The following is a 230,686-nucleotide window of genomic DNA, read 5'->3' as shown; positions in this document are numbered from 1 at the left end:
GAATAAGGGTACAAGGCAGCATTTTTTAGGCTCGATGTTCTACCTAATAAAAGGACGAGAGGGCATAAAAGGAAAAAGGACACCTATCTTTCTCAGACAGGCATCCTTAGTCTATTTTAATTAAAGCAATATTAGTCGTTTAACTTTGCCATGATGAACTCACGGTTTAGACGAGCGATATTGGCAATAGATTCGTTCTTTGGACACTCTGCTTCACATGCTTGAGTGTTTGTACAGTTACCGAATCCGAGTTCTTCCATCTTCAACATCATTGCCTTTGCACGACGTGCTGCTTCTGGTTTACCTTGTGGAAGAAGTGCAAGTTGACTTACCTTAGAACTTACAAACAACATTGCAGAACCATTTTTACATGCTGCAACGCAAGCACCACAACCGATACATGTTGCGCAATCCATTGCTTCGTCGGCATCTTGCTTTGGAATGAGGATGCTGTTTGCATCTTGTGGTTGGCCTGTGCGTACTGTTACGTATCCACCTGCTTGTATAATCTTATCGAAAGCACCACGATCTACCATACAATCCTTAATTACTGGGAATGCAGCAGAACGCCATGGCTCTACGGTTATTACGTCTCCATCATTGAAACGGCGCATATATAATTGGCAAGTTGTTGCTCCTGTAGCTGGTCCGTGTGGGTGTCCATTGATGTAAAGTGAACACATACCGCAGATACCTTCTCTACAATCGTGGTCGAACACAAATGGTTCTTTACCTTCTTCGATGAGTTGCTCGTTCAAGATGTCGAGCATTTCGAGGAATGAAGTATCTGTAGGGATGTCCTTCATTTCGAATGAATCGAAGTGTCCTTTTGCCTTAGGACCATTTTGACGCCATACTTTTAGCGTGAAACTTATATTTTTCTCCATATGGGTTTTATAGCTTATTCGTTTAGAGTTGTTATGTCGACTTGAGTGAAAACTGCCCTTTTAGGTGGCTGTTACATTACTGCTGTGCTCGATTATTTGTGAGCTGTCGACATAAGATGCACTCGTTAACTTAATTACGACTTATAGTTACGTGTTTGAACTTTAATTGCTTCATACTCTAATGGCTCTTTGATAAGCTCTGGTTCTGCTGTATCGCTGCCATTATATTTCCAGCATCCTACATAGAAATAGTTCTCGTCATCACGCTTAGCTTCTCCTTCTTCGGTCTGATATTCTTCACGGAAGTGTCCACCACAGCTTTCATTACGAGAGAGAGCGTCGTATGCTTCAAGTTCTCCCATGATGATAAAGTCACGAAGGTGAATGGCTTTGTCTAGCTCTACGTTAAGTCCTTCTTTGCTTCCAGGTATGAATAGGTTGGTATCGAACTCTTTTCTTAGTTCTTTCATCTTTGCAATACCTTCACGAAGTCCTTCTGCTGTACGGCCCATTCCTACGTGTTCCCACATGATATGACCAAGTTCTTTATGGATTGAGTCTACTGAACGCTTTCCTTGAATGCCCATTAGGCGATCGATTTCTGCTTGAACTCCACGCTCAGCTTCTTCGAATTCAGGAAGATCTGTAGATAAACGAGGCCAAATTGCTTGATCTGCAAGATAGTTTTGAATGGTGTATGGAAGTACGAAGTAACCATCTGCAAGACCTTGCATCAACGCTGAAGCACCTAAGCGGTTTGCTCCGTGGTCTGAGAAGTTACATTCTCCAATTGCGAACAAGCCTTCGATTGAAGTCATTAGCTCGTAATCAACCCAGATTCCACCCATTGTATAGTGGATTGCAGGATAGATCATCATTGGATTATAATACTTAACACCGTTTATTTCGTTTGCTAGTTCGCCTGGATTAACGTCTGTAATTTCTTCGTACATATCGAATAGGTTACCATAACGTTGTAGAATGGCATCTACTCCCAAGCGTTCAATACTTTCAGAGAAGTCGAGGAACACAGCAAGTCCTGTATTATTTACACCGAATCCCTTATCACAACGCTCTTTAGCAGCACGAGAAGCTACGTCACGAGGAACCAAGTTTCCGAATGCTGGATAGCGACGTTCAAGATAATAGTCACGGTCTTCTTCTGGAATGTCAGAGCCTTTCTTTGTACCTGCTTGCAAAGCTTTAGCGTCTTCGATCTTCTTTGGAACCCAAATACGTCCGTCATTACGCAAAGATTCAGACATCAAGGTAAGCTTTGATTGCTTATCGCCGTGTACTGGAATACATGTTGGGTGAATTTGAACGTATGATGGATTTGCAAAGTAAGCTCCCTTACGATAGCATTGGATTGCTGCTGTACAGTTACAACCCATCGCATTGGTAGAAAGGAAATAAGCATTACCATATCCTCCTGTTGCTATTACTACGGCATTTGCAGAGAAACGCTCTAGTTTACCTGTAACTAAGTTCTTTGCAATGATACCTCTTGCACGGCCATCTACAAGAACTACGTCTTCCATCTCATAACGAGTGTAGAGCTTTACCTTTCCTGCATTCACCTGACAGCTAAGCGCTGAGTAAGCACCAAGCAACAATTGCTGTCCAGTTTGTCCTTTTGCGTAGAATGTTCTACTTACTTGAGCTCCACCAAAAGAACGGTTTGCTAACATACCACCATACTCACGAGCAAAAGGAACACCTTGAGCTACGCACTGATCGATGATACTATTTGACACTTCTGCTAAACGATAAACGTTTGCTTCACGTGCTCTATAATCGCCACCTTTAACTGTATCGTAGAAAAGACGATAAACTGAGTCACCATCATTCTGATAGTTTTTAGCGGCATTGATACCTCCTTGCGCTGCAATAGAGTGCGCACGACGAGGTGAATCTTGTATACAAAAGTTAAGAACATTAAAGCCCATCTCGCCAAGAGATGCAGCTGCACTAGCTCCAGCCAATCCTGTTCCTACGACAATCACATCTAACTTTAATTTATTCTTTGGGTTAACCAAACGTTGATGTGCTTTATAATTGGTCCATTTCTCTGCTATAGGTCCTTCTGGAATCTTTGAATTTATCTGATTAGTCATAATCTTTAAATCTTAAAAGAAAGTAATTAAATTCTTACACACTGAATTAATGGCAGCATAAGCTAGGCGCACAGCCGAACGCAAACGCAAGAACTACAACGAGGAATCCTAACATTAAGATGGTAGAATATACCAAGCCGATAGCTTGCCAACGCTTAAACCAAACCTTACCATTAATACCTAAGGTGTGCATTGCACTCCAGAATCCATGAGAAAGGTGCAACCAGATTGCCACTATCCAAATAACATACAACACAACGTAAACTGGATTTGCGAATGTGTCTCTAATGTATGCGAAACCATCTGATGGAGAATGAGCAAATTCAACACCAATAATTTCTGCAAACATCATGTTATACCAGAAGTTAAACAAGTGTAGTAATAGGCCAAGAAGAATAATAATACCTAAAACTAACATGTTTTGAGAAGCCCACTCCACTTTCTTTGGTTTGTCAACAACAGCATAACGCTCGCTGCCTCGTGCTCTTCTGTTTTGTGCTGTCAAGATAAAAGCATACACAATGTGCAACATTGCAAGACCTGCAAGACCCATTGTAGCCACAACAGCATACCAGTTAGCACCAAGGAAATGACAAATCATGTTGTAACCTGCTTCTGAAAACAAAGCAACAACATTCATCGACATGTGGAATGTCAAAAATAGAATAAGCGCAATGCCTGTTACAGACATTATCACTTTTCTACCAATAGAGGATTTAAATAACCACATAATTGACTGAAAATTAATTATTTAATTGTTAGAATATATTCTTCTTGAAGCTTAAACCTGATGTTTAAGTTACAATTCTACGCTTCACAGCACCCCCATTTGTAGGTATATGAATCGTAAAACCGCTTGCAAAAATACTATATTTTGATGATAAATCAAAGCTTTTGACTAAAAATCCAATTTTATTCTGTACTTTTGTGTTCGAATGTTTTTAAGCTTCTATAAGAAGATGTTTTATTTATTACATAACACAAGGATATTGCTTATAAAACAATAGATTAAAAACTGTAGGAGAGGTTGGTTTCTTTTACATTTGAAAAGAACGTTGAAAGACTCACACCTATTTATATATTATACGAGAACATATTTAAGGATAAAACCAAAATAACAAGAATGAACTTCAAATATGATGTGATTGTTGTGGGCGGAGGACATGCTGGTAACGAAGCAGCAACCGCTGCTTCCAACATGGGAGCTAAGACTTGTCTAATCACTATCGACATGAATAAGATTGGACAAATGAGCTGTAACCCCGCTATTGGTGGCATTGCGAAAGGCCAAATAGTTAGAGAAGTCGACGCATTAGGCGGACAAATGGGTCTAATTACCGACGCAACGGCTATTCAATTCAGAATGTTGAACCGTGGAAAGGGCCCCGCTGTGTGGAGTCCACGTGCACAATGCGACCGAGAAAAGTTTATAACTAAATGGAAAGAGACTTTAGATAAAACGGAGAACCTCGATATTTGGCAAGACCAAGTAGATGAGTTGATCGTTAAAAACAATGAGATTGTTGGCGTAAGAACCGTTTGGGGAGTTGAATTCACCGCAAAATGTGTCATTATCACTGCGGGAACCTTCCTCAATGGATTAATGCACATCGGACGAAGAACCTTCCCTGGAGGTAGATGTGCAGAGCCTGCTGTACCCCATCTCACCGAATGTATCAACCAATTGGGTATCCGTTCTGACCGAATGAAAACAGGAACACCTGTAAGAATCGATAAACGTTCGGTGCATTTCGATGAAATGGAGAAACAAGATGGCGACTTCGATTTCCATCAGTTCAGCTATATGAATCTTCATAAGCCTCTCAAACAATTGCCTTGTTGGACTTTTTACACTACCCCCGAAGCGCACATGGAGCTCAACAAGGGTATTGCCGACTCGCCATTGTTTAACGGACAGATTCAAAGTACAGGTCCAAGATACTGCCCTTCTATTGAAACCAAACTCGTAACTTTCCCCGATAAAGACAAACATCCTTTATTCTTAGAGCCCGAAGGCACCGACACCAACGAGATGTATCTCAATGGTTTCTCTTCAAGTATGCCTTTCGAGGTGCAGTTAAACGCACTTCACAAGATCCCTGCGCTAAGAGATGCGAAGATTTATCGCCCAGGTTACGCCATCGAATACGATTATTTCGACCCCACTCAGCTTAAACATACTCTTGAAAGTAAAGTGGTAAAAGGACTTTACTTCGCTGGACAAGTAAACGGAACTACTGGCTATGAAGAGGCAGCAGGTCAAGGTTTAGTTGCAGGTATCAATGCAGCTCTAAAATGTTTCTACGACGATAAGGAGTTTGTTATGAAACGAGACGAGAGCTATATTGGCGTTCTCATCGACGATTTAACCACTAAAGGTGTCGATGAACCTTATCGAATGTTTACTTCAAGAGCAGAATACAGAATCTTGTTGCGCCAAGATGATGCCGACTACAGATTAACTTCTAAGGCGTTTGAATTGGGTATTGCTACTAAAGAGCGTTACGATTGGTGGAAACAGAAAGAAGATTCTATTTCTAAAATCATACAATTCTGCGATGAAACCAGCATAAAACCCAAAGATATCAATGCAAGTTTAGAACGTTTGGGCACCACTCCTATCCACTCATCTATCAAGATTTCAGATTTAATTGCTCGTCCTCAACTTACAATGAGCAACCTTGCTGAAGTTATTCCCCATTTGAACGAGATTTTAAAAGACGTTCCTAACAGAGAGGAAGAAATCACCGAAGCAGCAGAAATCAGAATTAAATACAGAGGATATATCGAAAGAGAGCGAATCATTGCCGATAAAATGAGACGTTTAGAAGATATCAAGATCAAGGGAAGATTTAATTATGCACAACTTCACGAGATATCTACTGAAGGCAGACAGAAGCTCGAAAAGATTCAACCTGAAACGTTAGCAGAGGCAAGTAGAATTCCTGGTGTATCTCCAAGCGATATCAACGTGCTCCTTATCTTATTAGGAAGATAATCTAAAAACAGAAAATATTCGAATGTATCGAGAACTTTCTTCGATGCATTCACAAGATAAGAAAGAAACAAGCGTGAAACTATCGCAAGACAAATGTAAGTTTCACGTGAAACAAAAGAATAAGAAACAACAATATAATTATTTGATAATGAACAACAAACTATTATTAGACAATCTGCGTTCAATTCCAGATTGGCCTATAAAGGGTGTCAACTTCAGAGATGTTACCACCCTATTTAAAAACGCAGAGTGCTTAAAGACAATTGCCGATGAAATGTATGATCTTTATAAAGACAAGGGCATTACTAAGGTAGTTGGCATCGAAAGCCGTGGTTTTGTTATGAGTTCTGCTCTTGCCATCAAACTAAACGCTGGTATTGCGCTATGTAGAAAGCCTGGAAAGCTACCCTGTGAAACTGTACAAGAAAGCTATGAGAAGGAATATGGCATCGATACTATCGAGATACATAAAGACGCAATAGAAGAAGGCGACGTGGTTTTACTTCACGATGACTTGCTTGCTACTGGCGGAACGATGAAAGCTGCATGCGATCTTGTTAGAAAATTCAAACCTAAAAAGATTTATTGCAACTTCATCATCGAACTCTTAGACGAAGGACTTAACGGTAGAGAGGTATTCGATAAAGACATCGAAATTACCACATTACTAAAACTTTAAGATACGAAAGGATTGAATCGGTTTGCCGAACTTACATAAGGCACCATTCAATCCTTTTATTATTCCCCACCCCTTTCTCGTCTTTCACAAGAAAGAAACAAACCTTTCATCGACAAGATGAACAACATGTGAAACTTTACCACACAATATTTATTACATATAAAAGTTTCACGTGAAACACAAAAGTATAGAAATACTGATTCTAAAGGCATTATAGTGCATGACAAAGGATAAAAAAGAAGAGCGCATTAGCAAATTAAAAGGCATCGTACAAAGCATGCCTGAGAAGCCTGGTAGTTACCAATTCTACGATGAAAACAACGTTATTATATACGTAGGAAAGGCAAAACGCCTCAAAAGTCGTGTATCTTCGTATTTCCACAAAGAAGTAGATAGATTTAAAACAAAGGTACTTGTAAGTAAAATTCACAACATTTCATATACCGTTGTCAACACTGAAGAAGACGCACTACTACTCGAAAACAGCCTAATTAAGAAATACACGCCACGCTATAACGTTCTACTTAAAGACGGAAAGACCTACCCCAGCATTTGTGTTACGCACGAATACTTTCCTCGCATATTCAAAACCCGCACCATTAATCACAAAACAGGCAGCTATTTTGGTCCTTTCACCAACGTAACCGCTCTTAAATCACTTTTAGAACTCATTACAAAGATCTACAAACCCCGTAGTTGTCAGCTTCCACTTACACCGCAAGGCATCGCCAATAACAAGTTCAAATCATGTTTAGAGTATCACATTCACAATTGCTTAGGCCCCTGTATTGGCAAGCAGACTATGGAAGATTATAACGAAAAGATTGCCCAAGCCAAAGAAATACTCAAAGGAAACGTGCGCAAAACCAGTGCTACTCTCTACGAAAAGATGATGCAGTTGGCTCAAGAAATGCGTTTTGAAGAAGCCCAAGAGCTTAAAAAGCAATACGAATTAATTGCCTCGTTCGTTGCCAAAAGCGAGGTCGTTAGTCACACCATACGCAATGTAGACGTGTTTAGTATCACGCATCACGACAACGAAAAAACGGCTTTTATCAACTACATTCACGTTAAAAATGGCACGATTAATCAGAGTTTCACCTACGAATACAAGCAAAAGGTGAACGAAACAAACGAAGAACTTTTGGTAAGTGCAATCCTCGAAATTCGCAATCGTTTTGCCAGTGAGGCGCAAGAGATCATCGTTCCATTTGAAATAGATTGGCAATTGACCAACGCCTACTTCACTGTGCCACAAAGAGGCGACAAAAAGAAGCTTTTAGAGCTGTCGGAAATGAACGGAAAGCAGTATAAGTTCGACCGCATGAAGCAAGCCGACAAGCTCAATCCTGAGCAAAAATACACCCGAATAATGAAAGAATTGCAAAACCATTTGCAGCTTTCTAAACTACCCTATCACATCGAATGCTTCGACAACTCGAACATCAGCGGAACAAATGCAGTGGCAGGCTGTGTGGTTTTCAAAGGAATGAAACCCTCAAAGAGCGACTATCGCAAGTATAACATCAAAACTGTGGTTGGACCTGATGATTATGCGTCGATGCAAGAGGTTGTTTATAGACGTTATAAGCGCATGATTGACGAGGGAAAGCCGCTACCCGACCTCATCATTACCGATGGCGGTAAGGGTCAAATGAGCGTTGTTCGAGAGGTGATTGAGGGTCAGTTACATCTCCAAATTCCCATTGCTGGATTGGCAAAAGACAACCATCACCGCACCAACGAATTACTCTTTGGAAACCCTCCCATTGTTATTGGATTGAAGAACAATAGCGAATTGTTTTTGGCACTTATGCGCATTCAAGACGAGGTGCACCGCTATGCCATTTCGTTCCATAGAGACAAGCGTTCTAAAACCGCTCTACATTCTGAGTTAGACAACATTAAAGGCGTTGGAGCGAAGACTAAAGAGGCTCTTATTGCGCAGTTTAAGAGCGTGAAGAAGATTAAAGATGCTAACTTAGAGCAACTTACAGAGGTGCTCGGAGCAAGCAAAGCCGCTACTGTGTTCAATTACTTTCATCAAGAAGAGCAAAACAGCGACAATTAAGTTGTAACCCCTTTACAATCAATATATTAAAGATTTTAAAGCGAGTAAACATCTCGTTTTAGAATCTTTTTTATTGCTTTCTACCCCACAAACGCCCTTTCCTTGCTTCACACAGCACCTTTTTTCATTTCATCCTTAACCACTTTCCACCCCAAGTCCTATCTTTTCCCACCGCTGTCACAAGCCTTCGCCTCTACACTTTCAATCCTTTTCTATCTCTCTCCTCGTCTTCCTTCATCATCCATTCCAATCCCTTTTCCCACTTGTTCTATTCTTTTCTATCACCTTCTCTACCCTTTCACCTCAATCTCTCAACCCCTTTCTATTTCTGCACCTTTTTGCACACTTTGTAATTGCAGTGCAATTATCTTAAAAAAGCATTGAGTTTGCCCCCTAAAAGCAATACTATTGCAAGCTAAAAGCAAGCCTTTTATTTCCCCATAGCGCACCCACCATTTCCACAGGACACCGCACACGCACAGCAAAGCCACTTCACATCGCTTTTAATTGCGTTCTAAGATCGTTTTATTTCTTTTCCACTGCAATACCCACCTCATGCTCAACAAGGGCGCAAATCGACAAAATAAGCCTAAAAGATGATGCACAATAAAAATAAAAGTGTGCATTTTGCACAAGTGCAACGCAACTACTTGAAAATAACGACTGCCGTATGCGCTTTTTTTTGTAATTTTGTAACATGAGAATAGTTATTCAAAGGGTTTTAAACGCCAGCGTTTCGATTAACAACGAGGTACACTCTGCCATTTCAAAAGGCTTTCTTTTGTTAGTGGGAGTTACCCAAACCGACACGCAAGAAGATGTAGAATGGCTTGCCAACAAGGTGTGTTCGCTTCGTGTTTTCGACGACGAAGAGGGCGTGATGAACAAGAGTATTCAAGATATTGATGGCGAAATCCTCGCTGTTAGTCAGTTCACTCTCATGGCATCTTATAAAAAAGGTAACCGACCTTCATACATTCGAGCTTCAAGTCCCGACCATTCTCTCCCACTCTACAACAGCTTTGTGGATAAACTAAAGCAACTCTTAAACAAAGATATCGCCACAGGTGTGTTTGGAGCGGATATGAAAGTGAGTCTAACCAACGATGGACCTGTTACCATCTGCATGGATTCTAAGAACAAAGAATAGGGCAAAAACGAGCCGTAGATCCTTTATTTCAACTCGCAAGATATGGACAATCAATCGCAAAAGATAAACGCTTGCAACGCAAGCAATGAGCCCACAGAGCCTAAGAGCATGCAAGACATGCAACAAGAGGTTGACAAGTGGATTAAAACTTATGGCGTTCGCTATTTCTCGGAGCTTACTAATATGGCGTGTTTAACCGAAGAAGTGGGCGAATTGGCAAGGGTTATGGCTCGCACCTATGGCGACCAGAGCTTTAAAAAGAACGAGAATCACAACCTATCTGAAGAGATGGCGGACGTGCTTTGGGTGCTTATCTGCCTCGCAAATCAAACGGGTGTAGACCTCACTAAGGCGTTTAACGACTCGATGAAAAAGAAGACTGAACGAGACGCCACACGCCATTTGAACAACGATAAATTGAAATAACAAAATAAACAATACAAACATGAATTCAGAAACAAACCAATGCAACCACGAGCATCACGATTGCTGTGGTCATCATCACGAAGAAACGAATAAATATCTCGATATGTTGGCACTCTACAACACTAAGTTGAACGACGCTGAAGTGAGCGAAGCAGTGCGCAAAATTATCGCCGAAAAGGTACACGAAAACGATAACGACGATGTAAAGCGTTTCCTCTTTGGAAGTATCGAGCTAACATCTCTTAAAACAACTGATAGCGACGAGAGCATACTTGCATTCACCGAGCGTGTTAATCAGTTCGACTCTGCCTATCCAGACATGCCTCATGTGGCTACAATATGCACCTATCCCTGCTATGCTTCTATCGTAAGTCAAACCCTAGAGGTTGAGGGTGTTGAGGTAACTTGTGTGTCTGCGGGCTTCCCTTCATCACAAATGCTTCCTGAAATAAAGGTTGCTGAAACTGCTCTTGCTGTGAAAGACGGTGCTACTGAGATTGATATTGTGATGTCGGTAGGTAAATTCTTGAGCGGAGACTATGAGGGAATGTGCGACGAAATCAGCGAAATTAAGAGCGTTTGTGGCGACGATGTGCCCTTGAAAGTGATTCTTGAGACTGGCGATATTAAGACTGCTGAGAACATTAAAAAGGCGTCTTTACTTGCAATGTATGCTGGTGCCGACTACATCAAGACTTCAACTGGTAAAGAACCAATATCTGCTACTCCTGAAGCTGCATACGTAATGTGTCAAGCTATCAAAGAATATCACGAGAAAACAGGTATCAAAATCGGTTTTAAACCAGCGGGTGGAATCAACACTGTGATGGATGCTATCATCTATTACACCATCGTTAAAGAGGTATTGGGTAAGGAATGGCTCACCAATAAATATCTTCGTTTGGGTACAAGTCGCCTCACTAACTTGCTTCTTAGCGAACTAACTGGCGAAGAAACTAAGTTCTTCTAAATAGAAAAGCATCATTGATGCTTATAAAAAGAAAAGGTCTCATAAGATTTAAATGGTGTTTTCTATTCCATTTTCTTATGAGACCTTATTGTATCTATATGCTCTGCTCTACCCTATTTCAAGGGTTTTTACTGGCATTATAGCTTTCGTTCTATCACATAGTCTAAGTAAGCGTTGAGTGCTTGCTTAATGTCTGCGTCTTGAATCTTCTCTTCTATAAATCCGATAGCTTTGTTTTTAAACTCTCGCATCTTAGCTTCTGCATATTCAATACCGCCATTTTCTTTTGTGAAAGCAACCAACTGAGCCACTTCTTCGGGTGTAACTTCGCCCTTTCTCACCTTCAATGCCAAGTCTTTCATTGCGCCATTGTCGGCGGATAGCACTGCATGTATCACAGGAAGGGTTAGCTTTCCTTCTGCCATATCATTGCCTGTGGGCTTTCCTATGTCGTTCGATTCGTAATAATCAAATATATCATCACGTATTTGGAACGCCATTCCGAGGTGCAAACCGAATAGTCTTGCCTGCTCAACATCGTCTTTTGATGCTCCAACAGATAAGGCTCCGATCTCTGTACACGCCTCAAATAGAGCCGCAGTCTTACGCTTTATCACTTCATAATAAGCCTCTTCAGATATCGTTTGATTGCTTATATTTTCTAATTGCAATATCTCTCCGTCTGAAAGGGTGCGTCCTAACTCTGCTAAGCCAGACACAATGCGGTCGGAAGAGGTGTAACTAACATGTAAGAGGGCTGTAGATAGTATATAATCGCCAACAAGTACTGCCACTTTATTATCATAAAAGGCATTAACAGACGCTTGTCCACGTCGCTCTCCACTTTCATCTACAACGTCATCATGCACTAATGAGGCTGTATGTAACAGCTCTAAACCTATTGCGGCATGCTGAGTTACCTCGCTAACACATCCAAATGCCTTTGCAATAAGCAACATTAACATAGGTCGCATGCGCTTTCCTGAGCGTTGCTTTATAAACATTAGCACTTGAGATAACAATCCATCTTGATGCTCAAGCGATGTATTAAAAAGATCGATGAAATGGTTTAATTCTTCAGTTATTGGCTTTTTTATTACCGATAAGTAATCCATATTCATTCAAATTTCTTACAAAAATAAACAAATAATCGGTAAGTATCGCTCTTTTTTCGTAATTTTACGCATCAAAATACATATTTATGAATAAACTTTTTCTTTTAGATGCCTACGCATTAATTTATCGTTCTTATTACGCTTTCATTAAGAATCCCCGCATAAACTCTAAAGGTTTCAACACAAGTGCAATACTTGGATTTGTGAATACCCTACATGAAGTAATCCAAAAAGAACAACCTTCGCACCTAGGAGTGGCGTTCGACCCCAGCGGTCCCACCTTTCGTGATGAGGCATTTGCCGACTATAAGGCTCAAAGAGAAAAGACTCCTGAAGACATTAAGCTGTCTGTTCCCATCATAAAGCAGATTCTTGAGGCCATGAATATCCCTATTCTTGAGGTAAAGGGATACGAAGCCGACGATGTTATCGGTACTCTTGCCACCCAAGCAAGCCACTTTGACATGGAAACCTATATGCTTACGCCCGATAAAGACTATGGTCAATTGGTGAAAGATAATGTTTTTATCTATCGACCAAGACACGGCGGAGGATATGAAATACTTGGAGTTGAGCAGATAAAAGAAAAGTATCAAATCGAAAGTCCATCGCAAGTAATCGACATTCTTGCCTTAATGGGCGACTCTGCCGATAACTTTCCAGGCTGTCCAGGCGTTGGTGAGAAGACAGCTATTAAGCTAATCAACGACTTTAAGTCGATTAATAACTTGTTAGAGAATACCAACCAGCTCAAAGGAAAGTTGAAAGAGAAGGTCGAAGGCGCAGTGGATGATATTAAGATGTCGAACTTTTTGGCAACCATCAAAACCGATGTGCCCATCGAACTCAATTTAACCGATTTGCAACTCACCCCTCCTAACGAAGAAAAGTTACGTGCTTTGTTCGACGAACTCGAGTTTAGAACCCTCGCAAATAAATTCTTTAAAAAGACTGAAAATATACAAACGAAAGACAATTCGCAGTTAAATCTCTTTGAAGAATTCACGTCCAACGATGCAGTTGAGCCTAAATTTGAGAATTATAAGACACTTTTTGATACCAAATATAATTATAAACTCGTTGAAAAAGAAGAGGATATAAATAAATTATGTGATTTATTACTGACAAAAAGAATTGTAAGTTTAGACACAGAGACCACTTCTTTGAATCCATTAGAGGCAGAATTGGTGGGTTTGAGCTTTTCTGTTAGTCCTCAAGAAGCATTTTATGTGCCCATTCCTAACGAACAACAAAAAGCGCAAAAAATTGTAAATGCATTTCAACCGCTATACGAAAACGAAGAAATTGAGAAGGTAGGACAAAATATTAAGTACGACATCGAGGTACTAAGAAATTATGGTATCACGATGAAAGGTCCCCTCTTCGATACTATGATCGCTCATTATCTTCTCCAACCAGAGCTTCGTCACAACATGGATGATATGGCAGAGACCTATCTTCACTATAAAACTATCCACATAGATCAGCTCATTGGTGCCAAAGGAAAAGACCAATTAAGTATGCGTTCGCTTGCTCCCGAGCAGATAGTAGACTATGCTTGCGAAGATGCCGACATCACCTTGCAACTTAAAAACATATTCGAACCCAAGCTAAAAGAAGAAGGTTTATACCCATTATTTAAGGAAGTGGAAATGCCTTTGATTTATGTTTTGGCAGAGATGGAATGCAATGGCGTTAAACTTGATGTGCAAGCACTTTCTGAAGTGAGCAAAACCTTCAACGAGCAACTCAGTCAATACGAGCAAAAGATATACGAACTGGCAGGCGAAACCTTTAACATCTCGTCGCCAAAGCAGGTAGGAAGCATTCTATTCGAAAAGCTAAAGATATCTGAAAAGCCCAAGAAAACCAAGACAGGGCAATATGTTACGAGCGAAGAAGAATTGCAGAAGCTCATCAACAAACACCCTATTATCGACGAGATATTGAAATATCGTGGACTAAAGAAGCTCCTTAGCACTTATGTAGACGCCCTTCCTAAGCTTATAAACCCCAAAACTGGCAACATTCACACCAGCTTTAACCAAGCCACAACAGCCACAGGACGATTGAGTTCGAGCGATCCTAACTTGCAAAATATCCCTGTTCGAGGCGAAGATGGAAAAGAAATTCGCAAGTGTTTCATTCCTAACGACGGCTGTTTGTTCTTCAGTGCCGATTATAGTCAAATCGAGTTGCGCATCATGGCGCATCTAAGTGGCGACGAAAACATGATCGAAGCCTTTATAGAAGGGCACGACATTCATGCTGCCACCGCTGCAAAAATCTATAAAAAGCCTATCGACGAGGTGACAAGAGACGAGCGCACCAAGGCCAAACGTGCCAACTTTGGTATTATATATGGCATCACTGTTTTTGGATTGGCAGAGCGTTTGAACATCGAACGCAGCGAAGCCAAACAGCTCATCGACGGCTATTTCAGCACCTTCCCACAGGTTCAGGCCTATATGGAGCAGTGTAAAGAAACCGCAAGACAAAACGGTTATGTAGAAACCTTTATGCATCGTCGTCGCTATCTTGCCGACATCAATAGTCAAAATGCCACCGTTCGTGGTTATGCAGAGCGCAATGCCATCAACGCACCCATACAAGGTAGTGCGGCAGACATCATCAAGTTGGCAATGGTTCGTATCTATGAGCGATTCAAAAAAGAAGAAATAAAGAGCAAGATGATTCTTCAAGTGCACGACGAATTGAACTTTAGCGTGGTTCCTAACGAGAAAGAACAAGTGGAAAAGATAGTGCTCGAAGAGATGCAGAATGCCTTTAAGCTAAAAGTGCCATTGATTGCCGACGCTGGTTGGGGTGCAAACTGGCTCGAAGCACATTGATACACCCTCCCAAAACAAAGGGAAAAGAGGCAAAAGTGAGGTGCTTTTTAAACAGAAAAGTGTGCTACCAAGAGAAAGATGCAATGCCTCAACAAGAAAAAGGCGCACCATTCAAAGTAGAACAAGATGCTTGATAGAAGAGAACCATCTCTCCAACGCAAAAGAAATACTATTTTATCGGCTTGAAAAAGCAGTGTTTTTGGCTCGCAATTTCAATGCTATTACACCCTAAAAGAAGTGGAATTACAAAGCAAGTGCAATGCTTTTTGTAGTTCCACTTTTTCTCTTTAACACTCAAAGAGTTACAACTCCTTATAAATAAGCTACAAAATACTTGCAAAATAAGTTAAAACTAACTAACTTTGCCCCGCATTAACCAAAACAATAACACAGACAAATATGAAAAATTGGATCTTACTCTTGGTCTTATTAGCTGCATTCTGTGCACCTATCAAAGCGCAATTGCCTCAAATAACACTTAAAAGTATCGATGGAAAGAGCGTTCGTCTCGACACCATTTCTAACAACGACAAACCCATTATCGTGTCTTTCTTTGCCACATGGTGCAAGCCTTGCAACAGAGAATTGAGCGCAATTAACGAGGTTTACGACGAATGGCAAAAAGAAACAGGCGTTAAACTCATCGCTATCTCTATCGACCAAGCTCAAAACGTCAACAAAGTGAAGCCTTTGGTAGATGCTAATGGTTGGAAATACGAGGTTCTTCTCGATCCAAATGGAGAGGTTCGTCGTGCCGTTGGCGCACAAATGATTCCTTTTGTGTTGGTGTTAGACAAGAATAAAAACATCGTTTACAAGCATAGTGGCTATGCTGACGGAAGCGAAAACGAACTATACGAAAAGGTGAAGGAAGTCTGCAAAAAATGAAACTAAGCTATTTTTGCATCGCAACAACGCTTCTCCTCTCTCCCACTCTCTCTGCTTTTGCACAGGAAGAGGGCGACAAAGTGCGCCTATCGGGAAGCATTCAGACCGACTTTCTACTACCTCAAAAAGACACAAAGCTGGGCATTAACAACATCGAACACAAGGTGTTGAACAACACTTATGTTGACGTTAACGCCTCGTATAAGAACTTTGACGCTGGAGTTAGAATGGAATATATGCAACATCCCTTACCAGGTTTTGAACAAGACTTTAAGGGTTGGGGCGTACCTCATTTCTATTTAAAAGGTCGATTCAATAAAGTTGAGCTTACATTGGGACATTTCTACGAGCAATTCGGAGCTGGATTTGCCCTCAGAAGCTATGAAGAACGCAGCTTGGGAATAGACAACTCTATTCTTGGAGCACGCATTGTGGCTACTCCTTTCGATGGTGTTCGCCTCAAAGCACTGGCTGGAAAGCAACGAAGATATTGGAAACTCAACCCTTCTTTCATCTCGGGTGCCGACCTCGAACTGAACTTAGAGCAATGGATTAAGCCTCTTCAACAAAGCGAAACCTACCTTTCTGTGGGCGCATCGCTGGTGAATAAGAACGAGAAAGACGAGGATATTCTTGTGGGTTCTACACATCGTTTAAACCTTCCACGCAACGTTTCGGTGGTAGATGCAAGGGTTCAACTGCAACACAAGGGCGTAAATATCTTGGCAGAGTGTGCTTTTAAAGGACAAGACCCAACGCTTAACAACAACTACATCTATCGAAAAGGATATGTAACAATGCTCTCTTGCTCTTATTCTAAAAGCGGATTGGGAGCTATTGTGCAAGCCAAAAGAAGTGTAAACATGGGCTTTAGAGGCGTGAGAAGTATGGACGGATTATCGTCTTTCATCAATCACATGCCCCCATTCACCATGGAACACACCTACACTCTTGCGGCTTTATACCCCTATTCTACTCACCCCGATGGCGAATGGGCCTACCAATGCTCGTTGAACTATACCTTTAAAAAGGGCAGTTCGTTAGGTGGAGCATACGGAACGAAGGTGAAATTCAATGCAAGTCATGTGCACGCCATTCAAAACAACGGCCTCAACATGCCTGGAAAAGACGGCTATGGCTCGGCATTTTGGAAGTGGGGAGATGCCACTTACTATCAAGATATCAACTTACAGGTAGAGAAAAAGCTCTCTAAAAGCACCCAAATAGGCTTGATGTATATGAATCAAAGATACAACGAAACGGCTATTAAGGGCGAAGGGGGTATGTTGCGCAACAACATTTTCATTGCCGAACTAAAACAAAAGCTATCGCACAAAACCACACTTCGTGCCGAAGCGCAGTATTTAAGCTCTGCCGATGGCGATAAAGACTGGCTCTTTGCATTGGCTGAAGTGTCGTTCTCGCCTCATTGGATGGTGTCGGTTTCCGACCTTTTCAACAGCGGTAGCACCAAACAGCACTACTATCAGTCGTTTGTTGGCTACTATAACGGAGCACATCGCATTCAGTTGGGCTATCAACGAACACGTGCTGGCTATAATTGTGCAGGCGGAGTGTGTCGCTATGTGCCTGCAAGTAAGGGCTTAAGCCTATCTTATAATTATAATTTTTAATGTAAATGAAGAAACAATATTATATACTTTTCCTTTGCATGGCTATGCTATTGGGCTGTAACAACATCGATAGTAACAACCGATTGATTGAGATTCCAGTTGCAACAGTAGAGCGCAATGTGTTGGTTGAGGAGTTTACTGGGCAGAAATGTCTTAACTGTCCTGCCGCAGGTGTTGCCTTAAAGGATATTCAAAGCAAATATAACGAGGGCAATGTGGTGGTAGTTGGCATTCATGGAGGGCCTCTTGCACTCAAATCAAGCGGCAATATTGTGGGCTTAAGAACCGACCTTTCCGACCAATATTATAAGCTATGGAAGGTGAGTGGCGTGCCTTGTGCCGTGATAAACCGCAACAGTGGCGTGATTAAAAGAAACGCTTGGGCGGCTAAGATATACGAGGATTTGCAACAAACAAGTAGCATCAAAATCGTAACAAAGGCTCAACGTGTTGCCAACAGCAACGACATCACCATCTCTACCACCACCAACAACACTGGAGAAGCGGTGAAAGGACATCTGCAATTGTGGCTCGTTGAAAACAATATCACTGCCATTCAGCAGCTACCTAACAACGATGTTCAACACAACTACGTGCATAACCATGTGTTGAGAGACGCTATTAACGGAGCAATGGGCGAAGAGGTGAGCCTCAACAGCAACACTCCTCAAACCTTTGAGCACCGCTATTCGGCTAAAGATTACATCAACTTAAACAACTGCCACATCGTTGCTTTCGTGTATAACGATAGCGGAGTGTTGCAAGTGGTGCAACAAGCTGTTTCTAATGAGTAGAATACTACGATAGGAAATGGTTTCTGAAGGATAAAAAGAAGATAACAAATAAACAATAACAAATAATTAAAAACAATACAATTATGAAAAAATTCTACTCAATTAGTTTACTTTTCCTCTTGTGTTTCATGCTTCAAGCTAAGGCACAAACAGCGAATCCCGATTTCAAGTTTGTAACAACAGGCGGACAAGAGATTGAAAATGGTGCTACAATTAAAAGCAATAACGCTATCGATAACCCTTATGGTGAAGGCGGAAAGCTAATCAAAGAAAGCTTTGTTATCGACAATTTGCGCAAACAAGACTATATTGTTTACGTTCAATACACTATCAACAAGCTTGAAGGAACTAACGTTGGCGTTTGCTTTAACGGCGATTGTACAGCAGAAGAAGCGGTAGGAACATATCAAATGGACCAACAACAGCTTCTTTCTACCGATGAAACTAAGCAAGTGGTAGACGTTGATTTCGCTTTTGAAACAAAGGGTAAGGCAAGCATCACAGTGCAACTTTTCTACCAAAGTATATTTAGTTCTGAGGGAGATCCATTCACAGCAGGTCCTAAAGTGACTTATGAATTCACCTCAGAGACTACTGGAATCAATGCAACAAAGGCTGCAAACATTGCTTACTACAATGTATTCAACCTTCAAGGAATTCAAGTTTTAAACAAAGCAGCAAGTCTTTCAGGTCTTCAAGCAGGTACTTATATCGTGCAAGCATACGACAATAAAGGCTTAGTTAACACAACAAAGCAAATCATTCGCTAAGTTATAGCACAGTAATCTAACATGAAACAATTCGTTCTAAGCGCATTTATTTTCGTTTTAAGCACTTTATTCAACATCAATGAGTGCTGGGCAGGCGACCTAAGTCTTGCGCCCGCAGCGGCAAGAAAAACGTATATTGCACGTTCATCAAGCACTGCTAAGGCCTTTATTAGCGTCACAAGCTTTGGCAGAGACGTTGTAAACTCGTTTGAATATACCATAACAAGCGACAAAGGAACAGTGGTTGAAGGTACTTATACCTTTAAAGAAGCATTCAGAATATATGACACTTCAACATGTGAAATAGAGTTTCCTGTAAACAAAACCACTGATATCACAAGTCTAACATTCAGCATCAATAAGGTAAATAACGAACGCAACGGGGCTACTTTAGGCTCTTGTAACATTCCTTTTACCTTTATTTCAAAGTTTGCAACACGCAAAGTGGTGGTCGAAGACTTCACAGGCATGTGGTGTGGATGGTGCCCTCGTGGTATTGCAGCAATGGAATACATGCAAAAACACTATCCAGAAAGCTTCATTGGTATTGCTGCTCACGATGGAGATGTATTGAGTACGCCAGACTATGCCTATGTATTGGCAAAGTATAGAGGTCGCCCATACGTTCTAATGAACCGCACAACAAGAGTGAACAGCTTTGTTCCTAAAAGCGAATTAGAAAGAGAAAGGGATGCAGGAGCAGACATGGACGTTGACATTTCTGCTGTTTGGGACGAAGGAAAGAAGAAGATTAGCATCACATCTACCACTACTTTCAGACTAGATGCAAGCGAAGGGAACTATGCTTTGGCTTATGTTTTGACCGAAGACGGCATAAAAACCACAAGAGCACAAAACAATAACTTCGCAGGAGACATGACTTTAAAGGGCGTTTCGGAAGAAGCTGAGTTCTTTATGAATAGTGGTCAGGCTATTTATGACATGACTAACAACCATGTTGCCATTGCTGCAAAGAACATTACAAATGGACTTGAGGGCATTGTAAAGGCTCCATTCGTTGCCGATAAGCCTATTGTTCACGAAACATCGTTCGACAATATGGCTCAATATAGAAAGATACAGAACAAAGATAACTTATCTGTTTGCGTGCTATTGATCGACACGAGCAATGGAAAAATTGTGAATGCTAATAAATGTAAGATTCAAACTGCCAACGCAACAGGCATCGAAAGCACCACAATTGACAACAAAGAAAAGCACGTTGTGGCTAGATATACTATCAATGGAGAGTTTATTTCGGCTCCTGTTAAGGGCATTAACATCGTGAAATACAGCGACGGCACAACGAAAAAAGAGGTGGTTCAATAACCTCCTACTTCGTTTATGCGTGCTAAATAAAGACGAATTGCATCGTCACACAAAACAAAAAGCACATAAAACAAAAGATGAATGTGGGTAAAAGCGCAACAAACGCCACCGACATTCATCTTTTTTGTTTTCTCATGTCGTTACACATTCATCACCTTTATTATTCCCTTGTGTTTCAATAACATCACAACAATGTTTCACGAGAAACATTATTACACTCCTCTCCCACTCCATTTGCCTTGCAATATGGGGTTATCAGTTAGCAATATGCCCCCTTTTCCGCCCCCAAAAGCACATCAATATACAAAAAAGAGTATAGATTTTGCTATATCACACTTAATCTCTACCTTTGCATTAAGCACCTAACAAGGTATGAACAACACACTTAGCGAGCCTCAAACAAGGTGCAACGAGTTAAGAAAACAGCTCTACTGAATATTTCACTAACACCATAAAGCGAATGAAACCTGTACGAATTGAAGAGTTAGACTATTTAAAAGGCATATTGATTACGCTCGTAGTGCTCTTTCATTTAACCTATTTTTCAACCGAATACACCCTTGCAAAGCAGTTTGTTTACACCTTTCACATGCCCGCTTTCTTAGTTATTTCGGGCTGGTTGATGAACATTGAAGCGCCATTACCCCACTTTGGGCGAATGATTTCGAAGATACTCCTACCCTATATCGTGTTCGAATCGGGCTATATCGTTATCTCTGCACTGAAAATGGCGGCAGTTCCCATAGCCGAACTCAATGTAAGCACGTTCTTATATCACTTCTTTGCATCGCCAGTTGGGCCCTATTGGTTCCTACATACGCTAATTATTTGCGCTGTGGTGTATAAGCTTTGGCACACCATTTTCGCCTCCTCTACAAGCAAACAAGCCATTGCAATGGTGCTCACAATATGGGTTTTGGCTCAATATGTTCACATTATTTCGTTTGCTTCGGGCTGTTTTTTCATTGCAGGAGCTACTCTTCGACGTTCTAACATACACATAACCAGCGTTTTAAGCCCTAATATCTTGGCGTTGATTGCATTAGTTGTGTTGTGCACTAATCCTGCTTTCTTTGTAGAAGAGAGCCTTTCGGGCATCGCAATTGTGTATGTGATGATGAGCGTTATGCTACTTGTTTACAACCTTAGTCCCCACTTTTTGCGCTCAAAAGTGTGCTATCTCGGTCAAAGAACCCTCCCTATTTACCTCTATTCTCCTTTATTCACCTTCCTATTCAAGGCCTTCAAGCTCTATTTTAGCTTCGACCCTACCCGCTTTGTCTTTGCCTTTGTGGCCACAACTTGTTGCATCATAGGCTCGTTATGTGCCGACAAAGTGGTAAAAACAATCATTAATGGAGCACAAAAAGTAGTAAAAAGATAGCTAAAAAGACCGAAAAACTTTTTGCGCAATAATATTTTTGTATCTTTGTTCCATACAATATAATAACAATTTAAACAGAAAGGATAATATGAATTACGTAGAATTGAATAACGGAGTGAAGATGCCTCAGCTTGGATATGGTGTTTTTCAGGTAGAACCAGCAGAGGCAGAGCGTTGCGTTTTAGATGCAATTAGCGTGGGATATAGACTAATTGACACCGCACAAATCTATAAAAACGAAGAAGGTGTGGGCAATGCCATTGCCAAATGCGGTGTTCCTCGCTCAGAACTATTCATCGTTACAAAGGTATGGCCAGCTAATGCAGGCGAAGAAAAGGCCTATGCGTCGATCTTAGAGAGCCTTAAAAAGCTAAAAAGTGATTATATCGACCTGCTTCTTGTGCACCAACCATACGGCGACTATTATGGAACTTATCGTGCAATGGAGCGTGCTTATCGTGAAGGAAAGGTGCGTGCAATTGGCGTAAGCAACTTTTATCCCGACCGATTGATCGACCTTCATCACCATGTAGATATCAAACCTGCCGTGAACCAGGTAGAAACTCATGTGTTTAATCAACAGCTTGAGGAGCAAAAATACATGGAAAAATACAATTGTCAGATCATGTCTTGGGGTCCATTTGCAGAGGGAAAGAACGATTTTTTCAACAATGAGACTTTAATCGAGATAGGAAACAAACACAATAAAACGGTGGCTCAGGTGGCTCTTCGCTATCTATTGCAACGTGGCGTGGTTGTTATTCCTAAATCAACTCACAAAGATCGCATGGAACAAAACATGGATATCTTTAACTTCTTACTTACCGATGAGGACATGAAGACCATCGAAAAGTTGGATACTAAGCACACTTTGTTTGCTTCTCACAGAGATCCTCAATTCGTTGAGTTGATTCTTTCGTTGAAATAAGCATAGCTTTTGGTTCACAATAGCATCGCTATTACACTGCAATGGCATTGACTTTAGCGTGCAATTACATTGATATTAGAACAACAACAAATTCTTTTAGCTCTTACAGGCAATGCAACAGGTGTGCAAGGTGCTTGTAAGAGCTTTTATTTTGCCTACATGTTGTCTACTTTTTTTGCACTAAAAGTATCAAAATGGGAGAGTGGCTGGTGTCTTTTTCTTATATAATAAGGTAGCAAAAATAGTCTTTCTCTTTTATTCTCAATACTTTAAACTATTTAACTAAGAATGAAAGCTGCGCAGAGATGATTTACAAAAATCTTTCCATATATTTGCATTTACAGTTGACTTAAATCACTAAACACGCTTTAAACCTCTGTATTGAAGAGACAATAAACCTTTTTTGATAAACATAAATATGAAAAGATTAACCTACAAGACGCAACAGATGAGCTTCAATCATCTATTGCGAAGCACCACCTTAGTGTGTGGAATGCTACTCCTTCCCGCTGTTTCGGTAGGAGCATCTAACACTATCACTCAACAAACACGGCCTGCAGAGCAAATCAAAGGCTCGGTTCTTAGTAACACAGGAGAGCCTCTTATTGGTGTAACTGTACGTGCAACGGGTAGTTCTGCAGGAACTGTTACCGACTTAGATGGTAACTTCTCTATTAATGTTGCACCCGGAACGCAGCTCACTTTCTCGTACACGGGCTTTAAATCGCACAGTGCTAAAGCTCAAAACGGCATGCGCATCACCCTACAAAGCGACGTTAACGACCTAAATGAGGTGGTTGTTGTGGGTTATGGCACACAAAAGAAAGCCAACTTAACTGGTGCTGTGGCTTCAGTTAGCGGTAGTGTGCTCGAGAATAGACCTATTAGTAACCTCGGACAAGGCCTCCAAGGTGTTGTACCTAACCTCAATGTATCGATGGGTAAGGGTGGAGCTCCTGGCGCAGGAGCATCGTTTAACGTTCGTGGTACAACGTCTCTCAACGGAGGAGGACCGCTTGTGTTGGTGGATAACGTACAAATGGACGCCAACTTAGTGAACCCCGACGATATAGAATCTATCTCTGTGCTTAAAGATGCGGCTTCTGCTGCTATCTATGGAGCACGTGCTGCGTATGGAGTTATCCTCATTACCACTAAGAAAGGTAAGCTAAATTCTCGCCCAACAGTGCAGTTCTCGGCTTCAGGATACTGGCAAAAGCCCGCTGTTGAAATGCATAATGTCAACTCATTAGACTATCTTAAGATGATAGACATCGCTTATCAAAACAGCGGTGGTAGTGGACATTACTTCAATCCATTGGTTTATTCGTATACAGAAAAATACATGAACGGCACTTATGATCAGCCTGTTTTCTTCGATAAGAGCTATAGTACATTCAAATATGGCTATAATGGTAACACAGACTGGTGGAAAGAGCTTTATAAAACATCGTTCTCGCAAATTTATAACGCAAGTATTAGCGGCGGAAGTCAAAAACTCGCTACTATGTTTCGCTCGGCGCAAACAATCAAGGCGGTATTTTAAAGGCAACAAACGAGAAATACAACAAGTATAACGCTAACATTAACATCACATCTGAATTAACTCCATGGATGGAAGTGTCGGCTAAGATCGCTCATACCTATACAACTGAAATGCATCCAACAGGTGGAACAACTGCAATGAACTCGACTGCATACTCTGGTATCTCTGCTTATAGCGGTATGATGAAATCAGACTTGAGTCCATTAATGCCTGTTAAGCACCCCGATGGCCATTATGCTGGACAAGGAAACTTCACTAACCCTGTTGCAATTCAGGCTCAAGGCGGTAACGCAAGCTCTCGTCAAAACGACCTTTGGATGACTGCTGGCGTGAAACTTACTCCGCTTAAAGGTCTTGTTATCAATGCCGACTACACATGGAACTACTATGGTTGGGCTTCAACTCAGCACGTTCGTAACTTCTACGACTACACTGCTGTACCAGGAACTGAAAACTATTATCCTTGGACTAACCCAAGTAGTGTAACCAAAGTGAGCAATAACGACTACTATTCTTCATTCAATGCGTTTGCAGAATATGCTCTCTCTTTAGACCAAAAAGCGCATAACTTTAAGTTTATGTTGGGTTATAACCAAGAGAAAAAACGCACCGATTACTACTTTGGAGGTAGAAAAGACTTGATAGATTCTAACAATCCAGCTGTCAATCAGGCAACAGGAGATATGAATATCGATGGAAATATGGGTCAATGGTCGGTTAATGGCGCCTTTGCTCGTATCAACTACGACTATAAAGGACGTTACCTTGTTGAATTAAACGGCCGCTACGACGGTTCATCTAAATTCAAAAAAGGATATCGTTATCAGTTCTTCCCATCTGTTTCTGTGGCTTGGCGTGCATCAGAAGAAAAGTTCTTTGAAAGCATGAAGGACTGGTGTGACAACTTAAAGCTACGTGCTTCGTACGGATCTTTGGGTAATCAGGTGGTAGATGGTAACTTCCCATATCTTGCTACCTATGGAATTAATAGCAAATATGGCGCAATCCTTGGCGGAACACGCCCTGTTGCCATCACAGCACCAGGTCTTGTGAGCTCTTCTTTCACATGGGAAACAGTGAATCAGATTGACTTAGGTATCGATGCAACATTCCTTCGCAATCGTCTTAACTTCTCTTTCGACTGGTATCGTCGTAATACTAAAGACATGCTTGTCAATGGTGAGGTGCTTCCTTCAGTGTTAGGAGCAGGCGTTCCACGCCAAAATGCAGCTAACTTAAAGACTGTTGGTTGGGAAGTTTCATTGGAATGGAACGACCGTTTAGCATGCGGTTTGTCTTATCATGTTAAGGGTGTGCTATCTGATTATCAATCAACTATCACCAAGTTCAATAACCCTACAGGCCTAATTAGCCAATATTACGAAGGACGTAAGATGAATGAAATCTGGGGATTTGTATCTAATGGACTCTTCCAAAGCGACCAAGAGGCTACAGATCACGTTAACCAATCTTACCTATATGGTGGTAAATGGGGAGCAGGTGACGTTCGTTTCGAGAACTTAAACAACGATAACAAGATCGATATAGGCGACAACACATTGGCAAACCCTGGTGATAGAAAGATAATTGGTAACTCAACACCTCGCTTTGCTTATGGTATTACAGCTGGACTCGAGTATAAAGGATTCGACTTCGAAATGTTCTGGCAAGGAATTGGTAAGCGTGATTGGTTCCCAGGCTCTGGTACTGCAGCGTTTTGGGGCTTCACTGACGAGTGGCAAACACCGCTTACAACATCTCTCGACTATTGGACTACAGAGAACACAGGTGCATACTTCCCTAAATTAGGATGGGCAAACAGAGGTAACCGTACTGTTAGTACACGCTATTTGCAAAATGCAAGCTACTGTAGACTTAAGAATGTAACCTTAGGATACACCCTTCCTAAATCTATTGTTAGCAAGATTGGTGTTTCACGTCTTAGAGTTTACATCACAGGTGAAAACCTATTCACCTTCACTTCGCTCATAAAGGCGTTTGATCCTGAGACTTTAAGCAACATGACCTACCCAATTAACAAGAAAATTGCTGTAGGTTTGAATCTAACATTCTAATGTGTCACCTTCTAAAAACAATTTTATTATGAAATTTAAAAATTATATCGCACTATCATTACTTGCAGGAATGGCAGCTGCGTGTGATTATACAGACTTGTCTCCGCTTGACTCTTTCACAGATCAAACATACTGGAACACAACCAAAGACTTAAAACTTTATGCCAACGGACTATACGGAGCATTGAGCAGTCCATCGGCTTCGCTCGACAATGTGAGTGATAACTTCGTTACAACTAACTATAGTTCTTATCTATTTGATGAGATGACTGTACCCACAGAGGCATCTGCAGGAAACGGATGGTATTGGGACGACATCAGAAATTGCAACTACTTTATGAAACGTTACAATAAAGTTCAAGGCAGTCAAGATGAAATTAACAAGTATGTTGCAGAGGTTCGCTTCTTCCGTGGCTTGCATTATTTCAACAAATTGAAGATGTTTGGCGACGTGCCTTACTATGATTCAGACCTTCAAACCGATGATAAAGAGCAACTATATAAAGGCCGTGACCCTCAAGACGAAGTGCTTAAGCATGTTATCGAGGACTTTAAATTTGCTATAAGATGGCTTCCTGAGAAGTCATTATCAGAGTCTGGACGCCTCAACAAAGAAGCTGCACGTACCCAATTGGCACGCATCTATCTTCACTTTGGTACTTATAAGAAATACCACAACCAAACAGGTACAGGCGACTTAGCGGCTAATGCGCTATTAAAAGAAGCGGTGGCACAAACCGATACATTGATGGACAGTGGCAAATTCGACATCGTGAAGGGTACAGATACAGGTTGCGACCAACTTCCTTACGCTAATTATCCACTCTACTATTCAAACCAATTCACCCAAGAAGACCTTTCAACCAACAAAGAATGTATTCTTGCTCGTTTCTATGAAACAGGTGTTTTGACTCACGAATTAGGTAGACAAGCACAAAATGGCGGTATGGGTTTATCTAAAGACTTTATCGAATCGTTCTTAATGAAAGACGGAACACCTATCTACAACAGTGGTTCTGGCTATGCAGGCGACGACGATTTAGAACAAGAAATAACCAATCGTGACCCCCGTTTGTATCAAATTGTAGACAATAGTCACAAACCATACTATGTACGCAACGGCGAACGCATTGCTAACGAGCCTGCAAATAGAGTAGGATCGAGCAAAGCTGTAACGGGTTACGACTGCGTTAAGTTCCATCATGCAAACACTGTGCAACAAGAAGCACGTAACTCTACATTCGACTGGTTCGTTTATCGTTATGCAGAAGTGTTGTTAATCAATGCCGAAGCGAATGCAGAATTGAACACTTGCACACAAGCTGTGCTTGATAAGACCATCAACAAGTTGCGTGACCGTGTGGGAATGCCTCACTTAACCACATCTCCTGTTACCGATGCGAAGCCTATTGATTATGGTTATACACTCTCTAATCTTCTTTATGAGATTAGACGTGAACGCCGAATTGAGCTTATTGCTGAAGGATTCCGCCTTGATGACCTCAAACGTTGGAACGCAATGAAGCTAATGTCTAATCCAAAAACAATGTTTGGTATTAAGATTACACCACAATCTATCAGCGGATTCCCTGCAGGCACATTCGATAGCCAAACAGGTCGCCCAACAATAGAATACAATGGCGCAACATATCTATACCAATACAAGGCTGCTAAGAAGCTTGATGATGCAGGAAGACAATGGAAAACCAACGATCGTCGTTTCTTATATCCTATTCCTAAACAAGAATTGGTGCTTAACAAGCAACTAACACAAAACCCTGGTTGGGAATAATTATCGGTGAAATAGATTATATTTAACGATACAAAACGAGCGGGACACTATGTTATGGGTGTCTCGCTCGTTGCTTTTTGTCGCCTCATTGCCGTTTTCTTTGCCTCTAACTGCTTCTATTTGCTTTCGCAACACAATGCTCACATCGAACTATATTAATCGATTGTAGCGCATTTAAAATGCTTTATTTAACGGCTTTCTGCCTTTATGTATCTAATTGCTATGCTTTTTGCTCATAATAGCACTGCTTTTATCTACCAATTACATTGCAATTGGGGCGCAATATCACCGCTTTTTCTGCATCCGCAAATATCTTCTTGGAAGGAATGTCTATCTCACTGCTTTTAAATATGTTATGATGAGTGGGAGAGAAGGGGCAAAAGGGAGGGGAAAGGGTGGGAGAGAACACGAAAAAGGGAGAGCAGCTCTGTGGCTATTCTCCCTTCTTTTATCACATTAAAACATCTCGTTGATGTGCTATTGCTTATATTTTGCTCGTAAAAGGTCTACACTATAGATATTATCGGGCGTTGTATTCACCGCAATAGTGGTAGCTTGTAGGGGCACTTCTACGCCATCTACGGTCAGCTTTCCAGTAGTAACGATCGCAAAAAGATCCTTAGAAAACTTGTAATCATAATATCCCCACGACCAAGGAGCTGCCACATCATAGTTTTGAACCACTGTGTGTTGCTTGCCTCCGTATGTCACTTTGAAGGTTTGAGGCTGTATTTTTGTTATAAGAAAACAAATAGGAGCATCGTCGTAGAAGTTGATTTTACAAACAAGTGGTTGTGCTTCTACTTGATTTAAGGCTGCTTTCAAATTGCTGTCTTTTATAAAGTCGGTCAAAGCTCGCATGGGAATAGAAGCGATGGTGAGCGTTGTGTCGTTAGCCACTCTGCACTTTATGTTGCGAACGGTGTCTACTTTGTTATACTTCGAGCCTGGTTTAGAAAGCTGATTAAGCACAAAGGTCATGCCTGTTGTATATTCTCCAACGGTAAGACTCAAAGCTCTTGCTTTCTCTTCTTTGGTCAACACTCGAACATCGCCGTTGTTTTCACTATCACAAGACGACATCAAACCGATGCAAAACACGGCTAAGACGAATAAAATAAATGATCGTTGTTTCATAATTCGTATGCGTTTCAATTGATTATACTACTTTTTATGAATACTGATACAATGTAAGGGGTTCCTCGTTTCATGTAGATTGGTACAGTCAAAATGCGAAATCTCTTTGTTGGGTCAGCTTCGTTTTCTTCCTACAAATATACTGCTTTTTTGGGGAAAGCAATGCAAAAAACTCCATCTTTTTATGATTTGAGGGGAGGAAGGGAAGAAAGATGGAGGGCGAAAGGGTGGGTGAAAGAATGGAAATAAGCAATTTTATAAGAAATCGATGGGTGTCTTTAGAGTAGTTTTCACGCCACAAAAGAGTACATATTGTTGTAAGTTTATACCTGGCTTATACCTGAGAAGAAACTGAAAGCGATTGATAACAATGATGATTCAAATTGAAATTTGCAAAGAGTTAGCAGAAACTTGAAAATAAATAACTTGAGAAAACAAATATTATTACCTTTACATCAAATTAAAATACGATGCTATCAGATGAATATTATAAGCTCCAAGAGAAATTACAGCACCTTATTGTAGTTTTAAATGCAAATGGGAGACACGACAAATCGGATGCGATATATACTATACTTCATGAGTTAGGTATGGAGTTTGAAAATACACCAGTACTAATTATATATATTCAACAAAGTGATCCATCGTATCTTTGGTTATTAGTTTGGGCTTGATACTGAACTCATAAACGAGATATTGCTCTTCAAAAAATCCTTAAATCGATTCAAGGCAATCTTCATCATTTGTAGGTCTTTCTTAGAGTTAGTATCTATGTAAGCCTGGTAGTAATCCAAGAAGTTGATGTTTCTATCTTTCTTCAAGCGGTAACCGAGCATACTTTCCTTAAATTCCTGTTCTGCTCTGCACAAATCTTGGTTACTAACACAAGTATTTAAAAGAGAAGATTGCATTTATAATCTTAGCGATTACATATTTAAAAACTCTGCATACGACTGTGGTGTCTGATAAGGAAGAATATCATTTATCAGGCGCTCTATGTTTCCAGCTATACCATTAGCCTCCTCTTCAGTCCAATCATAAGCTATAATCTCTTTATATAACTCTTTACTAAACTGCTCAGTTTCTTCTCTTGCAATATGCTTTCTATTCATTTTAGCCTATTTATCTTGTAACGTTATAGTTTTTTATCTGAATAATGCTATCCTTTTATTCTTTATTTTTTTATAAACTCCTCATAACCTTTCATGCGGTGGCTGTCTAATTTTATAGCCATCTCTACATAAGGCTTCATCTTGGATATATATTTAATTAAAGGTGTAATAAAATTGCACCTGTACTAGTAATAAACTAACGGAAAAACAAAGATACTATCAGCTCTTTAGACCTAAAAAATAATATCAAGAATAAAGTCACTTTCTCAAATTGTTCCATTTCCAGACGGGGGAGTACGGGATAAAACGTATTCTTTTTTAAAATTCGTACATAATGATGTTTCAATGTGGTTTAATTATTATAATGAAGGTTATAAATATAATCTTTCACTTTCATCCTGTATGTCTAAGTATAAAAAAAATAGGATGCAATATATAATTCAAGCTATAATATTTTCAGTCGCATTATATAATGGTAAAATACAAAGATATTAAAAGCAATAATGATATCTGTAGCTTATTCTCTACTTATATGCAGGCAACCTTTGATACAGTTTACATAGAATTATAGAGGATCATAAATAAAACTAAAAATTACCATAGTTCTCTTTTTTTTTATTACCTTTGTACCATATTTATATATGACTTTATGAAGAATTCAATGAACATTACACATCAAGAAAGAGAAATTTTTAACAAAACGTTTCTCTATAGTGTGACAATACTCTGCTCATTTGAAAAAGAAATTTTAAGTACTTCACATAAGAAAGTTATTATTATTTTAAAAAATGGCGGTTGGAGAGTTAAAGATATCAACGATGTGGGATTGACTTTTGAAAAAGGCTCTTCGTTTTTGTTTGTTGGAAAAAATAGTATTTTCCTATCTATTCCAAAAGTAGATTATCAATCTTTTGAAGATCAAAGCGATACTATAGACCTCATTTGTCAAGTACAAAATAAACTAAAGAATATAATAACGACTACTTCTATTATTAAAACTAATAAATATAACATTAAACATGAGAGTAGTAAGGGTGAAAGTTGGATGAAACAAGTATTGTTCTCAAAAGATTTTAATTCTATTATCAATGAAAATGAAACCCATACTCAATCTATAGATGATTTTTTAATAATAACAAAAGTTCATTTTTCTTGTAAAGATGGTGTTGATACTATAGAGTATACAATTATAACATCCACAAAGACTGATGCATCTCATCCTTTTAAGGATAAAGTAAGCAAACTAAATCAAAGAGTATTTGATGTGTGGAGATGGTCTATGTCTGAGAATGTTATTAAATTAATGAGAAAAAAAGAAATGTAATATGGAAATGGATGCGTTTTTTGCAGATGATAGTAAAGATATAATTCCACAAAACGAGATTAATCTTTTTACATTTTTAGAGCCAATCTTTGATGTAGGAACTTTTCTTTTTATTTTCTTTTTATTTTCAAATGCTACTTGTACAGAAGCCCATAATTTTTCAGTACCCCTAATAGAGGTTCAAAGAAATTCTAAGTTAGGTGCAGCAGGGCGCGAGAAAGTTCAAGCCATGTGGCAAAGAGTAGATGATTTGGCTTGTTTGCAGGAAGGTTGGGATGGTTTCAAGAGTCAAAGCATTAATTCTGAGGTTATTACTGAGTTTAAAAAGGTTCTAAATATTTGTACAGATAGTGATATTGAAAATATTTCAGTGTTTCCACAAGCTAATGGTAATTTATATTTAGACTATACCAAAAATAAGAATATAGCAGGAATAACTTTGTCTAAGGATGAAGTTATCTACTTCAAAGGAACTATTGATAAACTTTCTGAAAAAGGTAACTTTAAATTTACACCAAACGAATTATATAATTTTATCTCTAAGCTAAGTACAAATGACTAAGCGAAACCACAGACCTAAATGCGTACCAATAGAGGACGATGAAAATGTTGCAAGAATAATATATTCTCCTTCCTATATTGAGAATGGTAAGGTGGCTCCTACCGCATTTCGTTGGGAGTATATGCCGTCTGGGAAAGCTGAGGACTATATCTCAGTATTGAGAGATAATGAGGGGTATGATTTGGAGGAACAAAGCAGATGCATGCGTGCACGGAATCCTAATGATACTCGCTATGGGTACGCTTTATTAAAAGCAGGAGATATTAGAGAGTTAAATAACAAGATAAAACAAACTATTTGTTTAGAACCTAAACCATCTAAAAAACATAAGAATCATGCAGGGATATCTGTATATCTCAATGATGATAATAAGGTAACAGCAGATACCCCATCTACTACTCCTGAACTTATGTTTATACAAAAACAGTTAGCCATCCTATGTACTAATATAATAATGTTTAAACAATAATACAAACTTTATTCTCTTCATGGTAAAGAAATATATGTATGTTTTAGTCTATAATAATACCCAAAGTTCGCATATTAAGAAAGAAAACCTTAAAGAAATGCAACTGTAAATGCAACTGTCTAATAATCTCATTTTTTATGCGATAATATTTAGAACATCTATCGGCAAAATCCACATTAGCACATATTTCCAGGATACCAATGCTCTATCTCTTGTTTAAAGTTTCTCAACTCCTCTTTAGCTAAATCTACTTTATCTTTCTCCGTTTGAATAAGAATTTTATTTGCACAAATTGTCTTTTTGAATGAGAGAAAGTACTTGAAGATGCTCAAAGGAATTCTGCAGTGTGATTGGCTTGGCTGCAGGCAAACTGGAAGGAACGTAGCTTAGTGTATTACACTCAATCTAACGAATGATATAAGATACATCAGAGGAATTGTAGCTAGCTCTACAAGGGCGATAATATTACCACCCCTGCAATAACCGAAATCATACCATCTCAATCATTTGTGGCGCATTTAAATCGCTTTATTTTAAATTTTAAGATATTCTTTCTCAAGCATTGATACTCCTGTTAGGAAATCATCATTTTCATTTTGCAACGCTTTTAGATTTGAACGGTATTGTTCAGGATAACAATTAAATTCTCTTGCCATTCTTTTTATACCTTCAGTACAACAATAGGCGGGTGTGTTTCTACCTTTGATACCTAATGAAGGAATTGACTCGTCAAACAGAGGTTCATCAATATCTCTACCAAACATAGACTTAACTACATTATTACTTAATTGGATAAAATAAGGAATCCTTACAACTTTATAACCAAGTTCTTCATAAAATCTTTGGTTTTCATAATCTCTCCTTATTCGATCTGGCTTCTGATAATGCTGAACACCATCAAACTCAATAATAAGTTTAAGACTTTCACATCTGTAGTCTGGTCTACTTCTGCGATTACTGCCCTCAATTGTCTTATCATGAATCCATTCTTTAGTAGGAATTTCTGGAAAGATTACTTTGAGATAGTCTTCCATTCCAGTTCTATGAAGACCCGTATCTTTGTCTATTCCAGCCTTCTCTGCCATGCTCTTAGTTTCTCTAAGGAAACCCCACTTTTGCTTTTTTACATCCATATTAATTACTTTTTGATAGTTTTTAAAGATAAAAATAGTTCAAGGAATTCAATAATCAATAGTTGATTCTTAAAATAAGAAAAGGCTAAGTATTTGATAATTCAAAACTTAGCCTTTTACTTTGTACCCAGACTCGGTACAATGTCGTGAAAACAAGAGAAACCAAAAGAATATATTATATTGATAATCAGCTATTTGAAATTTTCTTATATTTAGTTATTTTGCCCTTTTTTGCCTATTTTTTGTTAGATAGTACACTTTTTGTACACTTTGATGTTCGGAACTTTTTAGTATCTTTGCAAAATAAGAAAACATCTGAAAATAAACAAGTTAATGATTTTACTCGGTTTGATACACATTTAGGTACATAACTATCAACTATGGCAAAATTAGAAAATAAAGCAAAGGAGAACCCGAAATTGGAGCAAAATACGCTTTCTGATGGTCGGATAAGTCTTTATCTGGAATATTATCTCGGTAGAGAAGAAAAACCTGTGTTGGACGAAAACGGCAATACAGTTTTGTATGAAACAGGAAAGATGGCAGGCAAACCCAAAGTACACATCAAGCATAACAGAAGAAAAGAGAACTTGCAATTATACTTGATAGCCAAGCCTCGCACCCCTGTGGAGCGACAACAAAACAAGGAAACGCTTGAACTGGCTACCAAAATCCGTGCGGAGCGTGAACAACAGTTTAAGGAGAGTATGCTTGGTTATCGCCTGAAGAAAGACAGAAATGTCAACTTCTTAGACTATTATCAGGCGTACATAGACAGTTATACGAAGAAAGACCTACGAATGATAAAGATAGCCTTGAATCGTTTTAAGGATTTTCTGAAAGAGCAATATCCAGTTTATGAGTTTAGCATTAAGCCCGACTTAATAACCAAGGATATGATGGAACAATTTGTTGAATACCTACAATCGAGAAGTGTCGGCGAAGGAGCAAAGAGTATCTATCAGCGTTTCAAGAAAGTTGTTCGTTATGCCATCGATCACGAAGTGATGTTGAAAGACCCTTGTAAGGGAGTAGTGTGCAAGGTGGATGAGCAGATTTTACGCAAAGATGTGTTGTCAATGGATGAGATTCAATCACTGATTCAATGCCATTATGATAATGAAAATCCCAATGTCAGGCGAGCCTTTATCCTTTGTCTGTATTGTGGTCTGCGCTTCTGCGATGTGAAAGACTTGACTTATAAAAATATAGATTACACCAATCGCCTATTGAAGTTTGAGCAGAATAAGACAAAAGGACATTCGGCGCATAGTGGTGTAGTTATTCCTCTGAACGATGGATTGCTATCATTGATAGGCGAAGCTCCAGACGATTTGGATTCTTCTATATTCAATCTTCCCTCGTATGAGAGCTGCTGTAAATCTGTGAAACGATGGGTAAAACGTGCAGGAATCAACAAACACATCAGTTGGCATTGCGCTCGCCATAGCTTTGCCGTGAACATCCTCAACAACGGAGCCAACATCAAGACCGTTGCCAGCCTATTGGGGCATAGCGGATTGAAGCACACGGAGAAATATACTCGTGCCGTGGATAAATTAAAGTCGGAAGCAATCAATAGTTTGCCAGAATTGAAAATTTAAGATGAAAAATGAATTGAAAAACATTTTTTTGATTAGAAACAACCATCTTTTTACTCAAAAGAGATATATTCTGAGAAATAATGAGTAATTTTATGGCGTAATCAAGTTACATAAGTATGGAGCGCAAGAAAATAAACCGTTTAAAGGTGGTTCTCGCCGAGAAAGGAATGACCAATAAACAACTGGCAAAGATTTTGGATAAAGACCCTGCTGTTATATCGAAGTGGGTAACGAATGTTGCCCAGCCAAATGTTGAAATGTTCATTCAGTTGGCAAAGATATTGGGCGTGAGGGTTGATGATTTGTTGTGGACAGAATAATATAAGGGAATCTTATGACTGAAGGATATTTATTAGAACTGGTTCAATGTGCATTATCAAATGCGAATACGCAGAATTATCTAACTAACAATTTGCTTAAACAAGCTCAACGCATAGCTACCCACCGCAAAGATTTTATAAATCTATGGTGGATATTACAAGAATTGCAGGGTAATCCACAAGGGACATTTCGAAGAATTGATGACACAATGAAGGCTAAGTTCGTTAAAGAAGACTATGAATTATATGGGAAAAAGTATTTAATGAAATGGTTAGAAGAAAGGAGTATTAACGAACTAAATCCAACAGGGGATATAAAGAAAAGCGACCAAGTCTTCCCATATAGTATTTATGATATAGAAGATAGGATCCAGACAATCGAAAACCACAGAAAATCCTTGGTTAATACCAAAGGTATGCATACTTTGGATGTATATTATACGGAGCAGAATAATGCTGCGAATCGAATGTTCCTTAATCTTCAGTATGAGCAATTTCAGAATATAGTAAAAAGGATTAGAGACAGAGTAATAGACTATCTCATAGAAACGGAAATGCAATTAATGCAGGGTAATACCTTATCAAGATACTTTGAAAATAATAAAGAATGGGTCGTAAATAAGTTGGAAAACATAGACACTAATTTTAATGATTATATTAAAGCGATAGATTCTCATATGATAAAGGGGACGCCTATTGATTATGAGGAGGCATTACTTGATATAAGAAAAGTATTGATGCTTTATGCAAATGCGATTTGCCCTCCCCAAGCAGACCCTGTTACCTGTTCCGATGGCAAACGGAGAGTTTTAACAGAGGACAAATACCTAAATAGAATATCATTTGTGTTATTTGAAAAAGCAGGTAAGCATACTCATACAGAATTGCTAAACCAAAGTGTTGAAGATTTGGTGAAAAGAATAGAGAAAGTAAATGAGCTCTCTAACAAGGGTATACATAATAAAGTGACGGAACAAGAAGCTAATCAATGTGTAATAATAATGTATATAGTGCTTGGTGATTTAATTCGGATTGGAGACGAAGAAGTCTTGCCTTTATCTTGAAATATGTTATTTAGATGATTGATTTATTTGAGAAAATCATTTCTTTAACTTCCGATAATATGCACTTATAAGAATCATAGAAGATATGAAACCAGAAGAAAAAGCGCGAGTTATCATAGACAGAATGTTTGAAGAAGCAGGCTGGAAAGTCGTTGATAGAGATAAGTATGCTCCAAATATGACGGCTGTGGCTATCAAGGAAGGATTGATGGTTGGCAATAGGGAAGCTGATTATTTATTGTTTCTCAATGGAAAAGCAGTTGGGGTATTGGAAGCTAAGCGCATTGAAACAGATATAAATTCTGATATTGTGCAAGAACAAGCTCGCTTATATACACGTAGTTGTCCTAAGTGGTGCCAAGCATGGTTTCCTAATATACCTTTACCCCTTGCCTATGTTGCTAATAGTAGAGACTTGATGTTTTATGATACTCGAAAGAGTAATTCTGAATTTGAGTATTGTAAGAAAATCCATACTCCCAAAGAGGTTAAAAAGTTATTAAGCTTGGAAGATGATTATGTTGGCTTGCCCACATTGAGCCCCAAAGGATTGCGTGCGTGCCAATATGAGGCAATCACTCAATTAGAACAATCGTTTCGTAATGGTGAAAATCGTGCTTTGATGGTTTTAGCAACGGGTGCCGGGAAGACTTATACTGCTTGTTTGGCAGCCTATCGCATGTTAGCTTTCACGCCAACGAAGCGCATCTTGTTTTTGGTGGATAGGAATAATTTGGGTAAGCAGGCTGAAACTGAATTTGGTACATTCCGTTTGACAGAGAATGGCGATCCATTCAATACTATTTTTACGGTTAATCGCTTGAAGTCTTCAAGTGTACTAACAGATAGCAATGTGGTAATATCCACTATACAACGACTTTTCTCATTGTTAAAGGGTGACGAAATTACCGATAATGATGAGGACGATGAAGAAATTGAAGATAAGGAAATAATGCTCCCAGAGAATCCTAATCTTCTTTCAGATTTCTTTGATATGATAATTATTGATGAGTGCCACCGTTCTATTTATGGTAATTGGCAGAAAGTCCTCAATTATTTCTCAAAAGCAAAGTTGATAGGATTAACAGCAACACCTATTCCTGAGACGAAGGCTTTCTTCAATGGCAATATCATCGTAAACTATACGTTGGAGAAGTCTATCGTTGATGGCGTAAATGTTGATTGTCGTGTTTATCGTATCAAAACGCAGGCAACAGAGAACGGCGGTGCTATTCTCGAAGGTGATAAAGTAAAGAGAGAAACATGCTATACGGGGCAAGTTCAGACTATTAACAACCAAGAAACAAAAAATTATACTCGTGAGGAACTTAACCGCAGCATCATCAATCCTGCACAGATTAAGTTGATATTGGAGACCTACCGTGATGCCGTATATACCGAGTTGTTTACCGACCCGCAGCGAGAACCTAATATGGACTATCTGCCCAAGACACTTATCTTTGCACTCAATGAAAATCATGCAACTAATATCGTGCAAATAGCAAAAGAAGTGTTTGGACACAATGATAATTGTTTCGTACAAAAAATCACTTATTCGGCAGGTGATAGCAATGAGCTGATACGACAGTTCCGCAACGATAAGGATTTCCGCATCGCCGTAACTTGCACATTGGTGGCAACAGGTACAGACATTAAACCCCTTGAAGTGGTAATGTTTATGCGTGATGTGGCATCAGAACCGTTATATATTCAGATGAAAGGACGAGGTGTGCGTACCATAGGAGACGAGCAACTACGAAATGTAACGCCCAATGCTTACAGTAAGGATTGTTTCTTTTTAGTAGATGCCGTAGGTGTTACAGAGCATGAAAAGTCTATTACTTCTCCCTCAGACAGTGCAACCACCAAACTAATCTCCTTGAAAGAACTTTTGGAGAAAATAACGCATGGTAACGTAAGTGATGATTATCTGCGTTTATTAGCAAGTCGCTTATCTCGTATCAGTCATAAATGTGAAGAAAAGGACCGTGAGAAGTTTATCAGTCTTGCACATATAAGTATGATGGATATTGCATCCAATATCTTTGATGCGCTTGAGCAAGGATCCTTACCAGAATACGTCAATGTGAATGAGTCAAATACAATCCGCAAGGCTTTGGTGCACAACATTGCGAATGAGCCAGATGCACGTGAGTTTTTATTGATACTTAATGCAGGTTTTATTGAGACCTTGATGCCCGGAGAAGATATGCTTATTTCAAAAGGCTTTTCACAGGAAGAAGCGCAGGCGACCACTTCGGCTTTTGAAGCCTATTGTGAGGAGCATAAGGATGAAATAGAAGCATTGCGCATCATCTACAATAATCAAGGCGAGCCTCTTACTTATGCGATACTAAAAGATTTGGAGAATAAATTGAAATTTGCAAATAGTAAGTTTAATACTTCATTACTTTGGAACTCTTATGCCATAATCAATCCCCCAATGGTAAAACATAGTTCTACAAAAGAGGAAAAAGAAGCTCTTACAAACATTATCCAGTTAGTGCGTTATGCTTTTCACCAGATAGGAAGGCTCGAAAGCTTGTATCCATCTGCCAACCAACGTTTTAATCTGTGGTGTGGACAAAATCAACGACCTCTTACAGAAGAGCAGATTGGAGTGATGCAACAAGTATTTAGCTACATTGCATCGAATGGTTATTGTACAATTACAGAGATTAAAGACAATGACAAGACACAGGCGGCACAACTTATCCGTGCCTTTGGTGGAAAAAATATAGCAAATGAAGCTTTGTCTTCATTATCACAATTTATCATTTACAGAAAAATAGCTTAACAAATGGCAACAAATATATCAACAGAGCAAGCACTTACCAAAAAGGTTTGGAATTTAGCGACCACGCTATCAGGACAGGGTATTGGATACACCGACTATGTTACTCAACTTACCTATCTCCTCTTTCTCAAAATGGATGCGGAGAATGAGGAATTGTTTGAGGAAACATCTTCTATCCCTGAAGGCTATCGCTGGAGTAATCTGATAGAGCTTGATGGCTTAGACTTGATAGAGCAATACGAGAAGACGCTGAAAATACTCAGTGAGCAAGACAATCTTATCGGTACTATTTTCACAAAGGCACAGAACAAGATTGATAAACCTGTTTATCTTAAGAAGGTTATTTCAATGATAGACGAAGAGCAGTGGCTCGTAATGGATGGCGACGTGAAAGGTGCTATTTACGAGGGTATCTTGGAAAAGAACGGTCAAGATAAAAAGAGTGGTGCAGGACAATATTTCACTCCTCGTCCTCTTATTCAAGCAATCGTTGATTGTGTGCAACCTAAGATTGGCGAAACGGTGTGTGACCCAGCTTGTGGTACAGGCGGATTCCTGCTGGCCGCATACGATTGTATGAAACAACAATCACAAGATAAGGACAAACGTGACTTCTTGAATAACAAGGCATTGCATGGTGTCGACAACACTCCGTTAGTTGTTACCTTGGCTTCAATGAACCTGTATTTACATGGCATTGGTACCGACCGTAGTCCTATTGCGTGCGAAGATAGTTTGGAGAAAGAGCCTGACACCTTGGTACATGTAATTCTTGCCAATCCTCCATTTGGAACTCGTCCTGCAGGCTCAGTGGATATCAATCGTCCCGATTTTTATGTAGAAACTAAAAATAACCAGCTTAATTTCTTGCAACACATAATGCTGATGCTGAAAGCTGGTGGGCGGGCAGCCGTAGTACTTCCTGATAATGTTCTGTTTGAGGGCGGTGCAGGCGAAACTATCCGTAAGAAGCTATTGAGCGACTTCAACCTGCACACCATCTTGCGTTTGCCCACTGGTATTTTCTATGCGCAAGGCGTTAAAGCCAATGTGTTGTTTTTTGTAAAGGGGCAACCAACAAAGGATATTTGGTTCTATGATTATCGCACGGATGTAAAGCATACATTGGCAACTAATAAGTTGCAGCGTCATCATCTTGATGATTTTGTAGCCTGCTATACTGCTAATCCTCGTGTCGAAACCTATAATAAAGATACAGCTCGTGATGGTAGATGGCGCAAATATGCGATAGAGGACATTATAGCTCGCGACAAAACAAGTCTTGATATCACATGGATTAAGGCAGGTGGAGAGGAAGAACAATTTACATTAGATGAGTTAATGACAAATATCACAACTCAAGCCAGTAACATCAGTAAGGCAGTAGCTGAATTGCAGAAGTTAATGGATGGAATTAAAGAGTAAACGGAATGGATAGTAATGTGATATTGAGTCAAGAGCAGCAGTTTGATGAGGTAATCAACATCATTTTGCAGCATCAGGGTCGTGCTTCAAGGGCAGTGAATGAAGAAACACTGCTTATGGCTTGGAATGTGGGTGGTTATGTTTCCAATAAGTTAAAAACAGAAGAATGGGGTAGCAAAGTTGTTACTCAACTTTCTGAATATATCCGTACCAAACAACCAAAGTTGAAAGGATATAGCAGAAGAAGTGTATATAATATGGTGCAGTTCTACGAAGAGTATTCTTCCGAAAACTTCTTATCTATAGCATCACAATACCTATCTAAAGAATTTGTGCAGCCAAAAATTGCACAAACTAATGATAAGCCTTTGATACAAGATTATCCAGGAATTGACACTCTTCCTATGCAAGTTATCCAGCCAAGAATTGGACAATTCCCAAAGTTGCTTACACTGACCACATTAACAAACCATATAGAGATATTATGTCGTTGTAAAAGCAGCGAAGAACGACTATTCTATATTTTGTATGCTCATAAAGAACATTTGGTAAAAAGAGAGCTTCAGCGTAGCATTACCAACCAGACCTACACAACATTGTTAGGCGATAAAAAGAATATGTCGAAAGGCTTATTACAGAATTATCCTAATGCTCCTGTTGTATTTAAGGACACTTTGTTTGTTGATTTCCTTGGGTTACCTCAAAAACATAGTGAAGCAAAGCTCAAGAAAGGATTGATAGAACACATGAAGCAATTTATTCTTGAGTTGGGTAAAGATTTTATCTTTATGGAACAAGAGTATAACCTCAATGTGGGTGCATCAACTTTCAAAGCCGACTTATTGTTCTTCCATCGTGGGTTACAAGCACTTGTTGCGGTAGAACTGAAAAAGACAAAGTTTCATCCTCGTGATCTCGGGCAGTTGGAATTTTATCTCGAAGCCCTTGATCGTGATGTAAAGCGAAGCAACGAAAACCCTTCTATTGGTATTCTATTATGTTCTGATGTTGATAAAATGGTGGTAGAATACGCTATGAGTCGCAGTATGAGCCCAACTTTGATAACAGAATACAAACGTATTCTTATTCCGCAAGAGCGTATGCAAGAACAACTCAATGAATATTGCAACCTTTTTCTGGAAGAGCAAAACAATACAAATGATTAATTTGGTAGATAATGGACACAAAGAAGTTAAGACAAAAGATATTAGACCTTGCTATTCATGGCAAACTTGTACCTCAAGACCCAAACGATGAGCCTGCATCTGTTTTGCTTGAGCGCATCCGTACAGAAAAAGAACGCTTAATCTCAGAAGGGAAAATAAAACGTAGTCGAAAGTCTGCTAAAACTACCGATACGCCCCATTATCCGCAGGACGTGCCGTTTGAAGTACCCGAGGGGTGGGAGTGGTGCAAATTAGACGACTTGGCTTTTTATAAGAAGGGGCCATTTGGTAGCAGTCTCACGAAATCCATGTTCGTACCGGACTCACCAGATGCTTATAAAGTTTATGAACAAAAAAATGCCATAAGCAAAGATGCTACGTTAGGGCACTATTTTATTGACAAAGACAAGTATGAAGAACTCAAGTGTTTTACTGTTCAATCAGAAGACATAATTGTCAGTTGTGCAGGGACAATAGGAGAAACCTATGTATTACCACTAAATCTGAGGGAGGGTATTATTAACCAAGCTCTTATGCTCATTAGACTTTTTGATAAGTCCATTTCTGATTTTTATTTACTCTACTTTGATTTCATGCTTAAAAGTGAAGCAGCAAAAGAGAGTAAGGGGACTGCCATCAAGAATATTCCACCTTTCGATATTCTAAAGAATTTCTACATTCCCCTCCCCCCTTTTGCAGAACAACAACGCATTGTAGCTGAAATTGAACGATGGTTTACTTTAATTGATACGGTTGAGCAAGGAAAGTCGGACTTACAAATAGCCATCAAGCAGACAAAGAGCAAGATACTTGACCTTGCCATTCACGGCAAGCTCGTGCCACAAGACACTAATGACGAGCCAGCATCGGAACTGCTCAAGCGCATCAATCCCAAGGCTGAAATTACTTGTGATAACGAGCATTATCCGAAGTTGCCTAAGGGATGGAGCATTACTTCTATGCAGGAAGTGTGTGGTTTGTTTGATGGAGAAAGGCAAGAAGATAGGTTGCTGACCAGCTTAGACGCAAAGTTTTTAAGAGGGTTTTCTGATGGGAAAGTTATAAAAGCTGGCAGATATGTTCCAGCTAACACATATATGATATTAGTTGATGGAGAGAACTCGGGAGAAGTGTTCCAAACTTCAACTGAGGGCTATCAAGGTAGTACTTTCAAGCAGCTAAATATCAATGAAAATATGAATGAAAAGTTTGTCTTAGACATCATCAATTTGCATAGAAAGCCTTTGAGAGAGAATAAAGTAGGCTCTGCTATTCCACACTTGAACAAAAAACTGTTTAAGGCGATCCCTGTGCCGATACCGCCTTATGCAGAACAAGAAAGAATTATTGATGCAATAAATGCTGCGTATGCATTGCTTACTGTAATTGAGGAGAACTTATAAACTCTCCTCAATTACATCTAAAACCTCAAAGAGTAGACGCACTTTCCCTATAATCCGCTTCTGTTCTTCTTGTGGAGGAATAGGTATTTCCAACTTTGAATATTCTGAAATCCAATATCGTTTATGCGTGTCACCGACAAGTCTTGTTATGCTCATAAACAATGATACATATTCCACTTCGACGCCATAATGCACTTGTAATATTTTCATTGCAGACGATTTAACCTTAAAAGGGAAATCCACCAATCGAGAGTCAGTTGTAAAATCGTCGAAGATAATACAAGGTAGTCTGTTATAGATTCCTTCCGTCTCTTTCGTATGCCCAATAATAAATAATTTCCCTGCCGTTAGAACAGGAATAGGATAAGCATCACTATATGCAGTTGATTGTACAATATATGCTGTTGGCTGTTCATATTTTACAACGTCTCCAAGCCTGTATATGCTCCATCCCTTAGGCAACTTCGGATAATGCTCGATATGCTTTATTATATTGTTACTTTATTCATTATAAATCAATGTAATATGGTAACAACATTTCAGAAACATCTTGCCAAGACCAACTTGGCACCAAACACCATCACATCGTATGTGTGGACAGTGAACTACTTCTTTGAACATTACAAGGAAGTGAATAAAAAGAACCTTTTAGCATACAAAGGATTCCTTGTTGAGAATTTTAAGCCTCAGACTGTTAATTTACGTTTGCAGGCAATCAATAAATTTTTGGAATACTCAAAGCAGGAGAAACTAAAAGTGAAGTTTGTTAAGGTACAGCAAAAGAACTTCTTGGAAAATGTGATAAGTGATGCCGACTACAAGTTCTTGAAGACCAAACTAAAGGCTGATGGCTTTGATGAGTGGTACTTCACGATATGGTTTATGGCAGCAACGGGCGCACGTGTCAGTGAATTGTTACAAATTAAAGCAGAGCATGTACAAGTAGGGTATCTCGATCTTTATAGTAAAGGTGGCAAAATAAGGCGTTTGTATATTCCTAAGAATTTACGGACAGAAGCAAATAAGTGGATTAAAGAAAGGGGATTAAGTTCGGGGTATATATTCCTCAATCGCTTTGGCAATCGAATTACAACACGTGGTATTGCCCAACAGCTTAAACATTTTGCTGAAAAGTATGGCATCAATCGTGATGTGGTTTATCCACATTCTTTCCGCCACCGCTTTGCAAAGAATTTCCTCGACCGTTTCAATGACCTTGCGCTATTAGCCGACCTTATGGGGCATGAAAGCATAGAGACCACTCGCATCTATCTACGCAGGACAACGAATGAGCAACAGAAGATAGTGGATAAAGTTGTAAACTGGTAATTGTTTTGCAAGCGTAGCCCAATAAGGCTATGCTTGCAAAGCTTGTTCAACAGTATCAATAATTGAAAATAGCACCTCTATCTTTTGCACAATGCGCTTTTGTTCGGCGATGGGAGGAAGAGGAACAAATAAAGAGTTAATGACTTTGCCGCTTATATTAGGCTGCGCTCCCCCATATGCTAATTCTAAAATTTTATTTTTTTGAGAAAAGAGGAAATAATTTCTATACTTGTCAAAAAGCAAATTAGAATCCACAATCTTAATATTACCAACGCGCTGATTTAAATAAGCAACATATTTTTGATTATATATGCCCATTTTCCCAGTTGTTGCACCAGACATTGCTATCAGTAAATCCCCACTATGAACGATATATTTTTCTTCATATCCTTCATTTATAAAGACACAAGAAGATAGTGAAATTTCATTGTCTTTGATGTTTGATATTCTAATCAATGGTATTCCTTTTGCTTTATATTGGTCGCTACTGAATGCAAAGCCATTCTCAAGCATACAAACATCTCCAAGATTACATAAACACCAATTATAGGGTAACTTCCTACTATGCTCGTTATCACAAGTAATTTCAGCCTTGGGATTGATGCGCTTGAGCAATTCCGATGCAGGCTCATCATTCGGGTCTTGTGGTACGAGTTTGCCATGGATGGCAAGGTCGAGGATTTTACTTTTCGTCTGCGTGATAGTGGTTTGTAAGTCCGCTTTGCTCTGGTCAATGGCATCAATGAGTTTGAACCAGCGTTCAATTTCTACAACGATACGTTGCTGTTCGGTAAGTGGTGGGAGAGGCATAAAGGTGACTGCAATTTTCTCCTTTGATATATTAGGTTGTGCGCCACCACCTCCCATAGCTATAAATACCTTTTTATTTGCAAGTAAGAAATAGAATAAATACATTTGCTCTATCTTATAGTCACTACAGGCACAGCAAGCCTGATTTGTTGTTGCAGGGAATGTAAGTATACCAATCTTTCCTATCGTAGCTCCATACATAGCTATAAGAATACTACCTATGGGATTTAACTTAACAGAAGTCTCATCTAATGCCTTTTGAGTTATAAATTCAGGTATATCCGTAATCAATCCATCGTTTAAGTCACCCGTCTTTAGCCATGGGATGTTGCCACCATAATAATCCTTTCTCAAACGACTGGGAGTCGCCCCAGATTGCCATGTTCCAATTTCTCCTAATGTAGTCCACTCCCAGTTTTCTGGCACCTCAAACGGCACATTCTCATAATGGGGCGTATCGGAAGAATTAGCCATTATATCTCTCCACTGATATGCAATAAGTAAAGAAGGGAGAATTTACTACTTAAGAGTATCTGAAAAAGTTACTGATAACCAATCAAAGGTATCTGATAGGGTGACTGATAAGCAATCCAAGATAACTGATAAACGAAAGGTTATAGTGGTGAAAGTGGGTAGCCAAGGCATTAGAAAATGGTGATAAATTAACATTAAATCGTATTTCCATCTTACAATTAATAGCTGAAAATCATTATATTACCAAGATGGAACTTGCTGCTGTAGGAATTAGTTTCACCTCCATCATGCGTAACATCGAATATATGCGTAATAAGTACCTCCGCCGTGTTGGACCAGATAATGGTGGCTTTTGGGAAATCATAGACTAAGATGCAGCGCACAAGCCCAACCAAGCACCCCACGTTTGGTTGGGCTTATTCCGTATAGAGTTACTTCAATTTTCTTTGCATCAGGCTATCCGCCTTTTGCTTCAATTCCATGTCGTAATCATCTGCTTTTTCCTTGATTAGTTTGATAATCTTTTCATTACGATGAATGTCAAATACATCGTTAAGCCATAGGATTTCCTTAGGGCTACAACCTCTCCATACTCTAATGATACGAAATTTCAAGGCATCATCTTTGTTTTGCTGTTTGCTTTGCCACAAGAAGTAGTTACCGACCAAAGAAATAAAACAGATGATAGACACAGCCACCACAGTAGTAAAGACTCTTGACGATTTGATATCAAAGCTGTGCCTGTGAATATGTTCCTGCGGTATTGGATGCTCTTTATTCTCCTGCCACTCGTGCAACATGGTCAAGACGCTTGACACCAATTTGTCCATGGATTTAGCCTCCTCGTCCTTGATGCGCACTTGCACACCAATATACTTGTTAATCACTTCTTTTGTTCGCTGTTCATACTGATTGAGCAATTCCTGTTGCTCATCACTTTGTGCTAGTGTAGATTGAACAGGGAGGGAAACAGAACCATTCTCCTTTTCTTTCAACTCCTTTAGCTCCCTGTAAATTGTCTCCAGCTTATTTTTAATTTCCTCAAAGAGGACAAATGTATTATTGTCAGCCATAGTTATAAATGTATTTTACGTTTTTTCTTTTTCTTCTTTTTGTCAAGAGTGTTGTAAACTTCCGCAGGAACAGTACCATGAGTTTGGAACAATCCCAATCCTCCTTCGATGAGGTCGTTGGTAATTTCGCTCGTAACACTTGCAACATTGGATATGAGATTTATCATTCCTTGTGTCTGCTGTTCGTGTTCCCTGTTATTCTGTTGCAAGGCAAAGTCTATCTTGGAATAACTGAAATTTCTGTCCACCTTAGAGCCATTGAAATGATAGCCATTCTTTTCAAAGATAATTCCCTGCACCTCCTGTGAGTTGCTTTTGTACTTGAAGCGGACATCAATATCTTGCTTTTTTAAGTGAACAAGCAAGTTTTTCCAATCTCTGCACCGGGCTATTTCTGCTTTCAATGACTGATAGATTTCATTCTTGGTCTTGTCGGGTTCTTTCAAACGATATTCCTTGACTTGCTCTTTACCTGTAGCGAAGTATAAACTGTATTTGGCAGTCAGTTCTTTGCAAATCTTCTCACTTCTGAATCTGTCGTTACGGTCAGAGATGGTCTTGCCGTTGTTATCTATCCGATTGAAAGCAATATGAATGTGCGGATGTTCCTTGTCGAAGTGGCGACCGATGATATATTGCGTGTCTTTTATCCCCATCTTATCCATATATTCACGAGCTATCTGCGCCATCCATTCATTGCTGAGTTTGGGCGTGTCCTGTGCGGAGAAACTCAGGGAGATATGGCCAACAACCTTACCCACTCGTGGATTTAGTTCTGCTTGGTCGATGAAACTTTGGACAATATGGCTAATACTGTCTGTTCTTACTCCAGTACTGTCTATTAGCTCCGTCCCTTTCTTCGGGTCAAGGATGTAATTGATGACACCCCTGAAGTCCGAACCTTTCACTATCTTTGCAATCATCTTCGTATTAGATTTAGAATTTCGTCAATCTTGCCAATAATGATTTTGTGAAAAGGAGTAACGGTATGGAACCCTTCCGCATTGGCACGATGTGCTAACTGGTTGAGGTTGTTTGCCATTCCACACAGCTTGCGAATGAAATCTGCCTGCTCAACCGTAAGGCGTTCAATTATATTTCCATTATATAGAAGTTTTCTTACAAACTCACTCATGGATATTCCTGCGCTCTTGGCTTTGCCTTTGAGCGTATAATAATCCTGCGTATTCAGTTTTACCGTGATACGGTATTTCTTCTTTTCGGCTGCGCCCTTGGTTGGGCGACCACCTTTTTTATATTCTGTTTTTATCATACTTGTTTCTTTTATTTTATTTGATTTGATGGAGACCATCGGGATAATCCTCTGCAACGACTGTCAGGAGGTGGAGCAAGTGGTTTTGGTATGCCCAAAACATAAACTTGCTCCCCCGAAAAATAGATTATGCAAAGCAAATCCTTCAATCATAGATTAATCCCTCTGATTTTCTTATTTTCTGTTTTCTCAGAATGCTTGGATTCAGCACAAAGATACTCGTTTAAGTCCTTGAAACCACTGTATAAAGTTGAAGCATCTGTAACTAAATTCCCAAATTCCTTCGATAATCGCAGATAGGCATTTCTTCCTGCTTCATCATTGTCCAAAAAACATTGAACATTCTCATAATGTGATAATGGTTCTAATGCCTTCTGGATATTTGAGACAGAGTTGAGTACCAAATAATCTTGTCGTTTTAGTCCGTCATTCTCTTTTCTTTGGAGCATCATAAATGAAAGAAAGTCTATGAACCCCTCAAAGACAAAACACGATTGCTTTGATTCCTCATTATGAAATAGACTGATGTCTTTTGGCGTGATACCTCCTTTGAAAAACGGGTTACGTATTTCGTAGCCACCTGCAATATTTGGAAAGCCAATACCAAAGTAATGTTTGCCCCTTGTATCAAAGTGCAGTTCCTTACATACAGTTCTTGCTATTTCAATGTCTATACATCTTTCCCCAAGATATTTGATAAGCGCAGGATGGGCTATGGAAAGTACCTGAAGATTTTCAAAGGAGTTCTGCGGTGTATTCGGCTTAGCTTTAGGTAGACTTACCGATACACCGCTTGGTGCATTACGCTCTATCTGACGAATGAGATACGACACATCCGAAGAGTTGTAGAGCAATTCTGCAAGGTCAATGATGTTACCACCTCTGCCAATACCGAAATCGTACCATAGATTAAGTTCGGTATTTACCTTAAACGATGCGTGCTTCTCCGTTCTAAGTGGTGATAGGTACATGAGGTTCACACCATACTGTTTTACGGGTTTGCAGTCTATTGTTGCAAGAAATTCCTGCAACTTTATCTTTTTTATTTGGTCAATATTCATAATTATATGGAAGTTAAAGTGATGAAAAATTTGATGATTTGATGAATTTGATTTTATCTATATGGTTATCAGATAGTTGAGAACTCATCATGCCCTCATCATACTATTCTTCAAAATAGAATTGCTGACGAAAAGAAGAATATCATCCTTTTCTTTTTTCATCAGCAGAATATCCACGATGAATAAAAGATGAGAACGTAAACGACTTGTACTGAAAGCTTTATATAATCTATTCATCATTTCATCAAAATAATGGGTATAATGTTTTTATAAACTCTTGAGTTGCTCCTTGGTGATTGTATAAAACCTTCCTGTCCTTCGAATAGGAGAGTAATATTGCAGGGTGTTGTAACTAAGTTGATACGTAGTGTAGGTCAGCGTATTGGACACAGGTGTGAGCTTCCAGATATCCTGTACAACTCTCCTTATCTGCCCCTTGTCATACCTACATTGTGTGTTACTTAAAAGAGGCATCATATCATTGATACAGAAAGAGACTTCCTCGACATTGTTTGTTTCCATGATGTCAAGACACAACTCTGACATTTCTAGTTCCAGCTTGTTTCTGTTATTACGGATAATGCGTTGCAAGGCTGGTGTAAAAGTCAGCTTGGGTGCAAACCACATACGGCTTTCCTTTTGGGTAGACAGCGTGCGATGCTGAAGAAAATAAAGAAAGGCAGGTATCTCTGCTTTCAATTTCTGAAGAAACTCTGTATCGTCACCCTCCAGACGATTTATCTTCCTTACCCAATATCGGGTTTCTCCTATGTCTATAATGACAGGGAGCAACTCGTTATTGGAACACAGCACGAACTTGGCAAAGAAGGAGATTTCATCTCGGTCTTTGCCCTTGGCTTCCACCTTATAGGAAAGTGTTGTGCTAAGGTTTTTCAATCTTTCACTATCTTCTCTACGGTTAAGCAATACTTCATCCACCACAATAAGCAGTTTACCTGCCCAGTCTGCGTTAAACTGACTGCGAAAATCCTCGTTGGTATTGAACGTTACATTGTTTTGGAAAACAGCTTTGAGAAAGTTAAGGAACGTACTCTTACCTGTATTGCGTTCTTCTGATACCATCAAGAGAATGGGGAGTTTCTGCACGGGTTGGAGATAGAGCAATTGCAAGTAATCCATGCCCAGCTCGTATTGTTCCCCGAAGATGTGTCTTATCAGGGATTCAACGTGCGGAAACTCTCCTTCTTTTGGTTGGTGTCCTATCGGCTCATAGAGATTTAGGAACTTATCAACCACTGGTTGGTAGTTGACATGATTAGGAACAGTGCAGAAACCATCGTACTTTGGGACGGTGGCAATGAAGTCCTTGCCATAGTCCTGGCGTAGCGTTTCATTATTCCATACTATACGCTTCTTTACAAAACCGCCACTGATGCGAGGTTGGTTCACAATCTTATACAAGGTTGTGCCAACACGAATAAAGTTCTCGTTTTCCATAGCCTTACTTCTGCATTAAAGGTTTGCTACCCATAATATATCTCTGTGCTTCTTGGGCTATTTGCGCAGAAGTCTTGATAGGATTCTGACGCAGCCATGCTTCGAGTTCTGCTTTCTCAAAATAAAGCATCTTACCTTGTGGCTTATAATGAGGAATCAGATTGCCCGATGTGAGCTTGTAGAGATAACTCTTTGAGAGGTTAAGAAACTTGCTTGCTTCATCAAAGCTAAGCACATTTTTGTTTGTAAAGAGAAGTTGTTCGAGTTCATAAACTCGTTCCTCTATGGTCTTTTCCATATTTTTTATTTGTTAGGTAAAACGATAGAGGGTGCGCACCCTCGTTGCTGTTAACGAGAGTAAAATTAGAAACGATAAAAGGAACTGGAATTGAGCAATGTTTGACGTATCAACCTATGCTCAATCTTTTTTCAGTTGTTTGATGTATTTATCTATGATTTCCCATCCTTTCGGCTGCTTCATGTTGATTTGATCTGTTGCAGTGGATAGGTCAGTTCGTGTTAATGGTGTGTCTTTGGTTTTTCCCAATATGAGTTTACTGCGTGCAATGGTAGACTGCCATTCATTAGTAACGTATCCCCGAAGATTAAGACTTTGCATGAGATACGTAAGTAGTCGGTTATTGTTTGATTTTAGTACTCCTTTCAGATTACAATCAAATAAATGTTTAGTAATCTTTGGTGAAACACTGGTCGTAAAAAGTTTAACTTCATTGATGCAATCAGTTAGTATTTCAATCTGTTCTTCCGAAAAATCAGATTTGAAAGGATTGATTTCATTGCCAACAATCACAGGTTTTTCTTTTAACTGACTTGGCTCGATGTCATCATAGACAATTGTAGAATGACGTTGAAAAGGATTCTTGATTTCGTTTAGTTCTATCTTTCCAATCTCACATTTTAGATAATTTGCATAGCGTTCATAAAGAATTGCATCAATGAGCGATGAAAACATCGGAAGTTCTTCATCGTACAAAGTGTGATTCTCAATATACTTACTATAATCAAACGTAGCCAAATCAAAGTTAGAATACTTTACCCTTTGCTCTTTATTCAATGAATCATAGAAAGTGCTATCCCATAAGAAATTATTTTCTTTATAAGATTCTTCTACACACGAAAGGGCTGGGTACTTCATGTATATAGAGGATAGATTATTAGTAATTTGCAAAAACTCATTCTGCAACATTTCTTTAAGAAGTATTAAGCTTATACATTCTTTTTTTCTCATGACATTTCCAATGAGAATATTGAAAGTTTGCATAACGCAGTGGTCCACGAAACTTTGTATCTTGGTTAGTTGTATTTCAAGTCTATTATCTTCCATATATTTTTTTAATATAAGGTAAGTACATTTGCAAAGGTAACACATCACCAGCAGATAATAGCAATAATTGGAAGGAAACAGAATAAAAGGAAATGATTATCGTTAATTAAATCTAAATAAACTATGTAGAATACAGTCTTAGTACACGTTTCTTATACTTCTGCTATAAAGTACACTTTTAGTACATGTTGAAAAAGAAAAATCCCTTGTAAATCAAAGACTTACAAGGGATTTATAGTACCCAGACCCGGGGTCGAACCGGGACGGATTGCTCCACTGGTGTTTGAGACCAGCGCGTCTACCGATTCCGCCATCTGGGCTTAATGCGTTGCAAAGGTAATACATTTTCTGTGATATAACAAAATTTTTATTGCTTTTTTTGATCGCACCTCGGTCTCGAACACTAAAGAAGGGGAGGGCAAACCTATTACTTTTACTCAATAAAAGGGGTAAAAGACGAACGTTATAAGGCGCAAAGCAAGTGCAACAACTGCCTTTTGCCTTTTCTTTTATATTCTTATTAAAACATACCATATCACTGTTCCTCATCTAAGTAAAGTAACTACTCTCCCTTTTATATACCTATTAAAAACATATTACACCCACCTTCGATCCCAAAGATGTACACAAAGCAGACGAGGAACAATGCAATAAGTGAATAAAGTGAATGATTATACACCCCAACCAATAGACAACAGGCAGAAAGTGCGACAACATCGAGCCAACAACACAACGTCTTTCAGCCGCTATTCCATTCGCCATTGCCCCAATACACACACTTTTTGCCACATCACATCTCCACAATTTCAGCGAAAAAGAAAGTATCATAGCACACCAAAGCAAGGGTATTATTCAACAATAAATAGGAATATCAAAACAATTTGCTTTTTGTTAATATAATATAAACACGACGAAAAAGCGACTTTCCATGAATGTTTATTCAAATTTTATTCATAACTTTGCATCGTATTCGTGAGAATACTTACAATAAGTTTTCATTAGGTTAGTAGTTTTTGATAGATTAAGGTAAAGATTATGTTATTAGATTTTGTAACAATCGTTATGTCATCTATAACAATTTTGTAATAGAAGACATACGTTAACATTATTCTTTGACATGCAGATGCAAGTGATTGTATCTGCATGTTTTTCTTTATATACCTTCGAAAGCAATTCAAGTGTAGCTCAATAAACGCCCTTACAGCCCTCAAACGTTCACAAACTACCCAACGTTCGCAATACTATTTATTTGCCCGCAGACGCAAAATAAAAGGGCAAAAACAAAACCTTTCGTCTCATTCTCGCCCTTTATTCTTTATAAATTCACCCAAACAAGTGCTTTTTCGATATGCTTTCCTATTATTTAGCCATGCAAATGCACCCGTAAAACAATCAGAAAGCAATAAAACACCTATTTCATTTTCTTCAAAATATATTGATCAATCGTTCTATATCGATGCATCACCGCCTTGTCTTTGCGTTGTTCCGTTTTCAAATCGATATACATCACAGCAGGAGCCTCATCGTTTTTAGAATATGGTTGCCATGTAGGAACGCCCAAACCATTTGGGTTTCCATATTTAACAAAGTTGATATAGATTTGTTGAAAGATTTCCGATACAGCATAATCTTTAGCACTCCAGGGAAAAGAAGTATTGGTAGAGAGGTTTCCCATCGCATATTCTATGTCCGCAGAGTGTATCGCTCCAGGTGCTATTGCTTTGGGTTTGTCTTCTTCTTTCACGTCAACTGTGCCCCCAGCAAGACCTGGTGCTTTGCCTTTTAAAATCATATTAGGACGTGGGTGACAATAAACATATCGGTAAACCGACTTCTTAGACGAGCCAGCAACCATGTCTGTCCACTTCCATGTGGCATAAGATATAAAGCAATCGCCACCTAATTCGTACCCAGCAAGGCCTTGAAGGTCTGCATCCGAATAGATATTGTAAAGAGGATAGACCTTACTTGCGTCCACACCAAAATAATGTTGCACAAAAGGAGCAACGTTTTCGAGTGTTGGAACCTTTCCTCCATTGAAGGCAGAGATGGTTAACTCGGCATTATTATGACCAAGAAGAGCAGGCACCTGTGCTTGTTTTCCCTTTTGAATAGTGACGTTTGGGTCTTCAGTTAAGAAGATACCATCAATACATTTGGTAGGTTCTCCAAAGCGTCCGTCGTTCAATTGCTCTAATTGTTGTGCAGAAAGCGCTCTCATTTGTTCAAGACTTGTCAAGCTATTCTTGCGAGTCCACTCTTCACCCAAACGCTCACTTTCTTTTAAAGTCACAGGAGTTGCGTTCGAAACAATAGCCCCACTCGAGCACATATAGCCCGCAATGAGATGTTTTGCTATTGGAGATACCGTTTGAGCGCACACCGATTGCGCCCCGGCTGATTCGCCATTGATAGTTATTTTGTTAGGATCACCGCCAAAAGCACTAATATTTTGATGCACCCACTTAATGGCTTCGGCTTGGTCTAACCATCCTTGATTACCATTGCAGTTGCCCTCTTGGGTTAAGAGTGGATGCGAAAAGAATCCAAATATGCCTTCACGATAGTTGGCAGTAACAACGATTATACCGCCTCTACGAGCCAAAGTTAAACCTTGATAGCGTGCTTCCGATCCACTTCCACACACCAATCCGCCACCATTGAAATAGATCAACACAGGCAATTTGTCCTTCTTTGTCTTCGCAGGAGTCCATATATTCAAGTATAAGCAATCTTCACTTTGCTTAGGTCCATTAAAAACAATATCTCCATAGGCATTGTGTTGCATCGGATCGGGTGCAAACTGCTTTGCATTGAGCACACCTTTCCAAGGAATAACGGGCTGAGGTGCTTTCCAACGGAGCTGTCCTACGGGTGGTTGAGCAAAGGGAACGCCTCGAAATACCTTTACTCCCGAAGAGTCTATACCTTCCACTTGTCCGTCTTTGTACGACACAATGGTGCCTAACTGCGCTTTCACCGAAACACCAACAAGGGCGAATAGCAACATTAAAAATGTCTTCTTCATGTCTATCTTATATCTCTTTAAAATTGTTTTTGACTCTACAAAGATAGTGCTTTTATGCTCAAAGCAAGTCTTTTTCTATCCATTTGCTAAGCATAGCTATGCATACCACCAAGAAAATAGTTCACTCCAAAGTAGGTCATCAGCACAGTTGAGAAGGCCAAAAGCATGTAGATGTGATAGAAGAGAGGCGCATGCTGATGCTTTGAATAGAAGAAATGCACAGGAACAGCATAGACCATGAGCGTAATAAGCGCCCAAGTTTCTTTTGGATCCCAGCTCCAATACTGCCCCCAAGATATGTTTGCCCATATAGCTCCAATAAAAATGCCATAGCAAAGCGCCACCAATGCAGGCAAAAGGAATAGCATCGACAACATTTGCAAAGCCTTAATGTTTTGCTGTTGCACGTCGGTCGACTGGCGATGAAGCAGATATAAGACCAAAGAAGTGAGCGAACAAACAAAAGTAAAGGCGAGAAGAGCATAACCCATCATGATAATACTAACGTGAATGGCCAACAATGGCGAATTGAGCACAGGCATAACATGAGTGATTTGTGGGTCCATTTGGGCGATGTGACTCACTAACAAGAAGAAACCCGACAACAAAAAGGCAAACATCTTCACGATATTCACTTTGCGATAAGTAATCAATGCCACCAACATCACAAACCAAGCCACTATCAACATCGTTTCATATCCGTTGCTCATAGGCACTGTTCCGCTCACAATCCAGCGCAAAGTTAAACACAAGGTCAATGCCAAGAACGACAAAAAGAGCAACACCGATAGCGCACTATCCACCACTTTAAAACCGCGTGGCAATTCTTTTAACGAATAGTTTTTGGTGAGTCGCACAATGAGTAGAGCCAAAGCGCACAAGCCCAGTGTTAGGTTCACCATAAAAAGAATGGTTGCAAAGGGCACCATATTGTATATTTTCTCTGCCTCGATGGCTGTATCTGTGGGCAAAACACGAGCTGCTTGCGTGCGTTGAAAAGCCATCATTTTATTCAATTCGTGGCGAAAAGCACCCCAGTTGCTTTCTTTTGTATATTGAAAGAGCAAGTCAAACGCTTGCGAGATATATTCTTTTACATTAGGAGAGAGACTTTTGGGCAGTTCTTCGGTAGGCGAAAACCACTTTATTTTGCCGTTCATTGACACGGGAAACACCTTTAACAGGTTGCCTTGTCGCACCTGCATCACCAGCATAATCTTTTCATCTACATCATTAATTTGCTGATGTAGGGCATCTTTTCGGGTGCCATCGTCGGGTTGAAGATAAGGACCTAAGATATAACCACCTTGATCATAGTTAAAAAACTCGTTCATGGTGCAATATTCGGGCAAAAAGAATTTGGTGCGAATCTCTTGTTTTTTGACGTGAATAAAAGGCTCACCACGCCACTTTTCGTCATAAAATATCAGGCCAGCAAGCACCTGTTCTGCCGTAAGACCATGATAAGAGCGTGCCCCATACACCTTTTTTGTGAGATCGAGTGCAAGTGTCTGCAATGGACATATTCTACCATTATACAACACCAACACCTCGCCTAACTGCTTTGCACAATCTTTTGGAATGGTGTTTTGCGCCTTGGTGCTGAGCGAAAGAGTAGGGCAGAGGAGCAGAAAGAACACAAAGAGATTCTTTTTTAAGAGCGGATTACGAAGTAAAGCACGAAACATTCCGTTGCGACGAACGAGCATTGCAATGAGCGAAACAAACAAAATGCCATAGCCCACATAAGTAATAGCAATGCCATAGGGGTCACTATTCACCGTTAAAGCAGAGGCATTGCTCACCTCGCTATATCCTGTTTGATACAAACGCACGCCCTTATATTGCGCAATATGGTTCATCGACACTTGCATCGACTGCGTTTTATCTCCATCGGTAATGGTGATATACGATGTATAATCGTTCTCTGAGTCGGTTCCTTCGTGAAAACTTGTCTCAAATTTATTCAGCGTAATATAAAAAGGCAACACGCATTTCTGTTGCTCTTGATGGTTGTTTACACTCTCAAACACATTCGTTGCCTTGCCTTTCTCTAAATAAATCACTCCTTTTTGAGCAAAACAATGGGTTATAAATGCCCCTAAAAGAATGACAAGAAACGAGCCATGGAGTGTCATAATCACTACATTCTTTCTTTTATTCTTCACCAATGCCACGCCACTCAACACGCCTAACACTGCCCAAAGCGCAATGAACCACCAACTGGTGTAGATGTGTTGCGACACAAAGTCGGTGCCGTTATATTTTTCGATGATGGTTGCTGCACCCATTATCACAATAACAAGTGCATAAAGGAAAAGAAAGAATATCTTCATCATAATGTTTTTGGATCTACTGATTGCGTTTTCTATCTAAGAAAATCTCGTTAAAGAAAACAAGAGAGATAGACTTTCAAAAGCAAAGTGTTTCGCTCTTTCTGGTCTATCTGTCTTGTATTGTTTTAGGGCAAAATCTATCTTGCGAAATAAAAGGATTGCTATTAGCCTTCAATAACAATGCTTTTAGTCTGCAATGTCATTGCTTTTATAACGCAATAGCACTGCTTTTCGAGCGCAGTGGATAGGCTTATATTGAGCGTAAGAATTTTACCACGGCATCACGATCTTTCTTTTTGAGGTGGTAGAACTTCTCTGCTGAGCGATAAGCATCGCTGTTTTTGCTATAAGCATGCCACATAATAGCTTCTATTTCGTTGCGAGCACGGCAGTCGTGAAGGCGATCTTCAGCTCCAGTATTCTTGCCACTTAATCCTCTTCCCCATAAAGGTGTGGTGCGACACCATGAATTATGAATATCGTTTTTCATAAACAAGCGGTGCTGAACCATATCGGTATAAGGATAGATGGTTTGTTTTGGGTAGGTGGGTAGGCTCAAATTGTTGTTCACAATATATGCTGGTGCCCAATATTTGTCGTCTCCTGTAACCCATTTAGGGCGGTGACAGGTGGCACAACCCATCTCCATAAATAGCTTTTTGCCTTGTTGCACGTCTTTATTGTTAAGGTCTCGTGCTCTTGGAACAGCCAAACCACGATGCCAAACCATAAATTGCCAGAAGTTATTGTCGGTCATTTCGGGTTTGAAACGATGCACCGAGTTGGTAAATTGGTTGGTTTTGGGGTCTAACAATGTTTTCACTGCTTCAGAAATACCGCTCTCTGTGCCGTCAGCATAATAGGGAGAAGAAGGGTTTTTCTTAATAGCTGCAATCACATCGCTATTCTTCGACATGGCATTAGCCCACGCACTGGTGGTGTAGAGGAATGGACGATCGCTACGACTAACGTTGGTTATGTTCCACATTGCATTGGCTCCAGGTCCGTCTTGCAATGATGCTCTGGTCATTCCGTATGTGAACTTGCGTATTTTCATGGTGCCATCAGCCAATCTATACCATGCTCCATTGCTCTTATTAAGGGTTTTATCGCCTGCCCAATAGTTGTTTGTCTTGTCCCACATCGCTGGGTTTAGCTCAACATACTTAGCTTCTTTGCGGTGTTGTTCAAGCATATCGGTTTCTGTAATGGCGTCTAATAAGCCCGTTCCGTATAGTCCAATGGTGCTTTCTAAGCGCACTGCGATATTCGAAGGCTTTGGATCTGTGTTGAAAGCGTTATCGTTTATCGTTATTTCAGGATAGATTAACTCATACGATTCGCCATCGGGAAAGCGCAAAGGAAGGCCACTTTCCATCTCAGTTACATTGTGCCAAGCTATGTTTATGCCTCTTTCATCAACCGGAGGAAGGAATGGTGACGAGGCTTTTGTTTGTGGCATACCTGTTAGTTCGCTAACAAATGGACCGTCGTTGCTATTCTTTCCGTCTACAGGATGGTACACTACGAGCAGATAACCATTGCCTCTGAAATCTGAATCGAATCTTGTTACACGGCGTCCGTGTCCATAATTGGGGTGACATCGTATGCAAGACGAACGTACATAGGCTGGACCTAAACCGCCAAAGATGGGATTTGAGCTGTTACCCATAAAGTCATGTTCGAACATTGCCTCACCAACTAAAAATGCATTCGATAGGTCTGACTTTTCAATAGCTGGTGTTTCTAATTCGTATTCGGTGCTCATTGTGGTTCCAAGTTCACCTCCTGGCAACCATTCATCAGCCGAAAAGTTTCCCACTTGCTTTCCTACATAGGCATAATCGTTAACCTGTTTGGGTTCATTCTCAACCGAAGGCGCATCTTCACTACATGAGATGAGCATCGAAGTGCTAAGGCTCATGCCAAGAAGTAGGGCGCTTATTTGTTTCTTATTCATAATGTAATGTGTTATTTTGAATAAGGCTATTGTGCCGACAAGTATTTATTTCTCATCGACACAATAGTCAATTAAAAAGCTCTTACTATTCTATTAGTTCTTAAGAATCCAGTCTTTTACCTCTCCAAGATAATCATCTAACTCGCTAACTTTATCCATTGCCTCTTTAACATAGTGTGAGTGAGGGTCTTGAACAAATGCTTTTCCACTCTTCTTGCAAGCGTCTAAGGCAGAAAGAGCAGCACTTAGCTTAGTTTGAAGCTGTTTAGCCATGTCGGCATTGTGCAGTGTTAGCCAGTTCATAATTGAGTATTTCTCTGCAGTTTCTTTGTAATAATTACCATAAAGACTGTTTTGAATACTCATAATGTTGTCGTAGAAGTCGGTGAAAGAATTGTAGCTATAAGGCGATTCGATCCAATCTGCACGGTCATTAACATCTTCTCCGGTGTCTTCATCTTTGTGAGTTGATGTTCCATTGGTATCAATTGCTCTGTAAGCTTGACCCATTTTTTGGTCAGCAACTTCGCCACAGATGTTTGAACAGCCCTTTTCTAGGATCGTTTCCATCACCTTTTGCCATGTAGCATGTTGACTATCCTTGCTTCCAGCCAATAAAAGATCTTGGCCATAGAATAGTCCTTTGGCTGTACGTGTGCCGAAATCGTCCATCAACTTCGCACATTCATTGATGCGAGCAATGTGTTCTGACTTCGCTTTATCGCCTAACCACGCCACTTCTAACTGATAACATTTGTCTCGAAGGTCACCTGCTACGTTGTAAGCATAAATCACTTCTTCTTTAGCTGTTACGTTCTTGCCTGTAAAGAACTCGTAATCTTCGGTGGTGTTGTTATTGAAGAACGATGCAGGACGATTCTTTCCGTTGCGGAAAAGCACAAATTCTATTCCGTGGAAACCAAGGTTTTTATCGGTAATCTCTTTGCGAACGGTTACTAAATCATAAGTTTTATTCAACTTATTGATCTTCTCATCTTTCTCTAAGTCTTTGGCTAAGGTTTCCACATCCAATGGCCATGTGTCGATATGTGGGTCGATATTCTTCTCATCTGCAGCACCATAGAGGAACGCTTCGCTTGCTTCCCATATCTTTCTTGCCTCTTTATAGTTATCACAAAGGGCATCAATTTCAGACTGATTAACGGCTTGTCCTGCGTTAAGTTTGGCTCTTAAAGCTTCTAACTTATTGAACAATTGCTCTGATTGGTCGGCTAATTTAGAATAGGTTACAAACACTACGTCGTTAACATACTGCTGAGTTACTTTCTCTAAGTTCACCTCTGTGGTTTCGTTAGTGGGCGAATTAGGATCGCTTTCACTACAAGAACTGAAGCTAAAACTCATTGTTCCTGCTATAGCAAGCAACAATGCATACTTGAAAATCTTTTTCATTGTCTTAAAAGAGTTATTTGATTCAATTTCAATTTGTTTCTTTTCACGACACTACTTTAAAGGAAGAAGCCTTGATAAGCAATGCCTATGTTGATACTTGGCTCGTTATTATACTTGCCAAGGAATAGTCGTTCGGCGAAATTAGCTTTGAGAACCACTTGTGGAATGGGTAAATAATTCAAGCCAAAGGTGATTTTTCGAACTCGGGTATAATCGTAATTGCTTTGGCTTTTATCGTGAATATAAGAGTCGTAGAAGTCGTATCGTCCAAAAATATATAGCTTTTGATTGTCGGCTTTCATTTTAGCTATCTGAGAAAAGACATCGTATCCTGCTTCAATACCAATGGCTGTTGCGGCTTTTCCCACTGCTGTTTTATCGAAAGGAGATTGCTTTTGGGTGTTAGCTTTGATGTTACTGATAACACTTGCACCGCTCAAGGTTCCATAATCGGCTTGACCTCGCACAATCCAGTTGTATTTTTTATAGGTAAAGTCTATCGAACCAATAAACACATTACCACGCACTTTGTCGTTAATCTTACCCTTTCCTTCCATTTCATTAGGATAAGTGTTGTGCATTGCCAATCCATAATAACCGCTTAAACCAAGTCTTAATCCATCGATAGAATAGTTATCGAGTCGCAATGCGAATCCATATTTGTTGGCAGGTTTAAACTCAAAGGCCGAACCTGCAGCGTTATGCGCCCATTTGTTGCGTGAGAATTGAAGAGCATTGAGGCCTGCAATCATCTGAACTTCATACTTCCAGTTCTTCACTTTACCCCAAAAGCTAAAGCCAGTGTCGTGCCATGTGCTTGGAAGTATGGTGCTTTCGCCTTCAGGACGATACACTGTAAAGAAGTTAAGGGGCTCGTGATGCGAGTTATTTAGGCCTACTGGAACAATAATATGACCGATTCTAAGGTTAGCCCAAGGACGGAATGTCTTTTGAATCCAAAACTGTTCTAATTCAACTTCACCGCCTTTTTCAATTTCGTGCTCGTATTCTCCACCCTCGTCTGTTTCTATTTCAATGGCAGAACCAGTGCCTGTGTGTTCGAATTCGATTTCTGTTCCCATGCTCCAGCCCTTTCCAAAGTCGTAACCAAGATAGATAACGGCATGCGGAATGTCGAAACGTCCATTGCTTGGAGCATTCTTATGAGCATCTTTTCGTGAGTAACGATATTGGTTATCGCTGTAAAAATGACGGCTAAAAGCCGCTTCTCCATATCCACCAAGCGTGAGTCTTGATTTCTTTTCTGGTTGTGCTACACTGTCGGTAGTTACATTCTGAGCACTAATAGTGGTGCTAATGGCCAAAAGAGCCATTAAATGTGCCATACGTCTTGTTCTCATCTGCGTTTTGAATGTTAGTTTTTTATTCAATTTTAGACTGCAAACTTACAGACATTTGACAATACATACAATACCTAAAAATTGGTATATTTTTTATAAAAACCAATGATTAGGTTCTCGATAACGAAGATTTTTTGAAATAAAAGAAGTGCAGTAGCGCAATTGTTCGCCATTCTCCAATAACACAACGATAACAAAATAAGAAACATCTTTTTATCTATTGCAATTGACGATTGTGTTGATCAATCACCCACGCACTTCTTTTTTAGCTCGCCTTTTAAAGGGCTTTTATGTTTGAAAGATTATGACTTGTTATGTGATGCAAAGATAATGGCTATGCACTTGTTTTGCAATACTCATTAATGGGTAATTTTATCCCTACCTACTTTTAGGTATTGCTCATCATTTTTGGGGATACATTGCCACCGAATAAAAAAGATATTATTTTGTTTCCTCATCACCCTCAATAACTTATGTCAATGCTTTTGCATCTTAATAACACTGCTATTACACGCTAATAGCAATCCTTTTAGCCTCTAAAAGCATAGTTTTTGCAAGTCACTTTGGCAAGCCTTATAAATAAAGAGGAGCGAGGGGGATATAAGAAAAGGTGAGAACTGTTTTTGTTCTCACCTTAATATAAGGGCGTTCAGCAATCCTTTAAATCATACAAAATGGTTCTATCGTTCTATAGTCACTACCGAATCGATAGGTGTTTTAAGGTATTTGCCCAATATAAAGGACTGCCGAACTTACGTAAATATTCAATTAAAGGATAATTATTATTTTACGTATTTCTTTCCATTGATGATGAAAACACCCTTGAAGTCTTTGCTTAAACCTTCTGCAGTGTTACCAATCACACGACCATAAGCGTCGTAGATGTTGCTGTTTTTGTTTGCATCATTGCTCAATTCCAACTCTTCTATTCCTGTAACAGTGTCGCTTGTGCCGTTAAGTATAACCCCATCGATAGAGATGTTCAAGCGTTTGATAGCCGAAGCTGTTGGGTTAATTGGCTCAATCCAGCAACGGAATCCCTTCACGGTATGTGCCTTTGAGGTGCGATACCAGTATCCATCTTTATTCAATACGAATGAGTTCGCAGGAATAATAGCATTGGTATGGTTCACATAAGTACCACGATAGCGCAATGAAGTAGCACCAAATGTAGAGTGTTTGTAAGGCTCTTCGATGTTATCTGCTGATGGGGCAGTATCTAAATTCACGTTTGGAATAGTGAAATAAGTGCCTGTAACCGATATTTCTTGCTTACCTGTTGTAGGCGAAATCACAGTAAATACCTTTTCTTCTGTTGCATTTTCGAATGTCTTTGCAGGGTAGATGAGGTATAGTTTACCAGCCTCAATCACCTTATTGTGTTTGTTTGCAGCACCAAGAGCAACGCTTTCAAACTCGATCAAGGTTTCTTTCACTGCACTTGGACCCTTAAATTTAGATACCTTTGCATTGCTACCGAAAGCTTTTTCCACTTGATCTCCCGTTAAATCAAAGGGCAAAATAATACTATTCCATTGGTTTTCTTTCAACGATCTCTGCATAATTAGGTTACGAGAAGTGTTGGGAGCCACTTGCTTTTCGATATATTCTTTGTCGCTTCTGTCCTCATCTAACACAATCATATTAATGCCAGTATATTCTATTTTGAAGTCATCAAACGCCACAACATCGCTTGGTTGCACCTTGTTTCCAGTGACATCAACACCCAAAGTGATAGTTGTTTTAAAGTTCTTGTCGCTCTTATCGCCATAAACATAAATCATTACCGAGTTGTTTCCATATTCTCCTCGATAGAACTTACGACCTCTTTCTAAATAATCGGGCATGTTGCTTAGCGACGAAACGCTGTAAAGAGGACGATATTGGCTTGCTCCTTCTTTGTCAGGATGACTGTTATCTGTGGCAAAAAGCTGTGCTTTAATGTCGCTATTAGCACTCTTATACACAAAGCCTTCGCACGTAATGAGATACCAACCGGGGTGAGTTACCGTCACAGTTTGACTCATTCTGCCTGCTTTTCCTTGAAACTCGGCATGTGCTAACATTCCTGTTTGCGCTCTATTGATAATGCTTACATCATTAAAAAGAGCGTTTTGAGGAGTGATATTCCAGTTTTGATGACGTATTTGCGAGCGCATCACCCATGGATCTTTCATCACATAGCTCACATTAGCCGTTTCTTGGTTAGCTCTATACACATCGGTTACAATTGCTTTAAGGTCTTTCAGGGTCACAATCTTCCACAAAACCAACGAGTCTCCCAATGCTTTCGCCTTCTCAAAGTCGTCTAAATATTCTACATAAGTATTGTCTACAGTAGGCGTTTTGCGTGCCACTGCAAAGTATTCATGACTATATTTCCATTCAATAAGAGGCTCCATTCCACGTCGTAAAGTCTTTTTTCGCTCCCCATTCTCATAGCCACTCATCACATAAATGTGTGCATGAGTGGATGTTAGGAATCTTTCTTAGCATGATGCGAGGGCGGTCTTTTACATGCGGATCGTCGATATTTCTATCGACATTCATAAGTGGTTTGGCCGCAGGAGCATCTTTATACATAGCCAAACCCGATCCCACTTCGGTCAAAACACCACGTGAATAGAGATAATAAGCATCGTTATTGAGAGGCAATGAGTTGTCTTTCACGATATGAAAAGCCAAGCCCGTGTCGCCCAAATCGAGCGAAGTTCCCCATGCACCGCCAGGTATTATAAACTTTTTTAAGCCCACATTGTAAAGATATATCTGCCTCATATCGGGGTCAGACGAAGCCAAAATCTCGCTAATGTCGTGACCTTTGAAATAGGTGGGATATACCTTTTGCGTTTGAGCATTGAGCATTGCAGATGCAAACAGAGCCACAACCAATGCCACAGCATTGATTTTCGAGCCCAACTTAGCAAGCAACTGCTTAGCAATAGCTGTGCCTTGATGTTGTTTTATTTTCATTGTTTTCGTTTGTTTTAATTGTGTTTGTAATAGATACTTGTGCAGTTCTATGCCAGAACGAGTAGTTTTTATATACTTACAGAGCTGTTTTTAAGTGTTTTCTTGTGTAGTTTTCACAAAGAGAGCGCTTCTTTAGTTCAGTTCGATATCTGTAGTTTCGTTTTCTTCTCTAATTCCTTTGATCGCTTCTTCACTGCCATTCTGAGCTTTTGAATAGTCAATCATTATGCTTTCGCCACACAATGGCACAGCCACAATACGTGGTTGCACATAAATTTTCTTCACCATGTCTTTTTGTTTCTGTTATTTTTTTATTTTTCTTGGTACGCTTCTAAATCCAAATGCCTTGTTCATTCGCTTATGTTCAACAAGTCATTCGTATCTTGTTTGTTTGTAATAGTGATGCAAAGGTATAGCTTTAGATTTGTAAAAATCATAAAATTTGAAAAGAAAAGTAAAGTTTCAGTAAGTAAAATTGATTTATATTAATGCGCAGTGTTTTCAAAGTTGAAAAAGAGGGACACAGCTATTCCATTTTAAAAGCGATGCTATTGCCCTATAAAAGAAATGATATTACACCCCAAAAGCAATGCCATTGCAGTGTAATATCATCGTAATTGAAAAGCAACATCAAAAGTGTTGTTGCTCAACGACATAGCACATCGAGTGCCAGAGGTCGTTATGTTGAAAATTCTTATAGTTTATCTCGAACGCTCCTTGTCACGCTTTCGACGTTTAAGGGAATCGTTCTGCCTATCTTATTTTGCGCTGATGGCAGACAAGAAGGTAGAGGCTGGTAGCTTATCGCTGTTCACCAAGTTGCCACGAGTGAAGGGTTGATAAGCATAACGCACAAATTTGGGTTGCTGAACGCTGTCGCTCCACGCCTCAAGAACGCCATCTTTCAAGATAGTTTTGGCAGGATAGAACACCTTATCGGCACCTGCAAGTTCCAAAGTGCGCAAAGGTTGGTTGTCGGCTGTGGTGAGGTTCTTTCCATATTTAAATTCAACTATCACTTTTTTGCCTTGCATCTTCGCTCCAACAAACAACGGACCGCTGGGCACTATCTGCTCAAATCCCTTGTGTTTCGACAACGCCCAACGTGCTAAACGCTCGCCAATGGGTTGCTTGTTGCGTGGGTGCACGTCGAGAGAGTCGCCCAAATCGCTACTAACGGCCATTCCTGTGTTGGGCAATTGCTGCATCATCGTGCGCTGACTATCACGGAACCAAGGCCAAGAGGGGCGGTTGATAGACGACAACTGCACATAATAGAAGGGTAGAGAGCTATCGGCAAAGAAGCTTCTCCACGACTGAATTAAAAGCGGAAACAAGCGTTCGTGTATCTCAATGTTGGTTGCATTCGATTCACCTTGATACCAAATCACGCCATTCACATTCATATTGCGCAACGGACGTATTGCACTATCGTACAAATAGGTGGGGTTATAGGGGTGAAGTTGCAATGGATTTTTGCCGTTGGCCACGTTCTTTGCACGGCGTTGCATCACCCATGGCATCACCATTACATGCTTATTATATCTATCATTGAGCAGTTCTGGAATGTTATTCTCGAGTGTTGGGCGGTCGATCCACGACTCGGTAGTACTTCCACCCACTGCATTCATCACCAAACCAATGGGCATCTTTAAGCTATCTCGCAACATTTTGCCAAAGAAATAGGCAACTGCCGAAGCCGAACGGGCTGTTTTTGGATTGCACTTTGTCCAGCCTTTCGATTCGAAGTATTGCAGTTTATTGATAGAGTCGAGTGCCGTTGCGCTCCAACTCACATCATCTGTGTCCCAACGAGGTTTGAAATGCAAGAAGCGAAGCAATGAGTCTTGCGCCTGAGGAAGTGCCTCTTTGGCATTAATAGCGTGCGAAAGAGGGAACTCCATGTTTGATTGTCCAGAGCAAACCCACACCTCTCCTGCAACAAGGTCTTTAAATGTCAGGGTGGTTTGTTTGTCGCTTACCTTCAAAGTGTAGTTCTTTCCTAATTCTAAAGGTGAGAAAACAACCTGCCATTGTCCGTCTGTTCCTACCTCAACGATTTTCTTTTGGTTGTTGAGTTGCACCAAAACACGGCTCTTTGCATTGGCTGTTCCGTTTACAACAAAGGGCTTTTGCCAATCAACCACCATGTTATCGCCAAAGTAAAGGGGCATCTTCAATCCGCCAAAGTCGCCTGTAATGGCTTGATAAACAACGGTTGCAAGAATGGTTGCGCCCTCTTTATTGGGGTGAACAGCATCGGGTAGCAATGAAGGACGACTGATTAATGGCTCGTAAAAGTCGATGAGTTGCGCTCCAACAACGCCCGCAACATATTCTATTTCTTTTTGAATATCCTTGTGCCAGTCACGAGTTCCTGCTAAAAAACGAAAGTGTTGGTGGGTTAAAGGGCTCATGCGTGCAATGATGAAGTGCGCCTTTGGGTTGGCCTTTTTAAAGCTATTGACCAACGATATATAATCGGGTACGAACTCATCTCTATAAAATGGCCAGTTACGAGGGTCGGTATCGTTCACTCCAAGATGAATAACTACGATGTCTGCCTTATAGTTTAAGGCCTCAGTGTATTCCTTTTGCTTGGTATAAGGGCGGTGTCCGTGATTTAAAAGGGTTGCTCCTGAGTGACCAAAGTTGCCTACAACGTAGCCGTTTCCAAGCATTTTTTGTAGCTGAGAGGGGTAACTATCGGTCGAAGGGTTATCTAATAAATATCCAAAGGTGATGCTGTTTCCTACACATGCCACCTTTATTGGCTTTTGAGCTGCATGCAAACAAAGGGCAAACAGAGCAAAAATGAAACTAAGAAAAGACTTTCTCATCGCTTATTTCAAGTGTTTAGGGTTTTAATAACAATGTTATTGATGAATTGAATCTATGCAAACTTAATCATTTTTATCGACACTTTGTCTTGTTTTTACGCCTTTTTGTTGCTTTCTTTCATTTTTATTACCGACTTGTGGCAATGCCCTTCGCACCTAAAGTGAACCCCACCACAAACAAGGGGCAATGAGGGTGGAAAAGAAAGTGGGTGTAACTTATTTTGAAGTGGATAGAACTAAAGAGCACTAAAAATGTGTGTTTTACTTTGATTTGGCAATTATTTCTACTAACTTTGCAACATCTATGAAAGAGTTTTTACAGGTTTTACGTCGCTTTGTGCCACCTTATAAAAAGTACTTGGCACTCTCTGTGCTGTTTAACATACTGTCGGCAGTATTAAATATCTTTTCTTTTGCAGCGCTTATACCTATACTTCAAATCCTATTTCAAACGGAAAAAGTAGCGGTTGCAACTCGTTTAATGAGCTGGAACGAAGCAAGTTTAAAGGAAGTGGTGAGCAATAACACCGATTACTATGTGCAACAGCTTATCGATGTGCATGGAACAAGTACTACTTTACTTGTTATTGGCTTGCTATTGGCTGTGATGACGTTCTTAAAAACGGGCGCATACTTCCTTTCTTCGGCATCTATTATCCCCATTAGAACGGGTATTGTGCGTGATATTCGCAATCAGTTGTATCGCAAAATCACCTCTCTTTCAATGGGTTTCTTCTCTGAAGAGCGCAAAGGAGATATCATTGCACGAATGAGTGGCGATGTTCAAGAGGTGGAAAACTCTATCATGTCGTCGTTAGATATGCTTTTTAAGAACCCAATTCTTATCATTATCTATTTTGGTACACTTATTTTTATCTCATGGCAGCTCACCATTTTCACCCTTCTTTTTGTACCTTTGTTCGGCTGGATCATGGGTCTTGTGGGCAGAAAGCTAAAGGCTGGCTCGCTAACTGCACAGGGATTGTGGAGCGATACCATGAGTCAAGTGGAAGAAACTCTTGGCGGTTTGCGCATTATTAAGGCGTTTTGCGCTGAGGAAAAGATGAATAAGCGATTCGATAAGGTGAACAGCGACTATCGAAACAGCGTTAAAAAGGTTGCAATTCGCCAACAAATGGCTCACCCAATGAGCGAATTCATGGGCACAGTGATGATAGTTGTGGTGCTTTGGTTTGGTGGAATGCTCGTATTAAACTACGACTCGATTAGCGGTTCGACCTTTATTTATTATCTTGTGATACTTTATAGCATCATTAACCCATTGAAAGAGTTTTCTAAAGCGGGTTATGCTATCCCCAAAGGATTGGCTTCTATGGAGCGAATAGATAAGATATTAAAGGCTGAAATAGCTATTAAAGACCCCGAAAAGCCTGTTCAAATCAATGGATTTAATCATCAAATAGAATTCAAAAACGTTTCGTTTAAATACAACGAACAATGGGTTTTGCGCCATATTAACCTCGTTATTCCTAAAGGAAAGACTGTTGCTTTGGTGGGACAGAGCGGTAGTGGCAAGAGTACTCTTGTGGATTTGATTCCTCGTTACTATGATGTTCAAGAGGGAGAGATACTCATCGACGGCATAAACATTAAGGACTTAGGTATCAATAGCCTAAGAGAATTGATGGGAAATGTAAACCAAGAGGCTATTCTTTTTAACGATTCGTTTAGAAACAACATTTCTTTTGGAGTGGAAAACGCTTCTTTAGAGCAGATTGAAGAGGCGGCAAAGATTGCCAATGCACATGAGTTTATTATGCAATCGGAGCAACAATACGACACAAACATAGGCGACAGAGGTAGTCGTTTGTCTGGAGGTCAACGCCAAAGAGTGAGCATTGCCCGTGCAATATTAAAGAATCCGCCTATCTTAATACTTGATGAAGCAACCAGTGCACTCGACACTGAGAGTGAAAGATTGGTGCAAGACGCTTTAGAAAGATTAATGAAAAGCCGCACAACTATCGCTATTGCACACCGACTTTCAACCATTCGACATGCCGATGAGATATGTGTTCTGCATCAAGGAGAGATTGTTGAGCAGGGAACTCACGAAGAACTATTGAATAAAAACGGCTATTATAAACGATTAAACGACATGCAAAAGTAGGCAACAACGCTGCTTTTACTTCGCAACAAGTTTATAATCAACACAATAAAGCTATTTAAACAGATTATGTATAGATTGGTTTACGCTTTCTTTTACACCCTTTCTCTATTGCCGATGTGGTGCCTTTATCGCCTATCGGACATGGGTTTCGTATTGATTTACTACATCTTACGATACAGAAGAAATGTGGTGAAGAGCAACCTTGCATCTTCTTTCCCCGAAAAGTCGAAAGAAGAGCTAAAAGAAATCGAACGAAAATTCTACCGATGGTTTGCCGATTACTTTATTGAATCGGTGAAACTGCTATCTATAAGCAAAGAAGAGCTGAGCAAACGACTCACCATTCGCAATGCAGAAGACCTTGAATCGTGTTTTAAAAATGGTCAAGATTGCGCCGCAATATTAGGACATTACTGCAATTGGGAATGGCTTTCGTGTGTAGGTATCAGTCTTCCGAGCGAGAGAAAGGTTGGACTTGTTTACAAACCCATTAGAAACAAGGCCATAGACAAGCTGTTTATCGATCTTCGTTCGTGCGTTGGTGGAGTGCCAGTGCCTAAGAATGAGATCCTAAGATACCTCGTTCAATATCGCAAAGAGGGCATAAGAAGCTTGTTTGGGTATATCTCTGACCAGTCACCTCGATGGCAAAACATTCATCTTTGGCTACCTTTTTTAAACCACGAAACGCCTGTTTTCACGGGAGCAGAGCGCATAATGCGAAAGATGAACAATGCTGTTTACTACGTAGAGATGAACAGACCGAAGCGAGGTTACTATGTTTGTGAATTCCGTTTGATTACAAAAGACCCCAATAGCATGGCAGAACACGAGATAACTCGTAAGTTCTTTGAAATGCTCGAACAATCAATTAAAAATCAACCACATTTCTATCTTTGGACACATAAGCGTTGGAAGCGCACCAAAGAAGAGTTTGATAGCAGATTTATAATAGAAAATGGCAAGGTTGTTCCTAAGTAGTTACAACCCAAAACACCAATAAGCAATGATTATAGGATATGATGCTAAGCGCATAGTGAATAACAACACGGGCTTAGGAAGCTATGGAAGAAACCTCATTAACTCATTAGTTCCATTGTTAGAAACTAATGATAAGCTACTGCTCTACACGCCTTCGTTTGGCAATGAGCAGCTAAGAAGTCAGGTAATCCATAGCAATCAGGTTCAATACGTCTATCCTCAAAACGCCTCTAACGGTCTTATGCGCAGCTTGTGGCGCACCTTTGGCATCACAAAGCAAATCAAAGCAGACCAAATAGACCTATTTCACGGCTTATCGGGCGAGCTTCCTATCGGCATAAAGCACACCAACACGGCAGCAGTTGTAACCATTCACGACCTTATTTTCCTTCGTCATCCCGAATTTTACAACCCTCTTGACGTGGCAATTTATCGCTGGAAGTTTAAGAAAGCCTGTCAAGAAGCCGACCGAATCATCGCTATCAGCGAGCGAACCAAATTCGATATCATGCACTTTGGGCATTATCCTGAAGAGCGAATCGACGTGATTTATCAATCGGCATCACAGCGTTTTCAAACCCATCTCTCTGACAATCAATTGCAAACAATTCGCAACAAGTTTCAATTGCCACAACAATTCATTTTAAATGTGGGCACCATTGAGAAGCGAAAGAACGTTCTTTTGGCAGTAAAGGCATTACCCTTGCTATCTAACGACACCCATCTTGTTATCGTTGGGCGCAACACTCCCTATACAAAAGAGATTGAAGCGTGGGCAAAGAATCACAACCTTAGCGATAGAGTGCACATCTTGAACAATGTGAACAACGACGATTTAGCGGGCATTTATCAGCTTGCCACCTGCTTTGTGTACCCTTCTCGCTACGAAGGTTTCGGTCTTCCAATCATCGAAGCCATTCAATGTGGATTGAGTGTTGTGGCTTGTACGGGCTCATGTTTAGAAGAAGCGGGAGGCGACTCGTGCCTATATGTGCACCCAGACGATGTTGAAGGCATGGCAGCGGCATTGAAACAGTTGCTCGACAACCCCGAAGAAAGAGTCCAAAGAGCGCAAAAAGCCCGTGAATATGTCACCCGATTCGAAAACAATAACGTGGCAGCTCAAGTGCAACAACAATACCTTAAAACCATCGAAACCAAGCGTTTATCGATGAAGAAATAAGACATTTGCTTATACCAACCATTATATAAGACCCCGAAAAGATATGGCATACAAAATAATGATTGATGAACAATACGAAGACATGCGTGCGTTTTTAACCTCTATTCCTTCTATCTTCGACACAGAAGGCGTGGAGATATACGACGGACGCAACACCATTAAATCGTTTACCCTGCCTAATGGCGAAACGATTAACGTGAAGAGATTTCGTAAACCTTCGTTTTTCAATCTACTTGTCTACTCTTTAAATATCCGAAAGCCAAAGGGTTTAAGGGCTTTTCAGTTTCCTTATATCCTTAAAAAGAAACAAATAGAAACTCCGCAGAGCGTTGCTTATATCGAAGAGCGCAACGGCTTACACCTCTTGCAATACACTTATTACGCCTACATCAAATGCCCTTATACCAATGATTTATACGATATGGGTGGCAAACGAGATGGCGAAGCCTTTGAAAGAGCCGAGGCTTTGGCGGCTTTCACGGCGCACATGCACAACGAAGGGGTGTTGCATAAAGACTTTTCGCCTGGTAATATTCTTTGGGATAAGGACGAAAAGGGATATCACTTTGCAGTGATCGACATCAACCGAATGGAGTTTAAGCAGATAGATATCAACGAAGGCTGTGCCAATTTTGCACGTCTTTGGGGCATTACCGATATCTTTAGAACCATGGCAAGAACCTATGCCAAAGCCAGAAACTTTGATGTTGACGAGTGCGAACGACTTGTTGTGATGCACAGAAACAAGTTTTGGAAGAACTATGGCAAGCGACATTACATCAGTTTTCCGCTCGATTAGTTGCCCGTTTACCGCCTTTCGTTTCGACAAGTGAGCCTCATCGTACTTCTTCTGCAGTCCACTTGCCCATCTTCACAGTCCAGTTTGCCTGCATTCTGTATTCAACTCATCATCTTTTCATCTCAACATTTCAACATTGTCAGTAGAGTTCTGCTGTTTGTTCCTTCCACTTCGCTTCCTTTTTCCGTCCCTTCTTCCACTTTCGCACGTCCGTTGCGCAAGCATCTCATTCTACTTATTTTCAAAGCTCAGAGTCTTTCTCAAAGCAGGTCTATTCGCCTGCTTTGCAATAGCATTGTTTTTGTCTTGCAATAGCACTGCTTTTCAATTGCAATAAGACTGCTTTTATCCTTCAAAAGCAGTGCTTTTAAAACCTCTCTTTGGCTCGTTTGGTCATCTATATTCTCTTCTTTTTTCCTCATTTTGGGTTTATCTCTCTTATATATAATAAGGTGTAAAGGCGAAAGAAAAGGGACTTAAAAAGCAAAAAGAGGGCATTAACGAGGTCATTTTCACCCCAAACACCCCAAAAGTGCATCAGACGAAAAACAAAAAAAGGCTCATTTTTCTCGTCAAAAGACCTAAAAAGTATGCACAAACTACCCCCTTCTGTGCAAAAAAGGTCGTTTTTTGAGAAAAATATTTGCTGAATTAAATAAAAAGTCGTTTCTTTGCATGCGATTTTCACTTAGAAATTTAATTACAAACATTTAAAAAACAAAGAATTATGTCAGCAATTGAAGAAAAAGTAAAAGCTATTATCGTTGATAAACTTGGTGTAGATGAAACAGAAGTTAAGCCAGAAGCAAGCTTCACTAACGACCTTGGTGCAGACTCACTTGACACTGTTGAGCTTATTATGGAATTCGAAAAGGAATTCAATATCTCTATTCCAGACGATAAAGCAGAAAAAATTTCAACTGTAGGAGACGCAATCGCTTACATAGAAGAAAACTCAAAATAATTATAAAAAGTTGAGAATTGAGCTATAAGAGATAGACTTGAACAAAGAAAGATGAAGCGATTTGCCCTCGGGTAACAATCTATTCGCATCATCTCTCCTTGTTCATCATCTATCTCTTATTTGTATATTAAACAGCACAGGTAGATCAATTCACTTTTTAGATCTTCTATATTACTTTTGGTCTCCACTTAAATTCAATAATAAAAATGGAACTTAAAAGAGTTGTTGTTACAGGACTTGGTGCCGTAACACCCGTTGGAAATACTCCAGAAGAAACTTGGAACAACCTAATTAACGGTAAAAGTGGAGCTGCTTCTATAACAGCTTTCAACACAGAAAAATTCAAAACCACCTTTGCATGCGAGGTTAAAGACCTCAATATCAATGAGTATATCGATCGCAAAGAAGCTCGTAAGCTCGATAGATACACTCAATTGGCTATCATTAGTGCAATGCAGGGAGTTAAAGACGCTGGTTTTGATTTAGAAAAAGAAAACCTTAACCGTATTGGCGTTGTGTATGGCGTGGGTATTGGTGGTATTAAAACCTTCGAAGACGAGGTTACCAACTATGCTACTCGCAGAGAAGAAGGACCTAAATTCAATCCTTTCTTTATCCCAAAGATGATCGCTGATATCGCATCAGGACAAATTTCGATGCTATATGGCTTTCATGGACCTAACTATACAACCACTTCTGCATGCGCATCATCAACCAATGCGCTCGCTGATGCATTCAACCTTATCCGCTTAGGCAAAGCCGATGTAATGGTAAGTGGTGGTGCTGAGGCTGCAATTTGCGAATGTGGAGTAGGCGGTTTCAACGCACTTCACGCACTATCTACTCGTAATGACGACCCAGAACACGCTTCTCGCCCCTTTAGTGCAAGTAGAGATGGATTCGTTATGGGTGAAGGTGCAGCATGTATTGTATTAGAAGAGCTCGAACATGCAAAGGCTCGTGGTGCTAAGATCTATGCTGAAATGGTGGGAGAAGGCGCAAGTGCCGATGCACATCACATCACAGCGAGTCACCCAGAGGGCTTAGGTGCGAAGCTTGTAATGAGCAATGCGCTTGAAGATGCACAATTAAAGCCAGAAGATATCGATTATATCAACGTACACGGAACATCTACTCCTGTTGGAGATATATCAGAAGCGAAAGCTATTAAGGATCTTTTCGGCGACCATGCATATAAACTTAACATCAGTTCAACAAAGTCAATGACTGGTCACTTGCTTGGTGCTGCTGGTGCAGTAGAGGCTATGGCGTGCATTCTTGCAGTGCAAAACGACATCGTTCCTCCAACAATTAACCACGAAGAGGGCGACGATGATCCTAACATCGACTACAAAATGAATTTCACATTCAACAAGGCTCAGAAGCGAGAAGTGCGTGCTGCGCTTAGCAACACATTCGGTTTCGGTGGCCATAACGCATGTGTAGTGTTCAAGAAATATGCTGAATAGTAATTTCATAGATAGAATAAAGCTCCCATTCCGCAAGGAAAAGGAGCTTTATTTGTCGTTATATACTATCCTTGGGTTCTATCCTCGCAACATAGAATTATATCAAATGGCGTTGAGCCACAAGAGTATTCACTTTAAAAACAAAAAGGGAAAACCCGTAAACAACGAGCGATTAGAATTCTTAGGCGATGCCATTCTCGACGCAATAGTCGGAGATATCGTATATAAACACTTCCCTGGAAAACGTGAAGGCTTTCTAACCAACACCCGAAGTAAGCTTGTTCAAAGAGAAACACTCAACAAAATAGCCCAAGAGATTGGTCTTTCTCGACTCATTTATTCAAGTGGTCGCAACTTTTCTCACAACAGTTACATGGCTGGAAACGCCTTCGAAGCACTCATAGGAGCGCTTTATTTAGACAGAGGTTATAACCTTTGCATGCGCTTTATGCAAAAGAAAATCTTAACAAAGATGGTCAACATCGACACAGTGGCTTATAAAGAAGTGAACTTTAAGAGCCGACTTATCGAATGGGCGCAAAAGAACAAGATGAACATTGCATTCAACTTGTTAGAACAAAAGAAAGATGATGAAGGCAACCCTGTATTTAAATACTGCGTGGTGATCGAGGGAATTAAGTGTAATTCGGCATCGGGCTTCAGTAAGAAGGAGAGCCAACAGCTCGCATCAGAAGAAACATTAGAATATATTAAGAAGAATACTCGTTTCTGTGATGCCCTTTTTGAAGCCAAGAAAAAACGACAAGAAGCCGAGCAGAACAAAGAAACTGCCCAAGAACAAACCGTAGAAAGCACTGAAAACACAACTCAACCTGCTCAAGAAGAACCTTTAGAAACAACAGTAATTACTACTACTGGAAAACCAAAAGAAGAGGTTGTGGAGATGAAAGAGATTGACGAATTCGACTTATCGGATATCACTGCCAATCCAAAAGAACCCACACAAGAAGAAATTATTGCTGCTGCTGAAGAAGCTGCATTTGCAGGTAAGGAGTAGAAGAAAATTAAAAAGGACGTCAATTGGCGTCCTTTTTAATTGTATATACAAACGAAGTGGGGGAGAGACTATATACACTTGAAAGATACATTGCCCACTATCAACATAGATTTTTGTCACCATTCTTCCTCTCTAACGCCTCAAAACATCAAAAGAGGGTAGTAATAGGTTCAATAAACAAAAAGCCTTTCACAGCAAAAGAAAAGCACTCACAGCGCAAGTCTGCACCACCCGAAAGCAAAGGCAATGCTTTCTCCGCCCAAAAACAATGCAATTACACCCCAATATCACTGCTTTTGCACCTCAATAGCAACGCTTTTGCGCACCCACCGCTCAACGCTTATCCACAAAGCCTTGAGCCAACACAACAAAGTGGGGCAACAAACAGGAAAAGAAAGTATATTTTTTGCCGTTTCATTCTATTTTTCTATTTTTGCATTGATAAAATGAAACTGCTTTCAGAGCACTCCAATCGCTCGAAAGAATAATGATAAGATTTAATCGATTTAGAGATGAAAGAATTATTCAAGCGTCTTTTTCCTTCCACTATGTGGACCTCAACAGCATGCTTCTACGCTGCCGTTACCTTCATCAAAATAATGCTTTTCAACATTATATGGTGCTATCAAACCACCTTCACGGCTTTTTCTTACCCCGAAACCTACATCAACACCATCTTAGCAACCTTTATTTTGGTTGCTCCCTACATGCTTGCACGAAGCAACCGACTACAATTGTTGGTACTCTTGCTCATCGATGCGGCCTTGGTTTGTAACTTGATGTATAGCCGAACCTATAATTCTATCATTCCATTGGATAGCTATGCGTTGGCTGGAAACCTATCCGACTTTATGCCAAGCGTTGTAGATTCGATGCGATGGATTGATCTTCTCTTCCCATTAACAACCATTGGGGCGATGATCTACACGGCTTCACGAGGAAAGGAAAAGCACAAAAGACTTCGTTTTAACCGTGTTTATGGCGCATGGACTTTGTTTTTCGCCTGCATCTCTATGGTGCTTGTATTTACAAAGGGCGGCTTAAACAAGGCTTTCAACAAGTTGCAAGACGCCAACCACTACACCTGCACGGTGCCAATGTATACCATTAGCGGTTGTTTGTTGAACGAAGCACTTCAAAATAAGGAGGAGTTTACACCTGAAATGCAGAAAGAAATTGACGATTGGTTTGCTCAACAGCCCGACTTTTTGCCTCAAACCGACTGCCTAAGTCAACGCACCAACCTGGTGGTTATCTTGTGCGAGTCGCTCGAAAGCTGGGTTTTGGAGCGCAAAGTGGAGGGAAAAGAGCTCACACCGCACATCAATCAACTTTTAAAAGATTCTACCACGCTCTATGCTCCCAACGTTCTTACACAGGTAAAGGGCGGAAGAAGCATCGACTGTCAGCTCCTTTTAAATGCGGGTATGTTGCCCATTGCCAATGGTTGCTATGCTGTTCTCTACCCCAACAACAACTTTTACACCCTTACCAAGGCGGTTACTGAGGGCAACAAGCACAATGCTACGCTCTTAACCGTCGACAAAGAGGTGACATGGAACCAAGGAATGGTGGCTAAAGCCTTTGGTATTGGCACCATATTCAGTAAAGATAGCTGGGTGTTAGACGAGAAAGTGGGCTCGAGAAAGAAGCTCGGCGACGTGTCGTTTATGAAACAATCGGTAGAGAAAATCAAGAAAAATGTGGTGCGAATGAGCCCCAACAACAACTATCTTCAATTCGTAACCTACTCGGGTCACAATCCTTTTAAACTGCCTGAAGCACTCCAACAAATTCAATTAAAGGGCGATTATCCTGAAAGAATGCGTGACTATATGATCATGGCGAACTACACTGACAAGGCAATTGGCATCATTGTAGACTATTTAAAGAGCCGACCCGACTACGAAAATACGCTTATTGTGATTACAGGAGACCACGAAGGACTTGCTGCCGATCGTGCTTCTCTATGCCAATCTACCGCAGGTAAGGGCATCGTGTCGCCACAGCAGTTCACTCCTTTCATCGTTCTTAACTCGCCAAAGGCTATGCGTTATAACGAGGTGATGGGTCAAATAGATATGTATCCCACCATTTTAAGCCTGTTTCAAGTGAACAACTACGCTTGGAAAGGAATGGGACAAACGATATTCGACTCACGAAAAGCCCCCATTGCAATAAGTCCTAACGGCGAAGTTGTGGGCAATACCAAGGGCGTTTCGGCACAAGAAATCAACCGACTAAAACGTGCTTGGCACATCTCCGACTTGATGTTGCGCTTCAATAAAATGCCTTCGCAAAAGAAATAGGGTGAAATAAGAAGAAGAAATTATGAAATATGATTTTTATAAAAACAACAAAAAGGACACAATATACTGGGTTGACAATTATGATATCATAGGAGAATTTCTGTTTTCTTTTGACAAGAAAACAATATATAACCTGTTTAGAGACTACCCTTACAAGTTAAATAAAGAACAAAAGGAAATATTTGATAAGGAAAATCCATATTGGGCAGATTTCTTTAGCGAAAGAGATAAATGAGAATTAGGCACTACTATGACTCTATTATACGATCTGTTCCTTTCGTTTAAAGGCCTTCATTGATATAAGAAAAGCGGAGATAGTCACACAAACTATCTCCGCTTTAGTTGTATATTGTTATTCAATGCGTTCGTATTACGATTCAGCTCCTAACTTTTTGAGCCACTTTCCGCCCACCATACATGCCACTCCGATGATGATAAAGGGCACACTTAGTAATTGACCCATATTGAAAAGCATTCCCGACTCAAAGCTCACCTGCACCTCTTTGGTGTATTCTATAAAGAAACGGAAGGTGAAAATGAGGGTTAAACACAAGCCAAAGAAGAAGCCCGAGCCCACTTTTTGAGGCTTTTTCTTATAGAAATACCAGCCAATGAAAAAGAAGATGGCATAAGCAATGGCCTCATATAGCTGACCAGGGTGACGTGGTTGCATGTCAACACGCTCAAAGATGAAAGCCCAAGGCACATCGGTTACGTTACCAATGATTTCTGAATTCATCAAATTACCTAAGCGAATGAAACACGCTGTCACTGGTGTTGCAATGGCAATGTTATCGAGTACACGCCAAAGATTAACGTGAGTGTGTTTGTAATACAGGTAGAGTGCAATCATTAAGCCCAGCGTTCCGCCATGAGAAGCTAAGCCTTCGTAGCCCGTAAAGTGCATACCTCCATTAGGTAAGAACTTTATTGGCACTAAAATCTCAACGAAATGCTGAAACGAACTCAAGAAATAATCGGGCTGATAGAATAGACAATGCCCCAAACGTGCGCCCAACAAGATGCCAAAGAAGCAATAAAGAAAGAGCGGATCGAAGTATTCTTCCTTGATTTTTTGGTCGTTATAGAGCTTTTTCACAATGAGATAAGCGAATAAAAGACCAAGAAGCCAGCACAAAGAGTACCATCTAATGGCTAAAGAACCAATTCTAAACAACTCTACGTTGGGGTTCCAAACAATATAAAGGATAGTGTTTAGCATAATAAGTTGATGTTGAAGGGCATTTTGTTTTGCACCCGTTGATATATAAATAAAAAGAGCATAGCCTCTCAATATGTCGCTTTGGACAGTAAAAGACGCTATGCTTATAAGTTAGTTGCGTTACACGTTAAATCTAAAGTGCATAATATCGCCATCTTGCACCACATATTCTTTACCTTCAATACCAAGCTTTCCAGCCTCACGAACAGCTGCTTCAGAGCCGTATTGAATGTAATCTGCATACTTAATGACCTCTGCACGGATAAAACCTTTCTCGAAATCGGTGTGAATAACGCCTGCACATTGAGGAGCTTTCCAGCCCTTTTGGTAGGTCCAAGCCTTCACTTCCATTTCTCCAGCAGTGATAAATGTTTCCAAGTTCAATAGCGAATAAGCCTTTTTAATTAATCTATTCACTCCCGATTCGGTCAAACCGAGCTCTTCAAGGAACATTTGTTTGTCTTCATAGCTATCTAATGAGGCGATATCCTCTTCGGTTTTGGCAGCGATAACCAATACCTCTGCGCCCTCAGTAGCAGCTATTTCAGCTATTTTTTGAGTGAACTCATTACCCTCTTTCGCTGCTGTTTCGTCTACGTTACAAACGTATAGCACAGGTTTAGAAGTGAGAAGGAACAAGTCGTGTGCTGCTTGTATTTCCTCTTTGCTTTCGAATTGCACCGTTCTTGCATTGAGTCCTTGTTCAAGAACCTCTTTATAAGCTTGCAAAACAGTAACCATCACCTTTGCATCTTTATTTCCTGCGGCTGCAATCTTTTGTTCTTTAGCCAAACGATTGTCGACCGTTTCGAGGTCTTTCAATTGAAGTTCGGTGTCAATAATCTCTTTATCACGCACAGGATCAATGGTTTCGTCTACGTGTGTAATGTTTTCGTCTTCAAAACAACGAAGAACATGGATAATTGCATCTGTTTCTCTGATGTTACCTAAGAACTTATTACCAAGTCCTTCGCCTTTAGATGCACCCTTAACAAGTCCTGCAATGTCTACAATTTCGCATGTAGCAGGAACAATTCTGCCTGGATTAACGATCTCTGCAAGCTTTGTTAGTCGTTCATCAGGAACGGTAATAACACCTACATTGGGTTCAATTGTGCAGAAAGGGAAGTTTGCTGCTTGCGCTTTTGCGCTCGATAAACAGTTAAAAAGAGTTGACTTACCAACGTTTGGAAGTCCAACTATACCGCATTTTAATGACATCTAATTCTTATTTATGATTTTCTTTTGCCTACAAAGTTAGCGTAAAAAGGAGAGTTTACAAAGAGAAAGAACCATTGTTTTTTGTTTTTTATCACTCAAAGGCATTGTTGTGGGGCATAAGTGGCTGTTCTCTTTGGTTTTCATTTAGTTGTGATTAAAAGAAAAATCGCACCCTCTTATCTTTCAAAGAGCGTGCGACGATATAAAGATTGTAGTTTATTTTGCATCTATAGAGATAGGCGGTGCAGGCATTTATCAGTCTGTATAAAGGCGAACGAAAAAGCCTTTAGGGTCGTACTTCTATCTGAATGAGAACGAAAAGCACGAGCCAAGTCACCCGCCAACTATTCTACTTAATCATTTTAAGCAAGTAAGCGCATTTCTCGGGGTTACCAAGTGTCTTGCCTTTGTCGTTCGAAAGCTTCACACAATCGTGCCATTCACGATTCTCAGTGATGCGACATTGAGTCAATTTCACCACGATATTCATCGAATTAGCGTTCTCCACATCGCATGTTAAGAATGTTCCTATACCATAGCTGTCTTGCATTCTGCCGTCGACATACTTGTGAATTTCAATTGCTCGCTTAATGTTCAACCCGTTACTAAACACCACTTGTTTGGTTTGAGGATTGATTCCCAATTGTTTGTATTTAGAGATAATCTTCTCAACTTGCTCTTCTTCCACGCCACTGTCTACACGCAAGCCCGTAAACATCATAGCCATACGCTTCGAAAGGTTGTTGAAGAACACCTTATCGCCAAAGCAATCGTAAAGATAAATACCATTATCTCCGTCGTAAACGTCGCTAAATTTGCGCATCACATTAAAGTTACATTCGAACACTCCGCTCACATTTTCTTCAAATTCGATGATTTGGTGACTCATTGTTCCAATGGGGGTGAGTTGATGTTTCATAGCAAAGTAGACATTACTTGTGCCCACTAATCTACCCGTCCACGCATGAAAGCCGTCGGCATCGGTAGTACCTTTCTCTTGATACACCTCTTTCAACACACGAACCACCATGTCGTGATGTGCAAACGACAAGCGTCTTCGGGTGCCCATGTCGCTCAACACCAAGCCGTTCGAAAAAATTTCAACAGCCTTTTCACGAGCTCTTTGCTCCTCTCTTTGCGCATCATAACGCTCAATGTCGCCCAAAAGGGTGTGCATCAATTCCGAAACAATGGTTAAGATAGGCATCTCCCACATAATGGTAGAATACCACTTGCCTCGAATAGAGATAGCAAGATGTCCTTCTTCGTCTTGATTTATCATCACTTCATTAGGATTAAAGCGATAGCCTCTCAAGAAAGTAAAGAACCACTTAGGCAGATAATACATCTTTTCTTGCATGAAACGTATTTCCTCTTCGGTAATAACCACGTTGGGCATCAAGTTGATTTGCTCTTGAACCAGTTGGTCGAAACCTTTTGGATACACTGTTTTATTTCTGTCGAAGAAGGTATATTCTACTTCAGCACGAGGGTATTTCTGAAGTACATAATATTGACAACTGAAGGTATAGGCATCGTTGTCGGTGAAGTGTTGAATGATTTGATTCATAATCAGTTTCTTAAGTGAGTGAAGAAAGCAATGCTTTTACACTGCAATGTTATTGCTTTTGATGTGCAATATCAGTGACATTGGCACTCAATAGCATTGATATTAGCAACGCAAAAGTACGATTAAATTTTTAGAACGCTCTCGTTTTAACAGAAAAACACTATCTTTGCCCTTAATAAACCTCAAATAATTCTTTTTTATATGCAAATACTTTTGTCGTGTGCTAAAGACATGATTGCCCAAGCCGAGTGTGCAAAAATTCAACAAACTGAACCCCTCTTTCTGCAAGAAGCCATCAACAATGCTCGTGAAATGGCTGCTTATTCGGCAGAAGAGCTGTCGAGCATGCTCAAAATCAACGCTCAGTTGGGGGCGATCAACAAAATGCGCTACAACGATTTCATGCTCCCTCAAACCACGCTCCCAGCGGTTTTGGCTTATTCGGGCATTGCATATAAGTATTTAAATGCGCAGTCGTTCTCGAAAAAACAGATGAATTTCGCTCAGAAACACCTGTGGATCACCTCGTTCTTATATGGTCTTTTGCGCCCATGCGACGGCATTAAGAACTACCGACTCGAAGGAAATGTGGTGCTCCCCCATAACAATCAGTCGATGTTCGACTATTGGAAGCCTCTGCTTACCGATTGTTTAATCGACTCGGTGAAGCAAGACGACGGCATACTTGTGTATCTTGCCAGTGCTGAAATGAAACGTTTGTTCGACTGGAAGAAGGTTACTAAGGCCATTAAAGTGGTTCAACCCGAGTTTATGGTGCACAAAGATGGAAAACTAAAGAGCATTGTTGTATATGCAAAGATGTGTCGAGGAACGATGACAAGATATATCATTGAGAACGAATGTAAGCATATCGACCAGCTAAAAAACTTCGATTTTGAAGGTTTCGAGTTTCATTCTGAAGATAAAAAAGCAGGCAAACTGCTCTTCACGCTCGGCTAATTGCAAACGAAGTGCTCGTCTTTACCTCAACACGCCTGCCTCTTTTGTTGGTGGGTTGTGTGCTCAATAATCTAACTTAATGATGCTCTTTTGTGGAAAAGCTTTGCTGAAAAGCTCAGGAAAAGGGTCAAACAATGGTTTTCAATAGGCTTCATTGGGTGCCTATAACACACTTATATCCACTCCCTTTCATTAAATTTGTATTTAGTTTTACTTATTAATGTTAAACAAGTACATAGAAAACAAACCTTTACAAATCATTATATATATTTGCATTGATAAACCTAAACGGCTAAACAATCAATAGCTATACAATAAAATGAAGCTCTCTCGATATCTTTTATTGAGGTCTTATGTTCGAACAGAGCATTAATAAATCTATAAATAAATGAAAACAGGAAAAATTTTCCCAGTAAGTGTTTTTCTATCTTGCTGCTGTTTAGAAGCATTTGCAAGTGCACCTGCCAACTCTACTCATCTTTTAGGTAGAAGTTCAATGGATCTTAGCCCAAATGTAACAGCTTTAGAGAACCGAGAAGCACAACAGTCTAACAGTGATGTTAAGGTAGCAGGAAGAGTTGTAGACGAAGCAGGCGAGCCTGTTATTGGTGCAACCATTCGCATAAAAGGCGCAAAAGCTGCTACCAATGGTGCCATAACAGATGCAGATGGCAAGTTCTCGTTAACCATTCCTAAAGGTGCAACCCTTTTAGTGAGCTACATTGGTATGGCTACTCAAGAGGTAAAACATGCAGGAAGTGGCAGTTTAAACATTGTTTTAAAAAGCGATGCACTCACAATAGACCAAGTGGTGGTGACGGCATTGGGTATTAAACGTGCAGAAAAAGCATTGAGCTACAACGTGCAAAAGGTGTCGGCCGAAGAGCTTACACGCAACAAAGACGCCAACTTTGTTAACTCGTTAGTGGGCAAGGTAGCTGGTGTTCAAATCAATACAGGTGCAGGTGGAGCAGGAAGTGCTGTGCGTGTGGTGATGCGTGGTACAAAGTCTATCGAAAAAAGCAACAACGTTTTGTATGTAATAGACGGTGTTCCAATGTATAATCACTCTTTTGGTGGAGGCGAAGGAGCCTACTCAACACCGATGGGTTCGGAGAGTTCGGCTGACATAAACCCCGAAGATATTGAGAGTGTAAACATGTTAACAGGTCCATCGGCTGCGGCTTTATATGGTAGCGACGCTGCCAATGGTGTTGTGATTATTAACACCAAGCGTGGAAGTAAAGACAAAACAACGGTTACGGTGAGCAATAGTAGCACGTTTTCGCATGCGACCTTCTTGCCAAAAACTCAAAACAGCTATGGCACAAGCTCGGGTTTAATGAGCTGGGGAAGCCCACAAAACGGCAATTTCGACATTGCTAAATTTTTCAATACAGGCTCTAACATCATTAATTCGGTGTCGCTATCAACTGGTAATAGCAAAAATCAAACCTATATATCGGTTTCTACTACAAACGCAAAAGGAATTGTTTTAGAAAACACTTATTCACGTTATAATTTCACAGCACGCAACACAACATCGTTTCTTAACGATAAATTGCTGTTAGATTTTGGTGCAAACTATATCGTTCAGAAAGATGCTAACATGGTTTCTCAGGGTAAATACAACAACCCTTTGCCTGCTTTGTATTTATTTCCACGAGGAGATCACTTCGATGAAATTCGCAATTTTGAGCGTTGGGACCCTATTTTGGGCTACATGACACAATATTGGCCCTATGGAGAAGGGGTGCATTCGTTGCAAAATCCTTATTGGATTCAAAAGCGAATGACACGCACCACAGACAAACATCGCTATATGTTGAACGCTTCTTTAAAATGGAATGTGCTCGATTGGCTAAATGTTGTTGGACGTGTTAGAGTGGATAACTCAGAATATCGTTTGTTAAATAAGAACTATGCTTCGACTCTTTTAACCATTTCGGATGCGAATGGAGGCTACGGAGACCAAACACAACACGACCGAACAATATATGGTGATGTGATGGTTAACATCAACAAACGTTTTGGAGAGGATTATAATCTCACGGCAAACATTGGTACTTCGATTAAAGATCAAGTGTTTGAGGCTGCAGGAGGAGCAGGTAATTTGTTGCTACCAAACTTCTTTGCGATGAACAACATCAACTATTCGAATAAGTATAAAACCATTCAAGAGGGCTGGCACGACCAAACTCAATCGATATTTGGATCGGTGGAACTGGGCTATAAAGATATGCTTTACTTAACAGTTACAGGCAGAAACGACTGGGCTTCGCAGTTAGCTTATTCTGATCAGTCGTCGTTCTTCTATCCTTCAGTAGGCGTTTCGGCTGTAATTTCTAACATGGTTAAGCTTCCTAAGTGGATTACTTTTGTAAAAATGCGTGCCTCTTATTCTGATGTTGCTTCGGCTTTTGATCGTTTCTTGTCTAATCCAAGCTATCATTTCAATAATCAAACCCATTTGTGGGAGAAGTCTAATATCGCTCCATTAGAGCATATGAAACCCGAGAACACACGCTCGTGGGAACTTGGATTGAACTCTAAATTCTTAAATAACACTATCAATTTAGATGTAACCCTATATCGCTCGAACACCTATAACCAAACAATTTATGGCAAAACAAGTACATCTTCGTTGTATTCTGAACAAATTGTGCAAAGCGGAAACGTACAAAACCAAGGTATAGAGCTAACGTTGGGCTATCGCAACACATTCGGAAAAATTGGCGTTGCATCAACTCTCACCTACACATTAAACCAAAATAGAATTAAAGAATTATCAAAAGCAAGCGTCAATAGCGAGGGTATTCCTGAAATTCAAAAAGCCTATTTGGGCGCAAGCTCTGTTGCTCCACAAGTTATTCTACGTGAAGGTGGCACCATGAGCGATATCTATATCAAGCACGAATTGAAGAGAGATCCTAATGGAAACATTGCTATCGATCCTTCTTCGGGCAATTTAAGTATGCAAGAAACAGGCTTGAGAAAGGCTGGAAGATTAGCTCCTAACTACAATGTGGGCTGGAACAACTCTATTTCTTATCAAGGACTTACACTTGGTTTTGTTGTTTCTGCACGTGTTGGTGGATTGGTTTACTCGGCAACACAGGGTATTTTAGACTACTATGGAGGATCGCAAGCCTCTGCAGATGCACGCAACAATGGCGGTGTTCCTATTAATTATGGAAAGATTGATGCTAAGAAATACTATCAAACAATATCTACAGCAGAAGGAGGTTACGGCACTTATTACTTATATAGTGCCACCAATGTGCGCCTTCAAGAATTGAGTTTGAGCTATGATTTTCCTAAGAAATGGTTCCATAATAAGTTGAATTTATCTGTAGGACTACTTGCACGAAACCTTTGGATGATATATTGTAAAGCTCCATTCGATCCCGAATTGTCAGCTTCAACAAGTAGTAACTTCTATCAAGGGGTAGACTATTTTATGCAACCTTCTACTCGAAACATTGGTTTTAATGTTAAAGTTCAATTCTAAAACAACAAAGATTCTTATGAAAAATATAAGTAAAATAATAGCACTCTTTCTCTTTACACTTGGCGTTAGTGCGTGCACAGACAACTTTGAAGAGTATAACACGAACAAATATGCGGTGTATAAAGGTGTACCTTCTGTGCTTCTTCCTGCAATGATGGAGCCTTTGATGTTTGTTCAGCAAAACAATTCGCAGATGATAGACCAAATGGTGGGTGCATTAGGTGGTTATATGACCTGCTCGAACCGATGGGGTGGACAAAATTTCGATACCTTTAATGCTTCGGAAGGATGGAATGCTATTCCGTTTAACACTCCCTTTAAAGGACTTGTGAACCTTTATAGCATAGAAGAAGCTACTAACAAATCGGGACATTTCTGGGCTATGGCAACCCTATTAAAGGCTGCTGTGCTTATGAGAGTGTGCGATTGTTATGGCCCAATACCATATAGTAGTATTGCAAATGGTAAATTCAACACTGCTTATGAGTCGGTAGAAGATGTTTATGCACACATCATTTCCGACCTAACATCAGCAGCCAACACATTATATCAATATAGCAAACAATATCCTTCATCACGTCCTTTGGCGGCAAACGATTTGCTTTACGAAGGTGATTACAGCAAATGGGCACGCTTAGCCAACTCTATTGCACTGCGTGCAGCAGTGAGAATTGGCGACAAAACAGCTGCAGAACAAATATGTACAAGCCCTGCAGGATTGATAGATGCTAACCAATATAATGCTTTAATGTCGCCTGGAGTGCAAGGAAACCCATATCAATTGGCCTCAACAGGCTGGGGAGATCTTCGTGCAAGTTCGTCTATTGTCGATTATATGAATGGCTATAACGACCCTCGTCGTGATGCTTATTTCACCACATCGGCATTCGATCACACTCGTTATATTGGCATGCGCACTGGCGAAGCCGCTTTCCAAAAGGGAGATGTAGCAAACTATTCGTTGCCAAAATTTCAAACAACATCACCCCTTCCCATTTGTGTTGCTGCCGAAGTGGCCTTCTTAAAAGCAGAATGCGCATTGAAAGGATGGAACGTTGGTGGAACTGCTGAGGCGTTTTATAAAGAAGGAATAAAACTTTCTATGGAACAATATGGCGTAGATGCCAATGCAATACAAGCCTATATCAATAACAACACGGCAACACCCGATGGACATTCGAACGACCCTCGTGGATCAAAATATAACTATCAACGCAACACAAAGGTTAAAATTCAATGGGATGCTGATGGCAACGATCAAAACTTAGAACGCATTATCACACAAAAATGGATTGCAATGTACCCCATGGGACTCGAAGCATGGGCTGAATATCGACGCACAGGATTCCCCGAATTGGCTCCTTCGATCAACAATTTAAATCCTCAAGTGATAACAAATACGATGCGAGGAATGCGCCGTTTGCACTATCCTGACACAGAAAAAGACTTGAATAAGCAAAACTATCAAAATGCAATACAATTGTTGAATGGTGAAGATAACGAGGCTACAGACTTGCCTTGGGCTAAAAAAAACTAAACATTGGTATTATTAAAACAACCAAAATGTTAGTAGTTTTATCTAATCATTCCTAATTTATAAACGAATAACAATATATATTATGCACAATATTTTTAAAGCACTATCATTGTTTAGCTGCTCTTTAGTGGCGTTTGCGTGTAGTGATTGGACTGATGCAGAGGCAGTTCAAATGACAAAATATTCTAATACAGAGATTGCAAAGAAAGAAACCTACTACCAAGCACTAAGAGATTGGAAAGCAACCAAGCACTCTATATCGTTCGGTTGGTTTGGAGGTTGGAGCAATCCAGGCGCTTCTACAACCAATATGTTGGCAGGTCTTCCCGATTCTATGGATGTTGTTTCACTCTGGGACAACTCCACTAACTTGTCGGAAGGACAAAAAAAGGATCTCGAGTTCGTTCAAAAAGTAAAGGGAACAAAGGTTCTTTTCTGTAGCTTTACATCGTATGTGGGACAACATGCAACGCCAAAGGAACACGATATCGACGAAGCCACTCGAAATAAGTTCTGGGGTTGGGAAGATGGCGACACCAAAAAGCAAGAAGAGGCTGTTCGAAAATATGCCAATGCCATTGTAGACACGCTCAACAAATATAACTATGACGGATTTGATATCGACTTCGAACCAAACTATGGCTATGGAGGAAAGCTGGCAAGTAACAACGATTTGATGCATGTCTTCATCACCGAGCTGGCTAAAAGCATAGGACCCAAGTCGCCACATCCCGAGAAATTGCTCCTTGTAGATGGCGAACCACAAACCTTAAACGCAGAAACAGCACCTTATATCAGCTATTATGTGATACAAGCCTACTTTGCTAAAGAGGGCAATTTGGACGGCCGTTTACAAACAGGTATAAACAAATTTAAATCAGTTATGACTGAAGAAGAAATCACAAATCGTTATGTAATGACCGAAAACTTAGAGAGTGCAATCGATTGTTTAAATGGTGGTTATCCTTTTTCTACACGTGATGGACGCTCAACTCCTTATCGTTCATTAGAAGGTTTTGCTCGTTGGCAACCTACAAACGGCTATATGAAAGGCGGATTTGGAGCCTATCACATCGACGGCGAAGCAGTAAACACACCTGCTTATAAATACCTACGACGTGCCATTCAGGCTCAAAACCCAGCAGTGAGATAAGAAAATAAAACCTTATGGTGGGCTCTTTGTTCTACTTTGGCAGCAAAAGAAACAGCCCATATCATTTAAAATGAATTTTAAAAGATTTTTTTATGAAACTAATTCGATACATGCTTTTATGTAACCTGATATTGTTTATATCGTGCAATGATGCAGATTACAAAACGCTAAACAACAGTGCTTTCATCAACGAGAGCCGCACTTCATCGAGTGCAAAAGTGATTATCACCGACGATGGTGCAACAACCGAAATCACTCCATGCCTCTCTACAATGGCAACACACGACTGCAAGCTTAAACTTGTGGTAGATACTGCCTTGCTACATCAATATAACGAACAGCAAGGAACAAGCTATATAACACTTCCCGACAGCAGCTTCACAATGCCTTCAGAGGTTGTTATCCCTAAAGGACAATACTCTATCGACCCTGTAAAGATCAATATCAAGCCGCTAACACAAGCTATGATAGGCGAAAGCTATGCCATTCCCGTTCGTCTTATTAGCGAAGACAGCGACATTCCTGCAATGCCTAAGACGGGTTCGTTCGTCATTACAACCGAAGCAATTGTCACTTCATCACTTCCTCAGTTCACTGGTGCGCCAATGTTAGAGGCTGCAATGCCTAAGGGCGACGAAACATTTAACGAATATACCATAGAAGTTAAGTTCCAAGTGAGCGACACAGGCGACCGAGATCGTGCCGTTTTTGTTAACAGCGGACCTGGAGAAAGCAACTTTGTATTGCTTCGTTTCGAAGATCCTCAAAGCGACAATGGAGGCCATAAGGCGCACTCTTTGGTGCAAATTGTGGGCAGAAACCGCATTTATATGAATCCTTCTTTCTCTTTCGAGCCAAACAAATGGCAACACTTGGCACTCACTTGCGATGGTTCTCACTATCGTTTGTATATCAATGGTGCCTTTGCTGGTGTAAAAGACATCCCTGCTGGTAGCACCACCTTTAAACAATTTAAATGGTTCACCAAAGGAGATGATCCTTATAGCCGTTGGGGAAACTGCAAGATTCTAATCACCGAAGCCCGTGTTTGGTCGGTTTGTCGCACCGAAACACAAATACAAAAGAGCCAATCAACAGTAAGTCCGAAAGCAAAAGGCTTAGAAGCTTATTGGAGATTTAACGAAGGAACGGGCAATGTGTTCCACGATGCAACAGGAAAAGGACACACCATCACCACAACTCAAGCACCTACTTGGGTTGAAGGAATAAAGTCAACAGATGAACATACCGATTGGAAATAAAACAAAAAGTTATGAAACACAAATATAACCTACTTCAAATAGGTGGCTATGCCATAGCAGGCCTACTACTATTATGTGGTTGTCACAGCGAAAACAACACTGCAGAAGACGAGTGGACTGCCACTTATGTTTACCTACAACGGTTAGATTATTTAACTCCATCGCCCAAAACCTTCTATATTAATCATTCTGAAGAAGGTCTTTCAGGCGAAGTTAACATGCCTTTTGTGGCTAAAACACAAAAGCCAACCAGCCAAGATGTGCATGTAAACATCGAACTTCGTGATGCCAACGCCTCTAATATAGGATTGGAGCTACAAGACAACAAAGGCAAAAAAGTCGATGTTTCGCAAATTGTTATCAAAGCAGGCGAGCAACATTCCGACACCTTTCACATTGTAGCAACAAACCTTAACGAGCTAAAAACAAACGAGCAAAAGGTTAGTTTGTCGTTCGATGTGGCCCTAAAAAGCATCGAAACAACCCAACCCAACACACTCATTTCGCCCATGACAACGCTCAACAATCTCACAGCAAAGGTTGAAAAAGGAGCCTTGCAATCTATGATAATGGGCGAACCAAAGGTGAATGACGTGTTAGATCGTAGCTCTTGGACTATTACATTGAGTGAAGGAGCCGAAAATTCTGGTGATAATTTAATTGATGGAAACTATTGGACAGATGTTGCACGCAGTGGACAAGGCTTCACAATAACGATAGATCTTGGTAGTATCAAAACCATAACGGGTGTTAACACCACCTCTTGGTCGTGGACAAGCAATAACTATGCGCCCCAAGAAGTGGAGGTTGCCATTTCGCAAGACAATGTAACATGGAAATCGTTGGGCACAATTCAAACAAGTGGAGGCTATCAAAACATCACACTTTTAAGCAGTCCTAAGGCCCGTTATCTAAAATATAGCATCTTAAAGATGCCCGCAACAGGCCGTGTAAGTATTGTAGAATTCCACCTCTTTGGTACAGACTAAACACTAACAAAGCCAACGTTGCTTTTGCTTTCAACGCAAAATAAACTCGGTTTTTGTTTTAAAACATCAATAAAACAGACATAGGGTGCATTCGTTCATTCGAGTGCACCCTTTATTTTACCAAGCTTTTACACAGTCTTTGTGCTCCTCTCGAATAAATACCCACCACCAAAGCCTCACAACATCCCTTTTATATATAATAGGTGTAGCCCTTTGTTGCAGGGGCTTTACAATGAAAAAACATCAAATACTTAACTTTTTTTATAGCCCCAAAGTAACAATTGTTACTCTTGGAGTTTTCTTTTAGATCTAATTTTGCACCCAACAAGATTAAATTATACAAAAAGATTATGGAAAATAAGATGTTTTGTTTCCAATGTCAGGAAACAGCTAAGGGTGTAGCGTGCACCATTAAAGGAGTTTGTGGCAAAGAAGCTTCAACCTCAAACTATATGGATTTGCTTTTAGGAGTTGTGAGAGGCGTCTCTACTATCGAGCATCTTTTGCGTCAAAACAATATTCAAAGCGTTGAAGGAGTAGACAGTTTCGTTATCGATTCATTGTTCTCTACCATCACAAATGCTAACTTCGACGATGCATCTATCTTGCGCAGAGTAGACAAAGGTGTAGCACTTAAAAAGCAATTATTGGCTATCGCTGCTCAAAACAATATTCAGCTTCCCGACTATCAAGAAGTTACTTGGGGCGGAGAGAAAGCTGATTACGATGCAGAAAGCTTGAGAGAGAACATTCTTCGCAATGAAAACGAAGACCTTCGTTCATTAAAAGAGCTCACAGTTCTTGGTCTTAAGGGTATGGCTGCTTATGCAGAACACGCTGGAAGACTTGGTTATGCCGACCAAGAGGTGAACGACTTTATTCACAAAGCATTGGCAACCATCGCTGATCCTAATGCAGATATGAACACATTACTAAATATTGTGCTCGAAACTGGTAGCAAAGGCGTTAGCGCAATGGCTGTTCTCGACAAGGCAAACACCACTTCTTATGGTAATCCTGAAATCACAAAGGTGAACATTGGCGTTGGTAAAAACCCTGGAATCCTTATCAGTGGACACGATTTGCACGACATTGAAGAGCTATTAAAGCAAACTGAAGGTACTGGAGTGGATGTTTATACACACGGAGAGATGCTCCCTGCACACTATTATCCACAACTAAAGAAATACAAACACCTTGTTGGTAACTACGGAAACGCATGGTGGAAGCAAAGAGAAGAGTTCGCTGCATTCAACGGACCTATTATCTTTACAACCAACTGTATCGTTCCTCCAACAGCAAGAGACAACTATCGTGATCGTGTTTTCACTCTTAACTCAACTGGTTTCCCTGGTTGGAAGCACATCGAAGCAGACGAAAACGGACACAAAGACTTCTCTGAAGTAATCGAGTTGGCAAAAACTTGCGAAGCTCCTACAGAGATTGAAACTGGTGAAATCGTTGGAGGTTTCGCACACAATCAGGTATTTGCACTTGCAGACAAAATCGTTGAGGCTGTGAAGAGCGGTGCTATTCGTAAGTTTGTAGTGATGGGTGGCTGCGACGGAAGAATGAAGAGTCGTGACTACTACACTGAATTTGCAAAACAATTGCCTCAAGATGTAGTGATACTAACATCTGGTTGCGCTAAATTTAAATACAATAAACTAAATCTTGGAGATATAAATGGCATACCAAGAGTGCTCGATGCAGGTCAATGTAACGACTCTTACACATGGGCTGTCGTAGCTCTTAAGTTGAAAGAGATATTCGGTGCTGCCGATATCAACGACCTTCCATTGGCATTCAACATCGCGTGGTATGAACAAAAGGCCGTAATTGTACTCCTTGCACTATTGAGCTTAGGCGTGAAGAACATTCACATTGGTCCTACTCTTCCTGCTTTCGTTTCACCAGCAGTACTCAAAGTGCTTGTAGAACAATTCGGATTAGGAGGCATTACAACTGTAGAAGAAGACCTTCAAAAGATGATTGGATAATTAGAAACACTCGAAAACTTATTTATCTTCCATTCATAATGGTTGTTTTTCAATAAAGATAAATAGTATAATTCAATCCATGAGACACGAAAAAACAATTATCTAAATACGAATAATGTATCTACTTTGGGAGACAGGAACAATAGTTCTTGTCTCCCTTTCTTTTTCACCCCCTGGCAACAGCACTGCTTTCACCCTTCAATAACATTGCTCTTTGCACTCAAAAGCAATCGTTTTGCACCTCAATAGCAATGCTGTTCAAAAGGCATAGCTCAACTCCTCATTCTCAGGCAGATAGAAGTTCATTGACTAAAATCAACTAAATTATCCCAAAAATTTGTTTTATATCAAATAATGATGTATATTTGCACCGCTATAAGCATTTATTATTCACCCTAACAGTTAATGATATTGACTAAATTTTTACAATTATAAACAATCGTATGGCAAGTAAGAAACTACAATTGCTTATGCTTGGTTGCTTGGTTTCACCAGCAATTCTGCAAGCACAGTCATTGAAAAAAGAGTACATTCGATGGCAAAACAGCGAAGGCGACAAGCTTTCTGCAACAGTAGAAGCATGGAGCAGAAATGGAAAAGTAACAAGTGATGATAACTTTTTCATCTCTCGTGTTAAACCTAAGGCACGTTTCCGTAACCAAAACACACAGGTATTAAAAGACTTAAACGACACCAACGACAAGCGTTTGGTGGCTTGGGTTCCTTTTAACAACCCCGAAACCAACGCTCTACCCGATGGTATTTTCGACTCAGAGGTATTCTCTCTATGGTCGTATGTTAGCCACTGGGGAGACTGGACTGCTCCTCTTGGACGTATTCCAGCTGCTTTAATGGACGTAGCACATAAGAATGGTGTAGCTGTTTCATCTGCAGGTACAGTGCCATTTGGTAACCTTGGTTCTGAATGGGAGCGTGAATTGAGAGCTATCGGCTTATTAGATGCACAAAAATTAGCAAACTTCCTTTACTATTATGGACAAGATGGATTGGGCTATAACTCTGAATGGTCAGAATGGAACCGCATCACTCAAAGATTAAGAAACAAGCATATTGAGGTTAATAAGCTAATGGAAAGCAAGAACCCAATATTCGAAAACATGTGGTATGGATTGACCCAAGATAGAGGTGTTAATGGTTTTTCTAACGTATTAGATAACAATTACGCACTAACTTTTGGTGATAAAGACAATAAAGCATTCTCTCTTTTCCTTAATTATAACTGGAACTTTAGACAACGTCTTGCAAATTCGGTAGATTATGCAAGAAGTCTTAACAGAGATCCTCTATACCTTTATGCAGGTGTTAACATGCAAGGAGGTGAACCAAGAACAGATAGTTGGCCACTATTGAAAGACTATCCTATTTCAATTGGTTTGTGGGGGGCTCACTCTAAGAACATGTTCTGGGAAAGTAGAAATGAAAAAGGTAGCTCAGAAGAAACCATGCAACGTTCTTATATGCTAAGAACTGAACGCTATTTCACTGGCGGTACACGTAACCCAGCTAACACTCCAGCCGTAACAAGCGCAATGAAATACAACGTAGACAATAAAGATTGGCATGGTATGTCTACATGGATGACAGCTAAGAGTACTCTAAGCTGGAACCTAACAGACGAGCCATTCATCTCTTATTTCAACCTTGGTAATGGTAAATTCTTTAACTGGAAGGGTGAAAGAAAGAACAATAACTCTTGGTATAACATTGGTGTTCAAGACTACTTGCCTACATGGCGCTGGTGGTTTAGCACTAATCTACTTGGCAGAAACGTTCCTGAAACAGGCTTAGATGCTGAATTTACATGGGACGATGCATACGTAGGAGGTTCTTGTGTTCGTGTATTTGGTACACATACAAACGAATATCTACACCTATTTAAAACTCAATACACTCTACAAACAGGTGACGTTATCACCTTTAAATACAAACATTTGAGTGGTTCGGGTGATGTTAAGTTGGTACTTACCGCTAAAGGTAGCGAAACAAATCCTATCAACGAGAACGGATTCACATTGCTAACACGTGATCAAGCAATTGATGATGAGCACTGGGTAGAAAAGACTTTCACTGTAGGTAGCGAACTTGCAGGTAAAGATCTTGCATTGATTGCACTTCACTTCGAGAATACTAACAACATCAACATGTATCTTGGAGAGTGCTCTATCGTTAGAACAGCAGCAAGAACTCCTGAAACTCCAACCATTACCTCATCTAAATTACTTGCATTCAGCAAGTCAGGTGTAGACGGAAAGCTTATCTTTGAGATGGCAAACACCAAAAATCCAGGCGAACCTTGCTACAACTCAGATGTTCATGTGTCTGTATTTAAGTTGTGGGCACAACAAGAAGGCGAAGCAAACCCAACTCTAATGGGTATCACAACATCATGGGCTGGTATGTTCTATAGCATTCCTTTGAACCTATCTAACAACAGTACAAAAGTTCGTTTAGGTGTTTCTGCAGTATCATTAGATATGAAGAACGAATCACCAATTGCATGGACAAACTACGAACAAGCTCCTGCTTACGCTTATAACGATGCAGTTCATTGCAACAAAACCATCATTAAGCCAAACGAAGACTTTAAGATTGGTTTCGTAGACCCACGTCACACAGCTGCGAACTGGACACTTAAGAACAGCGAAGGACAAACAGTTGCTTCTTCAAATGGTACAACTGAATTCACTGTAAACAACCTTTCTGCTGTAGGTAACTACGACTTAGAGGTAACAGGTGAAGTACATAGCGAAACAGGTGTACAAACAACAACAAGAACATTCAAAGCTTTCGTTCAAATAACAGGCAATGAAACTGGTGCTCTTCCTCAAATTAAGACATTAACAGCTAATGGTTCAGACTCAAGAATTGATGTTCAAGCTAACCAAGCAGTAACAATGGCTTACACAGGTCGCCCTGCTGATGGTAAATTGTCAAGAGGTATCAACCTAAAAGAAAAGGGTTTCGTATTCAAAGCTACAGAAGTTGGTCTAACATCTAACAACCAAGAGTGGACAATGTCATTCTGGTTGAAGTTCAACAGCCTTCCAAGTGGTGGTATTCAAATCCTCGACTTGCGTCATCAATACACAAGTTGGCCACAAAATAACTGGGGTTCTATCTGGTCAGGATACGATCCTGCAAACAAAGTTCTTAGCTTTACCATCCGTGACACCAGAAATAATGGTAGCCCTGAGCACACACAAAACTGGTCGGTTGAATTCGAACCAGGTGTTTGGAGCCATGTAACTATCACAATGGAAAAGGGTACACGTGGTGTAAGAGAACATCTATTTATCAACGGTAAACCTGCAACTGCTAAAGATTGGCGTTACAATGGTTTAAGTGGAAGAGGCTATACTACAGAATTTTCTCCAACAACTACATGGTGGGACGAAAACAACTTCATGTTAGGATTTGGTAGAGCAGGACAAGCAGCCATTGATGGTGTGATCGATGATGTGAAGTTCTTCAGCAAACAATTAAACGAAACAGAAGTTGCAAGCAATTATCGTTCAACCGAAAAGAATACTGCAAACATGACAGCTTATTGGGATTTCGAACAAAATGCTGATGGAAATAACAAGTTTGCAAGCGTTGCTAACGGAACAACAGTTAAGGGTTATCGTGCTGAACTTGAAACAGGTGCAGGCGAAGGACAAGGTTCTCTTGTTCCAGTAGAGCCAATCTACGAAGCTGGTTCTCCATTCGTTGCAGGTGAAGCATTCTCTGTTGAAACTAAAGCAACATGGAAAACTCGTAAGGGTTCGTTCACAGATATGACTGGAAACGACGTTGCAGGTTCTGCAAAAGTTACTTACCCAACTGGTGGTGACTATGAAGTAACTCTTACACTTGAAAACTCTTATGGTAAAGATCAACGTACATTCCAAGTGATCCACATCGACGCTACAACTGGAATCAACGAAACAACTACCGAAGAGGTGAAGGCTTACACTGTAAACGATGATATCCTTGTTGAATGCGCACAAGCTGGTGCTTACACATTCGAGGTTTATAGCATCGATGGTATGCAAGTGCTTAAGAACAATGTGAATGTAGCTACAGGCAACACTGTACGCTTACACCTTGCTAACTCAGGCGTTTACATCCTCAAAGTGAAGAAGGAAGGTAAGACTTTACGCACTGTGAAGTTGATTAGAAAATAATCATCGAAATACAAATAAACGATTTACTTTAACAATAAATCACCAGTAAGCAAATGTCTTACTGGTGATTTTTTATATTCCCCCTTTTCTATTGTTCAGCAACACCTCTGCACTTGCTCTGTGTGGAAGCCTTGCAAAGGGGCTATAATTTTGTTCTAAGCGCGCAAGAGTCGGCTCGACGAACAACTATTCCAATTCACTTAATGAACGCTCTACGTTGCCTTTAAACACAGCCTCAGCGCAACGCTCTTTCAAAAGCTGTGCTCTTACTTCTCGAAAGGGTTGTTATTGTCCCCTAAAAGCAGTCTCTTTGCACCGCAAAAGCTGTGCTATTGAAAACGAAAAAGGCAGCACCCTCAAAAAGAGAGCACTGCCTATTGACTGATATTGTAAATGAACAATTATTCTTCAACTAAAGAGAAATCGTCTTTACCCACACCACATAGAGGACAAACCCAATCATCTGGAATATCTTCAAATGCTGTTCCTGGTTCAATTCCACCATCTGGATCTCCTACTGCAGGGTCATATATCCACCCGCAAACATCACATACGTACTTTGCCATAATAATTTTTGTTTTATTGTTTATATTTACTTATTTAATAAAAGGGTGTTTCCACCTGTTTTAATTATTGTTTGTTCGCTTTTAATTGTTTGTTTCTTTGCCCTGTTGAGCATTGATAATTGCCATCACCTTTTGTGTTATTTGATGCGGTTCGATGCTTTGCATACACGCAAAATCGCCTCTATAACACGGTTTATTGCCGTAAATGGAACATGGACGACATGCTATTGAATGTTCTACTGCATGCTCTGGCTTTTGATTCCAGCCCATAAAGCCTGCAAAACGATGCGTTGCTCCCCACACACTCACCACTGGTGTGGCTACAAGAGAGGCTAAATGCATGTTCGAACTGTCCATACTTATCATTGCATCGAGCTCATTCATCAATATAAGTTCTTGCTGAAAGCCTTTTAAATGCTCTGGAACACTGATGCAATGGCGGTGCTGCTGCACCATATTAGCAATTTGTTGCTTTTCTTGTTCGCCTCCTCCGAAGAGGTATATCTGTAGATTTTCGATCTTACTTTCTAATTCATCGATCACCACTTGCATCTTTTCAAGGGGATAAATCTTGCCTTGATGTGCTGCGAAAGGGGCTATACCGATGTTTACTTGCGCCTTGTTTACTGCCTCAACAATGCTGTTTGGCAAGGTGTTGAGCTGTGAATTGGTGCCTTCGAAGAGTGACTTAAAAGTCAATTGAACGGGATATCCCAACTCTTTTAGCACGTCGGCATAATTCTGAAACGATGTTGGCTGTTGCTCAAAGCGTTTGTTGTGCTTGGCAGTGAGTGCCTTCTTGCCCTCTCGATGCTTATTGATATGGGCGGTAGGAATGTGATCAAACCAGAATTTTAGGCGCAAATACTTTGTTCGAAGCACATCATGAAAGTCGGCAACTGCTGTAAATCGCTTTCCAGAAAGCCGTCTGAAAAGGTTGTTTAAACCCAATATTCCACGATAATCTTTATTGATGTCGGCTCCCATGAAACTGACATTGGGGGCGAGATGCTCAAAGAATACCCGTGCAAAGGGTCTACTTAGCACTGTAATTCGCAAGTGAGGATATTGTGAAGCCAATGAGGCTACGACAGGAACCATCATTGCTACATCGCCAATTGCAGAGAATCTAATGATCAATAGATGCTCACTGCGCATGCTTTATTTCTTGTTTTGATATAGAACGGGGTTGGTTGAAGGGTCGTTATACATCTTCATTTGACGATAAACCTTCATATATATCTTGCCTGCTTCAATATCTTCTAAAAGCTGATTGATAGCTGTTCCGAGGTCTTTTTGTTGCTCTAACAACACATTGAGCTTTTCTTTGCATTTTGTTAGATGCTCATTTGAAGCATCTGAACGCAATGTTTGCTCGTTCATGTGGTAGATCTTCAACGCAAGAATAGACAATCTGTCGATCGCCCACGCTGGACTTTCGGTGTTTAAACGTGCATCTGGCTTTACATTTACGTCGGAATACTTATGTCTAAAGTATGAATCAATCTGCTCAACCAAGTCTGTTCGGTCTTGATTACTGCGGTCGATGCGTCGCTTTAACTGCAATGCTTCGAGCGGATCGATATGCGGATCACGGATAATATCTTCTAAATGCCACTGAACGGTGTCTATCCAACACTTTAAATACAATCGGTTTTCAATTGTATCGTGCTGATATGGGTTGCTAATAGGCGTGTCAACATTATCTTTTAAATGATAATCTTGAATGGCTTTATTAAAGATTTCGTTGCAATGATGAGTGAATGATATTTCCATAAAGTACCTAATAATGTTTCAACACGTTTTCACTTTCATCGTAAGAATTACTTCATTACGAATAACTTTCTATCGAACACAAAGATAATGCAATTAAAAACAACTGCAAAATAAATAGTTGCTTTTTTGCTATTTCTGCGCTTCTATCTCGTTTTTATTGATTTGTTTAGATTGAATTGTTTGCTCAATGAAGTAGCGAGGGCGTCTTTTTACCTCGTTATAGATCTTTCCTACGTACACTCCTGTTATGCCTACACCTGTGGTTGTGATGCCTCCTATGAACCAAAGCGACACCAATAGCGACGTCCAACCTTGTATTGTGTTGCCCATTAGGTAGTCTACTAAGCCGAAGATGATCATCACTACCGACACGAGGGTCATGCTTAAGCCTATCAATGTGATGAAACGTAGTGGGGCAGTAGAGAACGATGTGATGCCTTGCACAGAGAAACTGATCATCTTGCGCAATGGATATTTGCTCTCTCCAGCGGTTCTTTCGGTTCTATTATAATAGACTCTGGCCTCTTTAAAGCCCAATTGACGAACAATTCCACGCAAAAATAAATTGCGTTCGCTATACTGCAATAGGGCGGTGAGTGCCCTCTTGCTCATCATTCTAAAGTCGGCATGGTTGTAAATGGTCTCTTTGTCGACCCATTGCATCACCCTATAAAAGGCCAATGCGCTGGTTCTTTTAAAGAAGCTGTCGGTCTTTCGCTCCTTACGAACGCCATAAACTATGTCGCAATGATTGTATTTCAATTGCTTAGCCATTTCTATTATGGCATAAGGGTCGTCTTGTAGGTCGGCATCTATCGACACCATGGCATCGCAATGCTCCACAACTTGCTCCATACCTGCCCACAATGCGTTTTGATGCCCAACGTTATGAGCCAACTTTAGTGCCTCAACATTGTTGTATTGTTGAGTCAGTTGGTTGCAAATATTCCATGTTTCGTCTTTACTTCCGTCGTCTACAAGCATCAAACGGGTTGTTATTTGCAATTCGTTCTGAAGTGTTTCGATAATGGGTTGTAGCTTATCTACTGCCCATTGAAGCACCTCTTGCTCGTTGTAACAGGGAATAACGATGTAGAGAATCATTGTGTTTGGCGTGGATTTAGGGGAGTGATGGAATGTATAGGGATAGACAATGCGTGCGGATTACTTATCTAATTTCCACACTGCACCGTCTTTTGTGTCTTTAACTTCAAAGCCTGCATCTGCCAACATATCACGAATTTTATCGCTTGTAGCCCAGTCTTTGTCGGCTTTAGCTTTCGATCTGAGGTCTAACACCATATCTACTACCTTGCCATAAGCCTCTTCTCGAGCTTGATTGTTATCAGAATTTTCGGCACGAAGTCCCATCAAATCAAAGGCAAAGAGATGCATGGTCTCTTTCAATTCTGCGAGATCTTCGGCAGAGATAGTGCCTTTATGGTCTACAATGGTGTTGATGATGTGACATGCTTCGAATAGAATACTAATCACAACAGGTGTTTGTAGGTCGTCGTTCATGGCGTTATAGCATCTTGAACGGAATTCTTTTACAAAGTCTGCAGTGGCTTTATCCGACTCAGCAGAGGGCTGAATGCGGTCTAAATCCTTTATTCCCGACAACAAACGGTTGAGTCCTTTCTCGGCAGCTTGTAGGGCTTCGTTCGAGAAGTCTACTGTTCCTCGATAGTGTGCGCTAAGTATAAAGAAGCGAATGGTCATGGGGCTGTAGGCCTGTGTCAATGCTTCGTGGGTGCCTTTAAAGAACTCTTCGAGTGTAATAAAGTTGCCTAAGCTCTTTCCCATCTTCTTTCCGTTGATGGTTATCATGTTGTTATGCATCCAATAGCGCACCATGTCGTGTCCTTGCGATGCCACTGCTTGAGCTATTTCGCACTCATGATGTGGGAACATAAGGTCCATTCCGCCTCCATGAATATCGAAGTTGTTACCTAAATACTTGCGTCCCATGGCTGTACATTCGCAATGCCAGCCTGGAAAACCTTCGCTCCAAGGACTTGGCCACTTCATAATATGCTCTGGAGTGGCTTTCTTCCACAAGGCAAAGTCGGTTTGGTTGCGTTTGTCTTCCACGCCTCCTAACTCACGAGAAGCGTTGATCACGTCGTCGAGATTACGTCCCGAGAGCTTGCCATAGTGGTATTTTTCATTGTATTTTGCGGTATCGAAATAGATAGAGCCATTACTTTCATAAGCAAAGCCGTTATCCATTATTTCTTTCACCAATTGCTCTTGCTCTATAATATGACCCGTTGCCTGTGGCTCTATGCTTGGAGGAAGCACGTTAAGAGCGTTCATTGCATCGTGATAACGATTGGTGTAGTACTGTGCTATCTCCATTGGTTCGAGCTGTTCAAGGCGTGCTTTCTTCTCAATCTTGTCGTCTCCCTCGTCGGCATCGTGCTCAAGATGACCCACATCGGTGATGTTTCGCACATAACGAACTTTGTAACCGAGGTGCTTTAGATAGCGAAACAAGATGTCGAAGGTGATTGATGGGCGTGCATGTCCTAAGTGTGGATCGCCATAAACGGTTGGTCCACAAACATACATACCCACGTTTGGGGCATTAAGAGGCTCGAATGTCTCTTTCTTTCTACTAAGAGTATTGTAAATAACAAGCTGTTGTTTCTCCATAATCTATATTTTTATTTGTTACAAAGGTAGTAATTTTCACACATAATACTACCACAATGGCGCAATAAAACGATAGAAATAAATCAAAAACGACCTGTTATTTCGTTATTTAGTGTTGATTTCTTTACTTTAAATAGGAAAAATATTGTCGTAAAAAAGAAAACGCTTATCTTTGCAAACACTAATTAATAGCATACTAAATGGAAAAGTTAATTATCAATTCTTACGAAGAGTTTGCTGCTCATTTGGGTGAACAGCTTGGTGTTTCTGATTGGTTAGAGGTGGATCAAGAGCGTATAAACCTATTTGCCGACGCTACTTTAGACCATCAATGGATTCACGTTGACGTGGAAAAAGCAAAGAAAGAAAGCCAATACAAGAACACTATTGCACACGGATATCTAACTCTTTCGCTCCTTCCTTATTTGTGGTCGCAAATCATCGAGGTAAATAATATCAAGATGCTTGTGAACTATGGAATGGATAAAATGCGCTTCGGACAACCCGTTGTTACTGGAAGTAAGGTGCGCTTAGTTACTAAATTGCAAGCCATTAGCAACCTTCGTGGTATTTGCAAAGCTGAGATTGAATTTAAAATCGAAATTGAAGGACAAAGAAAACATGCCTTAGAGGGCGTGGCTACCTTCTTATATTACTTCGAATAAGAGGTTCGAACAACTTACTTTGCATCGACCTAACACAACAAACACGTTGATGCAGAGCAACCTAAAGCCTACTTTAAGAGCGTTTAAAGTAGGCTATATTTACATTATAAGACTACAAGAACATGACTAAAAAAAAGAAAGTTGCCGTTTATCTATATAACCTTTCTAACAAATATGTGGGACTTGGCGAGTTTGCACATAACCTTGCCATTCGCATGAGCGCAAAGGCTGCCGAGCTAAAAACACAACACAACCTCGAATTTTGTTTCCTTGTGCCTAAGGGTATGAGTGGAGATTATGGCGATGAGGTAGACTATCTCGTTTTAAGAAAGTGGCGTTACATCCTTCTAAACGCTCGTCTTCCACGCTTCATCAAGCACCTTTTCTTCCCTAAAGTAGACCTTGTGCACTGGACTCAGCAACTTCCTCGCATTCACACCACCATCTCTCCAAAGGCTTTGGTGACCATTCACGATGTCAACTACTTCCATAATAACATTCCACAAAAGAAGATCGACAAGCGAACACGCAAGATTAACCGCACGCTTAGCTTTGCAACCCATCTCTCGTTTATCTCTCAATTCTCTGAAAATGATGTGGTGAGCCGTTTCAATGTGCATCAACCTAAGCGAGTGATATATAATGGTGTGACCGATCAAATGCAGGTTCCACAAGAGAAAATCGACGGACTTCCATCTCAATATCTCCTTTCTGTGTCGGGATTAGACGACAAGAAGAATGTGCATCTCTTAATTGAAATGATGCGATTCTTGCCCAATGAGTTTTTGGTTGTGGCAGGAAAGGGCGACAAAGAATACACTAAAATGCTCCATCAACTTGTTGAACGCTATCAACTCACCAATGTTCGCTTTGTGGGTTGCGTGTCGGCAGGCGAGAAAGCCTATCTATACCGCAATTGTAAGGCGTTTTTCTTCGTGTCAAAGAGCGAGGGATTTGGTTTGCCTGTGGCCGAAGCGATGACGGCAAGTAAGCCTGTTTTCTGCTCGAAGCTCACCTCTTTGCCCGAAATTGGAGGCGATGCCGCTTACTATTTCGATGAGTTGGAGCCTGAAAAGATGGCGCAAACAACACAAAAGTTGTTGGCTGAATATGAAAAAGACCCTGAAACCCGCCAAAAGATGTGTTTGGCTCAAGCCCAACAATTCTGCTGGGACAAGGCAGTAGACGAATACATCAACTACTACCTCGATATTTTGAAAGAGGGATAGACATTTCCTTCCATTTCTGTTGCTATCCAATTAGCGCACGAAAGCAACGCTATTACATACAAAAAGCAACGCCCTTGCACTGCAATAGCGTTGCTTTTCTTTTGCACTCTCACAAGCCTTATAAACAAAGGGGAGAGGCGTTCAACATGAAAATTTCTTTTGGTTGCTTTGGAAAATAATTTTATTTGCCTGCAACACAGCCTTTTTTTCATCCTTAAATAAACTTCGTCGTCCATCGTATGGACTCGCTCTACATCGTATGGAGTTATTGAATTATTACTCTTTATCGTCGCTTAGCGTAAAGTCGAGTTGCTTTCTTTCGAGGTTAGCACGTGCCACCTTAATTCTAAGCGCATCGCCCAAACGGTAGGTGTGGTGCTTTCTTCGTCCCACAAGACAATAGTTTCGCTCATCGAAGTCGTAGTAGTCGTCGTCTAAATCACGCATAGGAATCATACCCTCGCAGTGGTTTTCGTCGATCTCACAATAGATTCCGTACGACGTAATACCGCTAATATGAGCGTCGAAGCATTCGCCTAAGTGCTCATTCATAAACTCAACCATCTTGTATTTGATAGAGTCTCGCTCGGCATTTTGTGCCACAAGCTCCATTTCAGAGCAGTGTTCGCACAACTCTTCATAATGATCTTTGTTGCCACTACGGCCTCCTTGGGCATAATGGGTGAGCAAACGATGCACCATTGTGTCGGGATATCGACGGATAGGACTGGTGAAATGGGTGTAATATTCAAACGCCAAGCCGAAGTGTCCGATGTTATGTACCGAATATTTTGCCTTCATCATCGCTCTTAGAGCAATGGTTTGAATGAGCTTTTGATTAACACTCTCGCTCGACTTGTCCATCAATTGGTTTAATGAACGAGCCACTTCACCCTTTGTTCCCTCAGTCTTTAGCTTATAACCAAACTTCGTAACAAACTCTCTTAGGGTCTCTAACTTCAACGGATCGGGGTTATCGTGGATACGATAGGGTAGGGTTTTCGCCTTCTTTCCTTTCTTAACACGACCAATATCCTCTGCCACTGTGCGGTTTGCAAGGAGCATAAACTCTTCGATTAGCTTGTTAGCGTCTTTCGACATCTTGAAATAAGCACGTGTTGGACGTCCTTTTTCGTCGATATCAAAGTGCAGTTCTTCTCTATCAAACTTCACTGCGCCATTATTAAAGCGTGCCTTTCGAAGCTGTTTAGCCAAGGTGTCGAGCATAACGAGCAAGTAGGCGTTCTCGCCTTTGTAGTCTTTTGGATCTTTTTTAGGTGCTGGTTCGCCCGTTCCATCAACCACCCCGTTGTCTTCAAGAATGGCTTGCACCTCTTCATAGGCGTATCTTCGATTACTTTTAATCACGGTATGCACCACACGATGGTTCTTAATGTTGGCCAATTCGTCCATTTCAAAGATCACGCTGTATGCCAGTTTCTCTTCATCAGGACGCAAAGAGCAGATAAAGTTGCACAAACGTTCGGGCAACATTGGTATGGTTCGGTCTACCAAATAAATCGAAGTGGCACGCTTTTGCGCCTCCTTGTCGATGATAGAGCCTTCTTTTACATAGTGAGAAACGTCTGCAATGTGCACACCCACTTGCCAATTGCCGTTGGGAAGTTGCACGATAGAGAGCGCATCGTCGAAGTCTTTGGCGTCTTTAGGGTCGATGGTGCAGGTGAATACCTCACGGAAATCCTCACGCTTACTAATCTCTTCGGGCGTGATCTCTGCCGAAATGCGTTCTGCTGCCTGCTCAACTGCCTTCGGATACTTATAAGGTAGGCCGTATTGAGCAAGTATTGTGTTCATTTCTACATCGTTATCGCCACTCACTCCCAAGACATCAATCACCTCACCGATGATGTTTTTCGATTCTTTTCCAGGGAACTGAATGATCTTTACCACCGCTTTATCGCCATCTTTACCGCCTTTTAGCTTGCGTTTAGGAATGACAATGTCGTGCGCAAAGATGTTGCTTTCGGTAGAAAGGAAAGCCAAGTCGTGTTCAACTCTTAGCGTTCCCACGAACGTATCCTTATCATGTGAAAGTATTTCAACCACCACTGCTTCTCTCATGTGGTGCTCTCTGCGAGCCAATAGGGTAGCCTTCACCCTGTCGCCGTTAAGTGCAAACATCGAATTTCGTTCGGCAACGAAGATCGAAAGGTCGCTATTATCGGGAATAAAGACATTCTTTCCGTTGTTTTTTCGAACGAAACGCCCCTCTTGAACCTGTGTGTCTACATTCAAACGATAGGCGTTATCGGCTACAGGAGTTAAGAAATCTTCCCACGCCAACTCTTCCATTAAATCAATGGCGAGCATCTTTAAGGGGTGAGTATCGAGCTTTAAGTTCTTGAATATTTCTTTAAACGAGTAGCTTTTGTTGGGGTGTGAGCGGAAGAACTCTTCGAGTTTTTCTACCATTTTATTGGCAGACATTCTCTTTCCGCCTTTCTTTTTTTTCGACATAACTAATGTTTAAGAGGTTGATAATATTGTCTTTTAAAGAGATGCGCTGTGTTGTTGCGCATTGGGGTTAGGCCTTTTCGATGGCTTCAACTAAGCGTTGAGCGTGCAAAAGTGCCTTCTCTTCAAGTTGTTTTGCTTGTGCTTCGTCGCCACGTAGAGCGTAAGAAACACCTGTTGTATAAATAAATGGCTCGAGAGTCATGCCCACAAAGCCTGCTGTTGAACGGCTAACGGGTAGCAATAGGTCTTCAAGTGTGTAGCCAAGTCCGCCTTCTCGTGAGTAAACTTCACCCGGTGCGCCCACTGTGAACGACACAATTAGCTTCTTTCCTTTGAGCTTATCGCCATTGCTTCCGTGTGAAAAGCCGTGCAAGAACACTTCTTCTTCCCAGCGTTGAAGGATAGATGGCTTAGCAAACCAATACAAAGGGAATTGAAACACGATGATATCTGCCTCTAAAACCTTTGCTTGTTCGGCTGCAACATCAATTTTAAAGTCGGGATAAAGCTCGCATAACAAGTCGATTTCTACCTGTGGAAGGGCTTGTTTTACTTGCTTTAATATGAGTGAATTCACCACAGAATCGTGTTGAATGTTAGAGTGTCCTGAAACAATTAATACTTTTTTCATTTATATTTCCTTTCGTTTTGTTGTTCTTTTTGTTGTTAATTATGTTTTTGTCTCATTGTCCTTTTCTACAAAGTTACAATATTTTTCTTGGTTTAAACCATGCTTTGCTATGTTTTTTCGTGCTTTTTTCACTCTTTCACCTTTGTCTTTTCGTTGATAAGAGCAGGCCTTGTGCCATACAAAAAGACAACCCCAAAAGCGGAGTTGTCTTGCATTGCGAATGAATTTTGGATAATGAAACAGAGCAAAACATGCCCTGTTGGTATATCGTTTATTTGCTTGTTACTTCAAAATAGCTGTTGTTCGAGTCGCTAACGAGCTTCTTATAGCTGAAAGGCAGGGTGAGTTGCAAGAGCTTCAACGTGCCTTCTATATCTTGCTTAGGCGCAATTTCGCCCGAATAGGTGTTGTTTTTGTGGCGCAAAGCCTTCACCTTGATGTCGATGCCATAGATGTTTTCGAGGGTAGCCATGATGTTACTGATGGTCGACTGCTTAAAAGATAGCACTTTATGGTGCCACAACTGGTCGTTGGTTGCAGGTATCTCGTCGATTGAAATCTCTCCATCTTGATCGTTGGCAATGGCTCTTTGACCAGGAAGAAGTATCACTCTGTCGTTCGAAATGTTGTTATTCACCTCCACAGAACCCCTTATTAGGCTCACAATATACTCGTGTTTAGCTGGGCTATTCGATACATAAAACACCGTACCAAGCACCCTAATGTCTTGGTCTTCGTTGTGAACTATGAATGGAAGATGAGGCTTTCGCACTACATTGAAATAGCCTTCGCCTTTCAAGCGCACCTCTCTGGCAATGTTTGTGAATTCTTTTGGATAGCTCAACTCGCTGTTGTTGTTGAGCCAAACACTTGTTCCATCGGGCAAAATCACATTCTTCACGTCGTTAGCATTGGTGCAAACGCTCACCATTTCGGGCTCGTTTACAGCTCTGTTGCTCCACCACTGCCAACCAAGAGCAGTACCAAAAAGACTTAAAAAGAAGATAATGGAAGCGGCAATGTGTCGGCTTTGCCACCAAGGACGGCGCATCTCTATTTCAATAGATTCGCCATTGATGCGTTCTTGCAATCGTCTGAAAGCCAAATCGACGTCGTCTTCTGAGATAGTTGTTGCCTTTGCCATCATGTAAACGTGGTAAAGTTCTGCATGATGGTTAAATTCTTGAGGTTCGTTTTCTGCCCAGTTGTTCAACTCTAAAATTTCTTTTTCAGAGCATTGGTTAGTGATAAAATGAACAATTCGATGTTCCATAAGAATCAAAGGTTAAATGTAATTGCCTATTTTTATAACAATCTACAAAATAAAACCACTGAAACAAAAATGCTGTTTTAGCTTTTTTAAGCACGAAAAAACATACTTTTTATGTGCAATATCGATTTATGTCGAACATAAGTGCCTGACTTTGCTGTGGTTATCGGCATCATATTACCTACTTTTTTCATGCTCTTTGCGCCTTCACAACAGCCCTAATGCCACCCCAAAAGCCCCTTAACGGCTCCTGAGTTTGCCGTATCAACAACAAAAAAAGGACGCCTTTAAAGCGTCCTCTCTTATTCTTTATAGATGAATTCTATTCGTTGTTCACAAATTTAATGCGTTTGTTGCAGTCATCAATCTTAGATTTTATCTTAGCAATCTTCTTCTCCATCTTAACTAAAGTCTTTTGACTCTTTGCCAATTTCTTGTTAATTGCCTTGGTTTCTTTCAATCTTTTAATGGTAGCCTTTGCATCTTTCACTGTGCTTGATGGATTGTTTGTGTTGAATTCAGCTGTTGCCACGTTGGCTTCTAAATTGATTCCGCTTGCTTTCTTTGAGAGTTCTACATTGTTTGCCTTTTCTTTTTCGTAAGCTAACTGCATCTTATTGAGCTCAGTTGTTAGCTTAAGCACTTTCTGTCTCTCCTTTAATACATTAATTCTTTCTTTGTTTTGCGCAAAACCTGCAATCACAGATAATGCCATTATCATCACTAAAAATAATCTTTTCATACTTAAATCATTTATAATCATTATTCGGTGCAAATATACAAGAATACTTATTATTTTCCAAAAAACAATCCAAAAAAATGATATAACACCCCTATAATCAACCAAGTAGAGGCGAATAAAACGAAGAATCAACAAAAAAGACTCCAATAAACTGCTATACTGCTACCATCATCAAAGGAATGAATATTTAGAATACCTGCAATTGCGAAAGATAGAGCGTAAAACAAAGACACAAAAGCATTACTTTCTTTCACGCAAATACATCTTTATTAAGAGAAAGGTTGTATATTTGCAGTGTAAATTAATCGTTTTTATGGGTAACATCACAAAACAACTACGCTTTGTTTGCTTCTATATCGCCTTATTTTTGTGCATCGGTGGTATCAAAGCACAGCAACAACTCGATCCTCAGCGCACTAATATTGCGCTTCCAATCACTAAAACTTACAACGATTCTACAAAGGTTCACCTTTTCAATTTGGGTATTTTCAACAACATCAATCTGTTGAAAGGCGTTCAAATAGGCGTGATACATGCCGATGTTCACCAAGACATGAAGGGACTAAACATAGGCGGTTTGGTGTCGTTAGTGCGACAAGACGCTAAGGGAATGACCTTTGGTGGCTTGCTCAATGGCGTTGGAAACGACATGAAAGGCTTGCAAATCTCGCCCGTTTCCAATGTGGCTGGACGAGCAAAGGGCGTTCAGTTGTCGGGAATGTCGAACATATCGCTCAACCCTTTGCGTGGACTTCAATTGTCTGCATTCACCAATATCAGCTCAGGAGTAGACAAAGGAGCACAGATTTCGGGTCTTGTTAACGTGGCATCGCACACCGTTAAGGGCTTTCAGCTAAGTGCTTACAACTATGCCGACACGCTTTCTGGAGCGCAAGTGGGTTTAATCAATGTCACACAAGGCAACCAAAAGGGTTGGCAAGTGGGTTTAATGAATATCAGTCAAGACTCTACTCGTCGCAAGATTGGCCTCATCAACATCAGTCCTGCAACGAAAATAGACTTCCTTTTATACGCTGGTAACGCCTCATTGCTTAACGCTGCCATGCGTTTTCGCAATAAAAACACTTATAGCATCGTAGGACTTGGAACGCCTTATTTGGGCTTTGACAAGGACTTTAGCGGTGCTTTGTATTACAGAATAGGTCGATATGCCTCGCTATCTCCCCGCCTAACGCTCAGTGCCGACGTGGGATTCTATCATATCGAAACCTTTAAAAAGGAGCAACCACTTGTTCCTGCTCGTCTATTCTCACTACAAACAAAGGTGAATCTCGACTATCAATTCACCAAACAGCTCGGTGCTTTCGTGTCATTAGGCTACGGACACACCCGCTACTACAAGCGAAACACGCTCTATAAGAACCAGTTTATTGGCGAAATAGGATTGAGCCTGTCTTACAACCGCAACAACCCTGCCAACCGCAAAGAGCTTAATTTGTTAGAAGATATATTGACCGACAGCACCAATAACGATATTTATGCCCTCCCACCTGTTAAGCGTCCGTGGGTAGCGGCAGCGCAAACGGCTATTATCAACGTTGGCGTTTTCAGCTGGAACCGCTTCCATAAGCATGCCGATTATAGCTATATCACCCTCAACTCGGTGTGGAAAAACTTGCGTTCGTTGCCTGTTTGGGACAACGACCCCTTTAAAACCAACCTCTACATGCACCCTTATCACGGCAATACCTATTTCAATGCTGCCCGAAGCAATGGTATGTCGTTCTGGCAATCATATCCTTATGCCCTTGGTGGTAGCTTGATGTGGGAGTATTTTGGCGAAAACGAGCCTCCAGCTCTTAACGACTTGATCGCCACTTCGATGGGTGGTACCTGCTTAGGTGAGGTGACTTATCGCATATCGAGCATTCTTTTGAACGACAAGTCGAGAGGTTTCCGTCGTGTTTTGCGTGAGGCTGGAGCCTTTATTATCAACCCTGTGCGTGGAGTGAACCGCCTTGTGCGTGGCGAAAGCTGGCAAGTGAAACAAAAGAACTATCTATATCACGACATCAACCGCTTTCCTTTGAATTTCAGAGTTACTGTTGGTAACCGCTATCTTGCCGACGACAATGCTCTGTTTAGAGGCGAACACAACCCCTATGTCAATTTCTTCTTCGAATATGGCGACATCTTTAACGACAAAGAGAATAAGCCTTTCGACTATTTCACTGCCGATGTTACAATGGGCTTCTCGAGCAATCAGCCTCGAATGAGTGGTGTTCACCTGCTCGGTCGCTTGTGGACTGCCCCTGTGGTGATGGGTAAAAAGATCGAAACGGAGTTCGGAGTGTATCAGCATTTCAACTACTACGACAGCTCTCCTGTGAAAGATGGCAGTAATATTACGCCTTACTTAATTTCGGAAGCCGTGGGTGTTGGACCTGGTATTGTGTATCGAATTAAGAACAAGGGCAACCTTTCACGTCTTGAACAGCACATTTATTCGAGCCTTATCCTACTTGGTGGTACCAAAAGCGACTACTATAATCAAGTGGCTCCACGTGACTATAACATGGGAATGGGTTATAGCATCAAGGTAAGAACTATTCTCGATTTCCCTCGTTTGGTGCGCTTTACATTGAAAACCGACTTTTATCACATCTTCACCCTCAAGGGATATGAAGACAAAGACTTAACGGGCTTGAACCAATTGCATTTTAATGTGCAGGGCGATCGCAGTCATGCTGCCCTCTTTGTGGTGTCGCCTATGTTCTCATTCAAGCTCAAAGGCCCCGTTAGTGCCAACCTTTCTGGCTCGTTCTATCATCGTTACACCCACTATAAATATCACGACAATGTATGGGTAGGAACCTATGAGGTGAATGCGGGCATTTCTTGTAAGTTATAATAGGAACGCTATTGCCTGCTAAATGCAGTGCCGTTAGATATCAAAAGCATCGCTCTTTGTCGTTAAGAGCGGTGCTTTTATTTTGTCCTCTCTGCTCCCTTTGTTTTAAAGGAACGAGCAAGGGGCGAACGAGAGCAAGACGAAAAAGTGGAAGAGGGCGCACCCACGAGGAGAAATGTTGCCCTCAATGGCTCTTTTCTGCCTTACAAGGGCGTTACAAGAACTGAACGAAGCAATCTACACCCGATGCAAAAGAGGGGCGTAGCGAGCAAAAAAAGTTTTTATTAGGAGAAGAAAAGGGAAGAAAGGGGAGGCAGAAAAGAAGGGGAAGAGGGTAGAAGCGGATTTGGAAGTGCGTGAGAAAGTAGTTTTAAGAGAGTGAAGACGAGTTTTTAAACGAGGGTAAAAGCACAGCAGAAAGGGCAAAAGAGCATTTTATACTACACCAAGAAGAAATAAAAACAAATCGAGAAGGAAAGCGCAAACGAGAGCAAGAGTGCCACAAAGTGGGGACAAGGGGTGAGAGAAGAGGACAAAAGGAAGGGGCAAGGCAAGTGGAAAAAGAAAAAGAACAGATGCGCCTTAGTGGTTACACCTGTTCTTTATGGTTTTGTGAAGTGATGTGTTCTTTTCGTTTTAACCAAACATTCAAAGTCGAAAAGATGTCACACTAACCTCAGCGTGCTTGCCGTTTCTATTGACTTAGGCGTGCAAACAACACTGAGGTACTAATAAACAATCGTTTTATTTCTTCACCAATTTAATGGTTTTGTAGGTCTTTCCACCCTTCACAATTTGAAGAATGTAAAGTCCTTTAGCACCTGTTACACTCACGTTAGTCACCTCGCCAGCAGCAGTTGTTAGTAAGTTGCTTTGAACGAGCATGCCGTTTGCGTTCAACACATTGAGTGTGTAGGTTCCACCTTCAGCAAAACGAAGGTTCACACTCTCTACAAATGGGTTAGGGAAGGCCTCGAAAGCAACACCGCTCTCTACCTCGTTAATGCCAGTAGACGATGTAACCTCTACCAAGTTGTCTTTTGTTAGAGTTGTTTCGCCCCATTGGTTGCTTAGTGTTAGGGTTGCTCCCACCTTGCCCATGTTGCTATATTGCACGGTAGCAGTTTTGCCTTCAACGGTTGGGTTGTTAGCTCCTTCGAGCTTCCATGTGTAAGTTGTGGTGATGTTCAATGAGCCTTCGATACCAGGATTGCCCACTACTGAGTTGTCGGCAGGCATATCTTGATAACCAGCCTTAGAGGTATCTTCACCTCCACTATTAGCCATTACCACTAAATGAGCCTTGTGTTCTGCTCCACCCTTACCCAAGTTAGGGAACACACTCTCACCTTCTTTGGTTTCAAAGGTGAAATATCCTTGCAAACCTTCAGGCACTTCGCCTTCTTTAAAGCCCTTCATAGCACGTTGAACGTCGCTTTCTGATAGCTCTCTGTTCCATATTTGAACTTCATCAATCACGCCATTGAATCCACTCTTATACACACCACCGCCACCAATAAAGATGTCTGCAGGTAGATAAACTTGTATTCTGCCGTCTCTTGAGTCTTCTCTTCTTATAGAATTAGGGAATGCCACCTGTGCAACCTTACGTCCATTGAGGTACATTGTTTGAATGTTTCCATCGTTATGGCATACTACAAGGTGATTCCAAACACCTGGAGTGATGCTATAACCATCGCTAATCATACCGAAGTTAGGATTATCGTGAGCTGTCCAACCCATGGTGTTGAATGAGATTTCGTTAGCTGGGTGCACCTTCTTTGTATAGTTATCGGTTACTTCAGGGCGTATTTGCACCCAAAGGTCACCCCAGTTGTTGTGAGGCCAGCGGTCTTTTACGGTATTCTTGCTAATGAGGTTGGTTCCTTGTTTATCGTGAGCCAACTTATTTGCCTTGAACCATAGAGCGTAAGAGTAGTTCTTTCCAACTTGAAGAGCTGCAGGAATTTGAAGCATCTTGGGGTCTTCGATAATCAAACCATGTGATGCATGTCCCTCACCTTCGTTGGTTGTAGCGGTGTAAGTAACGTCTTTTCCGCCTTCAACACTTGCTTTATCGGCTGTGATGTCGGTAATTTGAGGCGCAGCACCTGTGCTTTGAGGACTCACTTGAATGATACCTCTAATGGTTGTTGCCTTTCCTTTGCTGTCGGTTATTGTGAGGTCGTAAAGTCCTTCCTCGTCTAATTCAAGGTCAAAAGCCTTTGCATTTTGTACAACTTTCACGGTTCTCTGTGTCGAAGCTTGCACCACTTTCCACTCTTTTGCATCTGGGTGCAACTCATCTTCAAAGCGAACGTTGAATGTTTCGTTAGCCTTTATAACAGGACGACTAAGCACTACGTTGTCGTTGGTGTCGTTATAAGGAGCTTCTTGATATGCTGTCCAAGACTCTGCAGACTTAGTTACGCCATCAGGAGCAACGGCACGCACACCGAAACGAACCTTTCTGTTGGTGATTCCGTTAACAAGTGGAGCGTCGATAACGTATGCTGCCCATGAAGGAGTGGCGGTTAACACTTGCTCTTGCTCGCCTTCTGCTTGATAAAGAATTTCATAATACCAAGTATCTACTTCTTCGTTGTAGGTCTTTGTTTCGCCTGTTTCTTCCTTACTTGCATATCTTATCTTGAAATCGATGTTCTTTGCTCTACCTCTAATGATTTCAAAATCCTTTATTTCAGGCTTTGCAGGTTGGAATGTTTGCGATGGATTGCGCACTGCAAGCTCACCAATATGAAGGTTATAGTCTTCTGTTGTGTTTTTAACCACAACACCAATCATAGCAATTTTACTGCTTGAAGTGATGCCCAATTGGCTTAATTCAGCTTCAAAAGTGGTCCATTCGCCTTGTTTTGTTGCGCTTGGAATGTCTATTTCCTTATAAGTTGTAAGAGCATTGCTCAACGCTACAAATAGTTTAGCATGACTTTCTGTGCCGTTCATCACCTTGTATATAAGCGAAATTTTGTCTTTTCCGTCTACAGATAACAAGGTTTTAAAGAGTTTTACACGTGAGAAAGCAGTTTGTCCGTGTAGACTTAAGCAAGAACCTCCAAAGTAAGCGTCGTCGAAAGTGAGGTCGGCTTTCACCAAAGAAGAGTAGTTGCTGGCGTCAACTTGGTCGTTTTCGCCTGTAATCCACCATCTCCAAGTAGGCATAAAGTCTTGTGTTCCGAGGTTATACCACTTGTGATCGAAGGTTACCTTACCCTCGTTGCGGAACGAAAGACCATTACCTAAGTTGAAACGGCTCACGAATGGCATTTCGTTAATGGTTGATTTGGCGGTAATGAAGGCTGCCAATCCGTGGAAATTAGCTAATTCTGCATTAGCAAGAGATGTACCATTACCCACGTTTGGACGATAAGCTGGGTTGCGATGTCCACCACTAAAGATCAATTCTTGTTTCTTTAAGTAAGTGTTTTGTATAGCAACGTCGCTTGTTCCGTTATCGGTTGCACTCTGATGGATAAGACTTTGAGAGTGAGCTCCCCAAAAACCAATCGAAATTTTATGATTTAAAAGGTGCTTCCAATTGATGTTTTTAACGCCACGAGCTTGAATATCGAAGCCAGCATAATAGTCGTAGCTATTGCGTTCGAGCTCTCCTGCCTTGCGAACAGACTTTGCTAAGGTGTTGTCACTCCAACCATAGTTAGCAAACATCATATCGGTTACCTCACGACCCTTACGTCCAAACATCAATTTGTTATGGTCTCCGAGGCCTTGATCAAAGTCTCTATAACCCGATTCGTTGGTTCCATCGTACCAATATAATTGGAATTCCCAATTAATCTTGCGTGCTTCTTTGTGACATAGTTCGAAAAACTCGATAAGATGCGACATAACTCCTGAGTTAGTAGTAAACTCTGAGTTCACACCAAGGCCGTCGATGCCATAGTATTTCATCAACTTTACAAGCTTTTCTGCATATTTAAAGCGATTACGATTATCCTTGTCAGTAATTCTATAAAGCACTTTTGAGTTAATACCCTGTGCAAATGGGGTCAAAACAACACGCTCTGATTCGGGAATACTCATCAAACAGCCCACTTTAACGCCGTTTTTATGAGCCACATCGCTCACGCCTGCACTTAAACGGAGCCATGGTGCAGTCCAGTTTCCATGAATATCCACATACGACCAAAGGCTAAAATTGTCGCCTTCGAAGCAATATCGGGGTAAACCTTTCCATGTAGATGTTGGCTCATCGAGTGGAACCCATAGACACATCTTGCGATTTGCGTCTACATTTTCATCTACTTTGTAATCACCTTCCTTTATTCTTGTGCGAGGTTTTACACGTGAAATAAAGAATTCATCGTCCATTCTTGACACTCCATTCAATTGCTTTCCAGGAGCCCAAGCATCGAAATCTTTGGGTAAATCAGCATATTTCGCATCCTTAATGTCGAGCGGATGGGTTGGAGTTCGCTGTGCAAAGGTTGTTGCGCAGGTTAATAATCCACATGCTAATAGTAAGCTTTTTTTCATAATGAGATTATAAATGTAATTTAGTTTTGATAAAAGTCGTTATCATTAATCATTAGAGTAGTTATCTAAACATATCTTTTTGTGTTATTAGCGTTGTTGCGTTTTCGGTTAAAATCAATGTTGGTTGGTTTTAAAAGGGAAGTAGCAACTATCGTTTTCGCCTTTGTTGATAGTTAGATAAAAAGAAAAATGTTGGTAAGAGCTATTGTTTAGCCCCTACCAACATCTTTTATTGCGCTATTATTTCTTTACTAATTTGATGGTTTTGTAGGTCTTTCCGTTCTTCACGATTTGAAGAATGTAAAGTCCTTTAGCACCTGTTACGCTCACGTTAGTAACTTCTCCAGCAGCAGTTGTTAGCAAGTTGCTTTGAACAAGTACGCCGTTTGCATTCAACACGTTAAGAGTATAGGTTCCACCTTCAGCAAAACGAAGGTTTACACTCTCTACAAATGGGTTAGGGAATGCCTCGAAAGCAACACCATTTTCAACGCCGTTGATACCTGTAGAAGCTGTTACTTCAACCAATTCGGTCTTAGTTAGGGTTGCTTCTCCCCAGCGATTGCTTAGTGTTAGGGTTGCACCCACCTTGCCAGCGTTGGTATATGTAACGGTAGGAGTTGCGCCTTCAACGTTTGGAGTGGTTGCTCCTTCGAGTGTCCATGTGTATGTTGGAGTTACTTCGAGTGTGCCTTCGATACCTGGATAGCCAAGAACATTGTTGTCTGAGTGTTGTGTTTCGTAGCTTGCTGTTGAGGTATTTTCACCACCACTACCAACAAGTTGAACTAAACTACCTGTTTTGTCTGCTCCACCTTTACCCAAGTTAGGGAAGGTTCCGTCTGCATTCATATTTTCAAAGGTGAAATATCCTTGCAAACCTTCGGGCACTTCATTTTCTTTGTAACCCTTCATGGCAACTTGAACTTCCTCTGCTGTAAGTGGTTTGTTCCATATTTGGATTTCATCTACACTACCATTGAAGCCGCTCTTGTATACACCACCGCCACCAATAAAGATGTCTGCAGGTTCTGAAGCCTTAATTTTTCCAGCACCTCTATTCTCTCTTCGAGTAGAAACAGGTTGACGACCAGTAGCCACTTTCTTACCATTTACGAACATTTCGTGTACTCCATTATCGTTATGAGTGATGGCTAAGTGATACCAAACGCCTACTGACATTGGGTGATCTTTTGTCATTACAGATGAGTTTGGATCGTCGTGATCTTCCCAACCCATTGTGTTAAACGACACTTCGTTAGCCATATGGTCTCTCCATTGTGGACGAATTTGAACCCAAAGGTCTCCCCAGTTGTTGTGAGGCCAACCGTCTTTGATAGTGTTTTTGCTGATAAGGTTAGTTCCTTGCTTATCGTGTGCAAACTTATCTGCCTTCACCCAAAGAGCATAAGTGTAGCTATTGCCCTTTTGAAGGTCTGCAGGCATCTTGAACATGTTAGGGTCTGAGATGACTAAACCACGAGAAACACGTCCTGAACCTTCTGTTGCGGTTGCAGAATAAGTTACATCTTTGCCAGCTTCAACAGTTGCTTTATCTGCCTTAATATCTGTAATTTGAGGCACTGCACCTGTTTCTACTGGTGTGATTTGCACCTTACCGCAAGTGATATGCACCTTGCCTTCAGAGTCAATAAGGCGAAGATCGTAAGTACCAACTTCGTCTAATGAAGTGGTAATGCTTGTTGCATTGCTTGTACTATATACCACATTGCCTGTTGCAGAATTGATAAGTTTCCACTCTCTTGCAGGACTTATGAGGTAATCTTCAAATTTTAGAGTGAATGTTTCGTTTGGTTTCACTACAGCTTTGTCGATAACAACATCTGTTTTAGGAGTATTGTATTCAACTTCTTCATAATCTGTCCAGCTTGTTTGGCTCTTTGTCTTACCATCAGGAGCAACAGCACGAACGCCGAAGTGTACTTTTCTATTACCAATATTAGCAATTGGAGCATCAACAACATAAGCAGCCCATGACGCTGTGGTTGTTAATAGCATCTCTTCTTGACCCTCTTGTTGGTAAAGAATTTCGTAATACCAAGTGTCTACATCTTCATTATAATACTTATCACCATTAGATTCATCTTTACTTGCATAGCGAAGTTTGAAGTCTACTGTGTTATAAAGTCCTCTAATGATTTGTTTTTCTTTAATAGTAGGTTGAACTGGTGTGTGAACCTTTTGTGGGTTACGCACTGCAAGTTCTCCTACATGAAGGTCATAGTTCTCTGGTGTGCCTTCAACAACGATACCAATCATTGCAATATCTGCACTTGAATTGATGCCTAATTGGCTCAAATTAGCATCGAAAGTAGTCCATTCGCCTGCTTTAGGAGCGTTAGGAAGAGCAATTTCTTTATAGTCTGTTACGTTATCTTTAAGACTTACGAAGACTTTAGCCTTGCTTTCTGTGCCGTTCATCACCTTGTATGTAAGCGAAATTTTGTCTTTTCCGTCTACAGACAATAAGGTTTTAAAGAGTTTTACACGTGAGAATTCTGTTTTTCCGTGTAGGCTTAAGCATGAACCACCAAAGTAAGCATCGTCGAAAGTGAGGTCGGCTTTAACAAGATCTCTTGTAATATACTCGTTCACTTGATCGTTGCTATCTGTAATCCACCATCTCCAAGTAGGCATAAAGTCTTGAGTATTGAGGTTATACCACTTGTGGTTGAATGTAACCTTACCCTCGTTGCGGAATGAAAGACCATTACCTAAGTTGAAACGGGTAACGAATGGCATTTCGTTGATGGTTGATTTTGCTGTAACGAAAGCAGCCAAACCATGGAAAGTTTTAAGACTTGCGTTAGCAAGTGTTGAATTTGTATTGATTTCGGGGTGTGCTGCTGGGTTACGATTACCACCACTAAACATCAATTCTTGCTTGAGCAAGTATGCCTTTTGAATAGCTATATCGCTTGTTCCGTCGTCGGTTGCACTCTGATGGATAAGACTTTGAGAGTGAGCACCCCAGAAACCTACAGATATTTTACTATCCTTTAGAGCACTCCAGCTATAATTTTTCAATGCACGACCTTGAATATCGAAACCTGCATAATAGTCGTAACTGCTTCTTCCAAGTTCATTTGCAGTACGTTCTGATGCAGTTAAGGTTCCACGTCCCCAGTTATAATTAGCAAACATCATATCGGTAACAACATGATCTTTATCACCAAACATTCTTTCGTTATGTCTGCCAAGACCTGAATCGAATCGAATACTACCTGATTCGTTGGTTCCGTCGTACCAATGTAATTGGAATTCCCAATCAATTTCTTTTGCTTTTTTGTGACAATCTGCAAAGAAGTCGATAAGAGTAGTCATGGTTTCGGGTGTAGAAGTGAACTCAGAATTGACTCCAAGACCATCAATTCCATAATACTTCATCAACTTTACAAGCTTCATTGAGTTTCTAAAGTGGCCTTGACCATCTTTTTCTGTAAGCTTTTTAAGTACAAGTGAGTGGTTTGATGAAGCCCAACGATTAAGCAATATTCTTGCATTCCAGGGAATACTCATCACACATCCTACCTTAACACCATTCTTATGGGCTACGTCTGACAAGCCTGCTGAAACACGCATCCATGGTGCTGTCCAGTTACCATGTATGTCAATGTAAGACCAAAGACTAAAGTTATCGCCCTCGAAGCAATAACGTGGGAGGGCTTTCCACTTAGAAGTGGGGTCGTCGAGGGGTACCCAAATACACATTTTACGATTTGGATCGGCATCAGGAGAAGCCTGATAGTTTAACTCTGAAATTCTTTTACGAGGCTTAACACGTGAGATATAAAACTCGTCGTCCATCTGTGATACTCCTTGAGGTTGTGTTCCTGGAGACCATTGGTCGAAATAGTAAGATAATTGGTCGTAATTTGCATCTTGAATATCCAATGGATGGGTGGGTGTGCGCTGTGCATTTGCGAGCGTACACGACATCAAGGCGCAAGCCAATAAAGTAATTTTATTCATAATCGGTTAATGAATTAAATTGTTAGTAATAATATATATCTTACGACTCTCTACAGCATCACTTTGCTTGTGTTGACCCTTTCTGCAAGGGCTATTGTATTGAATCGTTTATTTTTTTGCAGGGTTAGCTGTGTAAAAGCTGCCTTATTAATGTATAAAATGATAGTAGTTAGATGGTAATAGGGGTGTAGTTTGATGATAAAAAGATAAAAAATGGAAGCTACCCCTATATATAAATAGGTGTAACTTCCATCTCTTTCTGTATATTATGCTTCAACTACTTCTTCTGATGCACGTCTTTTTCCTTTTTGCTTACCAAGTGTTAGGAAGGCAATAGGTGCTGCAACGAAGATTGATGATAGGGTACCAACGATAACACCGAGACTCATTGCGAATGAGAAACTGCGAATGCTTTCGCCACCTAAGAAGAAGATACACAACAACACAATTAAGGTTGAAGTTGATGTGTTGATGGTTCTGGTTAGGGTTTGGTTGATACTGTCGTTGAACAATGTCTTGAAATCTTGCTTTTGGTGTAGTTGCATGTTCTCACGAATACGGTCGAAGACTACCACCTTGTCGTTGATTGAGTAACCAATAACGGTTAGGATCGCTCCGATGAAGGTTTGGTCGATTTCGAGTGAGAATGGCATCCAACCCCAACATAGGCTATATACGCCTAATACGATGATGGTGTCTACCGCAAGAGCAATGGTTGAACCAATTGAGAACGCCATGTTGCGGAAACGAATGAGAATGTAGATGAAGATTGCGAACAATGCAAGAACTACACTTAGGATGGCTCCGTGGGTGATATCTTTAGCCACTGAAGGTCCTACTTTGGTACTGCTGATGATTGAACCGCCTTCTCTAATATCTGGATTCTTGAATGATTCAACGTTTGGTTGAGATACAAATCCTGCTTTCTTCAATGCCTTGTATAAGATTGTTTCTGCCTCGTCGTCTACTGTTGGACTGTTAGATTCGATCTTATAGTTGGTTGAAATTCTTATAGTTTTGTGGTCGGTACCCAACGCAAGTGCACTGGTGGTTGTGCCTGGGAATGCATTTGCAATGATTCCACGTATTTGTTCTGGCTCAACTGGGCGTTCGAAGGTGATAACATAGTTGCGTCCACCTGTGAAGTCGATACTTCTACTTAAACCTCTAACTGCAAAACTTACAATAGCTACAAGGATAATTACTCCTACGAAGCTAAATGTTTTCTTATAGAAGTTCATGAAACCGATGTGAGTGTTGGTCATTAGGTTTCTTGAAATACCTGTTGTGAAAGTAAGATTTAACCACTTTCCTTTGTTCATTCTGTTCTCGAATACAAGACGTGTTAAGTAAACTGCGGTGAAGAATGAACAGATAATACCAATAATCAATGTGGTAGCAAATCCTCTAATAGGTCCTGTTCCGAACACATAAAGAATGATACCTGTGATGATTGATGTGAAGTTGGAGTCGAAAATCGCTGAGAATGCGTTGCGATAACCTTCTGACATAGCCTGACGGGTATCTTTTCCGAGTGCTAACTCTTCTTTTGTACGTTCGTATATCAACACGTTTGCGTCTACAGCGGTACCAAGTGAGAGCACCATACCAGCGATTCCCGATAGCGTTAGAGCTGCTTGGAACGATGTTAAAATACCAAGTGTGAAGAATAAGTTAACCAACAATGCAAGGTTGGCCATCATACCTGGTGTGAAACCATACATCACTACCATGTAGATCATAAGAACAACGAAGGCAATACCGAATGAAACGATACCTTGTTGAATTGATTGTGCTCCAAGAGTTGGTCCTACTACTTCTTCTTGAACAATGCGAGCAGGTGCTGGCATACGTCCTGATTTAAGTGTATTAGCCAAGTCTTTGGTGTCTTCGATAGTGAAACTACCTGAAATTGATGATTGACCGCCATCGATTTCGCCATTAACACGAGGCGCAGAGTAAACAACTCCATCCAAAACAATGGCAATTGCCTTGCCTGTGTTGGCCTTTGTAAGAGCTGCCCAACGTCTTGCACCTTCGGTATTCATTGTCATTCCTACCTCAGGAGCACCTGTTACGCTGTTAAATTGGTCTTTTGCGTCGGTAATAACATCACCTTCAAGTGGCGCTCTACCGTTTGCTGTGGTCACTTTAATTGCATATAAGCCGTAAACGTTCTTTGCTTTGATTCCATCTTCTGGCTTAGCACTCCACATTAGCTTCAAATCTGAAGGCAATACTTGTTTTGCTGTTGCTGAATAGATGGCTTTGTTGATTTCGGCTGTATCACGAACGCTTGCAAAACCTACAAGGGCAAGCGCACCGTTTCCTGTTGTTTGAAGCATTGAAAGCAATGGATGAGCACGCTTTGCTTCTGCTATCTTAGCCTCGTCTGTTACATTTAGCTTTGCATTGCCTTTTTTGTTAGCGTTCAACTCTAACTTAGGTTCTGCTGCTTTAGCTACCTTTGCGGTGTCGGCAACGGCTGTTGTGTCGGCTGTTGTTTCACCATTTGCCAAGCGTTGGTCTAACTGTACAAGATAAGGAACTATCTCATCGGAATTGAATGTTTCCCAAAACTCAAGGTTTGCACTTCCTTGTAGAAGCTTACGAACACGCTCTGGCTCACGAATACCAGGCATTTCGACCATGATTCGGCCTTCTTGTCCTTCTAACTTTTGAATGTTTGGCTGTACAACACCAAACTTGTCGATACGTGTACGAACTACGTTGAAAGAGTTATCAATAGCATTTTTAACTTCTTCTCTCAACACTTTCTCTACCTCAGAGTCGCTACTATTAGGCGAAATCTTGCCTTGCAACTGTTGAGTTGCAAAGATTTCAGCTAAACGATGACCTGCTGCATACTTCTTAAAAGATTTAACAAACAACGAAATAAAATCGCCTTGGCTTGTTTCTTCTTCTTTCTTTGCTTCCTCCATAGCCTTCACAAAGAAAGCATCTGTTTTGTGGTCTGCAAGTGTTTCAAGAACATCTGGTACTGAAATCTCAAGAATTACGTTCATACCTCCTTTAAGGTCAAGACCTAATCCGATTTGAGTTTCTAAGCATTTCTGGTAAGAGTAGATGCCTAAATACTTAACAGAGTCTTTATAATCTTGCTGAGCAATAGGATCTTTTATTGCTTCTGCCTTGCTATCATAGTAACGAGTAGCAAACGAAAAAGACAAATAAAAGATGCTTGCAAGGGTCAATAAGACTGCTGTTACAATTACAATTCCTTTGTTTTGCATTTTGTTTTTATTATTTTGATTATTGTTTTTCTATTAGATAGATGTGCAAAGATACTATATTTTTATCATAAGTGAAAAAATATTTATAGTTTCTTGCTTTTTTTTTCTACCTTATTTCGTGCGCTCTAAATAGCAATAAATGGGATAATGGTCGCTTAGGTCGATGCTTGAGTCGATCTTTGCGCCGTATGGCTTGAATTCTTTCGAACACAAGATGTTATCAATTCGCACATACATTCCACTGCGATGATAGCTCCAACCGGGTCCGTTTCCGCTTTCAACAAAGCTGTTGGTGAGCGTTTTTTGCAAGGTGTTTAGAGCGTAACCATTGGGCCATTCGTTAAAATCTCCACATACTATTTGGGGCAGATGTTGGTATTTTTTGAGCACATTTGCCACGGCTTCTACCTGAACGGCTCTTTTCTTGGCTGCAATGGCCAACTTGTTGAGCAACAAACTGCTTTCTTGTTTGGTTTCTTTTTTCGTGATGTTGCCTTGCACTATGTTTTTAAATCCTGCCTTATCAGCCTTGGTCATGTTGTTCGATTCAAGGTGATTGTTCACCACTAACACGGTGTCTTTGCCCACTTTGATGCGGTATGCTACGCTAAGATTGATGTCACTATCGAAGGGAATGCGCTCGGTTGAGATGATGGGGTACTTACTATACAGCGTTAACACATCGCCACTGGTTTCGTGAACCATCTCGCTTTGATAGGGATAGATGGGGTTGAGGGTGGTAACGACTTCGTGTTCGATGCGTGCCTTGGGGGCTTCTTGCAAGCAAACGATGTCGGCCTTGCTGTTGGCAATATACTGAACGATGGGGTTTTCTTCATCTCTTGTCTCGTCACCGGGCAAGTATCCATAGCTTTGTATGTTGTAAGAAAGTACTTTTAAACTGCCTTTTGGAGCCTCTTTCTCTATGTTTAGGGGCACATATTGATGCGTTGGAGTGTAGCAAAGCACGAGTCCAAGAATGGGAATGTAGCTGTATTTGAATTTCACCACTACCCAAAACACTAAGAACAAGATGTTCAACACCAAGAAAACGGGAAACAACACGCCCATTGCCGACATCAAAGAGTGCTGAATGGGGGAAAAGAAATAAGCATAACCCGTTATCATCATCAACACCACAACCGCCCAATTGGCTACGGCTATGCCACGAGTTATAATGCTACTAAATATGTTCATCTGTTTAATTTTTTGTAGTTTAAATTGATTTTGTATGGGGATTGAAAAGAGAAAAAGGCGCCTCTTGCTTGTTTCAACCATGTGTTAACAATCAAAAAGTGCCTTCATCATATTATTTTTTACCTTGTTCGAAGAGACGTTGTTTCTCTTCTTTGGTTAAGCTGTCATAGCCGTTTCGTCTAATCTTGTCTAAGATGGCATCTACTTCTTTTTGCTCTTGCTTCTGCTTTGCGTTGTAGTCCCAATCTACATTGGTGCGATGTGTACTACTCGAAGTGCCCTGATGCGGTGGTCGGGTGTTCGAATTGGTGAAGCGTTTCTTACCAATATTGCCGAAAAGGTTCATCACATCGTCTACACGAGCTGCCGAAGCAGGGTGTTTCTGCCAATATTTTATCAAGATAAAGCCAAACACCATACCGCCAAGATGCGCCAAATGAGCCACATTACTGTTGGTTCCCGACATTGCATAGAACAGCTCTATGCCTGCATAAATCATCACAAACCACTTGGCTTTGATAGGAACTGGAATGGGGAAGATAAAAATTCGTTGCTCGGGATAGAGCATTCCGAATGCTAACAAAATGCCATAAACGGCTCCCGAAGCCCCCACTGTGGTCCAAAGGTTCAGTACATTTTCGCTGTTGTGCGCCACTTTGGCGATGTCTGCGAACGAGAAATCGGGCAATTGGTTCTTCACTGCGAAGTAGAACTCACCAAACTGAGCTGCCTCTTGAAACAATCCTGCTCCTATTCCGCACACGAAATAGAAAAAGATAAACTTGTTTCTACCAAAGGTCTCCTCAACAATTCCACCGAACATCCACAGCGCAAACATGTTAAAAAACAAGTGTTGGAAACTGCCATGCATAAACATGTAGGTGAAAAGTTGGTATATTCTAAAGTCGGGAGCAAGGAAAAAATGCAAGCCCAACAAGTCGTTTAGTCGGTATTGTGTCTCTCCTGCCAATTCAGATCCGCCATAAACAACAGTGGCAAGGAAGAGAATTATATTTATAATCAAGAGATTCTTGGTTGCGAATGGAATACTGCGCATCATAATTCTATTTTCTTTAAAGCTTTAATAACTGCGCAAAAATACAAAAAAATATCGATTTTTTGCCCAATAAAGGGCCGTAAAGCGTTTTTTTAAGGGTTATAACGAAGTTTTTCTTTGATTTTGTTTGTTTTATGAAATGTTCTCTTTATATTTGCGAATGATTGTAGAAGATAAAGATAACTCTTATTTAATAAATAATAGATTTTATGAACAAAACAGAATTAATCGACAGAATCGCAGCTGGATCTGACCTAAGCAAGGCAGCTGCAAAGAAGGCTTTAGATGCAACAACAGAAGCAATTAAAGCTGCATTGGTAGCAGGTGACAAAGTACAATTAGTTGGTTTCGGTACATTTAGCGTAAACGAACGTCCAGCTCGTCAAGGTATTAACCCTGCAACAAAGCAAAAAATCAACATTCCTGCTAAGAAAGTAGCTAAATTTAAAGCTGGTGCTGAATTAAACGACGCTATTAAATAATTAATAGCTTCAGACAAAAATAAAATAAGGCAATCGTTATGATTGCCTTATTTTGTTGTCCCAGGTGGACTCGAACCACCGCTGGCAGAACCAAAATCTGTAGTGCTACCATTACACCATGGGACAATTGCGAGTGCAAAAGTAGTGCTTTTTTATATTCCCTCCAAATTTTTCACGAACTTTTTTTCACTCTCTTTTTTCCTCATCGTTGTTTTTCTTTCCTTTTATCTTATTTCAAAAACCTTATAATCACCTAATATTTAATTACTTACAAGGTTGTCTTTTCTCGTTCTTCGCTCGTTTTGTTTTCTTCAAAAAATATTCCTTTTCTTTTCACTTCTCACGCTCTTCTTTCTTAAGTGGAGGACTCTCATTTCTTTTCGCTACGCAAAAATCTCCGCCAAATCACTCCTTTTCTACTGTAAAAGGGGCGACATTTCGTCTCAATAACAATTCTTTTGAACCACAAAAGTGTTGAGTTGACAAGGCAAGGTTGTCAAGATCGGTTTTTATGGGGAAAGCGAAGAGCGAGAGGGGCGTTTAAGTTGAAGCGAAGAAGGAGAACACTTAAAAGAAAGGGGTAAAGTGCTTGCTTCGTTTGAACTGATAGAAAAGGAGGAGAAAGCGGAAAAGTGGAAGTAAAAGGGGGCGACTAATTGCTTTTTATTAGATGGAAAAAAGAGAAAAACAAGGCAAGAAATTGGATTATGACTGAACTCAAGAAAACTAAAAAAGGAACATTTTTTGCAAACTAAGTATACAATTCTTTATTCATTAAATAATATTAATTTGCAAAAGTAAAAGCATTTTAGGTAAATTATTCCACATAAAAGTTATACATTTGCATTGCATTTATAAAAAATTGCAAAAATAAAAAAATGAAAAAGTTACGTTTTTTTGAGATTTTGAATAAGCGATTCGACACTGAAAAGATATAGAACTTAAAATAATTTAAACAAAAAACAATGACAAAATTAAATCAGAGTGATTTGTTAAGAGCGATGCTTTTAACAAAGAATGACTATGTTCAGCCTTGTTGTAGCAGTCTAAACTTAGAAATTGAACACCACATCACCGCAGGATCGAACAAGCGAATTGGCGGAAATGCAGGTCACACGGGCAACACGGGCACCGAATGGCAAGAAGAAGACGATGACAATTAATTTTTAGAAGTAAACTAAACAGGATAGAAATTATTTAAAGTAGAAATATGAATAAGTTGATAACTAAGCTATTCTTCGCTACAATAGCAATGGCAGGTTTCACTGCTTGCTCGCAAGATTTAACCGAAGAACAAAAGAAAAATACAAAAGAAAATCCCAAACATCTCACTGAATTCTTTGCAACCAACAGCGCAAAGACCCGCACAGGAGCCAAATACGTAACTATTCCCTCTGGTCTCGATGGACTATTGTTCTATTGGAACAGCGGAGATCAAATTTGGATAGACAAAAACAACGATGGTGTTTATGTGAAAAACGATGGTAGCGACATTCAAAGCGGTAGCAAGTTAGAAGATGCTAACTTCTTTTTTAACGACCAACTCAACGCAACATCGTATAAAGTTCGCTACACTGGCAACAACAGTAGCGCAGCTAACGAGGTGACTTTCGCTGAAACTCAAATTCAAACAGCACCAAACGACGCCAGCAACATCGGCAAATATGGCGATTGTGGCGTGGCAGTAGCAACTAAAAACGCTCAAGGCAAATACCAATTCACCCTTCAACACAAGGCTGCCTACATGGTTTTGAGCCCTTATTCAACCTATGGCTTCTCTTCTTCGGTAGGAGTTGTGGCGGTATATGTAACCGCAAACAAGCCTATCAGCGGTAAGTTTGCCTTCGACGACAATGGAGTGGGAGAGGCAAAAACGGGTGCAAAGAACACTATTGCATGGTTCTACAAACAAGAACTACTTGGTCGTAAGCACATATCATCATTCAATTCAAATTTCCGTGACCAACAAAACATGTTGCCTTTGCCAACAGCTGCAGACGTAACTCAAAACGGAATTATCATAACTATGCCTGCTGGAACCTACGAAGACCTTACTATTGAATATGGTTTAGTGGATATAGAAACAGGAGGTTATGGCTATTACAAGCAAACATTTAAGAACAAGACGCTCGTAGCAGGCGAAAATCGTGTGCTTTCTCGTGACATCAAACTCGATACAGAATTCGATCCAAACGAATATTACGCATGGGACGCTGTTCAAAACGAATATTATTGGAAGGGCGCAACTAACAAATTGCGTGTTGGAAGAAATATGCCAAGCGAGTCAACTGGTTACGCAACATCGGCAAGCGACCCACGCTTCCAAAACGAAATACCTGGAGGTTCTACCTCAAATGTAGCAGACAACGCTGCAACTCGTGGCGCAACAGTGGCATTCAACCACAACGAAGCACTTTGGTTGATACTAAATGGAGAGGCTAAGTGGGACGAATGGAAGATGTATGTAATGAACAAACATCTTTATAATGGTGGTATCTGGATTAAAACACTCAAGCAAATTGCTTTAGAGAGAAGAGTAACAGTTGAGAGTCTCAAAGAAGGTTTCCTCGGAATGGACTTTAGAGCATGTCCATGCACTAACAACCCTCACGCAAAGAGAACATTCAACGACGCTGATGCGAACTATGAAAGACCTGCAAAAGCAGACAGAAGCAAGTATATGTTTATGCCTGCTGCAGGCTATTTCGGTCGCCCAACACTGGCAAGTCAGCAAAATCTTAGAATAATGTTGTTCTGTGGTGATCAAGGATTCTATTGGACTTCAAATGCAGGAGTAACCGACAATAAGGGTGCAATGGCCTTTACTTTCCAACGTAACGACGTTTCTCCATTTGTAGACAACGATCATTCAAGATACGATGCCGACATGGACACACCAAGTTTCACCATCTCTCTTGTCAATTTCGATAAGTACACAGGTGCTCCATATCTTGTAGATTTCAGTCAAACAGGTAAATTCCGCTTGAGATAAGCGTACCTCAATTCTCAATAAAACAACGAAAGCGACATCTTATGGTGTCGCTTTTTATTTTGATATGCCCCCGAAACGCTCGCTTAACCGCAGTGCTTTTACCTACCAACCGCAATGCTTTTAGACGCTAATAAAAATGCTATTAAAGGCTAAGGAGAATGCTTTTATTTGCAAGAAACAAAAAAGCACTCCGAAAAAGAGGATTTTCAGAGTGCCTTATGCGGTAAATTAAACTCCTTATGTTGTCAAATTAGAGTTCTTGCTCGGTCTATTAGACCCCTTGTGCAGTCAATTATAGTCCTTGTTCGATTAAACAGACTGCCTTATGCGATTAAATAGACTGCCTAAGACAATAAAAGAGCAGATGGCCTTACATCTTTTTATAGTAGGGTAGGCGGTTTAGAGGCACATCAATAGTGATGGTTCGTGCGCCTTTTAACACACGTCCTTGGTCGTCTTTCCACTTTCCAGGAGGCAACACCACTGTTCTGCTTCTGCCTTTGCCCACCATTGGAGCCACCATATACTCACCACCCAACATCCATTGGTTGTTTATTTCAGCGTAACCACGGTTAGGGTAGGCATATTCTAAGCTTTGAACGATAGGTTCTCCCGTAATAGCCGACTGACGTGCGCACTGCAATATGTAGTGACCAAAGCTGGCATGGAGCTTTGCCATGTTGCAAACAATTTGCAAATGCTCGTTATCAAGAATGCGCCAAGGGGCTACCGAGAACTGCATCATGGGCATAAGGGCATGCACTTGAGCCGAACGCACGATGAGTTCTTGATCGAACGACTTTGAATCGATACCTAAGAAGGTGCCAAACGAGCCTCCACCAATCATATCAGGACAAGAATAAGCATAACCCAACAATCCTGCTGCAATCATATCAGGAGCAAGAAGGTTCACAGCCTGCCACGAATAATCTTTATCGCCCAAGCGTTGCACGAGTTCTTTTCCACCCATTTGCCAACCTGCACGATATTCGTTGAAAGGGAAATGCAAGCCTATTTCTGCCCATGCTCGTGTGTGCTCCACCGAGTTGAGGTGCTTATTGCCATACGACACAAGATCTTTGCGGTCGTAAAACTGGTTATCTCCGCCATCAAACTTAAATCCGTCGATGCCATAGCTTTGTTGCATGTTGCGCAACTCATTGATAAAGTAGCTACGAGCATCGGGATTGGTAAAGTCGAACACCGCACTTTGGCCGTTCCACCATTTAATAATAGCTGGTTGTTGGGTCGTATCTTTGAGCAAGTAGCCCTTTTCGGCAAGCAATCGGTATTCAGGCGAGTCGGCAGTGACAAACGGACTGATCCATAACATCACCTTAAAGCCCATGTCGTGCAATCGTTTCACCATGTTTTTGGGGTTTGGAAAGCGGTCGGGTTTAAACTCAAAGTTGCCATAATAGTGTTGCCAGTTATCGTCTATCATAATAATTCCAGGCGGAAAGCCATTCTTCACGATGTCGTCGGCATATTTCAACACGTCTTTTTCATTTTGATTATACATCAATTCAATCCATGTGTTGTATTGAGGCATGGTGAAAAACAAGCTATCGGGCAACTTTCCACTTGGTGGGAAATGCGCTTTCATTGCAGCAACGTAAGCATCTCTAAGCGTTGAGCCGTGCTTTTGAGCCTCAACCACTTCGAAAGGCGAATCGATGTTCAACACTCCTTGCTTTACACTAAAGGTAAAAGGTTGGTCGCTCCATATATATCTGCCTTTATTAGAGAGCAATAAGGGCGAAACTTGGTTGTTGTTGTTTTGGTTAAAGAGGTTAAACGAAGGCAATTCGTTGCCAAAGGGCATTTTAGAGCCTAAGGCTGTGGCCCCTCCCCACCATCGTTCTCCAGGCAAAGGCGTTATGTTGGTAACGTGTTGTGCCTGCGAAGCGAGCGCAAAGAAAAGGGAAACGAAAAGCGTGCGTGTGCGTTTGTACATATTTCTTTTTGTTGTTAAGATGTTTAAGAGTTGTTTAAGTAACACAAGATAGACTGATCTACCACTTTTTGTGCTTGTTTTGAAAGAGAGATTTCCCTTTAAAAACACCCCCTTTCCCGCCTTTTGGGGGGAGGAGAGGGGGTGAGTGGTGATTTATTTCGCTATATAGTCGAGTGTGAAAGGTGTAGAACCCTTTTTCACAACCTCGTCGTTAGGCTTAATCTCGATGCCTTCTTTTAGGTCGATAACCACTTTATAGTAGCCTGCAGCAGAAGGAATGCGGAAGCTACCAGGGCCACTTCCTGCGTTAGTGAAAGTAGAGTTGAAAGCCGCATTGGGCAGTCTTAAAGACTTTCCGCTACGAGGATGGGTTACATAAAAGGCTACATCGCCGCCCCAACCAAAGTTATAGAAGGTGCCTTCGTATGTTCCTGCAGCTGTACGAGCAAGTGGAATAACCTTTTCGGCATTCCAAACAATGTCGTTAGCATCTTCTCTTGGAGCCAAACTCCAGCCGTCTAAATAGATAAACTGAGGATAAGCTGAAAGTGGACAAGCATAGAATTCGCCATTGAAGAGGTCGAGTCGGATATAATACTTGTCGCTTGCGGTTTTTAATGTCCATGTTTCATTGCCCACGCCGTCGAACAAATCGGTGCTACCCTTGAACGAAGCAAGACTGAATGGAGCTGATATTTTTTGTCCTTCTTTTAGGTTCAACACTCCTTCGTAAACATAGTTGTTGCCTTGTTTCATGTTGAGTTGCTGACCATTCAAGGTTATTGTAGACTGCATTTCTTGTCCGTTGACACTCACTTTGCCGTTACTAAAGGTGAGCGACTTGCCCGATCCACTCACTTTCACCATGGTGCACACTCCCTTTTCGAATTCAGCACGAATAGTGAAGTTACCCTTATCGGTTACAGGGAAACTCTTGCTCTTGTCATCGGTGTTGCTCATCACAATGTTCTTGCCGTCCCAAAGGATGTATTTTCCTGTTGAAGGCTGTTTCAATCTGAATACTCCAGACGATGTACTGCCCCACATTCCCACTTCAGGATCGTCGCCATCGGGTGCTGTCCAAGTGAAATATTGAGCACCTTCGTAGCCAAATCCCTTCATAGCCATTTTATTCTTAGGCTCGGTAATTTCGCCATCTTTCCAGTGACCCGATATCGTTCCTAAGATATAAAAGCGTTCGCTGTCGCTCAAAGGAGCCCAGAAATGCTTTTCACCCTTTGTCAGTTCGAAGGTAACAGGGTTGAAAGCCACTTTAAATGAGGCGTCGATATCAGCACCAATAACGATAGAATCTTTCGCCATAGTGGTTATTTCGCCATTAGAAACGCCCCAATACATGCCCGAATTGTCGGGTGTTGATGCCACAATACCTTTGGTGTTGGCTGGGAAGAAGATGTCGTCTGCCACAGAGAACTCATCACCATTCTTAACAAGAGGATAAACTTCGCCTGTTGAAAGGAAGAGATAAAGCTGATCAAAGGTGGGTGCAGACACATTATTGATGTCGAATTCTTCTACTGCTTCGCCATTTCTACTATTGTCGAGGCGCACTCTTAGCTTTAAATTTTCGGTCTTAGCGTTTTTAGGAAGCGACACAAGTAGGTCGGTATTCACGTTAAAGCTTTGTCCCAATAGGCTTTGTTGCTTGCGCACAAGGGTGTCGCCTGCAGAGTTAGTGATGGTTATAACGTATTGTTCTAAGTTGCGTTCGTCGGTCATTAGTCCCGAAACATTCACCTTTTCGCCATATACCAAGCCGTCTTGAGGTGTTATATGAAGGTCCATTGTGGGTTTAGGACCATTTTTTTCCATGTTTATAACTTCATTATTGTCGCTACATCCCACCAAAGCGATGGCCAATGGCAACACAAGAGAATAAAATATTGGTTTAAACATAATGTTATGATTTTAGTTATGCCTTAATAAAAATGTTTGAATGGTATATCCATCTTAATATGAGGAGTACGATAATTCCCTGTACGGAAGCCTCTAATACATCGTAATAGTTGCCCAACAGAGGTTGAAATCCATAAAAAATAGAGTTGGTTATCGATGAAAAATCCACATGATCGCCCACCATATAGGCCACAAGTGAATTGGCTCCATAGAAACGAAGCCACATAATACCCTTTGTTTTGCCTTTAATATCTACCCAATAATAGGCTAATGCTATTAATAAAAGGCAGATTCCACCCGACAAAAAGGTCATTGAGGTAGACCAAATGTGCTTGATGATGGGCACAACGGGGTGAAGAAGGAACGACAAAGCAATGAGTGCCACACCCGAGAACAACAAGATGCGTACTTTTTTGAGGTCTTGTAGCTTCATTCTAAGTATCATTCCTGCCACGCAACCAAGGTAAACGGTTACCACAAAGTTGAGCGATGAGAGAATCCAAGTGTAGTGATAGGAATCGTTCCAATACCAATTGTCGCCCTTCCACAGCACACCATCTCGCCAATGACCCAACACTTGTCGGTCGATCTCTTCGCAAATGTTTGCATCTATGGTGAAATCCATCTGTCCCCAGATAGCAAACACCGCAACATAGCCCACCAAACAGGCCGCAACAACAGTCAATTGTGTGCGCCACGAGGTGTAAACAAAGAGCAAAGCCACCACCACATAGCCCACAGCAATACTCTGAAGGGTGTTACTATAAAGGTGAATGAGGCGTGGATCGAACGACAACAAGTTGCCTTGTGCAATCATTCCTAAAACCCATAACACCACAAATCGCTTTAAAAGACGCCACAAAAAGCCTTTATCGGCCTTTACTTTGCCTTGCTGATACTTGCCCATTGAAAAGGGAATGGTTATTCCCGACATGAACATAAACAGCGGCATGATGATGTCCCAAAAGCAAAAGCCCTCCCAAGGCACGTGGGTTATCTGCCCAAAGACCATCTCTCCGAAGCTTCCAGGCGTGGGTTCGCTGGCTTCTACCCATTGATAAATAATGGGTTGAAAGAGCACTAAGAGGGCTAAGTCGGCCCCTCTCAGTAGGTCGAGCGATAATAATCGTCCCGAATGTGGCGCAGTTGCCTTGTTAAAGGTCTCTGTTGAAGAGCCTTGTGCCAAGCAGTTATCACCCTTAGGGGTGGTGGTTGTTGGGCTATTAGAGGTGTTTAGATGAGTCATTTTGTTGCTTTGGTATAGATTGAAATCATCAATAGGTGAGGTATTACGCCTTCAACCAATTCTATTGAGGTGTTGTTCTTTATTTTTTCTTCACGAAAGTGATAGATGAGGTGCCTGCTTTAGCATCTTTGCTTTGAGCAATATTGATGCTGATGCCTAAGTTGTTATAACCTGTTGAGCTGTTCCACACATTGTTGTTTGCCAACTGCACGGCATAAGCGGGCGTGTTTTTCAACTCGTTATTGCCATCGGGAAGCCACATCATCACCTTATATTTTCCTTCAGCAATAGTGCTTGGAAGCTTGAAAGTCAACTTAAATGTAGTGGTTGTTTCAGGTTGAATGGTGCGCAAGTCGATGCCACTAACTGCCTCATACTCGCTGTTGGTGCCCTCTTGAACAAGTACTATCACTGCAGGACGAGCGTTATACATCGATGCTGTGCCTGCATTGCCCATTGTTAAGTTTAAAACAAGGTCGCTTCCAGGTGCATTTTGCTCGCTGAACTCAGCCTTGCTTACATAGAGTCGATAGCCAAGTAGTTTCTTCATCTGATTTAAATAGCCTCCTGTTTTCCAGTTATCGAGCAATGGTTTGTAATAACCATCGTTCAAGAACGACCAGTGTAGGGTTTGAATCTCAGCTAAAGCCTCTTTACCAGAAGCCATTTTAGCTCCCGAAGGCTTGGTTGTTTCGCCTCCTAATGGCACATAAAGAGCATCTTGAGCCACATAACGCTTGTCTTTATCAACGTTTTGATAGGTACCCATGTTGGTATCGTCGGTCATAAAGGCGTCGTTGTGGTGTCCAATGCGTGCTATTGGAGTGTTTTTAAATGCAGTTTCGAGGGTAAGAGGATTGCTATTGCCCACAAAATCTTGCTTATATTTAGGCGTTCTAACCTGAACACAACGCTCTTCGGGCAACACTTCGAGCCACTTACTAATCACTTGGTTGTAAGCTGTGGTGTTATTAAGATGATTTGACGAATAATACCACTCGCCCCAAGCGCCTATAAAGCCTGCTTGAACGCAAGCAATGACTCCCACTTTGTGGTGTAGAATAGGTTTAATTTGGTCGAGATGACGCAAAATACTGCTCATTGGAGCATCTGATCCGTTTTGATCACTTGTGTAAGCAAAGCGCAAAATGGCTTTCATTCCTACCTCACGCACTCTGTCAAGGTCTGCTTCTACTTTGGTTATAAAGCTTTCTGGCAAATCACTTGTGCGATATTCGGGTAGATAATACACCAACTGAACCAATGTTTTACCGTCGTTTCTTATCTTCTTAAGAGCTTGTAAGGTAACGGGATCGGTAGAATTGGTTTCTAACAAATTGTAGAAACCACGTTCAGGGTTGGCAATTTCGGCATTGCTTAGGCTTAAATGAACAGTCTTTAGAGCGGTAGATGTGGTTGGACGAGGCTCTACAACGGGGTCGCCTCCTTTGCTATCGCTTCCGCATGCCACAGCCATAAGTGTCAATGCACCCAACAAAATGTTATGTAATGTCTTCATATTGTTTTTATTTGGGCTCCACCCAAAGCGCAAGAGCTTAGGTGGAGCATATTATTTATTGATATCCTGCGTTTTGTTTTACTGCACCCTTGCCATCGATAATGGCAGATAAAGGAAGGGGATACAACTCTTTATACTCTTCAGCATAAGGCGAATTGTTGATTTTCTTTACCCATTGCACCAACTTATGATGTCTAATGAGGTCGGAACGGAACTGTCCATTCTCGCACCAGAACTCGTGCCAACGTTCTGTTAACAATGCATCGAGCACCTTTTCAGGAGTGTTGAGGTTGCTTGCAGATAGGTTATCGAGGCCAGCACGTTGTCTAACAACATTGATAAGGCTCACTGCCTTAGCAAGATCGGCACCTGATGCACCTGTTTTTTGCGACAATGCTTCTGCCAAAGACAAATAAACATCGGCATAACGATATAGAATGAGGTCGATATCCGAATGTCCTCCACTTGCACTAACACGTGGATCGTAACCCATCTTCAATGCAATAGGACCCATTGCCAATTTAGATTGAGGAGTGTTGCGGTCGATCTGTTCGCCAGTTGAGCTCATATAGCTGGTGAGCAACTTTGTTCTGCGCACGTCTTTAGCCTCGAATGAATCGTAGAACGCCCATGTACTGGTTACAGTTGCCCATCCTCCGCTCATACCTCCTTGTGCAAAGTCGGTAGGAAGCACCATCATGTGCCACTGATTAACGCCTGGTCCGTCGTAAGAACAAGGTAAAGCATAGATAATTTCTTTGTTTGCGCTGCCCTGTCCGCCGAGTTCAAACATCTTTACATAATCTCTTTGCAACTGATAGCCATATTGTGGGCTCATTAACTCGTTTGCTACGGTCTCTACTTTGTTGTAATAGTCTTTGTTTACAGCTGTTTCGTGCAAATAAAGACGTATGAGCAACATCTTAGCAAAGCCGCTACTGAAACGTCCATACTCTGCTTTATTAGGCATAGGAAGGTGCTCTGCAGCAAACAACAAGTCGTCTTCGATAAACTTCACCTGCTCTTCTCTTGACAAACGGGGTAGTGGTTGCTCTTGTAAAGGATTCTTCAACACCTCTAATGGAGCGATAACCAATGGTCCGTACATATCATATAGAGTGTAAGTGAGGAACGCACGAGCGCAACGCACTTCGGCTTCGAATTCCTTTTTCTTGCTATCACTGATAGGAGCGTTAGCTATGTCGTCGAGAGTGAGGGTGCAAGTACTTATTTTATTGATGTATCCACCACTATAACTTGAGGTGTTTCGGGTGAAATAAAACCAAGTGATCTCTTCGCTTGTGGGGAAGAAATTGAGCTCTGCAGCCATCTTTTGGGCTCCAAAGTCGCCTGTTAAGATACCAGTTGTGCAGTCATTGATAAACATCACACCCCTTTCAGATGGCGAATATATTCCATCCCACCAGTCACCACGCAAAGGTCGATAGCAATCCATCACCAAAGCCTCTACGTCACTTTCGTTTTTAGGGAAGTTATTAGGATTGATTTCAGAATAATCAACAGGCGTAAGGTCTGAGCATGCTGTGGTAAATGCCATAGCAGCCATAGTAAATAATAGGGTTAAGCCTTTTATCTTTTTCATCGTCATACTTTTTTAAGGGTTAGAATGTTACATTGATACCCATGCTATAGGTACGAGCATTGGGATAAGAAGCTGCATAATAGTCGGTTTCGGGGTCTAATCCCTTATACGGAGTGATGCAGAATAGGTTGTTTGCGCTAAGCGATAGACGAACACGAGACAACACTTTAGTGCGTGCTATCCATGCTTTTGGCAACGTCCAACCAAAACTTATGTTGGTTAAGCGTATGAACCATGCACGTTGATAATACCAATCGCCTGATGTGTAGTTGTTTCCCCAGCCATTAAACGAAGTGGGTTGGGTGGTAGAAGGGTTGTCCCAAGTCCAACGATCTTTAATCTTTCTCAACGCATTGTAGCCATATCGAGCCAAATCTCCACCGCCAAGACCATAAGCCATCTCTGTAGGATCTTGCATTCTGCGACCAAACATACCATTGAGTTGAATGTTCAAGTCGAAATCTTTGTATTTAAATGTATTGGTAATACCTGCTAACCAACTGGGATCTTGTGAGCCTAAAAGCACATTATCGGCATCATCAATCAAGCCATCGGGCTCTCCTGTGAGCACAAAACGACCATTTTCGTCTACAATAGGTTGTTTGTTAGCGTCACGACGATATCCGTTGATGTCTTTAATAACGAGTTCTCCTGGACGTAAAAGAGGTTGTGCATCGGGCACTTGCTCTCCAATTTGCAAGATATGGTCTGCCAAACGAGTGTAGATAGGACGAATTGGGTCGTCTACTCGTTCGTAAACGCCAGGCTTCCAGTCGGGAGTACGCTCCTTCCAACGGTCTTTATAGGCAGTGAAAGTGAAGTCTGTAGACCATTTAAAGTTGCGTGATTCGATGTTTTTGGTATTAATTGTGAGCTCAACACCCGTACTTTGGGTTTTTCCCACGTTGGCCATCACTCGTGTAATCTCTTGATAAGCATTCAAAGGCTTGTAGTTCAACAAGTCAGAAACCACCTTATGATAGAATTCAACGCTGGCAAGGATACGGTTATTCAAGAAACCCATATCCAAACCCAAGTTCCATTCAGTGGTAGTTTCCCATTTTAGGTCGGGATTAGCCAATCTTGAGCGATACACACCCATCACTTGTGAGTTGTTTTCTTTATTGAAAGCAGCGTGTGCAGCATAGCTTGTGAAAGCGTTTGTACCAATGTCTGAGTTACCAGTTTGTCCCCAACTCAAACGCCATTTAAGCATACTTAGCCAATGAAGGTCTTTCATAAAGGGCTCTTCGCTCATTGTCCAGCCTAAAGCAACAGATGGGAAATAACCCCATTTGTGGTTCTTTGCAAACACACTGGCACCATCGGCACGCATAGTAGCAGTGAGATAATAGCGGTCTTTCAAGATATAGTTAGCTCTAAAGAAATAACTCTCCATGTTATTCTTGCTATATCCCGATCCAACACGCTTTTGTCCTGCTCCAGCATCAAGGTTATGATAGCCAAAGGCGTCGGTAAGGAAGTCGTTGTTACCTGCTCTTGAGTTCTTAAATTCGAACTGTTCGTATGATGTACCAGCCAAAAGCAATAACTTGTGAATGTCTTTAAAGGTACGAGTGTAGCTTGCTGTGGCTTCTAACAAATATTGATTGTTGTCGTTGTTATACACATCTGCATTTCCATTGGTGTTATGTCCCCACAAAGTTGTTTTGGGTTCGTAGGTTCCACGGAAGAGACTGGTGCGGTCGATACCTGCATTCAATTTCAAACTAAGTCCTTGAATAGGAGTAGCCTCAAGGAAGATGTTACCCAAAAGACGGTCGGTTCTACTCTCGTCGATGTTGTTGAGCAACGAATAGGGGTTGGGTTGAGTTCCCAATAATGGGTTGATAGGATAAGTTCCTGTAACAGGATCGAAGGCTTTGATATGAGGTCCCATTTGAACGGCAGCTCTAATCATTCCCGATTTTTCCCATCTTTCGCCACCAAGCTGTGTGTTAGCGTTGTCGATGCGAGTGAGGGTGAGGTTCAATCCCAATTTAAATATGTCTAAGAACTTTTGGTCGATATTTGTTTTAAGGGTGTAACGGGTCATTCCCGAATTGCGAATAATACCTTGATTATCGAAATAATTGAGCGAAAGCATATATTGTGTAGCCTTCGAACCACCTCTTAAACTAAGGTTATGTTCTTGCACTTGTCCGTTTCGAGTGATAAGATCCAACCAATTGGTGCCTGCTCCTGCTGCTGCAATTTGCGCTTCGGTGTAAGGTTGAGTGTAAGATAAGCCACCTTTAGGCGATCTAATGGCAGCCTCGAGAGTCTTTCCTCCCCATGGACCAACGCCGTTTTCCCAAACCCAATACTCCCAAGTAGATTTGTTTTTCTCAACCATCCACTCTTGAAGTGATAACATGTCGTAGTTATCAGAGTATTTTTGGAACGAATAGTTATACGAATAGTCAACCTGTGGCTTACCTTCAGCACCTCGTTTAGTGGTGATAATCACCACACCATTTGCCGCACGAGCACCATAAATGGCTGTTGCCGAAGCGTCTTTAAGCACCTCAACTCGTTCGATGTCGTTAGGGTTAAGGAAGTTAAGCACACCTTGTGTTCCTGGATTCATACGATCGTTCACACCTTGAGGCTGATCGATCTTTGCAATAGGAAATCCGTCTACAACATAAAGGGGGTCGTTATTGGCGTTCACCGAGCCTGCTCCACGCACCAAGATATCGAGTCCACCACCTGGCTGTGCAGAGTTTTGGCGAACATATAAACCTGCTGCCTTTCCAGCTAACGCATGAGCGGCCGACGCAACACCTGCTAATGCCACCTCAGAGCCTTTTACTGATGATATAGCTCCTGTTAAATCTCTCTTTTTCATGTTGCCATAACCCACCACAACCACTTCGTCTAACGAGTGATTGTCTTCACTTAGGGTTACATCTAAATTGGCATTCGCTTTCACTTCTTTAGTGACAAAGCCGATGTAAGAAACTAATAAACTACTACCTGATGGTACTGTTAGCGAGAACTTGCCGTCGATATCGGTTATTGTGGCTATCTTCGAGCCCACCACTTGTATGCCAGCGCCTATCACGGGCTCGCCTTTGGTGTCGTGAACATAACCTTTTACTACGATTGTTTGCACTGGAGCTGCTGTAATGGGAGCGGCAACCACGTGGTTTCCTGCTTGCATTTGAAGTGGAAAGCACATCGTTGCTCCACTTGCAATGAGAAGTGCAGAGAAGCAAGACTTCATGTCATGGGTTACTTTCATAATCATTTATGTTTTTATATAGAATAAAATAATTGTCAAAAGGCGGAGCTAAATTTAGAAAGTTTCTACAACAACGAAACAATTAATTTTCATATTTTAATATTTATAATCAATAATTAAACGCAATGGCGCATGCACATTTTCTTTATTCTTTTCACTATTCACCTCATTGTCAATGCCTTTTGCCGTTTCTACCCATTCTTCTTGTTTGTGGGAAGTGACAGGGATAAAAATAAGAATAAAGTCTTTTCGCTGTATTTCAGCCACATTTCAGCCCTTTCAAAGGCAGTGCTTTTAGGCGTCAACCGCAATGCTTTTAAGCATCAATAAGAATGTTATTAACTGCTAATAAGAATGCTATTTCGTTCGCCATTTATACAACTTTTATTATACTTTATATAGTTTTGTTTCACCCCATATGAGTTTATTTATACTTTTTTATTTTAAAAGGCGTATATTTGCAGCGATAACTACAATAAAACATTTAATTTATGAAAAGAATTTTACTATTTCTCTCGATGCTTCTTTTAGTGGGAGGCACAACCATGGCGTTCCTCAACGGAGCTTATCCCAATTATTTGGCGCATCTTGCTAATAACGAAAGTCATTCTGCAACGAACCAAGTGCGTGGCGTTGATCAACGAAACGGCAACAACACAGGCTCATCTGCTCTTGATGTCGTTACGATTAAAAAAGACAATGGCAACACTCAAAGTCTCGAACAAGAAGGCACTCAACCAACAATCACTTTCACAACAAACAAAAATGTTGGCGAAGAAATCAAGGTGTCAGTTAGACTTCCAGAAGGTGTTACAGTGGACAACATCACTGTTGAAGGTGCAACTGTTGTGAAAACTGAAGATACTTCAAAGCCAAACGAAAAAAACATCACTTACAGTCTTACTGCACAAACAGTGAAAATTTTGGGTGATTTAACAAGTCTCTACTGCAACAATAACGGCATCACCTCGATAGATCTCTCACATTCTAAGTTGGTCAATTTATTTTGTCCATACAACTCTATAACCGAACTCAACACAAATGGCAACAACAACTTGAGCACTCTTAATTGCGAAAATAACCAACTCACTGCATTAGACGTGTCTACCAATAGCGAATTAACATATCTCACTTGTAATTACAACAAGATATCTACCCTCAATCTTCCTCAAAACAACAAGTTATGGCTCTTAGCTTGTGCTTACAACAATCTAAAAGAATTGAATGTTTCTAACTTTAAAGATCTTATAGACCTTTCTTGTTCAAGAAATGAACTTGAAAAACTCACTGTTAAAAACAACCCCGAACTAGCTAGACTAAGATTCTTTAATACTAAAATTTCGCAGTTTGAATTTTCTAATAATCCCAAACTTAATACTTTAGAAACCTATTCTAACAACTTGTCGCTTGCTCAAATGCAGCAATTGGTGAACAACTTGCCAACAATAGACACCAGTGCAGGCAAAAAAGGAAAGCTTGTTGTGGTGCCAACACTAAACGGCTCTAAGAACTTTTCTAACCAACTAAAAGATTTAGCTGTTAGCAAAGGCTGGGAAGTGAAAAACACTTCAAGACAAGTGGTTAACGAAATTCCTGAAGTTACCTACATCACTTTAACCATAGACAAGAACATTGGCGAAGAAATTCTATTGATACACGATGTAGATCCTATTTCAATACATGCAGACATCGAAGTGGAAGGCGCAACATTAGTGAAGAGTGAACAACAAGAAGATCTAAAATATTTAAATAAAACACTCGTATCTAACACCTATCGTCTTACATCAAAAACCATAAAAATATCGGGCGATTTGTCGATTTTATATTGTCCTTATAACGATATCACATCTATAGATGTTGCTAATACTGATTTAGAATATTTGATCTGCGATCATAATTCAATTAAAACAATATCACTAAAGAGCAACAATCCAACTACTTTAAGCACCAATAACCCTCCGATCAAAACATTAGAGGCTACACAAAAAAGCAAACTAAAACATCTCATTTGCGATTATAACCAACTAACTGAATTGGATATTCCCCAAAATAATAGCTTAGAGTATTTAAATTGCTCTAACAACAAGTTGAAAGAGTTGAGCATCTCTAATGCCAAAGAGCTTAAATGGCTGTATTGCGAAAACAACGAGTTGACCTCTTTTACTGCCAAAGATAACGACAAATTGGAAATAATAGTTTGCTATAACAACCAAATATCACAGATAAACATTGCGAATAACCCCACTCTAAGTGTACTTGAGTGCTATTCTAACCAAATTAGTCTTGCTCAAATGTTGCAATTGGTGAACTACTTGCCCACACTTACCGATCCTTCTGAATACGATGGTATATTGGCTGTGGTGTCAAGTGCCAGCGATGGCAACGATATGTCTGAAGAAATACAAGATATAGCAAGAAGTAAAGGTTGGAAAGTAGAGGGCGCAGACAGATTTCCTTTGAGCGTTTCTACTATAGAGTACGACGAAAATCAACCCCGAAAGGTATTCGACCTTAACGGACGTGAGGTGAAAGAAAACCAAGTGAAGGGCGTTGTTATTGTAAAACAAGGCAAAAAGACCTATAAAAAGGTGGTGAAATAAACATCACAAACCTTATAAATAAAAGGAGTGAGTTCTAACAAAATAGAACCCACTCCTTTGTTTTTCACTCTATCTACAAGAGTGCTTTTGTTGCGATATTATTTGATATATACTTTCTTAAATGTGCCGTCGGCATACTTAATGATGTTGATTCCCTTAACAGGAGCGGTGAGACGCAAGCCGTCGATGGTGTAGATACCCACGATGGTGCTGTTGCTTTCGGTAGCAATGCGCACAATTCCTGTTGTGGTTTGTTCTTTCATAGACACAGCAAGCAATGTAGGAACAGTTCCACTCTTAAAGTTCTTCACCATAATTCCCTTTAATTGTTTGCTTTCATCGATAGGCATCTTATGCTCGAATAGGCGGAATTGGTAATTACCATCTATTCCATCGGCACGCATATCTCTGCTATAACTGCGCTTAATACGGCCTAATCCGTGTTTAGCAGTGCCTTCACTTGTTCCAAACCAGTCGTAAATATAGAAACGACTAACATCTCCACGTGAGTTATCGCTGTAGATAGGAGTGATTGAAAGACCGCCACTTCCGTCGGCACAGATAGCTAATAGATATAGTTCGCTGGTGGTGATTGGTTCTTCAAACACAAGACTTCCAGGATTAAAGGTATTCTTTAGTACCAAAGCATTGTTGCTACTGAAGTCGGCTAACTGATAATCGTTACCCGCAGTTGTGGTGATTAAGCCCGATTCGTCGCACAAAGCACCTTGTTCTTGAACACCATTGGTGTAGAGCACCCAACCTTGTCGGTCGAGAGTTTGAGTGGTATGCTTTTCTGCTGTGCGTGCTTCTGCAATGATATCAGCGTTCCAACCTTCTGCAATAGTTACAGGAACAATTCCGTTTTGAGATTTCTTCACTGCTGGTTCAAATACTTCTACTTCTGAAAGAGCAGGGTAGCTAAGAGGATAAAGAGTAGAAACTACTGCCAAATATTTTGCTTTTTCAGGTTTAGCAAAATAGTGTACAAGTGAAGATTCTTTCTTAATATCGGTAAAGGTGTGAATAGTTCTCCAGTCAACACCATTCTCACTCAACATAATGTCAATGTCTTTGTTAACAAGAGCTTGTTCTTCGTTGTCGTTTTCGCCCATATTGTTTTCAGGAATACTTACCTTGATCTTTGAAATATTAAAGGTAGTGGGTGACTCAAAGATAGCCCAGAAGTCTTGACGGTTCTTACATGGGTCGTCAAACTCTTCGAAACCAAGTTCTTCTACGTTGCCATCAGTTAGCTGAGTGGTTGTTTTTGAAGTGTAAGGAACGTTGTAGCCATAAGCTTCAGCATACTTTCTTAAATTAGCACTCATGCCTTTCAACACGCTTTCTGCATTAGGATCGTCGGTGATAACAGCAAATTCGCATTCTTTAGAAGTGCCTCCATTGTCTACAACCACTTTAATTTGAGATGTTCCGAAGCTGTTTTGAGCAGTAACAGGGAAGGTGATAGTGCCTTCTGCTTGGTTTTCTTGAGCTTGTCCAACGCTTGCTTTACCTCTTACCACCTTCACAGTGTACTTAAATTCAGGCGAACGAGGATCGCCATTTAAGTTATATTTAACCGTAACGTCTTTCTTTTCGTTGGCATTCAACACCAATTCTTTGGGTGCTTCTAAGGTCATGTTACTCAAATTGGCTCCATATACCTCGAATTCCCATATTCTTAGAGTCATACCCTCGTCTGAATAAGGATTCAACTTCACGTAGCGTGCTCTTGTAGGAGTGATGTTATCGCTCTTAATATTGTCTTTTGCACGACCCTTTTCGTCAACAACAAGAGTCCAGTTTTCAGCGTCTTCGCTCACATAAATGCGGTATTTATCGAAGTTTTCGTTATTTTCAGGACCCGACTTGCAGTCGAAAATCTTGAAACCATACAAACGATAAGAAGTCTTCAAGTCGATAACACATTCGTGGTTGGTACCGATGTGACACCATTTAGCCGACACTCCAGCAGGATTTTGCACACCATCGATGATGTTAGCAGGTGTTTCTCTGTTGTTGGTTGAGCCGTTGAAGCTCTTCACAACACCCTTAATGGCCACGTTAGCAACCGAATTAAAGTCTGATTCGCTCAACACATCGAAAGCCGAGAAAGTTTCTTTTGTAGTGCCAACAGCGTTAGTTACCTCGATAGTGATGTCTTGTTTACCTTCTTTAAGGGCTGTTACTTCGATTTGAGGAGCAACCAATGAGCCGTTATTCACCACTTCTAACGAAGCAGGAAGCAACCACTTAAATCCTGTTGGGTTGCCTGTTGCAATAGCTTTAAGCGTTACCTTTTCGCCCACTTTGATATAACCTTTCGAAGGTTTCACAATCACTTTAGGCGCAGTGGGTTGAGGATAGTTTGCTTCTAAGGTTTGAGCTGCTCCCTCAGAGCCGTCTTTCATCACAGGAACAAGTTTCACATCGAGCTTAAGGTCGTTGGCATTGCGTTCGAACTTAGGCACATAGAAAGCCTCATCACGGGTTTGTCCCACCAAAACATCAGTGCCAGTAGAGTTCTTTGTGTAAACATCAAAGTGGTCTAAGTCGCTATTTTCTGCCCAATCCCATGTCAAACGAAGGTCGCCTCCGTTATCTCCAAGAGTGGTGTTGTTAGCAAAATTGGTGATGTTCATTGCCTTTGGTTGATAGTTTGCAGGCAACATTGAAAGCTCACCGAGCCACAATTTATAGTCGAAAATAAGGCTTTCGGCTTTTAAGTTGAGTGCCACCATATAAACAGTTTTGCCATTTACTTGGCTCAAGTCATACTCGTCGATCGTCCATTCGCCTTCTGTTTTTCTATTAACTCCAGTCAATGTCACCAAACCATCAGTGACACTACTCTCTGTTCCCAATTTCACTTCAACAGTATTTTGCGAAGTTGTTTTATAAACGAGACGCAACTTGCCACCATCGGTGATATTGATTTGGGTTTTATAAAGGCGCATAAGGTGTTCGCCTTGTGTGAGCGAAGCATCTATTTTGATAGAGTTACTACCATTATAAGCCACGTCCCAATCGATAGTTGGGTTTATTCCGTTGCCATTTTCAATCCACCAGCGCCATGTAGGCATCACGCTTTGCATACCAGAGTGATACCAATCTTGTGTATTGCGCTTTTCTCCTTTCACAAAACGATGCTTACCCACACCCACACAGAATGATGTTGTGAAGGGAAGAGAGGTGATTGCAGAGCGTTCGAGCACACATCCCGACATACCTGGCCATGAATTAAAACTCTCTACAGGATCTGCTTCGACAGAAGGGTTCTTTGAACGGTTCACCCAAGTGATGTCTTCGTTATCAAAGGTACGACGAATAGCACTATAAGCCACGTCGCCTTGTGCATCGGGAGTGCCTAAATAGTCTTTAACATTGTCTTTCCAAATGCGTTCTTCGGGGCAGAATAGGTCAACAGAGCCCACATGTCCGTCTTTAGGAAAGGCCTGTCTAAGGTACATACCAAAGCCACACAAGCCTGCATACACTGTTTGAATACCGCCATAAACCTTTTTGTAAACGTCACGAGCATTGCAGTTGAAGTCTGGTGCCTGACTTCTATAATCGCCAACGCTACCATATTCTAAGAATTGTGATGTGTTGATGTTTGTTTTTAATATCTCTGCATTAGGATAACCACTGGCATTATACCATTGAATTTCCATGTTATGATTGCCGTCGGCCTCTGCATATTCGTTGAATTCTTTAATGAATTGAGCCCACTCAGCAATGTGTCCACGAGTGGTTTCTTCGTTGATAAACCAACCTTCGAAACCTAAGTATTTCGCAATTTCGTAGAGTTTCTTAGCAAAGATGTATTTTCCACCTTCTTGAGTAAGCATCTCTGTCACCCAAGCACTATTGCCTCCGAAAGCGTAAGGAGGGAAAAATATCTGTCCAAGAACCTTCACTCCACTTTGATGGGCAGCGTCGATAGAGCCACTTGGCGGTGGAATGATGATACCTTCTGAAGCCGAACCAGCCCAATAAACCAGCTTATCCATGTATTGCCAGTAGGTGGGTTGATAGCCAAGGAAGTTGTTGGCGCCTTGCGAAGGGCATAAACTACAGGTAGGGAAGAGGATTGTTGCGTTACAAACTTGTCCTTCGTAATATTGGTTTTTGTTTGCTTTCATGAGCTGAGGCTCTTGAAAACGTGTTGCCAAAGGCACCCTACTGCGGTTGAATTTCGCATCGGGATCGGTTTCAGGACTCCAGTTTTTCACCTTTTCTGGATGCCAACATCCTCCATAAGGCTGCTGGGCTTTCATGGCGTTGCATACCAACAACGACACAGCTGTTAAGCATATCCATCGATTAAACTTCATAATAAAATTGTTTTTGTTAGTTATTACTTTTTTGATATCTATTTTTTTCGTTTCAGTAGGTCTTGTAAAAAGCTGTTTTAAAGACTCTTTTTGCTACTCAACCTATAATGAAATAAAGTGCAGCCCTTCATCTCGAAGAACTACACTTATGCTTTTTAAGCAAGAAAAACTATTTAATAAAAACTTTTTTTACTTTGCCATTAGATAGCTTCAAGATGTTGATTCCCTTAACAGGTGCGGTTAAACGCAATCCGTCGATGGTGTAGATACCAACCACTTGTGCTTCGCTATCGTTGTTTACGTTGTTTATTCCTGTTGGAATAGCTGTTTTAATAGAGGCTGCAAGAACGGCAACAGACTTACCAGCAGCTGTGTTTCTCACCTTAATAGCCTTGAGTCGCTTTTCAGGATTGATTTTTATTTTGTGCTCAAGAACCTTGAATTGTAGTTGAGAAGAGTAGTCGCCATCGTTAAATCCACGACCATTTTCTCTCTTAGTCTTGCCCAATCCGTCTTTAGCTACATCTACTCCTGCCATGCTCCAGTCGTCAATTCCAAAGCGTTCAGCATCTCCTGAGGTTTCATCTTCATACACTGGAACAACCATCATACCGCCTCTTCCGCCTGTAGAAAGCACCAATAGGTTCAATTCGCTACCATATTGAGGTGTTTCGAAGGTGAGTTTAGGGAAGATAAAGCTGTTTTTCAATACCAAAGCGTTGTTTTTATCGAATTCGGCTAACTGATATTCGTTGCCCGATGTAGCCATGATAGTACCCGAATTGTCGCAAAGTGCGCCCTCAGGTCTCACTGCTGAGGTATAGAACACCCAACCTTCGTAGTCTAATGTTTCGTTGGTGTAGGTACGAACAGGCTTTTCTTCGGCAATAACATCGGCATTAAAGCCGTCTTCTATCTTGAGAGGAACTACCTCAGACACTGCTTTTCCTGTTTGTTCAAAGGCTTCTACTTCGGTAATAGAAGGATAGAAATAAGGATTGAGGGTTGCAACCACTGCAAGATATTTCACTTTTTTAGCACGAGGAAGAATGTATTGAAGGGTAGATTCTTCTTTGATGTCTTTGAAAGTGTAGATAGTTTCCCAGTCGTTACCATTGTTACTAACCATGAGGTCGATGTTTTTATAAACCAATCCCTCTCTATCGTTGTCGTCTTTACCCTTGTTATTGTCGTCGATAGTGATTTTTACTTTTGAAATATCCCATGTATCGGTTGCTTCAAACACGCTCCAAAGGTCTTGGTTATATTTAGAATAGAAATATTCTTCACCGAAAGCAGATGTAGAAAGGTCGCCATCTGTTAGCATTTCGTTTTCGTATGTGCTGTAAGTTTCGTTGCTGCTGTAGTTAGCAGAATACTTTCTCACTTCGGCTTTCACACCTTTTAAAATGTTCTTAGCTGTTGGATCGTCTACAATCACGTTGAAGATGCGCTCTTTAGTGATGCTTCCGTTGCGCACAAGCACCTTTACTTTAGAGTTACCGATCTTTGTTGAGGCTGTGACGGTGAAGCTAATAGTTGATGTTTCGGCATGGTGTTGAACATTGGTGATGGTTACATCGCCCTTATAAGGAGTAACCTCGCAGTCGAATTGTGCAGAACGTTCGTCGCCATTCAACATATATTTCACCTCAACATTGCGTTGTTCGCCTGCATTGAGAATCACTTGGTCGGGTGTTTCGATAGCCATCTTACTCAAGTCGGCTCCCATCACCTCGAATTCCCATATTCTTAGGGTCATACCCTTTTCAGAATAAGGATTTAACTTCACATAACGTGCTTTACGAGGAGCGATATAATCGGTTTTAACATTGTCGTTTAAGCGGTTCTTTTCGTCTACCACAACAGTCCAGTTCACATTGTCTTCGCTCACAGAGATGCGATAGTTATTGAAGTTTTCGTTCTTTTCAGGACCCGACTTGCAGTCGAAAATCTTGAAACCATATAAGCGATAAGTGCCCATAAGGTCGATAACGCACTCGTGGTTGCTGGCAATGTTACACCATTTTTTATGAATGTCGGTTGGGTTTTGTACGCCATCTATAATATTAATAGGTGTTTCGCTGTCGCTTGCAGAGCCGTTGAAGCTGTCTACTCTCTTCTTTAATGCCACGTTCTTAATGTCGTTAAAGTCGGCTTCGTTCAACACATCAAACACCACTTGTTCTGTTGTTCCTGTGCCAATAACGTTGGTTGCTTCTACTTTCACCTTTTGTGCGCCTTCTTGTAAGGCTCTCACTGCGATAGAAGAAGAGGTGAGAGGAGCGTTGTTTACAGGCTCTAACGATGCAGGAAGTGTCCATTTCCACGATGTAGGGTCGCCTGTTCCGCTGGCAGTTAGCTTCACAATATCGCCTTTTTTAACGTAGCTGTTATTGGTTTTGATGGTGATAACAGGCTCGGTGAGCTTAGGATAGTTCACTTTTAGGGTTTGAACGTTGCTTTCCGATCCGTCTTTCATCACAGGAACCAAACGCACGTTCACTGCTTGGTCGGTGCCGTTGCGAGTGAATTTAGGCACATAGAAGCCTTCGCCACGGGTTTGTCCAACAAGATGTTGAGTGCCATTGTCGTTCACAGAATATACATCGAAGTGGTCGAAGTCGGCATTATCGGTCCAATCCCATGTCAAACGAAGGTCGCCACCCTCTTCGGTTAGGGTTGTTCCGTTGGTTAAGTTCGACACATTCATGGCCATTGGCTGATAAGAAGCGGGCAACATTGAAAGCTCGCCTAACTTCAATTCGTAGTTCGATACATCGCTGTTGCTGTTTAAGTCGAGCGCAATCATATAAATGGTTTTACCATTAAAGCTTGCTAAGTCATACTCGTCTACTGTCCAACCATTTACATTGGTTCTGCTAACGTTGTTTAATTGCTCTAAACCATTGTTGATGTCGCTCTGTGTTCCTAATTTAATATGAACAGAGTTTTCAGTGGTTGTTTTGTAAACAAGTTTGAATTTACCACCATTGGTGATGTTGATTTGTGTTTTATACAAGCGCATTAGATGACTGCCTTGGGTTAAGAAGCCTGCTACCTTTACGCTGTTACCAAAGTTATAGGCATCGTCCCAATCGAGACTCACCTTGAGTTGACTGCCGTCTTCTATCCAATAACGCCATGTTGGCATGATACTTTGTGTTCCAGAGTGATACCAATCTTGTTGATTGCGCTTTTCTCCTTTCACAAAACGATATTTACCCACGCCCACACAGAATGAAGTGGTGAAGGGAAGGGAGGTGATTGAAGAGCGTTCGAGCAAGCATCCTGAGATACCTGGCCATGAACTGAATTGCGATCCGCTATTAGAAATGTCGGCAGGGTTACCATTTCGGTTCACCCAAACAATGTTTTCGTTTTCAAATACTTTCTTAGTGGCTGCGTATGCTTCTTCTCCATTGTCTTGAGGAGTGTCGAGAAGGCGTTTAACTCTGCCTTTCCAAATGTGTTCTTCGGGGCAGAATAGAGCCACAGAGCCCACGTGTTTGTCTTTTTTAAATGCGCCTCTCAATTGGTTTCCATAGCCTGTCATACCTTGTTGCACGGTTTCTATTCCACCATAGATCTTTTGCATGGTTTCTTCTTCGGTGCAATGAAGGGTTGAAGCCATATTGCGATAGTCGCCTACCTTACCATAATCGAGGAATTGTGAGGTGTTTTTATGAGCATTGAGAATTCGTGTATTGGCACCTGCAAAGGCTTGATACCACTGAATTTCCATGTCTTTATAACCTTCTGCATCTGCATATTCGTTGAATTCTCTAATGAATTGAACCCATTGATCAGTGCTTCCGCCTCCTGTTTCTTCGTTGATAAACCAACCATCGAAACCAAAGTATTTAGCTATTTCGAAGAGTTTCTTTGCGTAAATGAACTTTCCATCTACACGGGTGAGCATTTGTTGCACCCAAATACGTTGTCCACCATAAGCTGAAGGGGGAAAGAATATGTTACCTAACATCTTCACTCCGCTTTGATGTGCTGCGTCGGTTGAACCGCAAGGGGGTATGTTAATGATGCCTTCGTTGGCTGCTCCTGCCCAATACACCATCTTATCCATGTATTGCCAGTAGGTGGGTTGGTAGCCAATGAAGTTATTTGCGCCTTGAGAAGGGCACAAACTACACATAGGATACAAAATAGATGCGTTGCAAATTTGACCTTCATAGTATTGGTTTGGATTGGCTTTCATGGCCATAGGCTCTCTAAAACGCTTTGCCAAAGGCACTCTACTGCGGTTGAATTTGGCATTAGGATCGTTCGTAGGACTCCAATTTCTAATGTCATTAGGATGCCAACAGCCATTGTAAGGTTGTTGCGCTTTTACTGAATGGGTTAACAATAAGGATAAAAACGTTAACCCCATCAACTTGATTAGTTTCATAATAGTATTGTTTATGTTGGTTATTCGTGTTTTTGAATAAGAGTGTTGGCTGTCTAAGTTTTGATTTATAGACAAAAGATAGAGTAGTTTTTTATGCTCTAACAACAGGTTATTCGTTTATTGTTGCCCTCGTTTTGGGGCGTAGTTTTAGGTTATATAACAGATTGATTGCTATTATATAAACATTTATAAAAGGAAATTTACTGAACGAAAAAGGTACTTTTTATGCTGTATAGCTATTTTTTTAACTGCTTTAGTTCGTTTCTTAGGATTTTAAGTGCATGGTAGATGTGCGACTCTACTGTTCTGATCGACACGCCTAACACGTCGGCTATATCTTCATTTCGCATGCTATAGATATAACTCATTCTGAAACTTTCTCGGCATTTCTCGGGCAATCCTTCTATCTTCTCTTTGATGATGTTGCCCAACTCGTGGTTTTCTATCTTCTCAATAACCATCTTGCTGTGGTTATCTTCGAGGGTGTCGAGCTGTCGTTGGTGCATCTCTTCGATCAAAGTGATATATCCTTGGGTGGCATTGCGCTTGTTTATCACGTTGATACAACGTGTATAAACGGCACGATATAAGAAGGAATGGATTTTGTCGCCTAAGTTGATGGATTCTTTGCGCTTCCAAACATCAAAGAAAACTTCTTCTACTACATCTGCAGCATCGTCATAACCCACTATCTTTTGTGCATAACAAAAGAGCATAGGATATGATTTTTTGAAGAGTTTCTCAAAGGTAGTCTCAAAGTTTTCTTGCATTGTCGGTGAGCATAAAAAATACCTTGCAAATATAAGTAAAAAGAATGAAAGGGCAAAATGTTTTTAAACCTTTCGTATCTTATTATAACATATAGCCGTTAGGGCTCTTTGTTTTGGTACTTTTTCTGTTGTTTTTTACCTCGTGTTGAAAGGCTCTTCTTTTTCATCTTCCCTTTAATTATCTTCTATCTTTTCTTTTCATTTTATAAAGAATAAATAAATGATGACTATAACTATGGGCTGTTGATATTGTGGATAAGTGTTGATAAGAGGCTAAAATGATGCTTTTTGGTGTAAGTTTTCCGTGTTTTTGATTTCAAAAAGCTGTATAATTGCATTTTGATGGTCAATGTATTGCAAAGTTATGAACATTATTAACAGGTGTTTTGCACTGCTATTGCGAGATTAGGACGATGACTTGTTGATGTATGTCGATAAAGTGTGGATAAGAATGAGATAACTCTGTTGATATAAACAGCTGATTTTTAGATGCTTAGTGTTTGTTGATAACTCGCCAGTTTTGAGCGATTTTTAAGAAGCTTTTAAAGCGGTTTTCAGACAGTTATCAGCAAGGTTTTCAACAATTGCAGTGGTTTTGACTCTAAAAAGCAATGAGAAAGGAGAATAAAAGCAGTGCTGTTAATAACTAATTATATCCCTTTTCCCCGTAAAGATTTTAAGCGTGTGGTGGGGCGGTTTACTCTTTTCCCTTGATAAAACCTCGCTCCCGTCGTACGGGGGGAGCGGATTTCTTTTAGGATAATGAATAAAAAGGAGAAAGAAGTTATCTAAGATAGATATAAAGAATAGATTTTGTTCTTGGTAAAATATAAATTTCGCTCCCTGTTATATTGCTTGTCTATATTCGTAGTTTATTTTTTTCCTTCTATAAAATAATAATATATCGTTCCTCTATTGTATGGGGAGCCTCCGTTGTACGGGTTTTCTGTCGTACAACAGAGTGAAGTTTTATTAAAAAAAATAGTATTATGAGATAGATAAAATCCTTTTTATCTACTTAAAAATATAATAAACGTTAAATAAATAGATTTGTATCAGTAGTTCTATATTATATAATGTTATAATAGTAACTAAACAGAATTAATTAATTTGAGTCAAGGAATAATATTTATTTCTATTACTGCAGTATGAGAAATTTAATCATTTACAGGAGCTCATCGCTCATGAAGTTGATTTTAGCCTCTACAATTGCGTGCTCATCAGCACAATATGCGAGCGCTAAATCGAATGATGCAAAAGCAGAAAAGCCAGTTGCATCGCAGTTTATTAACCAACAAGCTCAAGCTACACAACGTACTATTACAGGTGTTGTAAAAGACGAAGAAGGCATGCCAATGATTGGTGTGAGCGTTGTTGTTAAAGGTACTGGTAAAGGAACAGTAACCGACATGGACGGTCGTTACACTATTAAAGTAGACGGTTCACGTTCAACCCTAACTTATTCTTATGTAGGTAGCATTCCTCAAGACATCGTTGTAGGCGACAAAACCAATATCGACGTGGTGTTGAAAGAAGAAAAGACCATGTTGACAGGCGTTGTTGTTACTGCAATGGGTATTATGAGAAAAGAAAGTTCGCTAACCTATTCTACCCAAAAGGTAAAAGCAGAAGACCTAACAAAGGTACAAGATCCTAACGTTGCTAACAGCTTGGAAGGTAAAGTATCTGGTATCACTATTACACCAAATGCTGGTGGTGCCGGTGGTGCATCTAAAATTATCCTTCGTGGTAACAAATCTATTAATGGTAACAGTGCTCCTTTGATCGTAGTTGATGGTATTCCAATGACCAACGATACACGTGGTAAGAGAGGAATGAGTGGTGATGGTTTCGAATATTCAGGTATGACAGAAGGTTCTGACCCACTATCAATGATCAACCCAGACGATATCGAATCGATCAACGTATTGAAAGGTGCTAACGCTGCCGTTCTTTATGGTTCTAAAGCAGCTAACGGTGTTGTGATGATTACAACCAAAAAAGGACGTGAAGGTAAGCTTGATGTGAACTTTACATCAAACGTTACATTCGACACTCCATTGTTAACACCAAAAATTCAAAATACATACGGAGCATTAGTAGATAAAAATGGTTTCTTATCTCGTTTAAACTGGGGTGACAAAATCACAGATCGTGCAGATGCAGACTTGGTTGTCGACGTTCCATTGGGTAGTGATTTTATAGAAAAAAGTCACAAGGTTTACTTGCGTAATCGTGCTAACGACGACGTGAAAGACTTCTTTAGAACAGGTGTAACAACTAACAATTCAGTTTCAGTTTCAGGCGGTACAGAATTGATGCGTTCATATTTCTCAATCGGAAATAGCCACGCTAACGGTATGATGAGAGAAAACTCTTATAATCGTAACTCATTCGCTTTCCGTCAATCATATGACCTTCTAAAGAGAGTGAAACTCGATGTTTCTTTGAACTATGTAGAAACAATTACAAAGAACCGTCATGGTGGTGGTACAGTTTATAATCCACTTTATGACCTTTACACCATGCCAAGAAACATCGACTTAGGTTATTATCGTAATAACTATGTAGAAAATGGATCATGGATGTCTTACTACCAAGATGTTTATAAGAATATATCAGGTGATAACTATCAATATACTAATGCAGAAAGAGTGAAGTTGAGTGGTCCATTACAAAACTGGGCATATTTATCTGCAACCAATAACAACCCATATTGGCTTCTAAACCAAAACAGAGGACGCCAAAGCGAAGACCGTTTGTTCGGTACAGTTAGCGCAAACATCGATATTTATGATGGCTTAAGCTTCCAAGCTCGTGTGAACTATACTAAGACTCACTTTAAGAGCAACACCAAAAGATATGCAACAACCTACTCGCCTGAGAGAATGTTCGACTTTGGTTATATGTATGATGATGCTTCAACAGCAACAGAAATCTACACCGACTATTTGTTAAACTATAACAAACAAATCAAAGATTATTCTGTTTCTGCATCAGCAGGTTGGGTTGGTCATACACTAAAAACAACTTGGAAGAATACTTCAGTTAATGCAACTAAAATGCATCCATTGTTGCGTAAGCCTTCTACCGACGTGAACTACTTCGAAACAGACGGAGGTGGTATGGGTGCAACAACATCAGGTAAGACTTCAAGTTGGGACAAAGCGTTGCTTTTCACAGCTCAAGCTGGTTGGAAAGAAACAGTTTATGTAGACTTCTCTTATCGTCAAGACTGGTATCGTTTGTTCAGACAACTATACCAAGTTGGTTATGCAGACAAGCAAAGCTATGGCTACTTCGGTCTTGGTGCTAATGCAATCGTTAGCAACTTAGTGAAATTGCCAGAGTGGTTTAACTACATGAAGTTCCGTGTTTCTTATTCAGAAGCAGGTAACTCGTTCTCTGATGCAGGATTCCTTAGAATCTCTAAAAACAGAATAACAGGTGCTGTTAATGCTAACAACTACAAGAAGTTTAAGGCAGTTCCTGAAGTTATGAAGTCGTTCGAAACAGGTATCGAAACCATGTTCTTGAACAATAGACTAAGCTTCGACCTTACATATTATAATGGTGTAATGGATCACTTGTACATGGAAGGACATGATGCGTCAGGTATTCAACCATTCACATCTGCAAAGGTTCGTAACCAAGGTATCGAAACAACTATCGGTTACAACTTCCGCTTAGCTAAAGACTTTAACTGGAGAACAAGTTACAACGTTTCTTACAACAGCAACAAGATCCTTAAGACTGCTTACGACGACCAAGGTAAAGAACTTATCCAACAACAAGTTGTAGGTGGTACATACATCAGATATAAAGAAGGTGGTTCAATTGGTGACATGTATATCCACGATTTCGATAGAGATGCTAATGGAAACATCGCTCTTACAAGATCTGGTGCACCACGTTTCAAGAGCTCTGGTCAAGATGCTGACTTGATTTACGTAGGTAACATGAACGCTAAATGGCAAATGGGTTGGAGCAATAACTTCAACTACAAAGACTTCACATTGTCATTCTTGATCAATGGTCGTATCGGTGGTAAGGTTATTTCATTGACAGAAGCATACTTAGATCAATATGGTTTGTCTCAAAGAGTTGCTGATGCACGTCTCAATGCAGAAAGAAACAACATCGTTGCAACAGACTACAAGAACGCTCCAGGTATGCAATTAAATGACGGAAGCGGACGTATCGTTCCAGTTGAAGCATATTATAAGGCTATGGGTGCATCAACTAACCCATACAACTATATATATAGTGCAACCAACTTCCGTTTACGTGAGTTGTCATTAGGCTACACATTCCGCAACCTTCTTGGTCAAAACAAGAACTTGAACGTTGCATTCATTGCAAGAAACCTATTCTTCTTGTACAACGATAGCCCAGTTGACCCAGACGTTTCATTATCAACAGCTAATGGTTTAGGTGCATTCGAATTGTTCAACATGCCATCTTCACGTTCATTTGGTTTGTCATTGAAACTTAACTTCTAAAACATAACAGAATAAGAATATGAAAAAGTATAAATTTTTAGTAGCATTTGCTGCTTTTGCAGGAACCTTATCGCTACAATCTTGTTTAGACTTTGATGATCCAGGAGCAGAGTTCGACTCTAATACCAAGAACATCGAGAAAGTTACTGAACGTGGAGAAGTAGATAATATTCCTTACAAATTAGATATAACAGGAGATCAAGCTGCTGCCGTTATCGATAAACTTCAAGATTATCTAAATGGTGGTCGTGCTGCACAATTCTCACTAAGAGGTGGTAAGAACGGCGAAATGCCAGGAGAACACCAATACCAATTCCAGTTCTCTTTAGGTGTAGATAACTACGCTCAATATGCAGTTATCCCTCACCAAAACTTCGTTTACTCTAAAGTGTTGGTACGTTCAACTTACGACATCGCTCCTAAGTTCTACGGAGGTGCTAACGGTTCATTTGGCGAAGTGCGCAAAGCAGCAGTTCAATTGTTGAACCATAAGTCGATCGACTCAATCCCTGAGATGAAAGCCGTTTATCTTCTTATCTTCAACACAGCTGCACTTGAGAACGCAGACATCTATGGTCCATTCGCTTATCAAGACGTAAAGACCAATAAACAAAGTGCTCCTTATAACTATGATAACCTTGAAACCATCTACAAGTCAATCGTTGCCAACATCGATACAGCTGTAGCATGTTTCAACTATTTCCCAAATAAGAGAGCAGACTATAAAGAAAAGTTGGTTTCTTTACTAAAAGAAAACATCTTGATCACCAACGATGAGGCTAACAACGCAACCGATTTCGAAACATGGAAGCGTTTTGCTAACTCATTAAAGTTGCGTATGGCGATGCACATTGTAAAGGTTAATCCAACTCTTGCAAGACAATGGGCAGAAGAAGCAGTAGCAAGTGGAGTGATTGAAGACACAAAGCACGAAGTAGCTTTACGTCCAAACCTAATCGGTTTCACCAATCCTCTAATCAATATCACTAAGTGGGGCGACACACGTATCACCGCTTCGTTGGTAACATTGTTAGAAAGCTTGAAGCATCCTTATCTTGATGATAACTTTGCGCTATTCACAAAGAACGATAACCTTATCGTAAACAACAACACCAACGCAAAACTTGAAGCAAATACAAAGGTAGTTGGTATTCGTTCAGGTACTCACACAGGTGACGGACAAGGTTATGATGGTAACCAATACATCGCATTCTCAGGAGTTAACCCAGAGAAATTCCACGGAGTGCCCTTGTATGTTATGAAGCTTTCAGAAGTTTGTTTCTTAAGAGCAGAAGGCGCAGTACGTGGTTGGAACATGGGAGGTTCAGCAGAAGACTTCTACAATAAGGGTATTCTTGCAGCGAACTGCCTTGATCGTGAAGACAATAGTGTGAACTATGCAGGCATGATGGCGACCTATATGGCACAAACAAACGCTACACCAGTGACCTATGTTGACCCAACAGGCGATACAGAAAACATCGAAAGCCCAACAAAGATCGGTGTTAAATGGAACGATGCAGACTCAGAAGAAACAAAGCTTGAGAAGATTATTACACAAAAATACATTGCAGCTTATCCAATGAGTTTCGAGGCTTGGGTAGACTTAAGACGTACAGGTTATCCTAAATTGTTCGAGGTTCTCAATGCTGATGAATCAGACGGAAGCTTGAATCAAGGCGACATCATTCGTCGTTTACCATTCCCAGGACGTACAGATCCAGCTACACAGGCAGACATTCAAGCTACAGGTTTGAAGGCATTGAATGGCCCAGACGTTGTAGGTACACGTCTATGGTGGGATGTTAACGCACCAAACTTCTAATATATAATAGGTGGGGACACTTCATTTGGCAAGTGCCCCCACTTTTTTACTAAACAAGAAATTATTTTTTACTATTTAATAAACTTAAAACAACTCTTGTATGAATAAGAAATCTACAATGAAGATGTTGTTGCTTGCAGGACTTCTTTGCGGTGCTCCAAGCACAATGAGTGCTCAAACCAATACAGGTAGCACATCAACTACAATCTACGATTTTTCTAAATTTGGAGATCAAAGCTTGTTAGAACTTTTTGAAAAGGCTGAAAAGGCAGGTAGAAAGTTCCCAACTAAGCAAGAACTTATCGACGCAGGAATCTATGATGAAATAGAGTTCGTGCGCTCACACGTTCGCAAACGTGAAATTCTTGATCGTCAAGATCGTCTTGTTGGCGGTACTTATCAAGAAAGAGATCTATTTATGAACATCCCAGCAGGTGCAGGTTCAACAATTGGTGGTTATCCTTCAAAAGACTTCGCAAGCGATAACTATTCTATGTGGAACTACACAAACCTCTTCGGTTCATGGAATCATGGCTTGTTCCAAGCACCAGGTTCATGGGCAGACGCAGCTCACAAGAATGGTACCGACATTATGAGTGGTATTAAATTCTTCGACACAACAGGTGGAAGAGGTGGCTATGCAACAGGTTGGGTAGAATTTATTAAGCAAAAGAATGCTGATGGCACATTTAAATATGCTCGTCCACTTATTCGTATTTTGCAATTCTTAGGAATGGATGGTATCAACTATAACTTCGAAGCAAGAGGTTATGATGATAGCGAAGTAGTAAAATTCCACCAAGAATTATATAAAATTGCAGCAGCAGAAAACTTTAAAAATTTCCATATAGCAATCTATACATCACATTCAAGCTTGTCATCTTATAATACAGAAGCATTGTTTGGTAAGAATAATGTAAAGACAAGTGACTTGATGTTGAACTATTCTGCAGACGATTTCACTCCTTCTATGGCTTCATCAGTTCAACAAGCTAAACGTTCTTTGGGTACAGCTAAGGGCTTGTATGCAGGTGTTTGGATTGTAACAATGAACAGAAGCTGGACTCGTCTTAATGCTTCAGGTGCAGAAGAGTGCGGTGTTTGTCTTTGGGGTGAACACGGTCAAAGCCGTTTCTGGTCATATAACACAGGTGGAAGTGCACAAGAACGCATGAGCAACTACCAAATGTTGTTGGAAAGAGGCTTCTCAGGTGGATACAGAAACCCAGCAGATCGTCCTGAAATTAGAAACGCAGGACACAACTGGGAATGGTCTAATGGTGTTGCTCCATTATCAACTTTCCCTGGTTTAGCTTCATGGATTCCTGAGCGTTCAGCAATTAATGGAACTCTTCCATTCAGCACATACTTCAATACAGGTGCAGGAGAGGTTTACACATACAAAGGAAAAAAAACCGCAGGTTCATGGTATAATATGTCTAACCAAGACATCGTGCCAACTTATCGTTGGTTGGTTTACGACGGAAACACAACAAACGTAAGTTCTAAAGTACAACCTGAGTTTACTTATGAAGATTCTTACACAGGTGGTTCTTGCTTGAAACTAACAGGTAAAGGAACAGCTCCATTAACAGATATCGTTCTTTACAAAACCAATCTTACAGGTACAAGCGGTGCAATCAAAGCACAAGTGGCTATCAAAACAGGTAAAGACACACCAGCAGACTCTAAACTTGCGCTCATCGTTCGCCTAAAGAACAGCGGAGAATGGAAAGAGTTTGCAGTTGATGGTACAACAGATAAGACATGGAAAGAGCACACAATTGCTCTAACAGGCTTAAATTCAACAGACGTTATCGATCGTATCGGTCTTCGTGTGAAGAATGTTGACGAACAATACAAGCTTCTTGTTGGTAAATTGGCTATCGTAGACGACTTCACAGCTACTCCACAAGGTGTGAAAGATCTTACAATCCAAGTGAAAGAAGAAAACAAATCTTCTCTTTCTGTGAAAGCAACTTGGGCTTTAAATTCAGCTACTGAAGAAACAGTTGTTTACAACGACGATGCTAATGTAGACCACTTCGAAGTGCTTTATAAGAATGGTGAGAATGGTGATGTTACAGAAATCGGTCGTACATCACAATGGGCTACATACATTGGCGACATCGAGTTGAAAGAATCAGATAAACCATTCATCGGTGTTCGTTCAGTTTCTAAAGACTTAAAGACCTACTCTCCAGTAGAATGGAAAGAAATTCCACGTTCTACTTACGCTTCTCTTCCTGAGAAAAAGGATAATCCTTATGGAGAACCTGAATTGGATATGGCCGCTGATGGTTATAAAATTGCACAAAAAGTACGTTACATCGAAACCTTCGAAACAATCGGTGGAGACCAAAACATCAATTATAGAGCTACAGGTCCACAAGGCGGAACCAACTATGTTGACGCAACAAACCAAGTGTTAAAGGTTGCTCAAGGTACAAAGGTTACATTGAAATTCAAGGGTTATGAAGCACAAGACCATATTGATGGCAACCACGACGACCTTCGTTGGTGTATGGGTAAGGGTTGGATCGACTTGAATGGTGACCACGTCTTCACTCCAGTTGACATCAAACAAGACCCTGCAAATGGTGAACAATTGTTCTTCTTAGGTCAAGTTCGCAAAGGAACTTACGCACAAGTTCAATCTCCTCAAAGCTACGAATTCACTATTCCTGCAGACGCTAAGCTTGGTAAAACTCGTATGAGAATTGTGTTCTCAGATGCTTGGTTCGCTGGTTCTCTACTTCCAACAGGTAAGTTTAATAAGGGATTTGCTATCGACTTCGGTGTAGAAATCACTGGAACTAACCAAGAAAGACCAACTCCTAAGTCTTCACGTGACGAAGGTAAGGCAGAACAACCAGAAGGACTTTCTGCAAGCACATCAATCACTTCATTCGCTGGTGAGGCTTCAGCACTTGTTCAAACAAGCAAAGACTTGAAGTTCTCTAACGTAGAAAAAGCATGGATCTTTGGTGTAGATGGTTCTTTAGTTAAAGTTTTAGACAATCCTCAACAATACGAAATAAAATCTCTACCAAAGGGAATCTACCTTGTGAAGATGTTGAACAACAACGTTATTCGTACTCAAAAAGTGGTAATCAAGTAAAACTTTTGTAATTGAACTGGCGAAACAAACTACAAAGTAATTTATAACACTTCGCCAAATTCACTAAAAATTAATAGAAGATAAACAACATGTTCTATTAAATTTTAACAAGAGAAGGGTGCGCCACATCGTTGGTGCATCCTTTTTTCTTACTAACAAAAACATAAACCTTTAGATAAAACAAAATGAAAAAACCAGTATTCAATTGCAAGACCTTGTTGCTTGCACTTAGCTTGTGTGCTGCTGCCCCTTCTTTGGCGCAGACCTCGCTCGAATCAACATCAACTACTATTTACGACTTCTCTAAGTTTAACGATTTAGAACTACTTAAATTCTTTGCCGAGCTCGACGCTCAAGGCCGTAAATATCCCACTATCGACGAATTAAAAGCTAAAGGACTCTACGAAGAAATAGAGTTCGTTCGCTCGCATGTGGCTAAAAGAAACACCATCGACAATGCCGATCGCCTTGTTGGTAACACCTATGCAGAACGTGAATTGTTCCTCAACCTGCCTTCGGGAGCGGGCAAAATGATTGGCGGTTATCCATCGAAAGACTTTGTTAACGACAACTTCTCGATGTGGAACTACACCACTCTTTTCGGCTCTTGGAACCACACTTTGTTTCAAGCACCAGGCTCTTGGGTAGATGCTGCGCACCAAAACGGAACCGACATCATGAGCGGTATGAAGTTTTTCGACACCACAGGAGGTCGTGGAAACGGTGCAAGACAATGGATGGAGTTCATTGCAGAGCGCAATGCTAATGACGAATTTAAATATGCTCGTCCCCTTATTAACTTGCTAAGATTCCTCGGAATGGACGGAATTAACTACAACTGGGAAACCTCAGGTTTCGATAATCGAAATGTAATGGCCTTCCACAAACGTCTTTACGAGATAGCTAAAGAAGAAAATTTCAATAACTTTCATATCGTGATTTACACGATGAGCAACATTCTTTCCAGCTTTTATACAGATGCACTCTTTGGCTATAATGGAAAAAGAACAGCCGAAGTGATGTTGAATTACGACGGAAATGGTTTTGCAAGAGATATGAATGCAAGCTACAGAAACGCAAAGAACGCTCTACAAACCACTAAAGGATTGTATATGGGTGGTTGGATTGTAGGCATGGATAAGAACTGGAATGACCTTGATAAAGACCAATATCACCACGAAAGTGGTATTGCTTTGTGGGGCGAACACGATCAAAGTAGATTTTGGTCGTATAACAAAGGCAACAGCCCACAACAGCTTATGACCAACTATCAAATGCTTTTAGAACGTGCTTTCTCTGGTGGTTATCGCAATCCAGCAAACCGTCCTAATGTGGTGAACGTAGGAAACAGTCTTGAAGCGCAAGGAGGCAACCCTGCATTGCACAACTTTGCGGGTATGGCTACATGGATTCCCGAGCAGTCTACCATACAAGGTAAATTGCCATTCTCTACCTTCTTCAACATAGGAAATGGCGAACGCTATGTTTATAAAGGCAAGAAAACAGCAGGATCGTGGTATAACATGTCGAATCAAGACCTCGTTCCAACCTATCGTTGGCTCGTTTATCGCTCAGAAACAACCAACGTAAGCAACGCCATCGATGCACAATTCACCAACACCGACGCTTATATGGGCGGTTCGTGCTTGCAGGTTAAGGGCACCAAAACAGACGGAAATGCCGACCTTATTTTATATAAAACCTTGCTCGAGGGCAATGGTGGCAACATTGTTGCTAAGCTTGCGGTGAAGAACGGCAAAGAGGCTATGAACACATCTCAGCTCTATCTCATCGTACGCCTTAAGAATTCGCAACAATGGAAAGAATATCTTGTGAGTAATCCAGCGGGCACAAACTGGGAAGAAAAAGAGATTGCGTTGAGCGATTTAACTTCTTCTGACGTGATAGACCGTATTGGCTTGCGTGTGAAAAACACCAATTCGGACTTTAACATGCTTGTGGGTAAACTCGAATTGAGCGACAACTTCACTGCGAAACCCTCTGCTCCAAAAGACTTAACCATTCAGGTGAAGGAAGAAAAGAAAACTTCTTTATCGGTAAAGGCTACATGGAACGTGGAATGTGGTGCTGGCAATGAGCTTCAACACAACGACAAAGAGAATATTCATCACTTCGAAATTCTGTATAAGAACGGCGAAGAGGGTGCTGTAACAGAGATTGCTCGCACCAAACAATGGGCAACTTATGTGGGTGATATTCAAGTGGGTGAGCAAGACAATCAGCCTTATATTGGCGTTCGCTCTGCTTCTACCGACCTTAAAACCTATTCGCCTGTGGTGTGGAAGGCTATACAACGTGGCGATTATAACACTTTGCCTGCTGCCAACACCAACATTTATGGAACTCCTGAGCTCGATGTTAGCGCAGCTGGTGCAGCAACAGCACGCCAATTAAGATATTTGGATAACTTCAGTACAACAGGTGCATTGGTAGATGTTCAATATAACGACAATGGCAGTCGCCCTGCTACCAACTATGTAGATATGTCGTCTAAGGTGATTAAGGTGCGTCAAGGACAAGAATTCACCATTCACTTTAAAGGACACCAAGCAAGTGATGACGTAGAAGGAAGCCACGACGACCTTCGTTATTGCATTGGACGTGGTTGGATTGACCTTGATGGTGACGGAGTATTCAATCCTGAATACTTAGATCTTAATTCACAATATGGTGAGTGTTTGTTCACTATTGGTAGAAAAAAATCGGCTACAATGGAAAATGTTCAAGGTCTTTATGCTTTCAAAATAAAGGTTCCTGATGATGCAAAAGTGGGCATGAGCCGTATTCGTATCGTGTTCTCTGATGCGTGGTTCGAAGGTGCTTTGCAACCAACAGGTAAGTTTAACAAGGGCTTTGCTATCGACTTCGGAGTGGAAATTACAGGTACAAATACCTCAAGAAAAGCGGGTGCCGACACTTGGGACGAGGGAACAGCCAGCGAACCAGAAGGATTGAACGCTCAAACGGGCATCAACTTGGTAGAAACAGCTAAGCCATCGGCTCAGCTCAACAACCAAACCATTGTGTTGAACAATGTTCAAAACCTTTGGATCTACACCCTCGACGGCGTTCTTGTGCGTCACATCAGCCGTCCAACAAACGTCAGCACCAAATCGTTTGCAAAGGGTACCTACCTCATCAAGATTGAAAACAATGGCGTGATCGAAACTCAAAAAATGATTATTCGATAAGTCATCTCCCCCTTATACTCTTTCGCAGAAGTCAGTTGAAGAGCCTTCTGCACCTCTTTTAAAAGACTCTCTTAGGTGAACAAAACACCTTTGAGGGTCTCTTTGTTATGTGCTATACACTTTACTACACACATCTTTCTTGCAACGCCTTTGCCTTTGTTCTATCTTTGCATTGCAATCGAAAACAAAAGGGTTGCTGTTGGTGAGCAAAGTCGCTGCTTTTGATGGGTAAGATGTCGACTATTACACTTCATTCTCAATGCTTTTTCGCCAGCTTTTTAATTCAGTAATAACAATCAAAAAAACAAGAAAGGAAACAAATTATGTCAGTAGTTTATCGTTTAACACAAGACAACAGAAAACAAAGTAAAACAAAAGGCAAGTGGTATGCTCGTTCGCTTCACACTGGTGTGATCGACATCGATGGTCTTGCAAGCATCATGCAGGCTAACTGTACACTTAAAAAGAGTGATATACTTGCGGTGATTGCCGAGTTGGTGGACGTGATGAGAGCGCAGTTGCAAAACTCTCAAAAGGTGATCTTGGGCGGTCTTGGAAGCTTTAAGGTGGGACTTAAAACGAAGCCTGCCGACACTTCGCTCGACTTTAACCCTCAAAAGAACATCGTGGGCGCAAGGGTGCTCTTCCACCCAACAACCTATACCACCGCTAACCGCAAACGAACCAGTTTCTTACTGCAAGGTATGACGGTGAAGGAGGCTACCAAATACGATGTGAAGAAGCCTAAAAAGACCCGTAAGACTGCTTCTGGCGACACTTCACACGCACAATAAAATGGAGAGATTGTAGTTTTTGTTTAACCCTAAACTTTTGTTTATGAATAGTCTAATAATTGTAGTGAGAACACTGTTACACGACTGCTGGATGCTGCTGCGCCGCTTCGTTGGCTTCACAATGATCTATTTGTTCGGCGTTGTCTATTCGCTCATCCTCTTTTTTAGTATTAACGACAAGCTGAACGCAGCATAAGAGGCAAGGGAATGCACCACTGCTCTCTTTTGAATGCTCCACTGCTCTCTTTTGAATGTAGCGCAAATGGCTGTAGGGTGATGCGCAATAAGGCACTGAACGCTAACATTGGAATAACGGAGTACACCACTCATTAACGGCACTGAGATAACTCTCGGTGCCTTTTTTGTTGTCTTATGGAAGAGAATGGAGGGGTGGGGAGGAGGAAGTAATTAAAAAAGCGAAAGAAGCCTGTGCCAATAGTCAATACAAGGTGGAGGATCATTTCGTGGATATGCACGATATGATCGAGATCGGAAAGGTGCGTAAAACCATTGAAGAGCTTGGCGGAACGATGCCCGAAGACCTGCCAGTGGCTGATAATAAAGCGTTTGGAAAGCAAGGAACAGCGACTATTAAAAGATAAAAAGGAAGAGCGAGGAGAGTAAAAAAAGAAAAAATAGTGTATTTAAGCTAAAAAATATTTATCTTTGCACATCGTTAAGACTAACGAAAGAAAACAATTCGATTAATCTAAATAATGAAATGAAGAAATTTTTTACACTCCTATTGCTATTAAGTGGTATCCTCTTTTTCACTGCATGCGATAAAGATGAGCCAATAGAATACGAATATCGTATGGTGGTTACATGCGACACGCCAGACCAAGACTTTATTGTTCAGATGGCGCATCGTGCCGATTTCACCACAAAAAACCGATTTGAATTTGCCGACAGAACCACCGACGACACCTTTGGAGGCATTATTTATTGCGCAAATCCAAAGGCGGTGATCACCGTTCAGCTCTATCTCAATGGCAAACACTACAAAACAGAGTATGGAACATACGAGGTGCGCTACTTTATCGAGAGTCCGTTGAAAGGCAAAAACACTAAGCCCTTCACCTCTAAACGCCCCTTTTAAGGCTGTGTAGTTGCCCATTTTGCCCGATGAGGCACAAAAAAAGATATATTTTTGGAGTGTATCCAATAAAAAGATATATTTGCAATATAAGATAGAAGTAATGATGATGTCAGTAGGTAGACATGGAGCCCATTTATATGGGTCCCATATCGTAGGTTCGAATCCTACCATTACTCTATCTTATTTTTTATTTATATCGACTAAAAGATAAGTAAAGTGGTTTTATTGCGAGCTTATCTTTCGTGAAACAGAATTGAGAAGGTTTCGACAAAGGGTCGAATTTCAAGATATTAGAGTCATCGTCTTATTGAAAAGAGGCGGTGACTCTAACTTTTTTTGTTGGTTGAACAATTCGGAATGCTTATTTATTGAGCGATTTAAGCATCTTGGCAATGCATCGTTTTTTCTGCTCCATGTTGGGGTGAACATAGAGGTTGAGCGTTGTGGTGATGTTAGAATGACCCAAGAGCACGCTCACGGTTTTATTGTCGCAATCTTGTGCTCATTAAAGGTGGGTTATGTGCGAACCAAATGGGTGGGACTTGTTGCTGAAGGCGAGAGGCTTGAGATGTGTTATCAATATAAATTGTAATTTTTATAGTTTATTATAGTAATAAAGATTAAATAACATGGACTTTTAAAAAACGTATTTCTTTTTTCTTTAAATTTGCATAAAACAACCAATGAAAAGGTGATACACTTCGTCGTGAAGTGTATTTAGATTTTATATGAATAAAAAAATAAGAAGAATGAAAATGATGACTAAGGACAACATGCGTGCATATGCGAGACCGATATGCACAAAATTCAGGTTAGAGTGGCAGCCAATGATGGCTGGTAGCGTAAGAGGTAGTATGGATAACAAAGACATTAGTCAAGATCCAAACGACCCTTGGTACACAGATCAAGATTAACAGCTCAAGAAATGGAGTTTGTTCGAGATTACTATTTTATTTAATGTAAAGGAAGATGATACTGAGTTGTGAGTAAACTTAGCATCTCTACTAAAATGAAATTATTAACATTAGGTTTAAAACTTATTCGATTAACCTTATCAATGGATTTTAAAATGAAAAAAAGAATTTTGTTGCCACTTATGTTTTTGGCAACACTCGTATCGATATCGTCTTGTTCTTCTGATCTTACAGATCAATCTGGCAAAGAAAAAGTATCTAAAGAAAAGATGCTAACCCTAACTGTAACGGCTGGAACAGGAGAAGAATCAACCGAAACAAGAGCCTTTCTTGATGAAAGTAGCGGCTCTGGTAGCTTATGGAAGTGGGAAACTGGCGACCAATTGTGGCTTGTTGCCAAAAATGCAACAGGTCAAAAGAATATTTTTACGCTAACAGTTAACAAATCGGCAGTGGGTAAAAGTCGTGGAGTATTTACAGGATCAATCCCTGCAAGTGCTGTAGTAAATGGTGATAGCTACCGTTTCTTCTATGTAGGTAAAACCACTAACGGCACTAAAAACAGAACGATTACTGACAACGACATAAACGCTGGCAAGATAACCATCGACCTTTCTTCACAAACAGGCAATCTTGCTGATATCAAAAGACATTGCGTTTTGTCGGGAAAAGGTAAGATTGTTGTTTCTGGTTCCACTGCAGATGTAGAAGGACGTATTAACTTAGTCAACGCATTTACAGTGGCTCACTTTGCTATGAAAGCAGAGAGCGGAGCAACAATTACTAAGGTTGGAATACGAGGCGAGGGCGTTTACACCTCGGCAAGTGTAGATTTAGAAACGGGATTGGCAACGGGTGTTTCGGAAATAGGAGTAGAACTCGACCCTGAAACCAACATCTTCCTTCCAACAGGGAAAACAGATTTCTATATAACATTGGTGCCTGGAAGGGTAACTCCTTCTTTCGATGGCTATTATGCAGACTCGTATAGCAGCGTGATAACGGCTATACCTGAAACTCACAACTATGCAGAAGAAAAGTCTTTCGTTTACTTTGATAATGCAAAGGCGGCTTTCTCTGTTAGCGACAATAAAAAAGTAGCTATCACCAATGGCAATATGCAGTATGTGATGCCAGTGAAAACCTATACGGCAGACATGAAGCCTAACACCTTAGAAGCTAATAAATTGATTAGATGGCGAGGCACAACACCTCTTAAAATCACAGGTAAAGCCACCGTGCATCGAGGCTATTATAGATTAGCTCCTGAGCAATGGGCTATGGCTATGCCTAAGAATAACCAAAGTAGTGGTACTTATTCTTATGAAACGGTTAAGGTTGGGGGCGTGGACTACGTCTCTCCAGAAACCTATCGTTACTTCGATCTTCCCTCATGGGGAACGCTCAACAACCCCACCTTGCTTAAATATAAATTCCACCGCACGATTTCAGGTGTTGGAGTTGAAACAGAATTTGACTTTGGTAAGAAGCTACATGTAGGCTCAAAGCCCACCCGTACGTTGACAGTAGACGAGTGGAGCTATCTCTTACCCCTCAATACTAACAACTTAAACAATCGTGTTTGGGAGGTTAATGGAAAGAGATATGTGAAATGGGCAGCTTGTTTCATCGACGAAAACGGAGATGGTAGTAGAGGAACGAACCCTGCAGAGTTGCGAGGTTTCTTGATTTTCCCCGATATTATGACTTATCAACAAGCTAAGGACGTGTTTACTATCCCCAATCCTACGTTTGGAAACAATGTAAATGCTAATAAAAATCCAACCACCTACGCAAATATTAAAAACAGCGGTGCTGTATTTATTCCATTAGCAGCTTACAGATCCGAAGGTAATAGAACATTGGTTCAATGGGGAAACCATGGAAACTACTTCACATCGTCATACAAAAGCTCTGGAATTGCACACGTTCGATTTGAAGTTTCAAGGTTTGTACACGAGGATTACTCTGCACCTGGACAAGGCTGTATGAGCAGATTGGTGCAAGATATAAATGAATAAAGGTGCATTTAGTTACTTTCGTCTGATAAAACTCAGGCAGATTTAATAATATTCCTTATGGGGCTTCTTGGTGCTGTACGCATTGAGAAGTCCTTTTTCTTTTTATTCCTCTTATATATTCGCCTTTCTTGCTCCCTGTCTGTCTGTCGTTTCGTTTTTACTTGTTTCCCTTTTGTCCTCTTCTCTTCCTTTCTTCTTTCCAACCGCCACGCACATTGTAGACTAACTTCTGTTTTTCTTTTTTGCAATGTTTCGTCTTTTTCTTTTACAAAACTTCTGTTTTACTCTCTAAACTACCCTTTTTTCTTGCAAGGTTTCCACTTCTTTCTCGCAATATCCTCTGTTTTTATTCAAAAAACGTCCTCCTTCTTTCCCTTTTTCTTCCTCTAAAACGCTTAAAAAGAGTTCCTTTCTCCTCTTATTTCCACTTCTTTTACCCCTCAATTCGCCATCTATTGGTGTCCAAAAGGACTGTATTTTCGTCTTTTTGTTATGATAATTTAATAAAATGGAATATAAAATGTGTAATATTTCGGGTGAGAAAAAGAGGCGAAAAAGACGAAGAAACGCTTCAATATCGTTGAGTTTTCAATAAAAAGAATATTGATGTTTGTCAATGAAAATGAGCGAGATAGAACTATAAATAAGCTTATAAATATCAAAATAAAACTTAAAATGAGTGTCATATATAATGTTATAGGTGTTTTTTTGATAATTTTGCATTGCAATAGTATTAGAAAGTAGAAAAAAGATTGAATTTCTAAAGGATAACAACGAGTCTATTTGCAGAAAAAATAAACAGAAAACGTGCGAATAAAGGGATTCTTTTCTTTAAAAAAATAACTATTCCTGCGAATGAATCGTGGGAAAATTTTCAGAATAACAGAGAGATGACAACAATTAAGAAAAACCAAAAGCAACAATATCTTGCGCCAGCTATTGCTGTGTTTGATATTGTAGAGAACACTTATCTTTTAGCAGCAAGTCCTAATGCACGCCCAGGTGGCGATGGAGATCCTGCAGGAAGTATTACTATTGAACCTCCAAAACACGAAGATGGAGGCGATAGCGATAACCTTGAAGGATAAGCATTGAGAATGAAAAGGTAAAAGATAAAAACGTAAAATCGAAGATGAAAAAGATAAATTTTTATCCTATTCTGTCGGCATTGTTTGTCGGCGGTATGGCGTTGTCTGCTGTTTCGTGTGCAGATAACAATTTAGATGAAGAGAATAACGGCGGAGAGCAAGAGCTTGCAGTGAAGTTTAACGTGAGCGATGCGCAAGACGAACCAACCACTAACAGCACTTCTACCACTCGTGGTGTAACGGCTTCGGGAGTGGCTCTTGCTGATCTTAAGGGACAAACTCTTGAGGCTCAAAGCGCAGAAAACCTTGATGTGTGCCTCGTTGAAACCACTGTTGAGGGCATTAACCCTGTTCAAAAGCCAGTGGCAACACGTGCCAACATCATCAATATGAGCAATTTCAGCGACTTTTCGTCTGCAGGTCTTCGTGGAACAGCGGCTAACAGCATCAACACAGAATGGTTCCACAATGCAAAGACTTATCCAAATGGTAAGCTTTATAACTATTATCCATGGTCGTGGGATCAGCCAAGTGCTCGTTTCTATGCTGTTTACCCAGAGATAAGCAAGTATAACGCCATGACAATTAGTAAGGCTACAGCAACAGCAAGTCCTACTGTTGAGTTCCAAGTGAAGCCTAACGTGCAAGATCAAGTAGACCTTATGACAGCTTGTTCGGGCGATGTTCGTTATGTAACACGTGGTAGAGCTCCTCAAACCAACCTTAAGTTCCGTCACGCACTCACCGCTATTCGCTTTGCAGTGGGTCAAAATCTCTCATTCGACAAAACCATTACTAAGATCACTCTTAAGAATGTGTTGCTCAAGAGCAAGTATGTTCTTTCTAATAAATACGATGGAACAGGCGCAAAATGGGACCATACAGGTTATAGCACTCGTGGAGACGTGTCGCTTGCAGGTTTGAGTTATAAAACAAACGAAGATCCAAATAGTATTGTAAGAAACTACGATAGGTATCAAACTGAGAACGATATTCTTAAATTGAACGATGGTTACACCTTCTATATGATTCCTCAAGAGTTAACAGGTAAGGTAACTGCAGAGGTGCTATTTAGCGATAACAGCAAAATAACAGTGCCTTTAACAGGTGCTTGGAAAGAAGGTACAACCCGTACATATAAGTTAAGTCAAAAGAATTCTACATGGGGATACATACTTTTGACAACAAGTCCAAAGGCAGCAGCATTCAATGCAACCGCAACAGAGAAATACACCATCAAAAGTTATCGTGAGGCTCCAGACGGAACCAAGAAACCTGTGGCATGGAAGGTGATTGGTTACGATGCAAATGGCGACGGAAACTTCTCGATGACAGAGAAACCAAGTTGGTTGGGCAACCTCAAAACAGAAGGAAATGGTGGAGAAAGAGCAGAAGAAGCAACAGCTTCGCTTGTACCTTCGTCTGTGGTAGACCTTGTAGCTCTACGCAACAACGAGTTGAAAAACGCACAGGCGTTAGGCTCTGCAGCAACTCCTTACAACCTATCTAACAGCACTGGTGCTGCAACAGTAGAGAATACAGCCAACTGCTACGTTATTTCTGCGCCAGGTGTTTATATGTTCCCATTGGTTTATGGTAACGCAATTAAGGACGGTGCAACCAATGCAAGCGCATATAAAAGTGATGTTGCTTCTTTCAATGTAACCGAAAACAGAGTAACACACAATGTTATTCTTCCGAATTTAGTAGATCACAATGGTAATCCTATTAGCAATCCATGGATTGAAAAGACCCATAATGGTGCTAACAATGGTGTGAACGCAGCTCAAATTGTGTGGACCGACGAGGCGAACATTGTGCGCTCGAACGCTGTTTCTATTCAGCGTGATGGAAATGGAAACGCTTTTGTGAAGTTCGAAGTGAAGCAAGCCGACATCAAGAGCGGTAATACTGTTATTGCAGTGAAGAAAAATAATGTTGTAGTTTGGTCTTGGCACTTGTGGTTTGCACCAAAAGACGCTCTCGAAAAGATTGCAGTTACCAACAAAGATGATAAGGTTTATAACTTTACAAAAGAAACATTGGGTTGGAAACCAATTACTTGGACAGGTACTCCTTACACTTCTACTCGTGAAGTGAAAGTGAAGATCGAGCAAACAGTGGGTCATACAGGTCAAAAAGAAATCTCTTATGTAACCATTAAGCAACGTCCTACGACATCAGCGATAGAAGGTATCAGCACATTGTATCAATGGGGACGTAAAGATGCATTCCCAGGACTAAGCGGAAATGTTGCTGGTGTGAACAGAACTCAAGGAGATGATATCCACATGGCGAATATTATTCAACACCCAGGTGGTTTCTATGTCACCCGATTGATTGGAGGATCTATTCCTGCATCTTCTTATCTCACAAGATATTATTATTTCTATAACCTCTGGTCGATTAATAACACCACATCAGGAGGAAACAACTCTGGCAACAATAACCCTGTTATCAAGACCGTTTACGACCCAACTCCAGTGGGATTCACCGTTCCTGGTGGTAATGCCTTTACAGGATTCACCGAAAATGGTATGAACCAAGGCCAGAAGAATGTAGATGGAACAGATGTGCAAGCTACATTTAACGCTAAGATGGGACACGACTTCTGGACCAACAGCAATAAAGACGAAACCATTTTCTTCCCTGCAACAGGTTATATGGATAGTGGAGTTGGTGCGTTAGGACAATATAAAAAACAAGGAAACTTCTGGACTGCACTACCTAATCTCTTTAGTAATGGTACTGCATTAGGTTTCTCTGTTGGTGACGATGTGTACTCAAGAGTTGGAAACATGCGTACCTATGGCTTCTCAGTTCGTCCAGCAGCAGAATAATTTCAAATAGATATTTTAGAACAAATCAGTCTTGAGCTGAATATACCAAGCCCTGTTTTATTTTCGAGATAAAACAGGGCTTTTTCTTGCTCCACCTTCTTTATCATTTTTATAGCATTGCTGTTGAGGGCGAATGTCGTTGCTGTTGAGGACTAATAGCGTTGAGAATGAGCTGTAATAGCATCGCCTTTGCAAACTGGGGGAACGAGCGGTGCAGAAGACTTGTTGCGCCCGTGCCTTCCTCTTCGCCTCGTTGCTTCTTTCCAACTGCCTCCAACTCCTTTTAAAAAGAACTTTTTTCTCCTTTTAGTAGTCTTTCAAAGCTCTCTTAGTTCGTCCCCATTCTCTATTTGCGCTCTGCGTTTTTCTATCTCTATTCTTTCCCCTTTCTTTCGGACTTGCGCTAAAATATTCCGCTTGTTTGCCCCACTTCTTTCTGGTTCGTCTTCGTTCTCTATTTGCGCTTTGCGCTTTTCTCTCCCCATTCGTCTGCCTTTCTTTCGGGGTTACACTAACATATTCCCCTTGTTCGCCCCACGTTCTTTCTGAACAGCTCCGCCCGCTTCTTCCTCTTTCGCCCCCTTCTTTGTCCTCTTCGTTTGCCATTCTACCTGCCTTGCCCACGTCTTGCCCCATGCTCGTCTTGTCTTTGGCTTCTTTGTGCTTTTCTTTCGTTTTGAAATGGTTCTGTAAGAGATGAAGATTTATAGTTTGTTAACTATGAAAAATGAAAAACGAAGAAATCCTTCTCGATTCTCTTTTATCTTTGCAGTCGAACAATTCAATTTAAAAATAAAACAATCATTTATTTTAAAACACACAATGTTATGAAAAGACCAACTGATTTTTTTAGCGTTTCTGATATCAAAAGGAATGCAAGAAAGTTGCCCAAAGGCGATGTGCGCTATGCCATTGCCGAAGAATTGCTGAGGCTTTTGTGGCTGAAACCCTCGTGTAAATGCCGATGGCAAGGCACCACTACCGACTTGGTGGAGCTTGTTTATTTTATTTATTCTGAAGGTTTACTGATCGACGACAAGGGCTTTCCGCTCTCGTTCCGCATTCTCACGGCTCTGTTCTTTGGCTTGTTGCAGGTAAAGATTCCTGCCAATCCCTCTGCAATTGTGCTCAGAGCACGTCAAAGAAAGGGCGTGAGGCGATATAACATCATTGAGCGATACATGCTGTTGCTCGCTAAAAATCCCGAGATACGCCCGCTGTCTAACGAGATTGTCTTTGAATATGTCGAAAAACGAATCATCAACTAAAAAACACACGAACAGGATATGACAACTAATACCATTGAAAAGAATTTCTTTTTAACGCCTCATTTCTCGCTAAAGGAAATGACTGCGTCGGCAACTGCCACCCAACTGCACATCATTAACTGCCCCAATGCCACGCAAATTGCCCGACTAAAGGCTTTGTGCGAGCATGTATTGGAACCGCTCCGACAACATTTTGGGGCGATAAGGATAACGAGTGGCTTTAGAAGTGAGCGACTTAACGATGCCCTGTGCGCCAACTCTTTGTCGCAACACACCTTTGGCGAGGCGGCAGACATCTATGTTCCGAATCGTGAAAGGGGCTTAGAAATGTTTCGATTTATATGTCAACACTGCACGTTCGACCAGATGTTGTTGGAGAGAAAGCGCAAAACTCCGTCGTTTTGGCTACATGTTAGCTATAAAAGCGACCGACGCTATAATCGCAATATGGCGGTGGATTTAACGGAGCACTATCGAGATTTTAAATAACTTTGCTAACAAAGGGTGATGAAGTGCTTTGCGAAAGACTTGTGATCTTTCTTTTTTATCTCATCACTCCAAATCTCGGATGAACCCAACTAATGTATTAAAACGACCTCCAGAGGAGAGAAAAATGGAAAAGAATTCCGATATTTGTGACTTCGTAAACTCCATTGTTCTTGTTCCTTTTAAGTTCACCACAAAAATAAGAACTTTGGAGCTTACACATAAATTTTGGATACTATCGCGAAGCTAAAGCACATTGCGCACGGAACAATTTACGGAGATGAACTTCCCTTAGGAGCATTCTCTCAAATTGTCAGAGCTTTTCGGAATATGTCTGAGGTTCTATGGTAATATCGTCGTAAGTGTTTCGGTTGTCTCATGCAATATCTAAGATTTGTTTGAGGGGCCAGTGTTAGACAACTTTGATGAGCGCATAGGCCAGAATATCTTCTGTGCTGAGATTGTTGTAGACTCTGCTAATATTGTCTGCAGAGACGAAAGCTCTCATTATTGCAGATTTTAACCAACAAAGCTGGCTCCGATAATCTCTGTGAGACTATAGAAGCCAGCTATCGTAAGGTAAAGCAGGACGTTAACCCCTCATCTCTAATATGATTGAGTGAATTAAGAATGTTCCAAATCTTAATTTTGGGATAGTGTGTCAGGAGTCAACATCTATCAAACAGGAAATAGATCAATGTCTGTTTTTAGTTAGAAATGTAATTGTAAAGTATTGAACTTTTAGTTCATAGAGATGTATTTACAAGTAATTTCAGAAGATTGTCGTATCATATTCTTTCTTGTCATCTTATTTTTTTACATATTTCCGTGCATGTGCACGTCCCTTTTTGTCGTAGGCGATGATGAGATAGTAACCAGGGGATAGGTTCTCGGTAGATATTGCTATTCGTTCGCCATCGATATTTTGTTTGTGGAGAGTTCTGCCACTAGCATCAACGAGAAAGAGTTCTTCTCCTATGGTGCTTTGCGGACATATTACGTATAATTGTTTCATATTTGCATCTATGAGAAGATTCAGTTCTTCAGGGTTCTGTATGGTCTGTATTCCCGTGATATGTGTCTGCTTCTTTCTAGACATTCTGTTTCCTAGATGGTCATAGGAGTACTCTGTGACACCTTTGGATGTAGTAACCTTAACGAGCCGATTGAGAGCATCGTATTCGTAGGTGGTTTGATTTTGTGCGTGACAAGGAACAAAAGCTAAGGAGCAGAGTATTCCCATTATTGTAATATTGTTCATAATATAGCATTTATTGATTATATGATTGGACTTTATCTTTATCAGAATTTTTTAATCCTAGAAGGAATCAACGCCTGTGATTGTATTTCCAGTGTCCGTAGGCAGCTCCTCCTATTCCGATTATGCCGCCTATGACTGCTCCAGGAATGGCACCGACTCCTGCACCTGTGACAGCTCCGATTCCCGCACCGGCAATTGCACCACCCACGGCACCACCCACGATTCCAGTGAAATAGGCTGATTTTATCCATCCGTTCATTGCCAACTTAGCAGCTCCCCAAGTACTAGCTGCCACGATAGCTGCACCACCGGCTATCTTTGCGCCTGCCGCCCAATAGTTGGGGCTAACTGCTGGTTTGGGAAGAACTTGGGTTACTGTTTTTGTCGGTTCTAAAGCATATACCTCGTTTAATGCATTTGTTATTTCAGCTTCACTAGCATATCCCATTTTCGAAAGCTCGGCCGCTTTTGTCAAACCTGCTGTAGTCTTGGCTACGCTACTGGCCTTGTATAATTCAATACTATATTCAACAGTCTTACCTAGAACTTCTATAGATGATTCCCCCTTCGGGTCGATTTTCATAATCGGATTGTTGTCTGCATACGGGTAGAGATTGGGACTCCACACAGGGTCTTCCGAAAGGAAACGTCCGAGTTGTGAATCGTAGACGCGGGCGCGCATGTGGTAAAGGTTGTCTTCGAGATAGAGCACTCCGAAAGCCCCAACATAGCGGAAAGGATTGAAGTCGCGCTCTTCCTGTTGTGTGATGTTGCCGAACTCGTCATATTGATATCGGTGTGTCAGGTTACCCGCTTCATCCACCATGGCAACGATGCTGCCGCGAACGTCCGTGACATAGTATTGCGTAGAGCCATCGCGTTCAATACGTGCCTCTAAGTTTGTTCCGTGCAGATAGTAGCGCGTGGGGTGCCCTTCGTTGTCAGCTTCACCGATGATATGTCCTATACCGCTGAGATCCAAGAGAAAGTTTGTGTTCTTATATCTGCGCAGATTGCCCAATGGATCATATTGTAGTCGCGTGTCTCCTATCCCCACGAGTCGATTGTTCTTGTCCCAACTCTTGTATTTTCCTGCCCCCCACATCATATTGCCATTTTGGTCGAATAATACGTCGGCATTACCCACGCGTGATAACTGGTTGGTACCCCAATATTGGTATTCAGTTGTTTCATTAGGCACGTCTGCAGCTTCGTAGGGCTCAGTAGACAACTGTTTCTTGATATTGCCGCGTAGGTCATATTCAAAGTCATAGCCAGCCACCGTTGTACCATTGCGCAGTACAGTCTTCTTTTGAGCAAGGCGTCCGCCTGCATCATAAGCATACGTGGTGTGCATACCGTTGGGATAGTCCGTACGTGTGAGTCGGCTGTCACGGTCATAGCTATAGCGTATTGTACGCCCCTTCCAGTCCGTCATTGCAGTGAGACGATTGAGTCCATCGTAATCGTAGTGTACATTTTTTCCGTCTGGATAGGTCAAGTCGGTTGTCTTACCGTTGGCATCATAGCGGTAGTGCACTTCGTTGTTTGAGAAGTCATTATAGCGGATGCCCGTAATGCGATTAAATCCGTCGTAGGTAAAAGAGAGCTGTTTCTCATCTTGCACCACGGAGGTTAGACGCGAGTGAGCATCATAGGTATAGTTGTTCGTACCATCTGCTGTCACGTTGCCTAGTTCATCGTAGGTGTAGTCAAAGTTGACCCTATCGGGCGAGGTGTAGCGTTTCAATCGCCCGTCTTCATAATACTCATAGCGTTTTGTTTCTTTGCCGTACGACATTGACACGAGTAAGTCCGTTGTTTCGTCATAGGTCATTGATGTCTCATTGCCGTATTCGTCAGCAACAAGTGTCAAGTTGTCATTGTCGTCATACTTGTAATTTATTCTTCCGCTGAGAGCATCTGAAAGAGCTTGGAGATTGCCCACATTATTGTACCAATAATAAGTCTTATTGCCAAGTGCATCAGCAACAGAGTGTAGGAATCCCGGAGTGCTGTACTCCAGAGCGGTAAATTCTCCCGTGGCAGGTTGAGCGATACGTGTTGGGTTGCCAAATTCATTGTAAGAGATGGTCGTCTCTACGCCTTCTGCACCTGTAATTTTGGTAGGTAAACCACGGTTGTCCAACTCAATGTGGGTAGTTGCGCCTTCTGGAGCATCTATACGTGTCATGTTGCCCGCTGTGTCGTAAGTGTAGCGTGTAGTATTACCCTTGGCGTCTGTTGTAGAAATCAAATTGTTGTCGTTGTCATACGTCATTTTCGTTTCCTGTGTTTCATTACCATCGAGTGAGCGTACTGCAATGCGGGTCACGTTGCCTCGTTCGTCATAGTTGACGTCACTCACTTCTTCGTTTTGCGTTTTCACCTTCGTGGGAAGTTGAGGGTGACGTGCGTTGCCATAAGTCGCTTGCATCGAAAAACCGCCTGAACCCTTCATGTCAATCAAGACATTGTTGCTATTATAGTTGTACACGAAGCTTTGGGATCTGTCACTTTGTTCTACTGTAACGGTCGATTGCGTAGCAGTCTGCCCAGTGTAGTTAGCCGCCACAGCAACCGAAGTTTGTGTTTGGGGCACCCCCTTATTACCCATAGCCGTGTTTTTAAGACGGCGGTTAGCGTCATATTCATTTTCGATATAGTTGCCCTTGGGGAGTTGAATGCGTTTCAGCAAGAATGCCGTTCCATGGTTGCCGGTATCGGCATATTCGTAGTTCGTTGTGTGCTGTGCTGCATCCGTGAAGGACGTCAACACATAGCAATCTTGTGCCGCATTGAAGGTGTAGTCGAAGCGGACACTGCGCCCAGAGGGATCTTCTACTTGTTCCAGTAGATTCGTGCCGTTTTTGTAGGTGAACTTCAGTTCGCGGTGACCATCCGACACACTGCTGATGACTCGTGTTCCGTTTGTTCCTTCGGCATAGCGAAGCGAGAGTTTATTGCCGTTTCGGTCGGTGGCAGATGTGAGGTACATCATTGTCATGCCCGGAGCGGTGCCTCGTTTGTCAAACGTGTAGGTGATTTTGTCCTTTGTGCGGATTGTGATACCATCGGAGGTGATGGTCATGTCGTCGTAGACACCCGCCGATTCGGGGCGAAATTTCGTACCGTCCGATTGATACACATGGAACTTCCCTCCACCCCAGTGCACGATTGCGCGTGCGTCCTTGCCGTGTCCAGCAAACGTGATGAAGGTGTGGTAGCTGTGGCTCCAACCCGGCCCCAAGGGTTGATAAACTTCTGTGCGATCTTTGCTGTCGCGTGAAGCATAGAAGGCATCGGGCAATGTCGTGTTGTAGGAATTGTAGGTATGAGCGAATGTGAGCGGAGTCACTCCGTCAAGCTGAAAACTACTCTTGGTGTAGTGGTTAAAGTTACCCATCGACAAGCCAAGTCCCAAGGCCAAAGTTTGCGTCGTGAGGTTGAGCGGTTCGAAGTAGTCGGCCGTCGAGGGGTTGGGGTCGGTGATCTTACCGGTCTCTATCGCTCGCATGATGCGTGCCAACATCAAGAAGGCTTCGCCGCGCAAACAGTCGTCGTGAGGGCGAAACTTAGTGTTTTTGTTCCCTTCGGGAGTCGTAATGAGTCCCAGAGCCGCAGCGCGCCGCAGATAACCAAATTTCACGGGATTGTTACGTTGTAGTGCAACGGCTTCTGCATCGCCTGGGAAGGGATTAGAAGTTCCCGACATATCAGGTTTGATATTGAAGGTTTCGCAAAGCGCTTTCAGCACATGGATGCGCGAAATATTGTTGCTGGGTTCGAAATTCACGCGATTTCGATCGAAGGGACTGATTCCATCTCCATATTCGAGATACATCAATGCTCGTGCTGCTTGATAGTAATACTCGTTGTCAGCAGTGCGATGGGAGATGTCGGGATATATTGATGGGAAATTATCTGACGGCACTGCGGAGGGCACTTGTCGTCCATTAGTTAGATACAGCCCTCTGAATCCAATCTTCGCCAACTGCGCGCGAGTGAGTTTATCTTCTACTTTAACTGCACCATCTATTTTTACCCCCGAAAGCACTCCACGCTCACAAAGAAAACTGGTAGAAGCATAATATGGACTTGTGGAAGGCACGTCATTCATGTCGCACTGCTCAACCTTCTTACCCGGCATGGTGAAGTAGCCGGTGTGTGGATTCGCCATATCCCCTCCTCTCTTTTCAGGATTGTAGGCGACAGCTCCTTTTAGTTTGGGATTATTGTCGAAGAGATTTTCAAGATTTTCCCATGAATTGCGACAAAATATAGTTTGTAGATTAGTGCAGTTAGTGAACATGTCGCCCATAAATGTAACTTGTCTTGTATTGAAATTAGACAAGTCGAGCGATGTTAAGGAAGAGCAGCCATAAAACATCATTCCTATCCATCTAACTTGTTCTGTATTGAAATTAGATAAGTTGAGCGATTTTAATGAAGAGCAGCCATAGAACATGTGGTTCATCTTTGTGACTTGTTCTGTATTGAAATTAGCCAAGTTGACCGATGTCAATGAAGAGCAGCCATCGAACATGCCCGCCATCTCTGTAACTTGTGCAGTATTGAAATTGGACAAGTCGAGCGATGTTAATGACTTGCATCCTGAGAACATGTGGTTCATCTTTGTGACTTGTTCTGTATTGAAATTAGACAGGTTGAGCGATGTCAAGGAAGAGCATCCAGAGAACATGCCCTCCATCTCTGTAACTTGTGCAGTATTGAAATTGGACAAGTTGAGTGAGGTCAAGGAAGAGCAGCGACTGAACATGCCCCACATGTTTGTAACTTGTCCTGTATTGAAATTAGACAAGTCGAGTGATGTCAAGGAAGAGCAAGACCAGAACATTTCGTTCATCTTTGTAACTTGTTCTGTATTGAAATTAGCCAAGTTGAGCGATTTTAACGAAGAGCAACCCAAGAACATATCCTCCATGTTTGTAACTTGTCTTGTATTGAAATTAGACAAGTTGAGCGATGTCAAGGAAGAGCAAGACCAGAACATATATCTCATGTTTGTAACTTGTTCTGTATTGAAATTAGACAGGTTGAGCGATGTCAAGGAAGAGCATCCAGAGAACATGCCCTTCATCTCTGTAACTTGTGCTGTATTGAAATTAGATACATCGAGTGATGTCAAGGAAGAGCAGTTAGCGAACATGGCATTCATGTTTGTAACTTTTCCTGTATTGAAATTAGACACATCGAGTGATGTCAATAAAGAGCAACCAGAGAACATAGACCCCATTTCTTCTACTTGACTCGTATTGAAATTAGCCAAGTTGAGCGATGTTAATGAAGAGCAGCCATCGAACAACGAACGCATGTCTGTGACTTGCTCTGTATTGAAATTAGCCAAGTTGAGCGATGTCAATGACTTGCATCCTAAGAACATGGCATTCATGTTTGTAACTTTTCTTGTGTTGAAATTGGCCAAGTTGAGCGATGTCAAAGAAGAGCATCCAGAGAATATTTGGCTCATGTATGTAACTTGTCCTGTATTGAAGTTAGCCAAGTTGAGCGATGTTAATGAAGAGCAGCCATCGAACAACGAACGCATGTCTGTGACTTGCTCTGTGTTGAAATTAGCCAAGTTGAGCGATGTCAAGGAAGAGCAGCCATCGAACATCGAAGCCATGTCTGTGACTTGTCCAGTATTGAAATTAGATAAGTCGAGTGATGTCAAGGAAGAGCAATACCAGAACATGTTGCTCATGTTTTTAACTTTACTTGTGTTGAAATTAGCCAAGTTGAGCGATGTCAATGAAGAGCAGCCTTGGAACATCCTACTCATGTTTGTAACTTGTCCTGTATTGAAATTATTCAGGTTAATTTCTTTTAGTGAAGAACAGTCGTAGAACATGCCGCCCATGTTGGTTACGTCTTCCGTATTTAGATACTCGATACCGTCAATCCTGTTAAGACTATAGCATCCACTGAATAGTTCGGCTGTGCTTTTCGGACGATATGCTTTGAAAGAAGGCTCAAAAATAACCTTTTCAATGGATGCGGGTATAATGTACCGATTAAATATTGCACCGTAGTATCTCACCTTTTTTCTATCGTAACTACCTGCTTGTTCGTCATAGCGAAAGGTACATGTTTTCTCGTCTTCACTCAGTACAGCATAGGCCTTTTTTTCTTGTGCAAAGGTTTGAATAGGCATGAGTATTCCCACGAAACTGAACACCAGGGAAAGAAAGAATGATTTAAAGTGTTGTTCTTTCATAATTGATATATTATTTGTTTGCTTATAACTTGTGATTCTTATTTAATTGTAGTGTGTAAACGGTGTATTTTTTAGATAAGTCTTTTCATCTACAAATGTAGTGACTTTTTTGAATGAAAAAAAACAGTTGGATGTATTTCTAACAAGAAAAGAACTATATTTCAGATAATTCGTAGAGTCAACCAGCTTGTGCAATGCTTCAGCCCGTATTTGGCTTTTTAGAATAGAAATCTATAAGTTAATATATTTATCTATAAGCCAATATAGAGTACTTAATATTTCCGCGATTTTCTGTTTATCTCGGAAGACTGTCAGAAAAGAAAGTGTTGGGGTTACGTCGGATATTTTGTTGTATCGATCCATTACTTTTAAGAGAGTTGTTGGTTCATCACTCCAAATCTCGGATGAACCTTATTTCTCTTTATCTTGGTTGCGTTTGTTCACCCAACGATGTAGCTTTCTGCATGCGAAAATGGTTACTGCATATATTGCGTTAAAGACTTAATCCAATGCTTAAATAAGGATATATGACTGCTGAGCGATTGATGGTGTTGTTGTCTTCTCTTGCCGTTTCTTTGTAGTTGAGAGCCAATCCTGGGTTAAGACCTAAGCGAACCGACACTCCTTTGGCGGGTTGATAACGATAACCCATATCTAAAAAGAGGAAACTGCCTGTTAAGTTCTTCTTAAAAAGCTTTTCTTCTTTTCTAAGGGTGCATTGATAGCTTCCGAAACTTACGCCCAATCCGAGCTCTGCAAAATGCTTATTCTTGCCAATGAGATAGTTGATGCCAACAGGAAGGGTAACACCTCGTGTTTTTAAGGGGTCACATTCCATAAAATCTTGATTGTCGGTGCTGGTAAAAGCCAATCCTGCTCTAAATCCCCAGTGGCTATTTTTACCGAAACGGCTATCATAATGCACGCCAACGGTGGTGGAAGCACCAAGTAGTTCTACATAAACTTGTTGTTTTGTTTGGGCTTGTAGATTGCAAAATGCAAGTAGTGAGAAGAGGAGTAGTAAGATGTTTCTTTTCTTAGTTAACTGGTTCATTATTTAATTTTATTGATTTACAGGGTTTATCGCAACAAAGATAGCTAAATATTCTTGATTGCACAAGGGCTAATCGATCTCTGCTAACGGGGAAGAGCACTAAAAAGTTAGAGCAATAGGTATGATAAACCGCTCCTCATCGTATGGGGTTTGTTTTATTATTGTAGAGGACGATACAGCTTTTGCATTTCTTCCAGTTCTTGAGTTGTCATCTTTCTGTATTTAGAAACGCCATAGGTTTCTGTTAGTTTGCCCGTTCCGTCGTTCTTATAGCCCAAGAATTGAATGATAGAGAGGTTTGTTCCGTCGCATTCCAATATGCGGTCGTTAGGCGCTTTGCTGTTAATTAGCTGAATAGTGTTGGTTGCTTCGTCGTAGATATAGCCCCTTGTGGCCTTAACATACTCGTTAAGAGCGTCTGAATGAGTGAAGCTTGTGACGTCGCCCTCAGAGAAATAGAAGTCGATAGGACTGATTCCGATGAGCCCATTGTAGTAGCTTTTTTGCGCAATGGTGCCATTTGCGTTCATTTCTTGTGTGAATTCGTGCTTCCAACCCTTACCAACAATCTGTCTTTTAAAGGTCTCTTTGGTGATGGTTGGTATCTTTTGTAGGTCGATCCAACCGCCAAAATAGCAGGTAGTAGGCTCGTTTTTGTCGTCATTAGCAAAATTGTCGCAACCCACTAAGGTTGTTGTTGCCAATAGAAAGGCGCAGAATAGAATACTAATATTTTTCATTATCTTTTGTGTTTTGATTGGTTACAAATATAAGAAAAGATGTGCAAAGAGCAAAGAAAGCACCCCTTTTTGTTGTTATTGCTTTGCTTATTGCCCCAATCCCCTTGTTTTGAGTAGGGGAGTGAGGTGAAATTTATTCGCAGTTTATGATAACTCCGCCCCCCGTCGTACGGGCTCCACACGGTGGAGGGCGTTTTTTTATCCCTTATTGTATAAGTTTTTTATTGAGACTTATTGAGAATTTCGCCCCCCCCATCGTATGGGGTTAGGAGCATTTTGTTTGATAATGTATAGAGTGCCTATCACATCTCCTGATGCAGAAGCTACTCATTGGGGCTACTGGGAGAAGAAAATCACGCTCCCCATTGAACACCCTTTGGGGAATAAGCACCATCCAGATGGAACTGCAAGTGCTCTCTTGAATCTACAGACGATCCAGCATCACCAGATGAAATGTTACAAAGGATTAGAAAAAATAATAGATCTTCAAACCCTCTCCCTTCGGAACTACAATCCGACGCGGTATCTGAAGATCCATTATCTTATATTGCAAATATAGCACTTAATTAAATTCAATCCAAATAAAATGTAATAAAAATGTCTCTTGCCAGCAAAGAAATCGCTCAAAGCATCGATATCCCCAAGAGGTAGAAAATCAAAAAGATAAGAGAAATAATAAAGTAAAATTCAATAAATGAAAGAATTTTTAATAATAAAGCATGAAATTTCAGAGTAAATAACTACATTTGTAGTTGTGTACTTTTGCTTGACAACGTACAATCAACAGTCTGTTAGCCTTTCCAATTACTGCGTCAGAGATTGCAGAGCAGCTAGATGTTCCTAAAAGTGCAATAAATTCAATTTTGTATAGTATGGATGGAATAAAGGCTTATCATGATGATGAGAAAAGGCCAAACTGGTATTTGAAAAATTAAGCACTATGAACGAAGGCGAATTGCTCTATCGAGAAATGAATGAGGAAGACCCTTGGTATATGGGTGACCATGACGAGGAAGATGAAGACAACAAGGATTATAGCGGTGAAGAGGAAGAAACTCCTCGCCGAAATGCCTTTGTGCTCTTTTGGAATCCTACGAACAGCAACTACACCATAGAGGATTACTACAAGGATCGTGAGCAGTATGGTCAGAGATTCAGAATGAGTTGGAGCATCACCTACCCCGACGATGTGCAGGAGGGTGACAAATACTACATGGTGAGGTTGGGTGACGGACGCACTGGTATTGTATGGCATGGCACGTTTTATGGTAAGCCATTCAAAGACAAGGATTGGAAAGATAAGAGACGCAAACTTTGGTTTATGCCTATTAATGTAGAAGATGCCGTGAAGCCTGACGCTCGTTCACTAGTAACCCTTGAGGAGATGAAACGTGAGGCTCCCGATGCAGACTGGGAACACATGGAATGTGAACAGCAAATCACACCAGAACTGGCCGATAGATTTGATGAGTTGATACGCATGAATCGTTATAAGGAATCACATTCTTATCGAGGTTACTCAACTAAGGCTGCATACGAGGAGAGTGAAAGAAAACAATTGCGTAGTGATGTGGGGTGTTGCTTATTCTATGTTGTTATTGCAATTGGGGCTCTTGTCCTACTCATGAGTGTTTTTTAAATGAAGAGAAATAATCATAATTTGAAAAATCTCAAACACTAATGTTATGGTGTCTATGGCGGAGTTTTTGATTTTGCAATAGAATAAAATTAGAAGAGAAAATCCTTATATCCTTTTTTGAAGGGTATTTCACAAAAAGACATAAACAAGATAATCAATGAATACAATAGAACTTAATAATAGCCAAAAGCAGACTTTGCGAGGCCTTATAGACCAATACAAAACACTGTACGCAAAGAAACCATTTAATGGTCAAGGTGAACAATACAAATGGGAGTTACTTGACGAAACCGAGAGCAAATCATTGCTTGATGTGATAGAAATATTGTCAAAACGAAATATAAACTTGCTAGACACTGGGCGTGTCATTCCTGTGTTTAAATACCTCAAGGAACAGCATACAGAAGAGTTTGAGAATTGTCTGAAAGCACTTACCGATGAGAGTACCCCACTACTTGATCGCCTTTCTGCGTACAAGAAGACAATGCGCAGTCTGTGTCCGACCAATAAGTTTGGTGTATGTGCTAATGATGAACGCACAGCGGCTACCATACTTACCTGTGTAAGCCCCAATACTTATACCTTCTATAAGGATGAGGTATATCGCTATCTCTGTGATAAACTGGATGTTGATACAAAGAATGCTGGCAGAAAATATGAACATTTTCTTGAATTGTTGAACGCAATTGATAAAGAATATGGCGATGAGATACAGCAAATAATGACACCAGAGACGAAGAAGTATCGCAATCGTCCCGTATTACTGGCTGTCCAGACCGTATTGTGGGTGATGAAAAAATACGAGGATGATGCGGGGTTGAGTGAAAATACAGAGTCTGTTCCTGCTGCTGATTTGCCTGAAGCCTCGCAAAACTATTGGTGGTTGGTAGCTAATCCTAAAATTTGGAGCGCACAAGAACTAGCTGTTGGTGGTACTATAGATTACACACTCTATAGCGACTCAGGAAAGAAACGCAAGGTGTTTCAAAACTTCCTTGATGCGAGAAAAGGCGATCTCGTCGTGTTTTATGAATCTAGTCCAACTCTGCAGATAGTTGGCTTAGCTGTCGTAGAACGTGAAAGTGATGGCCAGACTATTATTTTCAAAAAGACAGAGGGGCTTGAATCTGGTATTGCTTTGTCGGAAATCAAAGCTGTTGATGAACTGCGTAATATGCAGTTTCTGAAGAATCCGCAGGGTTCATTCTATTCTCTCACTGTTGACGAATATAATTACATAGAAAACCTTATTAGAGAGAAGAATCCTGTGATGCCCGCAAAGGCCGTAATGAAATACACCAAGAAGGATTTTTTGAATGAGGTGTTCCTATCAGAAGATGATTATGACAATCTCCGTACTTTGCTTCTTGACAAACAGAACATTATTTTGCAAGGTTCGCCTGGTGTTGGTAAGACCTTCTCTGCAAAGAGACTCGCATACTCTATTCTTGGAGAGAAAGACGATAGCAAGGTGCAACTGGTACAGTTCCACCAGAACTACACCTATGAAGATTTTGTGATGGGATACAAGCCAAAGGAGGATGGAGGTTTCTACCTTCGCCCTGGTGTGTTCTACAACTTCTGTAAACGTGCCCAACAGCATCCTGATGGCAAGTATTTCTTCATTATTGACGAGATAAACCGTGGCAACTTGAGCAAAATTCTCGGCGAACTGATGATGCTGATAGAGAAAGACTATCGAGGCGAAACGCTGGTATTGCCATACAATCAGGAAGAGTTTTCTGTGCCAAAGAATCTCTACATCATCGGTATGATGAACACTGCCGACCGTTCTCTTGCAATGATGGACTATGCGCTACGCCGCCGCTTCTCATTCTTTGAGATGAAACCAGGTTTCTCCACAGATGGGTTCAAAGCATACCAACGCTCACTCGCCAATGAAGATTTCGACAAACTGGTAAGTGCTATCATTGATTTGAACAAAGTGATTGAGAATGATGATTCCTTAGGTTCTGGCTTTTGTATAGGACATAGCTACCTCTGCAACAAAGACAAGAAGGATGTAGAAGACAACGATTGGCTGAAGAGAGTGGTCAAGTTTGACATAGCTCCTATGCTTAGAGAGTATTGGTTTGATAACGACACGAAATTCAATAATGAGGTTCAGAAACTAACATCGATTGTGAAATGACCATTGACAAAGGCATATTCATCCGTAACATCTACTACATGCTGTCCTATGCCTTCCAAGAGCTTAGGAGAAACAACTATGCCGATATAGCTGGTGAGGACTTTAACAATGTGCATGATCTCTTTGCAGAGATTCTTGTTCATAGCGTGTCTTTCCAACTCAAGCAAGGACTGCATAAGGAGTACATAGAACGTCATGATGTGCTGAGTTCTATGCGTGGTAAGCTCGATATGCAAGCAACCATAAGGGAACGGTTATCACGTAGAATGACTCTAGGTTGTGAATACGATGAACTGTCGGTAGACAATCTCTATAACCAAATTGTGAAGTCTTCAATACAGTTGCTTGTGAAACAAAAGGATGTTAAGAAGGAACGAAAAGTGAAGTTGTGGAGACTTCTTGTCTTCTTTAATGATGTAAGCGAGGTCGACTTGCGCCAAGTGCAATGGAAGAATCTGCGCTTTGACCGTAACAGTTGTACCTACCAAACGTTGTGCTTTATATGTTTCTTCTTGGTTCATGATCTTTTGCTCACTACTGAAAGTGGAAACCATCACATGCCGCAGTTTTCTGATGCCCACATGTGTCGTCTGTATGAAAAATTTATCTTGGAATACTTCAAGCGCCATCACCCCGAGCTACACCCCTCTGCCAAGCAGATAGATTGGAACATAAAAGAGGAAGTTTCGTCCACAAGTATGCTGCCCATCATGCAGAGCGACATCTATCTCACGAATGGAGAAAAGGCGCTTATCATAGATGCTAAGTACTATCAAAGAAGTATGCAGACGAACTTTAACAAGACATCAATTCACAGCAACAATATCTATCAGATACAGTCGTATGTGTTTCACGAAGACCGACTGCATACAGGTAAGGTTGACGGAATGCTTTTGTATGCCAAGACCTCTGAGGAGATTGTTCCAGATGGAAAGATGGAATGGCCTGACGGCAACATCATTTCATTCAAAACTCTAGATTTGAATATGGATTTCAATGGAATCTGCGAACAGCTGGAGAGTATTGTGACAGAAACGTTCAAGTCTGACAATAGTATAATGTCGGCTATACTGACCGCCAATCTTAAAGTTGGAACTGCTGACGAATTCACTCTGGAACAGTAACTTGATTGTATGCTTCGAAGTATTAGTTGGAATTTACATAAAAAACATGCATGAAAAAAAAGAAATCAACTCCAAAGATATGGTCTGTAGATAAACTCTTAGGTGAAAACCTCGTTGTTCCCAGATATCAACGACCATACAAATGGAGTGCAAAAAATATCACAGAGCTAATTCTCGATACTCAAAAGAGTATTGAGGAAAGCAGGAAGTATGCGAATTTCAAGTATCGTGTAGGAACTGTTATCCTCCATAAGAATGATAAAGGAGAATATGAAATTGTTGATGGACAACAACGTATTTTCTCATTTCTATTGCTGAAGATGTATCTTTCGGAAGGCTTTTCTAGTACGTTGCTCAATACGAAATATTCCAATAAAGTAACACAGAAGAATCTACACGATAACTTTACAACCATCCGTGAATGGTTCTCATCGCTAGATGATAGTTCAAAGGCTGATTTCCACAAGGCGTTGGGCTATATATTGGAAGTTGTAGTGATTGTTGTAGACAGACTTGATGAAGCATTCCAATTATTCGATTCTCAAAACACTAGAGGACGAGCTTTGTATCCTCATGATCTTCTTAAAGCTTATCATCTAAGGGAAATCCGTGATAAGTATGAGATGCAACATGCCGTTATCAAATGGGAATCGAAAAAGCCAGGAGCGATTCGTGAATTATTCGACCTCTATCTATTCCCGTTATGGAATTGGGCTAAATCTAGGAAGTGTGGCAACTTTACCACAGCCGACATAGATGTTTATAAAGGAATTGAAGCGGGATCTGGTTACACCTATGCTCGAAGGGCTAATAAGGCGATGCCATATTTCCTTATCACAGAGCCATTCGTGTCGGGATGTGATTTCTTTGAGATGGTAGATCACTATATGCAGATGCTTCAAAACATAAAGGATGAAATTATAACAAACTCTGCTTTCCATGAGATTGAGATGATTCTGACTGGCGGTAAGGATGTAGATAGTGTAGAGAAGTTTGACAAGGTATCAAAATCTTCGTCAACAGGACTAAATTACGCACGAAACTTATTTTTCTGTGCATTACTTTGTTATTATGATCGTTTCCATAATTTTGATGTTGTGGCTGTTAAGAAACTATTCACTTGGGCAATGATGGTCAGAATAGATATGCTTCATCTTGGCTTCGATACTATCAATAGATATGCGATAGGGCAAGGTAATAATGATAAATACAGCAATGCCATGCCTGTGATATCAATGATTGCATATGCACGTCGACACACTGAGATCTCTAGTATGCGATTATCATTAAGGTCAGATGGTAAAGCAGCAAGCGATAAATGGAATGATTTGTACAACAAACTCCTTCAGCTAAATGGTTACAAATAATATGGTAGAAGAATTACGAATATTAGCAGATAGTACAATTTTTGACACAACTGATCACTATGTAATACCACGTTATCAACGTGCTTATGCTTGGGAAGACAAAGAAATTACTCAGTTGATTGACGATATCAACGGAATTGATTCCTCTGAGAATTATTATATTGGATCATTAGTTGTCGCTAGGGTTAAAGATAAGATGGAAACGTATGAGGTTGTTGATGGTCAGCAGCGCCTCACGACCTTATATTTACTTTTGCAGTATCTTGTATCAGAAGGAGCTTTGGAATGTGAAGTCGGTAAGACACTTACATTTGACTGTCGTGCAAACTCAAACTTCACTCTTCTTCATATACAGGATGTCTTGGATGGTGATATCTATTCAGATGATGAGGAGCGTATAGAACAGTCCATTTTGAATGGCATAAAAGTCATTAGGCAGAAGTTTAGTAGTGACGAAAAGATTAAAATGAAAGAATTCGTTAAGCGCCTTCAAAATGTTGTGCTTTATAGGATAGAAGTTCCTGAGAATACCGACTTGAACCGCTACTTTGAGATTATGAATACCCGTGGTGAGCAGTTGGAACAACATGATATTCTTAAGGCTAAGCTCATGGCCTATCTCGGTGAAAACAAAAGAGGGGAGCAAGAGTTCTTTTCACGCATATGGAATGCTTGCAGTGATATGACTGGTTATGTGCAGATGCATTTATCTCCTGCTGAGCGCCAGAATATATTTAAGGGAGACTGGAATACTTGGCCGTCAGATAAATGGAAGGATTATTCTAGTTGTTTTGGAGTAATCGAAGAAGCAGAAAACAGTGAGACACTACAAAATATAATATCGCCCAGCTTTAATATAGACGATGTTGATGGTTTGCTTGATGATGATACACATATACGTTTTGAAAGCATAATTGATTTCCCTTATTTCCTCCTTCATTCACTTCGTGTGTTTATTAAGCATTATAAAGTGTCGTTGAGTAAGCCTTTTGCAGAGCTACTTGATGATAAAAAGTTAATATCGGATTTTGATAATGTAATCAATAATGGTGCGATAGGTGGGCAAGCTATTAAACAGGACAAAAGAAGTTTGGCCAAGTTTGCTCGAAAGTTTATCATTCATCTATTGCGGACTCGCTATCTTTTCGATATGTACATTGTCAAGCGTGAGTATACTGGTGAAGATAAAGAAGGCGAGTGGAGCTTAAAAGAGTTACACACATCTGGTCAAAAATCCAATAAGAAACCTTATTATAAGAACACCACATTTCGTGTCGGTAGTGAATGGGAAAACACATCAAATGTGCGTTGCAAGGAAAATATGATGATGCAGTCAGCCTTGCGTGTGTCATATACCTCACCTAAGGTTATGCATTGGATAACAAACCTACTATGCTGGTTACATGACAATGATTCGGATACAATAAGTGCATCTCTGATTCAAACATCCGAAAAAGTTGCAAAAAAGGCTGTTAAAGAAAACTTCCTTGACAATGAAGATTTTAAGCTAGGTGTAAAAACTCCTCATGTTGTGTTCAACTTCTTGGATTATCTCCTTTGGAAGAAAAACAAGAACAAAGATGGGTATAAAGACTTTGTATTTGAGTTCCGCAACTCTGTTGAGCACTGGTATCCTCAGAATCCTTCTGATGGCTCTTTTGATTCCTGGGATGATAAAGATACATTTGGAAACCTGTGTATTATATCTCGAAGCGTAAATTCAAAGTTCTCGAATCTTTCCCCTGAATCTAAGATGAAATCTTATGGTAAGATGGTGAAAAAAGGAAGTTTGAAACTACGTCTTATGGGAGAAATCATAAGCAACTTATGCTCTAATGCTAATGAGGAATGGGTTGAACATTGTTGCCAACAACATGAAGATGAAATGATTGAGCTTCTTAAAGAAGCATGATGTATGTACTAGAATAATTCAAGTTTTGTCTAAATATGAAATATCAGACGCTTTTCAAAGAATATGTACAACTGCAAATGTTGTTATTTACTCTGATATTTCCTTGTTTTATTATTAAAAAAAATCTTTTGTTGATTGGATTTTCCTTTATTAGGTCTCGTATTTTCTTGATTTTCTCCCCTTGCCCTAAATATATGTCTCTATGTGTAAGATTATCCAACGATTCATAAAATATTTTCTCATTATAATATTTCACTCATCCATCGATAGCCTTTTCCTATTCAGAGGGACAGAAATAATGATTTAGCTTAATTGCATTTTTCATCGATCTGTGATATCGTTCTATCTTTCCTTGCGTCAACAAGCGTTTGCCGTGGATATGCCTGATATTATATTCCTTACAGAGATATTGTTTGAGAGAAGAAGCAATATAACATGGTCCATTGTTTGATAACAGACAAGGAGAATTCTTTTTTGTTGTCATAGTGCAAATATACTTTTTATTAATAATTATAACTAAAACCCCAAACTTAATTGGAGGTCAAGTTGTGTACTTTTGTTTGACAACGTACACTTCTCACAACAGCAAAGCATTTACTAATGGTGTTTTCTTTCCCCTTATCCTACAAAATGGCAGGGCGACGGGTAACTGGAAAATGACTTTGACACGCCGAAACATCGCCGTCAACACGTCTTACTTTGATAACGACACCCCAACAAATTTGTCTGCGGTTGAAGAAAAAGCCCGTTTGCAACTTATTTCGTTCCATAACTAACGGTAAAGATGCCGAAGTTATCGAGTTTCATGCCACATTTGGTTAAGCCATAAAAGGCGAAAAGACTGTCCAGTTCGCGTTGCGAACGGCGTCGCATAACCCAATCACGCTCTTGATGACTGTTTAATACGAAAGCAATCATTTTTAACTGAGGGTGCCAAGGCTGACCGGTATAGATCAAAAAGCCGCCGGTTTGCAGTGCGGATAAAGCACCAGAGATGGCCTTACAAACAAGCTCGTTATCGCCAAAAAGCTCAAATATACCGGAAATAATAACGATATTAGGTTCAAAATTCAGCTGTCGATATGTGTCTTTATTAAAACAATCAAGACGAGTAAACCGTATATTTTGAAGTCCTTGCTGTTGTATCTGTGCCTCGCCGAAAGCAATGTTTGCTTCCGAAAAGTCGTTTATAACCACTTCTATTTCAGGAAACTTGCGCTTGATGTCGAACAAATAATTACCCGTTCCACCGGCAATGTCGAGTATTTTCACGGGTTCATTGCGCTGTTTAAGCGTTTCAATACGTTCTTCTACGGTTGCAATGAGATGCTCTCGTCGTATTCTTACTCCTCTCCAACCAATGGCGTTAAGATAACCTTTGTCTATCCATCGCCCAATTGGTCCACATCCCTGCGCTTGGTTGCGATAAACATAATCCAGAGACATACCCGAATCAAAACCATATTTTAGTCCTACACGCATTCCTTTACTAAGAAATCCCAAGTGATGGAGCATCCATTTCTGTATCCGAAAGCCCCAACGTTCAATTCGGGGAAGCATATTCAGGGCCATTTTGTTATACTCGTCAACTGTAAATTTATCTGGCATACAGGTAGTTGGCGGTTGTTCGAGTGAGAAACAGTGGTTGATAAACTCAGCAATAGGGTTGTAAACCTGCTCACGTTGCGTTTCAAACAATAGCCCGTGATAAAACCCTTTAAGCTTGACAAACCGCTTTTGGGTGGAGCTGATGTTAACAAAAAACCGCTTTTGCATATCGTCTTTTACCACGTAATCTTTACCGGCAGAAAGTAACAGCGTCGGTATGGTAATGGCAGCAGCATCTTCTACGATACGTTTTCCTGCTTTCAGCAAATCCAAGAGATAGTGCGCATCAATTTCTCTAGTAATTAGCGGGTCGGTGTCGTACGCCTTTTGCTGTTCCACATCATGTGTTAACACCTTCGATTTTACATAACTGGGCACCGTTAGGTGTTTGAAAAGCCGCGCTGCCAACGCAATTCCCGTCTTTGCAAAAGGCACATACAACTTAATGGTAAACGCAGGAGCAAGAAGTGCCATACCTGCAATACGGGGCGCAAAGTCGTGACACCACGCCGAAACAATTACACCTGCAATGCTGTTAGCCACCACAAAGATGTCTCTCTCAACAATGCCATACTGCTCATAGAGGTATTTTACGAAAGCATCCAAGTCGCGAACATAGTCCATAAAATGGGGCGAAACGGATTGCGAAGTATGCCCCAGTCCACGCATATCAAAGCCAAAGATGTTGAAATGCACAAATTGCTCGTTCTCGGCAAAGGCTTGCAAACGGCCCGAATGTTCGTGCCCGCGATGCAATATCACAATGGTTTTCTGCGAAGGGTTGTAATTCCACACCCTATAAAAAATATCTGCATTGTCAAAACTCTTAAATGTTCCTGTTTCCATTTTTATCTTTGGTTAAATTTTTACTTATCATTAACTGCACCGTTTCACCTATTCGGCGACTCCGAAAACGGCCCATTGCACAATGAATATATAGCTTTCGAGGCACATCTTCGGCTTTCATCTTCTCTAAAACCGTATTTACAATACGTTCCTCACAGGCTTTGGGGATAGTGGCAATATCCAAAAGCGGAAAGCAATGGTAATCTGCCGATGTGCGAAAGTAGGCGTTTTCGGGTAATTCGGCTGAAAGGTCGAACACCGAAACCTCTCCCAACAGGGCGAATTTCCGAGCAGAACGGCATGAAAGCAAACCTCCAACGAAGATGTTGGGTGCAATTTCTACAGGTGCCTGAAGAGAAAACAGCCACAATAGGCGATACACTGCGATATAGGGAAAATAGAAAATATAACGCAAAAAACCAATGCAACCGTGGTCGTCTTTAAGAAAATGCCGATTAGAGAGATAATAAGCACGGCCCAATAAGAGTAAGACGAGTATGCCCCACAATAAAAAAATACTGCCTAGAACCGAATATTCGATGGCAAACAACAATGCCGTCAGCCCCACAGCAGCAACAAAAAAGTAAACCTTTGCTATTTGTTGGTTGCGCTTTTTACGGTAAGGAAACATCCATAACGTCAGAAAACCTGCCATCAAACCGGTAGTAATATCGATGAAATGGTGCTGATATACCAAAAGGGTAGACAGCATTAACAACACCAACCACATTCTCAGTAAGTTTCTGAACCTGCTATTTCTCACCCCACTCCAAAAGATACAGGCATAACCTATATGTAAAGACGGAGCCTGATTAAAAGGTGTATCGTACGTATTGATGAAAGAAAACAAAATATGGGCTGTTTCCGGACGTACAAAACTTTGTTTTAACGGAAAGATAATAAAACAAATTCCCGATAAAATGGTTATAAAAACGATGCGTTTACTTAATGTCGACAGTTGCCGAAAGGTATTGCAAAGGAAGAAAACCCATATAAAAAACACCACACTACTGCTATAAAAATAGATGGCAAAAGGTATAAACGGTATGGCTTTTTCAAACGAAAAGCAAAGCGAAGACACCTCTTTAAGCGATGCCGCATAGCTTGCAGCAAAAGTATAAACAGCATAGAATACACCCCAACAAATAACAAGGGCGATATATTTGCTTGCTTGCAAGCATTTTTTATCTATACCGCAACGCTGCATCAAACCGTTTGGCAAGGGCTGTTTACTCGCCCATATCGTTTTGTCGTTTATTTGGGAATGCTCCATAATGTCTTTCGGTGCATAAAAGCCGATAACAAACAAGTGGGTAAAAGCGAAAGAAAAGCGATGGAAAGGCGCATTTTTGGCGGAAAAACCACCTGTTCTTTGCGCTGCGCTATGGCCTTTGTCATTGTTTCAACAGCTCGATTTAAGGGCATGCAGAACGGACATTTGGAAAGATTGTTACGGTATATCTCTCTCAATCGTGGCGTGTCTATGTAGCCCGGAACAAGTGTTGTAACCGTTATTTGATAGTCGGCCAAACTTCGGCGATAAGCATCGGTTATCTGTATCAATGCTCGTTTGCACTTGGCATATACGCTTGCGCACGGATAATGCAGCAATCCTGCCACCGAAGCAATCACTACCAAATGTCCGCCGGATGCTTTCATCGTTTCTCGTGCCACTTCCATCGCATTCAATGCACCCGCAATATTAACCTTCAACATTTGTGAAGTCTGCTCAAAATCCACTTCTTCAGTAACACCGTTACGGTAATATCCGGCAGCAACAATCATCATGTCCAAACCCTTATCGGCACAAAACACTTCTACGGCAGCGGTTAATGCGTCCTTATCACACACATCCAGCTGGTATGCAAGCAACAGTTTGTTAATCTCATCACTCCTGTCTATTCGTGTCGTATTTCGTCCGCACACCCCTACCCGATGACCTTCGGCAACATAAAAACGCGCCAAAGCCAAGCCGATACCCGATGTTCCGCCCGTAATAAAGATGTTCATACCTGTTTGTTTTTAAAATGTTGGGCAACCCTATCGTATCCGTATTGCCATTGAAAGTTCATATCTTCTACAAACTGGGCATAGGTTTTGGGCAGTTTCAGTTCTACCTGGAGCTTCAGAAGATTGATGTTTTTCTCGATGTAATGGCCCGAAAGTGCTTGGTTCATGTCGGTCGTGTCTACCCAATAGTTCACCGAATGCGTCATCACTTCTTGCAATCGGCGGTTTCCACTATATCCAAATACGGCTCTAATAAGTGCCTCGTCGATGGTGCCAAAACCTTTTTTCTTCTCAAAGAAAATTGTTTCGCCAAGTTGTTCAGCCAGTTCTATGGGCATCAAATCAATAATTCCGCCCGCAAAATAGGCACCGTTGTAATGTACGGGCTGAACGTAGAACATATCCGAAACAGATATTCGGGTGGCAATGGGTAAGGGAACATCTTGAAACAGCTCAACTTGCGAGTCGATGGCACTACCCTCATAGCTTTTAAAATTGCAGTTAACAGCCGGCAAATCGATGTTCATAGCTGTCTCGGCATCGGTAAAAAGCACCTTCCGATAAAGTTTTCTTCCGTTTCTTTCTTTACCGATGTCAGCCCTGTCAAACAACAAACGGGCACCTACTACGATGGTGGGAAGGGTTGGCCGAACAGCCAACGAGGGCAAAAGCGGGCGTATGTCGGTGGGCATGTCTACGATAAATTTATCGAAAATATTTTCGATATAAGGAGCATAGAATGTGTTTCGCACCTTGCGCTGGCAATAGACACCTATCTTATACAGCATTTTGAAACGTGTCATTCGGGTGTTTTGCACAAAGCGATACAGCTCTTCCGACTGTATAAAGGCCTTTCGCTGCTCGTCGGTAGCAAACGAGTTGATGATGTTGGCAGCGATACTGCCACCGCAAGTGGCAATCAGCAGGTCGGGCTTTACATCATAATGTTGCATCGCCGCATACATGCCGAGATACAAAGCATAACGTGTACCACCGCCAGAAAAAACCGCAACCGTTGGATAAGGTTTCTTTTTCATACTCCACTGCTTATCTATATCGTCGGTTTACTCAGGCGTTTGTGAACTCCTGGTTACTTTTAACGTCTTCTTTATCCTAATCCACGTGCTGACTACAAGCAACAAATCGATAACCCCAAAGATGTAAACGGAACATCCTGAAAGGTTTATACCAAACAAACAGACCACCCCGTAGAGGCCGAGAACGAAAGCACGGTCGCTCTTTCCCATCGGACCATCATACCGTCGTTCTGCCGACAGCACCTTGCCCATCACTCCTGCGTATTCATTAATAATGCTGAGGGCAATGAAAGCCACAATAAAATAAAGACTTTCGGGATGATACTTCAACAGCGGAAAATAAATAATGGTGTCCGAAACGACATCACCCACTTCGTTTAACAGCTCTCCCTTTCGGGTGATTTGATTGTAACGGCGAGCCATCATTCCGTCTAAGGCATTCAGGGCCATACGTATCAGCAGTCCCACAGGCAGGCAGAGGTAGAGCCACGTACCCACATCGCCCGCAAACCAAAACAAAATGCCGATGACAAGTGAGAGGATACAAGCCCACCAGGTGATTTGGTTGGCAGTAACTTTTGCACGATGCAACAACTCTAAAATAGGTGTTAAGACCCGTTGAAACTGCGGTTTGATGGAATAAACAGATATCATAAGTACTTTGTTTTACATGAACATAAGTTTATTGTACGTTGTCAAATAAAAGTGCACAACTACAAATGTAGTTATTTATGCTGTAATATCATTCTTTTATTTTCTGAAATTCTTTTGTTGATTGAATTTTTCTTTATTAGGTCTCGTATTTTCTTGATTTTCTCCCATTGCCCTAAATATATGTCTATAGGTGTAAGATTATCCAACGATTCATGAAATATTTTCTCATTATAATATTTCACCCATCCATCGATAGCCTTTTATATTCCTTACAGAGACACTGTTTGAGAGAAGAAGCAATATAGCATGGTTCATTGTTTGATGACAGACAAGGAGAATTATTTTTTGTTGTCATAGTACAAATATACTTTTTATTAATAATTATAACTAAAACCCCAAACTTAATTGGAGGTCAAGTTGTGCACTTTTGTTTGACAACGTACAGTCAGCACTGTCGATTTGCCTTTTCAGAGCCTCTTCCCGCTTGTTCTGGATAGTGCGACTGATTCGCTCAAAGTAATTCTGTCGCCTGTGTTTCTTCATGTCGTTCTAACTTTTTCTGCAAAGTTAGCGACATGGTGTGAATTTTCAAGGCAGAGGTTGCAGGGAAAAAGCAAAAATCTTACTTGTATATGCGCTTCAGGTCATCAGCAGTGAACAGTTTGAACCGTGCCTGCCAGTAGGCACTCTTCTCACTGGTAAACTCCTGGCGGTCAATCTCCGACTCCCGCTGCGGATGCAGGATGGCGTTGTTGCCGTCGCCCATGTGTTCAGCCCACGCAAGTTCGGCATAGGGCGAGTCTTGCTGCTGCCCGATATGGTGAAGCTCATACGGGTCGCCGTTCTTGTCGCGTGGCGGATAACCTTCGCCAATCAAGTCAGCATTGTTATAGTCTTGCCAACTATCCCAATCGGCCAGCCGTACCTTCAGCCACTTGTGGCGGCAACTGAAGTCGCTCCAGTCAATATCTCTACGGATAAGTGCAGAGCGGCCACCCACGCGAGCCTCCTTCAGTCCGGCACGTATATAAATCTTCGCCTCTTCCATACTGCGGATATAGCGGAGGATTTCATCGCTCCAACCCGTGTCGGAGCGGATGTAACTGATTTCTTGTTGTGTCAACATAGTTTATAAATGATAATCTCTACCCGAACAGGAATGGGTTCGGGTAGGGATGGTATGCCTAATTTTTGCTTAATGCAATGGATTCGAGTTCTTTAGCTCTTTCGGCTGATATTCCTAACGATTTTGCAAGTCGGGATAGTAAGCGTTGTTCTTTATCAGACATTTCGCCATCGTCATAGCAAGTAAGGTATTCTGTAATATACTCATTTTCTTCTTCACTCAAACTTGGTTGTGAACACAGTTTCTCAAGTTCGATAATTCCTTGTTTACTGATGCCCAATGATTTTGCCAAGCGTGACAACAAACGTTGCTCTTTGTCTGAAATACCACCATCTTCCATACAAGACTTGTATTCGTCAATATACTCTTGCTCATTGGCGGATATACTGGTGCCTGACACGTTTAAGGCGTTTCCCAATCGTTTTTCTTGTAATGCCAAATCTTTCAGCACTTCTTCATCCTCAGTCAACTCTGTAGACCTACGAATATCTTCCTCTACTTCTTTTTTTTCTTTGCTCTGTTAAGCCCGATTCTGTGGAGAAATACCAGTCAAGAGCCAACTTTTCCTTGTTCCTCTAGAATAAACAGTCATCATAAAGGGTTCTTACTTCTTCGCTCATACCGATGAATGTGAGATATGCCCGCTTATACTGACCCTGTTCTTGGTAACTACGCATTAATTTATCGAATTCTTCCTCTTTTCGAATGAGGACAATCAATTCCTCATTCCTATTAAGGTCATTGTCCAATTCATCGCAAGTTGATAATTGTTCATCATTTTCGGCACAATTTCTGGCTGCATTTATGTATTTCTTTGTTTGGTCAAGTTTCTTGTTTATTTGTTTTTCAATGTCCTTCCAATTATCACTTGTTGCTAAGTGCCAGTATCATTGAGTATATATGTCTGTCAATATTTTGAAGTAATAATAATCCGGATCTTCTTCACCGTCTCGGTAAAAGTTCTTTAGTTGTGATTCAGCACCAGAATAATTGCCTTTTTCTATGGACTTATACACTTTTTCGGTTAGCTTATTCCATGATTCTTGATAAGCTTCTTTGATAAGCTTCGTAGCTTTCACTCTCATCACAAGCGTCATCATTCTGAACCTTCATATTGGATGATACAAATGAGCCGATGGCATTTCCTACTTTGCTCGCATCGTTTATAACTCCATCGATACCACGAGCTTCAACATATTTCATACCAACGTTGAGCAGTATTTTCCCGATATTCCCATATTATTTGATTCTTGTTAGTTTATATCACTGAGTATTACTCACTAAAGAACTCTGACAGTTCTTGGTAGTGGTTATACAGTTCTTTCTTTTCTTTTTGCTTTCTACGCATCATCATATGCGCATATATATATTTGAGACTACGCCATCCAACGAAGCATGCCAGATATCCTCCTACAATTATTCCGCACCATATCCATTGGGTTGTTGCCCAATTCTCAGGATAGTCGGAGAACCATGAAATTATCCATCGAACTACAAGCACAACTATCTGTAGTCCTAAAGCACCTACTAACGGGAACACAATCCAGTCGGTCATATAATCACTGTCGGTCATATCATCAAATGCGCTGTCTCTTTTGTTCTCATAATAAGATATCTCTCCATCCATTACAAAACCAACCATCTCATCAGCATAATTGTCTATTAGTCCGGCAATAATATCTGATTTACCTATCAGTTTCCTGTGCTTCCAGATTTTGTTGATAAGCCGATTCGCATTATTATGGAATTTTCTAAGTTCCTCTGTTAAACGACGTTTTTCTGTAAACCATCGCCACGCTTTTTTAAGGATGTTATCGTTTTTGTCTTTTAGAAAATTATTGAGCAAGATATCTGAAATTTCTTTCTTATTCATCATTCTACCGCTTGCGCACAGAGACACCACATCAACTATGCTATCGGATAATTGGTCTATCGCTTGTAGCATTAGGGTGCGTCCTAATTCTCGGTTGGCTTTTACCTCAAATTCAATCTTAGCGCGAGTAAAGAACAACATATTATTAAGCATCAGGCAATATCGTTGCCTACACTCTTTTATTTCAGCGTCATTTCTACATAGGCTCATTCCACTTTTCATGTGTTCAAAAAACAGGTCTATAGCACTACTGTAAAGCGATGGAGACTTTACTACATTTATGACGCATAACTGCGCATTTAAGGCATGGCCTACTGATAGGTCCGCTTCCTTATGTAATACTGTAAGATTGTTCTCTATGTCGTTTATAGTTGTAACACTATAGTTACGCACCGATATGTCATTTTTGCTCATATGTCTTTATTCAAAGTATTCATGATACGACTTTTTACAACGCAGGAGCATGACTCCCCTTATTACTTCCTTTTGGATGACAGGTGCACGAGCAACCTACCATCTGCATGATGCTTGGGAACTTGCGCCCGCAATACTTGCAGATGTATTGTGATTTCTTACTGCCTTCATAGAGCTTGTGGTGGCCGCGGTTTGCTCCGTCAGGATGGCGGGAGCAGTTGCATGATGCCAACTTGTACGTTGTCAAGCAAAAGTGCACAACTGCAAATATAGTTATTTATTTTGAAATTTTATAGTTTTATTATAAAAAATCTTTTATTAATTGAATTTTTCTTTATTAGGTCTCGTATTTTCTTGATTTTCTCCCCTTGTTCTAAATATATGTCTCGAGGTGTAAGATTATACAACGATTCATGAAATATTTTCTCATTATAATATTTCACCCATCCATCGATAGCCTTTTATATTCCTTACAGAGATACTGTTTGAGAGAAGAAGCAATATAGCATGGTTCATTGTTTGATAACAGACAAGGAGAATTATTGTGCACTCCGTCCCCACATCGTACGAGCTCCACACGGTGGAGGGCGTTTTTTTATCCCTTATTGTATAAGTTTTTCATTGAGGCTTATTGTGCACTCCGCTCCCCATCGTATGGGGGTCCGTACGACGGACAGCGATATTTATTCTCAGTTTATGCTACTTTCGCCCCCATCGTATGAGGGTCCGTACGACGGACGGCGATATTTAATCCCGCATTGTATGGGCGAGGAGCATTTTAGCATTGTCGATAGCCGCTTGCGAGATATTACTTCCGCTGAGCATCTTTGCAATTTCCTCCACACGTTCGTCCATATTGAGAAGCGTCATTGTGCTCGTTGTGCCCTCAGCAGTCTCCTCCTTCAGCACTTTATAATGCTTACTGCCAATCGAAGTGATTTGAGGTAGGTGCGTAATACTGATTACCTGTCGGTTGTTTTGACCCATCTCATACATAATTTGCGCCATCTTTTCAGCCACACTACCGCTCACACCCGTATCGATCTCATCGAAAATGATAGTAGGAAGCTTCACAGCACCGCTCACAAGAGCCTTTAACGAGAGCATAACACGGGCAATTTCGCCACCCGAAGCCACCAAGCTTACAGGCTGAAGGTCGGTACTTTTGTTGGCACTAAACAAGAAAGTGATTTTGTCGCAACCATCGTTCGAGAGCGGTTTAGGCTCGATGTTCACCTTAAAACGAGCGTTAGGAATACCCAATGGCACCAACTTCTCGAGCATTTTCTGCTCCACTTCGGCAATAGCCTTTGTGCGTTGTTGAGTGAGTAGAGCCGCTTGTTCGGTGCATTTCTTGAGCAATTCGTTCGCTTTTTGTTCCAGTTCAGCCAATTCCTCGTCGGCATTATCAATCATAGAGAGCTGTTTAGAAAGGTCGGCCTGAATAGCCAATAGCTCGCTTTCAGATGTTACGTGATATTTATGCAGGATGTTGTTGAGCGCATCTAAACGCTCAGTTAGCGACGCAAGACGTTGAGGATCGTGCTCGATGTCGTCTGCCTTTCTACCCAATTCTTGCATAATGTCCTTCAATTCGATGTAACAACTCTCCATACGGGCAGAGGTATCGCTCAAGTCGGGATACACATTCACAATGTCTTCTACACGCTTTAGAGCCGCTTTAAGGTTGTTCACCACGCCCGAATCGTCGTTCGACAGGTTCGAATAGGCATCGTATAACGCTCCTTTAATCTCCTCGGCATGACCCAAAAGATCCACCTCTTGCTCAATACTCTCTAACTCTCCCTCCTTAATCTGCATGTTCTCCAACTCGTTGAGCTGAAATCTCATGAAGTCTTTATTATCGTTGTTCTTTTCAATAGCCTCCTTAAACAGAGCCAATTGCTTGTTGGCCTCACGATAATGGTTGTAGGCTTGAGTGTAAAGAGCCAATTGTTTTTGGCTTTGAGCAATGATATCTATGATGTTTAATTGGAAATCTTCTTGATTAAGCAATAAGTTTTGATGTTGCGAATGCACATCGATAAGACACTCACCAATAGCTTTCATGGTGGTTAAAGGCACAGGCATGTCATTGATAAACGCTCTACTTTTGCCGTTGTTGTTCAGTTCTCGGCGAATGATGCACTCGTTTTCGTCGTAATCAATATCGTATTCGTCGAACAAATACTTCATGTCGTAGGCAGAGATGTTGAATGTTGCTTCAACAATACACTTGTCTCTGTTCGCCTTGATGCTTTTAATGTCGGCACGGTTACCTTTTAATAGTCCCACAGCTCCAACGATAATACTCTTTCCTGCGCCCGTTTCTCCAGTGATAACAGAGAATCCAGGGAAGAAATCAATATTGAGTTCGTCTATCAAAGTGAAGTTCTTAATGTATAAATGCTTTAACATCTTTATTGCCGTTTGTTGTTATTTGTTGACTGATAAATATCTTTTTAGATGGAAAAAGGGAGCCATTTTTATTCCTTAATGCGGTCCCAAAAGTTGCTTTGACTGGCGTTTATTTTAAAGAAAATGTCGTATATCGTTTCCTTTTCCTTAGGCGTTCCCTTGCCTTGGTAGATGTTTGCCAGTTCATCTTTTTTGTAGTCGCTCCATATAATGGGCCATTGACACAGCGGTTTGTTCTCCTTGCACTTCGCCAATTGCTCTTCAATGGTTTGCGAAATGTTCACCCTTCCCCGCTCAGGGTTGGTCACCATCTCGTCGAGTCCTTTCCTATAGTAGTTGTATTGAAACTCTCTAAAGGGTCGCATAGCAGGATCTAAGTATTCATTGATGAGCGCAAAGCGGTTGCGATCATTGTCGAATGCCTTCCAACCCGTGTAGTTTAGGTTTTGAGCAGCATTGGTTAAGTTCATGCAACGTTGCAGAATGTCGTCGCCACCGAGCATCGAAAACGAGTCGAGATTGATGCCAATGATGAGATAAGCATAGTATGCAAAGAGCGTGGTGAGCTGATTTTGGACGTTTTCTTCGTTGAATTCGAGCTGGTCGAACTGTGCGAAAGTAAACTCAAAGTTGTTGTCGTAGTTGTTGTATAACACCGAGTTGTAGCTCGAATTGAATACAGGTCGGTTGGCTTGTATCAACGCCTTGCATTTAAAGAGATTCGAGCTATTGTCGTATTCTTGCACGGTGATGTTGAAGACACATTGAATGCGCTCGTTTTTTCGGAACTGCAAGTCGGTCCATTGCTTGTTGTTCACAAACTGCTCAAGACTTTTTTGCAGGTTGTCGAACACGCTAACGTCCGTTCCTTGTATTTGATTGTGGTTGATAACAATGCGGGCACGAAGTTCTTGGGCGTGCGCTTTGTGAGGCAAAATGATTGCCAAAAGAGCTAAAAGCGATAGTTTGAAAATGTGAAACTTCATGTCGTTAAAGTGCTTATGGTTGATGTTGCCTTGCCAAGTGTAAACGCTTGTGGGCGAGGTGCTTAGCGTTGGCCACGAAAATGCGTTGATATAGAGTGTCTAAAGCAATTCTTTTAGGGTGCAATAGCACTGCTGTTGTGAGCTAAAAGCGCACGAGTTACTGATCGATGAGAAAGGTTTGCAAGTCTACTTCTTGCGTTGTAGCTGTGCTTCTACCTCGTCGATGATGTCTTTTGCCACGAGCGTTTTAGGCTTCTTTTCAAATGCTTTGTTCTCAGTGGCACTGATAATGTTAATTTGGTTGTCGTCTGTTTGAAAGGTAGTGCCCTCGTTTCGCATACTGTTGAGGACGATAAAGTCAAGATTTTTCTTCTTCAATTTCTCCTTAGCGTGGAACTCTTCGTTGTGAGTTTCGAGCGCAAAGCCCACCAAAAGCTGTTGGTTGGTCTTTTGTTTGCCCAACTCTGCTGCGATGTCTCGAGTCGAAATTAATTCCAACTGCATGGTGCCTTCGCTGTGTTTTATCTTCTCCTTCGCCTCGTTTAGGGGCTTGTAGTCGGCAACGGCAGCGCAAAGAATAGCCACATCAGCCGTTTTAAACGCCTTGTTAGCGGCATGGTACATCTCTTCTCCGCTCTCAACGTCGATGCGTTCGATGCGTTTTGAGGCCGAAAGAGCCACAGGACCAGCTACAAGAGTGACCTTTGCGCCTCGTTTGGCACATTCTTCTGCGAGGGCAAAGCCCATCTTTCCGCTCGAATAATTGCCGATAAAGCGCACGGGATCGATCTTTTCGAAGGTAGGACCAGCGGTGATCAACACCTCTTTTCCAAAGAGATTCGAAGTGGTTTCGCTGTTAGTGGGGTGGGTGATGAAATAGTTTTCGAGGACTCCTACAATCGCTTCAGGCTCTTCCATGCGTCCTTTTCCCTCTAAACCGCTCGCCAAAAAGCCGCTTCCTGGCTCGATAATGATGTTGCCAAAGCTTTCTATTTTTTGGATATTAGCAGCGGTTGTGGGGTGCTGATACATGTCGAGATCCATTGCAGGAGCCACAAAAACGGGTGCTTTCATCGAGAGATAAGTGGTGATGAGCATGTTGTCTGCAATGCCGTTGGCCATCTTTCCGAGTGTAGAGGCGGTGCAAGGAGCAATCAACATAGCGTCTGCCCACAGGCCAAGGTCGACATGTGAGTGCCAAGAACCATCTTTTTGAGAAAAGAATTCGCTAACAACGGGCTTTTGAGTGAGTGCCGAAAGGGTTACAGGGGTGATGAATTCTTTGCCCGAAGGGGTGATCACCACTTGCACTTCTGCGCCTTTTTTGATGAGTGTTCGTATGATGAGGCAAGCCTTGTAGGCAGCAATACTGCCCGTTATGCCTAATACTATCTTCTTTCCTTTTAGCATTTTGTTTTGCAAATAATGGTTATTAGAAATGCGATTGCTTTTTATCTCTATTTAATGAAGCAAGAGATGAGGGGCTCATCTCTTGTCACTTATTCTGTATTGGGGCGTTGCAAAGGCTTTAAAAGCACGTCTGTCGCCCCCTATGATGTTTATTGTTTGCTGTTGAATTCTTTCAAACGAATGCGTGTAAGCACTTCTTTTGTGTTGTTGGTGAAGTCGCTTGAGAGCATCCAACTATAGTAACCAGGGTCTCTGTTGAGCACTTCTGTTACGCTATGTCCCTTGTATTTGCCGAAATTGAAGGTCTCTTGCAAAACAGGTTCGCCATTTTTATCGAGCAAAGGCTTATTGTTTTTGTCGAGAACTTCTTTCCAAACGATGCGTCCAGCGAAGTCAACATTGCGGTTATTCTTCGAGAATTCGGCCAAAGCACCAATGTCATTGGGTAGAATTCTGTCTGGTTCTTGTTGCTGTTCTGCGCTATATCGTTCTATTTGTCCCATCAAAACACGATAGGTTGCCTCTGTATCTTCATCGGCACGGTGGGCTTTAAAGTCGTCTTCCATCTTGCGTCCGCAATAGAATTTGTATGCTGCTGCAAGGTTACGGCGTTCCATTTTGTGGAAAATAACTTGTGCATCGACGAGCTTTGAACGACTAAAATCGTAGCTAAGGCCTGCTCTTGAGAACTCTTCGGCAAGCATTGGAATGTCGAAATGGTTCGAGTTGAAGCCTGCAAAGTCGCAATTTGTGAACTTTTCGTATAGCTTTTGGGCTATTTCTGCAAAGGTTGGAGCATCTTTCACCATATCGTTTGTGATGTGAGTAAGTGCTTCTACCTCTTGAGGAATGGGCTTTTGAGGGTTGATAAAGAGATTCTCTCGCTCTTCTTTTCCATCTGGATGCACCTTGATATACGATATTTGAATGATGCGATCGTTAACAAGATCGAGCCCAGTGGTTTCTAAATCGAAGACGATGAGAGGTCTCTGAAGGTTTAATTTCATAATTAATCGTTTAATAGCATGGGCATTAGAAGCATCAATACATCTGCACTTTCGGGCTGAACTGATGGTAGAATCAAGCCAGCTCTACTGGGATCGGCAAGTTGTATGGTTACTTCATCGCTCTCAAGACTATTTAATATGTCGGTCATTGATCCACCTTTGAAACCAATGCTCATGTTGTTTCCTGTGTAATCGCAGTTCACTGCTTCCTTAGCACTTGTTGAAAAGTCGATGTCTTCTGATGATATTTCGAGCTTTCCTGCCTCTAATTTGAAACGAATGAGCTGTGTGCTTTCGCTTGCAAAGGGCAAAACACGACGCAAAGCACCTAGCAATGACAAACGATCGATGGTGAGTTGGTTAGGGTTGCTCTCTGGAATTACAGAGCTATAGTTGGGATAACGACCCTCGATAAGACGACAAGTGAGTGTTCCACCCGCAAAGATTATCTCTGCACTGTTGGTTCCAAACTTGATAACCACATCGCTGTTGTCTTTTGGAAGCACGTTCTTTAGAAGTGTTGCGGGCTTCTTTGGAAGAATGAAAGCAGCGGGTGTTGCGCCTGTTATGGTGCTAATGACGTTGCGAACCAATTTATGTCCATCGCTTGCAACGATAGATAAGCCTGTAGTTTGTAGGTCGAAGTAGAGTCCATTCATCACAGGACGCATGTCGTCACTACCAATTGCGAACATAGAACGAGTGATGTTAGCATTCAATATGTTTGCAGGAATGGTGATAACACTTGTTCCTTCGCTCACACCTTCAGGCTTTGGATAAGCTGTTCCGTCTTGAGCTGTGAAGTTATACTTACCATTTTGATAAGTAACCTCAACGTTGAAAGTATTTGTATCAATATCGAACGCAAGTGGTTGTTCAGGCAATTCTTTCACAACATCAAGGGTTGTGCGACTTGGAATGGCAATCACTCCGTTTCCATCGCTTTCTAACAATGGCAAAGTGGTGCGCATAACGTTTTCGTTATCACTACCTGTTATGGTGAGAACGTTGCCTTCTACTTCGAATAAAAACGATTCGAGGATAGGCAAAGTGTTCTTACTTGCAATAACTTTTGCAAGAGTTTGAAGGCTATTATTGAGGGAAGTGCTCGATAATTTGAATTTCATTGCGATATGTTTTTATATGTTGTTTTCTTTAATTTCTATGTTCTACAAAAATACGAAAAACATCTTGAACATCAAAAAAACGAAGGAAAAGTTTTATATATTGAAACTATTTTCTTAATTTCGCAATTCAATAGTTATTGAAATTAATAAGCATTAAATTTTAAAAAGAATACAAATAAAATGGATTTACAAGGAAAGATTATTGCAGCTCTTGAACCAAGAAGCGGTACTTCTGCAAGAGGTGAGTGGAAAAGTCAAGACTTTGTGGTAGAAACTCACGACCAATACCCACGCAAAATGGTGTTTAGTGTGTTTGGTGCAGACCGCTTAGAACGTTTTAATATACAAGTTGGACAAGAAGTTACTGTGTCTTTCGACATCGATGCACACGAATATAATGGTCGTTGGTTCAACAATATCAGAGCCTTTGACGTGCGTGTTCTCGATCCAAACTCTGTGGGAGTGATGGGCGCAGGTGCTCCTTATGTAGCGCCAGCACAACCAGCTTCTGCAGCAACAGCATCAGCTGCACCATTCCCTCCAGCACAACCTGCAACACAAGAGGAAAGTAGCGACGACCTTCCTTTCTAAGAAAAGGACTTGGAGTTGTTAACAGCTAAGGGGTAAGATGGGGCAAAGCGGTGCGATATAAGAGTCTTTCTTAACCGCACAATGGTTCCTCTTTGAGCCAAATAGCCACGGAAACAGACAACAGAAAAACATAAACCAACTGCTTATATTTGCTGTGTAGCAAGTGTAAGCGGTTTTTTTATGCTCTAAAATAACCTCTTTTTATGCCCTAAAATCATCTTTTTTATACCCTAAAAACATCTCTTTTTAACCGAACAGTTTTCTCCTTCTTTTTCAAATCTAAAACCTCTTAAAATCCCTTTGTATACAGGAAGTGCGCAATGTTGCTGCTATTGGTGCGCAAAGTGGGTGAGATAAGAGGGCAATAGCATTGTGATTGCAGACTAAGAATGCTGCTTTTATTTCGCAACTGAAGTGGGGCAAGTATGTGAGGGGCGTGCGAGTGGATTGAAAGAACACGGAAAGGGGGAGGAAAGAGGTGTGGAGTAAGTGAGAAAGGGGGATATGGGACAAGTGAAAAAGATAGATGGAGCAGACAAAAAAAAGAACTTTATGTCCTAAAAAGACGTGGGCTTTTTGTATCTTTGTAGAAAAGTAGAAGAGGACTATATAGCTATTAATCAGATAAGAAAATATATAACAAATGAATAATAAAGTGTATTTTGCCGCTTCCATTCGTGGAGGTAGGGTCGATGCAGATTTGTATAAGCGCATCATTGACTATATTAAAAAGACAGATATTGTACTTACAGAACATATTGGTAAATCTAATATGAGTTTGAAGGCACAAACTCTTGCAATTGATACCCGTATTTATGAGCGTGATACTGCATGGCTTAAGTCGTGTGATTTGCTGATAGCCGAATGTACTTGTTCCTCTTTGGGGGTTGGTTATGAATTAGCTTATGCAGAAGCACATCATATTCCAGTTTATATTTTTTATAATAAGGGGAAATCCAATATATCGGCTATGTTGAATGGCAATTCTTATTTCACCGTTATTCCTTATGAAGTGGAAGATGAAATATATTCTGCTATTGATTCTATATTGGGAAATTTATAAGGTTTGTAATTCCTTTGTTTTAGCTGAAGTACAAAAATGAGTATTTATGTAGAGCGTAAATACGATTGATAAAGCGAATTGTTTTATCGTACTTCGTATGCACGAAAATGTGACACCCAAAGAAATTTTGCTTTCCAATGACCTTCAATGTATAGGAAGCGAGATGATGAAAGCATGTAATGGAGTTGGTGTCGCTCCAAAAAATGATGTAGAAATGAATTGAAGAGAGCTTCGCTCATTTCTAAATTGTTACCTATACACTATCTATTAAATGGTAACAATCAACTTCCTAACAAGATAGTTCGCAGACAAAAGAAAAGTGGCAACCCAACCTTTGCAATGAGGTTAAGTTGCCACAAATTATGTTTGAGAGTTGAATGAACTACTGCTTATTGTGCTTGTGGAAGCATAATAACAGAGATTCTGTTCTTGCTCTTCAAGAATTCTTTAACGAATGCCTTGATAGTTTCAGGTGTTTGAGCTTCAACAAGTTTTCTATAATCGCTGTCAACGTCGAATCCATAGCGTTGGTTCATATAGATAACCTTGCTCCAATAGCCGTTAGTCTTCAATGCATTGTCGTAGTTCTTCAACATAGTCTTCTTCACTTTGTCGAGCATAGAAGCGTCAACAGTAGTTGCAAGAGCTGGAAGTTCTTTTGTCATAATGTCGATTGCTTCTTGTTGTTTCTCTGGTTTCATTGGGCAATAAGCCACGAATGAGAAGTTATGATAGTCTTCAGAGTATTCTGAACGACCTGCTGCTTGAACCGAATAAGCTGCAGAAGCCTCTTCACGAATCTTGTTTAAGTAAACCATTTCGAGGATTTGACCAGCGATATCGGCCTTAATTGCGTTCTCGTTAGTGTATGGAAGCGCCTCGTTGTGCCATACCATGTAGGCTGTTGCCTTAGGAGTTTCCATCTTACGAGTGAACTTATTGGTTACTTCGCCCTTCACCATAAAGGTTGTTTTGTGTCCCTTTTGGATCTTACCCTTAGCAGGTAGCGATGCAATGTATTGGCAGATGTATTGACGAATAGCTGTTTCGTCGAAGTTACCAATGAATGTAAAGGTCCAACCAGCAGCGTTTGCAGTGCGTTCTTTAGCGATTTGTAGGATGCGATCGTAGTTGATCTTGTTCAAATCTGATAGCAATAGTGGTTTGAGTCGTGGGTTATGACCATATACTGTTGCTGAGATTGAGTCGCCAAAGGCAACGTCTGCAGACAATTCTCTGTTCTTTAAGTTCACCTCAAGACCCTTAATCATGCTGTCGAAAGCCTTTTGGTCTTTTGTGATATCAGTGAAATAGAGGTATGCAAGTTGGAACATTGTCTCAAGATCTTTAGGAGTTGCAGATCCAGACATGTTGGTATATTTACCTGAAATACCTAAGTCTGCGTTCGCAATCTTACCTGCAAGTGCCTTAGTTAGGTCGAGACTGGTGAATTTACCCAATCCACTGATACCGATAACGCCATCGAAATTGTTCAAATTGATGTAGTCTTGTGGACCGTAAAGCGAAGAACCTCCAAGGCCTTCAGCTGTCATAGACACCTTATCTTTCTTGTAATCGGTCTTCTTCAAAATCACTTTCGCACCGTTAGACAATGTAAGAACAGTGTAATCGAATTGCTTGCTCTTTTGTTCTTTAACGATCTTACCAGCTTTTGGCAATTTAGCAATAAGTGGTTCGTTCTTTGTATTGTCTACATAAGCTTCGATTTTTGCCTCACGAGCAGCGTTGATAGCACCAAGAATACCCTCTTTTGTTGGATAAACTGCACCTTCTTTTTCGTTGTTGAAGCTCACTGCCACCAAATTCTCGTTGTCTTTTGGAAGCAATTGACCCATCAATTCGTTCACTGGAGCAACAGATAGGCCTGGAAGAACTTGTTTCATGATGCCATAATAGTCTTCCATTGAAGGGATTGGCTCATTTTCAAGGAAGTTTTTGTAATATTCTTTGCAGAAAGCATCATTCGAACGTTTGTCTCTTTCGCTATACATATTGTCGAGAACACTTTGCATCTTTGCCATATAACGAGCAAATTCAGACTCTGTGAAACCAAATTCTGCAGCCTTTCTCACCTCTTTTAGAACAGTGGTAATAGCCTCGTTGGTGCGTGAAGGGTCTTTAGGAACGATGTTGATAGATAGCGCATCTTTTGTTTTAGAGAAGATATACATTCCATCTTCTACGCTTGCTTGAATGTAAGGACATTCTGGTTTAAGTGTAGCTTCGCTTAAACGACTGTTCAACATGCTCATTGCAGCCGATTTAACGGTTTCTGTCATGACGTACACCAAGTTGTTTTTCTCTGCTTCTGGATAGGGATCGTGCTTAAAGAAAATCATAACAGAGTTGCTTTGGCACTCTTTATCCTTGTCGACAATAACGATAGGTTCTTTATTGTCGGGCACATTTTCTTTTACGATAGGAGATAAGTTGGCTGGATTTTTGATGCCTCCGAAAAGCTTTTTAATCATAGCTTCGGTGTGGTCTACATCAATGTCTCCAACAACGATAATGCCTTGATTATCTGGGTGGTACCATTTTTCGTAGTAATCACGCAACTCTTTGTACTTGAAGTTGTCTACAACGCTCATCAAACCGATAGGATAACGAAGGCCATATTTGCTTCCTGGGTATAAAGCAGGTAAGTTTCTTTCGAACATTCTGCTTTCAGGACTGGTGCGCAAACGCCATTCTTCGTGGATAACGCCACGTTCTTGGTCGATTTCTTTAGGGTCTAATGTAAGTCCAGTAGCCCAGTCACGCAAGATAAGTAGACAAGAGTCGAGGGCTGTTTGACGTGTAGTTGGAACATTAGAAATGTTGTAAACTGTTTCGTCGATTGAGGTATAAGCATTAAGGTCGGCACCAAATTGAACTCCAAGGCTTTCGCAATAGCGAATAAGGTCGTTGCCTTTAAAGTTGTCGGTACCGTTAAAACACATGTGTTCGAGGAAGTGTGCAAGTCCTCTTTGACTTTCTTCTTCTTGCAACGAACCCACTTTTTGAGCGATATAGAAGCTTGCTCGCTTCTCAGGCCAGTTGTTGTGACGGATGTAATAGGTTAATCCGTTACTCAATTTTCCTATCCTTACCTTAGGATCTACAGGCATGTCAGGAAGTTGTTGTGCTTGTGCGACTGCTGAAATTAACAACAATACTGCCACAAAGAGTTTCTTAAGCATCATGATATACTATACTTACTATTAAATTTATGGTTTTATATTCAATTTTTTCGATATAAAAATGTAGGTTTTTTGTTGGTTACAAAGTTACATAAAAGATTTTGAGTTATTTCGATTTTTTGCCGAGAATAAATCGATTTTCTTCGCTAAAAAGAAGTTTTTTTATCTTTTTTATACCTTGACAATGAGTAAATTACCCCCCAAACGAGCATCGAGGTGATATAGAGGGCATTTGGGGTGCTTGCAAAAGCAATGCTTTGAGAGTGAAAAAGAGCTGTAATTGCGAGCTAATGTCGTTGCTTTTGAGAACTAAAAGCACTGCTTTTGAAAGGGAAACGAAAGGGGAATAAAAAAACATCTGCCGTCTTTGCGGCTGAATAGCACGCAGAGAGCAGCAGATGCGATTTATTTTTACGCTAATATTGATGCGTCGAAATTACCAAACAGAGCGTTGGTGATTGTATCTTTCGGGCCATGCATGAAGTGCATAAGTGTAGCCGTAGCGATCGTATAGACGTGCTAAGCGAGTTAAACGCTTGTGGAATGCGTCGTAATCTTTTTTGTTTACAGGCAACCATTGCACCTCTGCAAGTGCTGCAACACGTGGAAGAAGCATGTATTCTGCTTGAGTTTCGTAGGGAACATACTCGGTCCAAAGGTTTGCTTGCACGCCAATGATGTGCTTACGAGCCTCTACCGACAATGTATCAGGTAGTGGGTTGAAGCTGTAAACCTTTTCAACTGGCAAGTAACCGCCAATTGCTTTAGGCTCTTTATGAATTTCTTTGGTTTGATAATGGTCGATATAAGCATACTCACCTGGTGAGAAAATAACGTCATGACCAGCCTTTGCTGCTTTAACACCAGGTGTAACGCCAGTCCAACTCATGATAGTTGCACTTGGATTGATGTCGCCTTCGAGGATTTCGTCCCAACCAATGATCTTCTTTCCTTTGCTATTGATGTATTTTTCCAATCTGTTAGTAAAGCCACCTTGTAGATGTTTAGGGCTAACGCCTTGCTTTTGCGCTAAAGCTTTACAACGATCGCAGTTTTGCCAACGTGTTGTTGGAGCCTCGTCGCCACCAATGTGGAAGTAAGGAGCAGGGAAGATAGGAATAAGTTCGTCGATGATGTCTTGTAAGAAAGGATAGATCTTTTCGTTACCTAAACACAAAACGTCTTCGTAAATACCCCAGTTGTGACCCACTTCGTATGGACCTTGGGTACAACCCATTTCAGGATAAGCAGCTAAAAGTGCACGAGTGTGACCTGGAAGGTCGATCTCTGGAATTACAGTGATGTGGCGTTGTTGAGCGTATCTCACAATTTCTTTAGCGTCTTCTTGTGTGTAGTAGCCGCCATAAGGAATGTTATCGTCTACGTCGGAGTTGTGACCTACAACAGTTCCGCTACGCTTTGAGCCTATTTCTGTTAGCTTAGGATATTTCTTTATCTCAATTCTCCAACCTTGGTCGTCGCTCAAGTGCCAGTGGAAGGTGTTGACGTTGTGAAGCGCAAGGATATCGATATAACGCTTGATAAAGTCTACTGAGAAGAAATGACGACTGCAATCGAGCATCACACCACGATATCCGAACAATGGGCTATCGCTGATTTGAACTGCAGGAAGGCTCACTTCTTGTAGATTTTGTGGAGTTTTAGGGTTGGTTTCGCTTATTGGAAGCGACTTGCGAAGGGTTTGAACGCCATAGAACACACCTGCTGCTGTTGAGCCAGCGATGGTCACTTGCTTGTCGTTTACAGTAAGAGTGTAAGCTTCGTTGCCTGCAACTTTGGGGTTAAGAGTCAACAAAATGGTGTTGGTTCCCTTTACCTTTTGTGTAGAAACATTGGGTTTGAAACCTGTTATCACTTGGATATATTCAGCAAGGAAATTGGCATTGTCTTTCATTGCTTGGTCGTTGCCACTATAAACGATAGTGGTTTGTGGGGTAAGGGCAAATGCTTTGCCTTTTTGTGCGGTTACATTTTGAGGTAGTGGCACTACGTTATAATCTGCCACTTGTGCGTTAGCACCGAGCAAGCACATGCATAGTGCTAAAGTAGAAAGTGTTTTTTTAAACATTATTTTTTAGTTATTACGATTAAACTTGTTCTCTACAAAGATAGGAAATAAAGTTTATTTTTGCCGAAACGCCTCTATTTTATTAATGTATATTAAGTATTATAGGTTGACAATGGTCAGCCGTTGAGTGGCGAAAGAGGTGCAAAGAAATGCAAAATGGGGGTTCTTGATGTGGGAAAGGAGAGTGGGCAAGATGAGAGAAGAACGTGAGTGGGGTGAGAAAAAAGAGTGAGTGAGGCGGAAAAGGAGAGCAACTAAGATGGGAAAAGGAAGTGGGTGGGGTAGAAAAAGAAAGTATCACCCGAGCCTTTGCGCACGAGTGATACTTTAAAAGGATTGCTTTTAGGGTTTAAAAGCTGTGTTATTAAGGGGCAATGTCGTTGCTTTTACCATGCAAAAGCACCCCTATTGTTTTATAAGCGTTTTTTATTGAGCTTTAAGCACCAATTTGTTTTCGATTCCGTTGTCGGCCTTCGCCTTCACAATGATGTCGCCTTTCTTGCCATTGCTTTGTACGATGAGCACCAACTTACCGCTAAACAACTTCATTCTTGGTTGTGTGAAAGGTTCTAACGAAGTAGCATCGCCATTGCAAGCAGCCTTAAACTGTCCTGCTCCTTCAACGGTGAAGCTGATAGATTGGTTGGCTGTTGGACATTCGTTGCCGTCTTTGTCGAGCATAGAAAGGGTGATGTATGCCAAGTCTTCGCCATCGCTTGCAATAACCGAACGTTCTTCTTTCATATCGAGAACGGCTGGTTGACCTGCGGTTCTAATGGTCTTTTCAGCCACTTGCTTTCCGTTTTCGTCGTAAGCCACTACCTTAATTTCGCCTGGAGCATACTTCACGTCGTTCCAACGCAAACGATAACGATCTAATTGAGTGTTAGGTTGCTTGTGAATGCGTCCCATGCTCTTGCCGTTTACAAAGAGCTCGGCAGATGGATAGCTTGTATAACAATACACAGGAGTGGTTTGTCCTTCTCTACCTTCCCAGTTCCAGTGAGGCAATAGGTGAAGGGTTGGCTCTTTTTTGTTCCACACACTCTTGTAAAGATAGAAGCGGTCTTTGGGCAATCCTGCAAGGTCTACGGCTCCAAAGTAGCTACTTCTTGATGGCCAATATGAGTAATAAGGAGTGGGTTCGCCAAGATAATCCTGCCCAGTCCATATAAACATACCTATATCATAAGGTAAATCGTCCATCTTTGCGAAGTCATCATCGGGCAAGTTGCTCCATCCACAGAATTCAGTGTCGTAGCTACTGCATTGTCCATCGTCGTAAGTTTTCATCTTTTCGACGGTCACTGGGAACTTATAAACGCCACGGCTACTTACTGCTGATGTGGTTTCAGATCCCAATAAGAATCCTTGACGAAGCTTGCCAATGAGCTTTTCGTAGAGTTGTATGCGGTAGTTGAAACCTGGAACGTCTATTGCATCGTAGAAACCGCAGTCTACTGCTTGTTGAGGAGCATCGACTCCGCAAGTTACAGTGCGTGTTGAATCGAGCGAATGACAATATTCTGTCATGGCTTTAGCACGTGCAGCACCTGCTTTGTTGCTTTGTTCTGGAATCTCATTACCGATACTCCACATCACGATAGATGGGTGATTGCGGTGTCCTTTGATGAGGTTTTCGAGGTCTTTGCGCCACCATTCGTCGTAGATACGGCCATAGCCGTTTTTCACTTTAAGGTCTTTCCAAGCGTCGAAGCTCTCTGCCATCACCATCATACCTAACGAGTCGCACACGTCCATCTGCATTTGTGAAGGCATGTTGTGCGATGTTCGAATGGCATTAACACCCATCTTCTTCATCATTTCGATTTGACGTATCACCGCAGTCTTATTCAATGCTGCACCTAATGCGCCTAAGTCGTGGTGAAGACAAACGCCTTTGAATTTCAAACTCTTGCCGTTGAGGCGGAAACCATATTCTTTGCTCACGTCGATGGTGCGTATTCCGACCTTAGTTGTGGTTTGGTCGATGGCTTTTTTGCCTTTTAAAAGAGTTGTTTTAAGGGTATATAAATAAGGAGTGTCGATGTCCCAAAGATGTGGATTGGTTACTTCGAGGTTGAAACTTGCGGCTCCTTGTTGGTTGATCTTTTGTTGACCTGTTGCCACTTGTTTGCCTTGTGCATCTAACAATTCAACCTTTGTGGTTAAATTCTTAAGTGCATTGCCGTCTTCTATGCGTGTGTCTACCTTTAAGAGTGCCTTTTGGTGGTTGGCAGAAACAGTTTTAAAGTAGGTCTCCCATTCGTCTATTCGGCTCTCATTGGTGGTGATAAGCTTCACAGGACGATACAATCCTGCTCCGGGATACCATCTACTGCTCTCTTCAAGGTTGTTAAGATGTACCTCAACGCTGTTTTCTCCGTCTTTAATATAAGGTGTAATGTTGAGTCGGAAGGCGTTATAGCCATACATCCAACGTCCCACTTCTTTGCCATTGACCTTCACTATTGGCTCACTCATTGCGCCATCGAAGTATAGTTGGGCGTGTTTGGTACCTTTCTTTATATTAAATGTGGTTTTATAGTTGCCTTCTCCAATCCAAGGAAGACCGCCTGAACGAGCTGTATGCTCGATAGGACGCTCTTGTCCGTCTTGAACAATTGCCAAATATTGTATGTCCCACTTCTTATCAAAGGGTCCATCAATAGCCCAGTCGTGTGGTACAGTAACTTGTTTCCAATTTACTTTGTCACGAGAAAAATCCCATTTCTTGAGTAAAATCTCATTTCTTGTTTGCCCGTGGCATGACAACGAAGCTGCAAGAGATGCTGCTAGTAATGCTACTTTCATGTTTATTTGTTGCTGATTGTTTATTGTTATTCTGACTAATACATACAAAGATAATGCTTTTTTCTTATATCTCACTAATTTATAGCATTATAAGCAAATAAAAAAGAGACACCTTTTGCAAGATGTCTCTTTGTTTTTTGAATATAATTGTTTATTACTTGCGTAATAATGATTATCTCAATTTCTTGTAACCATAGCGAGCTGATGCGCCAAGTTCTTCCTCGATGCGGATCAATTGGTTGTACTTAGCCATACGGTCTGTACGACTTAGTGAACCAGTCTTGATTTGTCCAGAGTTTGTAGCCACAGCGATGTCAGCGATAGTTGTATCTTCTGTTTCACCAGAACGGTGTGAAGTTACAGTTGTATAACCATGACGATGAGCCATTTCGATAGCGTCAAGTGTTTCAGTTAATGAACCAATTTGGTTAACCTTGATAAGAATTGAGTTACCAGCACCAAGCTTAATACCCTTTTCTAAGAACTTAACGTTAGTTACGAACAAGTCATCACCAACTAATTGGCAACGATCTCCGATTCTATTTGTAAGCTTAACCCAGTTTTCCCAGTCGTTTTCATCAAGACCATCTTCGATTGAATCGATTGGATATTCTGTGATAAGTTGCTCTAAGTAGTTGATTTGTTCTTCTGCAGTAAGCTTCTTTCCTTCTGGATCTTTCTTAACACCGTTCTTCAATTGACTGTAATCATAGAAGTATTGACCGTTTTCTACAACAGCAAACTCAGATGCTGCGCAGTCCATTGCGATCTTAACATCCTTGCCAGGTTCATAACCTGCGTCCTTAATAGACTTCATAATTGTGTCAAGAGCGTCTTTAATTCCGTCGAAGTTAGGAGCAAATCCACCTTCATCTCCTACAGCAGTAGACAAGCCACGAGCCTTAAGATTCTTTGCTAAAGCGTGGAATACCTCTGCACCCATACGGATAGCTTCTCTCTCATTGCTTGCACCTACAGGGCGAATCATGAACTCTTGGAATGCAATAGGAGCGTCAGAGTGAGCACCACCGTTGATGATGTTCATCATAGGAACTGGTAAAACGTAAGTGTTTGTACCACCAATATAACGATAAAGAGGCATATCTAATGCTGCAGCTGCAGTTTGAGCCACTGCCAAAGAAACACCAAGAATAGCGTTAGCACCTAGCTTACTCTTTGTAGGAGTACCGTCTAACTCTAGCATTAAATGGTCGATACCACGTTGATCACGAACATCTAGACCTTCCAAAGCAGGAGCTATAATTGTGTTAACGTTCTCAACTGCCTTTAAAACACCCTTACCTCCGTAGCGAGCTTTATCACCATCACGTAGTTCTAGTGCTTCATTTTCACCTGTAGATGCACCAGATGGAACGCTAGCACGTCCTTTAATACCACATTCCAATGTAACTTCAACCTCTACAGTAGGGTTACCTCTTGAGTCAAGAATTTCTCTTGCGTGAACTTTTTCAATTAACATAGCTAATTATTTTATTAATGATTGAATTAAAAAATCTATTATTTATATGTGTGCAAAGATACAATTATTTATCGAAGAACATTCAACATTTATCCATAAAAATATATCTTTAAAAATAAATTATTAACTTTGTACGCTGTAATATTAGGTAAAAAGAAATGAAAAAACTCTTTATAGAGACTTATGGATGCCAAATGAACGTGGCAGATAGTGAAGTGGTTGCGTCTGTAATGCAGATGGCTGGATACGAAATGTGTGACAATGAAGCCGAAGCAGACGCTATTTTTATGAACACATGTAGTGTTCGTGAGAATGCAGAAAACAAGATTTACAACCGCTTAGATACCCTACATGCAGAGCAAAAGAAGGGCCGAAAGCTCATTCTTGGTGTGCTTGGCTGTATGGCAGAACGTGTGAAAGACGATTTAATCAATAACCATCACGCTGATCTTGTGGCGGGACCCGACTCGTATCTCAACCTTCCCGATATGATTGCGCAGGCCGAAACAGGCAGTAAAGCTATTGATATCGAGCTTTCGAAGACAGAAACTTACAAAGACATTGTGCCCCAACGTATTGCATTGAGCAAGATAGGCGGATTCGTTAGCATTATGCGTGGTTGCGATAACTTTTGTCATTATTGCATTGTTCCTTACACAAGAGGTCGTGAAAGATCGAGAGATGTAGAGAGTGTGTTGGCAGAAGTGCGTGATCTTTGCAAGCAAGGCTACCGTGAAGTGACTCTACTCGGCCAAAACGTCAACAGCTATTCGTTTAAAAACGAGGCGACAGGCGAAGTAACTAACTTCCCCGATTTGTTGCGATTAGTGGCTCGTGAGGTGCCAATCATGCGCATTCGTTTCAGCACTTCGCACCCAAAAGACATGAGCGACGACACCCTTCGTGTCATTGCAGAAGAGCCAAACGTGTGCAAACACATTCACCTTCCAGTGCAAAGTGGTAGCGATAAGGTATTAAAGTTGATGAACCGCAAATACACCGTTGCGTGGTATCTCGACAGAGTGAAGGCTATTAAGGAAATAATTCCCGATTGTGGCATTTCAACCGACATCTTTGTGGGTTATCATGGTGAAGAAGAAGAAGACCATCAGCAATCGCTTGAGTTGATGAAAACAGTGGGTTACGACTCGTCTTTCATGTTTAAATACAGCGAACGACCAGGAACTTACGCATCAAAGCACCTTCCCGACGACATACCAGAAGAGGTGAAGCTACGTCGTTTGAACGAGATGATTCAGCTACAAACCCAACTTTCGGCTATTTCGAACAAGAAAGACGAAGGCAAGGTGTTTGAAGTTTTGGTTGAAGGACCAAGTAAACGTAGTCGAGAACAATTGTGCGGACGTACCGAACAGAATAAGATGGTGGTGTTCGACAAGGGTAATCACCACATTGGAGAGCGTGTAATGGTGAAGATAACCAGCTCTACCAGTGCCACATTGTTAGGCGAAGCAGTAGATTAAATCGCTGTTTTGAGACATAAATGTTGGCTTTTTCGAAGTGAAAATCAGCGATAAAAGACAATCACAGCATTGTCTTGAGCTATTATTATCGAACTCTAATAAATAAAGTCGTCCTCTATTTTGTAGAGGGCGACTTCTTTTTTATTTCCTTTTTCTTTCTTCTCGTTCCTTCGTCTCTTTTCTTTCGCTCGCCAAAAGCATCGCTAATGGGGCGCAAAAGCGTTGCTATTGAGGTGCAAAATGAGGCTTATTGCATACCAAAAACATTGAGATTTTAGAACGATTGCAAAGAGCTGTTGTTCAAAGCGTTATGAGGGTGATAATGGAGGTGAGTGAGTTGGTGCAACGAGAGGGCGATGTGCGAGATGAAAAGAGAACGACCCGAGTGCCTTTTTGAGCTTGTTTGCAGGTCGAAAATCGATTTTTTTTAATCAAAAAACGGCTCTCTTCAAATCGAAAACAGATTCTTCGTAAGTCGGAATTGGCTCTTCATAAATCGAAAACAGGATTTTTTCCAAATCAATTCTGCTCCTCAATAAACTGCTTTACCGTGTTTTTATAGTCGTTATTGGCCACAGCAAAGCTGCGGGCGTGCGTGGCATTGGGCACCACCAACAGCTTTTTAACGCCCTTTTTCGCCTTGTATAGCTCGTAAACCATAGGGGTTGGCACAAAACTATCGTTGCCACCATGAATAAACAGCATGGGCTTTGTGCTCTTTTTCACCGCCTCGAGAGGCGAAGCCTCTTTAAAGTTCCAACCCCAACGCAGGTTGGTTAGCCAGCTCGAAGTGTAGAGTAGAGGGAAGGCAGGCAACGAAAATTGATTTTTTAGCTCGCTTTTAAACTCGCTCCAAACATCGGTATAGCCGCAATCTTCCACGAAACAGCGAACGTAAGAGGGCGTTGTTTCACCCGAAACACACATCACCGTGGCAGCACCCATCGACACCCCGTGCAACACTTGTCGTGTTTCTGCGGTCGACGAGCGGAACAAATCATTGGCCACCTCGCTCCAACGCATCACATCTAAGCGGTCTTTCCACCCCATTTGTATATATTCTCCCTCGCTCAAGCCGTGCGCATACAAGTCGGGCAACAACACATTGTAGCCCCAATCGCTATACATCTTTGCCAAATGAAGCATTTTAAGGGCATTTTCTTTATAGCCATGCACCACAATAGCGGTGTTGGTTGTGGGCTTTGGGGCACGCATATAGTAGGCGTGAGCACGATATTTAGAGGGCATTTCGATGGTGGTGTCGTTCAAAACACGATGTTGTCGAACGCTGTCGAACCACCATTTTAGGTCGGGATAGCGGTCACTCATTATCCTCCAAGTGTCTTCTTGCTGTTCAACTCGGTTCGAATTGGCTTTCAAAGCATAGGTAGTCATAAAAAAAGAGCCTGCCACTAACAGCAATAAAAGCACCGAAACGCCTGCAATGGTTATCCTTTTAAGTGGTTTTTTCATTCTTAAAAACAATTGATTGTGGGCAAAGTTACACATTATAGTATATGAAAAGGCGCTCATTTACTTTTTTTTAGTAACTTTGTTGCCTAAAAAGAATAATAAAAAAGCACATAACAATGAAATTTGAAGAGCAAATATGCAGTAGCATTCTACGTGCAGTGAAAGAGTTATACGGGCAAGAAGTGCCTGTAGAACAAGTGCAGTTGCAAAAGACTAAAAGTACTTTTGAAGGCCATTTAACCCTTGTGGTGTTTCCCTTTGTAAAGCTTTCGAAGAAGAAACCTGAGGACACTGCACAAGAAATTGGTGACTTTGTGGCACAACATTGTAGCAATTTGGTTAGTGGTTTCAATGTGGTGAAGGGCTTTTTAAACTTTGTTGTTGCCCCACAAACATGGGTTAGCCAACTCAACACCATTGCAACAGAAGAGCATTTCGGCGAAAAAGCCGTTCAAAACGACTCTCCTCTTGTGATGATCGAATACTCTTCGCCTAACACCAACAAACCTCTTCACTTAGGACATGTGCGAAATAACCTCTTAGGTTGGTCGCTTTCGCAAATCATGCAGGCAAATGGTAACAAGGTAGTAAAGACCAATATCGTGAATGATAGAGGTATTCACATCTGCAAATCGATGCTTGCTTGGCAAAAATGGGGCAACGGAGAAACTCCAGAAACAAGCGGAAAGAAGGGCGATCACTTAGTGGGCGACTGCTATGTGGCATTCGATAAACACTATAAAGAAGAGTGCAAAGAACTTCAAAAACAATATATTGCTGAGGGATTAACCGAAGAACAGGCAGCAGAAAAGGCTAAAGAAGAAGCTCCTTTGATTAAAGAAGCTCGCCAAATGCTTGTTAAATGGGAACAAAACGACCCCGAAGTGCGTGAGCTTTGGAGCAAGATGAACAACTGGGTGTATGCTGGTTTCGACGAAACATACAAGAAAATGGGCGTAAGTTTCGATAAAATCTACTACGAATCAGACACTTATCTAGAAGGAAAGGGCAAAGTTGAAGAAGGACTTGCTAAGGGTTTGTTCTTCAGAAAAGATGATAATAGCGTGTGGGCAGACCTCTCTAACGAAGGACTTGACCAAAAATTGCTCCTCCGTTCTGATGGAACCAGCGTATATATGACCCAAGATATCGGTACAGCAGACTTGCGTTTCAAAGAATATCCAATCGATAAGATGATCTATGTCGTTGGAAATGAACAGAATTATCACTTCCAAGTGCTTTCAATATTGCTCGATCGCCTCGGATTTAGCTGGGGAAAAGACCTCGTTCACTTCTCTTATGGAATGGTAGAGTTGCCTAATGGCAAGATGAAAAGCCGTGAAGGAACTGTCGTTGACGCTGATGAATTGATGGAAGAGATGATTAACAACGCTAAAGAAGCAAGCGACAAGGCCGACAAACTAAAAGATATGAGCGAAGAAGAACGTGCTGAAATTGCTCGTATTGTGGGCTTAGGAGCGTTGAAATACTTCATTTTAAAGGTCGATGCACGCAAAAACATGCTCTTTAATCCAGAAGAAAGTATCGACTTTAACGGCAACACTGGTCCATTTATTCAATACACTCACGCTCGTATTTGCAGTATTTTGCGCAAAGCGAAGGCCGAAAACATCGACATTCCTGCAACACTTGCAGAAGATGCACCATTGAATGAGAAGGAAACAGCGTTGATTCAAAAGCTAAGCGAATATGAAATGGCAGTGCAACAAGCTGGTAAAGACTATTCACCAAGTGGCATTGCGAACTATTGTTACGAGCTAACTAAAGAGTTTAATCAATTCTATCACGATTACACTATCTTGGGTGAGGCCGACAATAACAAGAAAATGGTGCGCTTAGTACTTGCTAAGAGTGTGGCAAAAGTTATTAAAAACGGTATGCGTCTACTTGGAATCGAGGTTCCAGAGCGTATGTAATAACCCTTTATTCACCCTCTTTTCCAACCCCAAATCACCTTACTTATGCACAATCCGCCCGACTATCGCCACGACACTGTGTTGCCTCTTCCACTCGAAGTAAGTGCCAATGCAGTGGCTGTTGATGCTGCTTGCAGTGGAAATCCAGGTCCAATGGAATATCAAGGCATTGACCTTGCCACAGGAGCCGTTGCTTTTAAGTTCGGACCCATGCACGGAACCAACAATATAGGCGAGTTCTTGGCCATCGTTCATGCGTTGGCTCTCATCGAAAAAAACAAAGAACAGGGCAAAATTGTCTATTCTGATAGCTACAATGCCATTCTTTGGGTGAAGAAGATGCAATGCAAAACGAAGCTCGAACGCAACGAAAAAACAGCTCCTTTGTTTGACATTATTGCACGAGCAGAGAGCTGGTTGAGAGCACATCCACAACATGCCGAGGTGAGAAAGTGGGAAACTGCCCAGTGGGGAGAGGTTCCTGCCGACTTTGGAAGAAAGAAATAAGGGGCAGTATTCGCCTCTCTTTCCAACCAATGGCACGCCGAACATGACTCTAAGTTAAAAGAGGTGTAGGGCAAAGGCGAAATAAGTGGGGGAGAAGGTTAAAAGAGGTACGAGGGAAAGAGAAAATAAGTATTGTCGAAAGTCGAAAGAAGCCTTGAACAAAAGCAATCTTTTTAGGTGCTAATGTCAATGTTTTTAAGGTGCAAAAGCAATGCTTTTCAATAGCAATAACACTGCTTTTCAAAATGTGTCAACGCCTTGTTCTGTTGAAAGGAGAACAGGTTGTTGAACAAAGGGAGAGCAAGTTGAGATACAATAAAAAAGAGATGAGGCGTTTTAGGCACTTCATCTCTTTTCTTTTGGCTGTGCCGTTAGCACCTTTGACTAACGACTTTCAGTTCCAATTTATTCAGTTGTGACATTCACACTGGCACTAATTCCATATAATTTCTTCACCAATGCTTCTTCAGCTCCAGCGTCAACCTTAATGGTCTTCAACGCTTTGTTACCCGAAATGATGTCGTATTCAGCTTCTTCATCAAAATAATCGTTCTTTAAGTTGATGGTTTCCAACAATGGGTTGTTGGTTGCTTCGAGCGTTCTAAGATGACTGTTTGCACTGAAGTCTAACTCTTTCAAGTTGTTTCCACCAATCATACATTCTAAAAGAAGAGGTGTTTTAGAGAAGTCTGCCTTTGTTAATACGTTCTCGTAGATAAACAAGAACATCAAAGTTGGTAGCTCGGCAGAGAAAGAAGAGATGAGGTTGCCATACAAGTTCAATCTTTGTAGAGCAGGAAGTTGTGTTAAATTCAATTCAGTGATAGCGTTGCTGTTGGCATGAAGCTCACGCAACGAAGGCAAGTTGCTAAGATTTAGCTCGGTTAACTTGTTCTTCACCACTTCTAAACGCTCTAAGTTAGGAAGGTTAGAGCACACCAACTTGGTGATATTACAGTTGTTGGCAGTGATGTTGATGAGGCTGTTTAAGCCAGTTAGGTCGAGCTTTTCTAAGCCAGTATTTTGCAAATAGAGCTGTTCGAGCGCAGTGTTAGCACTCAAATCGATTGTTTTAAGACGTTCGTTCTTATACAAACGCAAGTCTTTTAGCTGAGTTAGAGGTTTTAAGTCGATGGTTTCAAAGTCGTTTTCGCCAAGGTTGAGAGTCTCTAACTTGGTGAGTTGGCTCACAAGAGCAACATTAGTAACACTTTGACGACGTAGGTTTAGGGTCACAAGGTTCTTAAAATGTTGCAAACCATCAATTCTTCTCACTACCGAAGCAGCAGGAGCTGTGTTCTTATCTTCGAGAGATAGGTCGAGAGTGGTAACCTTTTCTGCCTCAAGAGCAGATATATTGCCATCACCATTGAGATCTATTGCAGGATATCTCTCTAAAATTAATCTTTTAAGATTAGCGTCTTTAAACACAATTGCGCTGTTTTCATCACGCTCAGAAACCAATATTAAGCATTTAGAACGACCGCTTGCGTTACCTATTTTTGCTGTTAGTTCAACCACAGACGAGCCTGCTTTCAACGCAGTTACAAAGCCATTGCTCACCTGTGCCACGCTATTATCGCTGTTGTTCCATTGAGTGGTGGCTTCACTTGGCACGCCTATTGCGCTCAATTCGGCTACATCTCCAACATATAACCTAAGTGTATCAGTCGATAAACCTAACTTAAATTCTGGCGAAAAGGTGTCATTATCCGAGCAAGAACTTAAACAAAGCACCGATAATAACAAGCCAATAAGGTA

General features: G+C 41.0%; 157 protein-coding genes, 2 tRNA genes and 5 pseudogenes (2 of these 164 only partly in view). 79 read left to right on the top strand and 85 right to left on the bottom strand.

All coding sequences use genetic code 11. From position 1 onward, the window contains the following. Positions 1–124, top strand: partial view of a hypothetical protein gene (locus A3GM_RS0105345; protein ID WP_018362364.1) — the 3' portion only. 98 nt of this gene lie to the left of the window's left edge; only the last 124 of its 222 coding nucleotides appear in the window; its start codon lies off the left edge, out of view; the stop codon is at positions 122–124. A gap of 7 nt (positions 125–131) precedes the next feature. Here the strand turns inward: A3GM_RS0105345 and A3GM_RS0105340 are convergent, their stop codons facing one another. The 3 genes from A3GM_RS0105340 to A3GM_RS0105330 all read right to left on the bottom strand — a co-directional run bounded on the left by A3GM_RS0105340 (position 132) and on the right by A3GM_RS0105330 (position 3,734). Continuing rightward, positions 132–887, bottom strand: coding sequence for a succinate dehydrogenase/fumarate reductase iron-sulfur subunit (locus A3GM_RS0105340; protein WP_009228115.1), 756 nt, complete (start codon positions 885–887; stop codon positions 132–134). Between the two features lie 134 nt (positions 888–1,021). Continuing rightward, the gene (locus tag A3GM_RS0105335; protein ID WP_018362363.1) at positions 1,022–3,004 is read right to left on the bottom strand and encodes a fumarate reductase/succinate dehydrogenase flavoprotein subunit; all 1,983 of its coding nucleotides are present in this window, start codon (positions 3,002–3,004) and stop codon (positions 1,022–1,024) included. A gap of 46 nt (positions 3,005–3,050) precedes the next feature. Beyond that, on the bottom strand, positions 3,051–3,734 hold the full coding sequence (locus A3GM_RS0105330) for a fumarate reductase (protein WP_025830043.1): 684 nt from the start codon (positions 3,732–3,734) through the stop codon (positions 3,051–3,053). A gap of 393 nt (positions 3,735–4,127) precedes the next feature. On the opposite strand from A3GM_RS0105330, the gene mnmG reads away from it, so the two are divergent. The 6 genes from mnmG to deoC all read left to right on the top strand — a co-directional run bounded on the left by mnmG (position 4,128) and on the right by deoC (position 11,298). Then, a complete protein-coding gene (gene mnmG / locus A3GM_RS0105325) occupies positions 4,128–6,002 on the top strand; it encodes a tRNA uridine-5-carboxymethylaminomethyl(34) synthesis enzyme MnmG (protein WP_025830041.1) in 1,875 nt (624 codons plus the stop codon). Between the two features lie 148 nt (positions 6,003–6,150). Further along, positions 6,151–6,681: an adenine phosphoribosyltransferase gene (locus A3GM_RS0105320; RefSeq protein ID WP_025830039.1), complete on the top strand. Its 531-nt coding sequence runs from the start codon at positions 6,151–6,153 to the stop codon at positions 6,679–6,681. Positions 6,682–6,901: 220 nt separating this feature from the next. After that, positions 6,902–8,752, top strand: a complete 1,851-nt coding sequence (uvrC, locus tag A3GM_RS0105315) for an excinuclease ABC subunit UvrC (protein ID WP_018362358.1) — start codon at positions 6,902–6,904, stop codon at positions 8,750–8,752. Between the two features lie 697 nt (positions 8,753–9,449). Further along, complete coding sequence (dtd, locus tag A3GM_RS0105305) at positions 9,450–9,902, top strand: D-aminoacyl-tRNA deacylase (protein WP_018362357.1); 453 nt, start codon at positions 9,450–9,452, stop codon at positions 9,900–9,902. 42 nt (positions 9,903–9,944) lie between these two features. Beyond that, positions 9,945–10,328, top strand: a complete 384-nt coding sequence (locus A3GM_RS0105300) for a nucleotide pyrophosphohydrolase (RefSeq protein WP_018362356.1) — start codon at positions 9,945–9,947, stop codon at positions 10,326–10,328. A gap of 19 nt (positions 10,329–10,347) precedes the next feature. After that, positions 10,348–11,298 carry a deoxyribose-phosphate aldolase gene (deoC, locus tag A3GM_RS0105295; protein ID WP_018362355.1) on the top strand — a complete coding sequence of 317 codons (951 nt, stop codon included), beginning with the start codon at positions 10,348–10,350 and terminating at the stop codon, positions 11,296–11,298. Positions 11,299–11,435: 137 nt separating this feature from the next. Here deoC and A3GM_RS0105290 read toward each other — a convergent pair whose 3' ends face one another. Further along, positions 11,436–12,413 carry a polyprenyl synthetase family protein gene (locus A3GM_RS0105290; RefSeq protein ID WP_025830038.1) on the bottom strand — a complete coding sequence of 326 codons (978 nt, stop codon included), beginning with the start codon at positions 12,411–12,413 and terminating at the stop codon, positions 11,436–11,438. Positions 12,414–12,499: 86 nt separating this feature from the next. Between A3GM_RS0105290 and polA the strand changes: the two genes are divergently transcribed. The 10 genes and pseudogenes from polA to A3GM_RS0105230 all read left to right on the top strand — a co-directional run bounded on the left by polA (position 12,500) and on the right by A3GM_RS0105230 (position 28,405). Continuing rightward, positions 12,500–15,265: a DNA polymerase I gene (gene polA, locus A3GM_RS0105285; RefSeq protein ID WP_018362353.1), complete on the top strand. Its 2,766-nt coding sequence runs from the start codon at positions 12,500–12,502 to the stop codon at positions 15,263–15,265. A 399-nt stretch (positions 15,266–15,664) separates the two neighbouring features. Further along, positions 15,665–16,153 (top strand): peroxiredoxin family protein, encoded by a 489-nt coding sequence (locus A3GM_RS0105275; protein ID WP_018362351.1) that lies wholly within the window; start codon positions 15,665–15,667, stop codon positions 16,151–16,153. After that, positions 16,150–17,787: a DUF6029 family protein gene (locus A3GM_RS0105270; protein WP_018362350.1), complete on the top strand. Its 1,638-nt coding sequence runs from the start codon at positions 16,150–16,152 to the stop codon at positions 17,785–17,787. Before A3GM_RS0105275 ends, A3GM_RS0105270 begins: the two co-directional genes overlap by 4 nt. A 5-nt stretch (positions 17,788–17,792) precedes the next feature. Beyond that, a complete protein-coding gene (locus A3GM_RS0105265; RefSeq protein WP_025830035.1) occupies positions 17,793–18,581 on the top strand; it encodes an Omp28 family outer membrane lipoprotein in 789 nt (262 codons plus the stop codon). Between the two features lie 83 nt (positions 18,582–18,664). Then, on the top strand, positions 18,665–19,351 hold the full coding sequence (locus tag A3GM_RS0105260) for a T9SS type A sorting domain-containing protein (RefSeq protein WP_018362348.1): 687 nt from the start codon (positions 18,665–18,667) through the stop codon (positions 19,349–19,351). Between the two features lie 21 nt (positions 19,352–19,372). Then, positions 19,373–20,680: an Omp28-related outer membrane protein gene (locus tag A3GM_RS0105255; RefSeq protein WP_018362347.1), complete on the top strand. Its 1,308-nt coding sequence runs from the start codon at positions 19,373–19,375 to the stop codon at positions 20,678–20,680. 460 nt (positions 20,681–21,140) lie between these two features. After that, positions 21,141–22,064 (top strand): acyltransferase family protein, encoded by a 924-nt coding sequence (locus A3GM_RS0105245; protein ID WP_018362345.1) that lies wholly within the window; start codon positions 21,141–21,143, stop codon positions 22,062–22,064. Between the two features lie 88 nt (positions 22,065–22,152). Beyond that, on the top strand, positions 22,153–22,992 hold the full coding sequence (locus A3GM_RS0105240; RefSeq protein ID WP_018362344.1) for an aldo/keto reductase: 840 nt from the start codon (positions 22,153–22,155) through the stop codon (positions 22,990–22,992). Positions 22,993–23,440: 448 nt separating this feature from the next. Continuing rightward, positions 23,441–26,613: pseudogene (locus A3GM_RS11025) on the top strand (SusC/RagA family TonB-linked outer membrane protein). Positions 26,614–26,641: 28 nt separating this feature from the next. Beyond that, on the top strand, positions 26,642–28,405 hold the full coding sequence (locus A3GM_RS0105230) for a RagB/SusD family nutrient uptake outer membrane protein (RefSeq protein ID WP_018362343.1): 1,764 nt from the start codon (positions 26,642–26,644) through the stop codon (positions 28,403–28,405). Positions 28,406–28,882: 477 nt separating this feature from the next. Here A3GM_RS0105230 and A3GM_RS0105225 read toward each other — a convergent pair whose 3' ends face one another. From A3GM_RS0105225 to A3GM_RS0105210, 3 genes and pseudogenes are all read right to left on the bottom strand, one after another. Beyond that, positions 28,883–29,542 (bottom strand): DUF4840 domain-containing protein, encoded by a 660-nt coding sequence (locus A3GM_RS0105225; RefSeq protein ID WP_018362342.1) that lies wholly within the window; start codon positions 29,540–29,542, stop codon positions 28,883–28,885. Between the two features lie 621 nt (positions 29,543–30,163). Next, positions 30,164–30,399: pseudogene (locus A3GM_RS11755) on the bottom strand (site-specific integrase); the annotation flags it as partial. 69 nt (positions 30,400–30,468) lie between these two features. Further along, a complete protein-coding gene (locus tag A3GM_RS0105210) occupies positions 30,469–30,654 on the bottom strand; it encodes a hypothetical protein (RefSeq protein ID WP_018362340.1) in 186 nt (61 codons plus the stop codon). Positions 30,655–31,303: 649 nt separating this feature from the next. Here A3GM_RS0105210 and A3GM_RS0105205 point away from each other — a divergent pair. Genes A3GM_RS0105205 through A3GM_RS0105195 form a run of 3 tightly spaced genes read left to right on the top strand, consistent with a single transcriptional unit; the run spans position 31,304 to position 33,009 of the window. Next, positions 31,304–31,978, top strand: a complete 675-nt coding sequence (locus A3GM_RS0105205) for a hypothetical protein (protein ID WP_155807549.1) — start codon at positions 31,304–31,306, stop codon at positions 31,976–31,978. Between the two features lies 1 nt (position 31,979). Continuing rightward, positions 31,980–32,540 (top strand): hypothetical protein, encoded by a 561-nt coding sequence (locus tag A3GM_RS0105200; RefSeq protein WP_018362338.1) that lies wholly within the window; start codon positions 31,980–31,982, stop codon positions 32,538–32,540. After that, positions 32,533–33,009: a hypothetical protein gene (locus A3GM_RS0105195; protein ID WP_018362337.1), complete on the top strand. Its 477-nt coding sequence runs from the start codon at positions 32,533–32,535 to the stop codon at positions 33,007–33,009. Before A3GM_RS0105200 ends, A3GM_RS0105195 begins: the two co-directional genes overlap by 8 nt. 533 nt (positions 33,010–33,542) lie before the next feature. On the opposite strand, the gene A3GM_RS0105190 is transcribed toward A3GM_RS0105195, so the two are convergent. Next, a complete protein-coding gene (locus A3GM_RS0105190) occupies positions 33,543–34,142 on the bottom strand; it encodes a DUF559 domain-containing protein (protein WP_018362336.1) in 600 nt (199 codons plus the stop codon). Positions 34,143–34,522: 380 nt separating this feature from the next. On the opposite strand from A3GM_RS0105190, the gene A3GM_RS0105185 reads away from it, so the two are divergent. From A3GM_RS0105185 to A3GM_RS11020, 7 genes are all read left to right on the top strand, one after another. Then, entirely contained in the window at positions 34,523–35,746 is a 1,224-nt protein-coding gene (locus A3GM_RS0105185; protein ID WP_018362335.1) for a site-specific integrase, read from the top strand. A gap of 116 nt (positions 35,747–35,862) precedes the next feature. Beyond that, on the top strand, positions 35,863–36,066 hold the full coding sequence (locus A3GM_RS0105180) for a helix-turn-helix transcriptional regulator (RefSeq protein WP_018362334.1): 204 nt from the start codon (positions 35,863–35,865) through the stop codon (positions 36,064–36,066). A gap of 14 nt (positions 36,067–36,080) precedes the next feature. Continuing rightward, positions 36,081–37,130, top strand: a complete 1,050-nt coding sequence (locus A3GM_RS0105175) for a FlaG family protein (RefSeq protein WP_018362333.1) — start codon at positions 36,081–36,083, stop codon at positions 37,128–37,130. Between the two features lie 85 nt (positions 37,131–37,215). Beyond that, complete coding sequence (locus A3GM_RS0105170; protein ID WP_018362332.1) at positions 37,216–39,927, top strand: DEAD/DEAH box helicase family protein; 2,712 nt, start codon at positions 37,216–37,218, stop codon at positions 39,925–39,927. Between the two features lie 3 nt (positions 39,928–39,930). Beyond that, a complete protein-coding gene (locus A3GM_RS0105165) occupies positions 39,931–41,352 on the top strand; it encodes a type I restriction-modification system subunit M (RefSeq protein WP_018362331.1) in 1,422 nt (473 codons plus the stop codon). A gap of 5 nt (positions 41,353–41,357) precedes the next feature. Beyond that, entirely contained in the window at positions 41,358–42,518 is a 1,161-nt protein-coding gene (locus A3GM_RS0105160) for a PDDEXK nuclease domain-containing protein (protein WP_018362330.1), read from the top strand. Between the two features lie 11 nt (positions 42,519–42,529). After that, the gene (locus A3GM_RS11020; RefSeq protein ID WP_018362329.1) at positions 42,530–43,921 is read left to right on the top strand and encodes a restriction endonuclease subunit S; all 1,392 of its coding nucleotides are present in this window, start codon (positions 42,530–42,532) and stop codon (positions 43,919–43,921) included. Here A3GM_RS11020 and A3GM_RS11015 read toward each other — a convergent pair. Beyond that, a complete protein-coding gene (locus A3GM_RS11015) occupies positions 43,916–44,383 on the bottom strand; it encodes a restriction endonuclease subunit S (protein ID WP_018362328.1) in 468 nt (155 codons plus the stop codon). The genes A3GM_RS11020 and A3GM_RS11015 overlap by 6 nt on opposite strands. Positions 44,384–44,446: 63 nt before the next feature. On the opposite strand from A3GM_RS11015, the gene A3GM_RS0105145 reads away from it, so the two are divergent. Further along, a complete protein-coding gene (locus A3GM_RS0105145) occupies positions 44,447–45,250 on the top strand; it encodes a tyrosine-type recombinase/integrase (protein WP_018362327.1) in 804 nt (267 codons plus the stop codon). Between the two features lie 27 nt (positions 45,251–45,277). Here the strand turns inward: A3GM_RS0105145 and A3GM_RS0105140 are convergent, their stop codons facing one another. After that, positions 45,278–46,534 carry a restriction endonuclease subunit S gene (locus A3GM_RS0105140; RefSeq protein ID WP_018362326.1) on the bottom strand — a complete coding sequence of 419 codons (1,257 nt, stop codon included), beginning with the start codon at positions 46,532–46,534 and terminating at the stop codon, positions 45,278–45,280. A 248-nt stretch (positions 46,535–46,782) separates the two neighbouring features. Between A3GM_RS0105140 and A3GM_RS11835 the strand changes: the two genes are divergently transcribed. Then, on the top strand, positions 46,783–46,905 hold the full coding sequence (locus A3GM_RS11835; protein WP_018362325.1) for a hypothetical protein: 123 nt from the start codon (positions 46,783–46,785) through the stop codon (positions 46,903–46,905). A gap of 60 nt (positions 46,906–46,965) precedes the next feature. On the opposite strand, the gene A3GM_RS0105130 is transcribed toward A3GM_RS11835, so the two are convergent. The 17 genes from A3GM_RS0105130 to A3GM_RS0105050 all read right to left on the bottom strand — a co-directional run bounded on the left by A3GM_RS0105130 (position 46,966) and on the right by A3GM_RS0105050 (position 68,655). Next, positions 46,966–47,607 carry a hypothetical protein gene (locus A3GM_RS0105130; protein WP_018362324.1) on the bottom strand — a complete coding sequence of 214 codons (642 nt, stop codon included), beginning with the start codon at positions 47,605–47,607 and terminating at the stop codon, positions 46,966–46,968. A 2-nt stretch (positions 47,608–47,609) separates the two neighbouring features. Beyond that, on the bottom strand, positions 47,610–48,530 hold the full coding sequence (locus A3GM_RS0105125) for a relaxase/mobilization nuclease domain-containing protein (protein ID WP_018362323.1): 921 nt from the start codon (positions 48,528–48,530) through the stop codon (positions 47,610–47,612). Next, positions 48,527–48,880, bottom strand: a complete 354-nt coding sequence (locus A3GM_RS0105120; protein WP_018362322.1) for a plasmid mobilization protein — start codon at positions 48,878–48,880, stop codon at positions 48,527–48,529. The genes A3GM_RS0105125 and A3GM_RS0105120 overlap by 4 nt, the downstream gene beginning before the upstream one ends. 149 nt (positions 48,881–49,029) lie before the next feature. Beyond that, on the bottom strand, positions 49,030–49,941 hold the full coding sequence (locus tag A3GM_RS0105115; protein ID WP_018362321.1) for a toprim domain-containing protein: 912 nt from the start codon (positions 49,939–49,941) through the stop codon (positions 49,030–49,032). Between the two features lie 267 nt (positions 49,942–50,208). Then, entirely contained in the window at positions 50,209–51,399 is a 1,191-nt protein-coding gene (locus A3GM_RS0105110) for a primase-helicase family protein (protein ID WP_018362319.1), read from the bottom strand. Between the two features lie 4 nt (positions 51,400–51,403). Next, positions 51,404–51,697, bottom strand: coding sequence for a helix-turn-helix domain-containing protein (locus A3GM_RS0105105; protein ID WP_004344933.1), 294 nt, complete (start codon positions 51,695–51,697; stop codon positions 51,404–51,406). A gap of 120 nt (positions 51,698–51,817) precedes the next feature. Then, positions 51,818–52,744, bottom strand: coding sequence for a hypothetical protein (locus tag A3GM_RS0105100; protein ID WP_018362318.1), 927 nt, complete (start codon positions 52,742–52,744; stop codon positions 51,818–51,820). Between the two features lie 238 nt (positions 52,745–52,982). Next, a tRNA-Leu gene (locus A3GM_RS0105095) sits at positions 52,983–53,064 on the bottom strand. Positions 53,065–54,155: 1,091 nt separating this feature from the next. Continuing rightward, positions 54,156–55,772: a carboxylesterase/lipase family protein gene (locus A3GM_RS0105090; RefSeq protein ID WP_018362317.1), complete on the bottom strand. Its 1,617-nt coding sequence runs from the start codon at positions 55,770–55,772 to the stop codon at positions 54,156–54,158. Positions 55,773–55,858: 86 nt separating this feature from the next. Further along, positions 55,859–58,111: a cytochrome c biogenesis protein CcsA gene (locus A3GM_RS0105085; protein WP_018362316.1), complete on the bottom strand. Its 2,253-nt coding sequence runs from the start codon at positions 58,109–58,111 to the stop codon at positions 55,859–55,861. Between the two features lie 247 nt (positions 58,112–58,358). Further along, positions 58,359–60,068, bottom strand: coding sequence for a di-heme oxidoredictase family protein (locus A3GM_RS0105080; protein ID WP_018362315.1), 1,710 nt, complete (start codon positions 60,066–60,068; stop codon positions 58,359–58,361). 93 nt (positions 60,069–60,161) lie between these two features. Further along, on the bottom strand, positions 60,162–61,481 hold the full coding sequence (locus A3GM_RS0105075; protein WP_018362314.1) for an imelysin family protein: 1,320 nt from the start codon (positions 61,479–61,481) through the stop codon (positions 60,162–60,164). 56 nt (positions 61,482–61,537) lie between these two features. Beyond that, positions 61,538–62,842 carry a hypothetical protein gene (locus tag A3GM_RS0105070; protein WP_018362313.1) on the bottom strand — a complete coding sequence of 435 codons (1,305 nt, stop codon included), beginning with the start codon at positions 62,840–62,842 and terminating at the stop codon, positions 61,538–61,540. Positions 62,843–63,624: 782 nt separating this feature from the next. Next, on the bottom strand, positions 63,625–65,292 hold the full coding sequence (locus A3GM_RS0105065; protein WP_026216130.1) for a hypothetical protein: 1,668 nt from the start codon (positions 65,290–65,292) through the stop codon (positions 63,625–63,627). Further along, positions 65,279–65,815: a hypothetical protein gene (locus A3GM_RS0105060; protein ID WP_025829796.1), complete on the bottom strand. Its 537-nt coding sequence runs from the start codon at positions 65,813–65,815 to the stop codon at positions 65,279–65,281. The genes A3GM_RS0105065 and A3GM_RS0105060 overlap by 14 nt, the downstream gene beginning before the upstream one ends. Positions 65,816–65,947: 132 nt before the next feature. Beyond that, positions 65,948–66,103: a hypothetical protein gene (locus A3GM_RS11545; protein ID WP_018362312.1), complete on the bottom strand. Its 156-nt coding sequence runs from the start codon at positions 66,101–66,103 to the stop codon at positions 65,948–65,950. Between the two features lie 470 nt (positions 66,104–66,573). Further along, positions 66,574–68,655: a GDSL-type esterase/lipase family protein gene (locus A3GM_RS0105050; protein ID WP_018362311.1), complete on the bottom strand. Its 2,082-nt coding sequence runs from the start codon at positions 68,653–68,655 to the stop codon at positions 66,574–66,576. Between the two features lie 304 nt (positions 68,656–68,959). Between A3GM_RS0105050 and A3GM_RS0105045 the strand changes: the two genes are divergently transcribed. The 4 genes from A3GM_RS0105045 to A3GM_RS0105030 all read left to right on the top strand — a co-directional run bounded on the left by A3GM_RS0105045 (position 68,960) and on the right by A3GM_RS0105030 (position 73,749). Beyond that, positions 68,960–70,786, top strand: a complete 1,827-nt coding sequence (locus tag A3GM_RS0105045; RefSeq protein WP_026216129.1) for an ABC transporter ATP-binding protein — start codon at positions 68,960–68,962, stop codon at positions 70,784–70,786. 66 nt (positions 70,787–70,852) lie between these two features. Further along, positions 70,853–71,767, top strand: a complete 915-nt coding sequence (locus A3GM_RS0105040) for a lysophospholipid acyltransferase family protein (protein ID WP_025829798.1) — start codon at positions 70,853–70,855, stop codon at positions 71,765–71,767. A 25-nt stretch (positions 71,768–71,792) separates the two neighbouring features. Continuing rightward, the gene (locus A3GM_RS0105035; RefSeq protein WP_018362308.1) at positions 71,793–72,950 is read left to right on the top strand and encodes a glycosyltransferase family 4 protein; all 1,158 of its coding nucleotides are present in this window, start codon (positions 71,793–71,795) and stop codon (positions 72,948–72,950) included. A gap of 43 nt (positions 72,951–72,993) precedes the next feature. Then, positions 72,994–73,749 (top strand): lipopolysaccharide kinase InaA family protein, encoded by a 756-nt coding sequence (locus tag A3GM_RS0105030; protein ID WP_018362307.1) that lies wholly within the window; start codon positions 72,994–72,996, stop codon positions 73,747–73,749. A 122-nt stretch (positions 73,750–73,871) separates the two neighbouring features. On the opposite strand, the gene A3GM_RS11830 is transcribed toward A3GM_RS0105030, so the two are convergent. Then, complete coding sequence (locus A3GM_RS11830; protein ID WP_262502613.1) at positions 73,872–73,994, bottom strand: hypothetical protein; 123 nt, start codon at positions 73,992–73,994, stop codon at positions 73,872–73,874. Between the two features lie 482 nt (positions 73,995–74,476). Between A3GM_RS11830 and A3GM_RS0105020 the strand changes: the two genes are divergently transcribed. The 6 genes from A3GM_RS0105020 to A3GM_RS0105000 all read left to right on the top strand — a co-directional run bounded on the left by A3GM_RS0105020 (position 74,477) and on the right by A3GM_RS0105000 (position 79,744). Next, the gene (locus A3GM_RS0105020; RefSeq protein WP_018362305.1) at positions 74,477–74,713 is read left to right on the top strand and encodes an acyl carrier protein; all 237 of its coding nucleotides are present in this window, start codon (positions 74,477–74,479) and stop codon (positions 74,711–74,713) included. 206 nt (positions 74,714–74,919) lie between these two features. Beyond that, positions 74,920–76,182, top strand: coding sequence for a beta-ketoacyl-ACP synthase II (fabF, locus tag A3GM_RS0105015; protein ID WP_018362304.1), 1,263 nt, complete (start codon positions 74,920–74,922; stop codon positions 76,180–76,182). Next, positions 76,172–77,200 (top strand): ribonuclease III, encoded by a 1,029-nt coding sequence (rnc, locus tag A3GM_RS0105010; RefSeq protein ID WP_018362303.1) that lies wholly within the window; start codon positions 76,172–76,174, stop codon positions 77,198–77,200. Before fabF ends, rnc begins: the two co-directional genes overlap by 11 nt. A 56-nt stretch (positions 77,201–77,256) precedes the next feature. Further along, positions 77,257–77,688 (top strand): hypothetical protein, encoded by a 432-nt coding sequence (locus A3GM_RS11540; protein WP_154648093.1) that lies wholly within the window; start codon positions 77,257–77,259, stop codon positions 77,686–77,688. Between the two features lie 24 nt (positions 77,689–77,712). Continuing rightward, entirely contained in the window at positions 77,713–79,509 is a 1,797-nt protein-coding gene (locus A3GM_RS0105005) for an LTA synthase family protein (RefSeq protein WP_018362302.1), read from the top strand. A 22-nt stretch (positions 79,510–79,531) separates the two neighbouring features. Then, positions 79,532–79,744 (top strand): DUF7675 family protein, encoded by a 213-nt coding sequence (locus A3GM_RS0105000; RefSeq protein WP_018362301.1) that lies wholly within the window; start codon positions 79,532–79,534, stop codon positions 79,742–79,744. Positions 79,745–79,879: 135 nt separating this feature from the next. Here A3GM_RS0105000 and lgt read toward each other — a convergent pair whose 3' ends face one another. From lgt to pncB, 3 genes are all read right to left on the bottom strand, one after another. After that, positions 79,880–80,731, bottom strand: coding sequence for a prolipoprotein diacylglyceryl transferase (gene lgt / locus A3GM_RS0104995; RefSeq protein WP_018362300.1), 852 nt, complete (start codon positions 80,729–80,731; stop codon positions 79,880–79,882). A gap of 120 nt (positions 80,732–80,851) precedes the next feature. After that, the gene (ychF, locus tag A3GM_RS0104990) at positions 80,852–81,952 is read right to left on the bottom strand and encodes a redox-regulated ATPase YchF (protein WP_018362299.1); all 1,101 of its coding nucleotides are present in this window, start codon (positions 81,950–81,952) and stop codon (positions 80,852–80,854) included. Between the two features lie 349 nt (positions 81,953–82,301). Beyond that, positions 82,302–83,522, bottom strand: coding sequence for a nicotinate phosphoribosyltransferase (gene pncB, locus A3GM_RS0104985; RefSeq protein WP_018362298.1), 1,221 nt, complete (start codon positions 83,520–83,522; stop codon positions 82,302–82,304). A gap of 201 nt (positions 83,523–83,723) precedes the next feature. Between pncB and A3GM_RS0104980 the strand changes: the two genes are divergently transcribed. The 8 genes from A3GM_RS0104980 to A3GM_RS0104945 all read left to right on the top strand — a co-directional run bounded on the left by A3GM_RS0104980 (position 83,724) and on the right by A3GM_RS0104945 (position 99,121). Beyond that, a complete protein-coding gene (locus A3GM_RS0104980; RefSeq protein ID WP_025829802.1) occupies positions 83,724–84,482 on the top strand; it encodes a YaaA family protein in 759 nt (252 codons plus the stop codon). Positions 84,483–84,870: 388 nt separating this feature from the next. Then, on the top strand, positions 84,871–87,993 hold the full coding sequence (locus A3GM_RS0104975; protein WP_018362296.1) for a SusC/RagA family TonB-linked outer membrane protein: 3,123 nt from the start codon (positions 84,871–84,873) through the stop codon (positions 87,991–87,993). A 16-nt stretch (positions 87,994–88,009) separates the two neighbouring features. Then, positions 88,010–89,530, top strand: coding sequence for a SusD/RagB family nutrient-binding outer membrane lipoprotein (locus A3GM_RS0104970; RefSeq protein WP_026216128.1), 1,521 nt, complete (start codon positions 88,010–88,012; stop codon positions 89,528–89,530). 82 nt (positions 89,531–89,612) lie between these two features. After that, positions 89,613–90,683 (top strand): glycoside hydrolase family 18, encoded by a 1,071-nt coding sequence (locus tag A3GM_RS0104965; RefSeq protein ID WP_018362294.1) that lies wholly within the window; start codon positions 89,613–89,615, stop codon positions 90,681–90,683. A 92-nt stretch (positions 90,684–90,775) separates the two neighbouring features. Beyond that, positions 90,776–91,945, top strand: a complete 1,170-nt coding sequence (locus tag A3GM_RS0104960; RefSeq protein WP_025829804.1) for a DUF1735 and LamG domain-containing protein — start codon at positions 90,776–90,778, stop codon at positions 91,943–91,945. A gap of 11 nt (positions 91,946–91,956) precedes the next feature. Further along, positions 91,957–92,934: a DUF4999 domain-containing protein gene (locus A3GM_RS0104955; protein WP_018362292.1), complete on the top strand. Its 978-nt coding sequence runs from the start codon at positions 91,957–91,959 to the stop codon at positions 92,932–92,934. Between the two features lie 350 nt (positions 92,935–93,284). Next, positions 93,285–94,934 carry a hydroxylamine reductase gene (gene hcp / locus A3GM_RS0104950; protein WP_018362291.1) on the top strand — a complete coding sequence of 550 codons (1,650 nt, stop codon included), beginning with the start codon at positions 93,285–93,287 and terminating at the stop codon, positions 94,932–94,934. A 443-nt stretch (positions 94,935–95,377) separates the two neighbouring features. Continuing rightward, positions 95,378–99,121, top strand: a complete 3,744-nt coding sequence (locus A3GM_RS0104945; protein WP_018362290.1) for a LamG-like jellyroll fold domain-containing protein — start codon at positions 95,378–95,380, stop codon at positions 99,119–99,121. Between the two features lie 401 nt (positions 99,122–99,522). Here the strand turns inward: A3GM_RS0104945 and rd are convergent, their stop codons facing one another. From rd to cysS, 5 genes are all read right to left on the bottom strand, one after another. After that, entirely contained in the window at positions 99,523–99,687 is a 165-nt protein-coding gene (rd, locus tag A3GM_RS0104940) for a rubredoxin (RefSeq protein WP_018362289.1), read from the bottom strand. Positions 99,688–99,768: 81 nt separating this feature from the next. Then, positions 99,769–100,845 carry a glycosyltransferase family 9 protein gene (locus A3GM_RS0104935; RefSeq protein ID WP_018362288.1) on the bottom strand — a complete coding sequence of 359 codons (1,077 nt, stop codon included), beginning with the start codon at positions 100,843–100,845 and terminating at the stop codon, positions 99,769–99,771. A gap of 3 nt (positions 100,846–100,848) precedes the next feature. After that, entirely contained in the window at positions 100,849–101,457 is a 609-nt protein-coding gene (locus A3GM_RS0104930; RefSeq protein ID WP_025829808.1) for a DUF4254 domain-containing protein, read from the bottom strand. A gap of 135 nt (positions 101,458–101,592) precedes the next feature. After that, positions 101,593–102,567, bottom strand: coding sequence for a glycosyltransferase family 2 protein (locus tag A3GM_RS0104925; RefSeq protein ID WP_018362286.1), 975 nt, complete (start codon positions 102,565–102,567; stop codon positions 101,593–101,595). A 60-nt stretch (positions 102,568–102,627) separates the two neighbouring features. After that, positions 102,628–104,121 (bottom strand): cysteine--tRNA ligase, encoded by a 1,494-nt coding sequence (gene cysS, locus A3GM_RS0104920; RefSeq protein WP_018362285.1) that lies wholly within the window; start codon positions 104,119–104,121, stop codon positions 102,628–102,630. A 200-nt stretch (positions 104,122–104,321) separates the two neighbouring features. Between cysS and A3GM_RS0104915 the strand changes: the two genes are divergently transcribed. Both A3GM_RS0104915 and A3GM_RS0104910 read left to right on the top strand, forming a co-directional pair. Next, positions 104,322–104,786, top strand: coding sequence for a MaoC family dehydratase (locus A3GM_RS0104915; protein ID WP_018362284.1), 465 nt, complete (start codon positions 104,322–104,324; stop codon positions 104,784–104,786). 122 nt (positions 104,787–104,908) lie between these two features. Beyond that, positions 104,909–106,015 carry a glycosyltransferase family 4 protein gene (locus tag A3GM_RS0104910; protein WP_018362283.1) on the top strand — a complete coding sequence of 369 codons (1,107 nt, stop codon included), beginning with the start codon at positions 104,909–104,911 and terminating at the stop codon, positions 106,013–106,015. A 276-nt stretch (positions 106,016–106,291) separates the two neighbouring features. Here the strand turns inward: A3GM_RS0104910 and rnr are convergent, their stop codons facing one another. From rnr to A3GM_RS0104890, 4 genes are all read right to left on the bottom strand, one after another. After that, positions 106,292–108,496 (bottom strand): ribonuclease R, encoded by a 2,205-nt coding sequence (gene rnr / locus A3GM_RS0104905; RefSeq protein WP_018362282.1) that lies wholly within the window; start codon positions 108,494–108,496, stop codon positions 106,292–106,294. A 67-nt stretch (positions 108,497–108,563) separates the two neighbouring features. Next, entirely contained in the window at positions 108,564–109,127 is a 564-nt protein-coding gene (locus A3GM_RS0104900; protein ID WP_018362281.1) for an NAD(P)H-dependent oxidoreductase, read from the bottom strand. Between the two features lie 271 nt (positions 109,128–109,398). Beyond that, the gene (locus A3GM_RS0104895) at positions 109,399–110,400 is read right to left on the bottom strand and encodes a FecR family protein (RefSeq protein ID WP_018362280.1); all 1,002 of its coding nucleotides are present in this window, start codon (positions 110,398–110,400) and stop codon (positions 109,399–109,401) included. Positions 110,401–110,719: 319 nt separating this feature from the next. Further along, on the bottom strand, positions 110,720–111,139 hold the full coding sequence (locus A3GM_RS0104890; RefSeq protein ID WP_025829810.1) for a hypothetical protein: 420 nt from the start codon (positions 111,137–111,139) through the stop codon (positions 110,720–110,722). Between the two features lie 313 nt (positions 111,140–111,452). Between A3GM_RS0104890 and A3GM_RS0104885 the strand changes: the two genes are divergently transcribed. Further along, positions 111,453–114,011: a DUF3943 domain-containing protein gene (locus tag A3GM_RS0104885; protein ID WP_018362278.1), complete on the top strand. Its 2,559-nt coding sequence runs from the start codon at positions 111,453–111,455 to the stop codon at positions 114,009–114,011. Positions 114,012–114,755: 744 nt separating this feature from the next. Here the strand turns inward: A3GM_RS0104885 and A3GM_RS0104880 are convergent. From A3GM_RS0104880 to A3GM_RS0104860, 5 genes are all read right to left on the bottom strand, one after another. Further along, entirely contained in the window at positions 114,756–118,529 is a 3,774-nt protein-coding gene (locus A3GM_RS0104880) for an endo-beta-N-acetylglucosaminidase (RefSeq protein WP_018362277.1), read from the bottom strand. 240 nt (positions 118,530–118,769) lie between these two features. Further along, positions 118,770–122,522: an endo-beta-N-acetylglucosaminidase gene (locus tag A3GM_RS0104875; RefSeq protein WP_018362276.1), complete on the bottom strand. Its 3,753-nt coding sequence runs from the start codon at positions 122,520–122,522 to the stop codon at positions 118,770–118,772. A 266-nt stretch (positions 122,523–122,788) separates the two neighbouring features. Beyond that, positions 122,789–125,776, bottom strand: a complete 2,988-nt coding sequence (gene secDF, locus A3GM_RS0104870) for a protein translocase subunit SecDF (protein WP_018362275.1) — start codon at positions 125,774–125,776, stop codon at positions 122,789–122,791. Positions 125,777–125,887: 111 nt separating this feature from the next. Further along, on the bottom strand, positions 125,888–126,973 hold the full coding sequence (locus tag A3GM_RS0104865) for an endonuclease/exonuclease/phosphatase family protein (protein ID WP_026216127.1): 1,086 nt from the start codon (positions 126,971–126,973) through the stop codon (positions 125,888–125,890). A gap of 112 nt (positions 126,974–127,085) precedes the next feature. After that, on the bottom strand, positions 127,086–128,030 hold the full coding sequence (locus A3GM_RS0104860) for a rhomboid family intramembrane serine protease (RefSeq protein WP_025829812.1): 945 nt from the start codon (positions 128,028–128,030) through the stop codon (positions 127,086–127,088). 209 nt (positions 128,031–128,239) lie between these two features. Here A3GM_RS0104860 and A3GM_RS0104855 point away from each other — a divergent pair, with 209 nt between their 5' ends. Beyond that, entirely contained in the window at positions 128,240–128,512 is a 273-nt protein-coding gene (locus tag A3GM_RS0104855) for an HU family DNA-binding protein (RefSeq protein WP_018362272.1), read from the top strand. 55 nt (positions 128,513–128,567) lie between these two features. On the opposite strand, the gene A3GM_RS0104850 is transcribed toward A3GM_RS0104855, so the two are convergent. Beyond that, positions 128,568–128,638 (bottom strand) — tRNA-Gln (locus A3GM_RS0104850). Between the two features lie 839 nt (positions 128,639–129,477). Between A3GM_RS0104850 and A3GM_RS0104845 the strand changes: the two genes are divergently transcribed. Both A3GM_RS0104845 and A3GM_RS0104840 read left to right on the top strand, forming a co-directional pair. After that, positions 129,478–129,675, top strand: coding sequence for a hypothetical protein (locus A3GM_RS0104845; RefSeq protein ID WP_018362271.1), 198 nt, complete (start codon positions 129,478–129,480; stop codon positions 129,673–129,675). 47 nt (positions 129,676–129,722) lie between these two features. Then, positions 129,723–131,504, top strand: a complete 1,782-nt coding sequence (locus A3GM_RS0104840; protein ID WP_018362270.1) for a hypothetical protein — start codon at positions 129,723–129,725, stop codon at positions 131,502–131,504. 370 nt (positions 131,505–131,874) lie between these two features. Here A3GM_RS0104840 and A3GM_RS0104835 read toward each other — a convergent pair whose 3' ends face one another. From A3GM_RS0104835 to A3GM_RS11535, 7 genes are all read right to left on the bottom strand, one after another. Next, the gene (locus tag A3GM_RS0104835) at positions 131,875–133,461 is read right to left on the bottom strand and encodes a glycoside hydrolase family 31 protein (RefSeq protein ID WP_018362269.1); all 1,587 of its coding nucleotides are present in this window, start codon (positions 133,459–133,461) and stop codon (positions 131,875–131,877) included. Positions 133,462–133,614: 153 nt separating this feature from the next. Further along, a complete protein-coding gene (locus A3GM_RS0104830; RefSeq protein ID WP_018362268.1) occupies positions 133,615–135,378 on the bottom strand; it encodes an Fn3-like domain-containing protein in 1,764 nt (587 codons plus the stop codon). 16 nt (positions 135,379–135,394) lie between these two features. Continuing rightward, positions 135,395–136,624 carry an acyltransferase family protein gene (locus A3GM_RS0104825; RefSeq protein WP_018362267.1) on the bottom strand — a complete coding sequence of 410 codons (1,230 nt, stop codon included), beginning with the start codon at positions 136,622–136,624 and terminating at the stop codon, positions 135,395–135,397. A gap of 79 nt (positions 136,625–136,703) precedes the next feature. Beyond that, the gene (locus A3GM_RS0104820) at positions 136,704–138,143 is read right to left on the bottom strand and encodes a DUF4832 domain-containing protein (protein ID WP_018362266.1); all 1,440 of its coding nucleotides are present in this window, start codon (positions 138,141–138,143) and stop codon (positions 136,704–136,706) included. A gap of 55 nt (positions 138,144–138,198) precedes the next feature. Then, positions 138,199–139,746, bottom strand: a complete 1,548-nt coding sequence (locus A3GM_RS0104815; protein ID WP_025829815.1) for a RagB/SusD family nutrient uptake outer membrane protein — start codon at positions 139,744–139,746, stop codon at positions 138,199–138,201. Positions 139,747–139,765: 19 nt separating this feature from the next. Then, positions 139,766–142,999, bottom strand: a complete 3,234-nt coding sequence (locus A3GM_RS0104810; RefSeq protein WP_018362264.1) for a SusC/RagA family TonB-linked outer membrane protein — start codon at positions 142,997–142,999, stop codon at positions 139,766–139,768. A 90-nt stretch (positions 143,000–143,089) separates the two neighbouring features. Beyond that, entirely contained in the window at positions 143,090–143,260 is a 171-nt protein-coding gene (locus A3GM_RS11535; RefSeq protein WP_018362263.1) for a hypothetical protein, read from the bottom strand. Positions 143,261–143,484: 224 nt separating this feature from the next. Between A3GM_RS11535 and A3GM_RS0104800 the strand changes: the two genes are divergently transcribed. After that, on the top strand, positions 143,485–145,593 hold the full coding sequence (locus tag A3GM_RS0104800; protein ID WP_154648092.1) for a leucine-rich repeat domain-containing protein: 2,109 nt from the start codon (positions 143,485–143,487) through the stop codon (positions 145,591–145,593). 98 nt (positions 145,594–145,691) lie between these two features. On the opposite strand, the gene A3GM_RS0104795 is transcribed toward A3GM_RS0104800, so the two are convergent. The 3 genes from A3GM_RS0104795 to A3GM_RS0104785 form a co-directional block, all read right to left on the bottom strand. Next, positions 145,692–149,933, bottom strand: coding sequence for an endo-beta-N-acetylglucosaminidase (locus A3GM_RS0104795; RefSeq protein ID WP_018362261.1), 4,242 nt, complete (start codon positions 149,931–149,933; stop codon positions 145,692–145,694). A gap of 169 nt (positions 149,934–150,102) precedes the next feature. Continuing rightward, on the bottom strand, positions 150,103–154,341 hold the full coding sequence (locus A3GM_RS0104790; protein WP_018362260.1) for an endo-beta-N-acetylglucosaminidase: 4,239 nt from the start codon (positions 154,339–154,341) through the stop codon (positions 150,103–150,105). 236 nt (positions 154,342–154,577) lie between these two features. Further along, positions 154,578–155,111, bottom strand: coding sequence for an RNA polymerase sigma-70 factor (locus A3GM_RS0104785; RefSeq protein WP_018362259.1), 534 nt, complete (start codon positions 155,109–155,111; stop codon positions 154,578–154,580). A gap of 1,184 nt (positions 155,112–156,295) precedes the next feature. On the opposite strand from A3GM_RS0104785, the gene A3GM_RS0104780 reads away from it, so the two are divergent. The 5 genes from A3GM_RS0104780 to A3GM_RS0104760 all read left to right on the top strand — a co-directional run bounded on the left by A3GM_RS0104780 (position 156,296) and on the right by A3GM_RS0104760 (position 168,565). Further along, entirely contained in the window at positions 156,296–159,613 is a 3,318-nt protein-coding gene (locus A3GM_RS0104780) for a SusC/RagA family TonB-linked outer membrane protein (protein ID WP_018362257.1), read from the top strand. A gap of 19 nt (positions 159,614–159,632) precedes the next feature. Next, positions 159,633–161,438: a SusD/RagB family nutrient-binding outer membrane lipoprotein gene (locus A3GM_RS0104775; RefSeq protein ID WP_018362256.1), complete on the top strand. Its 1,806-nt coding sequence runs from the start codon at positions 159,633–159,635 to the stop codon at positions 161,436–161,438. A 100-nt stretch (positions 161,439–161,538) separates the two neighbouring features. Then, complete coding sequence (locus A3GM_RS0104770; RefSeq protein ID WP_018362255.1) at positions 161,539–164,559, top strand: endo-beta-N-acetylglucosaminidase; 3,021 nt, start codon at positions 161,539–161,541, stop codon at positions 164,557–164,559. Between the two features lie 185 nt (positions 164,560–164,744). Further along, positions 164,745–167,771, top strand: a complete 3,027-nt coding sequence (locus tag A3GM_RS0104765) for a GEVED domain-containing protein (protein WP_018362254.1) — start codon at positions 164,745–164,747, stop codon at positions 167,769–167,771. 323 nt (positions 167,772–168,094) lie between these two features. Next, entirely contained in the window at positions 168,095–168,565 is a 471-nt protein-coding gene (locus tag A3GM_RS0104760) for an HU family DNA-binding protein (protein WP_018362253.1), read from the top strand. Between the two features lie 144 nt (positions 168,566–168,709). Here the strand turns inward: A3GM_RS0104760 and A3GM_RS11530 are convergent, their stop codons facing one another. Further along, a complete protein-coding gene (locus A3GM_RS11530; RefSeq protein WP_154648091.1) occupies positions 168,710–168,895 on the bottom strand; it encodes a hypothetical protein in 186 nt (61 codons plus the stop codon). A gap of 119 nt (positions 168,896–169,014) precedes the next feature. Here A3GM_RS11530 and A3GM_RS11525 point away from each other — a divergent pair, with 119 nt between their 5' ends. Both A3GM_RS11525 and A3GM_RS0104750 read left to right on the top strand, forming a co-directional pair. After that, complete coding sequence (locus tag A3GM_RS11525) at positions 169,015–169,167, top strand: hypothetical protein (protein ID WP_202898623.1); 153 nt, start codon at positions 169,015–169,017, stop codon at positions 169,165–169,167. A gap of 119 nt (positions 169,168–169,286) precedes the next feature. Continuing rightward, positions 169,287–169,664: a hypothetical protein gene (locus tag A3GM_RS0104750; RefSeq protein WP_018362250.1), complete on the top strand. Its 378-nt coding sequence runs from the start codon at positions 169,287–169,289 to the stop codon at positions 169,662–169,664. A 361-nt stretch (positions 169,665–170,025) separates the two neighbouring features. Here the strand turns inward: A3GM_RS0104750 and A3GM_RS11380 are convergent. Beyond that, a pseudogene (locus A3GM_RS11380) lies at positions 170,026–170,157 on the bottom strand (tyrosine-type recombinase/integrase); the annotation flags it as partial. A gap of 256 nt (positions 170,158–170,413) precedes the next feature. On the opposite strand from A3GM_RS11380, the gene A3GM_RS11520 reads away from it, so the two are divergent. The 4 genes from A3GM_RS11520 (at position 170,414) to A3GM_RS0104710 (ending at position 176,527) form a co-directional block, all read left to right on the top strand. Beyond that, on the top strand, positions 170,414–170,578 hold the full coding sequence (locus A3GM_RS11520; protein ID WP_018362248.1) for a hypothetical protein: 165 nt from the start codon (positions 170,414–170,416) through the stop codon (positions 170,576–170,578). 155 nt (positions 170,579–170,733) lie between these two features. Continuing rightward, on the top strand, positions 170,734–172,599 hold the full coding sequence (locus tag A3GM_RS0104735) for a hypothetical protein (RefSeq protein WP_044124946.1): 1,866 nt from the start codon (positions 170,734–170,736) through the stop codon (positions 172,597–172,599). A gap of 890 nt (positions 172,600–173,489) precedes the next feature. Continuing rightward, positions 173,490–173,687 carry a hypothetical protein gene (locus A3GM_RS0104715; protein ID WP_018362243.1) on the top strand — a complete coding sequence of 66 codons (198 nt, stop codon included), beginning with the start codon at positions 173,490–173,492 and terminating at the stop codon, positions 173,685–173,687. A gap of 44 nt (positions 173,688–173,731) precedes the next feature. After that, positions 173,732–176,527 (top strand): hypothetical protein, encoded by a 2,796-nt coding sequence (locus A3GM_RS0104710; RefSeq protein WP_018362242.1) that lies wholly within the window; start codon positions 173,732–173,734, stop codon positions 176,525–176,527. A gap of 109 nt (positions 176,528–176,636) precedes the next feature. On the opposite strand, the gene A3GM_RS11515 is transcribed toward A3GM_RS0104710, so the two are convergent. Continuing rightward, positions 176,637–176,804 carry a hypothetical protein gene (locus A3GM_RS11515; RefSeq protein ID WP_018362241.1) on the bottom strand — a complete coding sequence of 56 codons (168 nt, stop codon included), beginning with the start codon at positions 176,802–176,804 and terminating at the stop codon, positions 176,637–176,639. 29 nt (positions 176,805–176,833) lie between these two features. Then, positions 176,834–177,163 (bottom strand): hypothetical protein, encoded by a 330-nt coding sequence (locus A3GM_RS0104700; RefSeq protein WP_018362240.1) that lies wholly within the window; start codon positions 177,161–177,163, stop codon positions 176,834–176,836. A 191-nt stretch (positions 177,164–177,354) separates the two neighbouring features. On the opposite strand from A3GM_RS0104700, the gene A3GM_RS0104695 reads away from it, so the two are divergent. The 3 genes and pseudogenes from A3GM_RS0104695 to A3GM_RS11880 all read left to right on the top strand — a co-directional run. Beyond that, entirely contained in the window at positions 177,355–177,795 is a 441-nt protein-coding gene (locus tag A3GM_RS0104695) for a hypothetical protein (RefSeq protein ID WP_018362239.1), read from the top strand. 18 nt (positions 177,796–177,813) lie between these two features. Continuing rightward, positions 177,814–178,284: a D-Ala-D-Ala carboxypeptidase family metallohydrolase gene (locus tag A3GM_RS0104690; RefSeq protein WP_018362238.1), complete on the top strand. Its 471-nt coding sequence runs from the start codon at positions 177,814–177,816 to the stop codon at positions 178,282–178,284. Positions 178,285–178,675: 391 nt separating this feature from the next. Continuing rightward, positions 178,676–178,875: pseudogene (locus tag A3GM_RS11880) on the top strand (hypothetical protein); the annotation flags it as partial. A gap of 214 nt (positions 178,876–179,089) precedes the next feature. Here the strand turns inward: A3GM_RS11880 and A3GM_RS11275 are convergent. The 5 genes and pseudogenes from A3GM_RS11275 to A3GM_RS0104670 all read right to left on the bottom strand — a co-directional run bounded on the left by A3GM_RS11275 (position 179,090) and on the right by A3GM_RS0104670 (position 187,574). Further along, a complete protein-coding gene (locus A3GM_RS11275; RefSeq protein WP_081614691.1) occupies positions 179,090–179,542 on the bottom strand; it encodes an RHS repeat domain-containing protein in 453 nt (150 codons plus the stop codon). 67 nt (positions 179,543–179,609) lie between these two features. After that, the gene (locus A3GM_RS11005; protein ID WP_340139644.1) at positions 179,610–184,019 is read right to left on the bottom strand and encodes an RHS repeat-associated core domain-containing protein; all 4,410 of its coding nucleotides are present in this window, start codon (positions 184,017–184,019) and stop codon (positions 179,610–179,612) included. 27 nt (positions 184,020–184,046) lie between these two features. Continuing rightward, positions 184,047–185,717 (bottom strand): annotated as a pseudogene (locus A3GM_RS11875) (BspA family leucine-rich repeat surface protein); the annotation flags it as partial. Positions 185,718–186,273: 556 nt separating this feature from the next. Next, complete coding sequence (locus A3GM_RS0104675) at positions 186,274–186,834, bottom strand: acyloxyacyl hydrolase (protein WP_018362235.1); 561 nt, start codon at positions 186,832–186,834, stop codon at positions 186,274–186,276. Between the two features lie 158 nt (positions 186,835–186,992). Then, positions 186,993–187,574 carry a hypothetical protein gene (locus A3GM_RS0104670; protein ID WP_018362234.1) on the bottom strand — a complete coding sequence of 194 codons (582 nt, stop codon included), beginning with the start codon at positions 187,572–187,574 and terminating at the stop codon, positions 186,993–186,995. A gap of 940 nt (positions 187,575–188,514) precedes the next feature. On the opposite strand from A3GM_RS0104670, the gene A3GM_RS0104665 reads away from it, so the two are divergent. The 6 genes from A3GM_RS0104665 (at position 188,515) to A3GM_RS11370 (ending at position 196,544) form a co-directional block, all read left to right on the top strand. Next, positions 188,515–189,213, top strand: a complete 699-nt coding sequence (locus tag A3GM_RS0104665; RefSeq protein WP_018362232.1) for a hypothetical protein — start codon at positions 188,515–188,517, stop codon at positions 189,211–189,213. A 157-nt stretch (positions 189,214–189,370) separates the two neighbouring features. Beyond that, a complete protein-coding gene (locus tag A3GM_RS10995) occupies positions 189,371–191,365 on the top strand; it encodes an AAA family ATPase (RefSeq protein ID WP_018362231.1) in 1,995 nt (664 codons plus the stop codon). After that, positions 191,362–192,489 (top strand): 5-methylcytosine-specific restriction endonuclease system specificity protein McrC, encoded by a 1,128-nt coding sequence (gene mcrC, locus A3GM_RS0104655; protein ID WP_018362230.1) that lies wholly within the window; start codon positions 191,362–191,364, stop codon positions 192,487–192,489. The genes A3GM_RS10995 and mcrC overlap by 4 nt, the downstream gene beginning before the upstream one ends. 50 nt (positions 192,490–192,539) lie before the next feature. Then, a complete protein-coding gene (locus tag A3GM_RS0104650; protein WP_018362229.1) occupies positions 192,540–193,856 on the top strand; it encodes a DUF262 domain-containing protein in 1,317 nt (438 codons plus the stop codon). A gap of 1 nt (position 193,857) precedes the next feature. Beyond that, positions 193,858–195,768, top strand: coding sequence for a DUF262 domain-containing protein (locus A3GM_RS0104645; protein WP_026216125.1), 1,911 nt, complete (start codon positions 193,858–193,860; stop codon positions 195,766–195,768). A gap of 560 nt (positions 195,769–196,328) precedes the next feature. Continuing rightward, positions 196,329–196,544, top strand: a complete 216-nt coding sequence (locus A3GM_RS11370; protein WP_238299243.1) for a hypothetical protein — start codon at positions 196,329–196,331, stop codon at positions 196,542–196,544. Here the strand turns inward: A3GM_RS11370 and A3GM_RS0104640 are convergent. From A3GM_RS0104640 to dnaN, 14 genes are all read right to left on the bottom strand, one after another. After that, positions 196,525–198,222: a bifunctional alpha/beta hydrolase/class I SAM-dependent methyltransferase gene (locus A3GM_RS0104640; RefSeq protein ID WP_018362227.1), complete on the bottom strand. Its 1,698-nt coding sequence runs from the start codon at positions 198,220–198,222 to the stop codon at positions 196,525–196,527. The two genes, A3GM_RS11370 and A3GM_RS0104640, sit on opposite strands and share 20 nt — an antisense overlap. Beyond that, complete coding sequence (locus A3GM_RS0104635; RefSeq protein WP_018362226.1) at positions 198,203–199,495, bottom strand: phosphatase; 1,293 nt, start codon at positions 199,493–199,495, stop codon at positions 198,203–198,205. Before A3GM_RS0104635 ends, A3GM_RS0104640 begins: the two co-directional genes overlap by 20 nt. Next, on the bottom strand, positions 199,477–200,232 hold the full coding sequence (locus A3GM_RS0104630; RefSeq protein ID WP_018362225.1) for an SDR family NAD(P)-dependent oxidoreductase: 756 nt from the start codon (positions 200,230–200,232) through the stop codon (positions 199,477–199,479). Before A3GM_RS0104630 ends, A3GM_RS0104635 begins: the two co-directional genes overlap by 19 nt. Beyond that, positions 200,229–201,269, bottom strand: coding sequence for a patatin-like phospholipase family protein (locus A3GM_RS0104625; protein WP_018362224.1), 1,041 nt, complete (start codon positions 201,267–201,269; stop codon positions 200,229–200,231). The genes A3GM_RS0104630 and A3GM_RS0104625 overlap by 4 nt, the downstream gene beginning before the upstream one ends. 27 nt (positions 201,270–201,296) lie before the next feature. Next, entirely contained in the window at positions 201,297–201,923 is a 627-nt protein-coding gene (locus A3GM_RS0104620; RefSeq protein WP_018362223.1) for a CDP-alcohol phosphatidyltransferase family protein, read from the bottom strand. 622 nt (positions 201,924–202,545) lie between these two features. Then, positions 202,546–203,049 carry an HNH/ENDO VII family nuclease gene (locus tag A3GM_RS10990; protein ID WP_018362222.1) on the bottom strand — a complete coding sequence of 168 codons (504 nt, stop codon included), beginning with the start codon at positions 203,047–203,049 and terminating at the stop codon, positions 202,546–202,548. A gap of 58 nt (positions 203,050–203,107) precedes the next feature. After that, positions 203,108–203,488: a hypothetical protein gene (locus A3GM_RS0104610; RefSeq protein ID WP_154648090.1), complete on the bottom strand. Its 381-nt coding sequence runs from the start codon at positions 203,486–203,488 to the stop codon at positions 203,108–203,110. Between the two features lie 590 nt (positions 203,489–204,078). Beyond that, positions 204,079–204,252: a hypothetical protein gene (locus A3GM_RS11510; protein WP_018362220.1), complete on the bottom strand. Its 174-nt coding sequence runs from the start codon at positions 204,250–204,252 to the stop codon at positions 204,079–204,081. 70 nt (positions 204,253–204,322) lie between these two features. Next, positions 204,323–205,336: a 6TM ABC transporter family protein gene (locus tag A3GM_RS0104595; protein ID WP_018362219.1), complete on the bottom strand. Its 1,014-nt coding sequence runs from the start codon at positions 205,334–205,336 to the stop codon at positions 204,323–204,325. 747 nt (positions 205,337–206,083) lie between these two features. Continuing rightward, a complete protein-coding gene (gene recN, locus A3GM_RS0104590; protein ID WP_018362218.1) occupies positions 206,084–207,754 on the bottom strand; it encodes a DNA repair protein RecN in 1,671 nt (556 codons plus the stop codon). A gap of 68 nt (positions 207,755–207,822) precedes the next feature. Next, positions 207,823–208,740, bottom strand: coding sequence for a type IX secretion system protein PorD (gene porD, locus A3GM_RS0104585; protein WP_018362217.1), 918 nt, complete (start codon positions 208,738–208,740; stop codon positions 207,823–207,825). Positions 208,741–208,926: 186 nt separating this feature from the next. Further along, positions 208,927–210,150, bottom strand: a complete 1,224-nt coding sequence (gene coaBC / locus A3GM_RS0104580) for a bifunctional phosphopantothenoylcysteine decarboxylase/phosphopantothenate--cysteine ligase CoaBC (protein WP_018362216.1) — start codon at positions 210,148–210,150, stop codon at positions 208,927–208,929. 149 nt (positions 210,151–210,299) lie between these two features. After that, a complete protein-coding gene (locus tag A3GM_RS0104575; protein ID WP_018362215.1) occupies positions 210,300–211,157 on the bottom strand; it encodes a 3'-5' exonuclease in 858 nt (285 codons plus the stop codon). 2 nt (positions 211,158–211,159) lie between these two features. Then, complete coding sequence (gene dnaN, locus A3GM_RS0104570) at positions 211,160–212,284, bottom strand: DNA polymerase III subunit beta (RefSeq protein ID WP_018362214.1); 1,125 nt, start codon at positions 212,282–212,284, stop codon at positions 211,160–211,162. A 180-nt stretch (positions 212,285–212,464) separates the two neighbouring features. On the opposite strand from dnaN, the gene A3GM_RS0104565 reads away from it, so the two are divergent. Together A3GM_RS0104565 and A3GM_RS0104560 are read left to right on the top strand one after the other, a co-directional pair. After that, a complete protein-coding gene (locus A3GM_RS0104565; RefSeq protein ID WP_018362213.1) occupies positions 212,465–212,875 on the top strand; it encodes a DUF3127 domain-containing protein in 411 nt (136 codons plus the stop codon). A gap of 643 nt (positions 212,876–213,518) precedes the next feature. Further along, positions 213,519–213,938: a nucleoside 2-deoxyribosyltransferase gene (locus A3GM_RS0104560; protein ID WP_018362212.1), complete on the top strand. Its 420-nt coding sequence runs from the start codon at positions 213,519–213,521 to the stop codon at positions 213,936–213,938. 389 nt (positions 213,939–214,327) lie between these two features. Here A3GM_RS0104560 and A3GM_RS0104550 read toward each other — a convergent pair whose 3' ends face one another. The 4 genes from A3GM_RS0104550 to eno all read right to left on the bottom strand — a co-directional run bounded on the left by A3GM_RS0104550 (position 214,328) and on the right by eno (position 223,524). Continuing rightward, positions 214,328–217,144: a M16 family metallopeptidase gene (locus tag A3GM_RS0104550; RefSeq protein ID WP_018362210.1), complete on the bottom strand. Its 2,817-nt coding sequence runs from the start codon at positions 217,142–217,144 to the stop codon at positions 214,328–214,330. A 433-nt stretch (positions 217,145–217,577) separates the two neighbouring features. Further along, entirely contained in the window at positions 217,578–219,230 is a 1,653-nt protein-coding gene (locus A3GM_RS0104545) for a beta-N-acetylhexosaminidase (protein WP_025829831.1), read from the bottom strand. 426 nt (positions 219,231–219,656) lie between these two features. Continuing rightward, on the bottom strand, positions 219,657–222,044 hold the full coding sequence (locus A3GM_RS0104540) for a glycoside hydrolase family 2 TIM barrel-domain containing protein (RefSeq protein ID WP_018362208.1): 2,388 nt from the start codon (positions 222,042–222,044) through the stop codon (positions 219,657–219,659). A gap of 172 nt (positions 222,045–222,216) precedes the next feature. After that, entirely contained in the window at positions 222,217–223,524 is a 1,308-nt protein-coding gene (eno, locus tag A3GM_RS0104535; protein ID WP_018362207.1) for a phosphopyruvate hydratase, read from the bottom strand. Positions 223,525–223,682: 158 nt separating this feature from the next. On the opposite strand from eno, the gene miaB reads away from it, so the two are divergent. Further along, complete coding sequence (gene miaB, locus A3GM_RS0104530) at positions 223,683–225,008, top strand: tRNA (N6-isopentenyl adenosine(37)-C2)-methylthiotransferase MiaB (RefSeq protein ID WP_018362206.1); 1,326 nt, start codon at positions 223,683–223,685, stop codon at positions 225,006–225,008. A 519-nt stretch (positions 225,009–225,527) separates the two neighbouring features. Here the strand turns inward: miaB and A3GM_RS0104525 are convergent. Beyond that, the gene (locus A3GM_RS0104525) at positions 225,528–226,481 is read right to left on the bottom strand and encodes an alpha/beta hydrolase (protein WP_018362205.1); all 954 of its coding nucleotides are present in this window, start codon (positions 226,479–226,481) and stop codon (positions 225,528–225,530) included. 116 nt (positions 226,482–226,597) lie between these two features. Between A3GM_RS0104525 and argS the strand changes: the two genes are divergently transcribed. Then, positions 226,598–228,418: an arginine--tRNA ligase gene (gene argS / locus A3GM_RS0104520; protein WP_018362203.1), complete on the top strand. Its 1,821-nt coding sequence runs from the start codon at positions 226,598–226,600 to the stop codon at positions 228,416–228,418. A 45-nt stretch (positions 228,419–228,463) separates the two neighbouring features. Next, positions 228,464–228,925, top strand: a complete 462-nt coding sequence (locus A3GM_RS0104515) for an RNase H family protein (protein ID WP_018362202.1) — start codon at positions 228,464–228,466, stop codon at positions 228,923–228,925. Between the two features lie 405 nt (positions 228,926–229,330). Here the strand turns inward: A3GM_RS0104515 and A3GM_RS0104505 are convergent, their stop codons facing one another. Beyond that, a protein-coding gene (locus A3GM_RS0104505; RefSeq protein ID WP_018362200.1) for a leucine-rich repeat domain-containing protein crosses the window boundary here: on the bottom strand, positions 229,331–230,686 show its 3' portion. The gene runs 27 nt beyond the window's last position; only the last 1,356 of its 1,383 coding nucleotides appear in the window; its start codon lies beyond the right edge, outside the window; it ends in the stop codon at positions 229,331–229,333.

The sequence above is a fragment of the Hoylesella nanceiensis DSM 19126 = JCM 15639 genome, assembly GCF_000379965.1.
Lineage (GTDB): Bacteria > Bacteroidota > Bacteroidia > Bacteroidales > Bacteroidaceae > Prevotella > Prevotella nanceiensis.
The sequence above is the reverse complement of the archived record's forward strand: the minus strand, read 5'-3'. Positions and strand labels throughout refer to the sequence as shown.

Excerpts from the sequence above, each read along its gene's own strand:
- A3GM_RS0105340 (WP_009228115.1), bottom strand. The coding sequence starts at position 887 with ATGGAGAAAAATATAAGTTTCACGCTAAAAGTATGGCGTCAAAATGGT.
- A3GM_RS0105335 (WP_018362363.1), bottom strand. The coding sequence starts at position 3,004 with ATGACTAATCAGATAAATTCAAAGATTCCAGAAGGACCTATAGCAGAG.
- A3GM_RS0105330 (WP_025830043.1), bottom strand. The coding sequence starts at position 3,734 with ATGTGGTTATTTAAATCCTCTATTGGTAGAAAAGTGATAATGTCTGTA.
- mnmG (WP_025830041.1), top strand. The coding sequence starts at position 4,128 with ATGAACTTCAAATATGATGTGATTGTTGTGGGCGGAGGACATGCTGGT.
- A3GM_RS0105320 (WP_025830039.1), top strand. The coding sequence starts at position 6,151 with ATGAACAACAAACTATTATTAGACAATCTGCGTTCAATTCCAGATTGG.
- uvrC (WP_018362358.1), top strand. The coding sequence starts at position 6,902 with ATGACAAAGGATAAAAAAGAAGAGCGCATTAGCAAATTAAAAGGCATC.
- dtd (WP_018362357.1), top strand. The coding sequence starts at position 9,450 with ATGAGAATAGTTATTCAAAGGGTTTTAAACGCCAGCGTTTCGATTAAC.
- A3GM_RS0105300 (WP_018362356.1), top strand. The coding sequence starts at position 9,945 with ATGGACAATCAATCGCAAAAGATAAACGCTTGCAACGCAAGCAATGAG.
- deoC (WP_018362355.1), top strand. The coding sequence starts at position 10,348 with ATGAATTCAGAAACAAACCAATGCAACCACGAGCATCACGATTGCTGT.
- A3GM_RS0105290 (WP_025830038.1), bottom strand. The coding sequence starts at position 12,413 with ATGGATTACTTATCGGTAATAAAAAAGCCAATAACTGAAGAATTAAAC.
- polA (WP_018362353.1), top strand. The coding sequence starts at position 12,500 with ATGAATAAACTTTTTCTTTTAGATGCCTACGCATTAATTTATCGTTCT.
- A3GM_RS0105275 (WP_018362351.1), top strand. The coding sequence starts at position 15,665 with ATGAAAAATTGGATCTTACTCTTGGTCTTATTAGCTGCATTCTGTGCA.
- A3GM_RS0105270 (WP_018362350.1), top strand. The coding sequence starts at position 16,150 with ATGAAACTAAGCTATTTTTGCATCGCAACAACGCTTCTCCTCTCTCCC.
- A3GM_RS0105265 (WP_025830035.1), top strand. The coding sequence starts at position 17,793 with ATGAAGAAACAATATTATATACTTTTCCTTTGCATGGCTATGCTATTG.
- A3GM_RS0105260 (WP_018362348.1), top strand. The coding sequence starts at position 18,665 with ATGAAAAAATTCTACTCAATTAGTTTACTTTTCCTCTTGTGTTTCATG.
- A3GM_RS0105255 (WP_018362347.1), top strand. The coding sequence starts at position 19,373 with ATGAAACAATTCGTTCTAAGCGCATTTATTTTCGTTTTAAGCACTTTA.
- A3GM_RS0105245 (WP_018362345.1), top strand. The coding sequence starts at position 21,141 with ATGAAACCTGTACGAATTGAAGAGTTAGACTATTTAAAAGGCATATTG.
- A3GM_RS0105240 (WP_018362344.1), top strand. The coding sequence starts at position 22,153 with ATGAATTACGTAGAATTGAATAACGGAGTGAAGATGCCTCAGCTTGGA.
- A3GM_RS0105230 (WP_018362343.1), top strand. The coding sequence starts at position 26,642 with ATGAAATTTAAAAATTATATCGCACTATCATTACTTGCAGGAATGGCA.
- A3GM_RS0105225 (WP_018362342.1), bottom strand. The coding sequence starts at position 29,542 with ATGAAACAACGATCATTTATTTTATTCGTCTTAGCCGTGTTTTGCATC.
- A3GM_RS0105210 (WP_018362340.1), bottom strand. The coding sequence starts at position 30,654 with ATGAATAGAAAGCATATTGCAAGAGAAGAAACTGAGCAGTTTAGTAAA.
- A3GM_RS0105205 (WP_155807549.1), top strand. The coding sequence starts at position 31,304 with ATGAAGAATTCAATGAACATTACACATCAAGAAAGAGAAATTTTTAAC.
- A3GM_RS0105200 (WP_018362338.1), top strand. The coding sequence starts at position 31,980 with ATGGAAATGGATGCGTTTTTTGCAGATGATAGTAAAGATATAATTCCA.
- A3GM_RS0105195 (WP_018362337.1), top strand. The coding sequence starts at position 32,533 with ATGACTAAGCGAAACCACAGACCTAAATGCGTACCAATAGAGGACGAT.
- A3GM_RS0105190 (WP_018362336.1), bottom strand. The coding sequence starts at position 34,142 with ATGGATGTAAAAAAGCAAAAGTGGGGTTTCCTTAGAGAAACTAAGAGC.
- A3GM_RS0105185 (WP_018362335.1), top strand. The coding sequence starts at position 34,523 with ATGGCAAAATTAGAAAATAAAGCAAAGGAGAACCCGAAATTGGAGCAA.
- A3GM_RS0105180 (WP_018362334.1), top strand. The coding sequence starts at position 35,863 with ATGGAGCGCAAGAAAATAAACCGTTTAAAGGTGGTTCTCGCCGAGAAA.
- A3GM_RS0105175 (WP_018362333.1), top strand. The coding sequence starts at position 36,081 with ATGACTGAAGGATATTTATTAGAACTGGTTCAATGTGCATTATCAAAT.
- A3GM_RS0105170 (WP_018362332.1), top strand. The coding sequence starts at position 37,216 with ATGAAACCAGAAGAAAAAGCGCGAGTTATCATAGACAGAATGTTTGAA.
- A3GM_RS0105165 (WP_018362331.1), top strand. The coding sequence starts at position 39,931 with ATGGCAACAAATATATCAACAGAGCAAGCACTTACCAAAAAGGTTTGG.
- A3GM_RS0105160 (WP_018362330.1), top strand. The coding sequence starts at position 41,358 with ATGGATAGTAATGTGATATTGAGTCAAGAGCAGCAGTTTGATGAGGTA.
- A3GM_RS11020 (WP_018362329.1), top strand. The coding sequence starts at position 42,530 with ATGGACACAAAGAAGTTAAGACAAAAGATATTAGACCTTGCTATTCAT.
- A3GM_RS0105145 (WP_018362327.1), top strand. The coding sequence starts at position 44,447 with ATGGTAACAACATTTCAGAAACATCTTGCCAAGACCAACTTGGCACCA.
- A3GM_RS0105140 (WP_018362326.1), bottom strand. The coding sequence starts at position 46,534 with ATGGCTAATTCTTCCGATACGCCCCATTATGAGAATGTGCCGTTTGAG.
- A3GM_RS11835 (WP_018362325.1), top strand. The coding sequence starts at position 46,783 with ATGGAACTTGCTGCTGTAGGAATTAGTTTCACCTCCATCATGCGTAAC.
- A3GM_RS0105130 (WP_018362324.1), bottom strand. The coding sequence starts at position 47,607 with ATGGCTGACAATAATACATTTGTCCTCTTTGAGGAAATTAAAAATAAG.
- A3GM_RS0105125 (WP_018362323.1), bottom strand. The coding sequence starts at position 48,530 with ATGATTGCAAAGATAGTGAAAGGTTCGGACTTCAGGGGTGTCATCAAT.
- A3GM_RS0105120 (WP_018362322.1), bottom strand. The coding sequence starts at position 48,880 with ATGATAAAAACAGAATATAAAAAAGGTGGTCGCCCAACCAAGGGCGCA.
- A3GM_RS0105115 (WP_018362321.1), bottom strand. The coding sequence starts at position 49,941 with ATGAATATTGACCAAATAAAAAAGATAAAGTTGCAGGAATTTCTTGCA.
- A3GM_RS0105110 (WP_018362319.1), bottom strand. The coding sequence starts at position 51,399 with ATGGAAAACGAGAACTTTATTCGTGTTGGCACAACCTTGTATAAGATT.
- A3GM_RS0105105 (WP_004344933.1), bottom strand. The coding sequence starts at position 51,697 with ATGGAAAAGACCATAGAGGAACGAGTTTATGAACTCGAACAACTTCTC.
- A3GM_RS0105100 (WP_018362318.1), bottom strand. The coding sequence starts at position 52,744 with ATGGAAGATAATAGACTTGAAATACAACTAACCAAGATACAAAGTTTC.
- A3GM_RS0105090 (WP_018362317.1), bottom strand. The coding sequence starts at position 55,772 with ATGAAGAAGACATTTTTAATGTTGCTATTCGCCCTTGTTGGTGTTTCG.
- A3GM_RS0105085 (WP_018362316.1), bottom strand. The coding sequence starts at position 58,111 with ATGATGAAGATATTCTTTCTTTTCCTTTATGCACTTGTTATTGTGATA.
- A3GM_RS0105080 (WP_018362315.1), bottom strand. The coding sequence starts at position 60,068 with ATGAATAAGAAACAAATAAGCGCCCTACTTCTTGGCATGAGCCTTAGC.
- A3GM_RS0105075 (WP_018362314.1), bottom strand. The coding sequence starts at position 61,481 with ATGAAAAAGATTTTCAAGTATGCATTGTTGCTTGCTATAGCAGGAACA.
- A3GM_RS0105070 (WP_018362313.1), bottom strand. The coding sequence starts at position 62,842 with ATGAGAACAAGACGTATGGCACATTTAATGGCTCTTTTGGCCATTAGC.
- A3GM_RS0105065 (WP_026216130.1), bottom strand. The coding sequence starts at position 65,292 with ATGAGTGGCTATGAGAATGGGGAGCGAAAAAAGACTTTACGACGTGGA.
- A3GM_RS0105060 (WP_025829796.1), bottom strand. The coding sequence starts at position 65,815 with ATGAAAATAAAACAACATCAAGGCACAGCTATTGCTAAGCAGTTGCTT.
- A3GM_RS11545 (WP_018362312.1), bottom strand. The coding sequence starts at position 66,103 with ATGGTGAAGAAAATTTATGTGCAACCACGTATTGTGGCTGTGCCATTG.
- A3GM_RS0105050 (WP_018362311.1), bottom strand. The coding sequence starts at position 68,655 with ATGAGAAAGTCTTTTCTTAGTTTCATTTTTGCTCTGTTTGCCCTTTGT.
- A3GM_RS0105045 (WP_026216129.1), top strand. The coding sequence starts at position 68,960 with ATGAAAGAGTTTTTACAGGTTTTACGTCGCTTTGTGCCACCTTATAAA.
- A3GM_RS0105040 (WP_025829798.1), top strand. The coding sequence starts at position 70,853 with ATGTATAGATTGGTTTACGCTTTCTTTTACACCCTTTCTCTATTGCCG.
- A3GM_RS0105035 (WP_018362308.1), top strand. The coding sequence starts at position 71,793 with ATGATTATAGGATATGATGCTAAGCGCATAGTGAATAACAACACGGGC.
- A3GM_RS0105030 (WP_018362307.1), top strand. The coding sequence starts at position 72,994 with ATGGCATACAAAATAATGATTGATGAACAATACGAAGACATGCGTGCG.
- A3GM_RS0105020 (WP_018362305.1), top strand. The coding sequence starts at position 74,477 with ATGTCAGCAATTGAAGAAAAAGTAAAAGCTATTATCGTTGATAAACTT.
- fabF (WP_018362304.1), top strand. The coding sequence starts at position 74,920 with ATGGAACTTAAAAGAGTTGTTGTTACAGGACTTGGTGCCGTAACACCC.
- rnc (WP_018362303.1), top strand. The coding sequence starts at position 76,172 with ATGCTGAATAGTAATTTCATAGATAGAATAAAGCTCCCATTCCGCAAG.
- A3GM_RS0105005 (WP_018362302.1), top strand. The coding sequence starts at position 77,713 with ATGAAAGAATTATTCAAGCGTCTTTTTCCTTCCACTATGTGGACCTCA.
- A3GM_RS0105000 (WP_018362301.1), top strand. The coding sequence starts at position 79,532 with ATGAAATATGATTTTTATAAAAACAACAAAAAGGACACAATATACTGG.
- lgt (WP_018362300.1), bottom strand. The coding sequence starts at position 80,731 with ATGCTAAACACTATCCTTTATATTGTTTGGAACCCCAACGTAGAGTTG.
- ychF (WP_018362299.1), bottom strand. The coding sequence starts at position 81,952 with ATGTCATTAAAATGCGGTATAGTTGGACTTCCAAACGTTGGTAAGTCA.
- pncB (WP_018362298.1), bottom strand. The coding sequence starts at position 83,522 with ATGAATCAAATCATTCAACACTTCACCGACAACGATGCCTATACCTTC.
- A3GM_RS0104980 (WP_025829802.1), top strand. The coding sequence starts at position 83,724 with ATGCAAATACTTTTGTCGTGTGCTAAAGACATGATTGCCCAAGCCGAG.
- A3GM_RS0104975 (WP_018362296.1), top strand. The coding sequence starts at position 84,871 with ATGAAAACAGGAAAAATTTTCCCAGTAAGTGTTTTTCTATCTTGCTGC.
- A3GM_RS0104970 (WP_026216128.1), top strand. The coding sequence starts at position 88,010 with ATGAAAAATATAAGTAAAATAATAGCACTCTTTCTCTTTACACTTGGC.
- A3GM_RS0104965 (WP_018362294.1), top strand. The coding sequence starts at position 89,613 with ATGCACAATATTTTTAAAGCACTATCATTGTTTAGCTGCTCTTTAGTG.
- A3GM_RS0104960 (WP_025829804.1), top strand. The coding sequence starts at position 90,776 with ATGAAACTAATTCGATACATGCTTTTATGTAACCTGATATTGTTTATA.
- A3GM_RS0104955 (WP_018362292.1), top strand. The coding sequence starts at position 91,957 with ATGAAACACAAATATAACCTACTTCAAATAGGTGGCTATGCCATAGCA.
- hcp (WP_018362291.1), top strand. The coding sequence starts at position 93,285 with ATGGAAAATAAGATGTTTTGTTTCCAATGTCAGGAAACAGCTAAGGGT.
- A3GM_RS0104945 (WP_018362290.1), top strand. The coding sequence starts at position 95,378 with ATGGCAAGTAAGAAACTACAATTGCTTATGCTTGGTTGCTTGGTTTCA.
- rd (WP_018362289.1), bottom strand. The coding sequence starts at position 99,687 with ATGGCAAAGTACGTATGTGATGTTTGCGGGTGGATATATGACCCTGCA.
- A3GM_RS0104935 (WP_018362288.1), bottom strand. The coding sequence starts at position 100,845 with ATGCGCAGTGAGCATCTATTGATCATTAGATTCTCTGCAATTGGCGAT.
- A3GM_RS0104925 (WP_018362286.1), bottom strand. The coding sequence starts at position 102,567 with ATGATTCTCTACATCGTTATTCCCTGTTACAACGAGCAAGAGGTGCTT.
- cysS (WP_018362285.1), bottom strand. The coding sequence starts at position 104,121 with ATGGAGAAACAACAGCTTGTTATTTACAATACTCTTAGTAGAAAGAAA.
- A3GM_RS0104915 (WP_018362284.1), top strand. The coding sequence starts at position 104,322 with ATGGAAAAGTTAATTATCAATTCTTACGAAGAGTTTGCTGCTCATTTG.
- A3GM_RS0104910 (WP_018362283.1), top strand. The coding sequence starts at position 104,909 with ATGACTAAAAAAAAGAAAGTTGCCGTTTATCTATATAACCTTTCTAAC.
- rnr (WP_018362282.1), bottom strand. The coding sequence starts at position 108,496 with ATGTCGAAAAAAAAGAAAGGCGGAAAGAGAATGTCTGCCAATAAAATG.
- A3GM_RS0104900 (WP_018362281.1), bottom strand. The coding sequence starts at position 109,127 with ATGAAAAAAGTATTAATTGTTTCAGGACACTCTAACATTCAACACGAT.
- A3GM_RS0104895 (WP_018362280.1), bottom strand. The coding sequence starts at position 110,400 with ATGGAACATCGAATTGTTCATTTTATCACTAACCAATGCTCTGAAAAA.
- A3GM_RS0104890 (WP_025829810.1), bottom strand. The coding sequence starts at position 111,139 with ATGAAAAGATTATTTTTAGTGATGATAATGGCATTATCTGTGATTGCA.
- A3GM_RS0104885 (WP_018362278.1), top strand. The coding sequence starts at position 111,453 with ATGGGTAACATCACAAAACAACTACGCTTTGTTTGCTTCTATATCGCC.
- A3GM_RS0104880 (WP_018362277.1), bottom strand. The coding sequence starts at position 118,529 with ATGAAAAAAAGCTTACTATTAGCATGTGGATTATTAACCTGCGCAACA.
- A3GM_RS0104875 (WP_018362276.1), bottom strand. The coding sequence starts at position 122,522 with ATGAATAAAATTACTTTATTGGCTTGCGCCTTGATGTCGTGTACGCTC.
- secDF (WP_018362275.1), bottom strand. The coding sequence starts at position 125,776 with ATGCAAAACAAAGGAATTGTAATTGTAACAGCAGTCTTATTGACCCTT.
- A3GM_RS0104865 (WP_026216127.1), bottom strand. The coding sequence starts at position 126,973 with ATGAACATATTTAGTAGCATTATAACTCGTGGCATAGCCGTAGCCAAT.
- A3GM_RS0104860 (WP_025829812.1), bottom strand. The coding sequence starts at position 128,030 with ATGCGCAGTATTCCATTCGCAACCAAGAATCTCTTGATTATAAATATA.
- A3GM_RS0104855 (WP_018362272.1), top strand. The coding sequence starts at position 128,240 with ATGAACAAAACAGAATTAATCGACAGAATCGCAGCTGGATCTGACCTA.
- A3GM_RS0104845 (WP_018362271.1), top strand. The coding sequence starts at position 129,478 with ATGACAAAATTAAATCAGAGTGATTTGTTAAGAGCGATGCTTTTAACA.
- A3GM_RS0104840 (WP_018362270.1), top strand. The coding sequence starts at position 129,723 with ATGAATAAGTTGATAACTAAGCTATTCTTCGCTACAATAGCAATGGCA.
- A3GM_RS0104835 (WP_018362269.1), bottom strand. The coding sequence starts at position 133,461 with ATGTACAAACGCACACGCACGCTTTTCGTTTCCCTTTTCTTTGCGCTC.
- A3GM_RS0104830 (WP_018362268.1), bottom strand. The coding sequence starts at position 135,378 with ATGTTTAAACCAATATTTTATTCTCTTGTGTTGCCATTGGCCATCGCT.
- A3GM_RS0104825 (WP_018362267.1), bottom strand. The coding sequence starts at position 136,624 with ATGACTCATCTAAACACCTCTAATAGCCCAACAACCACCACCCCTAAG.
- A3GM_RS0104820 (WP_018362266.1), bottom strand. The coding sequence starts at position 138,143 with ATGAAGACATTACATAACATTTTGTTGGGTGCATTGACACTTATGGCT.
- A3GM_RS0104815 (WP_025829815.1), bottom strand. The coding sequence starts at position 139,746 with ATGAAAAAGATAAAAGGCTTAACCCTATTATTTACTATGGCTGCTATG.
- A3GM_RS0104810 (WP_018362264.1), bottom strand. The coding sequence starts at position 142,999 with ATGATTATGAAAGTAACCCATGACATGAAGTCTTGCTTCTCTGCACTT.
- A3GM_RS0104800 (WP_154648092.1), top strand. The coding sequence starts at position 143,485 with ATGAAAAGAATTTTACTATTTCTCTCGATGCTTCTTTTAGTGGGAGGC.
- A3GM_RS0104795 (WP_018362261.1), bottom strand. The coding sequence starts at position 149,933 with ATGAAGTTTAATCGATGGATATGCTTAACAGCTGTGTCGTTGTTGGTA.
- A3GM_RS0104790 (WP_018362260.1), bottom strand. The coding sequence starts at position 154,341 with ATGAAACTAATCAAGTTGATGGGGTTAACGTTTTTATCCTTATTGTTA.
- A3GM_RS0104785 (WP_018362259.1), bottom strand. The coding sequence starts at position 155,111 with ATGCAAGAAAACTTTGAGACTACCTTTGAGAAACTCTTCAAAAAATCA.
- A3GM_RS0104780 (WP_018362257.1), top strand. The coding sequence starts at position 156,296 with ATGAAGTTGATTTTAGCCTCTACAATTGCGTGCTCATCAGCACAATAT.
- A3GM_RS0104775 (WP_018362256.1), top strand. The coding sequence starts at position 159,633 with ATGAAAAAGTATAAATTTTTAGTAGCATTTGCTGCTTTTGCAGGAACC.
- A3GM_RS0104770 (WP_018362255.1), top strand. The coding sequence starts at position 161,539 with ATGAATAAGAAATCTACAATGAAGATGTTGTTGCTTGCAGGACTTCTT.
- A3GM_RS0104765 (WP_018362254.1), top strand. The coding sequence starts at position 164,745 with ATGAAAAAACCAGTATTCAATTGCAAGACCTTGTTGCTTGCACTTAGC.
- A3GM_RS0104760 (WP_018362253.1), top strand. The coding sequence starts at position 168,095 with ATGTCAGTAGTTTATCGTTTAACACAAGACAACAGAAAACAAAGTAAA.
- A3GM_RS11530 (WP_154648091.1), bottom strand. The coding sequence starts at position 168,895 with ATGAGTGGTGTACTCCGTTATTCCAATGTTAGCGTTCAGTGCCTTATT.
- A3GM_RS0104750 (WP_018362250.1), top strand. The coding sequence starts at position 169,287 with ATGAAGAAATTTTTTACACTCCTATTGCTATTAAGTGGTATCCTCTTT.
- A3GM_RS11520 (WP_018362248.1), top strand. The coding sequence starts at position 170,414 with ATGAAAATGATGACTAAGGACAACATGCGTGCATATGCGAGACCGATA.
- A3GM_RS0104735 (WP_044124946.1), top strand. The coding sequence starts at position 170,734 with ATGAAAAAAAGAATTTTGTTGCCACTTATGTTTTTGGCAACACTCGTA.
- A3GM_RS0104715 (WP_018362243.1), top strand. The coding sequence starts at position 173,490 with ATGACAACAATTAAGAAAAACCAAAAGCAACAATATCTTGCGCCAGCT.
- A3GM_RS0104710 (WP_018362242.1), top strand. The coding sequence starts at position 173,732 with ATGAAAAAGATAAATTTTTATCCTATTCTGTCGGCATTGTTTGTCGGC.
- A3GM_RS0104700 (WP_018362240.1), bottom strand. The coding sequence starts at position 177,163 with ATGGGGCAAGACGTGGGCAAGGCAGGTAGAATGGCAAACGAAGAGGAC.
- A3GM_RS0104695 (WP_018362239.1), top strand. The coding sequence starts at position 177,355 with ATGAAAAGACCAACTGATTTTTTTAGCGTTTCTGATATCAAAAGGAAT.
- A3GM_RS0104690 (WP_018362238.1), top strand. The coding sequence starts at position 177,814 with ATGACAACTAATACCATTGAAAAGAATTTCTTTTTAACGCCTCATTTC.
- A3GM_RS11275 (WP_081614691.1), bottom strand. The coding sequence starts at position 179,542 with ATGAACAATATTACAATAATGGGAATACTCTGCTCCTTAGCTTTTGTT.
- A3GM_RS11005 (WP_340139644.1), bottom strand. The coding sequence starts at position 184,019 with ATGAACCACATGTTCTATGGCTGCTCTTCATTAAAATCGCTCAACTTA.
- A3GM_RS0104675 (WP_018362235.1), bottom strand. The coding sequence starts at position 186,834 with ATGAACCAGTTAACTAAGAAAAGAAACATCTTACTACTCCTCTTCTCA.
- A3GM_RS0104670 (WP_018362234.1), bottom strand. The coding sequence starts at position 187,574 with ATGAAAAATATTAGTATTCTATTCTGCGCCTTTCTATTGGCAACAACA.
- A3GM_RS0104665 (WP_018362232.1), top strand. The coding sequence starts at position 188,515 with ATGAACGAAGGCGAATTGCTCTATCGAGAAATGAATGAGGAAGACCCT.
- A3GM_RS10995 (WP_018362231.1), top strand. The coding sequence starts at position 189,371 with ATGAATACAATAGAACTTAATAATAGCCAAAAGCAGACTTTGCGAGGC.
- mcrC (WP_018362230.1), top strand. The coding sequence starts at position 191,362 with ATGACCATTGACAAAGGCATATTCATCCGTAACATCTACTACATGCTG.
- A3GM_RS0104650 (WP_018362229.1), top strand. The coding sequence starts at position 192,540 with ATGAAAAAAAAGAAATCAACTCCAAAGATATGGTCTGTAGATAAACTC.
- A3GM_RS0104645 (WP_026216125.1), top strand. The coding sequence starts at position 193,858 with ATGGTAGAAGAATTACGAATATTAGCAGATAGTACAATTTTTGACACA.
- A3GM_RS0104640 (WP_018362227.1), bottom strand. The coding sequence starts at position 198,222 with ATGGAAACAGGAACATTTAAGAGTTTTGACAATGCAGATATTTTTTAT.
- A3GM_RS0104635 (WP_018362226.1), bottom strand. The coding sequence starts at position 199,495 with ATGGAGCATTCCCAAATAAACGACAAAACGATATGGGCGAGTAAACAG.
- A3GM_RS0104630 (WP_018362225.1), bottom strand. The coding sequence starts at position 200,232 with ATGAACATCTTTATTACGGGCGGAACATCGGGTATCGGCTTGGCTTTG.
- A3GM_RS0104625 (WP_018362224.1), bottom strand. The coding sequence starts at position 201,269 with ATGAAAAAGAAACCTTATCCAACGGTTGCGGTTTTTTCTGGCGGTGGT.
- A3GM_RS0104620 (WP_018362223.1), bottom strand. The coding sequence starts at position 201,923 with ATGATATCTGTTTATTCCATCAAACCGCAGTTTCAACGGGTCTTAACA.
- A3GM_RS10990 (WP_018362222.1), bottom strand. The coding sequence starts at position 203,049 with ATGTTGACACAACAAGAAATCAGTTACATCCGCTCCGACACGGGTTGG.
- A3GM_RS11510 (WP_018362220.1), bottom strand. The coding sequence starts at position 204,252 with ATGAAATATGTTGAAGCTCGTGGTATCGATGGAGTTATAAACGATGCG.
- A3GM_RS0104595 (WP_018362219.1), bottom strand. The coding sequence starts at position 205,336 with ATGAGCAAAAATGACATATCGGTGCGTAACTATAGTGTTACAACTATA.
- recN (WP_018362218.1), bottom strand. The coding sequence starts at position 207,754 with ATGTTAAAGCATTTATACATTAAGAACTTCACTTTGATAGACGAACTC.
- porD (WP_018362217.1), bottom strand. The coding sequence starts at position 208,740 with ATGAAGTTTCACATTTTCAAACTATCGCTTTTAGCTCTTTTGGCAATC.
- coaBC (WP_018362216.1), bottom strand. The coding sequence starts at position 210,150 with ATGCTAAAAGGAAAGAAGATAGTATTAGGCATAACGGGCAGTATTGCT.
- A3GM_RS0104575 (WP_018362215.1), bottom strand. The coding sequence starts at position 211,157 with ATGAAATTAAACCTTCAGAGACCTCTCATCGTCTTCGATTTAGAAACC.
- dnaN (WP_018362214.1), bottom strand. The coding sequence starts at position 212,284 with ATGAAATTCAAATTATCGAGCACTTCCCTCAATAATAGCCTTCAAACT.
- A3GM_RS0104565 (WP_018362213.1), top strand. The coding sequence starts at position 212,465 with ATGGATTTACAAGGAAAGATTATTGCAGCTCTTGAACCAAGAAGCGGT.
- A3GM_RS0104560 (WP_018362212.1), top strand. The coding sequence starts at position 213,519 with ATGAATAATAAAGTGTATTTTGCCGCTTCCATTCGTGGAGGTAGGGTC.
- A3GM_RS0104550 (WP_018362210.1), bottom strand. The coding sequence starts at position 217,144 with ATGATGCTTAAGAAACTCTTTGTGGCAGTATTGTTGTTAATTTCAGCA.
- A3GM_RS0104545 (WP_025829831.1), bottom strand. The coding sequence starts at position 219,230 with ATGTTTAAAAAAACACTTTCTACTTTAGCACTATGCATGTGCTTGCTC.
- A3GM_RS0104540 (WP_018362208.1), bottom strand. The coding sequence starts at position 222,044 with ATGAAAGTAGCATTACTAGCAGCATCTCTTGCAGCTTCGTTGTCATGC.
- eno (WP_018362207.1), bottom strand. The coding sequence starts at position 223,524 with ATGTTAATTGAAAAAGTTCACGCAAGAGAAATTCTTGACTCAAGAGGT.
- miaB (WP_018362206.1), top strand. The coding sequence starts at position 223,683 with ATGAAAAAACTCTTTATAGAGACTTATGGATGCCAAATGAACGTGGCA.
- A3GM_RS0104525 (WP_018362205.1), bottom strand. The coding sequence starts at position 226,481 with ATGAAAAAACCACTTAAAAGGATAACCATTGCAGGCGTTTCGGTGCTT.
- argS (WP_018362203.1), top strand. The coding sequence starts at position 226,598 with ATGAAATTTGAAGAGCAAATATGCAGTAGCATTCTACGTGCAGTGAAA.
- A3GM_RS0104515 (WP_018362202.1), top strand. The coding sequence starts at position 228,464 with ATGCACAATCCGCCCGACTATCGCCACGACACTGTGTTGCCTCTTCCA.